Source organism: Leeuwenhoekiella sp. ZYFB001, from assembly GCF_011784865.1.
GTDB classification, from domain to species: Bacteria; Bacteroidota; Bacteroidia; order Flavobacteriales; family Flavobacteriaceae; genus Leeuwenhoekiella; species Leeuwenhoekiella palythoae.
Genome location: NZ_CP050460.1, coordinates 2,341,613 through 2,572,298 on the forward strand (window position 1 = coordinate 2,341,613; position 230,686 = coordinate 2,572,298).

General features: G+C 41.1%; 165 protein-coding genes and 8 pseudogenes (2 of these 173 cut by a window edge). 78 read left to right on the plus strand and 95 right to left on the minus strand.

The window, feature by feature from the left end; translation table 11 throughout:
• The 12 genes from HCN54_RS10135 to HCN54_RS10190 all read left to right on the plus strand — a co-directional run.
• Window positions 1-495, plus strand: the 3' portion of a protein-coding gene (locus tag HCN54_RS10135; RefSeq protein ID WP_167597703.1) for a discoidin domain-containing protein. The gene continues 1,332 nt to the left of window position 1, outside the view; the window shows 495 of its 1,827 coding nt (coding positions 1,333-1,827); its start codon lies beyond the left edge, outside the window; the stop codon is at window positions 493-495.
• 170 nt (window positions 496-665) lie between these two features.
• Entirely contained in the window at window positions 666-3,170 is a 2,505-nt protein-coding gene (locus HCN54_RS10140) for a glutaminase domain-containing protein (RefSeq protein ID WP_240924852.1), read from the plus strand.
• Window positions 3,171-3,835: 665 nt separating this feature from the next.
• A complete protein-coding gene (locus HCN54_RS10145) occupies window positions 3,836-6,976 on the plus strand; it encodes a SusC/RagA family TonB-linked outer membrane protein (RefSeq protein ID WP_167597704.1) in 3,141 nt (1,046 codons plus the stop codon).
• Window positions 6,977-6,988: 12 nt separating this feature from the next.
• On the plus strand, window positions 6,989-8,869 hold the full coding sequence (locus HCN54_RS10150; protein WP_167597705.1) for a RagB/SusD family nutrient uptake outer membrane protein: 1,881 nt from the start codon (window positions 6,989-6,991) through the stop codon (window positions 8,867-8,869).
• A gap of 18 nt (window positions 8,870-8,887) precedes the next feature.
• Window positions 8,888-9,577, plus strand: coding sequence for a DUF3823 domain-containing protein (locus HCN54_RS10155; RefSeq protein ID WP_072980083.1), 690 nt, complete (start codon window positions 8,888-8,890; stop codon window positions 9,575-9,577).
• Between the two features lie 174 nt (window positions 9,578-9,751).
• The gene (locus tag HCN54_RS10160; RefSeq protein WP_240924854.1) at window positions 9,752-12,043 is read left to right on the plus strand and encodes a GH92 family glycosyl hydrolase; all 2,292 of its coding nucleotides are present in this window, start codon (window positions 9,752-9,754) and stop codon (window positions 12,041-12,043) included.
• An 11-nt stretch (window positions 12,044-12,054) separates the two neighbouring features.
• The gene (locus HCN54_RS10165) at window positions 12,055-13,503 is read left to right on the plus strand and encodes a Gfo/Idh/MocA family protein (RefSeq protein WP_167597707.1); all 1,449 of its coding nucleotides are present in this window, start codon (window positions 12,055-12,057) and stop codon (window positions 13,501-13,503) included.
• Between the two features lie 256 nt (window positions 13,504-13,759).
• Window positions 13,760-14,734 (plus strand): glycoside hydrolase family 43 protein, encoded by a 975-nt coding sequence (locus tag HCN54_RS10170; protein ID WP_167597708.1) that lies wholly within the window; start codon window positions 13,760-13,762, stop codon window positions 14,732-14,734.
• A 27-nt stretch (window positions 14,735-14,761) separates the two neighbouring features.
• On the plus strand, window positions 14,762-16,933 hold the full coding sequence (locus HCN54_RS10175) for a beta-L-arabinofuranosidase domain-containing protein (protein ID WP_167597709.1): 2,172 nt from the start codon (window positions 14,762-14,764) through the stop codon (window positions 16,931-16,933).
• Between the two features lie 41 nt (window positions 16,934-16,974).
• Window positions 16,975-19,266: a GH92 family glycosyl hydrolase gene (locus tag HCN54_RS10180; protein WP_167597710.1), complete on the plus strand. Its 2,292-nt coding sequence runs from the start codon at window positions 16,975-16,977 to the stop codon at window positions 19,264-19,266.
• A gap of 20 nt (window positions 19,267-19,286) precedes the next feature.
• On the plus strand, window positions 19,287-21,602 hold the full coding sequence (locus tag HCN54_RS10185; protein WP_167597711.1) for a GH92 family glycosyl hydrolase: 2,316 nt from the start codon (window positions 19,287-19,289) through the stop codon (window positions 21,600-21,602).
• Window positions 21,603-21,606: 4 nt separating this feature from the next.
• Window positions 21,607-22,299 carry an SGNH/GDSL hydrolase family protein gene (locus tag HCN54_RS10190; protein ID WP_205881682.1) on the plus strand — a complete coding sequence of 231 codons (693 nt, stop codon included), beginning with the start codon at window positions 21,607-21,609 and terminating at the stop codon, window positions 22,297-22,299.
• A 72-nt stretch (window positions 22,300-22,371) separates the two neighbouring features.
• Here the strand turns inward: HCN54_RS10190 and HCN54_RS10195 are convergent, their stop codons facing one another.
• The 7 genes from HCN54_RS10195 to HCN54_RS10225 form a co-directional block, all read right to left on the minus strand.
• The gene (locus HCN54_RS10195) at window positions 22,372-23,499 is read right to left on the minus strand and encodes an ROK family protein (RefSeq protein WP_240924855.1); all 1,128 of its coding nucleotides are present in this window, start codon (window positions 23,497-23,499) and stop codon (window positions 22,372-22,374) included.
• A gap of 137 nt (window positions 23,500-23,636) precedes the next feature.
• Window positions 23,637-24,464, minus strand: a complete 828-nt coding sequence (locus HCN54_RS10200) for an alpha/beta hydrolase (RefSeq protein ID WP_167597712.1) — start codon at window positions 24,462-24,464, stop codon at window positions 23,637-23,639.
• An 11-nt stretch (window positions 24,465-24,475) separates the two neighbouring features.
• A complete protein-coding gene (locus HCN54_RS10205; protein ID WP_205881683.1) occupies window positions 24,476-26,659 on the minus strand; it encodes a GH92 family glycosyl hydrolase in 2,184 nt (727 codons plus the stop codon).
• Between the two features lie 12 nt (window positions 26,660-26,671).
• Window positions 26,672-28,102 carry a glycoside hydrolase family 125 protein gene (locus tag HCN54_RS10210; RefSeq protein WP_167597713.1) on the minus strand — a complete coding sequence of 477 codons (1,431 nt, stop codon included), beginning with the start codon at window positions 28,100-28,102 and terminating at the stop codon, window positions 26,672-26,674.
• Window positions 28,103-28,396: 294 nt separating this feature from the next.
• Window positions 28,397-29,197 carry a discoidin domain-containing protein gene (locus tag HCN54_RS10215; protein ID WP_167597714.1) on the minus strand — a complete coding sequence of 267 codons (801 nt, stop codon included), beginning with the start codon at window positions 29,195-29,197 and terminating at the stop codon, window positions 28,397-28,399.
• 10 nt (window positions 29,198-29,207) lie between these two features.
• Entirely contained in the window at window positions 29,208-30,827 is a 1,620-nt protein-coding gene (locus tag HCN54_RS10220; protein WP_240924857.1) for a RagB/SusD family nutrient uptake outer membrane protein, read from the minus strand.
• 10 nt (window positions 30,828-30,837) lie between these two features.
• Entirely contained in the window at window positions 30,838-33,852 is a 3,015-nt protein-coding gene (locus HCN54_RS10225) for a SusC/RagA family TonB-linked outer membrane protein (RefSeq protein WP_167597715.1), read from the minus strand.
• Between the two features lie 254 nt (window positions 33,853-34,106).
• Here HCN54_RS10225 and HCN54_RS10230 point away from each other — a divergent pair, with 254 nt between their 5' ends.
• Together HCN54_RS10230 and HCN54_RS10235 are read left to right on the plus strand one after the other, a co-directional pair.
• On the plus strand, window positions 34,107-35,825 hold the full coding sequence (locus tag HCN54_RS10230) for a GMC family oxidoreductase (protein WP_167597716.1): 1,719 nt from the start codon (window positions 34,107-34,109) through the stop codon (window positions 35,823-35,825).
• A 3-nt stretch (window positions 35,826-35,828) separates the two neighbouring features.
• Window positions 35,829-36,542, plus strand: a complete 714-nt coding sequence (locus HCN54_RS10235) for a gluconate 2-dehydrogenase subunit 3 family protein (protein ID WP_167597717.1) — start codon at window positions 35,829-35,831, stop codon at window positions 36,540-36,542.
• 64 nt (window positions 36,543-36,606) lie between these two features.
• On the opposite strand, the gene HCN54_RS10240 is transcribed toward HCN54_RS10235, so the two are convergent.
• On the minus strand, window positions 36,607-37,635 hold the full coding sequence (locus HCN54_RS10240; protein ID WP_167597718.1) for a methionine synthase: 1,029 nt from the start codon (window positions 37,633-37,635) through the stop codon (window positions 36,607-36,609).
• Window positions 37,636-37,658: 23 nt separating this feature from the next.
• Window positions 37,659-38,657, minus strand: coding sequence for a DUF1852 domain-containing protein (locus tag HCN54_RS10245; protein ID WP_205881684.1), 999 nt, complete (start codon window positions 38,655-38,657; stop codon window positions 37,659-37,661).
• Window positions 38,658-38,907: 250 nt separating this feature from the next.
• On the opposite strand from HCN54_RS10245, the gene HCN54_RS10250 reads away from it, so the two are divergent.
• Window positions 38,908-39,369 carry an Lrp/AsnC family transcriptional regulator gene (locus HCN54_RS10250; protein WP_167597719.1) on the plus strand — a complete coding sequence of 154 codons (462 nt, stop codon included), beginning with the start codon at window positions 38,908-38,910 and terminating at the stop codon, window positions 39,367-39,369.
• Window positions 39,370-39,395: 26 nt separating this feature from the next.
• On the opposite strand, the gene HCN54_RS10255 is transcribed toward HCN54_RS10250, so the two are convergent.
• From HCN54_RS10255 to HCN54_RS10295, 9 genes are all read right to left on the minus strand, one after another.
• Window positions 39,396-40,583: a Gfo/Idh/MocA family protein gene (locus tag HCN54_RS10255; RefSeq protein ID WP_167597720.1), complete on the minus strand. Its 1,188-nt coding sequence runs from the start codon at window positions 40,581-40,583 to the stop codon at window positions 39,396-39,398.
• Window positions 40,584-40,589: 6 nt separating this feature from the next.
• Entirely contained in the window at window positions 40,590-41,927 is a 1,338-nt protein-coding gene (locus HCN54_RS10260; RefSeq protein WP_167597721.1) for a Gfo/Idh/MocA family protein, read from the minus strand.
• A gap of 1 nt (window position 41,928) precedes the next feature.
• The gene (locus tag HCN54_RS10265; protein ID WP_167597722.1) at window positions 41,929-43,299 is read right to left on the minus strand and encodes a DUF1080 domain-containing protein; all 1,371 of its coding nucleotides are present in this window, start codon (window positions 43,297-43,299) and stop codon (window positions 41,929-41,931) included.
• Window positions 43,300-43,412: 113 nt separating this feature from the next.
• Complete coding sequence (locus HCN54_RS10270; protein WP_167597723.1) at window positions 43,413-45,461, minus strand: glycoside hydrolase domain-containing protein; 2,049 nt, start codon at window positions 45,459-45,461, stop codon at window positions 43,413-43,415.
• 45 nt (window positions 45,462-45,506) lie between these two features.
• Window positions 45,507-46,826, minus strand: a complete 1,320-nt coding sequence (gene fucP, locus HCN54_RS10275) for an L-fucose:H+ symporter permease (protein WP_167597724.1) — start codon at window positions 46,824-46,826, stop codon at window positions 45,507-45,509.
• Between the two features lie 189 nt (window positions 46,827-47,015).
• Window positions 47,016-49,718: an alpha-L-rhamnosidase gene (locus HCN54_RS10280; protein ID WP_240924858.1), complete on the minus strand. Its 2,703-nt coding sequence runs from the start codon at window positions 49,716-49,718 to the stop codon at window positions 47,016-47,018.
• A gap of 6 nt (window positions 49,719-49,724) precedes the next feature.
• On the minus strand, window positions 49,725-50,546 hold the full coding sequence (locus tag HCN54_RS10285) for an alpha/beta hydrolase (protein ID WP_167597725.1): 822 nt from the start codon (window positions 50,544-50,546) through the stop codon (window positions 49,725-49,727).
• Window positions 50,547-50,564: 18 nt separating this feature from the next.
• Window positions 50,565-52,277, minus strand: coding sequence for an arylsulfatase (locus HCN54_RS10290; RefSeq protein WP_167597726.1), 1,713 nt, complete (start codon window positions 52,275-52,277; stop codon window positions 50,565-50,567).
• A 114-nt stretch (window positions 52,278-52,391) separates the two neighbouring features.
• Window positions 52,392-54,200 (minus strand): glycoside hydrolase family 2 protein, encoded by a 1,809-nt coding sequence (locus HCN54_RS10295; RefSeq protein WP_167597727.1) that lies wholly within the window; start codon window positions 54,198-54,200, stop codon window positions 52,392-52,394.
• A 253-nt stretch (window positions 54,201-54,453) separates the two neighbouring features.
• Between HCN54_RS10295 and HCN54_RS10300 the strand changes: the two genes are divergently transcribed.
• A complete protein-coding gene (locus HCN54_RS10300) occupies window positions 54,454-58,416 on the plus strand; it encodes a two-component regulator propeller domain-containing protein (RefSeq protein ID WP_167597728.1) in 3,963 nt (1,320 codons plus the stop codon).
• A gap of 52 nt (window positions 58,417-58,468) precedes the next feature.
• Here the strand turns inward: HCN54_RS10300 and HCN54_RS10305 are convergent, their stop codons facing one another.
• The 4 genes from HCN54_RS10305 to HCN54_RS10320 form a co-directional block, all read right to left on the minus strand.
• The gene (locus HCN54_RS10305) at window positions 58,469-59,980 is read right to left on the minus strand and encodes a rhamnogalacturonan acetylesterase (protein ID WP_167597729.1); all 1,512 of its coding nucleotides are present in this window, start codon (window positions 59,978-59,980) and stop codon (window positions 58,469-58,471) included.
• A gap of 8 nt (window positions 59,981-59,988) precedes the next feature.
• The gene (locus HCN54_RS10310; protein ID WP_167597730.1) at window positions 59,989-62,850 is read right to left on the minus strand and encodes a glycoside hydrolase family 2 TIM barrel-domain containing protein; all 2,862 of its coding nucleotides are present in this window, start codon (window positions 62,848-62,850) and stop codon (window positions 59,989-59,991) included.
• An 18-nt stretch (window positions 62,851-62,868) separates the two neighbouring features.
• Window positions 62,869-64,155 carry a rhamnogalacturonan acetylesterase gene (locus HCN54_RS10315; protein WP_240924860.1) on the minus strand — a complete coding sequence of 429 codons (1,287 nt, stop codon included), beginning with the start codon at window positions 64,153-64,155 and terminating at the stop codon, window positions 62,869-62,871.
• A 199-nt stretch (window positions 64,156-64,354) separates the two neighbouring features.
• On the minus strand, window positions 64,355-65,401 hold the full coding sequence (locus HCN54_RS10320; protein ID WP_072980149.1) for a GntR family transcriptional regulator: 1,047 nt from the start codon (window positions 65,399-65,401) through the stop codon (window positions 64,355-64,357).
• A 149-nt stretch (window positions 65,402-65,550) separates the two neighbouring features.
• Between HCN54_RS10320 and HCN54_RS10325 the strand changes: the two genes are divergently transcribed.
• The 12 genes from HCN54_RS10325 (at window position 65,551) to HCN54_RS10380 (ending at window position 85,891) form a co-directional block, all read left to right on the plus strand.
• On the plus strand, window positions 65,551-67,647 hold the full coding sequence (locus tag HCN54_RS10325; RefSeq protein WP_167597731.1) for a bifunctional aldolase/short-chain dehydrogenase: 2,097 nt from the start codon (window positions 65,551-65,553) through the stop codon (window positions 67,645-67,647).
• A gap of 96 nt (window positions 67,648-67,743) precedes the next feature.
• Window positions 67,744-69,024: a sugar isomerase gene (locus HCN54_RS10330; protein WP_167597732.1), complete on the plus strand. Its 1,281-nt coding sequence runs from the start codon at window positions 67,744-67,746 to the stop codon at window positions 69,022-69,024.
• Window positions 69,025-69,041: 17 nt separating this feature from the next.
• Entirely contained in the window at window positions 69,042-70,415 is a 1,374-nt protein-coding gene (locus HCN54_RS10335; protein WP_167597733.1) for an FGGY-family carbohydrate kinase, read from the plus strand.
• Window positions 70,416-70,420: 5 nt separating this feature from the next.
• Complete coding sequence (locus HCN54_RS10340) at window positions 70,421-71,572, plus strand: alpha-hydroxy acid oxidase (RefSeq protein ID WP_167597734.1); 1,152 nt, start codon at window positions 70,421-70,423, stop codon at window positions 71,570-71,572.
• 2 nt (window positions 71,573-71,574) lie between these two features.
• Window positions 71,575-73,002, plus strand: coding sequence for a purine-cytosine permease family protein (locus tag HCN54_RS10345; protein ID WP_167597735.1), 1,428 nt, complete (start codon window positions 71,575-71,577; stop codon window positions 73,000-73,002).
• A gap of 359 nt (window positions 73,003-73,361) precedes the next feature.
• Window positions 73,362-73,616, plus strand: a complete 255-nt coding sequence (locus tag HCN54_RS10350; RefSeq protein ID WP_167597736.1) for a DUF6364 family protein — start codon at window positions 73,362-73,364, stop codon at window positions 73,614-73,616.
• Window positions 73,609-74,031, plus strand: coding sequence for a type II toxin-antitoxin system VapC family toxin (locus HCN54_RS10355; protein WP_167597737.1), 423 nt, complete (start codon window positions 73,609-73,611; stop codon window positions 74,029-74,031). Before HCN54_RS10350 ends, HCN54_RS10355 begins: the two co-directional genes overlap by 8 nt.
• A 223-nt stretch (window positions 74,032-74,254) precedes the next feature.
• Entirely contained in the window at window positions 74,255-75,694 is a 1,440-nt protein-coding gene (locus HCN54_RS10360; protein ID WP_240924862.1) for a glycoside hydrolase family 28 protein, read from the plus strand.
• On the plus strand, window positions 75,681-78,206 hold the full coding sequence (locus HCN54_RS10365; protein ID WP_167597738.1) for a glycosyl hydrolase 115 family protein: 2,526 nt from the start codon (window positions 75,681-75,683) through the stop codon (window positions 78,204-78,206). The genes HCN54_RS10360 and HCN54_RS10365 overlap by 14 nt, the downstream gene beginning before the upstream one ends.
• A gap of 2 nt (window positions 78,207-78,208) precedes the next feature.
• A complete protein-coding gene (locus tag HCN54_RS10370) occupies window positions 78,209-80,080 on the plus strand; it encodes a rhamnogalacturonan lyase (protein WP_167597739.1) in 1,872 nt (623 codons plus the stop codon).
• 5 nt (window positions 80,081-80,085) lie between these two features.
• Complete coding sequence (locus HCN54_RS10375) at window positions 80,086-83,733, plus strand: DUF4450 domain-containing protein (protein ID WP_167597740.1); 3,648 nt, start codon at window positions 80,086-80,088, stop codon at window positions 83,731-83,733.
• Between the two features lie 4 nt (window positions 83,734-83,737).
• Entirely contained in the window at window positions 83,738-85,891 is a 2,154-nt protein-coding gene (locus tag HCN54_RS10380; protein ID WP_167597741.1) for a hypothetical protein, read from the plus strand.
• A gap of 239 nt (window positions 85,892-86,130) precedes the next feature.
• Here HCN54_RS10380 and HCN54_RS10385 read toward each other — a convergent pair whose 3' ends face one another.
• The 5 genes from HCN54_RS10385 to HCN54_RS10405 all read right to left on the minus strand — a co-directional run bounded on the left by HCN54_RS10385 (window position 86,131) and on the right by HCN54_RS10405 (window position 95,010).
• Window positions 86,131-87,081 carry a glycoside hydrolase family 43 protein gene (locus tag HCN54_RS10385; protein WP_167597742.1) on the minus strand — a complete coding sequence of 317 codons (951 nt, stop codon included), beginning with the start codon at window positions 87,079-87,081 and terminating at the stop codon, window positions 86,131-86,133.
• 138 nt (window positions 87,082-87,219) lie between these two features.
• Entirely contained in the window at window positions 87,220-88,164 is a 945-nt protein-coding gene (locus HCN54_RS10390) for an alpha/beta hydrolase (RefSeq protein ID WP_167597743.1), read from the minus strand.
• Window positions 88,151-91,117 (minus strand): glycoside hydrolase family 2 protein, encoded by a 2,967-nt coding sequence (locus HCN54_RS10395; protein ID WP_167597744.1) that lies wholly within the window; start codon window positions 91,115-91,117, stop codon window positions 88,151-88,153. The genes HCN54_RS10390 and HCN54_RS10395 overlap by 14 nt, the downstream gene beginning before the upstream one ends.
• A 10-nt stretch (window positions 91,118-91,127) precedes the next feature.
• Window positions 91,128-92,252, minus strand: coding sequence for a glycoside hydrolase family 88 protein (locus HCN54_RS10400; RefSeq protein ID WP_167597745.1), 1,125 nt, complete (start codon window positions 92,250-92,252; stop codon window positions 91,128-91,130).
• Window positions 92,253-92,277: 25 nt separating this feature from the next.
• Window positions 92,278-95,010, minus strand: a complete 2,733-nt coding sequence (locus HCN54_RS10405) for a glycosyl hydrolase (RefSeq protein ID WP_167597746.1) — start codon at window positions 95,008-95,010, stop codon at window positions 92,278-92,280.
• Between the two features lie 257 nt (window positions 95,011-95,267).
• Here HCN54_RS10405 and HCN54_RS10410 point away from each other — a divergent pair, with 257 nt between their 5' ends.
• From HCN54_RS10410 to HCN54_RS10425, 4 genes are all read left to right on the plus strand, one after another.
• Window positions 95,268-98,423 (plus strand): SusC/RagA family TonB-linked outer membrane protein, encoded by a 3,156-nt coding sequence (locus HCN54_RS10410; RefSeq protein ID WP_167597747.1) that lies wholly within the window; start codon window positions 95,268-95,270, stop codon window positions 98,421-98,423.
• Between the two features lie 28 nt (window positions 98,424-98,451).
• Window positions 98,452-100,554: a RagB/SusD family nutrient uptake outer membrane protein gene (locus HCN54_RS10415; protein WP_225599068.1), complete on the plus strand. Its 2,103-nt coding sequence runs from the start codon at window positions 98,452-98,454 to the stop codon at window positions 100,552-100,554.
• Window positions 100,555-100,732: 178 nt separating this feature from the next.
• Entirely contained in the window at window positions 100,733-101,893 is a 1,161-nt protein-coding gene (locus HCN54_RS10420; RefSeq protein WP_167597749.1) for a sensor histidine kinase, read from the plus strand.
• Between the two features lie 736 nt (window positions 101,894-102,629).
• Complete coding sequence (locus HCN54_RS10425; RefSeq protein WP_167597750.1) at window positions 102,630-103,967, plus strand: Gfo/Idh/MocA family protein; 1,338 nt, start codon at window positions 102,630-102,632, stop codon at window positions 103,965-103,967.
• A 516-nt stretch (window positions 103,968-104,483) separates the two neighbouring features.
• Here the strand turns inward: HCN54_RS10425 and HCN54_RS10430 are convergent.
• Both HCN54_RS10430 and HCN54_RS10435 read right to left on the minus strand, forming a co-directional pair.
• On the minus strand, window positions 104,484-105,314 hold the full coding sequence (locus HCN54_RS10430; RefSeq protein WP_167597751.1) for an RteC domain-containing protein: 831 nt from the start codon (window positions 105,312-105,314) through the stop codon (window positions 104,484-104,486).
• Window positions 105,315-105,406: 92 nt separating this feature from the next.
• Complete coding sequence (locus HCN54_RS10435) at window positions 105,407-107,818, minus strand: aminotransferase class I/II-fold pyridoxal phosphate-dependent enzyme (RefSeq protein WP_167597752.1); 2,412 nt, start codon at window positions 107,816-107,818, stop codon at window positions 105,407-105,409.
• Between the two features lie 232 nt (window positions 107,819-108,050).
• Here HCN54_RS10435 and HCN54_RS10440 point away from each other — a divergent pair, with 232 nt between their 5' ends.
• The 4 genes from HCN54_RS10440 (at window position 108,051) to HCN54_RS10455 (ending at window position 111,303) form a co-directional block, all read left to right on the plus strand.
• Window positions 108,051-108,428: a hypothetical protein gene (locus tag HCN54_RS10440; protein WP_072980192.1), complete on the plus strand. Its 378-nt coding sequence runs from the start codon at window positions 108,051-108,053 to the stop codon at window positions 108,426-108,428.
• Between the two features lie 30 nt (window positions 108,429-108,458).
• The gene (locus HCN54_RS10445; protein WP_084673035.1) at window positions 108,459-109,364 is read left to right on the plus strand and encodes a helix-turn-helix domain-containing protein; all 906 of its coding nucleotides are present in this window, start codon (window positions 108,459-108,461) and stop codon (window positions 109,362-109,364) included.
• 81 nt (window positions 109,365-109,445) lie between these two features.
• A complete protein-coding gene (locus HCN54_RS10450) occupies window positions 109,446-110,954 on the plus strand; it encodes a MauE/DoxX family redox-associated membrane protein (RefSeq protein WP_167597753.1) in 1,509 nt (502 codons plus the stop codon).
• A 76-nt stretch (window positions 110,955-111,030) separates the two neighbouring features.
• Window positions 111,031-111,303, plus strand: a complete 273-nt coding sequence (locus HCN54_RS10455; RefSeq protein WP_167597754.1) for a DUF6520 family protein — start codon at window positions 111,031-111,033, stop codon at window positions 111,301-111,303.
• Window positions 111,304-111,340: 37 nt separating this feature from the next.
• On the opposite strand, the gene HCN54_RS10460 is transcribed toward HCN54_RS10455, so the two are convergent.
• The 3 genes from HCN54_RS10460 to HCN54_RS10470 are packed head-to-tail and all read right to left on the minus strand — an operon-like array spanning window position 111,341 to window position 118,330.
• Entirely contained in the window at window positions 111,341-113,932 is a 2,592-nt protein-coding gene (locus HCN54_RS10460) for an alpha/beta hydrolase family protein (protein WP_167597755.1), read from the minus strand.
• Window positions 113,932-115,329 carry a RagB/SusD family nutrient uptake outer membrane protein gene (locus HCN54_RS10465; RefSeq protein ID WP_167597756.1) on the minus strand — a complete coding sequence of 466 codons (1,398 nt, stop codon included), beginning with the start codon at window positions 115,327-115,329 and terminating at the stop codon, window positions 113,932-113,934. The genes HCN54_RS10460 and HCN54_RS10465 overlap by 1 nt, the downstream gene beginning before the upstream one ends.
• Window positions 115,330-115,339: 10 nt before the next feature.
• Window positions 115,340-118,330, minus strand: a complete 2,991-nt coding sequence (locus tag HCN54_RS10470; RefSeq protein WP_167597757.1) for a SusC/RagA family TonB-linked outer membrane protein — start codon at window positions 118,328-118,330, stop codon at window positions 115,340-115,342.
• An 823-nt stretch (window positions 118,331-119,153) separates the two neighbouring features.
• Here HCN54_RS10470 and HCN54_RS10475 point away from each other — a divergent pair.
• Window positions 119,154-119,426, plus strand: a complete 273-nt coding sequence (locus tag HCN54_RS10475; RefSeq protein ID WP_167597758.1) for a helix-turn-helix domain-containing protein — start codon at window positions 119,154-119,156, stop codon at window positions 119,424-119,426.
• Here the strand turns inward: HCN54_RS10475 and HCN54_RS10480 are convergent.
• From HCN54_RS10480 to HCN54_RS10510, 7 genes are all read right to left on the minus strand, one after another.
• On the minus strand, window positions 119,419-119,655 hold the full coding sequence (locus HCN54_RS10480; RefSeq protein WP_167597759.1) for a hypothetical protein: 237 nt from the start codon (window positions 119,653-119,655) through the stop codon (window positions 119,419-119,421). The genes HCN54_RS10475 and HCN54_RS10480 overlap by 8 nt on opposite strands.
• 10 nt (window positions 119,656-119,665) lie before the next feature.
• Window positions 119,666-120,121 carry a hypothetical protein gene (locus tag HCN54_RS10485; RefSeq protein ID WP_167597760.1) on the minus strand — a complete coding sequence of 152 codons (456 nt, stop codon included), beginning with the start codon at window positions 120,119-120,121 and terminating at the stop codon, window positions 119,666-119,668.
• A 192-nt stretch (window positions 120,122-120,313) separates the two neighbouring features.
• Window positions 120,314-120,508, minus strand: coding sequence for a hypothetical protein (locus HCN54_RS10490; RefSeq protein WP_072980210.1), 195 nt, complete (start codon window positions 120,506-120,508; stop codon window positions 120,314-120,316).
• Window positions 120,509-121,827: 1,319 nt separating this feature from the next.
• Entirely contained in the window at window positions 121,828-122,034 is a 207-nt protein-coding gene (locus tag HCN54_RS10495; protein ID WP_167597761.1) for a hypothetical protein, read from the minus strand.
• On the minus strand, window positions 122,024-122,203 hold the full coding sequence (locus HCN54_RS10500) for a hypothetical protein (RefSeq protein WP_240924863.1): 180 nt from the start codon (window positions 122,201-122,203) through the stop codon (window positions 122,024-122,026). The genes HCN54_RS10495 and HCN54_RS10500 overlap by 11 nt, the downstream gene beginning before the upstream one ends.
• Before the next feature lies 1 nt (window position 122,204).
• Entirely contained in the window at window positions 122,205-122,663 is a 459-nt protein-coding gene (locus tag HCN54_RS10505) for a DUF5675 family protein (protein ID WP_167597763.1), read from the minus strand.
• Between the two features lies 1 nt (window position 122,664).
• Window positions 122,665-123,423, minus strand: a complete 759-nt coding sequence (locus HCN54_RS10510) for a hypothetical protein (RefSeq protein WP_167597764.1) — start codon at window positions 123,421-123,423, stop codon at window positions 122,665-122,667.
• A gap of 1,002 nt (window positions 123,424-124,425) precedes the next feature.
• Between HCN54_RS10510 and HCN54_RS10515 the strand changes: the two genes are divergently transcribed.
• The 4 genes from HCN54_RS10515 to HCN54_RS10530 all read left to right on the plus strand — a co-directional run bounded on the left by HCN54_RS10515 (window position 124,426) and on the right by HCN54_RS10530 (window position 128,453).
• The gene (locus tag HCN54_RS10515; RefSeq protein ID WP_167597765.1) at window positions 124,426-124,974 is read left to right on the plus strand and encodes a hypothetical protein; all 549 of its coding nucleotides are present in this window, start codon (window positions 124,426-124,428) and stop codon (window positions 124,972-124,974) included.
• Between the two features lie 2 nt (window positions 124,975-124,976).
• A complete protein-coding gene (locus HCN54_RS10520) occupies window positions 124,977-125,879 on the plus strand; it encodes an IS3 family transposase (protein ID WP_167597766.1) in 903 nt (300 codons plus the stop codon).
• Window positions 125,880-126,696: 817 nt separating this feature from the next.
• Complete coding sequence (locus tag HCN54_RS10525; RefSeq protein WP_167597767.1) at window positions 126,697-127,578, plus strand: hypothetical protein; 882 nt, start codon at window positions 126,697-126,699, stop codon at window positions 127,576-127,578.
• Window positions 127,579-127,745: 167 nt separating this feature from the next.
• Window positions 127,746-128,453, plus strand: coding sequence for a polysaccharide lyase (locus tag HCN54_RS10530; protein WP_167597768.1), 708 nt, complete (start codon window positions 127,746-127,748; stop codon window positions 128,451-128,453).
• A gap of 157 nt (window positions 128,454-128,610) precedes the next feature.
• Here HCN54_RS10530 and HCN54_RS10535 read toward each other — a convergent pair whose 3' ends face one another.
• The 23 genes from HCN54_RS10535 to HCN54_RS10645 all read right to left on the minus strand — a co-directional run bounded on the left by HCN54_RS10535 (window position 128,611) and on the right by HCN54_RS10645 (window position 154,728).
• Window positions 128,611-130,986 carry a GumC family protein gene (locus HCN54_RS10535; RefSeq protein WP_167597769.1) on the minus strand — a complete coding sequence of 792 codons (2,376 nt, stop codon included), beginning with the start codon at window positions 130,984-130,986 and terminating at the stop codon, window positions 128,611-128,613.
• Between the two features lie 43 nt (window positions 130,987-131,029).
• Complete coding sequence (locus HCN54_RS10540; protein WP_167597770.1) at window positions 131,030-131,827, minus strand: polysaccharide biosynthesis/export family protein; 798 nt, start codon at window positions 131,825-131,827, stop codon at window positions 131,030-131,032.
• A 57-nt stretch (window positions 131,828-131,884) separates the two neighbouring features.
• Window positions 131,885-133,231, minus strand: coding sequence for an exopolysaccharide biosynthesis polyprenyl glycosylphosphotransferase (locus HCN54_RS10545; protein ID WP_167597771.1), 1,347 nt, complete (start codon window positions 133,229-133,231; stop codon window positions 131,885-131,887).
• A gap of 82 nt (window positions 133,232-133,313) precedes the next feature.
• Window positions 133,314-134,270 (minus strand): UDP-glucuronic acid decarboxylase family protein, encoded by a 957-nt coding sequence (locus HCN54_RS10550; RefSeq protein ID WP_167598888.1) that lies wholly within the window; start codon window positions 134,268-134,270, stop codon window positions 133,314-133,316.
• A gap of 9 nt (window positions 134,271-134,279) precedes the next feature.
• Window positions 134,280-134,765, minus strand: a complete 486-nt coding sequence (locus HCN54_RS10555; protein ID WP_167597772.1) for a glycosyltransferase — start codon at window positions 134,763-134,765, stop codon at window positions 134,280-134,282.
• Window positions 134,762-135,220, minus strand: a complete 459-nt coding sequence (locus tag HCN54_RS10560; RefSeq protein ID WP_167597773.1) for a glycosyltransferase — start codon at window positions 135,218-135,220, stop codon at window positions 134,762-134,764. Before HCN54_RS10560 ends, HCN54_RS10555 begins: the two co-directional genes overlap by 4 nt.
• The gene (locus HCN54_RS10565) at window positions 135,217-136,305 is read right to left on the minus strand and encodes a glycosyltransferase family 4 protein (protein WP_167597774.1); all 1,089 of its coding nucleotides are present in this window, start codon (window positions 136,303-136,305) and stop codon (window positions 135,217-135,219) included. The genes HCN54_RS10560 and HCN54_RS10565 overlap by 4 nt, the downstream gene beginning before the upstream one ends.
• 2 nt (window positions 136,306-136,307) lie before the next feature.
• On the minus strand, window positions 136,308-136,787 hold the full coding sequence (locus HCN54_RS10570) for a serine O-acetyltransferase (protein ID WP_167597775.1): 480 nt from the start codon (window positions 136,785-136,787) through the stop codon (window positions 136,308-136,310).
• The gene (locus HCN54_RS10575; protein WP_167597776.1) at window positions 136,768-137,820 is read right to left on the minus strand and encodes a hypothetical protein; all 1,053 of its coding nucleotides are present in this window, start codon (window positions 137,818-137,820) and stop codon (window positions 136,768-136,770) included. Before HCN54_RS10575 ends, HCN54_RS10570 begins: the two co-directional genes overlap by 20 nt.
• A gap of 415 nt (window positions 137,821-138,235) precedes the next feature.
• Entirely contained in the window at window positions 138,236-139,159 is a 924-nt protein-coding gene (locus tag HCN54_RS10580; RefSeq protein ID WP_167597777.1) for a glycosyltransferase family 2 protein, read from the minus strand.
• Between the two features lie 48 nt (window positions 139,160-139,207).
• Complete coding sequence (locus HCN54_RS10585; protein ID WP_167597778.1) at window positions 139,208-140,083, minus strand: glycosyltransferase family 2 protein; 876 nt, start codon at window positions 140,081-140,083, stop codon at window positions 139,208-139,210.
• A gap of 11 nt (window positions 140,084-140,094) precedes the next feature.
• Entirely contained in the window at window positions 140,095-141,273 is a 1,179-nt protein-coding gene (locus HCN54_RS10590; RefSeq protein WP_167597779.1) for a polysaccharide pyruvyl transferase family protein, read from the minus strand.
• On the minus strand, window positions 141,273-142,799 hold the full coding sequence (locus HCN54_RS10595) for an oligosaccharide flippase family protein (protein ID WP_167597780.1): 1,527 nt from the start codon (window positions 142,797-142,799) through the stop codon (window positions 141,273-141,275). The genes HCN54_RS10590 and HCN54_RS10595 overlap by 1 nt, the downstream gene beginning before the upstream one ends.
• 16 nt (window positions 142,800-142,815) lie before the next feature.
• On the minus strand, window positions 142,816-143,346 hold the full coding sequence (rfbC, locus tag HCN54_RS10600) for a dTDP-4-dehydrorhamnose 3,5-epimerase (RefSeq protein ID WP_167597781.1): 531 nt from the start codon (window positions 143,344-143,346) through the stop codon (window positions 142,816-142,818).
• A gap of 5 nt (window positions 143,347-143,351) precedes the next feature.
• Window positions 143,352-144,239, minus strand: a complete 888-nt coding sequence (gene rfbA / locus HCN54_RS10605; protein ID WP_167597782.1) for a glucose-1-phosphate thymidylyltransferase RfbA — start codon at window positions 144,237-144,239, stop codon at window positions 143,352-143,354.
• A 10-nt stretch (window positions 144,240-144,249) separates the two neighbouring features.
• Window positions 144,250-145,113 (minus strand): dTDP-4-dehydrorhamnose reductase, encoded by an 864-nt coding sequence (gene rfbD / locus HCN54_RS10610; RefSeq protein ID WP_167597783.1) that lies wholly within the window; start codon window positions 145,111-145,113, stop codon window positions 144,250-144,252.
• A gap of 244 nt (window positions 145,114-145,357) precedes the next feature.
• Window positions 145,358-146,407 carry a dTDP-glucose 4,6-dehydratase gene (rfbB, locus tag HCN54_RS10615; RefSeq protein ID WP_167598889.1) on the minus strand — a complete coding sequence of 350 codons (1,050 nt, stop codon included), beginning with the start codon at window positions 146,405-146,407 and terminating at the stop codon, window positions 145,358-145,360.
• Between the two features lie 1,193 nt (window positions 146,408-147,600).
• The gene (locus tag HCN54_RS10620; RefSeq protein ID WP_167597784.1) at window positions 147,601-148,995 is read right to left on the minus strand and encodes a nucleotide sugar dehydrogenase; all 1,395 of its coding nucleotides are present in this window, start codon (window positions 148,993-148,995) and stop codon (window positions 147,601-147,603) included.
• A gap of 343 nt (window positions 148,996-149,338) precedes the next feature.
• Complete coding sequence (locus HCN54_RS10625; RefSeq protein ID WP_167597785.1) at window positions 149,339-150,706, minus strand: capsule assembly Wzi family protein; 1,368 nt, start codon at window positions 150,704-150,706, stop codon at window positions 149,339-149,341.
• A 326-nt stretch (window positions 150,707-151,032) separates the two neighbouring features.
• Window positions 151,033-151,509 (minus strand): UpxY family transcription antiterminator, encoded by a 477-nt coding sequence (locus tag HCN54_RS10630; RefSeq protein WP_167597786.1) that lies wholly within the window; start codon window positions 151,507-151,509, stop codon window positions 151,033-151,035.
• 1,671 nt (window positions 151,510-153,180) lie between these two features.
• Entirely contained in the window at window positions 153,181-153,498 is a 318-nt protein-coding gene (locus HCN54_RS10635) for a rhodanese-like domain-containing protein (RefSeq protein ID WP_072980491.1), read from the minus strand.
• Between the two features lie 59 nt (window positions 153,499-153,557).
• The gene (locus HCN54_RS10640; protein WP_167597787.1) at window positions 153,558-154,178 is read right to left on the minus strand and encodes a thioredoxin family protein; all 621 of its coding nucleotides are present in this window, start codon (window positions 154,176-154,178) and stop codon (window positions 153,558-153,560) included.
• A gap of 1 nt (window position 154,179) precedes the next feature.
• On the minus strand, window positions 154,180-154,728 hold the full coding sequence (locus HCN54_RS10645; RefSeq protein ID WP_240924864.1) for a TlpA family protein disulfide reductase: 549 nt from the start codon (window positions 154,726-154,728) through the stop codon (window positions 154,180-154,182).
• A 251-nt stretch (window positions 154,729-154,979) separates the two neighbouring features.
• On the opposite strand from HCN54_RS10645, the gene HCN54_RS10650 reads away from it, so the two are divergent.
• The 12 genes from HCN54_RS10650 to HCN54_RS17540 all read left to right on the plus strand — a co-directional run bounded on the left by HCN54_RS10650 (window position 154,980) and on the right by HCN54_RS17540 (window position 164,930).
• Window positions 154,980-155,438, plus strand: coding sequence for a MarR family winged helix-turn-helix transcriptional regulator (locus HCN54_RS10650; protein ID WP_167597788.1), 459 nt, complete (start codon window positions 154,980-154,982; stop codon window positions 155,436-155,438).
• On the plus strand, window positions 155,431-156,063 hold the full coding sequence (locus tag HCN54_RS10655) for an NAD(P)H-dependent oxidoreductase (RefSeq protein ID WP_167597789.1): 633 nt from the start codon (window positions 155,431-155,433) through the stop codon (window positions 156,061-156,063). The genes HCN54_RS10650 and HCN54_RS10655 overlap by 8 nt, the downstream gene beginning before the upstream one ends.
• A 65-nt stretch (window positions 156,064-156,128) precedes the next feature.
• Window positions 156,129-156,767, plus strand: coding sequence for a YceI family protein (locus tag HCN54_RS10660; RefSeq protein ID WP_167597790.1), 639 nt, complete (start codon window positions 156,129-156,131; stop codon window positions 156,765-156,767).
• A gap of 667 nt (window positions 156,768-157,434) precedes the next feature.
• Window positions 157,435-158,832, plus strand: a complete 1,398-nt coding sequence (locus HCN54_RS10665; protein WP_167597791.1) for an anthranilate synthase component I family protein — start codon at window positions 157,435-157,437, stop codon at window positions 158,830-158,832.
• A 1-nt stretch (window position 158,833) separates the two neighbouring features.
• A complete protein-coding gene (locus HCN54_RS10670; RefSeq protein WP_167597792.1) occupies window positions 158,834-159,406 on the plus strand; it encodes an anthranilate synthase component II in 573 nt (190 codons plus the stop codon).
• 157 nt (window positions 159,407-159,563) lie between these two features.
• Window positions 159,564-160,559: an anthranilate phosphoribosyltransferase gene (trpD, locus tag HCN54_RS10675; protein ID WP_167597793.1), complete on the plus strand. Its 996-nt coding sequence runs from the start codon at window positions 159,564-159,566 to the stop codon at window positions 160,557-160,559.
• 1 nt (window position 160,560) lies between these two features.
• Entirely contained in the window at window positions 160,561-161,343 is a 783-nt protein-coding gene (gene trpC / locus HCN54_RS10680) for an indole-3-glycerol phosphate synthase TrpC (protein ID WP_167597794.1), read from the plus strand.
• A 287-nt stretch (window positions 161,344-161,630) separates the two neighbouring features.
• A complete protein-coding gene (locus tag HCN54_RS10685) occupies window positions 161,631-162,224 on the plus strand; it encodes a phosphoribosylanthranilate isomerase (protein ID WP_167597795.1) in 594 nt (197 codons plus the stop codon).
• 104 nt (window positions 162,225-162,328) lie between these two features.
• The gene (trpB, locus tag HCN54_RS10690; protein WP_167597796.1) at window positions 162,329-163,513 is read left to right on the plus strand and encodes a tryptophan synthase subunit beta; all 1,185 of its coding nucleotides are present in this window, start codon (window positions 162,329-162,331) and stop codon (window positions 163,511-163,513) included.
• A gap of 63 nt (window positions 163,514-163,576) precedes the next feature.
• A complete protein-coding gene (locus HCN54_RS10695; protein ID WP_317171965.1) occupies window positions 163,577-163,804 on the plus strand; it encodes a GIY-YIG nuclease family protein in 228 nt (75 codons plus the stop codon).
• Window positions 163,805-163,953: 149 nt separating this feature from the next.
• A complete protein-coding gene (gene trpA / locus HCN54_RS10700; protein ID WP_167597797.1) occupies window positions 163,954-164,718 on the plus strand; it encodes a tryptophan synthase subunit alpha in 765 nt (254 codons plus the stop codon).
• Window positions 164,719-164,801: 83 nt separating this feature from the next.
• Window positions 164,802-164,930 carry a hypothetical protein gene (locus tag HCN54_RS17540; RefSeq protein WP_262490495.1) on the plus strand — a complete coding sequence of 43 codons (129 nt, stop codon included), beginning with the start codon at window positions 164,802-164,804 and terminating at the stop codon, window positions 164,928-164,930.
• A gap of 64 nt (window positions 164,931-164,994) precedes the next feature.
• Here HCN54_RS17540 and HCN54_RS10705 read toward each other — a convergent pair whose 3' ends face one another.
• The gene (locus HCN54_RS10705) at window positions 164,995-166,536 is read right to left on the minus strand and encodes a SulP family inorganic anion transporter (RefSeq protein WP_167597798.1); all 1,542 of its coding nucleotides are present in this window, start codon (window positions 166,534-166,536) and stop codon (window positions 164,995-164,997) included.
• Between the two features lie 288 nt (window positions 166,537-166,824).
• Between HCN54_RS10705 and HCN54_RS10710 the strand changes: the two genes are divergently transcribed.
• Entirely contained in the window at window positions 166,825-168,096 is a 1,272-nt protein-coding gene (locus HCN54_RS10710) for a PQQ-dependent sugar dehydrogenase (RefSeq protein WP_167597799.1), read from the plus strand.
• A gap of 112 nt (window positions 168,097-168,208) precedes the next feature.
• Window positions 168,209-170,287: a TonB-dependent receptor family protein gene (locus HCN54_RS10715; protein ID WP_167597800.1), complete on the plus strand. Its 2,079-nt coding sequence runs from the start codon at window positions 168,209-168,211 to the stop codon at window positions 170,285-170,287.
• Here the strand turns inward: HCN54_RS10715 and HCN54_RS10720 are convergent.
• From HCN54_RS10720 to HCN54_RS10735, 4 genes are all read right to left on the minus strand, one after another.
• Window positions 170,284-171,063, minus strand: coding sequence for a carboxypeptidase-like regulatory domain-containing protein (locus HCN54_RS10720; RefSeq protein WP_167597801.1), 780 nt, complete (start codon window positions 171,061-171,063; stop codon window positions 170,284-170,286). The genes HCN54_RS10715 and HCN54_RS10720 overlap by 4 nt on opposite strands.
• Window positions 171,064-171,090: 27 nt before the next feature.
• Window positions 171,091-171,843: a hypothetical protein gene (locus HCN54_RS10725; protein ID WP_167597802.1), complete on the minus strand. Its 753-nt coding sequence runs from the start codon at window positions 171,841-171,843 to the stop codon at window positions 171,091-171,093.
• 50 nt (window positions 171,844-171,893) lie between these two features.
• Window positions 171,894-172,346 (minus strand): pantetheine-phosphate adenylyltransferase, encoded by a 453-nt coding sequence (coaD, locus tag HCN54_RS10730; protein WP_072980315.1) that lies wholly within the window; start codon window positions 172,344-172,346, stop codon window positions 171,894-171,896.
• A 147-nt stretch (window positions 172,347-172,493) separates the two neighbouring features.
• Window positions 172,494-173,486, minus strand: a complete 993-nt coding sequence (locus HCN54_RS10735; RefSeq protein WP_167597803.1) for a D-alanine--D-alanine ligase — start codon at window positions 173,484-173,486, stop codon at window positions 172,494-172,496.
• 208 nt (window positions 173,487-173,694) lie between these two features.
• On the opposite strand from HCN54_RS10735, the gene HCN54_RS10740 reads away from it, so the two are divergent.
• From HCN54_RS10740 to HCN54_RS10780, 9 genes are all read left to right on the plus strand, one after another.
• On the plus strand, window positions 173,695-174,318 hold the full coding sequence (locus tag HCN54_RS10740; protein ID WP_072980319.1) for a PASTA domain-containing protein: 624 nt from the start codon (window positions 173,695-173,697) through the stop codon (window positions 174,316-174,318).
• The gene (locus HCN54_RS10745) at window positions 174,305-175,339 is read left to right on the plus strand and encodes an RluA family pseudouridine synthase (protein ID WP_072980321.1); all 1,035 of its coding nucleotides are present in this window, start codon (window positions 174,305-174,307) and stop codon (window positions 175,337-175,339) included. Before HCN54_RS10740 ends, HCN54_RS10745 begins: the two co-directional genes overlap by 14 nt.
• A gap of 41 nt (window positions 175,340-175,380) precedes the next feature.
• The gene (locus HCN54_RS10750) at window positions 175,381-175,566 is read left to right on the plus strand and encodes a hypothetical protein (RefSeq protein WP_072980323.1); all 186 of its coding nucleotides are present in this window, start codon (window positions 175,381-175,383) and stop codon (window positions 175,564-175,566) included.
• A gap of 11 nt (window positions 175,567-175,577) precedes the next feature.
• On the plus strand, window positions 175,578-176,153 hold the full coding sequence (locus tag HCN54_RS10755; protein WP_167597804.1) for a cob(I)yrinic acid a,c-diamide adenosyltransferase: 576 nt from the start codon (window positions 175,578-175,580) through the stop codon (window positions 176,151-176,153).
• A 139-nt stretch (window positions 176,154-176,292) separates the two neighbouring features.
• The gene (locus HCN54_RS10760) at window positions 176,293-176,514 is read left to right on the plus strand and encodes a DUF2795 domain-containing protein (RefSeq protein WP_009781131.1); all 222 of its coding nucleotides are present in this window, start codon (window positions 176,293-176,295) and stop codon (window positions 176,512-176,514) included.
• A gap of 232 nt (window positions 176,515-176,746) precedes the next feature.
• Complete coding sequence (gene secA / locus HCN54_RS10765) at window positions 176,747-180,109, plus strand: preprotein translocase subunit SecA (protein ID WP_167597805.1); 3,363 nt, start codon at window positions 176,747-176,749, stop codon at window positions 180,107-180,109.
• Window positions 180,110-180,319: 210 nt separating this feature from the next.
• On the plus strand, window positions 180,320-180,628 hold the full coding sequence (locus HCN54_RS10770) for a hypothetical protein (RefSeq protein WP_128755753.1): 309 nt from the start codon (window positions 180,320-180,322) through the stop codon (window positions 180,626-180,628).
• 76 nt (window positions 180,629-180,704) lie between these two features.
• The gene (locus HCN54_RS10775) at window positions 180,705-181,181 is read left to right on the plus strand and encodes a DUF4199 domain-containing protein (RefSeq protein WP_167597806.1); all 477 of its coding nucleotides are present in this window, start codon (window positions 180,705-180,707) and stop codon (window positions 181,179-181,181) included.
• A 74-nt stretch (window positions 181,182-181,255) separates the two neighbouring features.
• The gene (locus tag HCN54_RS10780) at window positions 181,256-182,053 is read left to right on the plus strand and encodes a Cof-type HAD-IIB family hydrolase (protein WP_167597807.1); all 798 of its coding nucleotides are present in this window, start codon (window positions 181,256-181,258) and stop codon (window positions 182,051-182,053) included.
• Between the two features lie 118 nt (window positions 182,054-182,171).
• On the opposite strand, the gene HCN54_RS10785 is transcribed toward HCN54_RS10780, so the two are convergent.
• Window positions 182,172-183,482, minus strand: a complete 1,311-nt coding sequence (locus HCN54_RS10785; protein WP_167597808.1) for an ABC1 kinase family protein — start codon at window positions 183,480-183,482, stop codon at window positions 182,172-182,174.
• 8 nt (window positions 183,483-183,490) lie between these two features.
• Window positions 183,491-184,177, minus strand: a complete 687-nt coding sequence (locus HCN54_RS10790) for a TetR/AcrR family transcriptional regulator (RefSeq protein ID WP_167597809.1) — start codon at window positions 184,175-184,177, stop codon at window positions 183,491-183,493.
• 232 nt (window positions 184,178-184,409) lie between these two features.
• On the opposite strand from HCN54_RS10790, the gene htpG reads away from it, so the two are divergent.
• From htpG to HCN54_RS10830, 8 genes are all read left to right on the plus strand, one after another.
• A complete protein-coding gene (gene htpG, locus HCN54_RS10795) occupies window positions 184,410-186,296 on the plus strand; it encodes a molecular chaperone HtpG (protein WP_167597810.1) in 1,887 nt (628 codons plus the stop codon).
• Window positions 186,297-186,463: 167 nt separating this feature from the next.
• Window positions 186,464-187,864, plus strand: a complete 1,401-nt coding sequence (locus HCN54_RS10800) for a nicotinate phosphoribosyltransferase (RefSeq protein ID WP_167597811.1) — start codon at window positions 186,464-186,466, stop codon at window positions 187,862-187,864.
• A 3-nt stretch (window positions 187,865-187,867) separates the two neighbouring features.
• Window positions 187,868-188,392: a hypothetical protein gene (locus HCN54_RS10805; protein WP_167597812.1), complete on the plus strand. Its 525-nt coding sequence runs from the start codon at window positions 187,868-187,870 to the stop codon at window positions 188,390-188,392.
• Window positions 188,393-188,401: 9 nt separating this feature from the next.
• Window positions 188,402-189,010: a bifunctional nicotinamidase/pyrazinamidase gene (gene pncA, locus HCN54_RS10810; protein ID WP_167597813.1), complete on the plus strand. Its 609-nt coding sequence runs from the start codon at window positions 188,402-188,404 to the stop codon at window positions 189,008-189,010.
• Window positions 189,011-189,724: a DUF429 domain-containing protein gene (locus tag HCN54_RS10815; protein WP_167597814.1), complete on the plus strand. Its 714-nt coding sequence runs from the start codon at window positions 189,011-189,013 to the stop codon at window positions 189,722-189,724.
• 200 nt (window positions 189,725-189,924) lie between these two features.
• The gene (locus tag HCN54_RS10820; RefSeq protein ID WP_072980353.1) at window positions 189,925-190,332 is read left to right on the plus strand and encodes a hypothetical protein; all 408 of its coding nucleotides are present in this window, start codon (window positions 189,925-189,927) and stop codon (window positions 190,330-190,332) included.
• A gap of 66 nt (window positions 190,333-190,398) precedes the next feature.
• A complete protein-coding gene (locus tag HCN54_RS10825; protein WP_167597815.1) occupies window positions 190,399-191,190 on the plus strand; it encodes a hypothetical protein in 792 nt (263 codons plus the stop codon).
• Between the two features lie 23 nt (window positions 191,191-191,213).
• Window positions 191,214-191,573 carry a DoxX family protein gene (locus HCN54_RS10830; RefSeq protein ID WP_167597816.1) on the plus strand — a complete coding sequence of 120 codons (360 nt, stop codon included), beginning with the start codon at window positions 191,214-191,216 and terminating at the stop codon, window positions 191,571-191,573.
• Window positions 191,574-191,633: 60 nt separating this feature from the next.
• Here HCN54_RS10830 and HCN54_RS10835 read toward each other — a convergent pair whose 3' ends face one another.
• Window positions 191,634-192,218, minus strand: a complete 585-nt coding sequence (locus HCN54_RS10835; protein ID WP_072980359.1) for a hypothetical protein — start codon at window positions 192,216-192,218, stop codon at window positions 191,634-191,636.
• Between the two features lie 218 nt (window positions 192,219-192,436).
• On the opposite strand from HCN54_RS10835, the gene HCN54_RS10840 reads away from it, so the two are divergent.
• Entirely contained in the window at window positions 192,437-193,315 is an 879-nt protein-coding gene (locus tag HCN54_RS10840) for an AraC family transcriptional regulator (protein WP_072980361.1), read from the plus strand.
• Between the two features lie 283 nt (window positions 193,316-193,598).
• Window positions 193,599-194,465 (plus strand): helix-turn-helix domain-containing protein, encoded by an 867-nt coding sequence (locus HCN54_RS10845; protein WP_072980364.1) that lies wholly within the window; start codon window positions 193,599-193,601, stop codon window positions 194,463-194,465.
• 30 nt (window positions 194,466-194,495) lie between these two features.
• Here HCN54_RS10845 and HCN54_RS10850 read toward each other — a convergent pair whose 3' ends face one another.
• Window positions 194,496-195,284: a S1/P1 nuclease gene (locus HCN54_RS10850; protein ID WP_167597817.1), complete on the minus strand. Its 789-nt coding sequence runs from the start codon at window positions 195,282-195,284 to the stop codon at window positions 194,496-194,498.
• Window positions 195,285-195,519: 235 nt separating this feature from the next.
• Here HCN54_RS10850 and HCN54_RS10855 point away from each other — a divergent pair, with 235 nt between their 5' ends.
• From HCN54_RS10855 to HCN54_RS10865, 3 genes are all read left to right on the plus strand, one after another.
• Window positions 195,520-196,011: a hypothetical protein gene (locus HCN54_RS10855; protein WP_167597818.1), complete on the plus strand. Its 492-nt coding sequence runs from the start codon at window positions 195,520-195,522 to the stop codon at window positions 196,009-196,011.
• 3 nt (window positions 196,012-196,014) lie between these two features.
• Window positions 196,015-196,932, plus strand: a complete 918-nt coding sequence (locus HCN54_RS10860) for an alpha/beta hydrolase (RefSeq protein ID WP_167597819.1) — start codon at window positions 196,015-196,017, stop codon at window positions 196,930-196,932.
• A gap of 147 nt (window positions 196,933-197,079) precedes the next feature.
• The gene (locus HCN54_RS10865; RefSeq protein WP_167597820.1) at window positions 197,080-197,835 is read left to right on the plus strand and encodes a DUF4369 domain-containing protein; all 756 of its coding nucleotides are present in this window, start codon (window positions 197,080-197,082) and stop codon (window positions 197,833-197,835) included.
• Window positions 197,836-197,941: 106 nt separating this feature from the next.
• Here the strand turns inward: HCN54_RS10865 and HCN54_RS10870 are convergent, their stop codons facing one another.
• The 22 genes and pseudogenes from HCN54_RS10870 to HCN54_RS10980 all read right to left on the minus strand — a co-directional run bounded on the left by HCN54_RS10870 (window position 197,942) and on the right by HCN54_RS10980 (window position 225,097).
• Complete coding sequence (locus HCN54_RS10870; protein WP_167597821.1) at window positions 197,942-198,208, minus strand: hypothetical protein; 267 nt, start codon at window positions 198,206-198,208, stop codon at window positions 197,942-197,944.
• Between the two features lie 41 nt (window positions 198,209-198,249).
• Window positions 198,250-199,194, minus strand: a complete 945-nt coding sequence (locus HCN54_RS10875; RefSeq protein WP_240924865.1) for a type I phosphomannose isomerase catalytic subunit — start codon at window positions 199,192-199,194, stop codon at window positions 198,250-198,252.
• Between the two features lie 72 nt (window positions 199,195-199,266).
• Window positions 199,267-199,680 carry a 6-pyruvoyl trahydropterin synthase family protein gene (locus tag HCN54_RS10880; protein WP_167597823.1) on the minus strand — a complete coding sequence of 138 codons (414 nt, stop codon included), beginning with the start codon at window positions 199,678-199,680 and terminating at the stop codon, window positions 199,267-199,269.
• Window positions 199,680-200,198, minus strand: a complete 519-nt coding sequence (gene idi / locus HCN54_RS10885) for an isopentenyl-diphosphate Delta-isomerase (RefSeq protein WP_167597824.1) — start codon at window positions 200,196-200,198, stop codon at window positions 199,680-199,682. The genes HCN54_RS10880 and idi overlap by 1 nt, the downstream gene beginning before the upstream one ends.
• Before the next feature lie 109 nt (window positions 200,199-200,307).
• A complete protein-coding gene (locus tag HCN54_RS10890) occupies window positions 200,308-202,224 on the minus strand; it encodes an OmpA family protein (protein WP_167597825.1) in 1,917 nt (638 codons plus the stop codon).
• Window positions 202,225-202,240: 16 nt separating this feature from the next.
• On the minus strand, window positions 202,241-203,185 hold the full coding sequence (locus tag HCN54_RS10895; RefSeq protein WP_167597826.1) for a type IX secretion system membrane protein PorP/SprF: 945 nt from the start codon (window positions 203,183-203,185) through the stop codon (window positions 202,241-202,243).
• A gap of 41 nt (window positions 203,186-203,226) precedes the next feature.
• Complete coding sequence (locus HCN54_RS17630) at window positions 203,227-204,006, minus strand: gliding motility-associated C-terminal domain-containing protein (RefSeq protein WP_410503586.1); 780 nt, start codon at window positions 204,004-204,006, stop codon at window positions 203,227-203,229.
• Window positions 203,980-209,172: pseudogene (locus HCN54_RS10900) on the minus strand (Ig-like domain-containing protein); the annotation flags it as partial. The gene HCN54_RS17630 and the pseudogene HCN54_RS10900, both read right to left, overlap by 27 nt.
• A gap of 20 nt (window positions 209,173-209,192) precedes the next feature.
• Window positions 209,193-213,179, minus strand: coding sequence for an Ig-like domain-containing protein (locus HCN54_RS10905; RefSeq protein WP_410503587.1), 3,987 nt, complete (start codon window positions 213,177-213,179; stop codon window positions 209,193-209,195).
• Window positions 213,180-213,457: 278 nt separating this feature from the next.
• Window positions 213,458-213,835 (minus strand): Calx-beta domain-containing protein, encoded by a 378-nt coding sequence (locus HCN54_RS10910; RefSeq protein WP_410503588.1) that lies wholly within the window; start codon window positions 213,833-213,835, stop codon window positions 213,458-213,460.
• Window positions 213,836-214,025: 190 nt separating this feature from the next.
• A pseudogene (locus HCN54_RS17635) lies at window positions 214,026-214,346 on the minus strand (Calx-beta domain-containing protein); the annotation flags it as partial.
• Window positions 214,347-214,377: 31 nt separating this feature from the next.
• Window positions 214,378-214,857: a Calx-beta domain-containing protein gene (locus tag HCN54_RS10920; protein WP_410503589.1), complete on the minus strand. Its 480-nt coding sequence runs from the start codon at window positions 214,855-214,857 to the stop codon at window positions 214,378-214,380.
• A gap of 6 nt (window positions 214,858-214,863) precedes the next feature.
• Window positions 214,864-215,004 (minus strand): annotated as a pseudogene (locus tag HCN54_RS17640) (hypothetical protein); the annotation flags it as partial.
• Between the two features lie 8 nt (window positions 215,005-215,012).
• A pseudogene (locus tag HCN54_RS17645) lies at window positions 215,013-215,662 on the minus strand (Calx-beta domain-containing protein); the annotation flags it as partial.
• A gap of 8 nt (window positions 215,663-215,670) precedes the next feature.
• A pseudogene (locus HCN54_RS17650) lies at window positions 215,671-215,991 on the minus strand (Calx-beta domain-containing protein); the annotation flags it as partial.
• A gap of 97 nt (window positions 215,992-216,088) precedes the next feature.
• Window positions 216,089-216,760: a Calx-beta domain-containing protein gene (locus tag HCN54_RS10950; protein ID WP_167597832.1), complete on the minus strand. Its 672-nt coding sequence runs from the start codon at window positions 216,758-216,760 to the stop codon at window positions 216,089-216,091.
• The gene (locus HCN54_RS17655) at window positions 216,748-217,161 is read right to left on the minus strand and encodes a Calx-beta domain-containing protein (RefSeq protein ID WP_410503590.1); all 414 of its coding nucleotides are present in this window, start codon (window positions 217,159-217,161) and stop codon (window positions 216,748-216,750) included. The genes HCN54_RS10950 and HCN54_RS17655 overlap by 13 nt, the downstream gene beginning before the upstream one ends.
• A gap of 6 nt (window positions 217,162-217,167) precedes the next feature.
• Window positions 217,168-217,422 (minus strand): annotated as a pseudogene (locus HCN54_RS17660) (Calx-beta domain-containing protein); the annotation flags it as partial.
• 403 nt (window positions 217,423-217,825) lie between these two features.
• Window positions 217,826-217,966 (minus strand): annotated as a pseudogene (locus HCN54_RS17665) (hypothetical protein); the annotation flags it as partial.
• 564 nt (window positions 217,967-218,530) lie between these two features.
• Window positions 218,531-218,617: pseudogene (locus HCN54_RS17670) on the minus strand (hypothetical protein); the annotation flags it as partial.
• Between the two features lie 14 nt (window positions 218,618-218,631).
• A complete protein-coding gene (locus HCN54_RS10975; RefSeq protein WP_167597833.1) occupies window positions 218,632-224,607 on the minus strand; it encodes a Calx-beta domain-containing protein in 5,976 nt (1,991 codons plus the stop codon).
• A gap of 7 nt (window positions 224,608-224,614) precedes the next feature.
• Window positions 224,615-225,097, minus strand: coding sequence for a hypothetical protein (locus HCN54_RS10980; protein ID WP_167597834.1), 483 nt, complete (start codon window positions 225,095-225,097; stop codon window positions 224,615-224,617).
• Window positions 225,098-225,541: 444 nt separating this feature from the next.
• Here HCN54_RS10980 and HCN54_RS10985 point away from each other — a divergent pair, with 444 nt between their 5' ends.
• On the plus strand, window positions 225,542-227,131 hold the full coding sequence (locus tag HCN54_RS10985; RefSeq protein ID WP_167597835.1) for a peptide chain release factor 3: 1,590 nt from the start codon (window positions 225,542-225,544) through the stop codon (window positions 227,129-227,131).
• A gap of 208 nt (window positions 227,132-227,339) precedes the next feature.
• On the opposite strand, the gene HCN54_RS10990 is transcribed toward HCN54_RS10985, so the two are convergent.
• Both HCN54_RS10990 and rpoC read right to left on the minus strand, forming a co-directional pair.
• Window positions 227,340-227,654, minus strand: a complete 315-nt coding sequence (locus HCN54_RS10990; RefSeq protein WP_072983811.1) for a DUF3467 domain-containing protein — start codon at window positions 227,652-227,654, stop codon at window positions 227,340-227,342.
• Between the two features lie 60 nt (window positions 227,655-227,714).
• A protein-coding gene (rpoC, locus tag HCN54_RS10995; protein WP_072983809.1) for a DNA-directed RNA polymerase subunit beta' crosses the window boundary here: on the minus strand, window positions 227,715-230,686 show its 3' portion. The gene runs 1,330 nt beyond the window's last position; 2,972 of the gene's 4,302 nt are visible here — the last part of the coding sequence; the start codon falls outside the window, past its right edge; the stop codon is at window positions 227,715-227,717.

Consider the following 230,686-nt stretch of genomic DNA (forward strand, 5'->3'; position numbering starts at 1 on the left):
GGTAGTACGCTCATTCAATTAACAGAATGGAGACTGCTTAATCTTAAGCTTTTAACCTTTGGACCTCAGGATATAACCGCTACGGCTATAACAACGGTTAGTCGCGAAAATCGTAATGGCGCAGATTCTAACGAAGCTTCCATTAGGGTAACCGATGGGGATACGGGCACCAAATTCCTTTTGTTTGACTTTAATAATCCTGAGTGGATTCAGCAAGAGTTTGCGCAAGGGGTTCGCGTAACAAAATATTCACTTACTTCTGCAAATGATGCTCCTGGCAGAGACCCTGTAGATTGGACGCTTTCAGGATCTAACGACGGAATCAATTTTACAGAAATAGATTCAAGAACCGGTCAGTCTTTTGAAAGCAGAGGACAAACGCGTGAGTTTTTGATCACTAATGATACCAGCTATACGTATTATCGCTTAGACATTTTAGCCAATGGTGGCGATAGTTTGTTTCAATTAGCTGAATGGCGCTTGTTTGCTGAATAATTTAGATTGACCTTCAGCTTAATACCTTAATATCCTGAGCCCTTAAAAAAGGGTTTGGGATATTTTGATAAAAGAGAATAACGCACTGCTGAAGCCATTTTGATTATTAAGGATCGAGCCCAATTACCTTCCACTTTGTGGAAAAAACCAGAATAACTAAATTTTAAACTATGAACAGAAACAGTTTATTGATGCTTAGCCTTCTGTGCCTCTTTGTATTTTCGTGCAAAGAAGAGGAAGCCACAGCACAAAACGAAAACGATGTAAATGCCGCCAGCGCTTCGTTGCGCGCACCGGCCTACCCGCTCATTACCCACGATCCTTATTTGAGCATTTGGTCTATGGGCGACGAACTTAATGCTAGCCCCACTAAGCATTGGACCGAACGAGACCACGCCCTCACCGGAGTGCTTCAGCTAGATGATAAGTTTTATCAATTCTTAGGAAGCGAGAGTAAAGTTTATGAGACCATCCTTCCGGCTTCAGATGAAGAAACCTATTCCGTTAGCTATTCAGAAAGTAAACCTGATGAAAATTGGATCAGCACCAGCTATGATGCTTCTGCTTGGAAAACCGGGGAAGCACCTTTCAGTGAAAATGAAAGTATGGCTAAAACGGTGTGGAACACAGATGACTTGTATTACAGACGCAGCTTTGATCTGGAAACTACAGATCTGGAAAGTTTGTATCTAAAATTAAGCCATGATGATAACGTAAAAGTTTGGCTTAACGGGGTGCAAATCGCAGATATCAACGGCTGGCAAAACAGCTACAAGTACTTGCCTATTCCTGAAGAAGCGATGCAAACGCTCAAAACGGAAGGGAATGTACTTGCGGTACACATTCGCAACACCGCGGGCGGACAATTTTTAGACGCCGGATTGGTGACTGAAGCCAAAACGCAAACCAACTCGATCGTCAAGAAAGCAAAACAGATTGATGTGGCTTTTAGAGCAAATCAAACCGAATATGTTTTTGACGCCGATGGAACTCAGGTAAATGTGACATTTACCTCTCCGTTATTGATCGAAGATCTTGAGATCTATAGCAGACCTATTTCGTACATCAATGTAAAAATAGCAGGTAAAGAAGGGCAACAAGCCAAAGTATATCTGGGAGCTTCCTCTGCTATTGCGATCAACCAACCGGTGCAAGAGGTGGAAGTTTCAGAATATCAAAACGAAGGGCTTTCGGTATTGAAAGCAGGGTCAGTCGCGCAGCCGGTATTAGAGAAAAAAGGAGATGACCTACGTATTGATTGGGGATATTTATACGTTGCTGCTCCTGCTGAAAATGTACAGCAATATGTTTCTCCGGCTGACAAAGGGTTAGAAGCTTTTGCTACCGGAAGTATACAGGACACTGATGCTGAGACAACCGGTAAAAACCTTATCCTGAATACCGTTGCAGATCTTGGTAAGATTGATGCACAGGGCGCAGAACAAGTTTTTATGATTGGTTATGATCAACTCGAAGCGGTGAATTATTTTGGAACCAGCCTTAAACCGTGGTGGTCTAAAGACGGTGCAACAATGAATGCTGAGCTTGCTGAAGCGTATGCTAATTACAACGGCGTGATCAATAAAGTCAAAACTTTTGATCAGAAATTGTACGATGATGCATTAGCTGCAGGTGGTAAGAAATACGCAGATCTTTGTGTTGCCGCTTACCGTCAAGCCATTGCTGCTCATATTCTCGTAGAAGCGCCTAATGGTGATATTTTGTTTTTATCTAAAGAAAACAACAGCAACGGTTCGATCAATACTGTGGATGTCACCTACCCTTCTGCTCCATTATTTCTAGTTTATAATCCAGATTTACTTAAAGGAATGCTCAATGGAATCTTTTACTACAGCGAAAGCGGAAAATGGAAAAAGCCATTTCCGGCGCACGATATAGGAACTTACCCTATTGCTTTAGGTCAGACCTATGGAGAAGATATGCCGGTAGAAGAAGCAGGAAATATGCTTATCCTAACTGCGGCAATCGCTCAAGTAGAAGGCAATGCAGAATACGCTAAAGCGCACTGGGAAACGCTTACCACCTGGGCAGATTACCTGATGCAAAGTGGTTTTGACCCAGCCAACCAATTATCAACAGATGATTTTGCCGGTCATTTAGCGCGAAATGCTAACCTTTCGGTAAAAGCGATTATGGCCATTGCTTCTTACGGGAAACTTGCAGCGATGCTGGGAGATACTGCAACTGCTGAAAAGTATACCAATGCCGCTAAAGAAATGGCTGGTAATTGGAAGAACATCGCGGCAGATGGCGATCACTACACCTTGGCTTTTGAAAGCGAGGGCACCTGGAGCCAGAAGTACAACCTGGTTTGGGATGAGATTCTGGGCTTGAATATTTTTGATGAAGACGTTCATAAAACAGAAATCGCCTATTATCTAACCAAACAAGAAGACTACGGTTTGCCATTAGACAGTCGTAAAACCTACACGAAGTCTGACTGGATTTTATGGACGGCAACTTTGGCTGATAATGAAGCCGATTTCAATGCACTAATTGATCCGGTTTGGGAATTTGCTAATACCACACCAGACCGCGTACCGCTTTCTGACTGGCACGAGACCACTGATGCGCACAAAGTTGGTTTTAAAGCCCGCTCTGTGGTAGGTGGTTATTTTATTAAAATGCTCAAAGAGGAACAGTTGAGCAAGTAGTATTAAATTAGCGTTAATACTATGGAAGCGGAGTCTCACCAACTCCGCTTTTTTTCTACCCCAAAACGGAATGTATTTGCTTATTGAACAAGTAGTATAGCGCAGTACTAAAATCTCTTAAGCATAATATGATAAACTCATTAGCACTGAAATATTTCTTAATAGTGTAGGCATAAGCATGATAATGAACATTTCACCTTAGTTTCTAACAAAAAGGCAGTTTTTGGCTTGTAATAAGATGACAGTAGAAAGCGTCTTCCATTACCTAAAAAATTACCGCAATTACGATTTCATCAAAAAAATAAGATAACTCCTAAAAAAATTAACAATTGATCAGGTTTTGGAATGTGCTCACCTACCGTTGACACAAATACCATATCGTTTGAAATGAATTGTTTTGCGCTCAATAAATTCAAACGTTATAGTTTCAATATAAAACCTAATAGTCATTTAAGATTTACATATGTAACTACAAATTGTCTTAAACATCACTATTTGCGTCAATATTGCGTATTAAACGTAAAATTTACTTTTAATATTTATACCAGATAAAACGTTTTTATACATTCGTCAAACTTTACGATATCGATATCGTAACGCGTTATTCTCTTAAAATTTTAACAATCAGAAATTTTAAAAACTAATTCACACAAAAATGAAACTCAATGAAAAAACTTCTACTGAACTCGATTAAATGGCATCCCTTGCTGATGTTGGTTCTAGGCGTTTTGTGTTTACAGAATACATACGCACAGGAAAATATCACTGTTGAAGGAAATGTAAGCGCTGCAGGAGAAACCGCAGGACCACTGCCTTACATAACCATTTTGGTCAAAGGGACCACACGGGGAACCACCACAGATTTTGACGGAAATTATAGCATTAGTGCTGCACCTGATGCTACCTTAGTATTTAGCTATGTAGGTTTTAAAACCAAAGAAATACCTGTTGATGGCCAAACCCAAATAGATGTGCAACTTGAAGAGGATATTGCCGGCTTAGATGCTGTTGTGGTAACCGGATATTCTACACAAGATAAAAAGTCGATCACCGGTTCTATTGCAACCATAACCAGCGAAGATCTGGAGAAAGTGCACGGAGGTGCTACTGTAAGTTCTGGATTAGCCGGTAAAATACCTGGGGTTAGCTTCCGTATGAATGACGGACGCCCCGGAGCAAGTGCTTCCATTCAGATACGTAATATGGGTACTCCTCTTTACGTAATTGATGGTATTCAGCAAGATGAAGGTCAATTCAACAACATATCTCCTAACGATATTGAAAGTATAACGGTACTTAAAGACGCCTCAGCTGCTGTTTATGGGGTTCGTGCCGCAAACGGTGTAGTCGTAGTAACTACAAAAAAAGGACGTAAAGGAGTTAAAAATACGGTCAATGTTAATGCATATGTAGGCTGGCAAAACTGGTCTCGTTTTCCTGAGACAGTAAACGATTCTTATCAATGGATGTTAGGTAAAGCTGAAGCCGAAGTCAACCAGTACGGCTCTACAGGGATCACTCCTGAAGAATTAGAAAAATACCGAATTGGTGAAGATCGTGGCTATCAATCCTTTAACTGGAAAGATTTTATCATCAAGAAAAATGCACCGCTTACCAACGTAAACGTAAGTGCTACCGGAGGTTCTGAAAACATCAGCTATTATTTATCTGCGACTCACTTAGATCAGGAGTCGGTATTAGGTGATGAGTTTACTTTTAAAAGAAGTAATATTCAAAGTAATGTTGACGCTAATATCACAGACCGTCTTAAAGTTGGTGTACAAATCAATGGCCGCGTAGAGACGCGTAAAAATCCTGGTATTCCCGGAGCAGATGACTACTGGCTACCTCGTTTTGCTATTTTGCGTAATCGCCCATTCGAGCGTCCGTATGCTAACGACAACCCGGAGTATCTTAACGATATAGGGCATAATGAAACCAACTGGGCATTACACAACTTTAAAATAGGTGGTTATGCAGAAGATATTTGGCGCGTACTACAAACCAATTTTTCTGCAGAATATGACATTCCCGGTGTAAAAGGTTTAAAAGCAAAAGGAATGTACTCTTACTATATTGCAGACCGCGTACTCAATGGTCATGAATACACTTACGATGCATACACCTACGATCCTGAGAATGATGTCTATAATGTAACTGGTGGAAGTTCAAACCCTTGGAGGGAACGCAGAACCCGCAAGGTCTTGAGAAATATTTATCAAGGGCAGTTACAATACAAGCGTAAATTTGGAGACCACTCTGTTGAAGGGCTGTTTATTGTTGAGAGACAAGAAGCAAGGTTTCAAGAGCAATGGGTACACGCCGTTCCAAAAACAAATACGCTACCTCTAATTTATTTTTCAGACACTGATGCTTACGATGATTCTGATAATGAAGAAGCACGTATAGGATACATAGGTCGACTAAACTATAATTATAAAGACAAGTATTATTTAGAAGTTTCTGCGAGACGCGATGCCTCTTGGAAATTTGCACCAGACAAGCGTGTGGGATATTTCCCTTCTGCATCAGCAGGTTGGAGAATCACCGAAGAAGAATTCTTTAAAGAGCTTATAGGTGATGACAGCGTTTTAAATAATCTAAAATTCAGAGGTTCATATGGTATCCTCGGAGATGATAATATTGGTATTGGGCCTTACGATTATTTAACAGGGTATAACTACAATCAAGGCGTAGCTATTTTAGATGGAAACCCTGTGATCGCTAGCCGTGATAAAGGGCAGCCTATCACAAACATCTCTTGGTTTAAGAGTAAGATCACAGATATTGGAGCTGATTTTTATCTATTTGACTCTAAGCTATCTGGTTCTGTTGATTACTTCTACAGAAAGCGTACGGGGCTAAGAGGACGTAAATATGACATCCTTATCCCAAATGAATTGGGTTATGGTCTTCCTGATGAAAACGTAAACTCTGATGCTCAATATGGTATAGAAGGAGCATTATCCTACGCTACAAATTTTGGTGAAGTGACCTTTAATGTTTCAGGTAATGCTTCTATTTCAAGAAGTAAATTCTTAGAATCATATAAGCCTCGCTTTGATAACTCGTATCAGCAGTACCGTGCATCTTCAGAAAACAGATACAATACAATTTTCTGGGGCTACACAGCATTAGGGCAATTTCAGTCTCAAGAAGAGATCGACAACTACCCTGTTGATATTGACGGTCGCGGAAACAGCACCTTGCTACCTGGTGACATTATTTATGAGGATGTTAATGGTGATGGCCGTATAGATGGTTATGATGAAACCCCTATTGGCTATAATAATTACAACCCGTTGATCAACTTTGGGTTCAGTCTTTCTGCGGCCTATAAAGGCTTTGACTTAAGAGCAGATTTCTCTGGTGCCTCAGGATACTCTTGGAACCAAAGCTGGGAACAACGCTGGGCGTATCAAAATAATGGTGCGCTAAACAAAATTTTCCTTGATCGTTGGAGACGTGCAGATCCGTTTGATCCAAACAGTGAGTGGATTCCGGGTAAATATCCTGCATTGCGCTTCAATGATGGCGGCCATAGTAACTACAACAAAAATTCTACATTTTGGCTGCATAACGTCACTTATATCAGAGCTAGAACACTAGAGTTAGGCTACTCGCTACCAGACACTTTCCTTGAAAAAATCAATGTTTCGAGAGCGCGCTTTTATGTTAACGCATACAACCTCTTCTCTATTGATAATCTTGCTGAATTTGGCGTAGATCCAGAAATATCTGATGATAATGGGTTACAGTATCCGCAAAACAAATTTGTAAATGTAGGAGTCAACATCTCACTTTAAAAAATGAATGCAATGAAAAAATATATATATTTCTTAATAATTCCCTTTCTGTTGGGCAGTTGTTCCTCAGATAGTGAATTTTTAGATCGCGAGCCTTCTAATATCTTAACTCAGAATCAAGCGTTTGGCAGTCCAGATATCGTACTATCAGTATTAGCCGACCTATACAATCGCTATTATGATTTTGGTACTGTAGAAGATTGGTCTTCTCTGGCGCAATTTAATGTTGCCTTCTGGTCAGAAGCCGGTAGATATGGCTATTTTCAAAATGGAGGCTACGGCTACGGTGATTGGGGAACTTGGGACTATGGTTACATAAGAGAAATGAATCTTTTTCTTGAGCGTCTTGAGCTTTCTGAGGCTTTAGATCCCGCAGATAAAGCACGATTTGCTGCTGAAGGTCGGTTTTTAAGAGCTTCCTACTATTTTACTATGGTAAAACGTATGGGAGGCGTACCGCTTATTCTTGAATCTGAAACCTATGACTTTAGTGGAGATGCGACTTATTTACAACATCCACGTGAGACCGAAGCTGCGCTTTACGACTTTGTAATCAGTGAGGCTGATGCGATTTTAGCAGATCTTCCTTCTGATGTAAATACAAAATCAAGAGCGAGTAAAGGTGCTGTTCTCGCTATGAAGGCTCGTGCCGCCTTATATGCCGGTTCTATTGCTAGATATGGAGCGAGCACACCTCAGGTATCGTTACCTGGTGGCGAAGTAGGTATTCCCGCATCAAGAGCAGAGGAATATTACACTACTGCTCTAAGTGCTGCACAGTCTATTATTAATGGCGAAGTAGGCAATTATTCACTATATGAGAAAAAGCCTGATCTGTCTGAAAACTTCGCAAGTATTTTTTATGATAAATCCAATAATCCAGAAGCGATCTTTGTCGAAGACTACAAACTGCAAAGCGGTAAAGTACATGGCTTTACTATTGCAAATCAGCCGCGTTTTGGTGCTGAAGAAGAGGAAGGTGGCCGTATCAATCCGGCGCTGAGTTTAGTGCAGTCTTTTGAAACGTTAGACGGTGAGTATGCACCGCTACCTATTGAGGATGCCTCAGGAAATCCTATTTATTACGATACACCAGAAGGGGTTTTTGCTAACAGAGACGCACGTTTAATGGGGACGGTAATAGTGCCAGGTTCTTCATTTAAGGGTCGCGAAGTAGACATTTTTGCAGGTATTCAACTCGCTGACGGAACCATCATCAGCGGCGATTCTCGCGGACAACAAAAAGAAGTGATGGGCACAGATATGAAGGTCGTAGGTTTTGACGGACCAATAGACGGATTAGAATTTACAGCGCAGACCGGTTTTTATATTCGAAAATATCAAGATCCTAAAGCAGGGTCGGGTCAACGTGGAACACAAAGTGACGTATGGTTTATTCGTTATCGCTATGCAGAAGTATTGCTCAACGCAGCAGAAGCAGCTTTTGAATTAAATCAACCTGCTGTAGCAGCAGGTTATCTCAATCAAGTGCGTCGTCGTGCCGGGATCACAACAGATCTTGCCGCTGCAGATATCACTTTTGACCGTATCGCGCACGAGCGCTTTGTAGAGTTTGCTTTTGAAGGGTTACATTTCTTCGACCTTAAACGCTGGAGAATTGCTCACGAAGTGCTTGATGGTACTCCTATGGATGCTGCTACAATAACCGATAATATAGGAGATGCGACCAAGCGACTTACGCAACCTTTCGGACTTTGGCCTTATAAATATTACAATCCGGGAGATGCTAATGACGGCACCTATATCTACAAGATTGTAAAGCCAAATCGCGTTACCGGTGCAGATCGTTTTCAGTTCGGGAACTACTACTCAGAGATCGGAGCAGGAATTTTAAACAACAACCCATTGATTGTTAGAAATCCTAATCAATAATTTTAAAAGCCTAAGATTATGAAAATCACAAATTATATATACTTAGCAGCGACAGCATTGCTCTTTGCATCCTGCGAAATTGACAACTATGACGAGCCGGAATCCTTTTTCACCGGAAACATCGTGTACAACGGGGAGCCTATTGAAGTTGGTGCGCGCGAAGTACGTTTTCAGCTCTTTCAACCCGGTTTTGGAGCCTTAGCTCCACTAGATATGCATCTGGATCTAGATGGCTCTTTTAGTGGACGCTTTTTTGACGGGGATTATAAACTGAAGTTCATTAATGGTCAAGGACCGTTTAAAGCCTATGAAGTGAACGAGCAACAAGGCGATACTATTTTTATTTCGCTACGCGGAAATACTGAAATGGATATTGAGGTGCTGCCCTACTATATGCTTAGTGGCGAAACCTTTAGCGCAAGCAGCACTGCGGTTGACGCCGCTGCCAATTACGATCAGATCATTACAGACGCAGATGCAAGAGCTATTGAGTTTGCCAGATTATATCTTAACGATACAGAACAAGTCTCTAATAACGGAGATTATCATAGGGTATGGAGTGATATGACCGTGGGTTCTGGTAACCTTAGCGGCAGTACCGCTTTACCAGACGGCTATGCCAAGCCTTATATTTTTGCTCGCATTGGAGTTAAGATCGTAGGTGTGGAAGACATGCTTTTTAGCCCGGTTCAAAAATTAGACCTGTAAATTCTTTTTTAGTTGAAGTTGAGAAGGAAGTCCGTAAAGCAATTTTCGGGCTTCCTTTATTAAATATTAAAATTAACTTAAGAAATCTAAACCAAAGTAAAACGTTTTACTTATATTGAACCATTAAAATATTTCAAACGTTATAGTGAAACGCTTATTTTTAATATAATGCAAGTGTTTAAACAACAAATACAAAAACTCTTTCTTAGCCTGCTGCTCTTTGGTTTGAGTTTGTATCAGCCAATAATAGCACAGCGTAACTTATCAGACTACGTAAACACGCTTCAAGGTACTAATTCTAAATTTGAACTTACCAGAGGTAACACCTACCCTACTACAGCGCTTCCTTTTGGGATGAATACCTGGACACCTCAAACAGGTCCTAATGGTGACGGATGGAAATATCAATATTTTAAAGAAACCATACGCGGTTTTCAACAAGCGCACCAATGCAGTTCCTGGAGTAACGATTATGCAGTATTCTCCTTAATGCCGGTAACTCAAAGCTTAAAGTTAAATGAGAATGATAGGCAATCTGGATTTAGCCATAATGACGAGACTGCGAAGCCCTATTACTATCAAGTAAATCTTGATAACGGAGTCAATACCGAAATGTCTCCCACTGAGCGTGGAGTTCATATTCGTTTCAGTTTCCCTAAATATGAAAAATCTTATGTAGTGCTCGACGGCTATACAGGAATTAGCGGTGTTGAGATCGATCAAAAAAATAAACGCATTTCAGGATACGTGCATAATGGCAGAGGGATGGAGCGTTTTGAGCACTTTAAAAACTTTTTTGTCATCGAGTTTGACAAGCCATTTAAGGCTTTTGGTACTTGGGATAACACAAATGGTGCTAAAAAAGAAAGCAATACCTCAGCAGAAGGCAAAGGTAAAGGTGCATATATTCAATTTAATAATGGTGCTGATGTACAGGTGAAAATTGCCTCTTCGTACATCAGTCGGGAGCAAGCGCAACGTAATTTGAATAATGAATTAGGTAAAGCTAAAAACCTTGAGGCTACTAAGGCCGCGGCTAAACAAATCTGGAATGAGCATCTAAGTAAAATCTTAGTTGAGGGTGGCTCTGAAGAGGATATGAAAACCTTTTATTCTTGCTTTTTTAGAGCGAGTTTATTTTCTCGTAAATTCTATGAACTCAATGAAGCCGGAGAACCTTATTACTTTAGCCCTTATGATGGCAAGGTGCACGAGGGATATATGTATACTGATACCGGATTTTGGGATACATTTAGAGCACAGTTTCCGCTTAATGCGCTTCTTTATCCTGAGATGCACGGCAGGTATGTTTCGGCTCTTTTAGATGCCTACGAGCAATGCGGGTGGTTGCCTTCTTGGTCCTTCCCTAGTGAAGCCGGGAGTATGATAGGCAACCATGCTATCACCCTATTTGCAGATGCATGGGCAAAAGGCATACGCACCTTTGACCCTCAAAAAGCTTTAGAAGCCTATTATCACGAAGCAACAGAAAAAGGTCCGTGGGGCCCGGCGAATGGTCGTCACGGTCATAAGGAATATTATACGTTGGGTTATGTGCCCTATCCTAAATATGGTGAAGCCACTGCTAAAACATTAGAATATGCCTATGATGATTTTTGCGGATATAATTTGGCAAAAATGACCAACAATACATTTTATGAGAATGTATTTGGTCGCCAAATGTATAATTACAAAAACGTATGGGATTCTAGTGTAGGCTTTATGCGTGGCAGAAAAGCTGACGGCTCTTGGGTTCCTGATTTTGATGCGTATGAATGGGGAGGCCCGTTTACTGAAGGGAATGCTTGGCACTACATGTGGTCAGTATTTCAAGATCCCAAAGGTCTTATCAATTTAATGGGTGGTGAAGAACGTTTTAACGCTAAAATGGATTCTGTTTTCACGGTACCTAATACCGTTCACGTGGGAACCTATGGTGGAAAAATTCACGAAATGACCGAGATGGAGATGGCAGAAATGGGCCAGTATGCCCACGGGAATCAGCCTATTCAACATATGATTTATTTATACAATTACTCGGGTCAACCCTGGAAATCCCAGCAAAAAGCCCGTGAAGTAATGGGTAAACTATATAATTATACAGAAAACGGCTATCCCGGTGATGAAGATCAGGGCCAAACCTCATCCTGGTATGTTTTAAGCGCTATGGGATTTTATAGTGTGTGCCCGGGAACTAACGAATATGTTGTAGGAAGTCCAGTTTTTAAGAAAACAACGATTAGCCTTGAAAATGGTAAAACCTTTACCATTAACGCCTCTGATAATTCAGAACAAAACGTTTATATCAATACAGCTCAACTTAACGGAAGCGCTTTCTCAAAAAACTACTTAACTTATCAACAACTTTTAGACGGAGGTACTTTTGACCTTCAAATGAGTGCTACACCAAATAAGAAACGTGGCATACAGAATACAGATAAACCTTTTTCACTCACAGAATATTAAAAACCAAAAACATGAAACAAAAAAAGAACTCCCATTCTACCGAAAGAAGAGACTTTATTAAAAAGGCTTCTATAGCTTCTTTAGGTATTTCTATTGTACCCAGACACGTATTAGGAGGTGTAGGGTTTACTGCGCCCAGTGACAAACTTGTTGTTGCCGGTATAGGTGTAGGTGGAAAAGGAGAAAGTGATATTAAAAGTTTTGCCGATTCTGGTTTGGCAGAAATCGCGTTCTTATGCGACGTTGATGACCGTAGAGCTGCTAACTCAAGAGCACGTTTTCCAAAAGCGAAATACTATAAAGATTATCGCGGAATGCTAGAAAAAGAAGGCGATAAGATTGACGCTGTTTCTGTTTCTACACCAGATCACAACCATGCTGTTCAAGCAATGGCTGCTATGGAAATGGGCAAGCACGTTTATGTGCAAAAACCTCTGACCCATGATATTTATGAAGCGCGCCAGCTTACCGAAGCTGCAGACAAATACAAAGTGGTTACGCAAATGGGTAACCAAGGAGCGTCAAACAACGGTACGCGTTTAATGAGCGAGTGGTTTGATGCCGGCTTGATTGGTGAGATTGAAGAAGTATATTGCTGGACAGATAGACCGGTTTGGCCTCAAGGAATTCCGTGGCCACAAACGCCTGAAGCAGTCCCAAGCGAACTAGATTGGGATCTTTGGTTGGGTACTGCCCCTTATAAAGATTATGTAGGCGGCTTAGTACCGTTCAACTGGCGTGGTTGGTGGGATTATGGTACAGGCGCATTAGGCGATATGGGATGTCACTTGGTTGAAGTTCCTGTGCGTGTGCTTAACCTAAAATATCCCAAGGATGTACAATGTAGCGTAGGAAGTGTGTATGTAGATGAATTCAAGCGCGGTTATTTCCCTGAAAGCTGCCCTCCATCAAGTCACGTTACAATGACCTTCCCTAAAACCGATAAAACAAAAGGAGACATCAAATTACACTGGATGGACGGAGGTATTCAGCCGGCTCGCCCAGAAGAATTGGGTCCAAACGAAGTCTTTGGAGACGGCGGAAACGGAGTGCTATTTGTAGGTACTAAAGGTAAAATGATGTGTGGTACCTATTCTGAAAATCCACAACTATTACCGACTTCAAAAACAGAACGCACTCAAGTTGCCGAAAAATATGAGCGTGTACCCGGCGGTGCAGGCGGTCACTACAAGCAATGGGTAGAAGCTGCTCTTGCCGGATATGGCAAAAAAGAAGTGAGTTCGCCGTTTAGCGTTGCAGGACCACTTACAGAGACCTTATTAATTGCCAATCTCGCTATAAGAGGTTTTGACATTCGCAAGGAACTTGAAAATGGAAACGTAGAATACCCGGGGCGTTATATTGAAATGCTTTGGGACGCAGAAAATATGCGTGTAACTAATTTTGAAGAAGCAAATCAATTTGTGAAGCGTAATTACCGCGAAGGGTGGAAATTATAATATATAGAAGCTAATACCCACCGAAGCAACACAGCTGATTGTGAACAGGAAATCTACTTTCTGGACCTTCGTTTCCTTTACAAGGTTTTTGAAAGTAGATTTTTTTATCTCAAAAAGAAATACGTAGTAAACTATCATTTGGCAAATCTCATACTCTTTAATCTTGAGCACCCGCCATTAAAATTTTAAAAATTCTCAGCACTACTAAAACGTTTTACTATTGTATGTATTATATTTAGAACCTCAATTTAGAATTATGAAAAAACTTTTGACGCTTTTACTTCTTTCGGCACTTTTCACCAGCTGTGCTCAAAAAAAGGAAGTTGCTAACAACAACCCTGTTTTTCCGGGATGGTATGCAGATCCTGAAGGGATCATTTTTGATGACACCTATTATATCTACCCTACTTATTCTGCTCCGTATGAAGAACAAGTATTTTTAGATGTATTCTCTTCGCCCGATCTCACCGAATGGACAAAGCACGAACGCATTATAGATACTTCGGCAGTAAAATGGGCTAAGCGTGCAATGTGGGCGCCTTCCATCATTAAAAAAGATGATAAGTATTATTTGTTCTTTGGAGCTAATGATATTCAGAGTGACGATGAATTAGGTGGAATTGGAGTCGCAGTAAGTGATTCTCCTGAAGGTCCGTTTAAAGATCATTTAGGCAAACCTTTAATTGATAAGTTTCACAATGGTGCACAGCCTATAGATCAATTTGTGTTTAAAGATAAAGATGGCTCGTACTACCTGTATTATGGAGGTTGGAGACATTGTAACGTCGCTAAATTGAATGATGATTTCACCGGTTTCATTCCTTTTGAAGATGGTACGATCTTTAAAGAAATCACACCAGAAAGTTATGTTGAAGGTCCATTTATGTTTATCAAAGACGGTAAGTATTATTTTATGTGGTCTGAAGGTGGCTGGACCGGTCCTGATTACAGTGTCGCTTATGCCATTTCTGATTCTCCTTTTGGCCCTTTTAAAAGAGAAGATAAGATCTTACAGCAAGATCCGGAGATCGCTACTGGTGCCGGGCATCATAGTGTAATTCACCCTCAAGATTCTGACGATTACTATATGGTCTATCACCGCAGACCTTTAGACGAGACCGATCAGAACTCTAGAGAAACCTGTATTGACAGAATGTATTTTGACGAAAACGGTCGTATTAAAACCGTTAAGATCACCAATGAAGGCGTCGAGGCTCACCCCCTCGACTAACCGGACACACCACCAGAAACAACTAAAATGAAAAAATATAATCTACTGAGTTTCCTTGCAGGTTGTCTATTGCTACTTTCCTGTGATGATTCTCAAAATAAAAATATAGACATAACTACTGTAGATAAGCCTTCGGTAGCTACAACAAATATAAATTATGTAAGCAATCGCGCTCCGCTTGCTCCAAGTGCGCTGATCAAACTTCCGCTAGGCGCAATCAAACCAGGAAGCTGGCTAAAAGAAAGTCTGCAACGTCAAGCCGATGGCCTTATGGGCAATCTTGGCGAGATCAGCGCGTGGTTACAAAAAGACGACAATGCTTGGTTATCTGATGATGGCACCGGTGCCTGGGGCTGGGAAGAAGTCCCTTACTGGTTAAAAGGCTATGCGAATACCGGCTATATTTTGCAAGATTCTTCGATGATCAAAGAATCGCAAATTTGGTTTGAAGCTGCGCTGAAAAGTCAGCGTGAAGATGGCAATTTTGGTCCTAAAATGTTTTCAGATCGCGATGGCTCTCAAGACTTCTGGTCTAATATGATTATGCTGTATTGCTTGCAATCGTATTATGAAGCAACTCAGGATGAGCGCGTGATCGACTTAATGACCAAATACTTTAAGTATCAAAACAGTGTACCTGATGATAAAATGCTTTCAGGTGTACATTATTGGCAAACCTTGCGCGGTGGTGATAACCTTTATAGCGTGATCTGGTTGTATAATCGTACAGGAGATAAATTCCTTCTGGATCTAGCCGAAAAACTACACCGTACAAATGCCGACTGGTCGAAGCGCGACAATACTTTAGCCGAAATTCACAACCATAAAGAAACCCGCGAAGGAATGGAATTTCCAGACTGGTTTAGCAAATTGGTTGACTGGCATAATGTAAATATTGCACAAGGTTTTAGAGAACCGGCGCAATATTATCAGTTAAGTAAAAACGAAGAAGATCTGCAAGCCACCTATGACGACTTTAAGATCATAAGAGATTATTTTGGTCAGGTGCCTGGCGGAATGTTTGGTGCCGATGAAAATGCGCGTCCCGGCTATAGCGATCCCCGTCAAGGAGTTGAAACCTGCGGAATGGTAGAACAAATGAACAGCGACGAGCATTTGCTGCGCATTACCGGTGATATTTTTTGGGCAGACCACGCTGAAGAGGTAGCTTTTAACACCTACCCTGCTGCGTTAATGCCAGATTTTAGATCGTTACGCTACATCACCAGCCCCAATATGGTGTTGAATGATGATGCAAACCACAGTCCGGGGATTGCGAATTCGGGTCCGTTTTTAATGATGAACCCATTTAGTTCAAGATGCTGCCAACATAACCACGGACAAGGCTGGGCCTACTTTACCGAAAATCTTTTTATGGCAACGCCAGATAACGGTCTTGCGGCTGTTCTTTATGCTGCAGGTTCGGTTACGGCTAAAGTGAGTGATGGCAAAGAAGTGACGGTAACTAATGACTCAAACTACCCATTTACAGAAAGTTTAGACTTTACCGTAAACACTGCGGAAGCTGTGGAGTTTCCATTATACTTTAGAATTCCGGCGTGGGCCAAAAATGCTTCGGTAGCATTGAATGGTGAAGCACTTGATGCAAATCCTTCAGCAAATACCTATTTACGTATTGAGCGGGAATGGAACGACGGTGACACCATTACTTTAATCCTTCCGAAGGAATTAGGTTTACGAACCTGGGAAGCCAATAATAACAGTGTAAGTCTTGATTACGGTCCGCTGACTTTTTCGCTTAAAATAAAAGAAGAATATCCAACGAAGAACAGTTCGCAAACCGCAGTTTGGGATTCAAAATGGCAAAAAGATGCCGATGTAGAAAAATGGCCTTCTTTTGAGATTCATCCAGCCTCACCGTGGAATTATGGCTTAATTTTAGACAAAGATCATCTTGAAGATTCGTTCACCATTGAAACTAAGTCGTGGCCAGAAGACGATTATCCATTTACGGTTGATGCTGCTCCTATTGTGATCAAAGCAAAAGGAAAACGCATCCCACAATGGACGATTGACCAATATGGTCTTGCAGGCGAACTGCAGCCAAGTCCCGTAAAATCTACAGAACCGGCTGAAGATATTGAATTAATTCCTATGGGCGCAGCGCGTTTACGCATCAGTTCATTTCCGGTGATCGGAGAAGGCAACGCCGCAACCACTTGGGAACCTACTAAATAAATCAAACACTCTAAATACACACTAATCGCAAATTGAAGCTTATGAAAAAACTACTTTTAGGTTTGTGTACCACATTGCTAGTTACTGCCACGCAAGCACAAGAAACGCTGGTAGAAGAGGTACCAAACCCTGTAGACTATGTTAACCCGCTTATGGGAACCGACTCAAGCCCGGGTTTATCAAACGGAAATACCTATCCTGCCGTGGCTGTGCCGTGGGGAATGAATTTCTGGACGCCACAAACCGGACCTATGGGACACGGTTGGGCATACACGTACAATGCAGATAAAATACGTGGATTTAAGCAAACCCACCAACCATCGCCTTGGATGAATGATTACGGACAATTTTCATTAATGCCGGTAACCGGTGGTATGAAATTCAATCAGGATGATCGCGCGAGCTGGTTTTCGCATAAGGCGGAAGAATCTACGCCATACTACTACAAAGTATACTTAGCAGATCACGATGTTACTGTAGAACTTACACCTACAGAACGTGCTGCACAATTTAAAATGACGTTCCCAAAAGCCGACAGTTCGTATGTAGTGATCGACCCGTTTGATAAAGGATCTTATGTAAAAGTGATCCCGGAAGAAAACAAGATCATTGGTTACACCACAAAATATGCGCGTGGTAAATTGACCAATTTCAAAAACTATTTTGTCATCAAGTTTGATACACCTTTTAGTGATGTAAATACTTGGCAAAATGATACGCTGGCAAAAGGTCAAGCTGAAATGACAGCAGATCACGCCGGAGCGATCGTTGGTTTTAAAACGGAAAAAGAAACTGTAGTCAATGCTAAAGTTGCTTCGTCATTCATCAGCTTTGAACAAGCCGAATTGAATTTGGAACGCGAAATTGGCAAACAAGATTTTGAAACTACCAAACAAAACGCACGAGCACTTTGGAATGAAAAACTAGGCCGCATCGATGTAGGTGGTGGTACTATTGACCAAGTAAGAACGTTTTACTCTTGCTTATACAGAACCTTATTCTTCCCTAATAAGATGTACGAGATCAATGCTAAAGATGAGATCGTACACTGGAGCCCGTATAATGGTGAAATTTTACCGGGATATATGTTTGCCGGTACCGGTTTCTGGGACACTTTTAGAGCGCTTTACCCGTTCTTAAACCTGGCTTACCCATCGATCAACAAAGAGATGCAAGCTGGTCTTGCCAATGATTTTAAAGAAGGTGGCTGGTTACCAGAATGGTCTAGCCCTGGTTACGCCAATATTATGGTAGGTAACAACTCGGCTTCTGTAGTTGCAGATGCATACATTAAAGGCTTGAGAGGTTATGATACTGAAACACTTTGGGAAGCATTAGTTAACGGTGCGAATAATGAAGGACCTATGAGTGCTGTAGGTCGTGCCGGTGCACCATACTATAACGAACTAGGCTATGTTCCATATGATGTTGGTGTAAATGAAAGCGCCGCAAGAACGCTAGAATATGCTTACGATGATTTTGCGATCTATCAATTCGGAAAAGCGATCGGAAAGCCTAAAAAAGAGATCGAGATCTATAAAGAGCGTAGTATGAACTACAAGAATCTTTTTGATCCTAGCTACGGCTTGATGCGTGGTAAGAATGAAGATGGTAGCTGGCAAGAAGATTTTAACCCGTTCAAGTGGGGTAACCCCTTCACTGAAGGAAACAGCTGGCATTACAGCTGGTCTGTATTTCACGATGTACAAGGACTTATAGACTTAATTGGCGGCGAAGAAAAGTTTGTTAAGAAATTAGATTCTGTATTTTCTATGCCTCCTATTTTTGACGAAAGCGTTTATGGTGGGGTGATTCACGAGATCCGTGAAATGCAGATCGCAGATATGGGACAGTATGCGCACGGTAATCAGCCTATTCAGCATATGATCTATTTATACAACTACGCCGGTGCTCCTTGGAAAACACAATACTGGGCGCGTGAAACGATGGACAGAATGTATATGGCAACTCCTGATGGTTATTGCGGTGACGAAGACAACGGGCAAACTTCTGCGTGGTATGTGTTCTCTGCAATGGGCTTCTACCCTGTTGCTCCTGCTACAGACCAGTACGTTCTTGGTGCTCCTTTATTTAAAAATATGACGATCAATTTAGAGAATGGAAAAGAGATCGTGATCAAAGCTCCAGAAAATAGCGATGAAAACCGCTATATTGAATCGATGAAAGTCGATGGAAAGACCTATAACAAAAACTGGTTAAGCCACGAAGAATTGATGAAAGGAGCCACCATAGATTATGAAATGAGCGATACTCCTAACAAATCTCGAGGAACCAAAGAATCGGCGTACCCGTATTCACTTTCTAACGAATAAATACAGAGACCTTTAAATACATGACACGAATTACATTCAAGGGTTTATGCACCGCCGCAAGTTTACTTGCGGCTGGTGTTTTTAACACCCAAGCACAAGAAGACCTTGCCAAATATGTAGACCCGATGATCGGGACTGCAAAAATGGGACACACCTATCCCGGTGCGACAGTACCTTTTGGCAGCGTTCAGTTAAGCCCGGATACTGATACGATTCCGTATGCGGTTAATGGGCGCTACAACCCTGACGTTTATAAATACTGCGCCGGTTATCAATATGAAGATTCAACTATTGTTGGATTCAGCCACACACATTTTAGCGGTACCGGTCACTCTGATTTGGGTGATTTTCTAGTAATGCCAACGGTAGGAAAACTACAACTCAATCCGGGAACAGAGACTAATCCGGACAGCGGGTACCGCTCTCGTTTTTCTCACGATGAGGAAACAGCAGAAGCAGGCTACTACTCCGTTAATCTACAAGATTATGGTATCAAAGCCGAAATGACAGCTACCACACGTGTAGGTGTGCATCAGTATACGTTTCCAAAAAGTGAGCAAGCGCACATTATTCTCGATCTAAAATCAGGAATCTACAATTATGATGAGAAAAATGTGTGGACGATCGTTCGCGTAGAAAACGATTCGACCATTACCGGTTATCGTCAAACCAGCGGTTGGGCGCGTACGCGTAAGGTTTATTTTGCAATGACGTTCAGCAAAGCCTTTAAGAGCTACGGTCAGGAAAAGCAGAAAGGACAAGTATATCGCGGATTCTGGGGACGTTTTGATCAAGAGCATAATTTCCCACAAATGGCAGGAAATGACCTGAGACTGTATTTCGATTTTGATACAGAAGAAAATGAAGCGATTCAGGTTAAAATGGCATTATCGCCTGTAAGTACCGAAGGTGCACTCAACAATATGGAAGCAGAAGTTCCGGGTTGGGATTTTAACACCGTAAAGCAACAAGCCCGTGACACTTGGAATAAAGAATTGCAAAAAGTTACAGTAGAGACTTTAGAAGAATCTGATAAAGTAAATCTGTACACCGCAATGTATCACGCCTTTTTAGGCCCAACCGTTTATATGGACGTAGACGGAAAATATATGGGACTTGATCGCAATGTGCACGAGGCCGATGGCTTTACCAATTATACCAGCTTTTCGCTTTGGGATACGTATCGTGCGTTGCATCCCTTATTCAATGTATTGCAGCCACAACGCAATCAAGATATGGTGCAATCTATGATGGTTCACCAAGAACAAAGTGTACATCATATGCTTCCTATCTGGTCGCATTATGCTAATGAAAACTGGTGTATGATCGGTTATCATTCAGCTTCAGTAATTGCAGATGCTATTGTAAAAGGCAATGCAGATTTTGATCAGAATGCTGCTTTAGACGCTTGTGTAGAGACGGCGCGCGTTCGTTATTTTGACGGTATTGGCGACTATATTGATATGGGTTATGTTCCTGAAGATAAAAGTGGCGCTTCGGTATCAAAAACTTTAGAATATGCTTACGATGACTGGGCGATCGCGCAAGCCGCTAAGAAATTAGGCCGTGACGAAATCTATAAAGAATTTATCGAGCGTTCTACCTATTGGAAAAATGTGTATGATAAATCTATCGGATTTATGCGTCCTAAATTGAGCGACGGAAGCTTTAAAAAAGAGTTTGACGCCTTGAACACGCACGGTCAAGGATTTATTGAAGGAAACAGCTGGAACTACAGTTTATACGTTCCTCAGGATCCTGCAGGAATGATCGATCTTATGGGCGGAAAAGAGAAATTCAGCACGCATTTAGATTCTTTATTTACAATGGAATTGCCTGATAAGTATTTTGAAAACACCGAAGATATTTCGCGTGAGGGAATCATTGGGAACTATGTACACGGTAACGAACCTTCGCATCACGTGGCTTATTTATACAACTGGACCGATGATGCTTACAAAGCTCAGGACAAGATCAGAATGATCTTAAAGCAAAAGTATATGACTGGTTCTGATGGGTTGAGCGGTAATGACGACTTTGGTCAAATGAGTGCTTGGTATTTATTCAGCAGTTTAGGATTTTATCCTGTAGCTCCGGGATCTGTAGATTATGCTTTAGGAAGTCCTGCAGTTAAGGAAGCAACGCTTAACTTAGATAACGGAAACACCTTTAAGGTTGAAGCTAAAAATCAATCTGAGAAAAATGTATACGTGCGTAAAGTTGAATTGAACGGTCAAGAACTCACCGAACCATTCATCACGCACGATCAGGTTATGAATGGTGGAACGCTTACTTTTTATATGAGCAGAAAACCTAATAAAAATCTTTATAACTAAGTTTATGAGCAAATTTGTCCAACTTTCGGTATGTATTGTTTTTATGGTTTGGGGTAGTATTTTTAAGTCAAAGGCACAAGATTGGCCCAATTTAAAGCGCTATGCCGAAGCCAATGCACAGGTAGATTCGGTCTATGCAAAAGAAAACAGAGTGGTCTTTATGGGCAACTCCATCACCGAAGGTTGGGTCAATAGCGATCCTGATTTCTTTACCAAAAATAACTTCATCGGTCGTGGGATTAGCGGTCAGACTACGCCTCAGATGCTGTTGCGCTTTAGACAAGACGTGATCGATCTAAATCCTATGGCGGTAGTCATTCTTGCCGGAACCAACGATATCGCCGGAAATACGGGCCCGATGACCACAACGCAAATTTTTGACAATATGGTTTCAATGGTTGAACTGGCAGAAGCCAATGGCATTGTTCCTATCGTATCTTCTATTCTTCCTGCGGCTAAATATCCGTGGAAGCCTGAAGTTGATTCTGTAGGTCCTATTTTAGAATTGAATACGATGCTGAAGTATTACTGCGAAGGAAAAGGACTGGTATATCTAGATTATTTTTCTGAAATGGTAGATGATATTAATGGTCTTCCCGAAGCACTTTCTTATGATGGTGTGCATCCTACAGATGAAGGTTATCAAGTGATGGAGCCGCTGGCATTAACTGCAATTAATGAAGCGCTTAAGGACTAAATACTGCTTATAGCATCAAACAAAAAGACCTGCTTTATAAAGCAGGTCTTTTTTTATGTCTTGGTGAATGCTCTACACCAGCTCTTTATACAAATTTTTCTTGTCTAGATAATCTAGCGCCAAAGCATAAGCCCCGAGACACACAGATGTGCTTGTGCCCAATTTACTAATGCCGATAGCTATGCGTTTTTCTTTATTGTATTTCGCTTTTGCTGTACTAAAGGGCACCTTAACCTCATACTCAGAATCAGCCGTAAAAGCGTTCAGTTGTGCAGGATCGTCTATATTAAAAACCTTTGAAATCGCACGAGGCATACCTTCATTTTCTAAATTATAAATACAGCCCGAAAGATGCTCAATAATCTTAGGTACAATATATTTTGAAGCTCCCGCAATGCCACCACCAATTACGATAGGACCATCTATAAGCGCTAATGCATTGGCCAGAGATTCTGCCACTGCTATTGCCATTTCTTCAAAAGCATTGATCGCAGCTTGTTTATCACCTTCCTTCTCCCCGCTTGCAATTTTATAAATCTCACGAGGGGAGATCAATTCGGTTGTTCCTGACTGCTCAGTATATACACGCTGAATGGCGCGAATACTCACACTTTCTTCAACTACGGTTTTTGGCTTGATGTAATTTCGAGTGAGCCAGATTTCGCCTGCGGCGGAATTATCACCTAAACAGATCTGGTTATTCACCACAATACCACCACCAAAACCGGTGCCTAAGGTAATGCCTATTAAATTCTTATACGTTCGACTTATTCCTGCTGCTGCCAGTGATTCATTAATGAACGGAAGCATTCCCGCTACCGCTTCGCCATAAGCAAACAGATCCCCATCGTTATTGATCAGCGTTGGGATCTCAAAAATCTCCTCAAGCATAGGTCCTAAAGCCACGCCACCTCTAAAGGCAGGTAAGTTCACCAGATCACCAATGATTCCGTTTTTATAATCTGCAGGTCCCGGAAATGCAAAACTGATCGCTTCAGGCTGCCGCCCATTGAGTTGGGCTTTTACCTGATCAAATCCTTTAATTATCGTTTTGAGACAACGCTCTAAATCGTCTGAATTAGAAGGTAATGTGATAGGTTGAATAATCTCTTCTCCCCGCTGCAATGCCGAAAAAACAAAATTTGTTCCTCCTGCATCAAGCGTCATTACAATCCGTTCATCTTCGTAAATATTCTTCATTCTTTGTTTGGTACTCTAAAAACTATTAATAATACCGTCCCTGGTGAACCTGCAAAAGTACGATAACTAAAAGGTTTTACTAAGAACATTTCTATTAGATTCAGTAATAACTTTAAAAACTTCTTCTTAATCTGTATTTATGGCTCAGATTTGACCAAATTTTCAGCTACAAAGCTCAATAACAAGGGATAAGCAGGATGCGTCATATTGTGTCCATAGCCTTGCATTTCGTATTGTTTTATGTGTTGCTGTCCTGCGACTTTCATCATTCGGTAGAAGTAAGCATTCTCTTCATACCTTCCTAACATTTCCAGTTCTCGGTCGCCGGTAATCAAGAGTGTAGGCGGCGCATCATTCCGTACAAAATAAAGCGGAGCATAGGCGTCTACTATGGGTTGTTCTCCCGGAATGCCACGCTCTGCTCTAATGGTAAAATGAGTAATGGTATGCCCGCTAAACGGTATCAATCCCGCGACATCATTAGCATTGATATCATATTTAGCAAGACGACTTTTATCCATAATACTCATCAAGGCTAAATAACCTCCTGCGGAATGTCCGCTCACAAAGATATTTTTTGAGTCACCATTATAGGCTTCGATATTTTTAAACGTCCAGGCAATCGCTGCAGTAGCATCTTCAATACAAACCGAAGCTTTAACTTTAGGAGAAAGCCTATACCCTACTCCAACAATACAGTAGCCCTTATTTTTTAAAGCTTGCGGAATTTCTTTAGAGCCGCCGGTGAGGCCGCCGCCGTGAAACCAGATGATCACCGGAACGTCTTTTTTATCTTCAGGATAGTAAATATCAAGACGCGCTTGTGAAGTGAGAAAGGTGTCAGATTGCTGAAGTGCTTTAGGGTAGTAATTGATGTTTTCAACCGTTTTATAGCTGATTTCCTGCGCCACAACCGGTTCTAAAAAGCTTAGAACGACGATAAAAAATCCGACTAATTTCCTCATAAAAATTGCTTTTACTCTACGTTTATTTTTAAATCGCCACCAAGCATCAATTGTTCCTGATCGATAAAATAGCCATCAAGCGTTTTACCGTTGTATTGAATTTGCTTTAGCGTTCTTGATGTTCCTTCTTTATAGATTTCTAATGAATTTCTACCTAAATTCCATTTTACGCGGTCAAAAACGGGAAGACTTACCAAATACTCATTATCTGCCGGTGATAGCGGATACAATCCCGAAGCTGCAAAAACATACCAGGCGCTCATCTCCCCCGCATCATCCATCCCGCTAAATGCTAAGCCGGTGGGGCCTACTGCATAATAATCTGCTAAAAGTCTATCTATAATTTGTTGTGATTTTTCGGGCTTATTGATAAAATAATAGGCAAAAGGTGCCTCGTGATCGGGCTGATTTCCGTGGCAGTATTGACCTAAAAATCCGCTTACATTTCGCGCAATATGGTTAGGGTTCCACGGTAAGGTAAACAGCGAATCTAACTTTTGCTCAAACGCCTTTTCACTTGGATACAAGCCTACCAGACCTTTCATATCGTGTGGCACAAAAAACGAAACCTGCCACGCATTGGCTTCGCGATACATATACTCATAATACGGATATTCAGCATCAAACGGACTTATAAAAGATCCATCAGCTAGCTTACCGCGCATAAAATGCGTTTCTGGGTCAAAGACATTCTTGTAATTCTTTGCACGTTGAGCAAGATCTTTGGCGTGATTGTCATCATTTAAAGCTTCTGCCAACAACGACAAACTGTAATCATCGTAAGCATACTCAAGCGTTTTTGAAACACCAGCTTTTGCTTTGGTTTCTACATGCGGATTTTCAACATCAGGGTCAGATATAAAGCCTTTCTCTATATACTCTGCAATATGTGGTCGCGTACCACCTTCTTTATATGCATTATTTAGAAGGAGTTCGTATGCTTTTTTTACATCAAAATTGGTAATGCCTTTACCATAAGCCTGCGTGACAAAAGGTGCAGCGTGATCGCCGTGAAAAAAGGTAGGCATAAATCCGCTTTGAGTTCCTTTGTCGATCAGCGATTGAATGATATCACCGGTAACTTCCGGCGATAATAAGCTCAATAAAACCAGTTTGTTGCGATACGTATCCCAAAGCGACGGATTGGTATAATACCGGAAGCCTTTATTTTGAACCGTTCCTTGAGCATCTGTAAACTCCCCATTGTGATCACTGCGCAAAGCCGGCCACTGCAAGCTTCGGTATAACGAGGAATAAAAAAGTTCTTTCTCTTTTTGGCTTCCCCCGGAAACTTGGATCTTAGACAACACAGCCTCCCAAGTCTTTTCCGCAGCTTGGTGTATTTCCTCAAAAGTTTTAGTTCTTATTTCTTGCTGAAGATTTTCTCGTGCATTTTCGGTACTTACAAAAGACAAACCTATTTTTAAAGTTACCGGGTTTGGTGAAGCTTTTAAATTAAGGATTGCATAACCTTTATCTGTATTTGGGTTTACTTGCTGGAGTTCGCTGATCGCCTCGCTGAGTTCCACCGAAAAATAAACTTTATCACCGCCCGTGCGCTGAAATCCTTCAAGGGTCTTACGCCCGGTTTGTCGCAGTTGCCACTCGTCAACGTGATGATTTGCCCGTCCCAGATCAAAAAGAATTGTATGTGCCGAATTATCATCGAAAGTATAATTATGAAAACCCGCACGCAAGGTTGATGTCACCTCAACCTTAACCTTGTAATCGTTCAAATAAATACTGTAATAGCCGGCGGAAGCATTTTCAGTCTCCTTATCAAAAGAAGATTTAAAAGGTACCGAAGCATTTTCTGCAATTGGTAAAACCGGAATATGACACAGATTCCAGTGCCCTTTATTGGTATGCGTAAAGCCTAGAATTTCGTCGTCTTCATATTCATAGCCGGCGCCGCTTCCGTATTGGGTAATGGGACTCAGTTGTACCATCGCATTGGGCAGCGTCGCGCCGGGATAGGTTAACCCTGCCCAAACCCGCCAACCTTCAGGCGGCGTGTACCCTATAAAATCTGGATCTGTGAGCGGTGCGGTCCCGTGAAATGGATTGACATAAGCCACCGGATTTTCTACGTATACTTCTTGTTGTTGCGCTATTACAAGATTGGTGAGACTTAACAGCGTAACTGCAAAACTGAATAGTATCTTCCTACGGAAAGCGCTAGCGTTGTGTTTCATCAACTTTTTATTTTAAATCGAATTGAGTAATTGGGGTTTCTCCTGATAGATTTTCCAAAGTAACTCTCCAAACAAGGTGTTTGCCCAAGCAAACCAAGAGCGGGTAAAGTCAGTAGGATCATCTTTATGAAAAGTCTCGTGCATAAAGCCAGTTCCGCCGTGCGTATTCTTGAGCATTTTGATGCACTCCTTAATTTCTGCATCTGAAGTACTGGTCAAGCCGCGCATTGTAATGGCCATCGGCCAGATCATATTCATACCCACGTGCGGTCCGCCAATGCCTTCGGCAGCTGTTCCTTTAAAGAAAAATGGATTATCTAATGACCAAACAAAGTCACGGGTATTTTGATAAATAGGATCGTTCACATCTATCGCGTCCAGATAAGGCAAGGAAAGTAAACTAGGCACGTTAGCATCATCCATCATCAAATGGTTTCCAAAACCATCAGTCTCAAAAGCATAGATCTTACCGTATTTTTCGTGTTCAGTCACACCATATTTAGCAATCGCTTCTTTGACCTCTGATGCTAAAGCTTTCAGTTCGTTTGCTAGAGCGGTTTCATCCTGAAGCATTTCAACCATTTCTGCAGCCTGATTTAAACTTACCACTGCAAAAAAGTTAGACGGAATTAAAAATGAATACACCGTAGAATCATCACTTGGTCGAAAGGCGCTACAAATCAAACCTACCGGTTTTACAGGATACCCTTTCCCCCGAAGGAAGCGCGTATCGGTTCCGTTAGAAGTATTTCGACTGAAAGAGTACGGATTGGTACCGTCTTTCTCCTGTTGCTCTTTGAACGTTTTTAAAATATTCTTGATCGCGGCCAGCCATTGTTTGTCAAAAGGAGCTGTGTCTCCGGTAGTTTTCCAATAGTTGTAAGCCAAACGAATAGGATAGCAAAGCGAATCGATCTCATATTTACGCTCGTGCACTCCCGGAAGCATAGCGGTATTATCAGAGGTCCACTCCCCTTTTTTCTCAGGATCGTCATAAAATGCATTAGCATAGGGATCTTTTAAAATCTGACGTGTTTGCCTATTGATCACACCGGCGATAAGGTTTTTAAGATCTTTATCCTCGTCTGCAAATTGCATATAAGGCCACACTTGCGCAGAACTATCCCGCAACCACATGGCATCAATATCTCCCGTGATCACATAGGTATCTGGCGCTCCTCTATATTTTGAATAAGTAACCGTAGTATCTAATGTGTTAGGAAAACAGTTGTTAAATAACCAAGACAGCTCTTGATCGTCAATATTTTTTGAAAATTCTTTAATCGCCTTTTCAATGGCCTTACTCTCAAAATTACGCTGCCCTGCCGGCACACGCACTGTTGGAAATTTTTTAAATAAACTTTCGGCGAAAAGGCCAGTAGGATTTATCACGGTTAAGCCTCCGGCTAAGGCCGTATTTTGAATAAATGTTCTTCTTTGCATAATGAGGATATAAAACACTACACTTTAGCTATTTAATACCTTAAACACTAATAAGCGTAGCATATACGAAAACGATATTTTTGTAATTTAAGTGAAAATAAGTAAAACGTTTTAGTTATTCAAGTTTTTTATCATTAATTATTGCGTAAGCAACTTCTTTAATTCCATTGGATTTTTGAAGATATTTTACACTACTTGATTGTGTTAATAAAAAAAGCCGCCAGACGTTATGTCTGGCGGCTGGGGCTAAATAAATCTTTTCAAATAAATAAAGATTCTTTTTTATTCTTGAGCTTAGAACGGTAATAAGAATAATCTCCATTCTGTCATTTGAAACAAACTGCCTCCACCATTACTAGAAATATCTAATCGGTAGAATTTATAGGCGGTATTGTTATCAAAATAGAATTCTCTGGTTTGAGTACGATCTGAAAATCTGTAATCTTCTCTGCTGTCAAGGGTGATCCAGGTTTCTCCATCTTGTGAACCTTGTATCTCCCAATCCTGTGGATCACGATCTGGAGCATCATTACCTGAAGTAAATGAATAATAACCCGCTACAATAGGTTCATCAAACTCTAGATTTATCCAAAATGGAGTGACAAAACCAGATAGATATTTTGTAGTCAAATCTCCATCAATAAGCTTAGTTGATCCTTCACGACCTTCTGCTCCACCGCTGTATTCCCGGTTTACTGAGATCGTACTTTGATCTGTAATATCTACAGGAGGCCCTGCGATCACTTTTAACGGCGCAGTATCTGTAAGTGAACTGTCATCTGCTGCCGTAACACGCAAAACAGTTTCTCCAGATCCGGTTGCGGTTAGGGTTACAGATTTATCCTCGTTTACTTGTAAGTCTGCCACACTAGGATCTTCTACCTCCCAGATATAATCGCGTTGGGGAACAACATTAGGCTCAAAGGTAGCTGTAACATCCAGCGTATTTCCTGACTCTAGTAAAATGATGTCATAATTATCAAGATTGACTCCGTTTTCAACGATGGCGTCAAATTCGCGCCTTCCCTCACAGGATGCAAACGCAATAAGGAGAAGCACGACCGCCGGTTTTATAGAATTTAAAATTGTTTTCATAATATACTTTTTAGTATCCTGGATTTTGAACAAGGTTAGGATTTGCTTGTAATTGTCTGTATGGAATAGGATAGATCGTCAAGTTAAGATCTCCTGAAGGCTCGTGATCCCACCAAGATCCTGTGGTGAATTCACCAAAACGAATAAGATCAGTACGACGTTTTCCTTCAAAAATGAACTCTCTACCACGCTCAATTAACAATTCACTCATCGTTAAAGATGTCGTTGTGTAGGCTTCATCTGCCCAATCATCTGAAGTAAAGTAGCGTACTTTACTAGCATTGATAAGATCTACCGCTTCTTGAGTTGCGTTACCATTATTCAAACGCATCAAAGCTTCGGCTTTATTAAAGTACAATTCAGTTAAACGGTAAACCACATAATCTCCTTCTAAATAGTTAGGATCTTCTTGTCTACCAGAACGGTATTTATGAAAACGCGCACCGCTATTCTCTTCTCCATCAGTCATAGAACCTTCACCGGTTTGTCCTTCAGTATTTCTACGAATGTTATTCACGTAGATAAATGGCTCACCGTTATACTCTTCAGATCCTAAAATAGGTTCCTCTGTACCAAATTTATATTGAGGTCCAAATAAAAACCATTCTTGCTTACGAATGTCATTTTCCTGATATGCATTGAACGCTGTAGGAATCACTACAAAAGCATTATTACCGCTGTAGTTTACGTCTAAAGCTGCAGTCATATTAGAGAAGCCCATATAAAACGAAGCCCAGCTGTATCCAAAGTCATTTTGACGACTGAATGGAAACTGAAAGATGTTTTCTGGAGAATCTTCATTTGTATTATTGAAAGGTCCTAACGGGTCTTGATCTAACGCAATGTTTCCGGTTAACGAACCTCCTTCTCCACTGATCACTTTATCAGCATACGCGATGCTTTCTTCCCAGCGTGGAGTACCTGACCATACTTCAGCATTAAGGTAAAGCTCAGATAGAATTGAATATCCAACAGCTTTACTCATACGCCCAATAAGCTGTGGTGAAAGTGGCTGAAGTTTTTCAACATTATCTAAAAGTTCTTGCTCAATAAAAGCAAACACTTCTTCTCTAGAAGCAGTAGGTGGATTGTTAGGCTCGCCTACAGTGGTTACAATAGGTACATTTCCCCACATATCCATAATTTTCATATAGTGATATGCACGTAAAACCTTAGCTTCAGCAACAATTGAAGCCAAACGCTCCGGAGTTACTCCAATAGATGCTGCATCTACAGCCTCAATACTCTCGATAGCCGTATTTACAAAACCTAGACCGGTCCACATGAGTCTCCAGGCATTATTTAAACGCCCCTCTTGATCAGTCCATGTGTGATAATGTTGACGTATGTGGTCTGCATTGTCGTAACCGTGACGTCCCTTTTGAGGCCAAGCGGTTTGATCTGCCGAAAGTTCGTTATGGTAGTAATACCCATTTTGACCAGACCAAGCCAACCACGCCTGCATATGCGTGAACGGTCTTAAGTTAGCTTGTACGAGTTCTAATTCAGTTTTATAAAAGTTTGATTCTGAAAGTTCTGAATATGTAGTTTCTTCAAGGTCTGTACACCCAATAGTAAGTAACACTCCCATTGCGCACGCAGCCTTCTGAAATAAGTTTATCTTCTTCATCTTCTTAATATTAAAAGTTAACATTGACACCTGCAGTGACCGTTACCGTTCTAGGGTAAAAGTTTCTGTCATCTATACCAGGATACAACCCGGTATCTTGTACTTCAGGATCACGGCCGGTATATCCGGTAAAGGTTGCAAGGTTTCTAGCACTACCAAATAATCGTAATGCACTAAACGGACTGTTCTCTCCCAAGTTGAAGTTATAGCCTAGAGTCAGGTTATCTAATTTTACAAAGTCCCCATTCTCGAGATAGTAATCTGAATATTGTGGTGCTTCAGTGATGTTGCTGTACTGTCCTAATGCTGAAGTAAGCACGTTACCCGGTAGCAAACTTGGATTGCCATAGAATAAATCTACGGTGTTCAAAATATCATATTTGAATTTACCACGTAGCAATATGGTAAGGTCAAAATTCTTATAACGGAAGGTATTGGTCAAAGAAGCATAATACTTAGGCAAACCATTACCAATAATCGCCTTGTCTTCCTCGGTCATATCACTGGCTCTTCCGATAGTCCCATCTGCTTTATGGAATAACCATTTACCATCAACAGTAAAACCGGCAAAGCGTTTTCCGTAGAAGTTTCCGATAGGGCCACCTTCAGTATTTCTAATTGCATCCCCTAGGTTTCCTGGGTTACCAATATTTCCTCCGTAAAGTTCACTCACAGAGAAGATTTGATTAGAAAGTGTTGTAAGCTCGTTGTTTTGATAACTTCCTACAAAATCCACATTCCATTTAAAATCTCCTTCTTCAAACACACGGTAACTCAGCGCGAGTTCTAAACCATTATTGGTGATATTCCCTACGTTTGTATAAATACTTCCCTGTACAAAAGGCGGCTGAGGAACATCATAACTCAGCAATAAGTCCTCGGTACGACGTGTATAGTAATCAATAGAACCACTAAGCTTGTTAAACCAGAATCCAAAATCAACACCAATATTGAATTCCTTCTTGGTTTCCCACTTAAGATCTGGGTTAGGGTTCTTTACAGGACCATAGGTTTGATAGTAAGTAGCACCATCAGCACCATCTAAAAATACAGGGTATTTACCTCCTGTTCCTAAAGTCACAATAGATTGGTAGTTAGGAATCCCTTGGTTACCCGTAATACCATATCCTGCACGTAATTTAAGATTGTTTACCCAAGCGGCACCTTCCATAAAATTCTCATCAGAGATCAACCAACCTCCGGATATCGCCGGAAAACTAGCCCACTTGTTATTGGCTCCAAAACGTGAAGAACCTTCGTGACGCACAGAGGCTTGTAAAAAGTAACGATCAAGATAGTTATAACTCAAACGGCTGAAATAAGCAATGAGCGTATTATCTTCTTTAAAACTAGATAAGTTAGGACGGGGCAAATCTGTATCTGTGATCGCGTTACCCGCACCAAAATTCCAATCTTCAAAACCATCTGTGGTAAAACCACTGTTATCCATAGAATATTCTTCGGTGGTTGAGTATTGATAACTATAACCTCCTAGTAATTCAAAGCCGTGATCTCCAAAATCTTTAGTGAAGTTGATCGTAGGCTCTACAGTTTGTGTATAATCTATATGATTCCCTTTATAAGCATACCCGGTTCCGAAGTAAGGACTACCGGTGTTATACTGCTGATAATCTTGCGTTGAACGGTAAAAGCGATCATTCCAAGAGTTTCTTTGATAAGAACCAAAAACAGAAGCTACTAACCCGGGAATTATTTCATACCCAAGTTTTACGTCCCCTGAAAAAGTAATTTGCTTACGCTGATTAAAACGATTTGCATATTCAGAAAATGGGTTATACCCGTTCTCCGGCTGGTAAAAACCATAACGGCCTTGGTTGAACAACACCCCTTCTTCAGAAGTATTAAATGGTGCATAAATAGGTGCCGTAGGATTCCAATCTGTCACAATACCGAATTGATTACCTCCTAAAAGGTTTGCGTCATTTACATTAACAACAACGCTAGAGGCAAAAGTAAGTTTGTCATCAAGTCCTTTTTGATTGAAACTTGCGCGCACTCCAAATTCTTCTCTTCCATTTTCCAAAGCAATACCTTCAGAATCTTTGTAGTATAATGAAGCTCTGTAATTACCATTTTCGTTACCGCCAGAAGCAACGAAGTTATGATACTGTGTAAGATTAGAACGGTTTACCAGTTCTTCAAAAATATCAGTAGAAGCTCCTAGATCATTATTAGCGCTAATGATTCCGTCTGCAATAGCAGCTCTAAATTGATCTGCCGATAGAAAATCTGGTTTACTGTTTACATAATCGCGTGAAACAAAGCTTGAGTAATTAAAAGTACTCTTACCCTTCTTTCCTTTTTTAGTAGTAATTAAAATTACCCCGTTGGTCCCTCGTGTACCATAAATTGCAGCTGCTGCACCATCTTTAAGTACATCAAAGGACTCGATATCATTTTGCTGAAGTAAATCAAGATTACCTCCCGGAATTCCGTCAATTACAATAAGTGGTGAAGTAGAACCGGTAATCGAGGTCACCCCTCTAAGCTGTATTGCTGTACCACCATTAGGATTGTTTCCTCCTGCTCTGGTGATCTGTAGTCCCGCAACTTTACCTTGAATCAATTCAACTGGTGAAGATACCTGACCTTGATTGAAATCATCAGTATCTACTTTAGTTACAGCGGTAGAAACGGCTTTACGCTCTTGAGAACCGTAACCAATTAAAACCACCTCTTCAAGTGATTCTTCATTCGATTCCATCGTTATCGTAAACGAATTTTGAGAGCCTACTGCCTGCTCTACATTAGTCATCCCCACATAAGAAAACACAAGTACAGCGTTATTAGAGGCAACATCTATACTAAAGTTTCCGTCAAAATCTGTCGCCACACCATTGGTGGTTCCTTTTTCCTGTACCGTAACTCCCGGCAAAGGCATTCCTCCGGGATCAGTGACCGTTCCCGTAACGGTTTTTCCTCCCTGTGCATAAAGGGTATGTAACGATGTCATACCTAATGCAAGGAAAAAAACCAGAATAAATCTTTTAAAGTTTTTGTCCATAATTGTTCGGTGTTTCTGGAATTTCAAATTCCCATTAATGCATGTTTAAGTTTTAATTGTTTTTCGCAAACGTTAAAGTAAAACGTTTTAGCAATTATAATAAAACGTTTTAGTATAATTGTGTGAAATTCACTTAAATTTTAATAAATTAACATAATTAACAATTTGCAAGGTTATTTCTAGGTCTATTATCATTATCAGTAATTTATACGCCATATTTTTAGAAATAATTTAAAGCACATTAAACCTATCCTATGCAAATACAAGAATCTTCAAAAATGTATGATGTCATCATCGTAGGCTCTGGAGCCGGCGGTGGGATGGCAACAAAAGTTTTGGCAGATGCCGGACTCAAAGTAGCGGTTGTAGAAGCAGGTCCTCATTTTGATCCTGCAGACCCTAAACAACGTACGCAACTCAAATGGCCTTATGAATCTCCAAGACGTGGTGCCTCAAATAGACGACCTTTTGGAGATTTTGACAGCGCCTATGGAAGTTGGGAAATAGAAGGTGAACCTTACACTCAAAAAGACGGAACTCAATTTGACTGGTTTAGATCTAGAATGCTAGGCGGTCGCACCAATCACTGGGGGCGTATTTCTTTGCGTTTTGGGGAACGCGATTTTAAGCATAAAAGCTATGATGGTCACGGCGACGATTGGCCCATAGGATACGAGGATGTAAAACCTTATTATGATAAAGTAGATAAGCTAATTGGGGTTTTTGGTACCAAAGAGAATATTGAGAACGAGCCTGATGGTTTTTTCTTACCTCCACCAAAACCCAGATTGCACGAACTTTTTTACATCAAGGGAGCTCGAAAATCTAATATTCCTGTGATTCCTTCGCGAATGTCTATGCTTACCAAAAAGCTCAACGACGATCGCGGTATTTGCTTTTATTGTGGGCAATGTTCTCGTGCCTGTGCGGTATATGCCGATTTTTCTGCAGGGACTTGTTTGATCTTTCCGGCACAAAAAAACGGTGGTCAAGTAGACCTCTTTGTCAATGCAATGGTGCGCGAAGTGACTACAAATGATGAAGGAAAAGCTACCGGAGTTTCTTACATCAGTAAAGATGATCGTAAAGAATATAAACTGAAAGGCCGCATTGTCGTGCTTGCCGCTTCGGCGTGTAGTTCGGCCCGTATTTTATTGAATTCTAAGAGTGTGCAACACCCTAACGGATTAGGAAATAGCAGCGATATGGTGGGCCGTTATCTGCACGATTCTACCGGTGCGAGTAGATCTGCGTTCATTCCAGACTTGATGAATCGCGATACCTATAATGAAGATGGCGTTGGCGGAATGCACGTCTATACACCATGGTGGGGCGACAATAAAAAGTTGAATTTTCCTCGAGGTTATCATATTGAAGTTTGGGGTGGTCTAGGAATGCCGAGCTACGGTTTCGGGTTTAACCCCAATGACCTTAACCGTTTCTTCAATCAAAAAGTGGGCGGCTACGGAAACAGTTTACGCGCAGATATAAAAAAATATTATGGTTCTACCATTGGTATGGCCGGTCGTGGAGAGTCTATCGCGATGAAAGATAATTATTGCGAAATCGACCCAACCACAGTTGATGAGTTTGGTATTCCGGTGTTGCGTTTCAATTATAAATGGTCTGAATATGAAGTGAATCAAGCCAAACACATGAACGATACTTTTGAAGAAATTGTGCATAATATGGGCGGTACGATGCTTCAAGATGCTCCTTCAAAAGAATCAAATTACGGTCTCGAAAATCCGGGCCGAATCATTCACGAGGTGGGAACCACCCGTATGGGAAGCGATCCTAAAACTTCTGTAGTCAATGAGTTTCAGCAGTTGCACGACGTAGAGAATGTTTTTATTGTAGATGCGGGACCGTTTGTTTCTCAGGCTGATAAAAACCCTACTTGGACCATTTTAGCGCTTTCGTGGAGAGCTTCAGATTATATAATTGAACAACTAAAACAGCAAAACATCTAAATCATGGATAGAAGAGATAGTTTAAAATCGATGTTTTTAGGTTCGTTAGGAACCGGACTTTTACTCACAGGATGTGATCCTAATCTGGGCGAAAAAGAAGTTGAAATCGCGAAAGCTGCTGAAGATTATTTTGGGCGTACTCCTGAAGAACTCGAACTGATTGAAAAGCTACAATCAGAGCAGTTTTTTAGAGAACACGAGATGGACACATTGAATGTATTATGCGCGCTTATCTTACCTGCAAATGAGGAATATGGAAGCGCTACCGATGCCGGCGTGCCCGAGTTTCTTGAATTTATTGTCAAAGATATGCCCTATTTACAAACGCCCATACGCGGTGGTTTGATGTGGCTAGACCATACTTCTAATTTAGAATACGACACTGAATTTAAAAGTACTTCGGAAGAAAATCAGAAAGCTATTTTAGATACGATCGCTTTTCCTGATCCCGAAAAACCCGGCTGGGAACAACCGGTACAGGTACAGTTTTTTAGCTTGATGCGTAACCTGACGATGACGGGGTATTATACTTCAGAAATGGGAATCAAAGATCTGGACTACAAGGGTAATCAACCCAATATTTGGGATGGCGTTCCTGAAGAAGTTTTGCAGAAACACGGCGTAAGCTACGATCCCGAGTGGATCGCAAAATGCGTTGATCAAAGTCAGCGTGGCGTCACCGCCGAGTGGGATGACGACGGGAATTTACTTACCTAAAACGTACTATAAATCCATAAAAACCTCCTAAAACAGGAGGTTTTTTTGTTCTAAGCGTTTGGTATTAAAACCCAAGTTCGTTGCGTACAAGTGCTGCTCCGGCACTTAAGGCACTTAACTTTCCGCGGGCAACTTCACGTGATAGCGGCGCCATTCCGCAGTTGGTTGACGGATACAGATTTTCAATAGCTACAAACTCAAGTGCTTTAAGCAGCGTTTGGGCTACTTCTTCTGGCGTTTCTATGGTATTCGTGGCTACATCTATAGCCCCGACCATTACTTTCTTACCGCGAATAAGTTCCATGAGCTCAAGTGGCACGTGTGAATTATGGCATTCTAAAGATACAATGTCAATATTCGAGGTTTGAATTTTCGGAAATATTTCTTCGTATTGCCGCCATTCTGAACCTAAAGTTTTCTTCCAATCATTATTCGCTTTTATACCGTAGCCATAACAAATATGTATTGCGGTCTCACAGTGTAATCCTTCGATGGCACGTTCTAATGCCGCCATCCCCCAATCATTCACATCATCAAAAAACACATTAAACGCCGGCTCATCAAACTGAATAATATCTACTCCTGCTTCTTGTAGCGCTTTGGCTTCCTCATTAAGTGCTTTGGCAAATTCCCAAGCTAATTTTTCACGGCTTTTATAATGATCATCGTACAAAGTGTCGACCATTGTCATAGGCCCTGGAAGTGCCCATTTTATAGGTTGATTGGTCTGTTTGCGTAGAAACTGAGCATCTTCAACAAATACTGCTTTTTGCCGCGCCACCTCATCCACAACAACCGGAACACTGGCTTCGTACCGGTCACGGATTTTTACCGTCTTTCGATTTTTAAAATCTACTCCACTCAAATGTTCTATAAAAGTGGTAACAAAATGCTGGCGTGTTTGCTCGCCATCACTAATAATATCAATTCCTGAAGAATGCTGCTCTTGTAATGAAATACGCAAGGCATCTTGTTTGCCCTCTAGTAATTGATCACCTTCTAATTTCCAGGGAGACCAAAGTTTTTCGGGTGGCGCAAGCCAGGCAGGTTTAGGTAAACTTCCAACGGTTGATGTTGGTAATATATTTTTCATAATGAAGTAGTTAGTTGAATTGATTAGTGTGCGTAATTTGCAGACCACTGCTTCAGCACATGCTTATACGGTTTTATAAAATGCTCTTCGGTGAATTTTCCTTGTTCAATGGCTAGCTGACTGCGTTCTTCCCGGTCATATTCAATCTTGGTGAGCGAATGATCTGGGTTTTTTAAACTGGGTTTAAAGCAAGATCCCGCCACCGAATTGGCATTGTAAATTTCAGGTCTATAAATTTTTTGAAAAGTTTCCATCGTACTGATGGTACTTATTAATTCAAGATTGGTATACTCTGTAAGTAGATCCCCAAAAAAGTAAAAGGTGAGCGGCGCTACGCTGTGTCGCGGCATAAAATACCGTACTTGCAAGCCCATTTTTTTGAAATAGGATTCGGTTAAAGAAGCTTCATTCACTTGATATTCATACCCAAGAATAGGATGGTGATTGCCTGTACGCTGGTAGGTTTTATTGTGCGAAACACTCAAACAAATCACAGGTGGTTTAGCAAAATGCTTCTTATAGGTTTCTGAGGAAACAAAACGCTTAAAGATCGTGCCGTGCAAGCTTCCAAAATCATCCGGAATACTAAAATCAGCTTTACCTTTGTTATGTTCCGTAAGCAAAACACTAAAATCATAATCCCGTACGTAGGAAGAAAAGTTATTGCCTACAATCCCTTCGATACGCTTACCTGTTTTATGATCCAATATGTGCGTTTTTAAAACTTCGATCGCAGGAAATGTTGCTCTGCTATCGTGCATATCAAGATCCACAGAAACAATTTCCAACTCAACCTTATAACGGTCTTGATCAGGATTGTCCCAGTTTGCCAATGAATTAAAACGATTGTTGATCATTCTAAGGGTGTTTCGCAGATTTTCCTGACGCCTCGCTCCTCTTGCCAAATTTGCAAAATTAGTTGTAGTACGTGTACTGCTAGAAGGCACATAGTCTTCGTCGAAATAAATACGCTTTACCGTAAATTCAAAATCGTCTTTAATGGTATCCTGAGTGTTAGTCATGGCTTCTTTTGGTTTGTTGTTTTTGTATTAAAACTATATTGAGGCAAGCCCTTGGGTATATTCTTTAATTATTTATCTAAAAAACTACTCGAGGCTCATTTTGCAGTTTTTATCTCTTACAAATCTCAAAATAAAAGATTTATTATTTAAGTTTGAATCGATATTTAGATACAATAACTACACAAACTACTATAAAAGACAAATCGTCTTTTAGCGGCGTAAAATGGACACACAAATAGAAAATTTATCTATGTCAGAATTAGACCAGATCGATTTGAAGCTATTAGAATTGCTTCAGCAAAGCGGAAAATTAACCACAAAGGAAATTGCACGACATGTAAACTTATCTCCCACTCCTGTTTACGAACGCATAAGACGTTTAGAAAGGGAAGGAATTATCAAGAAATACGTCGCGCTCGTTGAAGCCGAAAAAGTGGGTAAAGGGCTGATTGTTTTTTGTGACATCACGATCAAAGAACATACTAAAGAAATTGGCCATCAATTTGTGCAAGATATTATGGCGTCTAAGTACGTTAGTGAATGTTATAATATTTCGGGGAATTACGACTTCAGATTGAAAGTCATGGTGCGGGATATGAAACACTATCAGGATTTTGTACTGAATGACCTAGGTTCTATAAAAAATATTGGGAGTGCACATAGTACCTTTGTAATGGGTGTTATAAAACACGACTACGCCGTGCCCATATAATGCGCACTCCCATTAAATTATAAAGTTTAAATTGAATGCTTCGGGTTCCATTTAACGACTTCATTGGTGAGCATCGAGTCAATAGCCATTTGCACACAGATTGCGGTATTGGCTCCTGTTTTTAAGTCTGAAATGGGTTTGCTGTTATTTTTGATCGCATCTCTAAAATCCATTAAAGCCTGCTTGCTAGGATCTGCGTGGCTAAACTCAAAAGGAATTCCCTTTCCGGCTTCCCAAGGTATTGTGGCGCCTGCTACACCATCAACCTCAGCCCGCTTCTTAGTATAATTTCCTTCAGGATAAAACCAGCCATTGACATAATCTAAAATAATGGTTCCCTTGTCGCCCATTACCTTGATCTGATAATCGTCTTTGGCATTGGTCGTTAAACAAGTAAAGGTCGCCTCTACTCCACTGGGATACGAAAATAAATGATGTACATTATCAAAGGTTTCTCTGCCGTCTTTCCAGTAATCAATACCGCCGGTACCAAAAACCTGCGAGGGTGTTTCTCCCAGAACCCAATTGGTAAAATCGATCTGATGCGAACATAATTCTGCAGTCAATCCGCCAGAATATTCCCGGTACATGCGCCAATTGATCATACGCTCCAGTTCGGGTTCGGGGACGGGTCTTCGCCAGTTTCCGCTTCGGTTCCATTGACATTCAAAAGCAGTGATCTCGCCAATTTTTCCATCTTTAATCAAATCAACCACGTGCGTATACAAACGTGAACTGTGGTACTGATGGCCAGTTTGAAAGACTAAATTTCCCTGAGCGGCATCAACAACATCCAACACGGCATCATAGCCCATTGCCATTGTTTTTTCACCATACACGTGCTTTCCGGCGGCAAGCGCATCAAGTTCTATCTGCGCATGTGTGCTGAACGGAGTCGCCACCAAAACCGCATCAATACTTTTATCTTCCAGCAATTTTCGATAATCAGTATAGGCTTTTGCTGAATCTCCGGCGCGTTTCATTCCGTTAGATAATCGAAACGGAATAACATCACAGCAAGCAGCTACTTCAATCCCTTCAATACCATTCATCACCGAAATTAAACCGCCACCGCGATCGCCGGTTCCTATCACACCAATGCGTATTGGTGCACTTGAACCTACATATTTATTGATGTAAGCAAACCCCGGACTAGCAGAAGAAATCGCCGCTGCTGCCAGACTGCTTTTGATCACAAAATCTCTACGTTTCATAGTCTCTTAAATTTTAGGTTCCCAATTAGGTGCGTACTCGCGTCCCCAAAGTTGCATCGCTTCCCGATCATAGATGCGACCTGATTTAGCATCGATATCAAAACCGTGCCCTACGCGATACGCCATATTTGCATAATGTACCATCGCCATACTTACCGAAGCATCTTCAATAGGCGCTTTTAAAGTTTCTTTACCGCGAATCGCTTCAAAAAAGTTGACCATATGCGCTGTGGAAGAGTCACCCCCACCGCCAAGTGCGAGTCCGCTTTCTGCAGTTTCTTCACTTTGTTTGATCACTTTTCCGCTGCGATCCATAAGCACATAATTAGAACGATCTACCAAAACCGAACCTTCGGTACCAAAAATTAGGGTACCACGACCGCGGCCATACGTGTTGTACCCGTTGCGGCTTTTTCCGTCCCAATTGATCACTTTATCATCATCAAATTTGAACGTGGCATACATCGTATCATACATTTCCCAACCGTCATTTTCGAAATGGCGTTTTTCGGCTTGCACTTCAGCATAGTTAGGAAATTCAACGCCTAATGCCCATCGGGCAATATCTAGTTCGTGCGTCGCATTGTTTCCGGTTTCTGCGGTACCGTAATTCCAGCCATACCAGTGCCAGTTGTAATCCCAGGTTTCACTCGTGTACGCTCTACGTGGAGCCGGACCTTGCCAAAGCTCCCAATCTAATCCGGTGGGTACAGCCGCCTGCTGCTGTACTGGTGTTTCTCCACGCGTATTGGAATAAAAAGCTACTGCTTTATAAACATCGCCAATCACCCCTTTGTGAATCTGATCTATGATCTCTATAGTGTGCAACGACGAGCGCTGTTGATTACCCATTTGCACGCGTTTATCAAACTTTTTTGCCGCCGCAACCAAGAGTTCGTTTTCATTCATATTATGGCTACACGGTTTTTCAACATACACGTGTTTGCCCGCTTTTAATGCCATAACAGAACCTGGAGTGTGCCAGTGATCTGGAGTTGCATTTACAAGAATATCTACATCCTTATCTTCAATAACTTTGCGAATATCATTTTCTAATACCGGTGTGTAATCAATATGTTCTTTAAAATTCTTTAGTGCATTGAGACGACTTTTTTCCATCACATCGCAGAGATACAGTAGGCGTACGTTAGATTCTTTGCGGGCGATGGGTGCATAATAGGCTCCCAAACGTCTGCCTAATCCCGCGACCGCGACATTTAGCCGATCATTAGCTCCTATGATATTGCGATAACTACTAGCAGCCATTCCCATTGTGGTATTGCTTAGCGCCAGCGCGGTTCCGCCTAAAATTGATTTATTGATAAACGATCTACGTGTGGTCATATTAAAGTTCTTTGATTTTGATATTCTTGAAGGAAACGCGATTTCCGTGGTCTTGTAGTAAAATATTGCCGCGCTCTAAGGTCCCAAATCCCGGCCAGTCTTTGTATTTACTTTCTTGAACTAATTGAAGAAAAGCATCTGTACTGCGATCGTACTCCAACACTTTTTCATCATTAAGCCAATGCGAAACCTTACCATCTTTACTCACAATGCGTGCAGTATTCCAAGAGCCAATAGGGTTTACCGGTTTATTAGGATCAGCCTGAATCAAATCATATAACGAAGCTAACGTGCGACTACCTTCGTGATTGCCTAATTTGGCATCAGGATGCCGTGCATCATCCAGAATCTGATATTCTAAGCCTATCGAAGAACCTTCACCTTTATTCAGGTCTGTATCTACATAATATTTGATTCCGCTGTTAGCACCTTCGGTAATTTTAAAATCCACTTTCAGTTCAAAATCTTCGTACTTCTGCGTGGTTACAATATCTCCACCGGCTTCAGACTCTCCGCCACCACTTTCCATAACCGTGAGCGTGCCGTCTTCGATCTGCCACCCTTGCTCCGGAAAAGTTTCAAGTTTTGCTCCTTTCCAACCTTTTGTGGTTTTTCCATCCCATAGCAGTTGCCAACCAGATGCTGCTTCTGCTTGTGTCAGATTATTTTTAGTATTGAAAGCAGGCAAGCGCATCTGCTTACTGTATTCTCGGGGATTCTCTGAAATGATCTTTAGATTTTTCCATCGTATTTCTTTCCCCGGTTCATCTTCAGCACCTATCGCGTGAACTTGCAATGCAATAAATCCTGAAGCGGTCTGATCATCTACCAGATGCGCCGCTTCAACCCCATTGATCCAAGTTTTGAGCGTATCACCCAATGCTTCCACACGGTAATGATTCCATTCATTTTGTTTGAAAGCCTGCTGCGCTTTAGGGTTATTTTCTAACGAATACAACCAGCCTTTGCGCGCCTCGTCATAAATACCGGCACTCCAAGCCCGGTCAGAAGGATCAATCTCTACCTGATACCCGTGAACTCTCCCCTTTTTATAATTAGGATCGCTTAGGCTGCGTATTTGCACACCTGAATTCATTGAGGGATCTACCTTATAATCAAACTCTAAAATGAAATCGCCATAATCTTCGGTAGTCGTTAAAAACGAATTCGGTGTATTGGCTACGGTGGTACCCACGATTTCCTCACCTTCTATACGATACGCTGCTTTGCCGTTAAGTTGTTCCCAACCATTAAGCGAAGTACCATCAAACAGGTCTTGCCACGGTTCTTGATCTGATTCTTTTTTACAGCCCGTGATCAGTAAGCTTGCAAGCACAAAAAATGCTGCGCCTTTGTAGAGATGTCTATTCATAAATCCTATTTGTCGATTAAATGTTCATAATACGCTTAAATATACGCAATCGTTATAGCAAACCATCAAAAAAATAGCGAGACTTCAATAAAAAGCCTCGCTATACATACACACTAGTTTAATTCAACTTTTGTAATAAAAGTATTTTTGGTTCCCCAATCTTTATTGGGCGTATCTGCTGTTTCAATGATCAAGTCACCACCGGAAGTCAATTCTTCGTGAGTGAGCCAGTTTCGATTTAAAGGTTTTCCATTAAAGGTTGCCGATTTCACGTAAAAATGCTCTTTGTTATAATTCCTGACTGAAATTTTAAAGGTCTTCCCTGTGGCAAGATTAAGATTCACTTCTTTAAAAATTGGTGCTGTTAAATAATAAACCGGACTACCTACATTAGCCACTGAAAGCCCCATACTGTGCAGCACAAACCACGAAGACATCGTCCCCGCATCATCATCCATCGTGCGTAAATAAGCTTTGGGCTTATTCTGATAAATGCGGCCCACATAAGGATCTATCCCTTTGCTGTTGTCGTTAAAATAGGTTTGCACCACAGTGTCTAAAAGAATTTCTCTAAAAAGCTTTTGTGATTTCCAAGGCTGACTTGTGGCATTGTACAATCCCGGAACTTGCAAATCAGGCTGGTTGGCGTGATTGTAATTAAACTCTTCAAAAAACTGATCCAGTTGACCTTCAAAGGCCTCTGCACCACCCGTTAAATCTTGCAATCCGTTCACATCCCAAGGCACAAACCAGCGGTATTGCCAAATGGTCCCTTGATACAAACCGCGTGCTTGCATTCGATCTACATCATTTTTTGACAGATCTTTAAAATCTTTATCCCAATAGGCTTTATAATCTAAAGCTTTATCTAGAAACGTTTTACCCGCTCTGGAATCTCCTGTCGCTTTGAGAATTTCACTCATCGCCCAGAGATCGTAAGACGATTCTAAAGCTTTGTCCGGAGCAGCAAAATCTAAATGATCTGCTTCATAAAGCAAAGAATCCTTGATAACTTCAAAATCGACCTTATAACCTTTTTTATACGCATCGAGTAGCACTACCATCGCATGTTCTGTACGTACCGTAGGTGAAGTCTCGTGTTCTGTTGCCCAATTCTTTTTACCGAAGCGGTACAAATTAGCAATACTGGTTGTGATATTTTGATAGGTTTTAGGCTTAATTAAAGATAAAAGCGGCAACTGCTCGCGGTAATTATCCCAAATCGCCCAACCGTTATAGACTTTATACTCCTCATTTTGCACAGAACCATCTGTCGCTCTAAACGTGCCGTCTTCTTCGGAAACTAAAAACGGAGATTGCGCGGTTCTATACATTAAGGAATAGAATAATTCCATGCGATCCTTTTCACCATTAACTTCAATAGTGTTCAAATAAGCATTCCAACTTGCGGAAGCGCTTTCTTTTAATGTTTCAAAATCATCTGAAGTAATGCGTTTTTTGGCATAACCTTCATTTACTGAAGAAAAACCAACTTGAACTGCTGCTGATTTTCCCAAGCCTTTTACCATCAATTGGTGCTCCCCTACGTTCTGAATTTGAGCTTCTTCCGGTAATTTAATCGCATAATAAATGCGGTAGGTTCCGGCGTGGCAAGTGGTTTTGGTGTCAATATATCCCGAGATCAGGTTTCGGCGTATCTCGTGTGTTTCAGCAACAAAACGATTACTCAGTGCAAAAGAAAGGTCTATGTACAAACCGCTATTCGCATTCGGAAACGTGTACTGGTGCATTCCTAAATTTTGTGCTATGGTGAGTTTGGCGTCGATTCCGTTTTCAAAATTCACATGGTAAAAACCGGGAACTGCATCCTGCGTTTTTTTTATAAGCTGGGTCTCTACTTCAGCATTTAGAATAGGTTTAATAAGCAGATTTCCTCCGCTTCCCGTGCAGCCCACTCCTTCCATTCGGGTATGGGTAAAACCGTCAAACTGCTTTGCGTAATATTCATAGCCCGTATGCTGATGCGGATTGGTTTGCGGACCTAAATTCATCATATTAAACGGCGTGGTCGCCGATGGAGAAAGTTGCCCGTGATCGCCGCTCGTACCTAAAAACACATTGACATAATCTGTTAATTGTTGTTGCGCAGCACTTGTAAAAGCCAACAATAACGTAAGAAATAGCGGAATATATTTTTTCATCAAAAAAGCTTCAGTAATAGATCTTAAAGTTAGGTTTTCGAGGGATTAAAGCGTTTCGGCAATGTTATGTTTTCTATGAATCCATATTCCGTAGATCGCGATAATCGTAAAACACGAAACAGGAAGCAGGAACGAAAGATTCATTTCAGAAAGCCCTAAAACGGTAATATCGTTTACTCCTACGCCCCCAAAGTCTATGATCATTCCTTGAAGTTTTGGTAATAAAGCACCACCTACAATAGCCATCACGAGTCCGGCTGCGCCTATTTTTGCTTGATCCTCCTTTAAGCCTTCTAAAGCAATCCCGTAAATTGTTGGGAACATTACCGAAAGGAAAAGCGATACTAAAACCAAACTATACAAGCCGGCGTGGCCTTCAAGAATTACCGCGCCTAAGGCAAATAAACCTCCTAGCCCCGAAAAGCAAAACAACAATTTTCCTGAGCTCATAAACTTTAGCATATAAGTACCTATCGCACGACCTACAGTAAATAAAATAAAGGCTACCAACTGATAATTTGCCGCGGTAGAACTGGATATCCCTTTAGCCTCAGCATATTGATAAATATACGTCCAGCAGCCTATTTGCGCACCCATATACAGCACCAAGGAAAACACACCTAGAGCATATTTCTTATTTTTAAAAAGTTCGCTGAAGGTATCTTTTATACTTGGGATGCTGCCGTCTCCTTTTGCCTGCGGCATTTTATTTACGGCGATAAGCACTAGAATAGCCAGAACCACAAGCCCCAAGATCACATAAGGATTGCGGATCACCATAAGATCAGCAGATTTTATAAGTAGCTTTTGCGCTTCGGGCAATGCCGAAAAATTCTCTACATCATCAGATTTCAAGAGATCTAAGACAAAAAACTTCGCAACCAGCAAACCTACGATGAGCCCGACAGGGTTGAAGGCTTGCGCCAAATTTAAACGCTGTGTTGCCGATTTCTGATCTCCCATTGCCATAATGTATGGGTTTGCCGTGGTCTCTAGAAATGCCAGACCAAAAGTCAGGATGTATAAGCCCAAGCAAAAAAACCAGAAAAGCCCGGTAGTTGCAGCAGGATAAAACAATAAGGCGCCGCCGGCGTAGAGCGTGAGACCAACCAGAACTCCAGATTTATACGAAAACTTACGTACAAATAAAGCGGCCGGAAGCGCCATGCAAAAATATCCTCCATAAAAAGCCATCTGTACCCAGGCGGCTTGCGAGTTGGACAACTCCAATACTTTTTTAAAGGCCTGTACCATGGGGTCTGTGACCGCGTTGGCAAATCCCCAGAGGGCAAATAATGAGGTAACTAAAATAAAAGGAAGTAATAATTTTTTAGGTACAACCGGAGCTGCTTGTGTTTTATTCATTCTTAAACTATTTAAATCAGACCTTTCTAAAATCTGGCACTACACAATCGTTGTAGTAAAATGATTCTGAAAAATTTTATACTCGGAGTTTTTGTTGAGCTTTCAGCGAAAACGATCTCGATATCGATTTCACTAAAACGTTTTACTTTTGTAAATCTAAATGTTTTCTTTTAAATCAAAAATTAAATTTTAGAGCTTGATTTGAAAATGATGGGTTCCGGAGCTTAATGTTAATAATTCCGGCTTCAATACTTTCCCTTCTTGCATTACTTCATTAAAATATTTCAGATTAAAAGAAGCTGTACTATTCGTTGGAATTTCAACGGTATAACTCACAAGATTTCCTTCTCGCTCCCAAGAAGAAACAATATTCCCGTACGGACTTTTATGCAATGCTTTGAACTGTTCAAGCCCTTTCACAAAATTGGGTTTTAGAATAATATTCTTGAATCCGGGAGCTTGTTCATCTGGTAGAATTCCGCCTAGACCTTTATACATCCACGCACCAATGGCACCAAACATGATATGATTTCTAGAAATGTCTGACGCAGCATCAATATCCCAATTTTCATACAAAGTAGTTGCTCCGTTTTTGATCCACCAGCCCCAAGACGGATAGGTTTCTTGCGAAGCCACCTCGTAAGCAAGGTCTGCATATCCGTTTTCACTCAAGGCTCCTAAAATAGTCTTCGTTCCTAAAAGACCTACATCAATGTGTTTATCATCGGCAAGAACACGTTTTGCTAAATTTTCAGCCACTTTACTTCTTAGATGCTCCGGTACCACATCAAAATATAAGGCGCTGCTCAATTCAGTTTGTAAACCGCTCCCATAAATTCCAGTATCGGTATTCAAATACTTTTTATTGATCGCAGACCGTACTTTTGTTGCCAAATCTGCATAGGTTTTGGCGTCTGCGTCATTTCCTAAAAGTTTTGCGGTCTTTGCTAAAATGCTCGCATCAACAAAGTAATAAACGGAAGAAGTAAATTCTTTAGGCGTTACCGATTTTACCGGAACCCAATCACCTAATCCCCAAGTGGTCAAACCATCCTCATTTTCAGTTTCGGTAATATGATCTACATATTTTTTTATCGCCTCATAATTTTTTCGAAGCGCGCGATCATCTCCATAAAACTGGTATAATTCCCAAGGAATAATTGCGATCGTACTTGTCCAGTCTGGGCCATTACCCCAATCATAGCCCCAGCCCCAAGTAGGAATAATAGAAGGCAAAACACCGTTAGGTTGCTGCTCATCGCGATGGTCTACCAACCATTTCTCATAAATCGTTATTCCATCAAAATTGTATAGTCCGGTCTCAGTATTGATGTGCGCATCTCCCGTCCAGCCGTTTTTCTCCCGCTGCGGACAGTCAGTTGGATACCCAAAAAGATTAGATAAATAAGCTGCATTTGTAGCTTCCCAGATTTTATTAAGCACCTCGTTTGAGCTCTTTATTTCACCTACTTGCTCCACATCACTATGTGCAAAATATCCAGTGAGATTCTCTATGAAAAGATTAACCGGTTCGTTACTTGTAACACGTACATATTGAAAGCCTTTATAATTGAATTTAGGCTGAAATACTTCATCTCCGGTTCCGGCTAAAGTATAAATATCGGTTTGAAAAGGATCAGAATCGTCGTGCGGTCTGTAATGCACATTGATGTTTGAAAGGTCTACATCGCCTAAACTGTCTAACTGTTCAGCGTGCGTCACTTGAAAAACCGTACCTGCATCACCACGCACTTTCAACTGCGTAATCCCCGAAATATTACGACCAAGGTCAAACACATAACTGGTATCTGCCAGTTTCATAATACTTACCGGAGTTATGGTATCTACCAAACGTACGGGCTGCATTGCCTGGGCGACAATATTTTTTGACGGTGCTTCTACAACCTGAGCGGGCGTCCAAGCGCTGTCGTCAAAATTGATGGTGTTCCATCCTGACTGATTTAAACGCGCATCTATATGCTCCGCCGTGTAGATACTATTAAAAACCTCTTGTCCTAAACTCGTTTTCCAATCGGCATCTGTAGCGATTACCTCTGAAGTACCATCGGTATAGGTAACTTTCAAATTGAGTAAAAATCGCGGCCTATTGCGCCAACCGGCCTTGTCAAAATTCCATACTGCAGTTGATTGGTGATTGTACCAACCGTTACCTAAAAGTACGCCTAAGGCCAATTCACTAGATTCTTTAACCGCATCAGAAACGTCAAAAGTGACATACGCGTTGCGTTTATCAAAACGCGTATAAACAGGATCCATAAAATGATCACCTATTTTGTTGCCGTTGATGTAAAACTCAAATAATCCTGCTGCGGTAATGTATGCTGTCGCTTTGCTAACCTCTTTTTCTAGCGTGATCGCTCTTCTAAAATAAGGCGCCTGCTTTACTTCAATACTGTTGGTGTCAGTGATCCAATGGCCTTGCCAGTTTTCGGTTTGCATCATTCCGGTTTCAAACTGTGCAACTTCAGAACTGCTGGAAGCACCTGCATTATCTGTGGTAACGACCTTCCAGAAATATTCGGTAAATGGTGTTAGCTCCTTTCCTTTAAATTCAACCAGATTTATCGCTTCTGGGGAAGCGTGTTCCCAAACAGCTCCGGTTCCCTGAGCCACCTCAACCGAGTCATTTCCTACTAAAATTTTAAACTCTTTTTGTCGGTATTCGCTATCGGCGTCAATCTTCCAAGAAAATCTTGGTGCAGCCGCATCTAAGCCGATAGGATCTTTTAGATATTCGGTCTTAAGATCATAAGGTTTAAAGTCCGCTTCGGTTTTACATGATACAAACATTGTAGTTCCTAGCACTAAAAATGACAGGAAATAGTAAATGCGCTGATTGAAAAATCGGTTTAAGAAAGGAATATAATTCACAGGAAATTATTCTACAGGATTAAAAAATGAATCAAAAAAAACCAGATGATACTTGATCGCATCTCGCCAAACATCCCAGGTATGACCGCCGGGCGTGGTTAAAAATCGATGCGGAATATTCATATATTCCAGTTTATCATGGAGTTTTACATTGGCATCATAAAAGAAATCTGAAGTCCCACAACTGATCATTATTTGCAACGCATTGGGCGTTAATAATGAGGTCATATTGATCACACTATTACGCTCCCAGCGGTCTTGATTCTCAGCATACGTACCCAAATATTCTGAAAGCTCCCAGTTGTTAGGAAAGGGTGTGATGTCAACGCCACCACTCATACTACCCGCAGCGCCAAAAACATCTTGATGTTTAAAAGCAAGATAAAGCGCACCGTGACCGCCCATACTCAAACCGATGATCGCTCTCCCGCTTCGGTCTTTTATGGTGCTGTAGGTGTTATCTGTGAACGCCACTAATTCTTCAGCTATGTAAGTTTCATACTGACTTTCTGGTTTTACCTCGCTGTCAAAATACCAACTGTTATAATTTCCGTCAGGGCAAACAAAAATCATTTGATATTCATCTGCATACGATTCTAACTTAGGAGCTCTTTTGGGCCATTCGGTATAATTACCGGAATGACCGTGGAGCAAATAAACCACAGGATATTTTTTTGAAGCATTGTAGTCGTCTGGCGTGATCACCATCGCTTTAATATCCTTATCCATCACATCACTGTGGGTGATTACCGTTTCTAGTTTACCGGCGTACGTAAAGGTACACGTGAGTAAAAACAGTCCTAAAACGAGTTGGTGTAAACTTTTCATAATTAAAATTGTATCAAATTAATTCGGAAAAACATCTGTTGCCTTGGCCATCGCATTCCATTCTTCTTGCATCGCTTTTAAACGCTCGGGATATTTTGCTGCCAGATTATTCATTTCGGTACGATCTTCTTTCAGATTATACAGTTCCCAATCTGCATTACCGTCCAGCTTAACCAGTTTCCAATCACCTTGACGTAAAGCTGCTGCGCCAAAATGCTCCCAAAAAAGCGTTTCATTAATCGGTGCTTCTTCTGTATTTGTAAAAGCCGAAACCATACTTTCTCCCATATATGGGTCGATGGTATTTCCATTGAATTTCTCCGGATAAGTCGCTCCTGAAAGCTCCAGTAAGGTAGGCATAATGTCTATGATATGTGCTGCTTGCGATTTTACAGCACCTTGTTCTTTAATTCCTGCCGGCCAGTGTACGATGAAGGGCGAAGTGATTCCGCCTTCATAAACACGTGCCTTCCAATATCTAAACGGCGTGTTGGCGACGTTTGCCCAAACGGCACCAATACCAGACATCACCGTTTCAGGTCCCGGAAGATGTTCTTCGCTCTTCTTTACAGGATAATGAATTTCGCGACCATCACGTGTTTCTGAAGGGCGGTCAAAACCAATTCCGTATTGAGAAGGACGCTCTGAACTTGCTCCGTTGTCTGACATAAACATAATTACGGTATTATCAAGTTGGCCGGTTGCTTCCAACTTGTCAATGAGTTTCCCGATGTTTTGATCCATACGATCAATCATTGCTGCGTGAACCGCCATCGCTCGAGAATCCCAGTTTTCATTTTCATTTTCTGCCCACTTTAAGTCGGGAAACATAAACTCAGAAAGTTTGGTCGTGTCTCCTTTGAAAATCCCTTTCTCAATGAGTTTTTTATAGCGCTCCTCTCTGATTTTTTGCCAGCCTTCGTCATACACATGCTCGTATTTCTTGATTTCTTCCTCAGGTGCCATTAACGGCCAGTGAGGTGCGCAATGGGCCACATAAAGGAAGAAAGGCTTTTCTTCTTTTACAAAATGATCTACATAAGCTACAGCAGAATCGCCAATAGCATCGGTATAGTAGAAATCTTCTGGAACCTCTTTTACGGGCTCTGTACCATTAACCAACGCAAACGGATCAAAATAATCTACTACCCCCCAAATGTTTCCGTAGTATTTATCAAAACCACGCGCAGTAGGATACGTATCTATATCTGAAAAAGTCTCTTTTTCTGTCTGATGGTTTAACCATTCCAATTGCTCATTCCCGCCCAAATCTTCTGTAGGTGAAACGTGCCATTTCCCCACCATTCCGGTTTGATAACCGGCAGTTTTTAAAACTTCGGCCAAGGTTACGGTTTGTTCATCAAGACGACCGCGATATCCCGGAAGGTTACGATCCATTGTCATCTGGCCTATTCCCGCCTGATGCGGATATTGCCCGGTAAGTAATGCTGCGCGAGAAGGACAACATCTTGATGTATTATAAAACGCGTTGAAGCGTAAGCCATTTTCTGCAAGACCGTTTAAAACCGGCGTATCTACTTCACCACCATAACAGCCCAGATCTGAAAAACCAAGATCGTCTGCCATAATCACTACAATATTGGGTTTTTCAGGTGTCTCTGAAAATGAAGCTTCACCTGCAGTATCGTTGTTTTTGCAATTGATAAAAAGTAAGGAACAACCCGCAATTAGGCTGATTTTTATACGGAAAGGATTTAATTTATGTAACATAATTCAAAACTAAAACGTTTTACTTTTGTTGTAAATGTATTCTTTTCAAATGAAAAAATCAGGATTCTCATTTTAGAAAATCCTGATTTTGAGCTTTACTTGGTGAACATGTGCTTATTCGTTAAGAGCATTAATCACTTCGGTATTGATTTGATTTGTTCGCTTGATATCTAACTTATCAACCTCGCGATCATAGGTCATTAGGCCATTGATTTCACCTTCTACATCAGTAGTTTGTGTGTAGATCGCTCCAGAGAATCCGGCGCTTACAAGTTCTTTCAACTTTTCAGCATAGTCTACATATTCATCGGTAACTTCTTTAGAATTGTTGAATTTCACATACCCCCAGTTGTTTCCGGTTTTCCAAAGATGTCCTTCCAAAGGAAGTCCGATTCCTCCATACTCTCCTATTACATTCACACGATTGGCGTCGTACAAATACATATTAGGTGCAGGATAATGATGTAAATCCAGAATATCACCGGTTTGGAAGAAATTCCCTCCACTAGCGGAATTCACCAAGCGCGAAGGATCGTATTCATTAGTCCAATCTGTAATTTCAACGGTCTTGAATTGTCCCCAAGATTCATTAAAGGGCACCCAGATCACGATACTTGGATACGAATAGAGATAATCCATTATTTCTTTCCACTCTTTGCGGTAGATCGCTTCAGATTTAGCGCTACGCTCAAACTCGTTTCCTTTATGGTAATCGCGATTTTGCCAGTCGTGCGAGTTATCACCGTTAGGCATATCTTGCCATACTAAAATTCCTAAACGATCACAATGCGTATACCAGCGTGCAGGCTCTACTTTCACGTGCTTACGTATCATATTGTACCCATATTCTTTGGTTTTAACGATATCATATTTAAGCGCCTCATCAGTTGGTGCGGTGTATAAACCGTCAGGCCACCAACCTTGATCAAGCGGACCGAACTGAAAATAATCTTTGTTATTCAACTGCATACGCATAATGCCTTTATCGTCTCTTTTCTTAGAGATCTTGCGCATTGCGAAATAGCCTTCAACCTCATCTTGAGCTTTACCGTTATCAAGAAGTGCGATTTTAGTATCGTATAAAAACGGAGATTCCGGAGACCACAACTTCGCATCAGGAACAGCAATAACAATTGGTTCGCCCACCGCAGCTTTTGTAGTAGATACTGTTTTAGAACCATCAAGAATTGTGATCTCTACAACATCTCCATACGCAGTTCCCGCAGCAGCAACTTCAAAAGAGATCGTACCTTGATCAAGATCTGGAGTCGTACGCACATCCTCTATATGTTTTTTACTCACCGGCTCTAACCACACCGTTTGCCAGATTCCCGTTACCGGAGTGTACCAGATACCGTCAGGATTTTTTACTTGTTTCCCTCTAGGTTGAGGACCATCACTTGTAGGATCCCAAACTTTAACGGTGAGCTCTTGCTTTCCGCTCTTTAAAAACGGACTAATATCGAATGAAAATGGGGTGAACCCGCCGGTATGCGAACCTATTTTCACTCCATTCAACCAAACTTCTGTTTCCCAATCAACCGCACCAAAATGCAGTAAAACGGCTTTATTATTCCAATCTGAAGGAACGCTGAAGCTGCGTTTATACCACACTTCTTGATCTGCACCCACTTCTTTCATCACACCAGAAAGGCTCGACTCTACAGGAAAAGGCACTAATATTTTTCCGTCAAAACTTTTTGGAGCAGCTGCTCCCTTTTTCTCAATGCTGTATTCCCAAAGCCCGTTTAAGTTTTGCCAAGCATCGCGCTCCATAATTGGGCGTGGATATTCTGGTAGCACATTATTCACATCAATTTGCGATGCCCATTTGGTTTTGATCTTGTCTCCGGCAGGCTTCCACTGCGCCGTGAGTGTGGTCGTAACAAAAGCCAAAATGGCTAAAACTCTAATTTTTTTCATTTCAAATAAAAGATTTAAACTTGGATCTCTAAAATTTACAACGTTGTAATTCTAAAAGATTCCAAAAATTTGCAATTCAAAGTACGTTATAGAATCTCCTAATTTTGTCAAGATTTCGTATCAATTTGCTATTAAATCCATTCAATTTCGGCGTTATTCTAAAAAATACCGGGATAGTGAGACGATATGTTGAGATGCTGAACTGTATTATTGTAGGGATAGCTGTATCTTTTAACCCATAAATCTTAAGGTTTTGAAATACTTAAAACACACCACTCTTTTTCTCTTAGTATTCGTCCAGATCGTGTTGGGTCAGGACTATTATTTTGAGCATTACACGGTAGAAAATGGTCTTTCTCACAATACGGTCTTATCCTCGCTTCAGGATTCAAAGGGCTTTTTATGGTTTGGCACTAAAGATGGTCTCAATCGGTTTGATGGCTATGCATTCAAACGTTTTCAGAATAAACCCAACGATCAAAAACACCTATTAGGCAATTACGTAGAATCGCTTTTAGAATATGATGGTCATATTTATGCCGGTACCGATAATGGCCTTTTTAGATACGATTATAAACTTGAGAATTTTACGTTACTTGAGGGAACCGAAGATATCATCATTCAGGATCTGGAGCACGACGCTGAAGGAAACATTTGGTACATCGGTAACGGTACTATTTATAAATATAACATCGCCACAAAGCAAACCGAAGACTTTCCGCCCAGTAATTATTTTATAGCTTCTGAACTTCTAGAAACGCCCGAAGGTGGCATTGTTGCTGCCGGTTTAGATCAATTGTATCGCTTCAACCCAGAGGAGAAATCCTTTGAATCTTTAGGTTTTTATATGCCAGACGTGGAGCTTTCGGCCTTTAACATCAATATTTTGTTGATGTTAGACGACAATACGATAGTGATTGGTTCGCACAATTATGGAGTACTCTCTTTTGACCTCAAAACCAAAAAAACAACGAGCCTGCTTCCGGTAGCTAATCCGTTTTACATACACGATCTTACGCTTAAAAATGAAGACGAACTCTGGGTAGCTTCAGAATCAGGCGTGCACATCTTCAACCTAAAAACAAAGGCGTATACTAACCTTAAAAAGAATATTAGCGATCGCTACGCGCTTTCAGACAATGCGGTTTATACCTTGACGGTTGACAGCAGTGGCGGGGTTTGGGCAGGGACGTATTTTGGCGGAATCAACTATTATGCACCTGCCTCGCGCTTTTTTACCAAATATTTCCCGAAACCTGCACAGAATTCTATAGTTGGAAACGCGGTGCGCGAAATAAAAGCAGATCAAAACGGTATGCTTTGGATTGGTACCGAAGATAATGGTCTCAGCAAATACAATCCCAAAACTGATACGTTTACCAATTTTAAATCAAAAGAGTCCGGCGGAATTCTTACGCATCACAACATTCACGCGTTAATGCCGGATGGCGATCAGATCTGGGTGAGCTACTTTGATAACGGGATTGACGTTATTGATATTAATACCCATAAGGTGCTTAAGCATTATCAAGTGGGAACTTTAGGCAAGGCGCGTAACAATTTTGTTTTCTCACTGGTTAAAACGACTTCCGGAAAAATTTACGCAGCTACGGTACGCGGCGTGAAGTATTACGATCCTGATCAAGACCAATTTGTGTTGTGTGACGCTTTCCCCGAAAATTACCATTACACCTCTTTTATTCAGGATTCTAAAGGTGTCCTATGGGCAGGCACGTATTGGGACGGACTCTATTTTTTTAACCCAAAAACCGAAGAGAAAGGATATTTTCAAGAAGAAAACGCACAGGGTAACACCCTAAGCCACAATCACATCAATGGAATTTTTGAAGATGATTCCCAACGTTTATGGGTCACTACCGAAAACGGCCTCAACCTGTTCAACCCAAACACTAAAACCTTCAACGTGTTTACTACCGCGCAAGGTTTCCCCAGCAATGTATTTTATGCGGTGGTAGAAGATAATTCAGGGAAACTTTGGGCTACTACAGCAAACGGTCTCACAGCATTTGACAGTAATTTTGAAAATATTCAAACCTTTACTAAAGCGCAAGGATTGCTGGGTAATCAGTTTAATTACAACAGCATTTATAAAAATCCATCCGGGCGTATTTATACCGGTAGCGTCAACGGGATGGTCAGCTTTGATCCTTCAAGCCTTATAAAAGATAACAACCACGCTCCCCTTTATTTAACAGGTTTACACATCAATAACAAAGAGGTTGCTGTAAATCCTGAAGATGACATACTTCCGGAATCCATTGCAACCCTTAATACGTTGGTTCTTGAGCCGGAAGATTCTTCATTCAGTATTGACTTTGCAGCTCTAGAATATACCGCTCCCGAGGTTACGAAATACTGGTACAAACTGGAAGGATTAAATACAGAATGGATTTCGCTGGGAACTAACAACACCGTGCATTTCACAAAATTGAATCCGGGTGAATATACCTTACACATCAAATCTCAAAACAGCAACGGCGTTTGGAGCCAAGAAAGCCAACCCCTGAACATCGAGATTTTGCCGCCCTTTTATTTAACCAAACTTGCTTTTGCCCTTTATATTTTGTTTGCTGTGCTCTGTATTGCTGCGGCGTTTAGGGTGTATCATTTATACCTAGCACGTAAAAACAACCGAAGAATTAAGCAGGCCAATGATAAAAAGGAGAAGGAAGTGTATCAGGCAAAAATTGAATTTTTTACTAATATTTCGCACGAGATACGCACGCCACTCACACTGATCAAGAGTCCGTTAGAAAAAATCCTCAAGTACAAAGACATTTATCCTGAGATTGCTGACAACCTTAAAATAATGAACAAGAATACCAATCGTATTCTTAATCTGGTCAACCAACTTTTAGATTTCAGGAAGACCGAAATTGAAAAAATGAGTCTCAGTTTTGTGGAGACCGACGTGAGCCAACTGATACGAAAAACACAAAGCAGATTTACCGAAGCGATCAACGATAAAGAAATGGAACTTCATCTGGACCTGGAAGATGAGGTTATTGCCTTCGTGGATCCCGAAGCCCTCAAAAAGATATTGAGTAATCTCTTAAGCAATGCGATCAAATATGGGGAAAAGCATATATATCTAAGCTTGGAAAAAGCCGGGCAACACTTTAAGATCGCTGTAAAAAACGACGGTTACCTGATCCCTGAATCGATGAAGAATAAGATCTTTGAACCTTTTTATCGTCTTTCGGAAGGTGCTACGCAAGCCGGCACCGGAATAGGGTTATCCTTAGCGCACTCGCTGAGTGAAATGCACGATGGAAGCCTAAAACTTCAAACGTTAGACAATGGTTTGAACACTTTTGTGGTTGAGCTTCCGCTACACCAGAAAAAGCATTTTGAACTGTACGACCATCCTGCTACCACCGAAGAAACTCCCTTAATTCCTCAAAAACCTGTACAAGCTTCCGCTGCTACAAAACCTGTTATTGTCGTTGCTGAAGACAATCAGGATTTACGCGAATTTGTCACTAAAGAATTGCAGGAAGCTTATAAAATCTATGCCGCTCCTAACGGAGAGATCGCCCTTCAAATGCTCAAAGAACACAGTGCGCATTTGGTTATCAGTGATATTGCGATGCCAGTCAAAGATGGCTTCACGCTCTGTAGAGAAATTAAAACCAATATTGAAACCAGTCACGTACCGGTAATTCTACTGACTTCAAAAAATGCACTTTCGGCTAAAATAGAAGGCCTTGAATCTGGTGCTGATGCGTATGTTGCAAAACCATTTTCGGTAGATTTCTTAAAAAAGCAAGTGGCTAATCTAATCGAGAACCGCAAGCATATTATGGAGCATTACGCTACTTCCCCGCTTGCACATATGCGTAGTATGGCCAACACGAAAACGGACGACGCATTCATTAAAAAACTAGACGATACCATCGCCAATAATATGGCAGATTCTAATCTCAATGTAGAAACCCTCGCCGAAATTATGCATATGAGCAGGTCTACTTTATACCGAAAAATCGCCGAAATCACTAATTTGAGTCCGAATGAACTCATCAATATTTCCCGTCTTAAAAAAGCTGCTGAATTGCTAAAAACGGAGAATTATAAAATTTATGAGGTGGCAGAAATCGTAGGTTACAATTCGGCTACGAGTTTTGGTCGCAACTTTCAGAAACAGTTTCAAATGACACCTTCTGAATATGTAAATAGCGATCAACGTATCTCCTAAATAACAAAGCCCGGAAACACCGGGCTTTGTTATTAATTCTTAACATCGAATTCTATTCTTCAGAAGCGATAAACACATAATCCCGCAAGTCTGATTTGCGCAATCCTTCAATCAGTTCTGCAACCGTGAGCGCATTTAATTGTGCTCCCGCGTGATTGGTATGGGTATGATCATCAGGAAAAAATTCGGCCACTTTTTCTTTACCCATCGCTTCATATTTCTGAGCAACGGTTTCATTCAGATCTAAAAAGTAACCGCCAGCTTCATCCACTGCTTCTTTCGCCCATTTCACATAAGATTCGGTGGGGCGTTCCACTTTTCCATTAGGCCATTCGTTGCGAGGAATCATACTCAACACGATTGGTGTTGCTCCCGCAGCTTCGGTTTCTTTGATGTATTTCTTCATATACCAGCCATACGTATGCACAGTTTCAACACCTGTGCTGTCGCGCTGCACCTCTTGCGTTTCGTCGCCCATTCCTTTTAAAGAACCGCGATATTTAGGCTGATCTACATGTCCGCCGTCATTATGACCAAATTGCATCAGTACAAAATCTCCGGGTTCTAATCGCTCTTTTACTTCATCCCAAAGTCCTTCATAACGAAAGGTACGGCTGCTTCTTCCCCCACGCGCTTTGTTATATACATTCATTCTTGTGGTGTCTATATGCTGCGGAAGATAAACGCCCCAGCCGGTTTTCCCATCCTGACCATTATTGGCTACGGTAGAATCTCCAATGATGAATAAATTACGCTTTCGCGGAAGCGTGATCTCAGGATTTTCAAGCACATATTCTTTTAAAGAATTATCACTTTCCTGAAGTCCTTCTGCGATCAATGAGGCTGCTAAAACCGCTCCTTTAGCCGAAGTATGCGTGTGATCGCGTTTGTAAAATAAATGACCGGTAACTTGATCCTCGCCCCGCTGCTCCATTTCCGAAGCCATTTTATCGTTAAGATTGATGAAGGTCACCTGTTCTTCTTCAGCGATTTGTTTTGCCCAACCGCCATAACTCTCATCGTTGCGGGGCACTTGTCCATCCATCCAGTCGTTACGGGGGATTGGTGCCATAATTACAGGTATCGCTCCTTTCGCCTTTGCTTCGGTAACCACTTTACGAATGTACCAGCCATAACTGTGCACCACTTCGTGTTCACCGGTAAGCATATTGTCTATTTCTTTAGTTTCTTCTCCAATTCCTTTGATAGTCCCTCGAGCGCGCGAATCGTCGTTGAGCGCTCCGCTATCGTTATGCCCAAACTGAATCAAAACATAATCGCCCTTTTGCAAACTGTCTAAAACCGGCTGCCAAAGCCCTTTACTTTGAAAAGTGCGGCTACTGGTTCCGCCCAAGGCGTGATTTTCGACAGAAACTTTTGTAGTATCTAAAAACTGACCGATGTAATCGCCCCAGCCCCAAAGACCTCCATCTCCTTTACCGCTACCATTTTTTACGGTAGAATCTCCCACGCAATAGACGGTGGGTTTTTGAGCTTGTGCAGTATCACAACTTGTAAAAAGCACTGCTGAAAAAAGCACTAAAAATGCTGAAACTATTCTCATATCTAATTCTATTTTAAGTCTACATCTGTTCTAAAGTCAAACCAAAGTTTCATAGAGATCCCATCGTCGCCGCTCTTGATCCTAATGTTTGAAGGCTGACTACTAGGTCCCTGTTGCGATAAAGGTTTAAAGGCACGTTGCCCCGGAATCTCATACATAAATGAGATATTCCCCGGAGGAAATGAGGGCTGAAAATGACTGCCTCTAAAGCCATTTTGTGCCTCATCTGGTGTAAATAAGCGCAGGAATAATTTATCGCTTTCGCTAAATACTTTGAAGCTGTTTTTCCCGGCTTGAAGATTTCCGGCAAGGAAATTTGCATAGAAGCCTTTAAACTCCGGATAAACTAAATTTTCAAAACTTTCTCCGGTAATGGTGGTATTGTATTCTTTCTCCCAAATACCGTATTCAATTCCTTGCAAGCGGTTGCGCCACGTGTGGTATGGTCCGCGGCCAAAAAGCGTAATTCCCTCAACTCCTTCTTCTGGAAAGTCAAAAGTGATTCCAAATTTGTCGATATCGCCTTCATAAAATGCCCCGTCAAAACCACTGTTTCGGCCTGCATTTTTAAGCGCGATCATTTTCATATGCACCCGACCATCAGGATACATCGTCCAGGTGATATGATCTATCCCGCCGTTGTAGTCAATTCTACAAACCGCATTTTTCCCCTCTTGAGTTAAGGTAACTTTTTCAACCTCAGCTTTCATCCCAATAGGCTTAGGACCATTTACAAAAGGTATATTACGTTTTTGACTGTTCACCTCTGTGATGTAACCGGTTTGTGTATTCAGTTTTAAGGTGACCTCATCACTTTTTAAAGTGACCAGATTTTCATCTTGTGTAGCTTTAGCCGATTTCTTGACAGCCTCTTGGTAGATCAACTTATCAGCAAAATAATCTGCTTTATGTATCGCCCACGTCCAGGTATAGATCTCGCGCCCGTGTTGATCTGTGGCGGTGATCTCCAGCCAATCTCCTTTAAAGAAATCAGCTGCTACCGGCATTGTGACCTTTCGGGTTTCACCGGGTACAGCATCCGGAAGATCGATAGCTCCAGAAGTTACAACCCTGGCTTTGGTATTGGGGTTGTACATTGTTCCCGCTCCGGCTTCCATCACCCTGTAATTCATCGTTACGGTGTTTAGGTTGCTAAATAAATACGCATTGGTAACAAGAAAACTTCCGTCAAAGGTTTCTGTGATTGCTTTCGGTTGAAATTGTACTGGCGACCATACTTCTTTCACCGTGTAGAAACTGCCTTCTTTCTCGCGATGCGGACCTAAAACACCATCGGAAGCAAGGTTGCCTTTAGAATCAAATTTCTCCTCACCGGTCCAGTCGGTTCGCAGCACGGCTTCATCGCTATATACCCACATAAATCCACCGGCAAACAACGGACTTTCGCTATAATGTTCCCAGAAATCTTTGAGTCCGGCTCCTATCCCGTTGTCATAAGTTCCGTGCATAAATTCAGTAGGGAAAAACACATTTTCTCCACTTCCGAAGCGATGCACACCGGTCAAATAGGTTGGGTAATGATGGGTATCCCAACCATTAAAATCAGACCACGGGTGAATTACAATTCGGTTTTGAGGGTCGTGCTGTTCAAAGTCATCGTCGAGTTCGTAGTTCCATCCGCCTTCATTTCCTTGATCCCAAATGATCACCGAAGGATGGTTCACGTCGCGATCTACCATCTCCTTGATCAATTGTTCGCCGGTTTCTGTATCATACGGATTCTGCCAGCCGGCGAGTTCGTCTAGCACCAAAAGCCCCAAAGAATCACACACGGCAAGAAAATGATCATCAGGCGGATAATGAAAACGCACTGCATTCATATTCATATCCTTGATCAGGTTTACATCCATCACGCTGATGCGTTTGCTGGTACTACGGCCACCTTCCGGCCAAAAGCTGTGGCGGTTAATCCCTTTCATCACGAGCTTAGTTCCGTTTAGGTAAATTCCGTCGCGTTTTCTAAAATCTAAAGTTCTAAAACCGATGCGTTCTGAAACTTCATGCACGGTTTTCCCGTCTTTCTGTAATTGAAGTTTTAACGTATATAAATTAGGATTTTCTGGATCCCAAGGTTTTACAGTGCTCCATTGTGTAGTGATGGTTTGTTCTGTTTCGGCAATGAGGTCAATGGTTTTTACCTCAAAAGTTTCATTCCCTTCTAACGGACTCAAGGAAGCCAGAATCTTTAGATTTTCTGAAGGATTCGCTAAATCCAGAACAGCTTTTAGGCTCCCGTTCATCTGCGCATCAACTGCGATATGAACTATATGTGTTTGTGGTTTTACTTCGAGCCAAACCGGACGGTAAATCCCGCCAAAGAGCCACCAGTCTGCCTTTCGCTCTGCGTTGTTTACGGTATTATTTTCAGAATGCTTCCAGACGTGCACTTCGAGTAGGTTGTCGTCCCCAAAATTTAGAAACTCAGTAATATCATATTCAAACTCATAGAAACCGCCGTGATGCTTCGGCCCTACCACTTCCCCATTTATTTTCACTTCGGTATCGGTCATTACTCCACCAAAATGAATGGTCACAACCTGTCCCTCTACTGAAGCAGGCATCTCAAAATCAAGTTTGTAAAAGCCTTCTTCTTTACTGGGTTCATCCTGCTCCAGTTCTTTATACCAGCGACCATACGTGTACTCGCCAAAGCCTTGTAATTCCCACTGCGAAGGAACTTCAATGGTAGACCATTTTCCGCTGTTATTTCCTTCTGAAACTTTAAAATCCCAAGTTTTAGGATGTTCAAAATCAGGCCCCGAAAGCATTATTTTATGGGTTTGTTGCGCACAGATAAACGTGCTGCTTGCCAGTAAAAAAACTGAAAGTATGCGTGTTTTAAGGTTCATAAACAACTGGGTTAAATTTTAATTTCCGTCAGGTTTTAGGGATTCAAACAAACTGCTGTAAGGAAGGGTGTACGATTCAGGAAGATTGGGTTTATCAGGATCGTAGCTTGGTGCATCTTTAGCGATATAGTTTTTAAGTTCAGAATCGCTTTTGCGCAGACCGCTTAGGATCGCCAGCGCAACCTCATTAGCACCAAAATTGCTGAAGTGCGTATTATCTTCTAAAGCTTCCCGCTGCCCCGGAAACATATTTGCGGCATACTGTACAAAAGCCTTACGAGATAATTGCGGGCCCCAGGCTTCGTACATTTTGGTCGTCATTTTGGTTAGATCTATTAATGCCACCGCTTCGTTTTGAGCAACTTTACGCATTGCATCAGGGAACTCACCGTGTGTAGGTTTTAATTTTTTCCCGTCAAAAGCACGACGTTGTGTAGGCGTAATTAAGATAGGAGTACCGCCTTTTTCTTTAATCCGTTTTATAAAATCGGTCATTATTGAAGTATAGAGGCCGTATGCTCCTGCGCCTTCTCCTTTTACCTTCTCATCGTTATGACCAAACTCGATCACTACAAAATCGCCTTCTTTTAATTGACTTAAGATCTTATCGATTCTACTACTTCTAAAAGACGCCAGGGAAGCACCTGATGAAGCTTGATTGGCGACAGCGATCTCCTCGTTCAAATAGGCCGTTAGAAATTGACCCCAAGAAGCCCAAGGTTCCACATCTTGATTGGTCACTGTAGAATCCCCCGCTAAAAACAAGGTTTTTGTCTGATTTACCGGTTCGATCTTTATTGATTGTACAGTACTGCTCCCTAAGAACTCGAGCGTTAACTTCTTATCCCAATCTAATTTGGCCAGTTCGCGCTCTTTTAGTCCAACATCATAACCGGGCTCGATCGTTTTATTAAAAAGGCTAAGCGTGAAGGTTTGAATAGCTGCCTTTGATGAGGCGATACGTTCTTGCGCTAGAAAGAGCCGTTTTGATTCGGCTTTAACTGTCATCTCGGTGTTTTTTCCTGATAAAGTTATAGTGACTTTATAATTTCCTTCAGGAAGATCTACAGAAAAATACACCGGCATTGTGGCTTTAAACCCTTCTTCTTGCATTGCTACCCGATAGGCAGTACCCAGATCAAAACCATAACCCGAAGCAGGAGTATAAGGAAGTGCTGTTGCAATGAAAGTCGCATCAGCCTGGGTTGCCTTCCTTCCGAAGTCAAAATAATGAGTGTTCGTTTGGCTCGCAATCGATTGCATTGAAACCACAATCAAAACAAGCATTTGAAAAATTTTATACATAACACGTTTTGGGTAAACTATCTCAGGGCAAGCCCGTGAGGCATTAGTTGGAAACAAATTTTCAATTTCGAGGCATCCCGATAACTATTGGGACGGCGTCTTAAACCCTTTGGCCTCGCCAATAAAAATGAAAATTACAATTCTTAACCTAATAAGCTATCCTGTACTGTTATGATAAACGTATATTTTACAATTAATATTAAACGCTGTTGCGCTCAATGTATTTAAATACGTTTTTGACCTTTTCTTTTTTGTTTTTAAGGACCATATAGGCGGCGGTCTCGCCCATCGCTTTAAAATCGGTACTGATCACGGTGATACCTAGTAATTCTTTTAACGGTGTTTCGTTGTAAGAAATCACGCCAATATCTTTACCCATAGTCAGATTGCGCTCGCGTATCTGACGCACAAGATTTACCAAGTCCATTTCCTCGATCGTGATGTAAACATCGCGACTTTCAAAATCCATATCATCGTAGATCTCGTTGAGAATTTCGTACTCAAAATCATATTGCATACAAAATTGCTTAAAGCCGTGCATAATACGTCTTGGATACGGGTGAATGAGTTTTTCAGGATAAACTAGAATAAGCTTGTCGTACTTTTTAAGCTTATCCATTCCTTCTTTGAGCGCGTTAAAAATATCTTCTTTAAAATCCTGATAGATAGAACCATAATTACCCTTGATCTCAGGCTTGGTGTTATCTACCATTAGCAATTGATCTTTAGGAATTAGCTCAATTGCTTTTAAGACTTCGGGCGTAAAACTTATGTGATTGAGATCATTGTCTTTAAAATGCGGCATGATAACGTAATAGTTATAAGCGCCAAGATTCTTCTCAATAGCATTTACAAACAGAGACTCTTCACAGTGATAGATATACAAGTTTACGTGCGCATTTACGCCTAAAGTGTTCACAAAGTGATTAAAGATCATCATCTTATAAGAACTGGGCTTATTGATGAGGAAAAACACATTAATACGCGAAATCAATTCGGTTTTAGCGGTATAGTAGCCTTTCCCTTTCACCGAAATGATCACCTTGCGCTCTTTTAAAATCTTGTACGCTTTTTCAACAGTATCCCTACTTAAATAAGCAGATTCACTCAGTTCATTTATAGATGGAATTTTCTCCCCAATCTTTAATTTTCCTTTCGCTACATCATTAATTATAGAGTCAACGATCTGCTTGTATTTGGGTATTCGAGAATCTTCATTAATACTAATGTTTACATTTTGAGACATAGATAAGAAGCGTGTGTTTGTTTGTGTTTTGTAAAACTAATCAAAAGATTAGCGTATTAAAACAAATATGTTGCAGTACAGCACAGGATGCTATCCTTTTTGTTTACATCTATTTTTGGGTCAGATGCTATAACCTTTACAAACTAAAAATGGAAAAAACTTTTAGCCACGTAGATTATCTTTGGGATGAACAAAAAGCGGCAGAATTAGGAGACGATCAGGTTGCTCTTTTTCTGTATCGCTCTAACATCCTTGGCGCAGATTTAAGAATAACAAATTACGGCGGTGGTAATACCAGCTGCAAAACCATAGAAAAAGATCCGCTTACTAATGAAGACGTCGAAGTGATGTGGGTAAAAGGTTCTGGAGGTGATATAGGTACGCTAACCCGACAAGGAATTGCCGGTTTATATACAGAGCGCCTGAGAAACCTTAAAAATGTTTACGGCGGTCTGGAAGATGAAGACCGTATGGTTGGCCTTTTTAATCATTGTATTTACGACTTAGATTCAAAAGCACCTTCTATTGATACGCCACTTCACGGCTTACTTCCTTTTGCACATATAGATCACCTGCATCCTGATGCGCTTATCGCAATTGCTGCGGCAGAAGATAGTGAGAAAATCACCAAAGAAATTTGGGGTGACACAATGGGTTGGGTACCTTGGCAGCGCCCTGGCTTTGACCTTGGTCTACAGTTGGAAAAATGCCTGAATGAAAACCCTGGAATCCGCGGAATTGTCCTAGGAAGCCACGGTTTATTTACTTGGGGAGATACTTCTTACGAATGCTACATCAATAGTCTTGAAGTGATCGAGAAAGCTTCTTCTTATATCGAGAAAAAGGTAAAGGAAAACGGAAGCGTTTTTGGCGGACAAAAGATCGAAAGTTTACCGGCAGATCAGCGTAAAGATCAGGCCGCTAAATTAATGCCGCTCCTACGCGGACTCGCTTCTTCTGAAAATCGTATGATTGGTCATTTTACTGATAGTGACACGGTGCTTCAATTCATCAACAGCAATGATCTGGAAAAATTAGCTCCAATGGGGACTTCGTGCCCAGACCACTTCTTGCGTACTAAGATTCAGCCATTAATTCTAGACTTAGATAAAAACGCAGATCTTGACGACACCGAAGCAGTATTGGCTAAACTAGAGCCTTCTTTTGAGCAATACCGTCAGGAATACAAAGACTATTACGAAAGCTGTAAACACGACAACAGTCCGGCGATGCGTGATCCTAACCCGGTGATCATCATCTTCCCTGGAGTGGGAATGTTCAGCTTTGCTAAAAATAAACAAACCACACGTGTAGCGAGCGAATTCTACATCAACGCCATCAACGTAATGCGCGGTGCAGAAGCGATTACGAGCTATACTTCATTGCCACGCCAAGAAGCATTCGATATCGAATATTGGTTGCTTGAAGAAGCAAAATTGCAACGTATGCCTAAAGAGCAACCGCTTTCTCGCAAAGTAGCTTTAGTTACCGGTGCTGCCGGCGGAATTGGTAAAGCGATCGCAGATAAGCTTGTTGCTGAAGGTGCTAATGTCGTACTTACCGATATGAGCGAGGAAGCTTTAAAAGAAGCTGTTGCGACCTATAAAAAAGATCAGGTTGCCGGTGCGGTTTGCGATGTTACCAGTGAAGAAGCTATTAAAAAAGCCTATAAAGAAGCTTGTTTAGCCTTCGGTGGCGTAGATATCGTGATCCACTCAGCGGGGTTAGCAATTTCTAAAGCATTAGAAGATACAACACAAAAAGATTGGGATCTTTTACAGAATGTACTTGTTAAAGGGCAATTCTTAATGGCTCAAGAAGGTGTTGCGATTATGCGCAAGCAAGGCTTAGGCGGTGATATCGTGAATATCGCAAGTAAAAACGGACTCGTTTCAGGGCCTAATAACGTAGGTTATGGTACTGCAAAAGCTGCTCAACAACATATGACACGCCTACTCGCTGCAGAATTAGGCGGTGATAAAATTCGTGTAAATACCGTAAATCCTGATGGTGTTATCGTAGGTAGCAAAATCTGGGAAGGCGCTTGGGCCGAAGGTCGTGCAAAAGCGTACGGTATCGAAGTTAAAGACTTACCTGCGCACTACGCAAAACGTAATTTGCTTAACGAGATCATCCTGCCAGATGATATTGCAGATGGTGTTTTTGCCTGTGTGGGCGTACTGCAAAAAAGTACCGGAAATACCATCAACGTAGACGGTGGTATGGCCAATGCTTTTGTACGCTAATTTTAATTGAATTGTTTTTAATTATCAGAAACTCCTTATTCTGTTTCTAGTCTCAGGAGTTTCTGTTAATTTAATATCCTCCAAATTTGTCTTCCAATGAATATCGAAACACAACAACTACAAGATCTTAACGCAAAAAACCTTTCTACTCATAAATCTCAATTCGATTTCTTAACTCAAACGTTGTCGAAATCTAACGTTGATGTAGATCAGGTTATTAAAAAACTAGCCGATTTTCAAGTGGCGATTCCCAGTTGGGCATTAGGTGCCGGCGGAACCCGTTTTGGAAGATTCTCTTATGGAGGAGAACCTGCTTCTTTAGAACAAAAAATTGAAGACATCGGGCTTATTCATAAGCTAACACAAACGGCAGGAGCTGTCTCATTACACATTCCTTGGGATGTACCGGAAGATTACAATGCGATCAAAGAACTTGCTGCACTTAACAAGATCAAGTTTGATGCGGTAAACAGCAACACCTTTCAGGATCAAAAAAATCAAAAGGAAACCTATAAATACGGTTCGCTAAGTAATACCAGTGCTGCGGTACGTGAGCAAGCGATTGCACACAATAAAGAAGTGGTAGAAATTGGAAATAAATTAGGATCAAAAAGCTTGACCGTATGGTTAGCAGACGGGGCTTCTTTTCCTGGGCAAAACAACTTTCAGACTGCACTAACGCATACCCAAAATAGCTTGATCTCGATCTATGAAGATATGCCGGCTGACTGGAAAATGTTTATCGAGTATAAACCTTATGAGCCGTACTTCTACAGTACCGTTATTCAAGATTGGGGAACGTCGCTAATGCTTGCCAATGGTTGTGGTGAGCGCGCGTATACCTTAGTAGATTTAGGACACCACCTTCCAAACACGAATATTGAACAAATTGTTTCCATCTTAATGCTGAAAGGCAAACTTGGAGGTTTTCACTTTAATGACAGTAAATATGGTGATGATGATATCACTGTAGGAAGCATCAAACCTTATGCACTTTTCCTCATCTTTAACGAGTTGGTTTACGGAATGCAAAACAATCCACAAAACCCGGAATTGGGCTGGATGATCGATGCAAGCCACAACCTTAAAGATCCGCTTGAAGATTTGATTCAATCGCTTGAAGCGATTCAGGAAGCCTATGCAAAAGCACTCTTGATCGATCAAGATGCTTTACGAGCTGCTCAGGAAAATAACGATGTTACCTTGTGTCAGGAGATTTTACAAACCGCATACCGCACCGATGTACGACCATTAGTTCAGGAGGCACGTCTAAAAACCGGCGGTGCACTGAATCCTATTGCGGCCTACCGCGATCTAGGAGTACGTGATGCACTTATTAAAACAAGAGGAAAAAACACAGTAGCTACAGGGCTATAAACTGCAAGCAAGAGTAGATGAAGAAAACAGTTACGGCAGTATTTGATATAGGGAAAACCAATAAAAAATTCTTTCTTTTTGATGCTGAATTTCAAGAGGTTTATCGCGAATACGTTCAGTTTGATGAAATCACAGATGAAGACGGCCATCCTACCGAAGATCTTTCAGCACTTCGCGATTGGTTAAAAACCGTTTTTGACCGTATACTCAAAACTGAAAAGTATGATATCAAAGCCATCAACTTTTCTTCATACGGGGCTAGCTTAGTACACCTCGATGAGAACCGCGATGTAATTTTCCCGCTGTATAATTATACGAAATCGATTCCGCAGGAAATTATTGACAGCTTTTACGAGAAATACGGTCCTGAAGAAGATTTTCATCAAAAAACAGGTTCTTCTAGCTCCGGAATGCTCAATGCCGGAATGCAACTCTACTGGTTGAAAAATACCAAGCCGGAAGTTTTTAAGAAAATCAGATATTCATTACACCTTCCGCAGTATTTAAGTTTTGTATTTACAGGAATTCCGCTGAGCGAGTACACCAGTATAGGTTGTCATACCACGCTATGGGATTTCGAAAAAAGAGATTATCACGATTGGGTTTATGCCGAAAACTTAGATCAGATCCTCCCGCCTATCGTTTCTACCGAAACTAGTATCAATATGAATTATAACGGTAAGCGTATTAAAATTGGCGTGGGTATTCACGACAGTTCTGCGGCTTTGCTCCCGTATGTACGCAGTCTTAAAAATCAATTTATTTTGATTTCTACGGGAACCTGGAGTATTGCGTTAAATCCGTTTGTAGAACGCACATTGAGCAAAAAAGATGTAGCAGATGATTGTATCAATTATATGCGCATCAATGGTAAACCGGTTAAATCGGCCCGGCTGTTCTTAGGAAATGAATACAGCATTCAAGTAAAAAAGCTCACTGAGCACTACGGCGTAGACAAAGACTATCACAAGACGGTAAAATTTGATCCCGAGATTCATTACGAGATCGTAAAAGAATTTGAAAAGCTATTTAAATGGGAATCAATTGACGATCCTGAAATGCCTGAAGAAACCCATTTGCGTTATACCTCATTTGAGGATGCCTATCATCATTTAATGATGGAACTCGTGCTGCTTCAAGTAGAGAGTATTAAAAGCGCCAAAGGAAATATGACTATCGAAAAACTTTTTGTTGACGGTGGTTTCAGCGATAACGATATTTATATTCATTTGTTATCGCATCATTTCAGAACTATGGAATTGCGCACTACAGATTCTTCATTGGGATCTGCCTTAGGCGCAGCGATTTGTATCTCTGACACCCAACTGAACTCTAAATTTTTAAAGAAAAATTATTCGATGAAAAAGCATATTCCTTTCATCGCTAAATAAACACTATGGCTAACTCCTTTGACACTGCATATCCATCGGTTGATGATTTACGCTCCAGAGCAAAAAAGCGCGTTCCTGCCTTTGCTTTTGAATATCTGGATGGTGGTTGTAATGAAGATGTAAGCATACAACGCAACACTTCAGAAATACGCGATGTACAACTACAGCCGCGTTACCTCAACAATTACGGACAAAGCTCAACGAAGACCAAAGTACTTGGGATGGAATTTGACGCGCCATTTGGTATCGCTCCGGTGGGATTACAAGGACTGATGTGGCCTAACTCACCCGCGATCTTGGCTAAGGCAGCGCATAAAAATAACATTCCGTTTATTCTGAGTACGGTGACCACCATGAATATTGAAAAGGCCAGCGAACTCACCGAAGGAAATGCGTGGTTTCAGTTGTATAATCCTGTTGAAGATGCGGTGCGCAACGACATTATAGATCGAGCCGAAGCTGCCGGTTGTCCGGTTTTAGTGTTGCTGTGTGATGTACCTACTTTTGGTTACAGACCACGAGATTTTAGAAACGGACTCGCACTTCCGCCAAAGATGTCTGCTAGGAATATTATGCAGATTTTGGGTAAACCTACTTGGGCATTTAACACGCTTAAACACGGTCAACCCACCTTTGAAAACTTAAAACCCTACACGCCTGAAGGTTTAAACCTGAAACAACTGGGCGCTTTTATGGACCGTACTTTTTCAGGAAAACTCAACGAAGAAAAAATAAAACCCATCCGCGATCGCTGGAAGGGAAAATTGGTGCTTAAAGGTGTACAATCGTTACAAGACACTCAAGACGCCATAAGAATGGGCTTTGACGGAATCATCGTTTCTAATCACGGTGGCCGCCAACTAGATGCTGCGCAATCAACGATCAATTCGTTAAAAGAAATCGCAGCCACTTACGGGGATCAAATTGAAGTGATGATGGACAGCGGTTTACGCTCTGGGCCAGATATCGCTCGTGCGATGGCTTGCGGTGCAAAATTCACCTTTATGGGGCGCTCCTTTATGTACGGCTGTGGCGCTTTAGGTAACAAAGGCGGTGAGCATACCATCGGGATGCTCAAAACTCAATTCAAACAAGTGATGGATCAATTGGTGTGTGAGCGCGTTGAAGATCTACCCAAACATTTAATAACCTCCTAACTATGTCGCAATACAATCAAGAAGAAGAAACTATAGAGGAAATCGCCGGTGGTGAATTTGAACGCCAGGCGGTACCTCAATCCAGACTACAAAGTTGGAAGGCATTTTTAGGTATGTACGCCGGAGAGCACGCTGCAGGTACCGAATTTGTAATCGGTCCATTATTCCTTACTACGGGAGTAAGCGCTTTTGACCTTATCGTTGGGCTACTCATTGGGAACTTAATGGCGGTGTTGAGCTGGCGTTTTTTAACGGCAGAGATCGGAACCAAGTTTCGATACACGCTGTATTTCCACCTTGAAAAAATCTGCGGAAAACGCTTAGTAACCGCTTACAATCTCGCTAATGGTGTACTCTTCTGTTTCCTTGCCGGGGCGATGATCACGGTATCGGCTACAGCCGTTGGGATTCCATTTGATATGGAAATGCCCAAACTCACCGATACCACTCCTAACAGTCTTACTTGGGTGATCATTGTGATCGCTATTGGTGCTGTGATTTCCTTAATTGCTGCAAAAGGATATCAAACCGTTGCAAAAGCAGCAAACTGGATGTCTCCGGTGATCGTGCTGGCGTTTATCGCTTGTGGCGTGGTGGCGTTGATTCAGTTAGATGTACACAGCTTTACCGACTTTTGGAATATTTGGGGAGAAGGTAGCGAACCTTTTCCGGGGCAAATAAAATATACGTTCTGGCACGTTGTGCTATGGTCGTGGTTTGCTAATGCTGCGATGCACATTGGGATGTCTGACCTCTCTGTTTTCCGCTTTGCGAAAAAACCAAGCGCAGGCTGGACGACCGCCGGCGGAATCTACATCGGGCATTATGTTGCCTGGATTTCAGCAGCCTTGTTATATGCGGTATATCTTAAATCTCCCGAAGCACAAGCAATGCTGGCAGGTGGCGAAGCACCATCGGTAGCTCCCGGCCCTTTAGCTAATAATGCGATTGGAATCTTCGGGATTATTGCCGTGATCCTTGCGGGGTGGACGACTGCAAACCCAACAATCTATCGCGCCGGACTCGCATTTCAAGCCATTATGCCTAAAGTTTCTACATTTTGGGTAACCATTCTTGCGGGATCTGTGGCCACAATTGCAGGTTTGTTCCCAGCTTTTGCGATGAAATTATTAGGCTTCGTGGCACTTTACGGATTCATTCTTGCCCCTATTGGAGCAATAATCGTGTTCGATCATTTCTTTGGAAAAACTGCAGGAATTCAACCTTTTTATGCTGAAAAAACAGGAGTAAAATTCAATTGGGCGGTATTCGGCGCTTGGGCATTAAGCTTTGGAGTATTTTATTTCATCTCGGTGCAGTATGATGTATTCTTATCCTTCCTAACCTTACCGGCCTGGATAAGTTGCGGAATCCTGTTTTTAATTTTCAGTAAATTTTATCAAACTAAAGCTGCTCCGTTGAGCACGTAAACTAGTACACTTAGATAAACTCCCTCAGGTCAAGCCTTGGAGTATTAAACCTCTTAACGCTGCTCATAAAGCGTAAACAATAATTATTTGTGTGTGTAAATGGTCGTCAAGCTCGCAACTGACGGCCATTTCTTTTTAGTATAATGAAATAAACTATATCTAGCAGTACTATGATGCACACGTTAAATACGTTTAATCGAGGAAGCCTCATGCCATTATGCCTAAGAATTTATCAATACAGTGAAAAATTAATAGAAAGCGAATAATACACTATAAATGAGAAACTTCCTTTCATTTTAGCATCTACACGTATTGTTAATTATAGTTCTAGCACGTATCTTTGATAAAAAGACTGTCTTATGAATACGAAATTGACACTGACTATAGAAAAAGAGGTTATCAAAATTGCAAAAGAATATGCAAAAGAACGTGGGCAAAGTGTTTCTGAAATTGTTGAAAATTATTTTAAGTTCCTCTCAATTAAAAGAATTGAACTTTCTGAAAATCAATTATCTCCACGAGTAAAAAAGTTACGAGGCATCATCAAGAGTGAAAACGATCTTGACTATAAAAAACTGTTAACCGAAGAATTATCAAAAAAATACGATGTATAAACTCTTTATTGATTCAGACGTTATAATTGACTTTTTTACCGATCGAGAACCTCACGCAAATCCGGCAAGTGAACTCTTTGAACTGAGTGAACAAGGAAAATTAACTTTATACGTATCTGCAATCAGCATCAACAATATTTATGACATAGTTAGACGCTTTCTAGGCCACAAGAAAACTCTAGAGGTAGTGGCTCTGCTTACCGAAATGACAGAAATTATAGGTACAACTAAAAAAGAGATTTTTCAAGCCTTAAAAAATGATTTTTCAGATTATGAGGACTCTATTCAATATTCTTCTGCATTGGTTATACAAGATTTAAACGCGATCATAACAAGGAATATTAAAGATTATAAAAATGCATCGATCGCCGTGATGACACCGCTCAATTTTCTTAAAATGAACGATAAATTTTGAGGTTTACACAAGTATAACGTGTTTCTTCTACTCTAAACTAAATCGTATCTTAAAAAATAAAATACTTATTCAACTGACGGCCATTTCTTTTTAATAAAATGAACTGGAACAGGTAGGGACAGGATGCTCGAGATCAATAAAACGTATATTTTACAGTTAATTTTACTTTTATTGCATGATGAACATAAATTCCACGCCCATACTTTCGCTAATTACGTGCTTAATGCTCTTTTCTTGTAAAAAGCCTAAGGCTTCTGAAAATAGTTCTGAAAGTAAAACTTCTACACCTGAGTGGATCAGCGAAGTAGGCGCTGAGGAGATCGAATTCAATAAAAAAGTTTTCTATGTAAATGACTACGATGCTATTGCAGACGGAAGCGCATTAACTACTACTGCTATTCAAAAAGCGATTGATGCTGCAGCGGTAAACGGAGGCGGAACCGTCACGTTCAAACCGGGAACCTATCTAAGCGGTTCTATTTTTATCAAAGAAAATGTACACTTCAATATTCCGGAAGGGGTGAAAATTTTGGGTAGCGAGTCTATTGAAGATTATCCCGAGATTGATACACGCGTTGCCGGTATCGAAATGAAATGGCCTGCCGCACTCATCAATGTGCTGGATCAAAAAAACGTAACAATAGATGGTGAAGGATTGGTGGACGGCCAGGGAAAAGTATATTGGGATTATTATTGGAACTTACGCGAAGAATATGAACCCAAAGGTTTACGCTGGATCGTAGATTATGATGCCAAACGCCCACGCACCTTCCTCCTTCAAAATACCGAAAATGTATTTCTAAAAGATCTAAATATTCAGCGCGCAGGTTTTTGGACGGTGCAAGTACTCTACTCTAACCATATCACTGTAGATGGCTTGACCATTCGCAACAATATTGGCGGTCACGGCCCCAGTACCGATGGGATCGATATTGACAGCTCTAAATATATTTTAGTGCAAAACTGCGATATCGATTGTAATGATGATAATTTTTGCTTGAAAGCAGGACGGGATTGGGACGGATTACGAGTTGATCGTCCTACCGAATATGTGGTGATCAGAGATTGTATCGCCCTTGCAGGATCTGGCTTAACGACCATTGGTAGTGAAACGAGTGGAGATATTCGGCACGTATTTGTTTCTAATATTCAAGGAAAAGGAACCAAAACCGGACTCAAAATAAAATCAGCCACCAACCGTGGCGGAACCGTTGAAGACATTCATATGCAAAATATCAAGATGGATAGCGTGGGGACTTTTATGGAAGTTTCGATGAATTGGAATCCTTCATACAGCTACTCCAAATTACCGGAGGGCTATGATTACGATTCCATCCCAAAACGCTGGAAAACCTTATTAGAAGAAGTTACTCCGCCCGAAAAAGGAATTCCAACGTTTAAAAACATTAGCATTTCAAACATTGAGGTTCAAGGTGCAAAACGCGCCATTTACGTCAACGGAATGGAAACTTCTACAGTAAATACTATTCAACTGACTGATGTACATATTGCTGCACAAGAAGCCGGTCAAATAACGTACAGTAAAGATTGGACGCTTAAAAATGTGAGCCTCGATATCAACGATGGTTCTACGCTAACTATTGAAAATGCGCCGGGTGTTGAATTCCCTAAATCCATGTACATCGCAAATGACGAAGATTAATATGAAATTGAACTTTCTAAGTGACCTTGCTTTTTTTCTCTGTGTTTTTCAGTTCACTGCCGCCTGCTCACAAGCTACAAATCAGTTTGAGCTGGTAACAGACCGTCAAAAAGTGAGTATTATTTATGATAAAGACGGAGTTGCACTTGATTCTATTGCTGCACATTTACTCGCTGAAGATATTGAGCGCGTAAGTGGATATTTACCCACAGTCACCACAAACCAAAATGCTATATCAGGCAACGCAATCGTTATCGCTAATCAAACCTCTGATTTGATTCAAAGCTTTTCAGAAGTCAGCAAACCTCAACAATCAGCTTGGGAAAGCTACAGCATCGAACTTATAAAACCGAAAAACAGCTCAATTACAAATGCTTTGCTTATTGCAGGTACAGATGCCCGCGGAACCGCTTACGGCGTGTTTGACATTTCAGAAAAAATTGGCGTTTCTCCTTGGTACTGGTGGGCTGACGTAGTTTCTCAAAAGCAAGAAGAATTGACACTTGAGATCAGTTCATTTCAGTCTAAAAGTCCAAAAGTAAAATACCGTGGTATTTTTCTTAACGATGAAGATTGGGGTTTGCAACCTTGGGCCGAGCATACCTTTGAACCCGAAACCGGTGATATAGGTCCTAAAACCTACGCCAAGATCTTTGAATTGCTATTGCGTCTAAAAGCTAATGCCATCTGGCCGGCGATGCACCCCAGCACCAAAGCCTTTTTTCACTATCCGGGTAATCTAAAAATGGCCGAAAACTATGAGATCGTTTTAGGCTCTTCACACGCCGAGCCGATGCTACGCAACAATGTTGACGAATGGGATCATGATACGATGGGTGGTTTTAATTATTTCAGCAATAAAGAGAAAGTGCTCAAATATTGGGAAGATCGCGTAGAAGAAGCTCAAAACGCCAACGGAATTTACACCGTGGGTATGCGTGGCGTACACGACAGCGGAATGGCGGGCGCAAAAAGCACGGAAGACGCCGCGAATATTCTCAATCAAATCATTCAGGATCAACGGAAACTTTTAAAAAATCATGTTGGGAATCCAGAGGAAATCCCACAAGTATTTACTGTTTATAAGGAAGTGCTGGATCTTTATGAGTATGGCCTCGAACTTCCGGAAGACATCACTCTGATGTGGACCGACGACAACTACGGCTACATTCGCCGGTTAAGTAATGCTGAAGAACGCCAACGTAGCGGCGGAAGCGGCGTATATTATCACGCTTCGTATTGGGGAAGACCACACGATTATCTCTGGTTGAGCACCACACACCCGGCACTCATTAGAGAAGAAATGCTCAAAGCCTACGACACAGGCGCCGACAAGATCTGGATTCTAAACGTAGGCGATCTTAAACCTGCAGAATACACTATGGAATTCTTTATGGATCTCGCTTTTGATCCCGAATCCTTTAGAAAACCGGATAGCTACAAACAACATATGACTGATTTCTACGAAGGAATCTTCGGAAGTGATCTAGGAGCCGAAATTAGCAGCCTGCGGGAAACCTATTACGATCTCGCCTGGCTCAGAAAACCTGAATTTATGGGGTGGAGTCAAACCGAACCTACGCGTCCCACACATTTGACAGAATTCAGTTTAGAAGAAGAAAATCCACAGCGGCGTGCTGCCTATCGACAACTGGAATACGAAGTTCAGGAACTCACCAATAAAATAGATGATGCACAACAAGACGCTTGGTTTCAGCTCGTGACCTACCCTATTTTGGGCGCTTCAGCAATGAATCATAAATATTTATATCGGGATTTAGCGAGTTTCAATGCGAAAAAGAATCCAGAATTAATGCAAAACTATCAGGATTCCATCGCGCTAAAACAACAGCAGATTCAGGAGCTCACTAAAAAATACAACACTCAGATCGCTGATGGTAAATGGAATAAAATGATGCACAGTGCGCCACGCGGTTTACCGGTTTACAAAGCACCCGATGCCGTACTTGCTGATGAAGATGTAATTCAGAAATATTCAAAGCCCGTGATCTCAAGGAAGGTGGCTGACTTTTCTGATGCAGCAAATTTTGAAGAAGGCTTTCCGCAGGAATTAACAGGTTTGGGGTACTCTAAAACTGTATTACAACTCACGCCTGTTACTCAAAAAGCGTATTCAGATACAGATTTTACAGGCAACCCGGTTTTGCATTATGACATCAATCTTGAGCAAAGTCTTGAAGTCGCTGTCCTTACGCTTACCGCTGTTCCCAATCACCCAATCACGGGTGAGCAGAAGTTGCAAATTGGCGTTCAATGGGACGATCAACCCATAAAAATTATCGATTTTAAAACAAAAGGAAGAAACGAAAACTGGAAGACCAACGTCTTGCGTAATCAGGCGCGCGCTTCAGTAAACCTTCAAAAACTCAATCCCGGAAAACATCAGTTAAAACTGTTTATAATTGATCCCGGCGTACTGCCCGATTATTTCACGATTAGCGCAGAAAACCAGTCTTTACCCTACACCTTTCAACCACAGGAAACACCTTAAGTATGAGCTTTCGATTTAAAAAATACGGTCTAATCATTGTTTTACTCTGTCTATCTCAAGCCTGCATTGCACAACGTCTTATGGAGCACTTAGACCGTGGCGTGGTGGTCATTCCGCAAGAAGATCAGACTGCGGTAGTCAGCTGGCGGGTTTTAGGCACAGACCCTGACGAACTTCATTTTAATTTGTACCGCCAGACCGGCGAGGAAACACCTCAAAAACTGAATACAGCATCTATTTCTGGCGGTACATTTTTTATTGATGCTGATGTAGATTGGTCTAAAAAAAACACCTGGTTTGTGACTGCCGTTTTAAACGGAAAAGAAACCAAAGAGCCCGGTGCGTTCAGTATTGAAGCAAATGCCGAGCACAAACCTTATCTAAGTATTCCGCTGCAAACTCCTGAAGGCTACGCTCCCGGGGATGCCAGCACCGCAGACCTTGACGGAGATGGGCAATACGAGTTGGTTATTCACCAGATGGGAAGAGGGCACGACAACTCCCATCGCGGACTAACAGACGACCCTATTTTTCAGGCCTACGAGTTGTCTGGCGAGCTATTATGGGAAATCAACCTCGGAAAAAACATTCGGGAAGGAGCACATTACACACAATTTTTGGTTTACGATTTTGACAGTGATGGCAAAGCCGAAATGGTCTGCAAAACAGCAGACGGCACCACCGATGCATTAGGTAATGTCATAGGCGATCCGGAAGCCGACTGGCGCGATACTGATGAAAAAAGTAGAACCTACGGAAAGATCCTAAAAGGTCCCGAATATCTTACCGTTTTTGACGGTCAAACCGGGAAAGCACTTGCCACTACCGATTATATCGCACCGCGTGGTGACATCAGCAAATGGGGTGGTCACGGTGGAAACGGGGGCAACGACAATACCGGGAACCGCGTAGATCGCTTTACCGCTTGTATAGCCTATTTAGACGGAATTCATCCTAGTTTTGTAATGGGACGTGGCTATTATGGCCGCACCGTGCTTGCCGCTTTTGATTTTAAAAATAAGAAGATCAGCTCTCGCTGGGTATTTGATAGTAAAAACCGCGAAAACCCGTATTCAGGACAAGGAAATCATAACCTCTCGGTTGCAGATGCAGATGGTGATGGTAAAGATGAAATTATCTTCGGCGCAATGGCGGTTGATGATGACGGCACGGGAATGTATTCCACCGGTTTTAGACACGGTGACGCGATTCACGTAAGTGATCTGGATCCCAATGTCCCCGGATTAGAACGTTTTGGAATTCACGAGATCGAAAACGGAACGGAAGGTCCGGGAATTGCGCTCTTTTCTATAAAAGATGGAACCGTCTTATACACCGCCGAACCCAATCGCGATATTGGTCGCGGTGTAGCAGCCAATATAGACACCACTCGCGTAGGTGCACAAATGTGGTGGTTGGGTTCCCGAGACTTACACGACATTAAAGGAAATGCAATTGGTAAAGCACCACGATCTGCCAACTTCCTGATCTGGTGGGATGGCGATTTTAGCCGCGAACTTTTAGACCGTACCTACATTGCTAAATATGGAAAAGGAATGCTATTCAATGCCGATGGTGCTACGTGGTCAAGAGGGAGTAAAGCGACACCTTCCTTAAGTGCTGATATTCTAGGAGATTGGCGTGAAGAATTACTCCTCCCAAGTAAAGAGGGTGACGAGATGCGCATCTACTCCACCACCATTCCTACCGCGCACCGGATGTACACATTGATGCACGACCCGCAATACCGTTTGAGCATCGCTTGGCAAAATGTAGGCTACAATCAGCCGCCGCATACCGGTTTTTATATGGGCTATGGAATGAAAAAAGCTCCAAAACCCAACATAAAATTGATTCCGGAAACTATAGACTGATCGAGATGCACGCCAGTAACACCAAACGTTTTTTAAAACCAGTCTTTATCCTGTTTTTAGTAGGCTTTACCTGGTCAGGACGCGGCCAGCAAAAACAGGAATATTGGCATAACAAACCAAGAACAATTCATTACAAACCTGAGGGGAACAGTTTTGTTCTGGTTAATGGTTCTCGAAAATTCAATCGTGCTCTGTACGGTACCAATACCGGTTTTAGAGTAGAAACCGGTGACCTGCCGGAATTTGCATTATACCTGCCTGGAATGGGTGGAAATTTTAAACTGGGAATTTCTAAGGGAACACAATCGAAATGGATCACTGAAGCCGACACTATTACAACCAAATACACTCCCGGAATGATGGAGTATGAAATTCGTGATGCACTCTTAGGCAACGGATTTTTAAAACTTACGGTTTTGGCTTCAGCAGAAACGGAAGGATTTCTTTTAAATGTTGAAGAACAAAACATTCCCGAAGCTGTTGGTCTTCATTGGCTTTTTGGCGGTGCCAGCGGAAAGAAATTCCATCGTGATGGCGATATTGGCGCGGATCCGGAATCAGTATTTTATCTACAACAAGAATATGCCCGGCACAATTCTTATGAACTCAAAGAAAATGGATTTACGCTTCAGTTTAATTGGGATGGAAACAGTCAGACCAATAAAAAAACGCTAACCGCAATTGTTCCTAAAGGGCAACTGAATTTAGGAAGTGCTCACGCTATTCAAAACCCTAAGACACTTCAACAAGCTACATTAGATTCCCTTCCTGTCGTGTATGGAAAGATTGAACGATCAGCCGCACAAACGTATTATTGGAACATTGAGCATACGATAAACGATACTTCTGATAAAGCATTAAGTAGTGCTTCAGCCTATAAAAAAGCAAAGTTCAAAGCAGATACCTTAGCAAACAGAATTAAACTGAATACTCCTGATTCGTACCTCAATACCTTAGGTGGTGCACTGGCTACAGCGGCAGATGCGATTTGGGAGGATCCCGCTTTTTTACACGGTGCCGTAGCCTGGCGGATGCACCTCAACGCTTGGCGCGGAGCCTATAATGCAGATTTGTTAGGTTGGCACGATCGCGCAAAAACGCATTTTAAAAGCTACGGAAATTCTCAAGTACTTGAACCCGAACGCGGACCTGTGGTACTTGACAGCAGTCGTAATTTTGCCCGACAAAAAGAGGTTTTGGGCACGGCGATGTTCAGTAAAGGTTACATCAGCAGGCATCCCAACCGCAATGATCGCGCGCATCATTATGATATGAATTTGGTTTTTATAGACCAGCTCCTTACCTATTTCCATTGGAATGACGATCCTATATTTTTAGAGGAAATCTTTCCGGTGATCGAGCGGCATCTGGCTTGGGAAAAGCGTAACTACGACACTAACGATAATGATTTGTATGATGCATATGCAGCCATCTGGGCGAGCGACGCGTTGCAATACAGTGACGGTGCGGTCACGTATACTTCGGCATATAATTATCGCGCGAATACTTTGGCAGCAAAGCTGGCGGCGCGTTTAGGTAAAGATCCGCAAACTTATTTAGATGAAGCCGAAAAAATAAAAAAAGCCATTCAGCAAAAATTATGGCTTCCGGATCAAGGGGTGTATGCCGAATACCAAGATGCTTTGGGCAATGAATTACTTCACAAGTCTCCCGGGATTTGGACGGTGTATCACGCCATCGATAAAGCAGTGCCTGATACATTTCAGCAGCAGCAAGCCTTACATTATATACAAAAGGAAATTCCGCATATTCCGGTGCAGGCAGAAGGGCTTCCGCACGAAGATCTCGAATTGGTTTCCACCACAAACTGGCAACCCTACACTTGGTCTGTAAACAATGTAGCACTTGCTGAAAACCTCAACACTGCACTGGCCTTCTGGCAGGGTGGAAATCCCGAAGCAGGTTATAAACTTTTTGAAAGTGCTTTGGTGGAGAGTATGTATTTGGGCGCATCACCGGGTGGCTTTCAGCAGTTATCCTTTTATGATGCGATTCGAGGGGAATTGTATCGGGATTTTGCCGACCCGATCGGGGTAGCTTCCCGGGCCTTAGTAGAAGGACTTTTTGGTATTCAACCCAATCTTTTAGAGCACAAACTAAAAATAAAACCGGGCTTTCCGGAAGCATGGGATCACGCCAGTCTTAATCTTCCTGACCTTGATGTTGCTTTCGAAAAAACCGAAAACACTACAATCTATACGATTACTAATAAATTTAAAACCGATGTAGATCTGGAGCTGGAATTGAGCCTCAATACCACAGCTATCAAAGCGGTTTTAGTCAATGGAAATTCGGTGAATTATCAACTGGTCGCTGAAGCCATTGGTAAACCGAAAATTTTAATTCCGGCAGGGATTCATAAAAACTATACGATTCAGGTCACTACTGAAGGCACTACGCCTGAAAAACTTCAGAGCAACGCTTTTTATACGCAAGGAGCAACTTTTAAACTCACATCAAATAAAGCTGAACTACTTGAACTTAAAGATCCGCAGCAGATTTTGGTAAATCCACAACGTGCAACGCAGCAGTTGACCGCGCAGGTCGCTTCTGAAACGGGACACAAGATGCTTTTTGTAAAACTGAAACAAAACGAAATGACGTGGTGGCAGCCGATAGATATTGAAGTAAAACCGAAATTTCAAATCCTATCTACACAACTGGAAAACGACCACTTGGTGATTACTATTCAAAACAATACCGATGCACAGGTTTCCGGTGATTTAGAGATCAACCATACAGCTGCGCAACAGATAAGTTTCAAAGCACAAGAATCAGCAACTATAATATTGGCACTGGCGGAATGCTTTCCGGGAACAAACCTGCTTGAGCTGAGCTTTGCTTCGGGAGAAAAAATTCAGCTGCCATTCACCAATTGGGATATTCCAAACTCCAGCAAAAAGCAGCAAACGATGCCAAACATCAGTAGCTTTTTTAATGCAAGGGTAGACGAAATATTTCAGCAGCAGTATTTGAGTCCGCGCCCCCAATCTCCTACCCTGCAACTCCCTACTACCGGCGTTGGCAATTGGTGTTATCCCAATGTCGCTGAGGATATTCATCTGGATGATAGCGGACTTCGCAAGGCTTCCAAATCCGGAGTTCTTGAGGGATCTAATGAAATCCTTTACGCAACATCTTCAGAAGAAAATGCGCTCAATATTGCATTCGCCTCAAAATGGGACAACTATCCAGATTCGATCACTATTCCGCTTAGAGGCAAGGCATCCCACGCGTATTTGATGATGGCAGGAACCACCAACCCGATGCAAACCCAACTGGTAAATGGCACAGTAACTGTCACCTATACTGATGGAACTACCACAGTTTTAGAACTTAAAAACCCTGAAAACTGGTGGCCTATCGAGCAGGATTATTTTACCGATGGCTATGCGTTTACCACCGGTGCGCCCAAACCACCTCGGGTGATTTTTAAAACCGGCGAGATCACACGCGATTTCAAGGACTATATCAACATTCACGGCTTTACCAATTACGGAATTGATGGCGGCGCAGGAACGATTCTCGACCTTCCGCTCAACCCACAAAAAACACTAGAAAAACTAACGCTCGAAGCGCAGGCAAATGATGTGATCATCGGGCTGATGAGTATCACCTTATTGAAAACATAAGAAAATGAAAAATACATTCTGGATCACCACGATCGTTTTGGCCTTTAGCCTCTACGGATGCAAAAAAGAAGAACATACAGAGGAAACCGCAGATAACACTATAGACCGAAAAGCGCTAGTTACCAGGCACCACGTGCACATTTCTGAAGTAGATACGCTTGCTTCGTTAACCCTGGGCAACGGTGCTTTTGCGTTTACCACAGACGTCACGGGACTGCAAAGCTTTCCGGAATATTATCAAAGAGGAATCCCTTTAGGAACCTTGTCTGAGTGGGGTTGGAATGCAAAGCCCAACGATCAAGGCTATTCGTTTGAAGAAACCTTAAAAGACTATGATCAAAACGGAAGAAAAGTATCGTATGCCACGCAGATAAAAAGCCCACAACATGCCAAGGAAGCTGTTGAATTTTTTCGGTCAAATCCGCATCGGGTACATTTAGGAAATCTGGGGTTTGAACTCACCAAAAAGGATGGAACTCCGGTTAAACCGGAAGACCTCAGCGATATTGATCAAACCTTAGATTTATGGACGGGCCTGCTCACCAGTTCGTTTGTTGTTGAAGGTATTCCTGTGCAAGTGAAAACCGCCAGCGCTCCAGATAGTGACGCCATCGCCGTTCAGGTAAATTCAGCCTTAATTGCAAGTGGCCAATTGAAAATACATCTGCGTTTTGCGGCCCCAACTGCTGCCTGGACCGATTATGGCACGCAGTGGGAAAATCCAAAACATTATAAAAGCAGTATAGCAGCGCAAGATGATACTTCTGCCTTGATCGAACGTCAGTTGGATTCACTGAACTATAAAGTTGCTCTAAATTGGGAAGGAACGGCCACAGTTTCTGAAAAGAAAGCACACTATTTTCTCGTGGAACCTACAGGAGACCAAATCGCATTAACCTGCACGTTTGCAGATTCAGAACCGAAAGGAAAGAACGCTACCGAAACCATTTTTAAAAATAGCGCAACAGCTTGGGAAAGCTATTGGTCTAATGGCGGAATTGTAGATTTCTCAGGAAGTACCAATCCGCGAGCAAACGAACTCGAGCGTCGTGTGGTGCTCTCCCAATACTTGACCAAAGCACAAACTGCCGGAAAAATGCCACCGCAAGAAACCGGACTTACGTATAACAGTTGGTATGGGAAGCCGCATTTGGAAATGCATTGGTGGCACGGGGTTCACTACGCACTTTGGGGCAGACCTCAATATTTAAAAAACACATTAAACTGGTATGAAAGTGCCTTTGATAATGCCAAAGCCCTGGCGGAACGTCAAGGATTCAAAGGTGCGAGGTGGCAAAAAATGACCGATCCGTACGGAGATGAAGGTCCTTCATCTGTAGGTGCTTTTCTGGTTTGGCAACAACCGCATTTCATCACCTTTGCCGAACTGCTTTACCGGGCAGACTCTAGCAAAGCAACGCTCAACAAATACAAAGAACGCGTTTTTGCTACCGCAGATTTTATGGCTTCGTTTCCCGATTATGATAAAGAAAATGATCGCTATGTATTGGGGCCACCGGTAATTCCTGCACAGGAGCGTTTTGAAAAGACCGAAACCTTCAATCCAACCTACGAACTCGCGTATTGGAATTGGGCGCTCAAAACCGCTTCAAGATGGAAAGAACGCGTTGGCGAATCGGTTCCTGAGCAATGGACGGAGGTTCTGGAAAAACTTTCGGCTTTGCCGGTTCAGGAAGATTATTATTTGGCCACGGAAAGCGCCACAGGTTCCTACACCAATCCCGAGTTCTTGACCGACCACCCTTCGGTTTTTGGAGCCTATGGCATGTTGCCGGAAACGTCCTTACTGAATAAAGTCACGATGCGCAATACGTTTGATAAAGTTTGGGAAGTATGGACTTGGGAAGATACCTGGGGTTGGGATTTTCCGATGACTGCGATGACCGCTGCGCGTTTAGGAATGCCTGAAAAAGCTGTGGATGCCTTATTTATGGATGTACAAACCAACACCTATCTTAAAAATGGTCACAATTATCAAGAAGAACGATTAACGCTATATATGCCTGGTAATGGCGGTTTACTCACCGCAGTGGCAATGATGTGCGCGGGTTGGGATGGTGCTGAAACTAAAAATCCCGGTTTCCCAAAAGACGGCAGCTGGGACGTAAAATGGGAAGGCCTGGAACCGTTTTTCTGATTATGAATTAAAAATTCTGAATTACTGAATATATCAATATCGAAAAGATTAGAAGGAATCATAGCTTCCTAAGGTTCAAAACAGTCGTGAAAAGCTCCAGAAGATTGGATTGATAGCGACGAAGAGCTGGAGTTGATTCTTGAAGCATCTCTGATGAGAAGCTGAAACAAGTTCAGCATGACGATTCAAAAACCTAAATGTTAGCGCGCGATTATATTGCGTGCTTGTACTTCTAAATCTTATTTATCGAGAAATGCTTCCTGAATCGCTTTCAATTCTTCAGTAGAAACCTGTATCGCAGTACCGTGACGTATGCCGTCAGGAAAAGAAACCTGATCAGAAATATCAGTCCAATTTTTTAAGTCGGTTGACTGTACAGCCCCGTATTGATGCTCTGTATACTTATCAAAATACACCAACCACTTGCCATCCTTCTGAATCGCGGTAGGACCTTCTGCCCAATACTTCCCGGTGATGGGAGCGCTCGCTTCAGAATAAGGTCCGGTTAAAGTTTGTGCGGTAGCTACTTTTAAGTTTTTACGTGCAGGTTCGCGGGTTTCATCTTTTAAGAACATCACATACTTTTCACCATCCCACTGAATCGTCGCATCTATCGAATTGAAACCGGGTTCGTATAAAACCTTGGCCTTGGTAAACGCTTTAAAATCTTTGGTGATGGTATAATACATTCTGTGATTGTAACCGGCATCTTTTTCAGATTGCGTTTCAGGATACAATCCGGGGATGGTAGTCGCCCAGTAGATCATATATTCATCGTTTTGCGCATCATAGGTAATTTCCGGAGCCCAACAATTACGTGCTGTTTCCTCGTGTTGCATCACCGGGATAAGCTGCTGCTCAGACCAGTTGATCAAATCTTTAGAAGAAGCATAACCAATTCCACGTTCGGTCCAGCCGGTGGTCCAAACCATATGATAGATGCCGTCGCCACCTTTGATCACTGCAGGATCCCGCATTAATTTTTGCTCGCCAACTTCAGGTGTAAGAATCGATTGATCATCATTCAACGATTGCCAATGTAAAGCATCGGTGCTGTAGGCTAAATGCAAACCGTCTTCTCCATTTCCTTTAAAATAGGTAAAAATATAAGCTGGATCTTGAGCTTTGCACGAGGTGAAAGTTAAAGCTAGTATTAGACAAATAGAAAGGGTTTTGAGCGTAGGTAACATGTGTATAGTTAATTTGATTCGAAGCAGACCGTCCTCTCGAGCGCAGTCGAGAGGTTATTAATCTCATTTTATAATCATAAGGTCTCGACTGCGCTCGACCTGACACCTAGATGTCTAGCGTAAACCAATTGATGCCTTTTATTCAGTAATCAAGTCGTGCTTTTTCATCCAAAGGCTTAGTGCTGCGGGCCAGGAATCGGCCGTGTGGGTGCGTCCCATTCCAAAACCGTGGCCGCCATCTTCATACAAATGCATTTCCGCTGGAACTCCGGCATCTTTCAAGGCTAAGTAGTAGTTAATGCTGTTTTCTACAGGAACCGCGTAATCATCGGTGGCGTGCGCCAGAAATGCCATCGGAGTTTCGGGCGTTACCTGATACTCGCCGCTATACGCATACGCAGCGCCTCTGGAGGCTTTCTTCCCTAATAAATTATCCTTAGAACCCTGATGCGTAATACCATTTTGCATACTGATCACGGGATAGATCAATACCGAAAAATCGGGTTTTGCGGAAATGCCTTCGGTGGCATCATAAACCTTATCAGCATAATGCGTAGCTGCGGTTGACGCCAAATGCCCTCCCGCAGAAAAGCCCATGATTCCCACTTTTGAAGTATCAATGCCGTAAGAAGAAGCCTGCTCGCGCACATAGCGAATGGCCCGTTGCACATCCTGTAGTGGCCCTATGCTTTTATCTTCCATAATCGCATCGCTGGGGAGTCTGTACTTTAATACAAAACCGGTTACGCCTTGCTCGGCAAACCAGGCAGCAAGCTTGTAGCCTTCTTTATCAATCGCGAGATGCCCATAACCACCACCCGGACAAATCACCACGGCAGTTCCGTTGGCCTTGACGGCTTCGGGCTCGTAAATGGTCAAGGTAGGATCGGTAACCTTATCTACACCATACACCTGCCCGTTATCAGCGTGTTGTACTTCTTGATAGGCTGCATCGGTTTTACTGTTAGGAACTCCGTTTTCCCAAAGTTTGACTTCCTTTTGTGCATGAAGACTGTTCATACTCACAAAACTAAAGCCAAAAACCCATACGAATACCGAATAAACGGATTTATAATTCTTCATAAAATTCTATTTCTACTATACGCAACTGCCCTTTGGCTGCTGCCGCTTTATCGTCTTTAAATAAATCAAGTTCCTTATTGGGATCAACCTCAACAATATCATTAAACCCATCTTCCTCCGTTTGAGCTCCGGCCAACTGCACCGTGATCTCATTGGTTTTTACCGTTTTTAGAGGTATAGTGATATATCCCAGACTTTGCCAGGACTCGCCCTCAAAGAGCACCTCATCTCCTGCTAAAATACGCAAAGGATATTTTTTCCTGCGCCAACCGGTCAATTTAATCACGCATGCATTGACCTCGGCTTCCTTGGCTAAGGTATAGGTGATCCAACCGGTTTTTGCTTGACCGTCATTGCGCCATTCGGTGAGTTCATTATCATCATAACTCAGATACGGTTCATCGTCTTCATTAGCGGTTCGTGCCGAACGAATAAAAACCGGTTTACGTTTCCACGAAAAAGAAGAAGTTTTAGGTGTAGGACCGCGGTCGAGATAAGAAGGCAGATCTGCACCGGGGAGTACACTTGCCAATCCGTTTTGGGTTTCAAATGCTTCGGAATCTAGTTCTATAGAAGCATTTTTGATTCCGGAAGCTTTAGCTTTAATCTTGATGCTCCCGGCCTGCGTCGTAGATTGAATCATCACGCGATTTACACCATTTTCAACCGGAAGCACTTTCGACTGAATGTAATTATCAGGACCATCTGCAATTCCACCCAGCCAAGTTGCCGGACCATCCAGTTCAAATTCGATCTTAGAATTATCAAGCGGACAACGCTGCCCGTCTTTATCGACCACTTCCACTTCAAAAAGCGCAACATCTGCACCATCGGCTTTAAATGGAAGTTGTGCTTCTAAATGCTTCAATCGTATACTGTGTGGTTTTCCTGCAGTAAATTTTTCAGTAGTACTTAGTACATTATCTTGCTCGTCATAGCTCACGGCTTTGACACTACCGGGTTCATAGGTTAGGTTTTCAAACGTAAAAAGAAAACTGTAGTCTTTCTTACCAAAACCTTGCGAAGTTCCGTTGATAAATAGTTCGACTTTTTCACCGGTAGAAACCACATAAAAATCTTTTTGTGTGCCGGGTTGATAATTCCAATGCCCCAGCATATGCGTGCTGTGCTTTTCTGGGTCTACCCAACCATTCCACATCACCTGATGTGCAAAATAGCCGTCTTTAGGAATTCGCATCGGGTCAACTTCCCCACTCGTACGGTAATTTTGTTCCCCGCGATAATGTGTGTTGGAGTCTGAAAAAATAATATTCACACCTCCCGAACTCACACGGTGACCGGTTCCCGGGCGGGCTTCATAATAATCATGCCAGCGAATAACATCCTCGATCGCGTGCCGATCCTGATTGTGATTGTAAGACGTTGCCGGTTCTCCTTTGTACAAAGGTCCGTCACCCTCCTTATGAAAAGGTGGTGAAAACTCATCCCAATATTTGCGCATCCCTTCATCCCGACTGTACTCAGTAGCCCACATCGGGATTCGTGCACTTTTATTGATGTAAAGCATCTCGCCACCATATTCTGCTTCACGGCTATCCAGCATTTCACGCGAACCGATAGCACGCCCGCCAAAGGGGTCGTAGGTATCGCGTAAGCTTTTCATCTCGGCCATATGCGCCTCACTAATGGACTCATTCCCGCTTTCATAAAAAACAATACTGGGATTATTTCGGTTGTAGATTATTGCGTCACGCATCAGGTTGGTACGTTGTTTCCAATGGTCTCCCTGAGAATCTTTTTCGGCATCCCCGGCAGGCATTGCTTGGAGCAGGCCCACGCGATCGCAAGACTCGATATCCTGTTTCCAGGGAGTCACGTGCATCCAGCGTACAAGATTTCCGTTGCCTTCGACGATCATACGATTGCTAAAATCACTCAACCACGCCGGGACAGACATCCCGATCGCCGGCCACTCGTTGCTGGTGCGCTGCGCATAGCCTTTCATTTGCAGTACGCGATCGTTGAGATAAACTTTTCCTTCTTTGAATTCGGTCTTTCTAAAACCGGTTTGGGTACTGACTTCATCAATGACGTTACCATCAACTTTCAACATCGATTTAACCGTATACAAATACCCGTAACCCCAACTCCAGAAATTCAAATCATTGAGACGTTGTGCTGCGGAAACTATCGTGCGCTCCCCCGGTTTAAGACTAGTTTCCGCTCCCGAAAATTCAGCAACCTTTTTATTATCCAGGTCAAAAACAGCTACCGAGAACTGAAAAGTTTTAGAGGTGTCATATTCGTTCTTTACTTCAGATTCGACGTGAATGGTAGCCGCTGCCTGTGGAATATCAAAAGCCGTAGCATAGACATAAACTCCCGTAGTTTCAAGATTTGAATACAGCGGAAGCGTTTGATATAAGTTATCGGTAATGTGCATGAATACATTTTTAGGAATCCCGCCATAGTTTGCATTAAAATTGATATTATTCCACCTATAGGTTGCATTAGTGCTGCGCTGACGGTAATGCCAATCATTGTCTATACGCAAGGCAATAGAATTCTCCTTCCCGTCAAATACAACGATATCGCTTAGATCTAAACCAAAAGCCATCACCCCGTTTTCGTGCAAACCTATCTGTTTCCCATTTACAAAAATGTCTCCACCTTGACGGATGCCTTCAAATTCTAAAAAGATCTTTTGTCCCTTTGCCGCTTCCGGAAGTACAAAATTTTTACGGTACCACACGATCCCTGTGCTGTGCTCATCAATGGCTTTTAAAAAGGCCTCCTCTTGATTGTACGCGTGCGGCAGCGTCACCTGCGTCCATCCTTCGGTGTCAAAAGAGGTAGCTTCAGCTCCTTCGATCTCACCGGTTTTAAACTGCCAATCACTATTGAAATTATAGGTTTGGCGCTGTGCAAAAAGGCTTTGCAGCGTAACTGCAAAGCCCAGTAGCATAAGTATATTTTTTAAGCGTTTAGGCATCCCTTAAATTTTAGTATTCTAAACGGTACAATTCGGCTCCTGCCAGCAGAAAGCAACCCAAACCATAATCTTCAAAATCAGGGATCTTCTCATAAGATAGCGGCTGCCCGTCTTTAGGTTCTTTTCCGGTAGATTGCAACCAACCTAAAAAGCCATTCTCGTGAAGCGATTCTGAGATCATCGCATTCCAAGCTTTGGTAATTACCGGCAAGTACTTTTCACGGTCTAATAAATCGTTGTTGATTCCATAGGCGATTCCGTAGACAAATAAAGCCGTACCCGAAGTTTCTTTCCCTCCAAAATGCGTTGGGTCGTGCAAACTCACATTCCAGAACCCATCTTCGCGCTGAACTTTTACAAGGGCTTCAGCCATTGCTTGCAAATCTTCAATATATTGATCGCGGTGCGGAGCATCCTCAGGAATGATCGAAAGCGTCTTTGCCAACGCAGCGATTACCCAACCATTACCACGGCTCCAATACGAGTCTTCTCCGTTAGGCTCAGTGTACGGCGGATCAAAATCAGCGTCACGCCACCACAAACCATCTTCCGGATTGAACAAACCCTTTTCACCAATAACGTTGCGGCTTTCCATATACATCTCGTACATCTTTTCAAAATAGCGCGCATCATTTTCCAGTACGCCCATTTTAGCAAAAACCGGCATTCCCATTTGTATGGCATCGATCCAATCCCAATCGCCATTTTGTGGTGTTACCAAAAACTTTTGCATACAGGCTCTGGTGTTCTTCAGCTTTTCAGGATCGGGTTGCAAATTGTACAAATCAATGTAAGTCTGCGCTGCATCATAATCATCTGCATTACGGGTTTCATTTCCACTGCGGAAACCCCACTGATGAAAATCGGCCCAGTCTAAAGCATATTGATAGTATTCTTTTTTAGGGTAGATCTCATGTAAGGCCATCAAACCTTCATAATACACGCCGCGCGTCCAAATGTTACTCGGGCGTTCTTTATTGGTGATGATGGTTTTGCCTACATCAGGCCATTTCTTCATAAAATACGCATTGGCAAGTTCCATTTTTTCGAGCACATCATCCCGATTGATCTGTTGCTGCGCCGCACAATTAAAGTTGAATGCTGCCAAAACAGCTAAAACCAGTAGTTTTCTCATCTATATTCGTTTTATATCTCGTGAATTATTTTGTTTCTATAGCCAATGGTACCAGTTGAACAGGTCCTAAAAGTCCTGAAGGTGTGGGTTCCCAAACGGTGGCATCAAAAGCTTTATAATCTTTATTTACCATATTGATCTCGTAAAAGGTCTTCCACTCTTCCCCGTGCAATTCTTTAGCGCGAAGTCGGTTTGCCGCCAGATTGGTCACTTTAATGCTCAAGGTGTTTTCTCCTGCTTGTAAGGCACCAAGCTCTAAACGATACGGCGCCGACCAGGCAGTACCAATATAATTATCGTTAAGCCACACCGCAGCACTTTCTCTCACATCTCCCAGATCAAGTTGCCATGTATCTGCTTCGCTTTCCGGTTTAGTAAACGTGGTGGTATAGGTTGCCGTGCCCGAAAAATGCTCAGCATCTGCGCCAAGTGTCGTCCAAGATTTTAAGCTGCTTAAGGTGGCAGCTTCCGGAAGTACAGGTCCTCCTTCTTCAAAGTTGATGTTCCATTCGGTTTCTAGCGGAATTCCTTCAGCCATCGGCGTCGTATACGCCCAGTGTTCTTCAGGCAAACTCCAATTGGTTTTTAAGATCAACGCATAACCCGAAGCTATTTGAACTTTAACCTCAGCCTGCCCTTCGATAGTACGAACGGCTGCGGCACCCACTTTTCGCGTAAGCGGATCTAAAAGCACGGCATTATCAACCGTGCCTGATAACGGGATATAGGTATCAATAGCCTCTGAAGTATGATTGACCAAATAGTAGATCTTAGAATTGCCTTGAGCTCTTCTGATGAATTTCAATCCCGATCCTACTAAGGTTTCAGGATGCACTTCCGCTGCACGTAGACCTGATTCTAAAGCAGTAATGGCTAGATTATTTTTAGCGATCAGGTCTTGAAGTGCTGCAGTTTGTTGTTCATATTCAAAATATCCGGGAACGCTTTCTGGTAAGCCGGTAAAGATCACAGAAGCTCCGGCGTTTTTGAGTGCTACCAGTTTTTCTAAACTGGCTAACGGCATAAATTCGCAATCCGGAATCACCAAAGCTTTATAAGTTCCGCCGGGTAAAACAATGTTGCCATTTTCTACTTTAGCTTGTTTTAGAAAAGCATCCGATAGAAAATCTACTCCGTAGCCCTTATCCATCAAGGTGTTTGTAGTCTCATAGAACGGCGTGTCAAGCAACCACTCATTTAAAGAATGGATCTTAAACTGAAAGAATAAATTTCCTTTTTTATAACTGTTGTACTGATCATAAATAGGCCAATACAATAAGGTCTCGTTATCTGCTTTTCCTTCTTGTAAGACCGATTGCACATTACCGAGGTAGCCAAACAATGCCGAAGCATCTTTCCAAATGGTATTCTTCGGACTAAAATTTACTGAAGCATAGAACTTCCAGCCCGGCCATCCGGCACGCTCCGGAGAATAGGTAGAACCGTGTAAGAAAATATGATTCACGCCATTGAGCAGTAATTCTTCCGCTTCGGGCTTTGCCTGAGACAAGGCTGTTTTAAAATGCTCTCTAAGCCAGGTAAAAGTTTCTGAGGAAATAAGCGGTTTCCCTGCGATATGACCTGCCGAAGAAGAGAATTTGAGCATCACGGGATCTGCATCGCCCGTGCGAATATTTTCTTCCTCACGTCGAAACCCTTTGATATCAAAAGGCATCGAGCCAAAAGTCTCACACTCCGGGATATCTGCCGAAGCATAAAGATCAATAAGATTCCCCGGCGAACCGTGGGCTTGTAATTTGGTTTTAAATCCGTGCTGGTTTGACCAATCGGTCCAAGGCTCATTGAATTGATGCAGGAGTAAATCAGACAGTGTTTCACGATAATCGCTCTTGACGCGGTTTCCTAAATCGTTATCGCTATCACTCAATAAAAGATTGATGTGAGGTTTAAGGTCATAACCCCGCCATTGTTTAAAAAATTCAAAAAACTTCGGTGTAAAATCGGTACCATAAACTTCGTAGCTGTCGTTAAAAATCGCGCGCAGATGCCCTTGAATTTCGGCAAATGCTGTATCGTACGGTTGTACATAATCTTCAAAAGCCTCTTGAGAGTAATGATCTAAGGTATAGCCGGCACCTCCCGGAGCTGCCCGCTTTACTTGCTGCCCGGTTTTGCCGGTAAACAAAGCATACACCGTGTAAGCAGCATCTTGCGCGGTCCACTTTAATTTGTTTTCAGTTACATCTGAGGTTAGATCTTTAAAATTACCCTTAGTATCATAAGCCAGCACAGCGCTCAGGGACGCTGGCTGCCGTTCTTTAGCATCCGGCTTTAATTCTTGATCAAAGACCTCTCCTTGCTTGAGTTCGTACTTTTGAACAACCAATTTAGTCGCGGCGAATTCACGCTCTACCTGAGGGCCACCATACGGCCATCCGGTACCCAAAACCATATCTACACCAAGCCCCAAGCTGTCTGCTGTAGTGATTGTATAATCAAGCAGCTCTAAATATTCCGGAGAAAGAAACTCGAGAAATTGTTCTTCTTCGCCTTTAGCGCCATATATAGGAGTGATCTCTACGCCGCCCAATCCGGCTTTTTCAAAAGCGATTAGATGTTCTTTGATATTAGGTTTATCTACTGCGCTTCCCATCCACCACCAGCGCGTCCAGGGCTTAGCGGTTTGTGTCAATTCTGGCCAAAGCGCCGCATCAGTAGCGACCGCCTGGGTGTTCTGATGTTGACAGCTAAAAAACAATAAGCAACCCACCACTGTGGAAAAAAGAGAAAAACGCATAAAAGAGTGTTGAAAATTGAAAATACAATGCATTGCAAAGCGCTTCAAGTTAGGCTAAAATTAGAAGTTCAAGAAGCATTTGCTATCCTGTGCCGTCCTGTGGATAGATAGACCAATAGGATATAAAAACCAAAAATTAACATAAAGCAGGATACTACAGCACAGTAAGTACAGGACACCTACAACGATTTCATTAACTACTTTTAAAACGCAATTAACAGATTTATGGTTAAATTTTCTTAAAACCTTAAGTAAACATGAAACAAACAAACAAATTTTTTCTACTGTGTTTCAGTATACTGATGCTCTCCACCAGCTTGTGGGCTCAGGAAAAAGCGGTAACCGGGACCGTTACTGATGCTGACGGAATGCCGCTGCCCGGAGTTAATGTTTTGGTACAAGGCACTCAGCGTGGAACACAAACCGATTTTGATGGTAACTTCAGCTTACAAGCTGCCCAAGGAGAGACCTTGCTTTTTTCTTTCCTCGGAATGAAATCGATTTCGCAAGTCGTAGGTGCACAAAACTCCTATACGATTACTTTGGAAGAAGACAGTGCCGAACTCGATGCCGTAGTGGTAGTTGGGTATGGAACGCAGAAACAATCTGACCTTACAGGAGCGGTTTCTTCAGTAAGTTCTGAAGAACTGCTTACACAACCCGTGAGTAACGTATTTCAAGCCTTACAAGGTAAAGCTGCCGGGGTAGACATTACCAGCAGCGAGCGTCCCGGTACGGTAGGATCGGTACGTATTCGGGGTAACCGCTCGTTAACTGCGAGTAATGCACCGCTTTATGTAGTAGATGGGGTGCCGCTACTTTCAGCTTCTTCTATTGAAACGATCAACCCAAGAGACATCGAGTCGATCAACGTATTAAAAGATGCTTCGGCTACCGCAGTCTATGGATCGCGAGGGGCTAACGGGGTGATCATCGTAACGACTAAAAAAGGAAAAACCGGCCGATTTACCCTGAACTATTCGGGTACGGTGACCACTTCTGATATCGTTGATCGTGCACCTGCAATGAGTGCAGCAGACTTTATTGATTTTAGACGTTGGGCGGCATACAACCTCGATCCTGAGACGTATGCTCACCCAGACAGTCCTACTTTGGCGAATGACACCAATATTTTTGACAGTCCGCTTGACGGGCAGACTTCACGAGATAACGTTTTGCAAGGTTGGCAAAACGGAAGCTTTGATGCTTCTCGCGTGCGCAACACCGATTGGACTGATTTTGTAACGCAAACCGGAATCTTAAGCGAGCATACCTTAAGTGCCAGTGGGGGTACCGAAAAAGTCAACGCATACGGTTCTGTGGGTTATGTAAATAATAAAGGAACGCAAAAAGGACAGTTTTACGAGCGTTATACTGCCAACTTAAGTGCAAGTATTAAACCGGTAGATTGGTTTCAGTTTGATGCCAATTTTAACCTATCGTGGAGTGAGCAAGATTATGGTTTCTCTACTTTAGGGGGTCGTAGCGGTTCGGTACCTAATGCGATTTACGGCGCTGCTAAAAACATCTACAATATTGCAGTGCCCTATGATGCCGATGGTAATTTAGTGATCAACCCGGGAGGTGAGACCACCATTTATACCATCATTGGCGAAGAGAATAAGAGTACCCAATTATCGCAAACCTTGCGTGCGCTGGGTAGTCTTAGCGCTACCTTTGATTTTGGAGAGATCTACCAACCTTTAGAAGGTCTAGAATACTTAATTCGTTTTGGACCTGACTTTCGTCACTTCAGAGAAGGGGTTTATATTGACGGAAGTTCATCACACCGCATCAATTCAGACGGTTCCTTAGGTACTAACTATGCGCGTCTGAATAATCGACGAGATTTATCGTGGACGCTGGATAACCAGATCAACTACAGTAAAAGTTTTGGAGAGAAACACAACCTTGATGTGACTTTACTGCAAACTGCTTCTTCTTGGAATATTGAAAGTTCAGGCATGTCTGCCAACAATATCCCAAAAGCCTCTATGCTGTGGAATAATTTCGGTGCGATAGACCTTACCAATTCGGAAAACAATGTAAGTATTGGCTCTAACCTTAACGAGCGTCAGTTGAGTTCGTATATGGTGCGTTTAAACTATGGTTTTGACAGCAAATATTTACTTACAGTTTCAGGACGTTGGGATGGTGCTTCACAGTTAGGTGCTGGCAATAAATGGGACTTCTTCTCCTCTGCCGCACTGGCCTGGAGATTAGATCAGGAAGATTTTCTTGCGAATGCAGATTGGGTGAATAACTTGAAACTGCGTTTAGGATATGGTACTACAGGTAACTCAGCGGTAGATCCTTACGCTACTAAAGGAGATATTATTTCGATCTTCCTTCCGTTTAACGGACTTTCGAATCAAATCGGGTATACGACCAATGAGCCGTATTATTCCAGATCTCAATTGTCTTTAGCCAACCCGAATCTGGGCTGGGAGAAAACCACACAGTACAACTTAGGGGTAGACTTCGGTTTGTTTAACAATCGTGTTTCGGGTAGTTTGAACGTGTATAAATCCTATACTTCAGATTTATTGATGTCGGTTAATATTCCTACCCTAACCGGGTTCCCTTCTACCATCGCTAACATTGGTAGAACCAACAACAAAGGTTTTGAAGCAAGTCTGAATTTAATTCCGGTAGCGAACGAAAAAGGCTTCCAATGGGCTTCAGATCTTAACGTAGCGTGGCAACGTGACGAAATCGAAGAATTAGCCTACGGCGAAAATGATATGGTAGACAACAACTGGTTTATCGGCGAGTCTATTGGTGTGATTTACGGGTACGATAATGACGGGTTGTGGCAAGACACTCCCGAAGATCAAGCTGAAATGGCCTTATGGAATGAGAACGGATATGATTTTAGCCCGGGTAATGTGCGCCCTACCGATCAGAACGGCGACTATGTTATGAATGCAGACGACCGCACGATCTTAGGCAATACAACACCACGATGGACTTTAGGCTGGAACAACTCCTTCAGCTACAAAGGTTTTGAATTGAGTACGCTTATCATCTCCCGTTTAGGATATAAAGCCAATATAGGCGGTGAGGCGATGACCGCACGTTCTAACCAGCGTGAGATCGATTACTGGACGCCAGATAATACCGATGCTGCTTTTCAAAAGCCTATTTTAGGTCAAGCGACTTCAGGATCTCAGGATGAATTCTCAGGGTTATTAGGGATTCAGGATGCCGGTTTTGTTAAGATTAGAAACATTTCACTGGGTTATAATTTTTCTCCTGAGCAAAGCGAAAAAATGGGCTTAAACAACTTGAGAGTGTATGTACAAGCGGTAAACCCGGGAAGTATTTATCAAGGGGCTGCTTGGTATGATTTTGATACCAACTCTACCATTTTCAACCGAAGCTTTGCTGTAGGTTTAGACATCGGACTATAATCCTCAATTGAATTCAAAAAAGAAAAAGATGAAACTAAATATATTAAAAAGAAGTAGTACTATTTTACTCTGTGGCGCGCTCGCTTTGGGCAGCACCTCGTGTAAAGATGATTTTCTCGATGAAGAATTGACCAACCAGTACTCTACAGAATATTTTGAAACTGCTCAGGGTCTTGAAGATCTTACAGTTTCCCTTTACGGAAATATCAGATGGCATTTTGGGTACGAATGGGCCTATGGGTTGACCCTCTATGGTACCGATGAATTTACCAACGCCAATGACCTCACTAATGAAATGTGGAACACCTATGACAACCGCTTAAACCCGGTAGGTGCAACGCCCGAAACCGGTGCGGCCAACAACAACGCGACCTCACCTGCGGCGCTTTGGGATCAGATGTATTACGGGATTGCTTCGGCAAATACTATAATCGCTAATGCCGAGGTGATTGAAGATGAGGGCATCCGCAACCGCTGCCTGGCGCACGCGCATTTTTTAAGAGGCTATAATTACTACCGCCTTGCCGCACAATACGGAGGTGTGGTATTGCAGTTAGAGCCTGCCGAAGGTGTGGTACGTAACTTTACCCGAGCGACTGATGAAGAGACCTGGGCGCAAGTCATTTCTGACTTTAGAGAAGCTTACAATTACTTTGAAGGTGAAGTTTACACCTATGGAAAAGGGGTAACCTGGACTAAAGCTACCGCAGCACACTTCCTTACCAAAGCGTTATTGTTTAGAGCTTCTGAGCGTAACGACGATTGGAATGCAGAATACATTCAAGGAGACCTGAATGAAGCGATCGAAGCTGCTACTTATGCGATCGACGCGCGTGGTGGGCTCGCTGCGGATTACCGTGATTTATATGCCAACTGGACGGGTGTTGACAGTGAAGCTGAGCAGTTAGACGAAATTCTAATGGCTGCGCCGCACAATGCAGATGCATCGACTACGGGACGTTTCGGAAACCGTACGTATAACTATTTCACGCCACAATTTTCTAATTTCTCAGGAGGTTGGGTACGTCGCGGCGTATGGATTGGAGGTATGGATTTTCAGCGACTGCGTCCTACCGAATATACCTATGCGGTTTTTGACCATGTGAATGATTCGCGTATGTGGAAAACCTTTAAAACGGTATATGGCGTAAACAATGTGATCAACGCCGATGCCGGAGTGGAATTGGGAGATCCCGGAATTGTGATGATCTTGAATACAAAAGATGACGATACCTATAATGACTTTACTTTTGGTGCAAATATTCAAAACCCAAATTGGTCAGACGTTGACGGGCGCTTACCCGAATGGCGTCAAGGAATGCGTCAAACCGAGACTTCAGGTTCGCTAACCAGTACTCCGGGGCAGTTTGTACCCAACTCGTTAGTGTTGTATCAAAATGGGCAGTATGTTTCGCCTGATTTTAAGAGTACCCCCATTTCAAACTTTTTCGCCGGAATCAACAAGACCGACGACGGTTCTCGTTTCGCAGAAAAAGGAGATGCGCACCGTGACGTGACTATGGCGCGCTTGGCAGAAACCTACTTGCTGCGTGCAGAGTGTTATGCGCGTTTACAGCAATACGGCAATGCGATGAACGACCTAAACACCGTACGTGCGCGTGCTGCTTGGAAAGCAGGAGAAAACCGTTCGTATTATATCGATGGCTCTGTTGCATTTGAAAACAACAGCCTCAATACCGGTTCGGCGGCTACCAATTATGTCAATTCCAATTTGAATATGAATACCTATTACCTTTCTAATCCGGATGTGGAAGTAACCACAGCGGCTTCTGACCTGAGTTTGACCTCTTTCCCAGACAACCTGCCTGACGAAGATGAGGCGGTGCTTGCGGCTTTGGGCGTTTCCGGATCGTATGAGCGTGCCCTTCATTTTATCTTAAATGAGCGTACCCGTGAGCATTTAGGCGAGTGGATGCGCTGGGAAACGCTTTCTCGTACAGGAACTTTGATTCAGCGTGCGCGTGCGTTTAATCCACAGGCGACCAATATCACCGAGAATAAGCACGAACTGCGTCCGGTACCGCAATCCTTTATAGACGGATTGCTCAATGAAGACGGTTCTAACCTGTCTCCGGATATGAAAGCCGACTGGCAAAATCCGGGTTATTAATTCGTACCACACGCTTTAGCCTACGGGCTCTAGCATGTTATAGCAATCCCCGGAAGCTTTTTAGTTCCGGGGATTTTTTATGGGGCTAAGCTGCTGTGTTAAAGTATTTTTAAACTTGAGATCCTCCTTCTTTACAAAAGAGATTTTGATATTTTTGCCTTCCCTAAATCAGTGAGCATTGCATTCAAAAGAGTATTCGCGTTTAAAGAGTCTGGCCGACTTAGATCTGGATTACCAGCAGCTTGTACAAGATTTTAAACTGCTGAGCGAACTCGCCGCCAAAGTCACAGGCACACAACTTTCCGAGGTGAATTTGATCGATGCCTATACCCAATGGACCGTTGCCGGAACCCAGAATCAAGCCACACAAAAGCCCAGAGAAACTTCCATTTGTAATGTAACCATTGAACAGGAGCAGTATTTTGAATCGCTGGTAGCCGAAGATCTTCGTTTTAAAGACTCTACGTATGTGGTAGATGAAGGCTATGTGTTTTATTACGGGATTCCGCTTAAGCTAGATCAAAACGTGACCGTAGGCAGTTTATGTGTCGCAGGAAAAGATAAAACTTCACTAACTCAAGAGCAAAAAGAACAACTGCATCTGATTGCCAAAGAACTGGAACGTTTGCTACAACAACAGAAGCAACAGCAGCTTTTAGAACAAGCCTTAGCCGATTCTAAACGTATGCAGCGCCGGCTGGCACACGACATTCGCAGTCCGTTAAGCGGACTCTCTCAATTGCTTTCAACCACCAGCTTAAGCAGCTTGCAGCGCAGCGATCTGGAAAGCTTACTGCGCGATGCCGCTGGAACCGCCAGCAGCTTGCTACAACTAACCGAAGCTATTTTAGAGGATACCCCGCTTCTGGACCAGCAGCTCCACAATTATGACACTCAAGCCTTAGCCAAAAAACTAACCGATTTATACAGTCCACAAGCGCAAGTTAAAACCATCGCATTTAATGTGCGTGCGACCCCTTCGGTCCTGCGCTTTCCCCGTAAAAATCTGCTTCCTATCATTGGGAACCTTATTGCTAACGCGCTAAAGTTCACGCCGACCAACGGAAAAGTTCAAGTTGCAATGCACTTGGCATCTTCCCAAAAAGCTAAAATCCTTCACGTGAGGGTAGAAGACAACGGCATCGGAATGACTCCTGAAACCCAAGAAGCGGTGCGTAGCGGTAGAACAATTCCACAAAAAGGAACCCAAGGAGAAACCGGTTATGGACTAGGACTAAGCTTCGTTCGTGAACGCTGCGAGGCCTTGAGCGGTACCTTCCATCTCACTTCTCAAAAAGATCAAGGAACTACGGTTACCTTAGAACTTCCGGTTATGTAGTGTTTATAAGATACTGAAGTACGAAAGTAGAAATACGGAATACAGATTAAAAGTTGGCAGTTAGCAGTTGGCAATTGGCAGGTTTCTGTTTGCTGTTTACCGTATAGGATTTGGGGTTGGTGTTTGAATTTGATAAGCTTGCGATTTTTTTGAAATACGAAATACGAACCGAATCGTCATTTCGACCATTGGGGGATATTGCACCTGTCTGGGAATTCTGCACATTCGCTCATCCCATCCCTTCAAGCAAAAGACAGCCCTTTGTTTAGTGTTCACTGTTTGAAGTTAGAAAAGTCAAATCCCACAACGAATTAGAAATTAGAAATCAGGAATTAGAAATACGGATCAACAGTTAGCAGTAGCAATTGGCAATTGGCAGGTTTCTGTTTGCTGATTACCGTTTATGGTTTGAAAAACCTGAGACTTTTTTCAACATGCGAAAACGGAAATACAAAATACAAAAGTAGAAATACGAAATACGCACATCTTACATTGATGTTTCCGCGCTGCCTGTTCCAGTTAAGATTGGGAATCGTATCGCGTGTTTTGAGCACAGGTTATCATTTATAAACATCGAGAGCAACCCTATATGCTTTTGGATTGTGATTTTTGTGTATAGCATCTTGTCTTTCCTGTAGCCATAAATAGCCGTTAGTAGAGATCATATGCACACCCTAATAATTATCTATATAGTAAAAATGACTATATTTAAGGGCTAACCTTTATTCTATTATATATGAGAACACTACCCAGACGTAAGTTCCTACAAAAAACTGCCTTAGCCTCCGCAGGTTTAAGTTTGACCAATAGCCTTTTAGCACAACCTATTCATTTGTTTTCAGCTAATGACCGTATTAATTTAGGACTTATAGGTTGCAACGGGATGGGGTGGTCTAATTTGCAGGCACATTTAAAATTGCCTAATGTTACGTGTATTGCCTTAGCAGATGTTGATGAGCGGGTTCTAAATAAACGCGCTTTAGAACTTCAAAAAAATACTGGTACTGCACCGAAGCGTTACACTGACTATAGGAAACTCTTAGAGGATAAAGCTATTGATGCGGTTATCATAGGTACACCAGACCATTGGCATTGTTTAAATGCTGTGCATGCCTTACAGGCTGATAAGCATGTGTATGTAGAAAAACCATTAGCAAACAGTATCGAAGAATGTAATGTGATGCTTGACGCAGCCAAACGCTACAACACTAAAATGGTTCAGGTGGGACAGTGGCAACGAAGTGGGCAACATTATGATGAGGCTGTTAACTATGTTAGATCAGGAAAACTAGGTCCTATACGTTTAGTAAAGTGTTGGTCGTATCAGGGTTGGATGAATCCCATTCCAGTAAAGCCAAATACAACGCCTCCAAAAGAAGTGGACTACACCATGTGGTTAGGTCCCGCACCTTCACGCCCCTTTAATGAGAATAGATTTCACTTTAATTTTAGGTGGTTTTGGGATTATGCAGGAGGGCTGATGACCGATTGGGGAGTTCACGAATTAGATATAGCCTTGTATGCGATGAATGCGGGCGCTCCTAAATCTATTTTGGCATCTGGTGGTAAATTTGCCTATCCCGATGATGCTTCTGAAACTCCAGATACCCTACAAACCGTCTATGAATTTGAAAATTTCAATCTGTTATGGGAGCATGCTACTGGTATTGATGGGGGTAATTATGGTTCAACAGAAGGTATTGCATTTATTGGAAATAATGGAACTTTAGTCGTCAACCGAGGAGGATGGAAAGTGGTTCCCGAGCGGGAAAGGCAAAACGATCAATGGATTGATAAAACCCCGGAGGTTTCTTGGAAAGACCGTGAAGGTAATGCGTTAGACAATCACGCTAAAAATTTTGTTGACACTATACGTAATAACACGCCTACCGAGCTCAAGTGTAATATCGAAGCAGGAGCCAGAGCAGCAATCACAGCGCATATGGGTAATATCGCCTTTAAAACAGGTAATAAAATTTATTGGGATGAGCAATCGCAAACGTTCAATAATCCTGAAGCAGATGCCCTTATTCGAGCGAACTACCATAACGGATGGGAACTTCCTAAAATATAGCCTGAGCTATCCTTGACTGAAACTAAATATGCTGTTTGGCGCCATTCGGTTTATGAATTAACCAATTGGCGTCAAACTTCTTAAAGATGTTCAGCTTCTTTGTAAATCTGATCATTTATGAAATGATCAGACCATCTTTTTTAGATGATTACACAACCTTTTGAGCGCGTATCCGTTTCTATCCTCCAGATACGCATGAACCTCGAGCTACAGTTTCATTCTAAAAAAAACCAACCCCGAGGTTTCGCGAGAAGACTTTTAAGTAAATTTATAATGAAAGAAGCCATACCTACCTATATAGTTTCACGTGAGATGTGCGATTTAACCTAAAGAATAACGTAAAGACCAAAGGCTTGAAACGGTTTGAATAGCACAATGGCAAGACGACATACACAAGGTTTCCGATTACTGTTTACCTTTTGAGGCTTTGAAAAAAGAGTACCTTTTTGAAAATACGAAATGTAAAATATTCCAAAGCTTTTATGTTTCAAATCTGTTGCAGGCTATACTACTAAATTAAATGTCATCCTGCCGCATCTTATATTCTAATTTTAAGATTAGCTCCTCCAAAAACTTAGTTCTACTCCCCTTTCGGGCTTTGATTTCTCCATACGTTTTATAAACTCCATCCAATTTAATATTGAAAAAACCTTCAAAAGAGGCTACTAAAGTACTAAGGTCAGACAACCCATGATTGAGATACTGTGACGCGTGTAAAGCATAAATGAGTTCGACTAAAGCTGTTTTAGACCCAGACCAAAGCATCACATGATGCTTCTGAGGTAACGGAACAGTTTCACTGGGAGAATTTAGAGTCTTAAGAGCATCACGAATATAATGTATAAGGCGATACATGGCTTGCACTTTAGCCCAAAGCATATCATACGCACTACTAAAATCAGGATAATCGTAGTGGTACAGCATAGGGGTCATTGGAAAATTCTGCTGTGTATTGCGCGTAAAGAACTGATGATCTAAATAGGTGTGTTCTTCCTCCATATACCTTACAAAGTGCATATTGTGGTTAAAGAATTTGTTGATTTTGCGCAATTCCTTCTTATAAAACCTAATCTGGAAAGAAGCGCCAGCTTTCGGTTTTCTCATTTCACAGGTGCGCATCTCAGTAAAGTATATAAGATAACTCATCGGGCAGGGTTTAAGATGCTTAAAAAAGTGTATTTCATGAGGTACATCTTCAAAATCTTCCTGCTCTACGAGCTCCTTGAGACAGATCAGCGTTTTAGATGCAACTTCAATCCCCACCTCTGCCTTTTTCAGGGTTTCAGGTATTACAAATACTTGAGTTTTTAATTCATGGTGAAAGTTTTGTAGGGTTGTAGCAAACATGGTAACATCAGTTAGACAGGTGAGTACATAAGGAGAAATTGATAGGTTCAAAAGCATTAGGATAGTGAGATAATCTATTGGTCACTCAAAAATTAATCGGAGTGCCCCGTACGCATCATCTCTAATTCCTCCAGAAAAAAATGGTCATCAGTTTGCACAAAGGCTTGTTTAGGCAGAACTGCAGCCCCTAGTTTGCGCTTCTCAAAATTGGCACTCATCCCAAAATCTATCTGTCTCATGTTTAGTTTTCGGGCTCTTAAAATGGTTTGATATAAAAGCTGTCTATACGTTTTAAATACTTCTAAATACTTATAATCCATACCAATTAGACTGGGTACATAAACGCCTGAATAATTTTTATAGCAAAACATAACCCCTAATAGGCGTTCATCTTCAACAGCCTTAAGAAGAATGCATTCCCAATTGGGATGACTGCGCAAGACTTCAAAAGCCTCAAGAGGATAAGTAAAGGTATTAAGTCCATAATTTTTACGCTGAACCTGTAGATAGAGCTCGTAATAGACTTTAATGTTTGCGCTACTCACCCGTTGAACCACATTAGATTTAACCAAACTTAAATAGGGCTCGATATCTTTCTTGAAATGCTTTTGAGATCGTTTAGAAAGGTATTGGGTATAATCAGCTTCGATCTTATGATGTAAGTCTAGCAATACACACGAATCGGGCATATCTATGGGAATATAGCCTTGATCCAAAATCGCCTTTGACCAGTTGTAGTTCAGATCAAAATCGCGAAGCACGGTCATGGTAACCTTCCTTGTCTGTGCCAGATTTTCAATGTATTCCAACAATTGCTTTAAAGCCAAGGTGACCTGTGGGTGTTCTTCATTCAGATAAAGATGGTTTCCTTCAGTAAATAAGCAGCCCAAAGATAATACCCGCGAGGTTTGTAAATAGGGATTACGTTTTCGCTGGTGCTCCAGCAGTTTAGAGACCGAAGCCGGAGCCAGCATATCATTTTTCCAAAGACTTTCGGTTAAAAAAGTCATCAATACTGGGCAGTTAGCATCATCCACAATCTGTATATACCAAAACCGCCAGTTGTGCTCGGGTTCTTGATTCTGAGTAAAGCTTTGCTCCAAATAGGCAAGCCCATCATAAGTTAGCATATTGAATTTCCCTAGGGTTGAATTCCAGTGGGTTGCATCAGTCTCAGCAATACTTTTAAATTCCTTAAATTGTAAATCCTGGTTAGTGGTGGCAAAGGGCTTACCATCTACAAAATCCATACGGAAGGCTTTTCCCACTCGAGAACGGGAATTATCTGTAGCCATAAGGGCGATATCATAATTGCTTATCAATTGCTCCACCAGTTGATCAATATCATCAAAAGCATTATGGTTGGAGAGGGTAATACGAAGTCCGGTGTTTTTAGCAGGGACTGCGGGAAATAAACCAAGGTTTACATAGATCCCTGCTTCCATCAGGCGTTTTACAAGAAAGTAACCTGTAGCAGGCAAGCCGGTTCCTATATAGAATACCGGCGAACTATTTCGCGCGATAAGTGGTAAATGGGCCATAACCAATTGTTGATTGAAGTAGGCGATGCGATTATTCAGCGCTTCCTGCAGACGATAAATCTCATCAGACAAATGAATGTTTGCCGAGGCTATGGCTGCACCTAACGCACTAGGTTCTAACTGGGCTGAAAAAGTTAAGGGACCTCCAAAGTTTTTGATTTGGTTATAGAGTTTTTTATTAGAACAGATTAAAACGGAACCCGATGCTCCAAAGGATTTACTTAAGGTTCCAAATACCAACACATGTTCCGGTAGGGTTCCCACCTGACTCAATACATAGCCCATCCCATTAGCACCTCGCCAGCTCATTCCATGTACATCATCAAAGTAGAGATAGAGCTGCGGATATTTTTTAGTGAGTGCTAACAATTCTTTAACCGGTGCATAATCTCCAAACATCGAGTATACCCCATCGGCCATATACCATATTTTAGAAACTTTAGAAGAAAGTTTTTGGATCAGGGTTTCCAGCATTTCCAGATTATTGTGGCGTACAAGCTGTACGGGTATTCCTCGTACTTTAAGGAGCTGCGCTGCATTTTGTACACTCCAATGTACTTGATGGTCCAAAATAACAGCATCTTCATCCCGCACCACCGTCGGGATGACTGCCAGATGACCCAAGGTGCTGTTCTTGGTAATAATTACAGGATTTTTAAAGAGTAGCTGCAGCTTCTCTTCCAGTTCTTCATAAAGCGGATGCGAAATATAGGTTTTAGATAAAGGAAATTGGGTACCGTAGCGCAAGAGGGCCTGCATGGCCCCTAATTTGATCCGGTTATTTTGTTCTAAACCTAAATACCCGGTATTTCCAAAGTGATAACAAGCTTTTCCTTGTACCGTAAGCCATCTACCGGTATGTTGTCTGTCTTCAGCACGCAAATGTACGATACCTTCCGCTTTAGCTTCCGTGATCACCTTATCAACGGTATCCAGAAAATTGTTGTGTTTGATTTGAGCCATTTTAAAGAAGTTTGGTTGTATCAGACCGAATCTAACCAATTATTAACACCTTGAATATCAGCATTAAAAATTCAACAAGTATTATTCCTTTAAACTTTACTATTTATCCCTGAGACTTTACTTTAACTCCAAAAACCTTCATAAAACTCCTCAACACTATAGATTAAATCCTTTATAATTAAGCAACTAGACAGGCTTTTTAATACATTTAACCTTACAAAACTTGTTCACTATGCGTCCTGATTACGAAAACGCGTATGCTGAATATCGGATTAAAGCGGGAATCCTGTTTTTATATTATAAACCTGAAGCTTGTCTAAGTCTTAAGGCAGCAGAAGAGGTCGTTCAAGATCGTCTTGCCGTCCAAATGGGCCAACCTTATCCGGTATATTGCGATGTACGCCCTATTATAGATTCTGAAAAAGAAGCACGGGATTTCTTATCTCAAAATGGCAATGCTTTGGTGCGTGCTCTGGCTTTTCGCATTGATTATCCAGTAACTGAAATTATGATGCAATTTTATTTACAAAACGGATCAGCGGCTATCCCCACCCAATTGGTATTTGATATTAGAACTGCCTGGAACTTCCTAAGCAGCTTTCGAGAGTAATGATCGCTTCAACTAATTCCTTTCTTGCGTATGAACTACTTAAACACTCGAGCAAAACAAATCAAGACGATGATTTTAGAAATGGCTAAAGGTAATTTTAACTACCAAATTCCTCGTACAGGCGAAAACAATGAAACTGAAGCCATTGCAGCATCGCTTAATATGCTGGCTCAGGAATTGAGAGTCTCGTACAATCCTTTTATATTCAATGCGCCGGCTGATAGTATTTTTAAGGTGAGACACTACCTCTTTTTGATCAACCCAGAGCATAGTATACTTTCTACAAATTTTGACCTCGATGCAGAACCCACTTTCGTTGATCAAAACTTTTTACATCTGTTAACGCCAGCTTCAAAAAAAATCTTTAAAAAGCGTTTAAAACAGTTGCTAAAAAAACAATACCCTAGTGTACCTTGTAGATTAGAATTGCGAGCTTCAAACACGCTGAACGTACCTTTAGAATGTACACTTTTTAAGTTGCGTTACGATGCAGTTGCCGGTAACTTTCTGGTAGTGGCCTCCCGCATTCAAAGTCTTAATCCTTTACTGAAAGAGGATGCTTCAAAAAAAGAATACCCGATACGGAAGCTCGAGGCGCTCAAAAACACACGAGACATACAAAATATTCAGGATGTGAAAGCCTATCTCCAAGACCACCCGGAAGATCGTATCGCCTCCTTAAAGATCTTGGGAGTACGCTTTGGTCTTAATGAATATAAACTTAAAAAAGGCTTCAAAGAACTTTATCAGACCAGCGTATTTAAATACCAATTGCAACAGCGCTTACATAAGGCCAAGCATCTCATTAGGTCCACCACAGACCCCCTATCGAGTATCGCTTTACAAACAGGCTTTAAGTCCTACGTACATTTTGGGCAGGCATTTAAAAAAGAATTCGGTGTAGCACCCAGTCAGTACCGTAAAATGCACCAATAATCCCGTACACCTGAGTTTCAATCCCTCATAACATACTGTTTCCCAAACACCTCTCATACCTTTAACCTGTAAACACAAAGCATGTCAAAAGCAGGTTATATAAAACAAGTTGCAAGCATGGGAGTAGTACCCCTCTTCATGTTACTATGGGTCTATGCCGCTACGGCTAAGCTGTTGGACTTCGAAGCTTTTAGCATTCAACTGGGGCAATCTCCTTTATTAAGTGCCTATGCGGGTATTCTAGTTTGGTTGGTTCCTTTGAGTGAATATGTGTTGAGTACATTATTGTTAATTCCAAAAACGAAAAATATTGGTTTATATGGGAGTCTGTGTTTGATGACGGCTTTTACCACCTATATTATCATCATTCTCAATTACGCCGATTTTGTTCCCTGCTCATGCGGAGGCATTCTCGAAGCTTTAAGTTGGACGGAGCATTTACTCTTTAATGGCTTCTGCATTATTCTGATTTTGCTAGTCCTTTTTATAAATCGATTGTCCTATAGCAATCAGTCACAGCACAGATCTTTAGCTAAAGGACTATTGCGTTTAGGGTCTGGGATGCTTTTTAGTAGTGTTATGGTAATTGTACTTTTCTTGACCTCAGAAAAGCAAATACATCGAAACAATGCTTTTATACGAAGATATATTCCGCACGTATTTGATCAAAAGCAAGTGTTTGATTTAAAAGTGAATTCCTATTACATAGCTGGGATTACCGCAGATAGTATCTATCTGGGAAATTCAACCGCTCCCTTTACCTTAGTAAGCTTTGATAAAAAGCTTTCAGATTCCAGTTCTTCACAGATAAAGCTTGAAAATGCCTCCGATATCAAATTCATGGCTTCTAAAATCCTGGTGAATAATTCTATTCTTAGACTATTAGACGGCAAGGTACCTGTGATCTTCAGTGGGGATTTACAAAGTCGAAAAATAGTTCCCAAACAAACACCATTTTATTTTACCAAACTACAGCCTATATCAGAAAATACATACGCTTTTACAACTAGGAGCGCAGCAACCAATGAAAATGAGCTGGGGTTGTATTCTTATGCAGATACTTCTGGTTTTAAACTAGTTCCACAAATACTAGAACGACAGGTAGACGGCATATTTGACGTAGAAGGTTTTTTAACCTTTAATGAGGAGTTGCAGCGCATAATTTATGTGTACCGCTTTCGGAATGAATATTTGATAATGGATACCAATCTCAATGAGGTTCATAGAGAAAAACTTATCGATACGATCAGTATTGCACAATTACAAATAGACACGATTGCTGGAAAAGGCCAACGTAAACTTGGATCAAATACTATTCACGTTTCTAATACTATAGCCACCTCGGGCAAGCAGCTATATGTTCATTCTAAACGTCTGGGTATGTACGAGCCAGAGCTGGATGACGGACGTTCTATTGTTGATGTCTATGATCTCAATAAGGGCCTGTATACGCATAGCCTATACCTGCAGCATCCAGGGATGAAACCATTGATGGATCTTGCGCTAAAGAATAATCAAGTCTATGCAATTTGTGGAACTTATTTGATACACTATCAAAAAACAATACAAAATAGAGTAACACCCAATTAAAATATATCGGCCGATATCAGGAGTACGACCGAAAACCTGAACTAGAGTAGGTCAATAATCGTTAAATTTTACAACTATGAAAAATTTAAAAAAGCAAGTGTTCTTACCGGTAGCAGCCATTGCACTGGCCCTGGGAGGAGCATTTATGACAAGTGCAGCAAAAGTAAATGCTGCGAGCAATGCCCAGGTACCCGGGTACTATTATGACAATGTTCAGCTGGAGTGTAGAGACGCCGGGGTTGAATGTAGTACTATTGATACAGGAATTCCCTGTACCGATGGTACGCGTAACCTATTTGAGTTAGATGGAACAATGTGTGAAACGCCATTGTATCAAATACCTCAATAGGCTTAAGAGAGAACTCGCACCATGTGCGGGTTCTATTTTAATAGGCATTTGCTTTCATCCACAATGATTTGGAACCTCCCTTTAGGTAATGCTCAAACCATGCTAAAATACGATCATTTACGTCCTGTATCGCCTTAAGATTTGAAAAGGCATGACCCTGATCCGGGTAAAGTAGTAAGGTTGATTCTTTACCGGCGCGCTTCAATCCCAGATAAAAGGCTATAGATTGGTTACGATTCACATGATAATCTTCTTTACCGGCATAAAGGAGTAGTGGCGTGTTCACTTGATCTACTTTCCAAATGGGACTGTTATCCATATACGCCTGCTGGTTTTCATAATAGGGACCTTGCATACGTCCCTGGTAATTTTCCAGATGATAAAATTTAGTATTACCCACCCTATCAACAGTGGTGTATTTTCGAGTCAGATCACTAAGTCCACCACCGGAGACTGCAGCAGCATACCGCGTCCCGGACCCCACTATATAATTAACCTCAAAGCCGCCAAAGGAATAGCCATTGAGGCCTATTCGGTTTGAATCGATAGCTGTGTTGTTAAGAACTTCTTTCAAAATCAAATCAAGGCTTTGTTTTGAGGATTCTCCAGGTTGGTTAGACTTATACGTTAAGTCGGGACAAAGCACAAAATACCCCTCGCTTCGCAGCCGCGTATAATTTACCCCCTTACGGTCTCCAAGAATAGGAACGGAATAGTGATGTATGGCACCGGCATTTTGCTCATACAAATCAATGATCATAGGATAGGACTTTGACGCATCGTAAGCAAAAGGGTATAAAAGTGTAGCCTGTAACCCGTCCATTTGTTTTTCATTATCTAGCTGCAGCAACTCGGCTTTTCCGGTAGTGAAGCGCGTATAGTGTCTATTGGACTGATAGCCCCGTTTGAGTGTTGTGTTAGCCCTATTCCAGAACATGACCCGTGGCGGCAGATCTTGATTTTCCTCCAGATAGTATAACCCATTTTCTGTTATTTTCGGACTGTAATGCCGTGAAGCCTTAAAAGCGATATTTTTTAGTTTTCCGTTGGCATAACATGCAAAACCACTCCTGTATGCCTCATCACTACTTTTTAAATACAGGGGCTTTTCTAAATCTAAAACGTCAGGGGTAAATAATGAAGTACCTTCCCAATCCTGTAAGATTTTAGGTTCGGTTATCAATCGGTAAGTTCGACCTTGTTCCCGCCCCTGAGTCAGGCGCTTGGCTTGAAGTTTAATTAAATCCACCTGCCAGATATCAAACTGATCGTAAACCAATAGTTGCGTACCGGTTTTATCAAAACCTGCCAAGCCATTGGGGAAAGGAAAGACACTTTGTGAGGGATCTGCAGTAGACAGGGGTGTTGGGATGTAGACGGAAAGGTCTATCTCCACCTTCCTTTGGATATCATAAATCAGCCACCTTCCGTTTTTGTAATAATACATAAAACGTCCGTGGGGTTCTATTCCGGTATAGGATGTGATCCCTTCAATTTTAGAGGCGCCGTAGATGGAATCACCGGTCATTATGTTTCGCAATTGAATATCGGCATCATTTATAAGTTTAATTCTGGGATGGTACGGCTTGGAATGGGTAAGTAAGATCAGGCTGTCATTGGCTGTAAGGTAACTGGTCTGCCAAAGCGAATCGGTTAGCTGTAGATACCCATTGGTTTTCAGATTCCAAACCCCATAATCAGCCGTATTGATATGGGCTTCCACATATCGAGGGTTCATAACTTCATACACATCCTTACTGCGATAAATCTCTACACCAGACCCCCAGGCTAATGTCCGTCTTGGTATGCTTTGTATTCGAAAAAACAGGCGATCACCGGTTTTGGAGAACGTAAAAGGCTTATACGTAAAGGGTTCCAACACCTGTTTGTCCGCCGGAAATTCAGCGCGGTTGGTGGCATTAAAGGCCATCAAGGTTTTATCGCCTAGGTTATAGCAAAAGAGTTCCGGTTCCTTAGTCCCCTGTGGAGTATAATACCATGCAATTTTACTAGAATCGGGATTCCAGATCAATCTGTTGTGCGTTCCGGGTTCTAACTTAAGCGGTATCGGTTTTCGTGTTCCTGTTTCAAGATCATAAACTTCAAGTCTGGGAGCACTTGTATCCTGTAGCGCGTAAACCACCTGAGTTTTCTGGGCATTTAAAGCGTAATCCTCTAGGTCCGTTAGATCCTGTTGTCTCCCGTTATTTAGATTCAGAAGCTTTAGGTCAATTGTTCCGCTCCTGCTTTCGAGTAGCAGCACGTGCAGTTCAGGAATATACCTGTAGCCGGTATACCCCTCAAAGTGGTTTTGGGTATCCTCTAGTAAATTCACGATGCCAATTCCGGTTTGGCTCTTGTAGAAACACCAATCTTCATCAAGCGTTACGCTCTGGAAATTAGTAAATACATATCGTTTGTCACCAGACAGTGAACGGATCTCGGTGGTGTCCTGTAGGTTTTCATAATCTTTGTAAAGTTCCATCCAAGTTCCCTTCGGGGAAGTGCTCCGTAGTTTTAGTGAATACCAAAGTTTATAATCATCAAGATCAGGTCGTTTCTTAGATTGGGCATAGGGAATTCCTATGCCCACAACAAATAGTACAAGGGTGGTCAATAATCTAAACATCAGTATCCGGGATTTTGGGGGAGCAAGTTTGGATTAGCACCCAATTCGGTTTCAGGAATGGGAAGCAGGTAGCTTTGGACACCCCAACCGGGTTTGCTTGCTTGAAGTACGGTCTCCGCTTTATCCCATCGCTTTAAGTCAAACCATCGATGCCCAAACTCGGTGAAAAGTTCTGCTCCGCGTTCTGATAAAATCAGGTCTTCAAGTTCTTCTGAAGTCGCAGCATTTAAAGAAGACAAGCCTGCCCGTAGACGTATGGCATTGAGATCAGCAAGAGCTTGGGGAATCCGGTTCAGCCTCCAGGCTGCCTCTGCCCGTATCAGATAAAGTTCTCCAAGTCTTAAGACTTTACTGTACTCCAGTGAGGTGGCAGTACTAAGTTCTTCCCGGTATTTAATGGGAAAGTAGGCCGTGATACCATTCTGGGTGATGCTATCGATCCAGCTTTCTATTCGTAAATCTCCCGGTTCAAAACTAGTTACAAAGTCAGGATTAAAAGCGGCATAATTACTGCCAAGCACGCTTAATATAAAATTGCGTCCTTCGAGCGTATTCGCTCCTGCATTCTGAGGCATAAATTGCCAGAGGGTATTTTTGCTCTCTTTTAAAAAAAGTTGATCTAAGGGAATATCCAAAGTATACAACTCAGACGCTAATACTTCCCCGGCTTTGTCATAGGCTTTTTGCCATTCGCCTTGATAGAGGTAAACCCGGGCCAATAGCGCTTTTACCGCAAAGGCATTGGGCCGAGTACGTTCCGAAGAACTGTAACTTTCCGGGATTAAGACTTCTGCCTGAACAAGATCACGCACTACTTGAGTATAGACTTCATCTACGGGCTTTTTTAAAACCTCTTGATTTACCCGATAATCGGTGGTGGTGACAAAGGGAATAGGTCCAAAGAGATTGGTTAGATAAAAATGCATCAACCCACGGATAAAATACGCTTCACCTAAAGGACGCTCAGCGGCGGTTGCATCAAGAGCGTCAGAAGCAGGGATGCCTTTGATAAGTGCATTTGCCGCGTAAATACTGTTATAAGAAGTATTCCAGAAATTGGCTATGGTACGTGTATCGGGGCTTACAGAATGAGTAAAAAAGAAATAGGGATCACTGCTTTGGGATCCAAATTGTTCATAGGTATCGGCATAGAGCGCCAGATTAGAACTGATGCCACTTCTTCCACCGCTTAGTATACCCTGATCACGCTGAAGCGCATAGATTTCTGTGAGTGCAGCCTCAGCGGTACGCAGGTCTGTAAATACCGCTTCACCGGTAAGCTGCCCGGGAGGCAGATCTACTTCAATAAACGATTCACAACCTATCAATATCAGGTTGAGTAGCACCAAAAAGGCGAGAAAAGGTTTTAGGTGGGTATATAGGAGAATAGGTTTCATAATAGTAGTTTTAAAATTGTACTTGAAGGCCAAGGCTGAATTGGCGTAGGGGCGGCAGGTTGGTACTAAATCCGGACTCGGGATCAGCGCCCTCAAAAGCTGTAAAAGTCAAAAGGTTTTGACCCTGAAGAAATACACGAGTATTCGTAATAACCTTTGATACTGTTGGTATACGATAAGATAGATAAGCATTTTTTAACCGTACAAAGGAAGCATCCACAAAATTACCGGAGCTGTTTACAAAACGGTTATATGCGGTAAGGGCGGCTGAATTTCTCCCGGTTGTATAGCGCTGATAGGTAGCCTCATCTCCTGGTTGTTGCCAACGGTCGAGCACAGCTACCGGTTGATTTATCATTGCTCCCGGGATGTTGGTGATGAGCCCGTTTTTATCCTGTCCTACAAATTGAAACAGGAAGCTCAGGTTCCAATTTTTATAAGATATTTCGTTACCCAGCCCCCCAAAATATTTCGGATCGTAGGAGCGTATGTATTTTCGGTCTTCGGTGAAACTGATGCTTCCGTCTCCATTAAAATCACGGAATTCATAAATACCGGTTTCCGGATTTACCCCTTGAAGTTCATACAATTGTACCAGATTTAAAGATTCGCCAATAACCAGCAGATTAGCATTGGTGGAGTTTTCCAACCCCGGGTACGAAAGCAACTCATTTTTAAGTAGGCTGAAGTTAAACGTGGTCACCCATCTTAGGTCTTTGCTTTCCAAATTCACACTACGCAATTCCAGCTCAAAGCCTCTATTTTCAACTTCGGCGTTAAGGTTGGCACGTAAACTGGTAAAGCCGGTTGTACCCGGCTGAGGTATACCTACTAACTGATTGGAGGAGCGGTTTCGAAAGAGGGCTGCAGTTATATAGATCCTGTTATTCAAAAAGCCGGTTTCCAGAGCCAACTCTAGTTTTTTATTGGTTTCCCAACTAAAATTCGGATTGAAAAGCTGCGCCGGAGCAAGACCGTTAAGATCACCATAACTGCGACCACTTAGTGTATATGCATCAAGATATTCATAGTTGCCTATTTGATCGTTTCCGGTGATTCCATAACTCGCCCTTAGTTTCCCGAAGCTCAATACGTTTTGATTTTTAAAAAATGCTTCTTCAGTAAAAATCCACGCTAGACCTGCTGCTCCGAAATTGGCAAAGCGATTGCCGGTTCCAAAGCGGCTGCTTCCATCGCGACGCCCGGTAAGGTTAAGCAGGTATCTCTTATCCCAGTTTAGATTAACACGACCAAAAAAGGCCTGATAGCGATATTGTGAAGATCCGTTATCCAAAATAGTTGTTGTGGTGGCTGACGCCAGATTATCCAATACCTGATTACTTGGGAATCCCTGAGCAGATACATAGAATTGTTCTTCCTGTTGCTGTTGTACGGTAGCCCCTGCGAGCAGCGCTATATCCAGCTTTTTCCATCGATTCTCGTAGGTAAGTTGAGGCTCCACGATCCAGGAATCCCTTGAGGCGGTGTTGCTGTACACCACCGAGTAGCGGCTGTCTCGATTGGCTGCCGGGTTATATCGCGTAGAAGGGAAGAGGCGTTTATCTTCCATCTCGATTTGATTATAACCCAGATTCGCCTTAAAGCTCAGCGCTTTTGTAAGCGCATAGGAAAAAGTCGCATTTGCAATTAAGTTATTCGATTGATACCGGTAGCTTTCATTTAAAATGGCGGCATAGGGATTCCCCCAAGTATTGCCTGCCCAGTTGAGACTTCCGTCTTCAGTATATACTTTAGGGGAGTTTGGCGGAATGCGGGTTTGACTGGTAAGATCAGACAAGGGTAATACATTATCCTCACTTACGTAATTCAAGGAAAGATTGACAGCAAATCGATCATCAGCAGACTGGTGATTCATCGCGCTCAACGCCGAAGCTTTTGTATAGTCACTGTTTCCTTCAAAAACCGTGTTTTCGGTTCTGAGATTGGCACCTATTAAAAATCGCGTTTGTGCACTACCCGTATTTAATCTTAGGTTTACTTCTTGAAACTGCGCTTGATTGCCCAATAGCTTTTCTTGCCAATCGGTATCCGGGTTATCTTCCCAGGTGCCGTTAACATCAAAAGCATTGGAAGGATAAGTGGTGATCTCATCATTGGCATAAGCCTCTCTGCGCATCTCCAGATACTGTGAGGTATCCATCAGGTCAACAAACTGAGCCACTTCAGCAATTCCCGTCTGCATATTCAGCGATAAGCTGGTTTTACCCCCCTTTCCTTTTTTTGTGGTAATTAAAACTACTCCATTAGCCCCGCGCGAACCATAAATAGCCGTCGCATCGGCATCTTTTAGTATTTCAATACTTGCAATATCAGAAGGACTCAAGGCATTAAGCGGAGAGATCGTTCCGGGAATTACCCGGGCATTGTTAGAAGCGACTCCCAGAGAATTTCCTGAAAACGGAACCCCATCTACGATATACAGCGGGTCATTGCCCGCCCCGATACTGTTAGTCCCCCGTATCTGAATATCAAAACCGCCTCCCGGTACTCCGGTGGTTTGGGTGATATTTACCCCGGCCATCCGGCCTTGTAATGCTGTTAGCGGATTGGTCACCGGCTGCCGCTCGATCTCCTCACCGGTCACCCGGGCAATACTGCCCGTTTGCTCCCTGCGCGTAGTGTTGTAATACCCGGCATTGATGGTCACCTCACCCAGATCGGTGATGTCCTGTTGCAGGACAATAGTAAAATTGGTTTGATTCCCTACCGGTAGGCGTAGCGTTTTAAATCCAAGATAACTGATGCTTAACGTATCGGTAGGTGTTGCGCTGAGGCTAAAAGCTCCTTGCAGATCGGTTTGCGTACCCGTGTTGCGGTGCAACAGGCGTATGCTTACACCCGGGATGGGATTTTTTTGAGCATCGGTAACGGTACCGGATACTGTTTGTTGGGGCATAGCCCAAAGTAGATTTCCTGTTGCCCAAAACAGGGTAACAAGTATCCACGCGGCCCCCGTAAGGCGCGTAGTGTAAATTTTCATATCTTCGTCGTGTTAATAAATGAAACAATAGTTTTATTTAAGCTCACGCCTTCCCCACTGATTCCACTCGCAGGGGAAGGCTTTTTTGCTTAGACAGCTTTACAAAAAGCGTCAACCTGCCCCGACACTTCGGGGGTTTCAGGTTCTCATCTGGCTTACACGAAGCCAAATGCAACGCACTCTTAAAAGCCAGTTTCTCTTTTTCACAGACCGCAAGGTCTGCAGCTCATTTTTTTGTAGCTAACTCACCGGTGTGCTTAACCTACACGGTATAAGCCCGTACGGCTGGCAGTACCAACGCGTACAACCCACCCAACTACAGGTTACCACCTAGGGAAATAACCCATAACCCACGGGTGCTTTAGCGGATTAGGACGTGTACCCGTAAACACGTTGCGATGTACATAGGCATACTGCTTTAACTGTTAGATTAAAACAACTCATACGAGTTGCCGGCCATTTTGACCTATACAATTTAGGGGTGATGCGGACTGCGAAGCTTTATAAAAAGAAGTAGACGACTTTGAAAATGGAAGTTGAACATTGCAAAAGCCTTAATACAAAAAAGGGCGTGAAAACTTACTTATGCCTTTTAGGTACTGGTATACCTTGCAACAACAAGTAAGCTCACGCCGCGGTCGTGAGCATTTACACTTATCATCTCGTTGCATAAAATTACCAGTTTTAAAAGGCGAGATTCAAAGCGAATGCTTCATGTATTTTAAATCAAGAAGTTTCGCAAATATATTACTATGATCAAATATAACAAAAAATGACAAATACGTCATTGTCATTAGATTAAATTTTCTATCCCTTTGAAAATATGTCAAAGGCACAATACATAAACGAGAAATTAGTAGAAGCTGTTTATGATCTATTGAAAGATATCCGCAAAGAGGATGGACGTACTCAAGGTGATGTTGCAGGAGATATTTTTAATGATATTAAGCACAATTTTCATATTGGTAGATTAGAAACTAAAGGAGGTAATATGAAAATAAGTACACTATTCGAGTTATGTAAAACATACAAAATTCCAGTATCGGAGTTCTTCGCCAGAATTGAGAAAAGAAATCCTGACCTTAAGATTAAATAATCTTAGAATAACTATTAAGTTTATCACCAGTAACAAAGCTAGTCTTACCCACTATTTTATTCCTAGCTACATCGTATTCAATTTCAACAAAGAATAAGTCAACGGCGTAGAGCGCATAGCGTGTGTTGTCTTCAATTAGAGTATCTATAAAAGTACCTTCACTAAAAACCAAATCATACTGCTCGTGGTCTGTTAAGAGTTTAAAATCATAAAGACTTAGCGTACTCATAAAAAGTAAATTACTGCTCTAAGAGTTGTTTAATATGTTCCGGGCTTAGGTATTTCGAGTTGGCTTCTAACCTATTGTTCACATCGTATTGCGCTAAGCGTACCCAAACGGAATCTGTTTCAGATAGGCCATATTCAAACTTGATCGTTCCTTTAGGGGTAGTGAAGGATACAGGTTGTGGAGATTCTTCATTAAACTTCTTACTAACTAAATTGTAAATCTTTTTAGCCGTGTTGCCCTTCTCTTCAAACGAGAAACTAGCATAACCTTTTAATTCGGGTTCTAGTTGATTTAAATATGCTATAGTATAAACAGCTCCTTGTTTAAAGGATTTGGCTAAAACCTCATCATTCTTGATGATTTTTGCAATACCATATTTAAGTGAATCTGATTCAGTTAGATTTTGACTAAAGGTAATACTACTAACAGAAAAGAGTAATATACAGGATATCGTAAGTTGCTTCATCACCATTAAACAATTAAAGCTTTAATAATCAGAAAATTAATAAATATTTGGATATATTGTAACCATTCTTAATAAACTATCTCTCTATCTACTGTAAAATTACTTTAAGACATAATTTAAATGGGTATAAGACATAGTCTGTTTTAGTTCGTATAGAATTGCTCAACATACTCCATTCTCAAAGCTTCGTGATTAATCTAAATACCCTAATACCTCTTCGACCTGCAATCCACAATATGCAGCAAACTCATATACTGTAACAAATTGATGCGGCTCCTTTTTATGATATACTTTAATGTCAGCCAACAGCTGCCGCCCATAGCGCTCACTTTTTCCGGTGATACACTGTACATCTTTAGGAAATATACACAGGCGTTTGCTTTTCATAATCGATTCAATAGATACGCTAGTACAAACCTCAACAGAAAAAACGACAATATTTCGGTATGCCTTTCGGAGTTCCGATAAAATTTAACAGTAGAACAAAAAATCTGGGACTTAAATAAGACTCATTTTTAATTTGCAACCTCGATTCTTGACATCCGCAAAAACATCCCTCCAAACCTCCCTTCTAAGGGAGGCTTTCCTATACAACTCTCTTCTCTTAGGGGAGGTGGTCTGGGGTTGAGGGCAGAACTCATGTCAGGTTCGCGCGCGATTGCATCGCGTACCTTTTATTCTAGAGTAAACCCAAAATAATAGTATCGAGAATCCAGGTTAACAATAAACTCCTAACTTCATAGACTTCTCGATACACTTGAATCCCTGCTACCGCAGATTTTCAATCACTCGAAGTGACAGGCGTTTACAGAATCTTAGGGATTTGACCCCTTCAAAACCTCCTCCTTCAAAAGAAGGCGTTCCTTTGAGAAAGACAGACTCCCTTTCTTCGAAGGAAGGGCTGGGGAAGGATGTCAACCCGAACGCTCAATACATAACGCTAAAATTGCCGACTGAGACTGTCAACTAATTCCGAATTCATCAGAACCCGTAACTTTGAACATTGACTCTTGAACCTATAAACAAAACCCCTCCTCCCAGAACGAATCCCGAAAGAAGGGTTTAAACATCAAGAAATTCTACGAATACGATTCCTAGTTAGGGTCTGGCCTTAAATAAGACTCATTTTTAATTTGCATCCTTGATTTCTTAACATCCGTAAAACATCCCTCCAAACCTCCCTTTTAAGGGAGGCTTTCCTATACAGCTCCCTTCTCTTGGGGGAGGTGGTCTGGGGTTGAGAGCAGAACTCATGTCAGGTTCGTGCGCGATTGCATCACCTACCTTTTATTCTAGAGTAAACCCAAAATAATAGTATAGAGAAGCCTGGTTAACAATAGACTCCTAACTTCATAGACTTCTCGATATAATTGAATTCCTGCTCCGCAGGTTTTCAATCACTCGAAGTGACAGGCGTTTACGAAATCCTAGGGATTTGACCCCTTCAAAACCTCCTACTTCAACAGAAGGCGTTCCTTTGAGAAAGACAGACTCCCTTCCTTTGAAGGAAGGGCTGGGGATGGATGTCAACCCAAACGCTCAAAACATAACGCTAAAATTGCCGACTGAGACTGTCAACTAATTCCGAATTCATCAGAACCCGGAACTTTGAACATTGACTCTTGAACCTATAAACAAAAACCCTTCTCCCGGAACGAATCCCGAAAGAAGGGTTTAAACATCAAGAAATCCTACAAATACGATTCCTAGTTACGGTTACTTCGATTTAAAAACCAAGTTTTCAAAGCCTTAAACAGCCATTTTAAAAACAAAGAAACCACAAAGCTCACACAAGCCCCAACTCCTGCAAAGACCACTGCCTCCAGCAGCGTATCCCGTTGAATACTGGGTACGGCTGCGGCCACCGTGCCTCCCAACGTGCCTAGTTTTAAAGAAGGAGTACTAGTGTTCATCTACGGGTTGATCAGGCTCTGGTAACTTATCGGCCACCACTGCCTGGCTCACCGCAGTAGCCACGCTACCGGCAACCACAGCATACCCGGCAAGACTCAATACAAAGGCCGGGAGGGTCACAGGTGCAGCAAGTAAAGCCGCACCGCCACTGGCCAGTCCGATGCCCACGCTACGAAGTATGCGGAAAAACCGCGGCGTGGGTTTTTGATAACGATCTAAGATATTCATGTGTATTATAGGTTATCGTTAAATATACAGCCTCCTGGTGTTCCTGCGCCTCACGCTGCAGTACCAGTAATCGGGCTAGCGCCCTGCGCGAATGCAATCCGCGACCTATGCCACTAAGTTCAGAAACCGGTGCGATACAGCCCTGCAATGCTCCCTGTGCGTGATTTGCCGGATGTATTAAGATCCAACTGCGCTTGGGAACATCAACAAGGAGCAGGTGATTCCCAAATTTGCGGGATACCCGAAATTGCACTTCATAACGCCCCTCGGGAATACAAGAAACACTGCTGCGATTCTCACGCCAAGGAAGCTCGATAGTAAAGCACAAAAATTTGCCGTTTACAAAAAGTGCTCCATTGGTACCCGAACGATAGTAACTCCGTCGTAAAACCCACTCCATCTTACGCCGGTTGCGCGACCTGTACCACAGCCATCGCATTAAAGGCCCCATTTTGTAGAGGATACATCGTTCCGTTCACCTCTTGGTAAAACTCAATACTAAGAGCGTGTACCACCTGGAGTGTGCTGCCGGCTGTGAGGGTTACCTCTAGTGTAGTAGCAGCCACCTCGGTATTCTGATACGGCAAAATTCCGGTAGTCACACTTTTAAAGAGCGAAGTCTGCTCTTCAAAATCCAGTTCACTTGCCCCACAACTCAGTTTATAATGCGTAGCTCCCGTGGGTGCGGCGATCTGCACTTGTGGATTGTGGGCTTCCAACTCCAAACCCACCACGCCGGTAGCACGATCATACCCCACACTATAGGGAGCAGACAGAGTGGTGCTCAACGGACTGTTTGCATTAAAATCAAAGCCATTGAGGAGTCCTAACTCACCCTGGGTCAAATTACGAGCGCCACGGGCAGAAAGGGTATCCGTTTTAATGATCGCCAGCAATACGGTGGTCAAGCGACTTACCACCTTAGCATCTTTAGCCTGCTGCAGGAGCAGCTGCATCGAGCTACGCAATAATTTACCGCCTTTGCCGGCACGTCCAAATTCCGCCCCGTTTTCTCGGGTACGTTGAAAAGCAGGATCGGTAGCGATACGCTTTTTATCGATCCCTCCTTTAAAACGAGCCATATGCCCGTCTCCACTTTTGTAAAAGGCAATATCTCCGATAGTGCCTTTTAACTTGATAATTCCAGCTTGTTTAGCCATAGTAAAAAGGTTTTAGATTAAGCCACAAAGAACGTGGGCGTACAACCTGAATACTAACGGCAGTGTCCATTCCTGCCGATTTTGCCAATACTGCCGATGCTGCCGGTAAAAAAAGCCTTACGAGATAAGATACTCTGGAGTGATCGGTTTTCCTATGCAGCAATTCTGTTTATTTCATTATTATAAAAATGAAATTACGGAATCAGAAATACAAAATGCATTCGCGCAATGAACTCTCCTTTGCAGTAATTCCGATCCATACCTTAGGTTTTATTTAAGTGTATTGGGAGAGAAGCTAATTCTAGGTAAGGAAATAAATACCATGTGTGATCTCTCCTAACGTCGAGATGACTGATTAGCTCTGATATGGAGTAGAGTTTATACTCAAGGGCTTTAGTTCCTTTTTGGTCAGTATAGCAACAGTTGTCTGTTAAAAATCCTGAAGCCTTGGAAAAAATTTAGGGAAGCGCTTGCGGTTTTTGCGATAGCAAAAAATACCTATCCAAAAAGTGTCCTTTCTTTTGTTAAGCCTGCCCTGAGCGCGAGTCGAAGGGTTTCTTTGTACAAGGCAAATCGACGCTAGGAGATTCACGAGCTCCTATAAAATAATCATCACGCGAATATAGAACTACAGAAATAACTTCAAAGACTTCTCGATATAATTGAATCCCTGCTACCGCAGGTTTTCAATCACTCGAAGTGACATTACCTATTCCCGAAGGGGAGTACAAAACATGATCCCTCGGTTCAGAATAGACGCAGAGCGTTCCGAAAGACAGGAGCAATAGCGACGCGGAACGAACAAGACGGTTTTTGTCTGGTAAGGCAAAAAATTCCTAAGCGAGGGGCTCTTTTCTTTTGTTGAGCCTGCCCTGAGCGCGAGTCGAAGGGTTTCTTTGGAGAAGCAAACCGAGGTTACGAGGTTCACGAGCTCCCGGTAAAATAAAAATAAAGAAAAGTTCTTGTCTTGTCCTGAAATAGCTATACACAATTCAAAAGTGTATGGAAAATGATAAACAAGAAGTTTATGCAGTTCGGGAGAACAAGCAAAGTCGCTATGACAAGCGTTTAATAGCCAAAGTTGTCAAAGAAGTTGAAAATGGACTGCCTCGAAAAGAAGCTAATCGTATTTACGGATTAGGTAGAGCAACTTTAGATGGTTGGATGCGCGATTTCGGCTCTTTAGAATATCAGCAAAATCTTAAGCGTAAAAGCTATACAAATCTGCAGAAGCGCACTATTGTTACTGCAATCGATCAAGGCCGTTTAACGGTCAGAGAGGCTAAAATCATGTACAATATCAAGACGGAGAAAATCATCCGGAATTGGATATTTAAACATAAATTGGAGAAAGTAGAAGTTCACAGAGAAAACATTCCTCCAATGGTCAACAAAAATGAACCACCCGAAAAAGATTTTGAAAAGGAAGCCTTGCAGAAAGCTTTAAAAGAAGCTGAGCTAAAAATAACAGCATTAAACACCCTTATTGATGTAGCTGAAGAACAGCTCAAGATTGATATCCGAAAAAAGTCTGGTGCCAAACAGTTTTAAAAATGAAGCAAGACTTCCCACAATTAGGGATAGCTGTTTTATGCCGGCTGTTTGGCAAAACAAGACACGCATACTATGATTCATTATGGCGCAAGGAAGATTGCCTGGTTAAAGAAGATGTCATTCTTCAGGAAGTTGCTTCAATCAGAAAAGAACTGCCACGGCTAGGTACCCGAAAACTGCATTATATGCTTCAGAATAAACTATCCTCTCACCAAATTCAACTGGGTAGGGATTATCTGTTTGATCTATTGGCAGAGCATAAGTTGTTGGTTCGCCAACGCAAGCGAAGGATAACAACCACCGATTCTAGACATTGGATGAAGAAGTACACTAATTTAATTAAAGAGTTAGTGATAATAAGGCCTGAGCAGGTCTGGGTAAGCGATATTACTTACGTGAGACTAGTAAATCAGTGGGGATATTTAAGTTTAATAACAGATGCCTACTCCAGAAGGATAATGGGGTTTAGCTTCCGTCAGGATCTTTCTGCAGAAGGATGTTTAGATGCTTTAAAGATGGCTCTAAATAACCGATTATATGATCAACCTCTAATCCATCATTCTGACAGAGGATCTCAATATTGTTCGCATAAGTATGTTGATTTGTTGCTACAAAATAACATTGCCATTAGCATGACTGAAAATGGAGATCCTTACGAAAATGCATTGGCTGAAAGAATAAATGGTATTATCAAATCAGAGTTCAATCTATATTCAAGTGTATTAGGTTTTGAGAATACTAAAGCGCTAATAGCAAAAAGTATCAAGAATTATAATGAGTTAAGACCTCACGCGAGTTGTGATTACCTAACTCCAGAACAGGCACATCTTACATCGGGTAGCTTAAACAAAAGATGGAAAAACTATAAAAGAAATTTTAATCCTCAAGTTCTGTCTGTATAGTTTATTTAGGATTAAAAAGTAGCTTTGTATAGTTATATTAGGATTTATTAATTAATCTGTATAGCTATTTCAGGACGGGTCATCTACAACGGCATCCCCCACTCAAAGCCCTAGCAAAGCCCAGGCAAAGGCCATGATACAGTATGAAAACTGCTGATAAATAAACCGTACAGTTCGAACGTTATCTAACATAGCAAACGCAATGGTAATCTAACATTTAAGAAATCTATAGTACAAGATTAGAGCTGTAGAAAAATATTTAAAAAATCATAATCCCTTTCACAACGCTCACATATAAATGGTTTAAACCATTTAATAAATATTTGATTAATACCGGTATACTTTAAAAATTGAATTAAAGGAATTCACCTTCTATTCATTTAGGAAGAGGTATTGGGAGAGAACAAAGTACGTCATTGGCGTGGGGCATGTTATTAATATACCAAAACCATCCCCGACCCACTGAGCAGGTTTTCCATCCCTATAAAAGTAGGATAGATTTGTCGAAAATTCAACTGATGGGAATTTTCTTTAAATAACAAGATGAATTATAAAATAAACAAACTATTAATGGGCATTGTTTTAGTAGTTTTATCCATGCGGATGATTAAAATAAAAAACACAATTAACATTGTCTGCTTATCTAATTTCAAGAATAACAAGAAACAAATTCCTTAAGACTAAACAAATAACTTAAACATATATTAGTCAAAAATATAAGGTTACCATATGGAAAAGATGTGATTCTAAATAGTCTATATTTGATCCTATAAAAAATATCCAACTTAGGATGCGTTTATTTTAAAAATAGGTTGTAATGACAGTAGATAAAAATTTATACGCCATCATAATTGTAGACTCTATTATTCCTAATCCAATTGAATTAAATAATTTTCATCCTCCTTTACAGTTTAAGGACGTTCTGGGAGCAGGAGAAACTATTCTACAGCGTACGTTCAATATGGTTGCTAAAACTGTTGATGTTAGAAACATATTGTTAATTGGCAAGAAAAAACATATTCGTTATATCAACAATCAATTGCCTAATATCAAGAACGACCAAATATTAGAATGCCCTGTGAAAGCTAATTATCAAGCATTGCTTTTAGTCGCATCTTTGAAGGTAGTAAAATTAAATTCAAATGCTAAAATTTTAGTTCTTGATTCACAACATTGGATAGAGAATAAAAAAGGATTTTACAATAATGTATACGCCGCCAAAGAAATATGTGATCAAATAAATTACAAAAGTAGACTCTTAATTACAGCAGGGGTAACTCCAAAATTCCCTAATTCAAATTATAATTATTTTTGCCTCACAAATAAAACGAGACCACTCCAAAATGTAAGCGAAGTAGTCATTCGGCCTAATTATCAAAACGCAAAAAAAATAGTACATAAAGGTACTGCTCTCTGGGGCACAAATATTATCATAACTAAGGCCAAAGCTCTTATAGAACACTTTCAAGTTTTTGAAGCTGAAATGTACAATAACCTAATCTCCGGATATGATTTATTTAATACTATTGAAGAGATAAAATTTATTGAAGAAAATTGTTCTGAAGAATATCAATGTATTGGTTTAGATAATCTATTTCTAAAATCTGATTATTTAAAGATTTTCAAAGCTTCATTTGTATGGGAAAAGTTAGAAACTTTACCATATCATTACGGCACTAAACAATTCTATACCTCATAAAAGACAGTTTATAATGTACCTTTATGAAAAATTAAAAATTCTAGATTATCAAAAAAATATCATTTGTTAAAATTAGCTTTTTTGTAGGCATTTGTTTTACTAGTTGTAAAGCTCAGCGCACCTCAACTAATGAGGGCGCAAGATCCTTTAGAGATCAACAATCAATAATGCAATCGATTCAACAGGATTCCTCATCCGTCAAAATTAATTTTGTTGATGAGTTACCATTTTTAAGTTCTCAAAAGTTGATAAATGAATATGCACAAAAAGTAATACCTTTAAAAGTAGGTTCCAAATTGAACAACTCCCGCAATGTGCAGCGGTTTGAATTGAAATGGAACGATAATGCTGTATCAGGGGGAAAGCGATCTGAAATGGTATATAATTCCGTTACTGCTAAAGAACGATGGTACACTTTTAGCACATACCTTGAAGATTTTATTAGTGATTCTTATTCAGTGATAATTTTTCAGCTCCATGGTGTTCCCGATAAAAATGAAGCCTATAGGGAACCAAATATAGCTATAGCTATTCAGAACAACGAGTATTTTTTACGAGTCATTGGTGATCAAAATAGAATAACCGACAAGTCAAAAGTAACTACCAGATATGCTAAAAGTTTAGGATTAATTAAAGACAATACTTGGTCAAATTGGGTAATGCATATTAAATTAAGTTATGGAAAGGACGGCCTTCTTGAAGTTTGGAAGGACGGTAAATTAGTGCATCAAGAAATGGGGCCGAATTGTTATAATGACCGCTTTTTACCTTACTTAAAGTTTGGGTTATACATACCTGGATGGAAAGGTTTAAAGAAAGCCCCCTTAGCTGAAAATAGAGTTATATATTTTGATAATGTTATTATCAAGGAATAGTGTTGCTATCCATTTTAGATTAATTGCAAGGGTTTTTATTCTGTCGATTCAAAAAAAAATATTAAAGCTATTTATTACCTATACAGAAAAAGGAAAGGCACTATAAACAGTGCCTTTCCTTTTTCCAAAGATTTAATTATTTGGTAAACGCTAAGATCTAAAATGCTTTCTTAAAACGCTCCCACAAAGAAGCTTTTTCCTGTCCATAAGCATAGCCATATTTATTCCCATATCCAAAATTAGCCGTCTTAACATCATTGATTACAAAACTAATGTCATGCAATTTGCCATCATTCTGAGAATCTATAGCAAATTGCAACAAGCGTTTTTCGGTATATCCGGCTCGGGTTACATAAATGATCAAGTCGGCATACTGACTGATCAAAAACGTATCAGCCACCAACATCGAGGGTGCCGTATCTACGATCACATAATCAAACTGTTCCCGTAATTCGTCTAACATGCTACCAAACTTCTTTTGGCGCAACAATTCCGAAGGGTTAGGCGGTATACTCCCGGATAAGAACAACTTTAAATTCGGGTGGAATTTGGAATCATTGATCAAGGTATCTAAAGCATGATCATCATTCACGAGATAATCACTCACCCCTAAAAAGCTCTTCGATTCGGTATCATAGCGCTGCAGTTGCGGATTCCGTAAGTCAGCCCCAATGATCACCACCTTTTTCCCGGTATTGGCTAAGGTCATGGCTAAGTTGATACTGGTAAAGGTTTTCCCTTCCCCTTTGACTGTGGAGGTGGTATAAATACAATACCCTTTATCTTCGTTTTTTGCATTCACCAATAAATACTGCAGGTTGGTCGTCAAAATCCTAAAAGACTCGGCCAATACCGAACGGTCATTCTCTTCGATCAGATCACTTTCGCCTTTAGTAATTCGCGGTAATTCTCCAATGATTGGAATGCTTTTAGTAAGCTTTTCAATATCCTCCCGTCGTTCAATTTTATTATTGAGTAAACGTCGAATATAAAGGAAAATAAAAGGTACAGTGATACCTAATAAAAAAGCACCTACTAAAATTATTTTTGGTTTGGGCGATACAGGTGAATTCTGCGTATACGCGTGATCAACAATTTTGGCTTTGGGTGAAGTTGCCGCTAACGACAAAGAATTTTCCTCCCGCTTTTGTAATAAAAATAAATAAAGCGCCTCTTTAATATTCTGTTGTCGTGAAATATCTCTAAATCTGCGCTCTTTAGAAGGTACGTTTGAAATTTCAGATCCAATGATTCCAGTTTGTCGCCTAAGGCTGTTTAAGGTTAATTCAATATTGGATTTGGACTGTCTCAAGCTTGAAAGAATAATATCTTTAAGCTGTTTGATTTGCTCGTTTAATCGAACAACCGTAGGATTCTGTTCAGTAGCACCGCTAAGTATTCGATTGCGCTGCAAGATCAAATCATTGTAATTCTGTATCTGAGAATTTACAGCTTCACCTTGAAGTCCTAAATTTGCTGGTAAGGAACCTTTATCTCCTGCATTTCCTTCCAAATAAGAGATCATAGATGTTATAAGCGATTGCTGGGTTTGAAGCTCTTCTTCCCTGTTTCTATACTCGCTTGCATTTTCAATTATCATACTAGCTTCAGCCTCAATATCAGTTATATTGTTGGCTTCTTTAAATTCTTCCAAGCCAACTTCAACAGTATCCAACTCCCCACTAATAATCTGTAAACGCTCATCGATAAAGCGTGCCGTGCTCAAAGCTACCTCATTTTTATCTTCAATGGCCTCCTTATTATATTCAAAGATCAATTGATTCAGAATATCCTCTGCTTTTTGTTTCACTGGGCTTTCTAAATTAAACTCAAGCAAAGTAGCCTTATCCTCAATTAACTGAATATCGATAGACTGACGTATTTGATCAGCAACATGATCTATAGGTCTTACCTTAATGAGGACCCTATTTTTAATTATAGTTCCTTTAACCTCTTCTCTATTATCATTGATAACAAAAGAACCAAATGATAAATTAAAAACCTCTCCTATTCTAATTTTCTTATAAGTATTATTCTCCGGAAAATAGAGTTGTAATTCATCTTTAGTTTCTGTTTGCTCTACAGTAAATAAATTCATCTCTGAATTTAAAGCATCTGAAAGGGCATCTTCATCTAATCTTACTATTTGAATTAAAAATGGAGATTGCAGATACAACTCGTCCTCCTTCAATCCATCAACATCATAATATTCAACCTGTGCTTGAAGTGCTTCAATTGTATTAACCATCATACGTCTTGACTTAAGCAAACCAATCTCGTTTTCAATTTTATTGGTTCCCATACCGCCCAAAAGACTCAATTCACTAAAGGCTGCTGCATCTCCTCCAGCTTTTTGCCCATCTTCATCTTTAATTATTACACTTGCCACTGTATTATATACAGGAACACTCAATCTTAGGTATATTAACGCACCTGCTAAGGCAAATAATGCCCCAATTAAAAACCAGGGCCAATACCGTAAATATTTTTCAAGTTCCTCCCTTAAATGGAGTTCTTCGACTTCTTCGTTCATATGGTATAACTTTGTAAATAAAATCTAATGAATTAACGTCTAATTATCTTACAAATAGAACAACAAGCGAAATCAACACCGAAGCTACCGAAATAAATAATCCGCTATTCGGATTTAAACTTCCGGCTTGGCGTTGCGAATCGTTCAATTCTACATATAGCACATCATTTTGTTTTAAATAATAAAATTCAGAATTGACAATATCATTATTTGTAAGATCAAGATAAGCTTTAACAATCCGATCTTTTTCTTCCCGCATAACCAACACATTATCTCGGCGACCATAAATTTGCATATCTCCTGCCAACCCCAAGGCTTTAGGTATAGTAAGGTATTCATTTGTGATTGTATATGTGCCTGGCTGATTTACGGCTCCCAATACCGAAACTTGAAAATTAGATAAACGTACATTAATTATAGGGTCCTTCACATAAACAGCAATCATTTCTTTCAATTTTTGTGCTAGAGCGACTCTAGTCATACCCTGAACTTCGATGGTACCTAAAACAGGAAACTCAATATGACCATCTTTATCTACCAGATAGGTTTGAAGCTGTCCTGCACCTCCAACACGTACATTTCCACCAGTTATATTGCTTGAACCTACTATTGGCGGGTTGAATGGAAGAGCTGCTTCCTGTTCCAGAGCTGATACACTGATGGTAAGTTCATCGTTCGGCTGAATCGTGATATAATCCCTTGAGTTTTGCTCCAATCCTATCTGCGTAGGAATCTCAAGATCATCAGGTTCATAAAAATAGGTAGTGTCTTTACGAGAAACACAGGAACTCAAGCATAATAAGAAAATAATGCTAGCGTAGGTTGTACAATTGAAATTCATGAATAAATTTTGCTCAAAAATAAGATTATCTTTTAAAGGCGGAAGCGCTAAATGGTATTAGTAAGCTTTTTCTTCCCCTTGAATCGCATTCAATACGGTTTTAATAATGATCTTTACATCCAACCACAAACTCCATTTTTCTACATAGAAAATATCCAAACGGGTTCGGTTGATGATATCGGCTTGCTGTATGATCTCCCCGCGATACCCGCGTACTTGCGCCAAACCGGTGATCCCGGGTTTTACAAAGTGGCGTACCAAATATTTATCCACTGAGCTTTGGTATTTTTCGGTATGCACCTCCATATGCGGTCGAGGGCCTACCACACTCATATCCCCCAGCAACACATTAAAAAACTGTGGCAACTCATCAATACTGGTACGTCTTAAAATACGTCCCAATTTGGTCACCCGTTTATCATCCTTGGTCATCATCTTGGTATCCGCATCCGCCGTGGTGGCCATAGAGCGGAATTTATAACACCAAAATACCTTGCGGTTCACCCCGTGCCTACGTTGTTTAAAAAATAAGGGCTCGTTAGAATCAAAGCGTTGCAAAATATAGATCAACGGGCTCAACCAAGACAACACCCCTATAATTACCAAGAGTGCAAACACTAAATCAAAACTACGCTTCACGACTTTAGCAATAGGGGTTTCTAAGGGTAATTCGCGTAAGTTCAATACAGGTACATTATCATAGAGTTCGATGGTCATCGCCCGAGTAAAGATCTCCTTATTATCAGGCACGATCTTCAATTTGATCAGGTTATTATCGGCATAGGCCATCAAATTAAACAATTGGGGTTGCGACAAACGCGAAGCAATACAAAAGATCTGATGCACATCTTTTCGCTTAAAATAGGCAAAAGCTTCTTCCACTTTTCCTAAATAGGTAGGGCTTTTAGAATGCCCGTTATCAAAGTAGCCCAGATACCGATACCCCAAGTCCGGTTCATCAAACACCTTACGGATTTTCTTTAAATTACGGTCGCGGCCGATCACCACCACATTGACCGCATTCCCGCCAACTTCCCGGTATTTACCTCGGGCATAATAAAACAGGATGCGATACAATAGCAAACTTCCAAATAAGCACAGCAGTACATTGCGGTGATAGGCAATAGAATGAAGTGGTGTTTGACTCAGACTAAACCACGCAAAATAGCCCAAAGTAAACAGCAAATACAACTGAATGGGTTTATGAATATTGGTAAAGAAGCGTTCCTTACGTGAAGTTGGATAATAGTCGATCGCATAAGCACTCAACAACCACGTCGCATTAAAAAACAGCATTGAATTAATATCAAAATACAAGTTGGGTATTAACCAAGCAAGCATCCCATTCAACAGGCTTAAATGGATCAAAATACTAATGGGCACCACCAGTGCGGAACGTTTCATACGGCTAGGGATTCAACAGTGATAGGTTAGTTCAACGAATCTAACACAGGCACAAGTTAACTTTTTTTAAATAAGTACGACCTTACTTGATCTTTTTAGAGGACAATTGCTTTTCAAAATAAGCAATGGTATGACTTAAACCTTGCTGTATATCTACTTGCGGCTCCCAACCCTGTAGTAAAGTCTTGGCTTTGGAGATATCGGGCCGACGCTGTTGGGGGTCATCCTGAGGTAAAGGTTGAAACACCAGTTTGGAAGAAGAACCTGTTAGTTTTATAATCTCCTGAGCCAATTGCAACATGGTAAACTCCGCCGGATTCCCCAGGTTCACAGGACCCGTAATCGAGGCGTCGGTTTGCATCAAACCCACCAAACCATCAACCAGATCGTCTACATATTGAAAACTTCGGGTCTGACTTCCGTCGCCAAAAATAGATAATGGTTGCCCGCGCAAAGCTTGCACCACAAAGTTAGACACCACCCGACCGTCATTGATACTCATATGCGGGCCGTAGGTATTAAAAATCCGGGCGATCTTGATCGCAACTCCATTTTGAGTATGATAATCCATAAACAAAGTTTCTGCACAACGCTTGCCTTCGTCATAACAGGAACGCGGTCCTATAGGATTCACATGCCCCCAATAGGTTTCCGGTTGTGGATGCACTGCAGGGTCTCCATACACCTCCGAAGTACTGGCCTGTAAGATCTTTGCCTTAACCCGTTTGGCAAGCCCGAGCATGTTGATTGCTCCCATTACAGAAGTCTTAATGGTTTTGATGGGATTGTACTGGTAATGTACAGGGCTGGCAGGGCAAGCTAAATTGTAAATCTCATCCACCTCTGCATAAAAAGGTTCGGTGATATCATGCCGAATCAATTCAAAATACGGATTGGCCAATAGGTCCACAATATTTTCCTTGCTCCCCGTAAAATAATTATCCAAACAGAGCACTTCGTGACCTTCTTTAAGCAATTGCTTACACAGGTGGGATCCAATAAAACCTGCACCCCCGGTAACTAGAATACGTTTACGTATATCCAAATTTTAATTCAAATTTAAATCTCTTTTTAAAGAGGAAATTAAAGTTTCATCTGCAAAAGGCCGCAATTTACACAGAGGTTGAATGGTTTCTTGATCAAGCAATTTCTCTAAAAGAACACGGAGTTCTTCAATGTTAAATGCCACACGCACATAATTTAACTCATTCATTCTTTTGGCTGTCGCCATCTGATGCTCATTGCGATGCTCTCCTTTGGCTGCCGAACGAGGAATAACGATTAACACCTTTGAAGCGACCAAAGAAGAGATGATTGTTCCCATTCCAGCGTGACCAATAATTAATCGAGCTGTATTAAAATAGCGTTCAAAGAGTTCAGGTTCAATAAATGGAGTTAATTTAATATATTTAGGTTGATACGCTTTAACTGTCGCCTGTACTACAAGCTCTTCATCAATAGTTTGACTCCATTGATCTATAAAAGCAACTAACCTATCAAAGGGTTCTTGCGTCCCGGTAGTTACAAAAATCATAAGTTCTGATCTTTAGACAAGACACTTCCGGCATATTTAATTCTCCCTTGTGCCAAATTAGGCCATTGCGTGTAAACATGACTTACAAATTTACTAGCAATTTTCCCGCTCAAAGAAAGTTGCTCAACATTGGCAACACTATCTACCCAGATTGTTTTTTTTCCTAGTAGTCTGCCGCATAAAAGCGCAAGTAACCCGGGTGCTGCCCCGGTTGATATCAGAACATCCGGCTTTTCCCGTAAGATAATATTAAATAAAACTTTAATGCTTTTTAAAAGGCTTATTGGATTTTTTCTACTTCCATCGGGAATAGTGTAAAATTTAGAATGCGGTACAAAGGAAGCAAAAGATGCTTTGGTAGAGATAAAAACAACTTCACTACCTTCGAATAGTGGTTTTAATCTTAGGAGCTGTACCCAATGTCCTCCTACCGAAGCTATAGCTAAAAACTTCATACCACCCCTAAAATTTTGTTATATATATACTCTAGTTTTGGCATTACTTGTTTGGCGTAATGCGCTTGAACCATCTCTTGTGAAGCTTCACCATAAACTTGAATTAACTGAGGGTTATCTATAAATGTTTTTAAAGAAGCATCAATTTCACGAGTATTACCGGGATTTACCAAAATTCCATTCACTTTTGGTTTTACAATCTCAGGTATCCCACCTGCATAGGTGCTAATTATAGGTTTTGAGTACGACATAGCCTCTAATACCGAAAGCGGCAAGCCTTCATTATAAGAAGGTAAAATATAGATATCTGTTTCTTTTAAAAGCTGTACCTTTTTCACACCTGATACCCAACCTTCAAATTTTACAACTTTTTCAAGATTATTTTCAATTATAAAGGCTTCCAGACGTTCTATTTCTCCATTCCCACCCACAGTTAGTAGAATTTTATCTTGGTAAAAAGATCTATTATCAGCCAAGACTTGCAATAAATCAAAAATTCCTTTGCGCGTACCCACTGCACCTAAAAATAAAACTTTAAGAGGCGATGTAGGAGGCAATGTGTTTAAGGTATGATCTATGGGATCATCAACAATATTTTCAAGCACAAATAACTTTTTAGGGGTAAAGTTTGTTGTAAAAAAATGTTCCCAACTTTTAGAAAGACATATGATGGCAGTAGTATTGTTAAAAAAATCTTTTAGAATCCATCGTATAATACTAGGACTCTGTTTATAAAAAACCTCCATCTCAGATGCATGACAATGAAAAACAACCTTTCTTTTTAATATACGTTGACACAAATTAAATAAAACATATTTGCGAATTACACTTCCTTTTGCGGCACCGTGTATATGCACTATTTGAATTTCAGGGTTTTGTATCAGCCGTTTAGACAATAAATAAGTAGCTTTTAAGAAATTCCAAATAATGGTTATTTTATTTGTTGTAACTCCATAAGTGCAAACATAATTAAAAACCTCAAAATGTTTAGAATAGCGTTCAATCACTCCTCCAATTCCTCCACGATGATCTTTATATTGAGACCCTACAGTAATTACTTGCCGTGCCGTAGTCTGTCGTATCATAGTTATAATCGTTTCAGAATTTTAGCAGGCACCCCACCCACAACACAATTATCAGGCACATCATTTAACACAACAGCTCCTGCCGCAACGATCACATTGTTACCAATATTAACACTTCCGAGTATACAACTATGCGCTCCCATTTCTACATTGTTACCAATATTAGGACTATCTCCACCCTCCTTTGCATTACCTATGGTCACTGTCTGTCTCAATTTAAAACCAGTTCCTATGACCGTATTTTTATTTACTACTATGCCCTGAAGATGATACACAACAAAATCTTTGCCTATGCTGACAGAAGCCGGTACTTCAAAACCTATCAACCATTCAAATAGAGCTTTATAAAAAATAAGATATGGATAAAATAATAGTTTTACAATTTTACCATGATTATAAGCAAAACTAGCTAATCTAAAGCAGAATGTTACAACTTTACCTTTGGTGTTATTAGTATTGGCTTTATAATCTTGAAAAAGCATCACTAAAATGTTTTTCTGTTAATCCCAACCCAATAAAGAAATACATAAAGTGCATAGGCATTGGTGTTTCAAATGTTTGATCTAAAAATGATACCACTATATTAGTTAGAACTGAAAATAAAATAATCTTTGATAAAGTATTATTCTTCAATTGAATCGAATTCTTAATACATTGAAATAAAAATAAAAAGAAAAGAAAAAAACCAACAATCCCGAATTCAACAAATAAAGCGCAAATCGAATTAAATGGATTTCCTAAAACTGCACTTCTAAAATTACTGGACTCTGCATATTCCTCTGTAAAAAGACCACTTATATAGTCTTTTGTAAACCTACTGGAAGAAGGAGGGATAAAACCTGGAAGTTGCACTGTATTGTCCTTTTTATACATGACATCATAAGCCAGTGCATTTGCCGCACGGGTACCATTAGTGCCTGGGCCAGTACCAAAAACATATTGAGTAAAGGGACGAGTATCTAAAGAAAAGGTATACTGGTAATACCTAGACTTCGCGTCATAGCGCCCCGAGATATAATCCCCATATTTTGACTCAACGCGCTGCGTGAAATCTGACACATAATTTAGTGCGAATACACTTAAAGTAGCAGCTGAAACTATAAAAAGCGATTTCGTTATAAGGCTCTTATTGATGAAAAACCGGTTTATCAACCAAGTACATATAGAAACTAAAAGTAGAGCATATAAATGTGTTTTGGAATCATTAAGCACCATCATAACAATAAAAAAAACTAGTATAATGATAATTTTCAAATTACCCCTCTTAAAGTCTATTAAAAATGGAAGAACACTGAAAATCATAAGTATAGATAAATCTGTTGGATCTCCAGTTGTACCAACAACTACATCTCCTAATGTTGGCCTTTTCAGAATTGCTCCTATCCCCGTAGGTATAGCCTGAAGTAACAGAGCAATAATTGCTTGCGCTATTGCGATGTGTAAGATTTGTTGAAATATATATTCCTTTGAATAATTTGTCTTGTTTAATTTACCTAAGAATAATAAAACCCCCATAGGTGACAAAAAGGTGACAAAAAATAGAGGGAAGGAGAGTAAGCTATAATTATAAAACAGCTGTACGATATAAGAAAGAAATAGGTACCCTATAAACAATAACAGTAATCGACTAATTTTTAAGACATAAATATTTTGAAACGTTTTTTTAGTTAGAATAAGGTGTATAACTAAAATTAGGCTATAGGCATAAAAATAGATCTCACTACCTAAACATAAAGAGTACACTCCTGCAATTAAGAAAAAGTTATACTTTTTTTGTGCCAAAAAGTATAAAACACTGGATACAAACAGAGGTAAAATCAGAACGACTTGGTCTACCAAAAAAATAGCCAAGAAGAGAACTAGGTGTATGAATAAGGTCTTTATCTTAACCACGCCAAATTTTATTTATAGTGAATGTAAATTATAATCACTAAGACTTATTTGATGTGGTTTTGGCAAAAATTTCGGTCATATACTTTCTATGCGTGCCAAATGGTTTCTTAAAGGTATAATAGTTCAACAGGTAAGTGAAGCAAGCGATATATTTTTTAGGACTTAACATTTTTACTTTTAATGAGCTTAGAATAAGTTTGAACATCTCATTAGCTTCTCCGTTTAGGGCGTATAAGACAGCCTGAGAACGGTATAAATGTGACTTAAAATAACCTTGTAACGTTAAGTTATCTTCTGTAAGTTTTTCAATTTTTTTCACAAACTTCGTACTCGCCTGTTTGATCTTATTCAAATTCGGAATATTATGACCATCCACATCTACTAGCACCTTGTTCACGTGAGCAAACAGATATTCCTTATAAATACGCGCCATGAGTTCATAATCTTGATAACGAATTAGATCTTCATCCCAAAGACCCACTTTATCAAATACACTCCTTCGTATAAAAAGGGTTGAACTGGCTCCAAAACGATGTTGATGCGTCAAAAAAGCCTCAAACAAATCTCCTTCTTGACCATTTAGAAAAGTATTTTGTTCAACCTTCCAGCCACAATAGCAACCTGCCCAAGTTTCATCTAAAGTTTGCATTCGTTCATATTGCAGGAACAGCTTATCTTTCAACCAAATATCATCATCGTCTAAAAAAGCTATGTACTTACCTTTAGCATTCACTACACCTGTATTACGAGCGCCATTCCCCCCCTTTGTACGTTCATTTTTCAAATATAATACTCGATGATCACCTATTAACGCGATCTCTTGTTCAATATTGAATTCATTTTCTTGATCATCATCTATAACAAGAATTTCAAAATCTTTATAGCTTTGATTTAAAACCGAGAGAATGGCACGCTTTATTTGCGAGGGTCTTTTATAAGTTGGAATAATTACAGATGTCATATGATTTCTATGATTTTCAATATGCCTATACCACGTTGTAAGTAATACCTATATGCCTTGAATTTTATTCTCTTTGCGCCTTTTTAAAATTTTTCTAAAATTGGAAAATATAAAATAGTTAAGACTATAAACTTGCTTCCAGAATGAATAATTCCAGTATTTTCTATATCTAATCAATAGTCTAAAAGAAAAATGTAAAAAACTACCTATACAATGCACTAGACTAAAATTAATATTTGTTAGTATAGCAATTCCTGACCGATACATTTGATTTATTTTTTTTTCAATATCAAATTTTCGATCTTCTCTATCATGATAAGCGACTACATCATTAGCTATACCAATCTTCATATCGTGGTACCTAACTCTATTACAATAATCATTATCTTCCCCGTAATGTGCAAATATAGGATCAAACATTCCTACCTTAGAAATACAATGTCTAGTGATTAACCAGTGCGCAGCCATAACAAAATTTACTGCAACTAATGGTTCTTTGTGTGAAGTAGAATCGATTGTTTCTATAATATTCTTAAAATTATAATCATACTTAGTTCCAATCCCGTTTAATTGAATCGGACTCAAAATTCCATAATCTATATTCCTTTTTGATAATACTATAAGTTCGCGAATGGTTGAAATTTCAACATATGCATCTTGGTTAAGAAGATAAATATACTCAGCCCCACTATTAATTGCATGTGCAATTCCAATATTGTTTGCTTTTCCAAAACCTAGGTTCTCACCAGTACTAAATACTTTCGCTCTTTCATAATTACTTCGGATTATATCTAAAGTGTTGTCATTAGAATCATTATCTATGATAATTACATCAACTGGTATATCTGATTCATAGACACTCTTTAAACAATTATCTATCCATTTAGCACCATTAAAAGTTACAATTATTACACTTACAATCACCTTATACTTCCTTAGTCAATTAAATCGATTATTTGAGATATATGTTGATAATATAAATCCTTCTCTTTATCTGAATGCATTTTAATCTCATCACTAGGTACTTGCAAGCATTTATTAGCATAATCGTAAAAGTTATTACAATCTTGAATTTGATCAAGTCCACTCAATCCCCATGTTTCAACATATCCTTTTAACTTAACTTGAGATTTGTTTAAACCTACATAAGGAACTCCAAAACTCATAGCTGTAATAATACCATGAAGACTGGTACCAATATAAAGTGAAGAATTAGCAATAAGCCACATAATTTCCATTACGCTAGGAAGATCTACTAAATGCACGTTATTAACGTTATTATCATTCAATTTATCATAAATCTCCTTTAAGGGGATGTGATCTTCGTGCCCTCCAGCAGTTCCTATAGGACAAAGAACTATTGATAAAGATTTTACTTTGCTAAGATGTTTTATTTGCGCTACTATATCATCTATAGCATTTTCATGTTTATATTTTGAAACTTGGAGAAATACATAATTACCAAGATTTTTTAAATGCTTTCTAACAACATTTTCAGCAAAAAATTTCTCATTATTATAGACATCTGACATTATTATTGCACTATCCGGGACCAACCTACATTCAACCTGATGTTTTCGTAAGATATCATAACTATAAGTTTCTCTTACTGCTACATAGGTTGATTTTTTTAATCTATTTATAACTTCTAGATTAGGTGACGCTCCCCCAACGGAATTATAAAAAATATTGACCTGATTTGTAAATATAGTCGAATCCAAGACGTATGGGAACTCCCTCTCACTCCCCATTAACTTCATTGCAATTGGTATCCGTCTAAATAACTTTCTAAATAAATCGTATTGCCTAAAAAAATTATATCTCGGCGAAATATATGAATAGAGGTTATCCCATCTTGCAGCTAAACATTCTCCTCCAGCTACAATAACATTGCTAATTTGCGCTTGATTTATTTCTTCATACATTTCTTTAAAATTCCCTGAAAGCACGCCTCCTTTATCTCGTAAATCTGCCTTTACCAATGAATACTTCTTAAATTCTAAATCATTCCTATTACTCACTTTATTGAATGCATATTCAATCATATAAGGAAATAGCAAATCACCATAATTAAATCTATCAAATGGACCGAATACAATTATCTCTTTTTTCATCAAAACAGTTTGGATTTTACTTTGGTAATAATATTATTTAAGATTTTCATTTCATTAGCATTAAGGCCTACAAGATAAATAGTACAGACATTAAATATTAAAGAACATAATACACTGAATATGAAATCGTATTTAAATTCTAATAAATAATATAAAATAGCATTAATCATAACTACAATAGCAACGACATAAACTTCTTTAAGAACAACCACATTTAAATAAACCCTCACAGGTAAATTAAGTTTATAATGGGCAAATAGCACTCTTAAAACACAAGCCAAGAATTCTATAATAATATAACTTAAGATTACAACATATGGTGGTAGTTCAAAAAAATATAAAATAGCGTAAGCAATGGGAAGATTCATGATTAAAGTTCCACCAACAATTATTTGATAAAGCTTTATCTCACCATAAGCTTGCATAGCCGATTGAAGACCTATGGTTAACTGATTCATCATTGCTCCAATTAGAATAAGTTGACAAAAAATAGCCGTATTAGGTGGGACAGTTTTTAACCAAAAAAGCAAAATATCATTAATTTGAAATATTATTGGTAAAGCAAATATGGCTAAAAGATAAAATCCAAATTTACTCGCCATCATGGATAAGCGTAACATTCGTTCTCGGTCACCAGCTCCTTCGCTTTTCATAATTTGCGGATTTAACGCCCGTAACATGGTTCTCGAAAAAAATTGTAATTGAGCATTGATTTGATTCGCAATCCCATAAGCTGCATTGACCACTGTACCAAAAAACAAGTTTAGGATTAAGGCTAACCCTTGATTACGTCCCATTCCACATAGGGCTCCAAATAAATTCCACCCTGCAAAACCCGCCAGTTCCTTTATAAAACCGCGTTCAGGTTTCATCACCCCTTTAAACGTGCATTCAGGGTATTTTTTAAAACAGAATATACTATACAAGCCAAAACTCACCACCACAATACTTGCGGTTAAAATCCCATATACCACCAAGCGGTCGGAACTCAAGGTATATAAAAATAACGCAATACCCAGCTTAAGTAGAGTTTCTACAATATTCACAAAAGCTACCCAGAGCATATTTTCATGAGCTATCAATAAGCCATTAAAAGGCACGGTAATCACCGTAAAAAAAACCGTTACAGCCATATAGTGATAGATAACACGAGCACTATGAATGCGATCTGCAGGAATGTTTAAAAAGCTGTCAAATAAAAACAAACCGGCCAGTTCCAATCCTAGAACTATGAGGATCCCTATGGCTATATGCAAAAAGAAACTATTGGTAAACACTTCCTTTTGCTTTTGAAGATCTTTTCTCCCTTGGTGAAAGGATAAATACCGCTGCGAAGAAGTAGCCATTGCGGTATTTAAAAAAGAAAGCATAACGATAATACCGGCAATCAAATTATAGATCCCATAATCAGTACTTCCTAAGGCATTCAGGACCAAACGTGTGGAGTACAGGGTGATCCCCATAGTCAACAGCATACGTCCATATAGAATTAGGGTATTGGCCGCTACCCGATTGGCTGCATTCAAAATCTAAAGTTACGTTCTAAAAAAAATCTAAAATTTTATCTTTATCAGATACCTCCACCTTGCCTTCTGGAATACCCCATTCAATAGCTAATCTTGGGTCATTATACACAATGCCCCCTTCAGAAGCTTTGTGGTAATAATTATCACATTTATAAGCAAAGACTGCAGTTTTGCTCAATACTGCAAACCCATGACCAAAGCCTCGAGGCACAAAGAGTTGTTTGTGATTCGCTGCGGTAAGCTTTACCGCCAAGTGCTGCCCGTAGGTTTCTGAATCTTCACGTAAATCTACAGCAACATCCAGCACTTCTCCCGCCAATACCCGAACGAGTTTGGCTTGGGCGTGTTCGCCCTGTTGAAAATGGATCCCACGGATTACGCCATATTGAGAAAAAGACTGGTTATCCTGTACAAAATTTACGTTTTGCCCTATGAGCTCTTCAAAAGCCTTTTGATTAAAACTTTCAAAAAAATAGCCGCGATCGTCTTTAAAAACCCGCGGCTCTATAATATAGCAGCCCTTTAATGCTGTTTCTGTTGCTTGCATAAATCTTAGCGTTTCTTTTTTTTCGCAGCCAAGCGCAATAGGTATTGGCCGTATTCATTCTTCTTTAAAGATTGTGCCAATTCTTCTAGGCGTTCGCGGCTTAAATAACCCTTTTCAAAAGCGATTTCCTCAAGACAGGCTACTTTTAAGCCTTGTCGCTTTTCTATCGTTTCAATAAAATTAGCGGCTTCAAGCAAAGACTCATGAGTTCCGGTATCTAACCACGCATAACCCCGCCCCATCAATTCTACTTTAAGACTCCCCCCTTCTAAATACGCTTGATTCACACTCGTGATCTCTAACTCCCCGCGCGCACTGGGTTTGATCCCCTTAGCGATCTCAACAACCGAATTGGGGTAAAAATACAAACCTACCACCGCATAATTACTCTTGGGCGCTTGCGGTTTTTCCTCAATAGAGATCACCGTACCTGCCGCGTCAAACTCCGCTACCCCGTAGCGTTCGGGATCTTGCACATAATACCCAAAAACCGTCGCCTTTTGAGCATCGGTAACATTCTTTACCGCTGCGCCGAGCAACTCGGTAAGTCCATGCCCATAAAAAATATTATCACCCAGAATCAAACACACATCATCAGTGCCAATGAATTCCTCCCCGATAATAAAGGCTTGTGCCAGACCGTCAGGGCTTGGCTGCTCGGCATAGCTTAACTGAATCCCAAAATCAGACCCATCGCCTAAAAGCTGCTGAAAATTAGGCAGATCTTGAGGCGTAGAGATGATCAACACCTCTTCGATCCCCGCCAACATCAATACAGACAAGGGATAATAGATCATCGGTTTGTCATAAACCGGCATCAACTGCTTCGAAATTGAACGGGTTAAGGGGTACAATCGGGTACCGGAGCCTCCGGCTAAAATAATTCCTTTCATTATAAATGCTTTAGATAGTACTGAGCTGTTGTAAACAACGTTGCAAACTAACAGTATAGTTAGAAATAGCAACCTTATAATTTTTTTGGATTTTCTCTGTATTCAGTAAAGAGTAGGCAGGTCGCTGTGCAGGAGTTGGGTAGGCCTTGGTAGGAATCCCGTTGAGGTCACATGTTAAACCGGCCAGTTCCTTAATAGCTTGGGCAAATTCAAACCAACTAATTCGACCGCTGTTGGAATAATGATAAATTCCATTTTGCCAATGTTCTGTTGCAATGATTTTTAAGATTACCTCAGCCAGATCTCTTGCATAAGTAGGGCTCCCGATCTGGTCATTTACAATGTTTAAAGAATCGCGCTCCTGCATCAACCGCAGCATGGTTTTCACAAAATTAGATCCAAAAGCCGAATATACCCAAGCGGTACGAATGATGATTATTTCAGGGCAAGCAGCGATCGCAGCCTCCTCCCCGGCGCGCTTGGTACTTCCATACACACTTTGAGGATTGGTATTATCATTTTCTAAATAGGGGATCTCAGATTTCCCATCAAATACATAATCCGTAGAAACATGCAGCAACTTTACTTGATGCTGCGCACTCCACTTTGCTATTGTAGCTACAGCAAGCTGATTGATTTGTTTTGCTTGTTCAGGTTCTGATTCTGCCTTATCGACTGCGGTATAGGCCGCACAGTTGATGATATAATCAGGTGTGGTTTGATCTAAATAGGCAAGCATAAGTTCATCCTGCTCCAGATCAAAGGTCTTTCGTGTTACAAAATCGAATACCAGATCAGGATAAGACGATGCCAACACCTGCAATTCCTGTCCCAATTGTCCATTAGCGCCGGTTACTAAAATGCGTTTACCCATAAATCATTATCGTATTTTAAAGTATTCTGATTTTTAAATAGATACTAGTTGATACTTCGCGGCTGCCCTCGAAATAATAAACTAAGGTCAGTTCGAGTGACCCCGTTATTTATCGGGATTTCAGCGCCTTATCGCGATAAAATAATATAGATACCCTTATCGCATTATTAATAGCCCGTAGCTGACACCCTTTTCGGTCCCGAAGCTTCGGGAGCTAAAGGGGTCGGGAATGAGAGGCTCTACCCTACTCCTCGTATTGCTTACTATAATACTCTTGATACGCCCCACTGGTGACGCGAGCCAACCACTCGGGATTATCAAAATACCAATCTATGGTTTGCTTTAACCCTTCTTCAAAAGTTACAGAAGGCTCCCAACCCAATTCATTTTTGATTTTAGTGGCATCAATAGCATACCGTAAATCATGTCCCGGGCGGTCTTTTACAAAGGTGATCAGACGTTCAGAAGTGCCTTCTTCCCTACCGAGCTTTTGATCCATCTGCGTGCAGAGTAATTTGACCAGATCAATATTCTTCCACTCGTTAAAACCACCAATGTTGTAGGTTTCCGCATCAACTCCTTTATGAAATACAAGATCAATGGCACGTGCATGGTCAATTACGTACAACCAATCACGGGTATACTTACCATCTCCATAAACCGGCAAAGGTTTATTATGAATGATGTTGTTCAAGAACAGCGGGATCAGCTTTTCCGGAAAATGGTTGGGGCCGTAATTATTAGAGCAATTCGTGATCACATAAGGCAAGCCGTAGGTTTCTCCGTAAGCGCGCACAAAATGATCAGAGCTTGCTTTAGAAGCAGAATATGGGGAATTGGGATCGTAGGAGGTGGTTTCGGTAAATAAACCCTCGGTTCCTAAAGCCCCATAAACTTCATCGGTACTCACGTGATAAAAGCGTTTCCCTTCATAAGCACCTTCCCAGATCGCTTTAGCAGCATTTAATAGATTCATCGTTCCTATAACATTCGTTTTAACAAAAGCCAAAGGATCTTTAATAGAACGATCTACGTGTGATTCTGCGGCCAAGTGTACCACCCCATCAAATTTATGTTCGTTGAACAGTGCTTCTACAAAAGCAGCTTCTGTGATATCGCCCTTGATAAAATGATAATTAGCTTGATTTTCGATATCTGCTATATTCTCTAAATTCCCTGCGTAAGTCAAGGCATCCAAGTTGTAGATTTCGTAATTAGGATAATTCAATACAAAGCGGCGTACCACATGCGAACCGATAAACCCGGCTCCGCCGGTAATAAGAATTTTCATAATATGAATAGTTAAAAAAGGCGTTAAGACCTCGTTTAGCACTTATAGTTTAGTTACAGTGTTTTTCATTAATACAGTACCGTTTTTATCATTTTAAAACTTCTTGTCAGTTCGAGCGCAGTCGAGAACTCCAAGCAATACAAATCCCGATTAATCCAATATTGCCTCTAAAAACCGCTTCTCGATACAAATCAAACTCCTTTAACACTCCGCTTAATTCACTTGAAGTGACAAACTAGGTCAGTTCGAGTGATGTTAGAGCGCCCAAGCGCGAAAACATAGTATCGAGAACTCCAGCGCTAATCCTAAATTGAACAGCTTTACTTGTAATCCTTCTCGATACAAACTAAGCTCCTTTATCACTCCACTTGATTCACTCGAAGTGACAAACTAGGTCAGTTCGAGTGATGTTAGAGCGCCCAAGCGCGAAAACATAGTATCGAGAACTCCAGCGCTAGTCCTAAATTGAACAGCTTTACTTGTAATCCTTCTCGATACAAACTAAGCTCCTTTAACACTCCGCTTAATTCACTCGAAGTGACAAACTAGGTCAGTTCGAGTGATGTTAGAGCGCACAAGCGCGAAAACAGTGTATCGAGAACTCTAATCCAATACAAATCCCGATTAATCCAATATTGCCTCTCAAAGAAGCTTCTTGATACAAATTTAACTTCATTAACACTCCGCTTAATCCACTCGATGTGACAAACTAGGTCAGTTCGAGTGATGTTAGAGCGCCCAAGCGCGAAAACATAGTATCGAGAACTCTAATCCAATACAAATTCCGATTAAACTAAGACCATTACTCCAAATCCTTCTCAATACAAACTAAGCTCCTTTAACACTCCGCTTAATTCATTTGATGTAACAAGTACCAGTTGCACAAAAAGGTACTAAAACTAATGCTATTTAGAAAGCATTTTACGGCCTATAGAAAAGGACTCGTAAAATTTGAAATGAGATCTTCGTGAAATTTCCTTTTGTTTGACCCAGAGGGGAGTTAAGGAAATTTAGAAGGCGAATGATAAATTTAGAGTCGTTTTCTTAAGCCTAGCGTTTTTTGGTTCTTTTTTTGACAATGCAAAAAAGAACAAATGCCTGTTATAATCCTGTCTAAGAAAAGTTCGTAGAGCATGAAAATTCTCAGTTACTTCTCACCATAGCTTACCTAGAGCTTAAAGCCATTGCAAGCCATCTTAACTCCCTATCGCATAAAACTCAAATCCTAGATCCGTCAACACCTCTTTATCCAGCAAGCGGCGTCCATCAAATAAAAATGCCGGTTTAAGCATGTGTGTATAGATCGCTTCCCAATCTAAGGTTTTAAATTCATCCCACTCGGTCATCACGGCGACCGCGTGTGCTTCTGTACACGCAGCTTCTGCGGTATTCACCACAGTGATCAGCTTACGGTTATCTTCTTCGGAACGCGTCCCCAGATAATCCAGATCAGCCAGGATCTGTTCTTGAGTTACCTTAGGATCATACACTACGATCTCCGCTTGCTCATTCAGCAAATAGTCAGCTACATAGATGGCTGCAGATTCACGGGTATCGTTCGTATCTTTTTTAAACGCCCAGCCCAAAAGTGCTATTTTCTTTCCGGAAACCGTATTGAACAAGGTCTTAACGATCTTGGCGGCAAAACGGCGTTTTTGATGATCATTCATCAAAATCACCTGCTCCCAATAATCAGCCACTTCATTCAAACCAAAAGACTTTGCGATATACACCAAATTCAAAATATCCTTTTGAAAACATGAGCCTCCAAAGCCTACAGAAGCTTTTAAGAATTTAGAGCCAATCCGGCTGTCCATCCCAATAGCTTTAGCCACCTCCTGCACATCGGCTTCCGTCACTTCACAGAGTTCAGACATCGCATTGATGCTCGATACCCGTTGGGCCAAAAAGGCATTCGCCGTCAATTTAGAAAGTTCGGAAGACCATACGTTGGTGGTTAAAATATTATCAGGCGTCACCCAGTGCGCATACACGTCCACTAAGGCTTGAATGGCTTCACGCCCGCTTTCCGTATCCACATCGCCCCCAATCAACACACGATCGGGCTTATGCAAATCGGTTACTGCAGTACCTTCTGCTAAAAATTCAGGATTTGACAGGATCTGAAAGTTCACGCCATTCCCGGTATTATCCAAAATACGCTTTAAGGCTTCGGCCGTACGTACGGGTAAGGTAGATTTCTCAACAATGATCTTATCATTCTTCGCTACCCGTGCGATTTGCCGTGCACACAACTCAATATACTTCAGATCAGCAGCCATGCCTTTACCCATTCCGTAGGTTTTGGTAGGCGTATTCACCGAAATAAAGATCATATCGGCTGCATCGATCGCTGCATCTACATCAGTTGAAAAAAATAGGTTACGCCCTCGCGCCTCAGCCACCACCTCAGAAAGCCCCGGTTCATAGATCGGAATTTGTTCCACATCCGGGTCATTCCAGGCTGCAATACGTTTCTCGTTAATATCTACCACCGTCACGTTTATTTCCGGTGATTTTTGGGCGATGATCGCCATTGTAGGCCCGCCTACATACCCGGCGCCAATACAACAGATGTTTTTAACTTTCATTAGAAGTACATTTTTTTTCATTTCCGCGAAGGCGGAAAACCTTATTTATTTCATTCCCCTGAAGAAGGGAATCTTTAATTTTTAAACTTTATTTTCCATTCCCTTGCAGAAGGGAATCTCGTACTTTAAACTTTATTTGTCTATTTCCGCCCTTCGACTATCGCTCAGAATAAACTCCGGCGGGAAAAAATTATTTTGTCCGTTTCCGCGAAGGCGAAAAAACATTATTTTGACTGTTTCCGCGAAGGCGGAAACCTCACACGTCGAACCTATAGTTGTCTATTTCCGCGAAGGCGGAAACCTCCATAATATTAGTTTACATCCTTTTATAAAAGGAAATCGTTCACAGTTTAAATCGATACTGATACCCCAAGCCCACACCTAGGGTGTTCTGCGTTCGGTCACTCCAATCGAGGCCTAAAGTTCCGGTAAAAACGCCAAAAGTGGTAGTATAACGCAACTCCCCGTAACTGTAAAGCGCGTGTTCACGGGAGTTGTACGGAAAATTATACGTTCCTAAATTGGTCGCATAACTGATTTTTCCGCGGTACTGCCAATTCCCATAACTTCCGGTTGCTCCTAAGTGCACCACATAACTACGGTCGTTATAATTTTCAGCATCATAAGCTCCCGGTAAAATAAAAGGCAAACCTATCACCCTGCGGTCATACGTCCAGCCCGATCTATAGGTAAAGTTGTAGAAATATCGATCTCCTTCTTTTCCATAAATTCCAGCAACCGGTCGGCCGCTTTGCGATACGGTTTGTACATATTCCAGGTCTATTGCATCCAACCAAGAAATGCCTTCGGGTTCTAAATAAGCCCCCCACACCCCATCGGGAAAATTATTCAACTCGATCCCCGAGGCATCTTCAAAAAGATTTTGATGATAGAGTTTCAGATAGTAGGTTGGGCGAGTAAATTCATACGCGAGTTCATACGAACCCAAACCATTTCCTAAACTGTTGATTTGATCACCTCCACTCGCCTCGGCCCCTCCAGAACTTCCAAAAAAAACACGTACATAATCTGAAAAGGCATCAGGTTGTTCCCCATACACCGGTGAGGTCCCACCGAATTGCACATAATGCTTCATACTTCCACTCAGGCGGTCTCCGGGACTGAATACCAAGGCCAGCTCTAGGCTCTTATGGTGCACTTGCGCATTTCGCACATAACGATCTTCTTCTAAAAAGTAATGCCCAAAGGTTGCCGAGGCCTCCAACCATTTGAATACTTTTAAGGGTTTCAACATACGGATATAGACCCCGGGCAAAGCCCTTGCATTATTACTCCATACAATATCGCCATCTACGCTCGAGATTCCGTTGAGTTTACGCTCCCGGTGTTTTAACCCCGCATTGGCTTCTATCCACTTCCAGGTGTAGGTAGCATAAAGCTCATCGGCCTTAACCCCATCATAGATTCCGTCATTAGCCAAAAGCCCCCCGCCAATTTCAAGACGATTGTTTTCGTTAAAGCGAGTCGCATAGGCCACCTGCGCTAATCCCAAAACACTAGTCTCTGCATCCAGTCGCCCATATTGGTTGCTGTACATCCAGAACGGATTTTCCGATCCGGTTGCCGCAAGTCCACGCCCGCTGATCGACAACTGCAGCCCATCAAGCTCTTGCGCTTGCTCCTGTGCCTGCATAATCGCAAAACCACCAAAAAGGATCAAGACCAACACCAATTTATTCACCCTACCCATGCTCTCGTTTAGAACTTCTTCAATTTTTTTTATTCAAATATTTCTTGCCTTTAAGTCTATATTCTTTTCTCTCTAATCTTCTAAGTAGAACACCTCAGACAATCAGAGAAAAAGTCAACCTATAGACAACAAGCTTAACGCTAAAGTTTGGTGAATTCCATGGCTCCGCCGCGTCACTCCCATTTTTCTAATGAAAAGCAACCTGCCTCAACAACAAACTTTATTAAGCAACGCTACCAAGCACTAAAAGCTTTAGCGGTACTCATAAAAAGACCTCCCTAAAAAGGAGGCTATACGCGCTAACGGTTCGCAGCGCTATATCGTATTTAATTGACCAAATCTTTTAAACGGGCCTCCACAATGACACCCAAACTTTTAATGGCCATTTTTAACTTTTTACGTCCCACCTCCTGCACCACACCTTTTTGTCCTTTAAAATGACCACTGGCAATTTTTACTTCGGTTCCGGGCTGGTAGGCGCGTACACGCACCTCAGTCACTGCATCATCAGACAGCCAGTTTTGAATGGCTGCGATCTCTTCATTGCGCACAATGGCGGGCTTCCCTAACCAAAACAAATAACGCACGACTCCATGCACCGCAAACACCTGCTGGCGATCCGTGGAATTTAAACGAACAAAAACATAGGATTTAAAAAGCGGAACACGTATTTTTTTCTTACGATCACTCCAAACACGCACCTCTTCCAGTGTAGGACAAAAGACTTCAACCCCTATTTTTTCAAGCGCCGAAGCCACTTTTTTTTCTGTTTGTGGTTTAACGTATAACACGTACCAATTCATGCAAATCGTTTCTTTTAGCGTTACAAAATTTAGGGGATTTTCTAACATCTAGGTTGGCGAAAATAAGTAAATCTACCAGTTAAACAAGGGTAATTTAGTATTTAATTTTAAACAAAAATTAAGAAAAATCGCTCAAAGTCAGAAGAAAAACGTTATCGACAACAGCTTCAAGGCTTTAAAATTTACGGAATTAACCTAACCTGAAATTCAAAATACAAATGTAGAAATACAAAATACAACACCCAGTCATTTCGACCAGCGGGAGAAATCACATCTGCTTGGCAATTCTACATATGTTCTCATCTCCAACTCTTAAAGCAAAAGACAGTACACGACGATGAGTTTATCGTTTTGGATTATAAAATCTAAATATACACCCGATAAGAAACGGAAATCAGAAATACGAAATTATAAATACAAATTAACGGTTGGCAATAGCAGCAGCCAGTTTGCAGTTTTCTGTTTACAGTATTAAATATCGATACCCGAAGGGTCTAGCTTTCTTTTGGTCAGTATAGCAAGGGCATCCCGTTAAAAATTTCTTAAACCTTACAAGAAATTTAGGGTTGCACTTCCGCTTATCACCGTCAATTCTAAATAATAGTGTTTTTCAGAAAATCCGAACTAAGAATACTATGCTTTAGAATTCTTTTTCTTCAGTATAGCGAGAAGGCTCCGTTCAGAATTTTTGAAGCCTTGGAGAAAATTTAGGAGCCTTTTTGCGATTTTGCCTGATAAGGCAAAAATACCTAAGAAAAAGTGTCTTTTCTTTTGATTCGTTTTCTTTGGACAAGCAAAGAAAATGAATGAACAACATTTTAAAAAAAACATTACTCAAACCGAGATTAGGAGGTTCACGAGCTCCCGAAAAATAAAAACCACGCGAGCTAAACCGAGAATACAAGGTTAACGAGCTTCCCTAAAAATAAAAGTCACGCGAATATAGAACTACAGAAATAACCTCAAAGACTTCTCGATATAATTGAATCCCTGCTACCGCAGGTTTTCAATCACTCGAAGTGACATTACCTATTCCCGAAGGGGAGTACAAAACAAGATCCCTCGGTTCAGAATAGACGCAGGGCGTTCCGAAGGACAGGAACGATAGCGACGCGGAACGAACAAGACGGTTTTCGCCTAAGCGAAAAATTCCTAAACGAGGGGCTCTTTTCTTTTGTTACTTTTCTCCTGCATCCGACGACCGCAGGGAGAGGAATGCATAGGCAAATCGACGCTAGGAGATTCACGAGCTCTCGTGGAATAGAAATCTTGCGAGTAAAGAAAAGTAAAGAATATAACACCTAAGTAAAATTACTCAATCCGACATTTGGAGATTTACGAGCTCCCGCAAAATAATCATCATGCGAGTAAAGAAAATGAATAAACAACATTTTAAAGTAAACATTACTCAAACCGAGGATCCGAGGTTAACGAGCTCCCGTAACATAGAAATCAATCAATTAAAGAAAAGTAAAAATCATCAATCAAAAATCAGAAACAATAAATAAAGAACCTTCACACCAATCCCATAACATATCAAATCATTGAGCAAAGCCACTATACGACCATACTACATTTGAAATAAAAAAAATCCCCGAATGAAGTTTCGAGGATTTTTGGTATTTATAAAAAGTTGAATCTATTTAAGGATGACTCACTACCAGAAATGACCTATTCCTGATACGTCGTTTCTCCGTCCCACTCCATAAATCCTCCAAGTAGATTGTAGGTATTTTCAAAGCCCAGCTGATCCATCAGTTGTGCTGCTTGCCCGCTTCGGTTTCCGGAACGACAATAGATATAATAATTTTTCGACTTGTCAAGTTCGTTTACTTTATCAATAAATCCTTGACCTTCATAAATATCGATATGATGTGAATTGGGGATGATGCCCTCATCTACTTCATTTTGTGTACGTACATCGAGAATAAAAGCATTATCATCTTCAGCGATTTGCGCTTCCCATTCTTCCTGAGTTATATTTTTCATCGTAAATTTTTTAGTATAAAAATCAAAAATAAGGCATTGCTCAAGCTTTTCCAACGGCATTATGCCTTAATAGCGCAACCAATCGCCTTAGTCGTTTCAGGGGTTACCGAAGTATCATTCAGCAAAGCTTCCACAGCATCAGCCACAAAGGCTTGTGTAACAGAAGCGGCATCCCGCACACTGTCATCGACAGCCCCAATATACCGCACGATCAATGCATCTTCTTCCTTTTGAAGAACATAAACATGTGGTGTTTTGGTCGCCCCGTATGTGGCATAAACCTCGTGATTGGCGTCATACAGATATGGATATGTAACACCCAAGTCCTTAGCAACTTTTTGCATTTCAGCATAACTTTCGCCGGATTTCACCGCAGGGTTATTCGGGTTGATCGCGATCACGGGATAGCCTTTAGGTTTAAAGGTGGCATCTAAAGCCTGAATACGCTCTTGATTGGCAATGGCAAACGGACATGTATTGCACGTAAATACAACGATAAATCCTTTGGCTTCGTCAAAATCAGAAAGCGAAATGAGTTCGCCTGACACATCTTTCAACCTAAAATCAGATGCATGATCACCAATGTCGTAACCCGATTTAAATTGATTAAAGCCGGCGATTCCCAGCGCAGAAACGACCAGGACCAGCGTAAGTACTATTAAGACTTTTAAAGATTTCATATTAGTTAGAATTCAAGTTAGGGTTTAAAGCAAGTACTTCGCGCTCCAGACTGCGGTAATCAAAGGATTGCTCATAAAATCTATAGGCATCTTCAGCGATCAACAAGGTGGCCGGTATCGCACCACTCCACGACTCGGATACCTGTGGGATCCAGACATTGCTATGAGGATCATCCAACAGTAAAACCTGAGCGGCAAGTTGGTTTTTCAATATATACGGAATCAAGCGCGCTTCAATTTGATCAGGAAAATCCAGACTCACCAAAGTTACTTCCACACCTTGTTTGCGATACGCTGCGTGAAGCTTTTCAAATACAGGCAGTTCCTGCACACAGGGCGCACACCAGGTCGCCCAAAAATTGATCACTTTTACCGTCTCACCTTCCGGAAAATCAAGCATCGGTTTAAAGGCTTCAAAATCATAAACGGGTAACTGGTATCCTTCCGCGTTAACAATTCGTACAGGTTTTGCGGCTTGTATTGAAGCTGCTTTAGAAGCACACCCCATTAACACACACAACATCCCTAAACCGAGTAATCTTCTAATCAATAGTTCCTTTTTTTAAACTAGCGTCGATTCCCATGTGTTTATTGCAACCACAAAACGCAAATAAACGCTTGCGGTAAATTTAAGGAATACAACATTTTGATAACAGATTTTAGGAATTGTATAACATCTACAGCGTTGTATTGAATTTATTTTCGTTGAGAAACCTTAAAATTCCGTTAAAGCGAGTGACTCATTTCCATCTAAACAAAAAATAATTATACATTTGTACGTACAACAATTGTAGATACACAATGAAGATCGAAGAAACATTAAAAATAGGAAACGGTTTAGACTTGTCCTCAAAAACCTTGATTAACATTCAATACACTTCCAGATTTCTGGAAGAACATTTTGCTGCGCTTCTTAAGGAATTTGATTTGAGTACTCCTCAATTTAATGTGCTACGCATTTTACGCGGTCAGAAAGGAAAACCTGCCAGTCTGGCCTGCATTCAGGAACGTATGGTAGACCGAAGCAGCAATACGACCCGCTTGGTTGATAAGTTAATTAAAAAAGCGCTGGTAAGCAGACGCATCTGCCCTGCAAACCGCCGTAAAGTAGAAATCGAAATCACCGCTGCAGGTTTGGAATTATTACAAGACTTAGACCCGCTCACCGCTGCAGCCAATGCTAAAAACACCGCGACCTTAACCACATCAGAATTAGAAACCTTAAATACTTTATTAGATAAATTAAGAAAAGATGAGTAAGTATATTGAACACCTCAATTGGCGATACGCCACCAAGCAATTTGACGCAAACAAGAAGTTAAGCGAAGACCAACTGCAAACCCTTATAGATGCAGTGCAACTTTCTGCTTCTTCCTATGGTTTACAGCCGTACAAAATCCTTGTGATCAAAGATGAAAAGATCAAAGAACAGTTGAAAGTCGCCGGCTATAACCAGTCACAATTCACAGATGCTTCGGCCATTTTTGTGTTTGCACATCAAACTGATTTTGGAGCCGAACTCGTAGACAGTTACATTAACCACGCAGCACGTATTAAAGAAGTCGAAACAGGCGCTTTAGAAGATTATGCAAATCTGATGAAAAACAGCCTTTTAAATCTTCCACAAGAAGCTAAAGCCGGTTGGACTGCCCGCCAAGCCTACATCGCTCTTGGAAATTTATTAAGTGCCGCTGCCGCCCACCAGATCGACACCTGCCCGATGGAAGGTTTTGATGCGGACGCATTTGATAAAATTTTAGGACTTGCTAACACCAACTTACATAGCGTTGTTGTTGCAGCGGCAGGATATCGCAGTGCTGACGACCCAACACAACACGCTGCTAAGGTAAGACGCCCGCAGGAAGAACTTTTTGAGATCCTCTAAAAAAATTTAAACAAACATTTGTACATACAATTTTAATCCATACAACAATAAAAATTCAGAATTTCATGAGCACTCTTAATCAAAGCTTAGCAAAATTAAACTTGGCTTCCAAAAAAGCCTTCAATCAACTTAACCGCAATAATCGCGTTAAATCAGTATTAATCTTAGCAGTAGGCATTGCCGCTGCATCATTTACAACAAAAACTATTATGGAAAAAGTAAGCGTAAAAGACAGTTCAATCACTTGGGTTGGCAAAAAAGTAACCGGAAAACACATGGGAACCATCGACCTTAAAGAAGGCTTCTTTGAAATGGAAGACGACGCTGTTACCGGAGGCGAATTTGTGATCGATATGAACAGCATCGAATGTACAGACCTTGAAGGAGACAGCAAAGGGCAACTAGAAGGGCACTTAAAAAGTGACGACTTCTTTGGTGTTGAGAACTACCCAACCGCTAAATTGGTAATCACTAATGTAGTAAAGAACGGAAACACTTATAAAGTAACCGGTGACCTTACCATTAAAGAAACGACTGAACCTATCACTTTTGATCTTGAAAAAGCCGGTGACAACTTCACCACTACCCTAACCATAGACCGCAGTAAATACAACGTACGTTATGGGTCTGGAAGCTTCTTTGACAATTTAGGAGACAAAACTATTTATGACGACTTTACTTTAGATATCAACTTGTCTATCTAATTAATAGTCCATCACAAGTATTTAGAAAGCTGCCTTTAAAAATGGCAGCTTTTTTTTATGGTATCCCAAACTGACTAGACTACTTTAATAAAATTAATAAGCCTACCCGAAAGTCCTCGATTCTTTTTCTTCAGTATAGCCAGATGGCTCCGTTAAAAATTTTTGAAGCCTTGGAGGAAATTTAGGAGCCTTCTTGCGATTTTTGCCTGATAAGGCAAAAAATTCATAAGCGAGGGTGTCTTTTCTTTTCTGCATCCGACGACCGCAGGGAGAGGAATGCATCTGTTGTGCTTTGTAATAATGTTAGTTGAATTAGTATTAGCAAATCGAGGATACGAGATTCACGAGCTCCCGTAAAATAACAATCACGCGAGCAAAGAAAATGAACAACCACGATTTCTGATAAAATCTTTAATCTACTTATAACGGCATCTCACCTAACATCAACTCGACTAATGAATAATTTTTTCAAAGTAATTTTAAAAAATTATTGGTCTCTTTCTGAACGATGTGTATCTTTGAGGCTCATTATGAAAAACAAAACAGTAAATACTTGGTGGTGGATCTCGCAACAGTAACGTCGTGAAGCAACCTTGTATTTAATATCAAAATAAAAAAAGGCCTGTCTCACGACAGGTCTTTTTGTTTATAAGCCTATCAACCCAAAATGAAATACACCTTAAAAACCCACCGCAAAAAAATTCTTGCAGATACCATCACTCCGGTGTCGGTTTACCTGCGTCTGCGTGATAAGTTCCCAAACAGCTTACTCCTTGAGAGTAGCGACTACCGGGCTAACGACAACACCTTCAGCTATATCTGCTGCAAACCTATCGCTTCGATCACCGTAAAAAACGAAGTGATCACCGAAGTTTTCCCTGACGGGACAACCACAATCACGACCATTGAAGATGTTACTGATGTGGTAGGCATCATTGAAGGTTTTGCTAAAAAATTTGAAACCGAAGACAACGAACAGAAGTTCATTCAAAACGGACTCTTCGGCTATATGAGTTACGATGCCGTGCGCTATTTTGAGGATATTGAGGTGACCAAAAAAGAAGCGCAGCTTGATGTGCCAGACTTGTATTATGCAGTCTACCAAAACATCATCGCCATCAATCACTTCAATAACGAAGCGCACATTTTTTCACATACCTATAACGAAGAGAACAACCTTAACCAGATCGCTCAACTGCTTACCGTAAAAAGTTTTGCCGAATATCATTTTAAGCTGGAAGGCGAGCAACAATCGCAGATGTCTGACGAGGCTTTTATAGAGCTGGTAAAAACCTGTAAGAAGCATTGCCAGCGTGGAGATGTATTTCAGATCGTTCCATCTAAACGCTTTTCACAAGGCTTCAGCGGAGACGAGTTTAACGTGTATCGAAGCTTACGCAGCGTCAACCCTTCGCCGTATCTGTTCTTTTTTGACTACGGAAATTTTAAGATCTTCGGAAGTTCGCCTGAAGCCCAGCTCATCGTAAAAGAAGGCAAAGCCGAAATTCACCCGATCGCCGGGACCTTTAAACGTACCGGAAATGATGAAAAAGACGCCGCTTTGGCCAAAAAACTTTCTGAAGATGCCAAAGAGAACAGCGAGCACGTGATGCTCGTAGATCTTGCCCGCAACGACCTGAGCCGCAACGGTAGTAACGTAAAAGTAGAAACCTATCGCGAGGTACAATTTTTTTCGCACGTGATCCATTTGGTGAGTAAAGTCACAGGAACTAAACATCCTGATACCTCAACCATGCGGGTTGTGGCAGACACGTTTCCGGCAGGAACTTTAAGCGGTGCGCCCAAACACAATGCGATGAAATTGTTGGAAAAATACGAACCTATCAACCGAGATTTCTACGGAGGTGCCATTGGGTTTATGGATTTCAACGGAAACTTCAATCATGCGATCATCATCCGTTCCTTTTTAAGTAAAAACCACCAATTGCATTATCAAGCGGGAGCAGGAATCGTAAGTGACAGCGTACCGGAAAAAGAATTAGAAGAAGTATATAATAAATTAGGAGCCCTTACCAAAGCCCTTAAACTGGCTGAAGAACTATAACATGAAAAAACGAGTTTTAGTCATAGACAATTACGACAGTTTTGTGTACAATTTGGTGCACTATCTTGAAGATTTAGACTGCGAAGTCACCGTAAAACGTAACGATCAACTGCAACTAGAAGAAGTAGCTGCTTTTGATAAGATCCTGCTGTCACCGGGACCGGGAATTCCCGAAGAAGCCGGTCTGCTTCTGGAAATTATTAAAACCTATGCGCCTACTAAAAGTATGTTTGGCGTTTGCTTAGGCCAGCAGGCCATTGGTGAAGTTTTTGGTGGCACGCTTATCAATTTAGATCAGGTGTTTCACGGGGTTGCCACTTCGGCTAAACAACTGGTGACTGATGAGCCCCTTTTTAAAGATATTCCTACGGAATTTGAAATTGGCAGATACCACTCGTGGGTCGTTGCTCCTGAGAATTTCCCGGAAACTTTAGAAATCACTTCGGTGGACGTAAATGGTCAAATCATGTCGTTACGTCATAAAGAATTTGATGTACGCGGCGTGCAATTTCATCCAGAATCGGTACTGACTCCCGAAGGCAAGACAATGATCAAAAACTGGGTAAATAGCTAAATGTTTTTCTATTTCCGTGAAGACGGAAATCTTATAAAATAATAGAAGTAGTCCATTTCCATGAAGACGGAAATCTCACAAAAATAATAATGCTTCCGTATAGACGGAAATCTCACATAAATAATAATGCTCCCCTACGGAGTACTTAGAGCGAATAATGAAAACAATATTAAACCGACTCATAAACCACGAGCAGCTGACTAAAGAAGAGGCGCGCGAGGTTTTGGTCAATATTTCAGAAGGAAAATACAACACCAGTCAGATCGCGGCGTTCATCACCGTGTATATGATGCGCAGCATTACTGTTGAAGAACTTGCCGGCTTTAGAGATGCGTTGCTCGATTTGTGCATTGCTGTCCCCTTTGACGGATACAACGCGATAGATCTCTGTGGAACCGGTGGTGATGGTAAAAACACGTTCAACATCTCAACGCTTTCCTCATTTGTAGCAGCAGGTGCAGGAATCAACGTAACCAAGCACGGAAACTACGGAGTTTCTTCCGTGAGCGGAAGCAGCAACGTTATGGAAAGCTTCGGAATAAAATTCACCAACGATGCCGACTTTTTAAAGCGTTGTCTGGATGAAGCCGGTATTTGTGTGCTGCACGCACCGCTCTTTCACCCTGCGATGAAAAATGTTGGCCCTATTCGTCGCGAACTTGGGGTAAAAACCTTTTTCAATATGCTGGGCCCTATGGTGAATCCGGCGTTTCCTGAGAACCAACTCGTGGGTGTTTTCAATCTGGAACTCGCCCGTTTATATGGGTACCTGTATCAGGATACTAAAAAGAACTTTACCATTTTACACAGTATAGATGGCTATGACGAGATTTCCCTTACCGGAAATACCAAAGCCATTCGCAACAACAGCGAGCGTATGTTGACTGCTGAAGATTTTGGGGTTCATACCATCAAACAGGAAGATATTTATGGTGGCGACACCATTGAATCTTCTGCGGCGATCTTTAAAAAAGTGATCAGTGGTAAAGGCACCGAAGCGCAAAACAATGTGGTTTGCGCCAATGCAGGAATGGCCATTGCCACCGTTAAAAACCTTGAGCCTAAAGCAGGTTTTGAACTTGCTAAAGAATCTCTTTTAAGCGGAAAAGGACTCGAACGCTTAAATAAACTCATAGCCCTAAGCAGCAAATAAAATGAATATTCTAGACAAAATAATCGCTGATAAATATAAAGAAGTAGCCTTACGCAAGCAGCTGATTCCGGTGAAGCAATTGGAACAGTCGGTGCTTTTTGAACGTAAATCACCATCACTTGCACAAGCCTTGAGCACAAGCGGTTCAGGGATCATCGCAGAGCATAAACGCCGGTCGCCCAGTAAAGCGACGATCAATCACAACCTCAATGTGCAAGATGTAGCCAGTGGTTACGAGCAAGCCGGAGTTTGTGGAATGAGCGTACTTACTGATGGAAAATATTTTGGCGGTTCGCTGGACGATTTGTTACTGGCGCGCGCCGCAGCACAATTACCGCTTTTGCGCAAAGAATTTGTTATCGACACCTATCAAATTTTGGAAGCGAAAGCATATGGCGCAGATGTGATCTTGCTCATTGCCGCAGTGCTCACACGAGATGAGATCAAAACGCTTTCAGAATTTGCTAAATCGCTTGGTCTTGATGTGCTTCTTGAAGTGCATAATCTGGAAGAATTGCAAAAGTCCGTTATGCCGTCTTTAGATATGCTGGGCGTAAACAATCGCAACCTGAAAACTTTTGAAGTGAGCCTCGAAACTAGCAAAAGCCTATCGGCTGAAATCCCGGATGATTTTGTAAAAGTATCTGAAAGCGGCATCAGTTCGATCAAAGCGATCAAAGCCTTACAGCCGTATGGCTATAAAGGCTTCCTCATTGGCGAGAACTTTATGAAAACCGATGATCCCGGCGCCAGCGCTACTGAGTTTATCAAACAGCTTATTTAATAGTATATAAACTAAAATGAATACTAAATAGTATAAATGCGAAGCCTCCTTTTGTTCCAGAATAGGCTTTATAAAATGGGAAAGACAGCGCAGCGCCCATTTTATAAAATGGTTTCCATAACCGGCTAAGGTTATGGAAAATTCCTAACAAAAGGCGTCCTTTTCTTTGGTTCGTTTCTTTTGGTCGAGCAAAAGAAATGAACAAAACAGAATAGGAAGTAATAAAATTAATGGTTAAAACAATCCATAATAAAAAGTACGATAAGCTATGCCTTAAGGTTTGTGGAATGAAACACAACACCCTTGACGTAGCCCAACTCAAGCCAGATTATTTGGGTTTTATCTTCTTTGAAAAAAGCAAACGAAATTACGACCAAGCAGCTATTGAAACCCTTCCGGAAGGAATTAAAAAAGTGGGCGTTTTTGTAGATGCAAGCATTGAATTTGCACTCGATAAAATCCAGCAATTTCAGTTTGATGTGATTCAATTGCACGGAAGCGAAACTCCGGAATACTGTAAAGCGCTTCAAACAGATATAAACGTTGAACTCTGGAAAGTCTTCAGCATAAAAGACCACTTTGACTTTTCAGTTTTGGAAGCTTATGAAGCTGTGGTCGATAAATTTTTATTTGACACCAAAGGCAAAGAAAAAGGCGGCAATGGCTATACCTTTGATTGGAGCGTGCTCAATGAGTATCCTTCGCAAAAGCCTTTTATGTTAAGTGGCGGCATAGGATTAGACGAAATCCCAGCAGTAAACGAACTTAAAAAAACAACGCTTCCGCTGGCGGGGATTGATGTCAATAGTAAATTTGAAGACGAACCGGGATTAAAAAATATAGACTTATTAAAGTCACTTATAAAAGAATTAAATAGATAGAGATTTACGTCTGAATTGAAATAAAAAAATACTGTGAATTAAAAGATTTCCGCTTTAGTTTATCCTGAGCGATAGCCGAAGGGCGGAAATATCAAAATAGAATTATGAACTACAATGTAAACGAAAAAGGATATTATGGCGATTTTGGCGGGGCCTACATCCCAGAAATGCTATATCCTAATGTAGAAGAGCTGCGTCAGAATTACTTAAAAGTAATGCAGGAACCGGATTTTCAAGAAGAATTCAAGGCGCTTTTAAAAGAATATGTAGGTCGCCCTACGCCATTGTATTATGCCAAGCGTTTTTCTGAAAAGTACGGAACAAAAGTGTACCTCAAACGGGAGGATCTGTGTCACACGGGAGCGCATAAGGTAAACAATACCATTGGTCAGATCTTAATGGCCAAGCGTCTCGGTAAAAACCGCATCATCGCCGAAACCGGTGCCGGTCAGCACGGGGTGGCTACGGCTACCGTATGTGCATTGATGGGCTTAGAATGCATTGTGTATATGGGTGCAATAGACATTAAACGACAGGCGCCTAACGTAGCGCGAATGAAAATGCTTGGCGCCACCGTAGTCCCTGCAGAATCTGGTAGCAAAACCTTAAAAGATGCGACCAATGAAGCCATTCGGGATTGGATCAATAATCCGACTGATACGCATTATATCATTGGTAGTGTGGTAGGTCCACACCCGTATCCGGATATGGTAGCGCGTTTTCAGAGTGTGATCTCTGAAGAAGTAAAAAAGCAATTACTGGAGAAGGAAGGCAAAGAAAATCCCGATTATGTAGTGGCCTGCGTGGGCGGCGGAAGTAACGCTGCCGGGATCTACTACCATTACCTTGACACTCCCGAAGTGGGTATTATCGCTGTAGAAGCAGCCGGGAAAGGAATCCATTCCGGGGAAAGTGCTGCAACTTCGGCCTTAGGTAAAGAGGGCATCATTCATGGAAGCAAAACCTTGTTGATGCAAACCGATGACGGACAGATCACAGAGCCGTATTCTATTTCAGCAGGTCTTGATTATCCGGGTGTTGGGCCTATGCACGCGCATTTATTCAGAAGCGGCCGTGGGGAGTTCATCAGCATCACCGATGCCGATGCGATGCAGGCCGGTCTTGAATTATGCAAACTGGAAGGTATCATTCCCGCAATCGAATCGTCTCACGCTTTGGCCATTTTTGAAGAGCGCAAGTTTAAAAAAGATGATGTCGTGGTCGTGAATTTGAGCGGTAGAGGAGATAAGGATCTAAGTACTTTTATAGATTACTTCAAACTCGCTTAAGCGTGTTTGAATTTTTCATTTCCGCGAAGGCGGAAATTCCTTGAATGTAAGCACACATTTTAAATGGAAGAATTATTCTACACATATATTCTTACAAATAAAAACCACACAGTGCTTTACATTGGAGTTACCAGTGATTTAAAAAGAAGACTTAAACAGCATAAACAAAAAAGCAATAAAGGATTTACAGGAAAGTACAATGTTGAAAAACTCCTCTATTTTGAATCTAGCCCTTATGTCGAAAATGCCATTAAAAGAGAGAAACAGCTCAAAAAATGGAATCGAGCCTAGAAAGAAAATCTAATCAACGAAATGAATCCTGATTGGAACGATCTGAGTTGGATGCTGAACGAATGAGGTTTCCGTAGAAAACATAATGATAACTTGAAATGAATTGGGAAAGATTTCCGCCTTCGCGGAAATGACTAAAGAATAAAAATATGAACAGAATAAATAAGAAATTACAGGAAAGCCAAAAATTGCTTTCTATATACTTTACCGCAGGTTATCCTGAGTTGGAAGATACTACAACGGTTATTGAAAAACTGGTGAAAGCTGGTGTTGATATGATCGAGATTGGTTTGCCGTTTAGCGATCCGCTGGCAGATGGACCAACGATTCAAGAGAGTTCTACTGCAGCCCTAAAAAACGGAATGACCACCGCCAAGCTCTTTGATCAGATCAAAGACATCAGGAAAACCGTAGATATCCCATTGATAGTGATGGGGTATTTTAATCCGATGCTTCAGTATGGTGTTGAAAAATTCTGCGCTACTTGTGCCGAAATAGGGATAGACGGACTCATTATGCCAGATCTTCCGCTTGCGGAATATGAAGAGCATTATCAAGCTACTTTTGAACAATACGGTCTTAAAATGATTTTTTTGATCACGCCTCAAACTTCAGATGAGCGCATCAGACAGATCGATGCAGCAAGTGATGGTTTTATCTATATGGTGAGTAGCGCGAGTACTACAGGTAAAACTTCGGGCTTCAGCAGTGTGCAAACCGATTATTTTGAGCGCATCGCTGCATTGAAGCTTAAAAATCCACAGATCGTAGGCTTCGGGATCAAAGATGAAGAAACTTTTAAGGCTGCAACACAAACTGCAAAAGGCGCCATTATAGGTTCAGCATTCATTAAAACCCTTACCGAAAAAGGTTTAGACGGGATAGAACCGTTCATAAAAAGTATAAGATCCTGAGTATTAACCCGCTTTTAGCAAGTTCTTACCATTAATTAACAGCTGCGCTTCGTATCTTGTTTTCAACAAAAAAGATAACTATTATGGATAAGAAATTTGAACGTACTGTAGATCAAAAGAACCCAACGAATCCTACAGGAAATAGAAACGAGAAAACCAACAAGGTGGATATTGATGAGAAAACCATCAAAGACCAACAGAACAAGCACTAAGCGCTTGCACTAACTACCAAAAATTGAAAAGCCGATACTTTACGTATCGGCTTTTTAAATGCGTTTAATTAGCATCATTCCCTACCAAATTGTACGTAGGATCTTCAATAATATTTACATCAATGATCGCCTCGGCGTTCTTCAGCAGACGACGACAATCAGGACTCAAGTGTCGTAAATAAACTGTTTTACCAAGTTTATGATAACGACTGGTGACGACGTTTAAAGCTTCGATAGCTGACATATCTGCCACCCTACTTTCTTTAAAATCAATAATGATCTTGTTGGGGTCATTCAGAATATCAAACTTTTCAGTAAAATTAGTCGTTGAGGCAAAAAATAATGGTCCGTAGATCTCGTAATGTTTGGTACCCTCATCATCTACATATTTTCTAGCTCTAATGCGTTTAGCACTTTCCCATGCAAAAAACAAGGCAGAAAGGATCACACCCACCAATACGGCCAGCGCAAGGTTGTGTAGAATCACCGTAATCGCAGCCACGATGATCACCAAGAAAATATCCTTTTTAGGCACTTTGTTGAAAATACGAAGCGTCGCCCACTCAAAGGTACCTACCGCAACCATAATCATCACCCCTACGAGTGCCGCCATAGGAACTTTCTCGATCACCGGCGCACCAAACAATACGATCATCAAAATAGTTAATGCAGCGATAATACCTGATAAACGCGCTCTGGATCCCGCGGAAAGATTCACTAAGGTTTGTGCGATCATCGGGCAACCTCCCATTCCGAAGAAAAAGCCGTTAAGTAAATTAGAACTTCCCTGAGCGATACACTCGCGGTTTCCGTCCCCTTTAGTTTGTGTGATCTCATCTACAAGATTCAGAGTCAGTAAACCTTCAGTAAGTCCTACTGCCGCCATCACCATAGAATAGGGTGCGATCACTTTTAAGGTTTCGTAAGAAATAGGAATTTCAGGAATATGGAACGGAGGAAAACCACCACTTACCGAAGCGATATCTTTCACCGTTTTGGTATCAATTCCAAAGAAATACACAAGTGCAAAAACCACAATAATCGCCACCAATGAAGAAGGGACAGCCTTGGTCAATTTCGGAAGAAAAATAACGATCAATACCGTAAGTGCGGCTAGACCCGCCATAATCAATAAAGGCGTACCGGTTAACCAAGCAACCTCGCCATTAACCAAAGTTTTAAACTGTTTGATCTGCGACATAAAGATCACGATCGCAAGACCGTTTACAAACCCAAACATCACCGGGTGCGGCACCAGACGAATAAACTTCCCCAGTTTAAACAGTCCGATCAACACTTGAATCACTCCTGCAAGTGCCACGGCAGCTAAAACATATTCTAAGCCGTGTGAATTCATCAATGCGATCAGCGTGATCACTGTGGCTCCTGCTCCACCTGAAATCATCCCGGGACGACCTCCAAAAATCGCAGTGACCAATCCCGCGATAAACGAAGCATATAAGCCCATTAAAGGCGGCAGACCGGCAAGGATCGCAAAAGACAAGGATTCAGGGATCATCGTCATCGCTACGGTAAGACCGGCAAGAATTTCGGTTTTGTAATTGACCTTTTGGGTAAGATCAAATAAGTTGAATACCTTTTTCATGAAGTAGTTTTGTGCAAAAAGCCTGTGTGTTTGTAAAATGGAAAATGCTGTGATTTAGCAGGTTAATCCGTTTCTCATTTTGGCTGCAAAAATAGCCTTTTTTAACGGAAGGACAAGCCTTGAAGCATCGTATCCGCTAAGACTTCAAGAACTAGTGCATTCGCAATAAATACGCAAAGGATTTCGAAAAGCCTCAACTTCAGATAGTGCCGTTAAACTTATATTAATGCGGCAGCACAGCAGATACCAAGCGACTTAAAGTCTTATTTTCGTATAAAATCACTAACTATGAAAACATCCCTCTATATTTTAGCCGGAGTTCTTGCTTTGGCAGGTTGTAAAAATGATAAAAGTGTACCCGAAAGCGAGCAAGAAGAACTCGCCGATAACGGTCCCGTTACCGTTGAAACTACGGTGGGTCCTTTAGAACTGCCTGCTCCTTTTGCCTCAGAATCGGTAACCAAAGAAAGTAAGATCGTGGCTTGGCCTTCAGGAACAACACCTACTGCTGCCGAAGGCTTTAAAGTAGAACGCTTTGCCGACTCGCTCAAACATCCACGATGGACGTATGTAGCGCCAAATAACGATATTTTTGTAGCGGAGTCCAACACTAAGGACAGCGCCAACCGCATTACCTTATTGCGTGACACCAACAGCGATGGTAAAGTAGATGAGCGCTATATCTTTAAAGAAGATCTAAATCAGAATTTTGGAATGCTGGTTTTAGACGGTTCGTTTTACATCGCAAACACTGATGGCTTATACCGCTTTCCATACACCGAAGGGCAAACCAAATTAGAAGGTGAAGGCGAAAAAATAGTTGAGCTTTCTGCAAGTGGTTATAATAACCATTGGACGCGAAATATCATCACCAACGAAGCCGGAGATAAAATTTATATTTCGGTGGGATCTGCTAGTAATGTAGGCGAACAAGGAATGGAGAAAGAAGAGCGTCGCGCCAATATTCTTGAGGTAAATCCTGACGGAACCGGAGAGATCATTTACGCAGCCGGACTTCGAAATCCTGTGGGGATGGACTGGAATCCGGTGACGGGCGAACTGTGGACTGCAGTTAACGAACGCGATGAATTGGGGAATAACTTGGTTCCTGATTATGCGACCAGCGTTAAAAAAGGCGGATGGTACGGCTGGCCATACAGCTACTATGGGCAGATCAACGACCCACGCTGGGAAGATGATCCGCATCAAGATTTAGTAGACAAAGCGATTATGCCTGATGTTGCTTTAGGACCGCACACCGCATCTTTAGGTTTTACCTTTTATACCGCAGAACAATTCCCACAAATGTACCGCAATGGGGCGTTTGTAGGTCAGCACGGCTCTTGGAACCGCGAGCCTTTCTCAGGATATAAAGTCGTATTTATTCCGTTTGAAAATGGGATCCCAAAAGAACCTACCGATTTCCTTACTGGTTTTGTTCCTGATGAAAACGGGAATGAAGTGTACGGCCGCCCGGTGGCTACTACAGTAACGCCAGACGGTTCCTTATTGGTAAACGATGATGATGGCGGAGTGATCTGGCGTGTTTCCGCAGAATAATTCCACACAAATCAAGCCTCTTGGTGTTTTAGTTTTTAGTGGCTCCAATAGGAATACGTTTTAGTATTTTTGAAATTCATCAGAATTTCCACCCTCGATTATCGAGTACTTTATGAAAAATATTCTTTTTGGTCTGCTGTTGTTTTCTGGATGTGCATTTGCTCAAGAGAAAACAGCAGCAGATTCTGTTTTAGTTCGAAATACCTTAGGTGAAATCACGATCACCTCCACCCCTATTCAAGATAAATTGCAACGCATTCCCGCGGCGGTAAATGTCATTGCTGCTGAAGATTTTCAGCGCGGCGACCAACTTTCTATCGCTAACGAGCTCAATAAAAATCCCGGAATTCAGATGCAGCAAGGTGCGCTCAATACGAGCCGCATCAGCATCAGAGGTTTAGGAGCGCGCAGTCAATATTCCACAAACCGTGTAAAGGCCTATATTGAAGGGATCCCGCTGACTACCGGCGAAGGTGAAACCACGTTAGAAGATATTGACCTCAACTTGATCGAGCGTATGGAAATTATTAAAGGTCCTGCCAGTAGTAGCTATGGCGCAGGCCTGGGCGGAGCGATCAATATTTCGGTGATCAAACCAGAACGCAGCACGATCAAATTAAATGGATTAGCAGGCGCTTATGGTCTTTTTAAAAGCGGAATCACCGCAGCACTCGCTGATGACAAAACCGCTGGATTTGTAAGCTATAATCATCTGGAGAAAGACGGCTTTAGAGCGAATAGCAACTACAACCGAAACACCTTAACCGGGTTTGCGAGAACTCAGATCAATGCCGCCAGTGCGCTAACCTTCTTCGGAAACTATACACGGGTAAAAGCCTTCATACCGAGTTCTGTAAACGAAGAAACCTTACATAACAGTCCTGAAGACGCAGCATTCACGTGGGGGCAAGCGAAGGGCTATGAGTCGTATGATAAAGCCTTAGCCGGACTTTCTTACGAATGGAATATTACCGCCAACCATACGTGGCAAACCAGTGTTTTTGCAAATTACCGTGACGGGTATGAACCGCGGCCTTTTGATATTCTTGATGAAGAATCTTTTGCCTTTGGAATTCGCAGCACCTTAAAATCTCAATTTTCCCTTTTCAACCTTCCTGCAAAAAGCAGTATTGGGGTTGAATATTTTGATGAGCATTATCAGGCGCAGCTTTTCAATAATTTATATGAAGAGAATGATGGCAATGGAAGCCTGCAAGGCGACCGTTTTAGTAATCAAGAACAGGACCGCAAATACCTCAACCTTTTTGCTCAATTAAGCCTGCAACTTGCACCGAAGCTTAAAGCAGATGTAGGTCTGAATTACAACCACAGCAGATACCGCCTGGATGATTACCTCAACGAAGCCAATATTGACAACAGTGGGGTGTACACGTACCCTCGCATTTTTTTGCCGCAAGCAGGTTTGAGTTATGAAGCCGCTAGCGATAAATTTATTTACGCCTCGGTAAGTCGTGGATTTTCACTCCCCACGGTTGCCGAAACTTTAACTCCGGAAGGCGCGATCAACCCGGAAATCAAACCCGAAACCGGAATGAATTATGAGTTGGGATTAAAAGCCCAATGGCTGGATAAAAAACTCTATACCGAACTCGGTTTATACACGGTTCAGGTTACTAATTTACTGGTTGCCGAGCGTGTGGGCGATGATCAATATGTAGGACGCAATGCCGGAGCCACAGACCATAACGGGATTGAATTCTTTGTACATTATCGCGGTAAGTTATCACCGGAATGGTCATTACAACCCTACGGATCTTTAGCGATCAACGATTATTCATTTGATGAATTTGTAGATAACGACGAGAATTTCAATGGAAATGACCTCACCGGAGTCGCTGATCAAGTGATCAATTTAGGTCTGGATGTGGCTTTTCAAAATTGTTTTAAGATCAACATCAATTACCGCCACACCGGAAGCATTCCACTGGATGATGCCAACAGTCTTTATAGCGACGCCTACAACCTTGTAAACCTACGTGGTGATTATAATTTTACGCTTTTTAATGAAGTAAAAACCCAGCTTTTTGCGGGAGTTAATAATGTGTTTGACACCAATTACGCAGCACAGGTACTACCCAACGCGACCGGTTTTGGTGGTGCAGCGCCACGTTACTACTATCCCGGAGAACCTGTGAATTTTTACGCCGGATTGAACATCGATCTATTCTAATTTCCTTCGGGAAGTTTCATACCATTTTCTCCAAATTCGTTGAGTTCGGCTTCAAAGCTATCGGCGAGTTCAATGAATTTGTCTAAAAGGTCCAGTTGGTTTTCAGGTTCTAACAAATTGCCGGGAAGTTGCTTGGCGTCGCAATACTCAAAAAACAGGTTGTGGTAATACGCATCAATCCCCAATTGCTCCACTAAAAATTCCCGATTAAAATATTCATCGGTAGCAAAGAGCACACGGTATTGTTTATACGTTATAGGCGCATAACTTTCCTTTTGCTTGGAAGGGTCTTTCTTAAACAAGCTCATAAAAAGGCGTCCTATCTCCATAAAATCGACACCATTGGTACTGTTGGGCGGGCGGTATAGTTGGCGGTTCTTTTTGATGTCGTTCTGAATTCTACTATTGAAAATACTATCGTAGACGCGCACATCAAAAGGTTTTTCTTTAGGTGCTTCAGTGAGGCGTACTTCGTCCAGTTCGTTTAAGTTCTCTTTCAACTCCACAACCCAAACCTTTTCCAGCTGATATTGCTCTACCACAAACACCTGCGTTTCCATAAATGGGGCACTAAACACTAAAGAGTCTTCTAAGCGGGCCGCCAGGCTAAAATCTCCCTCGTCTGTCGTGGTCGTACTTTTGTTCTGCGTAAGGTTTTGCACCAGCACCCCGGGAACACGCTTATCCCCTGCATAAACCTTTCCGGAGGTGTTCTGCGCATAAGCATTACCCATCATCAATGTGACAACTCCTGTAAGTAAAATAAGTATTCGCATCAGCTTGCTTTAAGTTGCGAAGTTAGTTTAATTCGTTGCGTTCAACTTGTGAAATTCGGCACTTCTTTTTATTAAATACTCCAGAAAACGCATCTCATTTTTATCTTGCAATAAGCGTGCATCTACCTGCTGCTCCAGACAATAATCAAAAAACAGCGGCTCTTCTTCTTGGGTCACGGCTAGTTGATTGCGTAGTAAATCCTGATTAAAAAATGCATCTTTTTTGAAAAAAGCTTCAAGTTCTCCCAGTTTTAAAATTCTAAAGCGATTGGGATCTTCGGCTTTTTCTTTTTTGTCTTTTTTAATCGAATTCCATACCATTTTTCCGATAGCGATAAAATCAATGCCAGAACCGCTAGGACCGGGACTATACAATTCAGGGTGTTCTTGAATATCTTTTTGCAACCAAGTGTTAAAATTCTTATCATATTCTTTCACCCGAAACTCTTTCACCTTGTTGGTTGCCGTAATGGTCACAGCATCCAATTCATTTCTACTTTCCTGAAGTTCAACCACCCAAGTTTCTTCTAGTTGATATGCTTCTACCTGATGAATTTGTGTTTCAAAAAACGAATAGCTAAAAATCAAAGAATCACCCAACTGTGCGGCGATCTCAAAATCCCCCCAACGGTTGGTAGAAGTCATCAAGTCTTGGGTTTTATTGATGATCAACACGCCTTCTAGCGGTTTATCTTCAGCATACACTTTTCCTTGTGATTGTTGTGCGTAAACTGCCGTGCTGAGCAAGAGGATAAAAGCAAAAAATAATTTTGATAGCATAGTCAGGTCTCTGCAGTAATGACCTTAGTTATGCTTACATGTTGCAAAAATCACACGCGAACCGCGTCTGGCACTAAGCCCGTATAGTCGCCGCCATTGCGAATAACGTCCCGCACAATAGATGAAGAAATGTAACTTTTACCCGAAGAAGTGAGTAAGAACACTGTTTCTATTTGCGCCAATTTTCTGTTAGTATGCGCGATAGCCTTTTCAAATTCAAAATCCGCCGGATTGCGCAATCCTCTAAGAATAAAGCCGGAATCTGTCGCATTACAAAAATCAACAGTAAGACCTTGATAAGTCATCACTTTGATCTTGGGTTCATCTTTAAAGGACTCTTTTAAAAAGCCTTCCCGCTGCTCTAAAGTGAACATGTATTTCTTATCAGCATTCACCCCGATCGCTAAAATGATCTCATCAAAAAGCTTTAAGCCTCGCTCAATGATATCATAATGTCCTAAAGTAAGCGGATCAAAAGATCCCGGAAATACTGCGCGTTTCATAAATGAGAATTCAAATTCAAAATTAAAGGTACAAAAACTGAAGTGTTTAAAGTTTGTGGTAGCGTTACCTAATGCTTATAAAATATTCAGTCCATTGCGGGGGCAATAAAAGCTGAGTTTAGATCGCCTACTATTTACTGAGACTGCCTACTGAGACTTTTCACCATTCATTGCCTGCTCAATAACATTATCAAACAAATCTGGCAATGTAATCCCCGCTACCTTTGCCTGCTGCGGGATGATACTCGCAGGACTCAACCCCGGTGTGGTATTCACTTCTAAAAAGTGCGGGGCGCCATTGTGGAAAATAAATTCAGCTCGGGTGAGGCCTTTTAATTTTAAGATCTTAAAGACTTTTTCTGCTTCGCGTTGTACGGCTTCGGTTTGCGCATCGGTAATTCTTGCCGGAGTGATCTCTTGTGATTTACCCTCATATTTTGCCTGATAATCAAAGAAGTCATTGTCGCTAACAATTTCGGTAACAGGAAGCGCCATTACTTTCCCTTGATAATTGATCACGCCAACAGAAACTTCGGTTCCTTCTAAAAAAGATTCAATAATGATCTCATCATCTTCTTTAAACGCCACTTCGATCGCTCCTTCTAATTCTTCGGCACCATAAACCTTAGAAACTCCATAACTACTGCCTGCTTTGTTAGCTTTTACAAAACACGGCAAACCTACTTTATCTAAAATTTCGGTAGCATTAATAACGTCGCCTTTATTCAGCAAATAATTGGTTGCGGTTTTGATTCCATAGGCTTTCAATACGCTGATGCAATCCCGCTTGTTAAACGTAAGCGCCGCTTCATAATAATTACACGCTGTCTGCGGAATCTTCAAAAGTTTTAGATACGCCTGCAATACGCCGTCTTCTCCCGGAGTTCCGTGAATCGTGTTGAATACACAATCAAAGGTGATCTTAGTGCCTTCCACATTAATCGAGAAATCAGCTTTATCAACAGGAATTGGCGGGTGATCGGCGTGTTTACAAAACCAGCCTTCCTTTAAAATATGAATAGGAAATACATTATACTTAGATTGGTCTAGATGTTTGCAAACCGTGTTTCCGCTCAAGATCGAGATATTCACCTCACTGGAAAATCCACCCATCACGACTGCAATATTTTTTTTTGACATAGTAAAAAAGAAAGCTTTACGTTATCTAATAGAAGGCGATCTTAAGATCATCTTCAACTATTGAAAAAACAAGTTTATTTAAGCTCGGTTCACCGAGTAATTTAAGGCTTCAAAGAACGTTATTTTTAGGAAAACTCGGCAAAAAAAATGATTGCAATTGAGCGTCAGCCAATTTTAAACTAAGTTTGTAGCCGCAAAATCGCTCTTTATGGGATTCTTTAAATTTATATTCAGCAAAGCCTTTTTAAAACAGCTCTTGCTGGCGCTACTGGTACTGGTTCTTCTTGTATTTGGTCTGTTGTACTGGCTGCGCGCCTCTACAAATCACGACCAGCGCATCGCCGTGCCAGACCTTAGCAAAATGTCTCTAGGCTTAGTGCAACAAGAACTTGAAAATGCCGACCTAAACTATGTGGTGATCGACTCTTCAAACTACAATCCGGATTATCCTACATACTCAGTGATCGAGCAAAATCCCGCAGCGGGAAAATTTGTAAAAGAAGGTCGAAAAATATATCTGGTACTAAACCCTTCAGGCTATCGTAAAATTGAAATTCCACAGCTGGTAGGTAGAACCCAACGCCAGGTAGAACCAACCTTGCTTGCTTTAGGATTTAAAATAGGAAAAATTGATTACCGCGACCATATAAGCTCTGACGAAGTGCTTGAACTACGCCACGACGGCAAAACCCTCAAAGTGGGTGATGCGTTGCGTAAAACCTCAGTTATTGATTTGGTTGTAGGTAATGGAAAGGGCAGCTACCGCACCTCTGGTGATGCTGCACAAGATGTAATAAATGACGCTGAAGAATTAGACGATGCAGGATTTTAAGACGGAAGGTCCTGATGAGCAGGATGATGAATTGTATGAACATTACAGCTTTACCGCAGGCAAAGGCCAAGAGCCGCTGCGTGTAGATAAATTTCTGATGAATTTTATTGAAAAAGCAACGCGTAATAAAATTCAGCAAGCCGCAAAAAATGGAAACATTCAAGTAAACGGAGCAGTTGTAAAGCAAAATCATAAAGTAAAAGCCAATGATGTGGTTCGGGTTCTTTTTGAACATCCACCCTATGAGTTTTTACTCACGCCTGAGGATATTCCGCTTGACATTGTTTATGAAGATGACACCCTGCTGGTGGTGAATAAACCTGCCGGTATGGTCGTACATCCCGGTCACGGTAATTACAGCGGTACGCTTATTAATGCATTGATCTATCATTTTGATAACCTTCCGGAAAACAGCAGCGGTAGACCCGGTCTTGTGCATCGTATTGATAAGGACACAAGCGGACTTCTCGTAGTCGCGAAGACTGAAGAAGCAATGACGCATCTTGCGAAGCAGTTTTTTGATAAAACCAGTGAGCGTGAATACATAGCGATCGTTTGGGGAAATGTAGAAGAAGATCAAGGAACGGTAGAAGGCCATATAGGCCGTCATCCTAAAAACCGTATGCAAAATACGGTTTACGAAGATGGCGATCAAGGTAAGGAAGCGGTAACACATTACAAGGTTTTAGAACGCTTGGGCTATGTCACTAAGATCTCGTGCAAGCTCGAAACCGGGCGCACGCATCAGATACGTGTGCATATGAAACACATTGGGCACACGCTGTTTAACGACGAGCGCTATGGCGGCGATGTGATACTAAAAGGCACCACCTTTACCAAGTACAAGCAATTTGTAGAAAACTGCTTTAAAGTACTCCCCAGACAAGCCTTACACGCAAAAACTTTAGGCTTTGAACATCCTAAAACCGGTGAGTGGTTGCGCTTTGACAGTGCGATCCCAGAAGATATGGAAGCCTGTATCGAAAAATGGCGCAGTTATGCTAAACACGCAATGGAATAGCGCTATTGCCTTGGCCATTTTAATTTAAGTACCTTTGACGTATGCTCGATTTCATTCCAGATAATTTACAATCAATTCTCATTATTGTGGTTTTGGCAGTGCTTTTTCTTGCGGTTATGGCCAACAATAAACGCAATCAAAGTAAATTAAGAGACCGCCGGAAACGCAATTTTAAAACAGATTATTTCAATCTTAAGAAAGAGCGCGAAGACGAATCTAAATCCTAAAAACTTTAGCTGTGAAAATCTATACTAAAACCGGAGACAAAGGTACCACTGCACTCTTTGGCGGCACGCGCGTATCTAAACACAACATACGTATTGAAAGCTACGGCACCTTAGACGAACTCAACTCCTATTTAGGCTTGTTGCGCGATCAGGAAATAGATGCGCATAGCAAAGCTACTTTGATCTCTATTCAGGAAAAACTATTTGTCATCGGGGCAATTCTGGCGACCGATCCTGAGAAAGCGGTTTTAAAAAATGGCAAAGAGCGCCTGAATATCGAAAAAGTAAGTGAAGCTGATATCCAGCTTTTAGAACAGGAAATGGATGCGATGGATGCTCAGCTTCCACCTATGACGCATTTTATACTCCCCGGAGGACATCAAACTGTGTCATTCTGTCACGTAAGCCGTGCGGTATGCCGCAGAGCTGAAAGACTCGCAACGGCTCTTTATCAAGAAGTTCCGTTTGAAGAAAACGCGCTAAAATACTTAAACCGCCTTTCTGACTACCTCTTTGTACTGGCACGGAAGTTGTCTAAAGACTTGCAAGCCGAAGAGATTAAATGGATTCCTGAAAAGAAGGGTTAAAACATAGAAAAATTAGGCTTAACCCTCGTAATCACAATAGATTACAGACGTTCATAAAAATAATTTTGAATTAACATTCAATTTTCTTGGATTTTACGTTAATAAATTTATTTTTGCAAAAAAATAAATACGTTAACTTATGTACTGGACATTAGAACTAGCTTCTCATTTGAGCGACGCACCTTGGCCTGCAACCAAAGATGAATTGATTGATTATGCGATTAGAACGGGAGCACCATTAGAAGTTGTTGAGAACTTACAAGCTATGGAGGATGAAGGTGACTCTTATGATTCGATTGACGAAATATGGCCAGACTATCCGTCTGAAGACGACTACCTCTGGAATGAGGATGAATACTAGATTTTACAACATTCTAAACATAAAGAAGTCTCGCAATGAGGCTTTTTTTTTGCTTAAATTTGAAGTGCAAAATAGAAGAATTCAGTTTTAAAAATTCTTCAGAAGAATAAAGAAATTTTCATCGTAAAAAATGAAAATCAAAATAACTCCTGAGACTTCAGGATTACATGAAATTAATTTTTCCCTTTAAAACGAAACCACAGGTTTTGTTGGGATAAAAGAACTACCAATTATGGGATTATTAGACAAAGTATTAAAGGTTTTTGTAGGTGACAAATCCAAACAAGATGTCGCTGCCATTCAACCTATTGTTGATAAAATTAAAAGTTTTGAAGCGCAGCTTGAAGCGTTAACGCACGATGAGCTGCGTCAGAAGACCACAGAATTCAAAGCTAAAATCGCAGATGCACTTTCTGATACTAACGCAACACTACTTCAGTTAGAGAAAGAAGCTGATGAGACCGAAGACATTGACCGCAAAGAGGAAATCTACGCGGAGATCGACAAACTTAAAGACGAGTCTTACAAAATTAGCGAAGCAGTCCTAAACGACATTCTTCCCGAAGCTTTTGCTGTGGTTAAAGAAACCGCAAAACGCTTTGTTCATAATCCGCAATTGAAAGTTACTGCAAGTGCTTTTGATCGCGAAATAAGCGCAGAAAAAGACTACGTACAACTTGACGGTGATGATGCGATCTGGTCTAACAGCTGGGATGCTGCCGGAAAGCCTATCACTTGGGATATGATTCATTATGACGTGCAGCTCATAGGTGGTGTAGCTATGCACCAGGGTAAAATTGCAGAGATGCAAACCGGTGAAGGTAAAACATTAGTGGCAACGCTTCCGGTGTATCTAAACGCACTTACCGGAAATGGTGTACACTTGGTAACGGTTAACGACTACTTAGCGAAACGTGATAGCGCTTGGATGGCACCGTTATTTAACTTTCACGGACTCACAGTAGACTGTATCGATTACCACAGGCCTAATTCAGCTTCTCGAAGAAAAGCTTACGCTGCTGATATCACCTATGGTACAAATAACGAATTTGGTTTTGATTACTTGCGTGATAATATGGCGCACGCACCAAACGATCTGGTACAACGCGCTCCTAATTATGCGATCGTCGATGAGGTCGACTCGGTATTGGTAGATGATGCGCGTACACCCTTGATCATTTCAGGACCTGTACCCAAAGGAGATCAACACGAGTTTGATGCATTAAAGCCAAAAATTGATAGCCTGGTAAGCCTTCAGCGTCAACAATTGACAGGAACTTTAGCCGAAGCAAAAAAGCTCATTTCAGCAGGCGACACCAAAGAAGGTGCTATTCTTCTATTGCGCGTATACCGCGGTCTTCCAAAGAATAAAGCGCTGATTAAGTATTTGAGTGAAGAAGGAATTCGTCAACTTTTACAGAAGACCGAAAACCATTATATGCAAGATAACAATCGCGAGATGCACGTGATTGATTCTGAATTATACTTCACCATTGATGAAAAGAACAACCAGATCGAATTGACCGATAAAGGTATCGATCACTTATCTGGAAAAGAAGATCCTAATTTCTTCATTATGCCAGAAATGGGCGTTGAGATCAGCAAGATCGAAAACGCAAATCTTTCCACCGAAGAAGAAGCTGAAAAGAAAGAGGAACTCTTTAGAGAATTCAGTGTAAAAAGCGAGCGTATTCACACGATGAATCAGCTGTTAAAAGCCTATACTTTATTTGAAAAAGACACCGAATATGTGGTGATGGACAATAAAGTGAAAATCGTTGATGAGCAAACCGGCCGTATTATGGACGGGCGTCGTTACAGCGATGGTTTACACCAAGCGATCGAAGCAAAAGAGAATGTAAAGATCGAAGATGCTACGCAAACTTTTGCAACGGTAACCCTTCAGAATTACTTTAGAATGTATCGCAAACTTTCGGGTATGACGGGTACTGCAGTAACAGAAGCAGGCGAATTCTGGGAAATCTACGAATTGGATGTTGTTGAGATTCCTACCAACCGCCCGATTGCCAGAGATGACAAAGACGATAAAGTTTATAAAACCAAGCGTGAAAAATACAATGCTGTTATTGATGAAGTACAGCTTCTGGTACAAGCCGGAAGACCGGTACTTATCGGTACGACTTCGGTAGAAATTTCTGAGATCTTGAGCAGAATGCTTTCGATGCGAAAAATTCAGCATAATGTATTGAACGCCAAATTGCATAAAAAGGAGGCCGATATTGTTGCCGATGCAGGTAACGCAGGTCAGGTAACCATCGCTACCAATATGGCGGGTCGTGGTACCGATATTAAATTGAGTAAAGAAGTAAAAGATGCTGGAGGTCTTGCAATTATAGGTACTGAGCGTCACGATTCGCGTCGTGTAGACCGCCAGTTACGTGGTCGTTCTGGACGTCAGGGAGATCCGGGTAGCTCCCAATTCTACGTGTCGCTTGAAGACAACTTAATGCGATTATTCGGTTCTGAACGAATCGCTAAAATGATGGACCGTATGGGACTTCAGGAAGGTGAAGTAATTCAGCACGGAATGATCTCTAAGTCTATCGAGCGTGCGCAGAAAAAAGTTGAAGAGAACAACTTTGGAGTACGTAAACGTCTTCTGGAGTATGATGATGTGATGAATGCGCAACGTGAGGTGATTTACAAGCGTCGTTATCACGCACTATTTGGTGAGCGTCTTCGCGTAGATGTTGCCAATATGATCTACGATACTTCTGAAGTGATCGCCGAAACAAATAAAATGGCGCAGGACTTTAAGAACTTTGAGTTTGAATTGATTCGTTTCTTCTCGATGAGCAGTCCGGTTGACGAAGCGCAATTTGCGAGTTCGTCTGCAAAACAGCTTGCAGTCACCGTTTACGATGCCGCGCTAAAGCACTACAAAGAAAAAATGGAGCGCAACGCCGCTACTGCCTTCCCTATCATTAGTAATGTCTATGAAAATCCGGAAAGCAACTATGAGCGTATCGTGGTTCCTTTCTCTGATGGAACTAAAGAACTTAAAGTCGTTACCAATTTAAAAGACGCTTATGAGTCTCAAGGTAAACAACTGATTACCGACTTTGAGAAAAACATTACCCTTGCGATTATTGATGATGCTTGGAAAACGCATTTACGCAAGATGGATGAATTGAAACAAAGTGTGCAGCTTGCGGTGCACGAGCAAAAAGATCCATTATTGATCTATAAGTTTGAAGCTTTTGAGTTATTCAAACAGATGATCGATCAGGTGAATAAAGATGTGATTTCCTTCTTATTTAAAGGAGAGCTACCGGTTCAGCAGCAAAATCAAATTAGAGAAGCGCGTCAAGTACGTCAAACAGAACAAACGCAAACTTCTAAAGAAGAAATTCCTAATCTTGATGAACGTGCCGCACAAAGTCGTGCAGCAAGTGGCAACACGCAACCTCAGCGTCAGCAAGTGACTGAGACCATCACCCGTGAGCGTCCTAAAATAGGCCGTAATGATAAAGTAACGATCAAGCACGTGATGAATGGGGAGAACAAGACCATGAAGTTTAAACAAGCCATTCCACTTCTTGATAAAGGCGATTGGGTGCTTGTAGATGAGTAATAGTATTAGACTTCAAACAGTAAAAAAGTTCGGTTAACAACCGGACTTTTTTTGTGAATAACTATTTGCAATCTGTTGGTTTTAATCTTTACATAAACTTAATATTGCAGCCTTTTGAGCCTGAAGAATACCCCTAGTTTTGTAACCTAAAACCTTATTATTTTGTTTTCTAAAGAACGTCTACACAACGAGTTAATCCAATCTACAAACATGTCTGCAGTAGAGCTGCGTGCGTGGTTGCGCACCGATATTGCTCCTATAACTGTGGCCAATTATAAGGATGCTCCATCATTGGATCAATCTAATAAATTGCTGACGATTCTGATGAAAAACACCGAAGAGCTTACCAGAACAGATTGCTTTTTTATTCAGAGTATTTTGCAACGCATTAAGTATTTAAAAAACAATCGCAGCAAAGAGGGATATGCGCGTCTTGATTGGGAAAATAGCTTACGCAGCTTAGGCTATGATATCAAGAAGCAACTAAAGCCTGCTAAAAAGTCAAAGGCTTACCACTAATTATTTTTGCGGCAGCTTTTTTAATTTTTAGAGAATTACACTACCTTCAATACCCTATTTGGTAGCTTCTAATCGTATGAAAAATTTTAGACTTGAACTCAAGTGGGCGGTGATCTATACGCTCACATTACTCCTTTGGATGGTTTTTGAACGGCTTATGGGCTGGCACGATGAGCATATTGATATGCACCACATCTACACCATGCTGTTCTACATTCCGGCGATCATTTTGTATTATTTCGCTTTAAGTGATAAACGCAATAATTTTTACGGAGGTATCATCACATTTAAACAAGCTTTTTTAAGCGGCTTAATACTTTCAATCTTTATTGCACTGCTTGCAGCGCCGGCACAATACATCACCAGTACTTATATTACGCCTCAGTATTTTGACAATGTGATTGCTTACGCTGTAGAAAGTGGCAAAATTGCTCCGGAAGAAGCTGCTTCATTCTTTAACCTTAAAAGCTACATCATTCAGTCTGTAGCCGGAAGCCTTGCCTTCGGTCTTATTTTAAGTGCTCTTGTGGCATTTTTTGTAAAAAGAAAATGATAAGATCATTTTAAATCTTTCGGCAAAAATCTGCATTGGGTTATCTTTGAAGGATGACAAAGAAAATTCAATTAATGTGTTCTGATATAGACGGAACACTTCTTAACGCTAAACGCGATATTGCCCCTGAAACTGCTGCTGCAGTTAATAAACTTCCTCAAGATTTCCCGATTATTCTGGCCTCTTCTAGGATGCCTTCGGCAATGTATTATTTACAGGAAAAAATTGGACGTTTGGGAAGCCCGATCATCAGCTACAATGGTGGTCTCGTGCTAGATGGTAAAGGAAACAAGCTTTACAGCCAGACGGTTTCTCTTGATTTTCTTGAAACGGTAATTCAACATCAGCAGGATTACGACTACAACATCAGCACCTATTGCACCGATACGTGGCGTACCGCAAAATCAGATTACTGGACTTTGCGAGAAATTAGAAGTACTCGTGTAGAACCCGTTTATACGCCGCTTAACGAGCACGTAGCTGTTTTAAAAGCCATTGACGAACAACCGCATAAAATTATGTGTATGGGTTCACCAAAGGCTTTAGATAGTCTGATCGCGCTTCTTCGTGAAAAACACGGTAATGAAGCACACTTTTACCGCTCAAAAGATGTGTATGTGGAGATCACTCCAAAAAACATTGATAAAAGCAGTGCGCTAGCGACTTTGATCGATAAAAACTATGGTTTAAAACTAAGTGATGTAATTGCTTTTGGCGACAACTTTAACGACACTACAATGATCAAGAATGTAGGTCTTGGCGTTGCAGTTGCTAACGCAGCGCAGGAGGTAAAAGATGTTGCAGATTATGTAAGTGAATACACTAACAAAGAACACGCGGTAGCAAAAGCGATTGAAAAATTCCTCATTTAAAACCGCATTAAGAGATTACACGATTATCTAATCTCGATCATTTGGCAAAAAAAGAGAGGCGCAACTTCAACCAATCAGTGCGCCTCTCAAAACAACCTAACCAATAATCTTCAATCTCTTAATCTAAATAGTTTTTATAATTGTTCACTTTGATTTTGGCACCTAAGTCGTGCATCAAGTTATACAAACCAAAAAACGTGCGGTTGATGTAGAGGAAATGTTTACTTCCACGGTTCCCGTTCATTTTTCGAAGTTGGGTGTCCTTAGAGTATTTATCACTTAAATCTGCAATTTGAGCAAAGAAACTTTCATCACTAAAGTCAAAGGTTTCGAGGTGAAAGGGCTTCGTGAACAAGCTTAACATTTCGTGAAACAATGCAGAAAAGAACGCAGTTTCTTCGGCAGAATCGCTTGTTTTTAAAATTTCAAGCTCAAGCATTTTCGCTTTAAATATTTCAGGGTCGTTAATATTTTCAGGCTTCGCTAATTCAAAATAAGGCGTATAAAATTCCTGCGGAACTTTTTTAATACATCCAAAATCGATCGCGATAAGTTTATGATCATTATCAACCAAAAAGTTTCCGGGATGAGGATCTGCGTGAACCTGTTTTAGATGATGCATTTGAAACATATAAAAATCCCATAAAGCTTGCCCAATTTTGTCCGCAGCTTCCTTATCCGTATTTACCTGAGTAAATTCACTAAGATGCACACCCGTCATCCAGTCCATAGTAATGATGCGCTCACTGGATAGCTCAGGATAGTATTTGGGAAACCTTAAGTCATCAATCACACTGCATTGCTTGGTAATTTCTTGACTTTGCTTTACCTCTAGCAAATAATCTGTTTCTTCAAGCAGTTTTTCTTCAACTTCCTTAAAGTACTTTTCCTTATCCTTTCCTTTTAAATTGAACATTCGAGTAGCGATTGGCTTCACTAGAGCCAAATCGCTACTGATGCTGTCTGCAACGCCGGGGTATTGAATTTTCACAGCAAGTTTTTTCCCATCTAAAGTAGCTTGATGTACTTGACCGATGCTCGCAGCATTAACACTATCTTTCTCGAATGTATCGTATAAATCTTCAGGATATTTATCTAGATATTTTTTAAATGTTTTGCGTACCAAAGCCGCAGAAAGTGGCGGTACTGAAAACTGAGATAGGGAAAATTTCTCAACATACGCCTTAGGCAGAATGTTCTTTTCCATACTCAGCATTTGCGCGACTTTAAGCGCACTACCCTTTAAACTTTTGAGTCCGTCATAGATATCTTCAGCATTTTCATCATCAAGCGTTTCTCGTGTAATGCTAGAGTCAAAGGCTTTTTTGCTATAATACTTAGCATAGTTCCCTCCCACCTTCACACCGGTTTTCACCAGCTGTGATGCGCGAGAAAGTTTATTGGTAGGTATGTGATCAATCGTTTTCATACCGTCTCTTATTTAGTTCTTGAAAAGTTTTCTTTAAACAGAAATTTTCCGAAATCAAGAACGCTTTCTAAAGGCGTTGTATTAAATACGTCAAAAATGGCGTTTACGGATTTCTCGATAGCCACATCTGTTTTTTCAAAACGTGCCGAATTATCATCCATCCAATATTTCAGTAGAAATAAGGTCTGCAACCAAGCACCTTCACTAAAAATAGAAACCGGATTCTTAGTTAACCTTGACGACTTATTTTCATTATCCTTTTCGATTAAATCGCTTGCAAACTCGCGCACTTTTAAGCGCAAATCTCTGAGTTGCGCTAAACTTTTTAAACTGTTTTTCTGTTCTTGTAATGCAAAAAGCACATAGCTGCGATTTGCGGTCAACACTTCAAAAAACGTATAGAAAAAAGAAAGCATTTTCTCTTTGTTAGGATACGTAACATAATCAGGATTTTTATGAAGAACTTGAATGGTGTTATCATAAAACGCTACCCATACGGCTTCACGGATGCCTTGAAACGAACCAAAGAAATTGTAGAACGCTCCCTCTTCAATATTGTGATCTTTACAGAATTTAAATACCGAAGCCGGTTTGTGCCCGTGCTCTAACACGTACTCCATATACATCGTCATTACCGCAGTTGCAGTAAGCTTCGGAGCCTTTTTTGTTGTGGTTGCTTTTTTTGTAGTCGCCATAATCTTAATGTTTAAGCTGTTGTAAATTTAAATAATGTTTAATCTTACTTCAAAGACGTTAAACAAAAGCTTTAGTTAAAGTTCTTTCAGTTTAAATGAAAGTTGTGTCAGTTTGTCATTTCATTTGCTTTGGTATTTTTTTTGAAATCCGCACCACACAAAATGGTTCACACCTATCAATCTTATAATTAATTAAAACCGAAACACTCGGTTTAAAAATTTTAAATACACTATGTCTACAGGTAAAATCAATGTTGCTGTTGAGAACATTTTTCCGTTGATCAAAAAGTTCTTGTACAGTGATCACGAAATTTTCTTGCGTGAATTAATTTCAAACGCAACTGATGCTACACTAAAACTTAAGCACTTGACCAACATTGGCGAAGCCAGCGTTGAATATGGCAATCCGGTAATTGATGTAAAAATCGATAAGGATGCCAAAACTTTGAGCATTACCGATCAAGGTATTGGTATGACCGAAGAAGAAGTTCAGAAGTATATTAATGAAGTTGCTTTTTCTGGCGCTGAAGAATTTTTAGATAAATACAAAGATACCGCAAAGGATAGTGGCATTATCGGACATTTTGGTCTTGGTTTCTACTCCGCTTTTATGGTAGCGCGCAAGGTGGAGATCATCACAAAATCATATAAAGATGCGCCTGCTGTAAAATGGGAGTGCGACGGTTCGCCGGAATTCACGATCTCTCCTGCTGAAAAAGACGTTCGTGGTACAGAAATCATTCTTCATATTGCTGAAGATTCTGAAGAGTTTCTTGAAGAGAACCGCATCAGCGAACTCTTAACAAAATACAATAAGTTTATGCCGGTGCCGATTAAGTTTGGTACTAAAGAAGAAACGCTTCCGCTTCCTGAGGATGCTCCAGAAGATGCAGAAGCAGAAACTAAAACGGTTGATAACATCATCAACAACCCTGATCCGGCGTGGACTAAGCAGCCTACTGATCTTGAGGAAAAAGATTATAAAGACTTTTACCGAGAGCTCTACCCAATGCAATTTGAAGAGCCGCTTTTCCATATACATTTAAATGTAGATTACCCGTTCAATTTAACCGGTATTCTTTACTTCCCACGTTTGGGACAGGATATGAATATTCAGAAAGATAGAATTCAGCTGTACCAAAATCAGGTTTTTGTAACTGATAATGTTGAAGGAATCGTTCCTGAATTCTTAACGATGCTTCGTGGGGTAATTGACTCTCCAGATATTCCGCTTAACGTATCACGTTCCTATCTGCAAGCCGATGGCGCTGTTAAGAAAATCTCAAGCTACATCACCCGTAAGGTAGCAGATAAACTGAAGTCGCTTTTCAATGAAGATCGTGAGGATTTTGAAAAGAAATGGAACGACATCAAAGTAGTGATAGAATACGGAATGTTGAGCGAAGATAAATTCTTCGACAAAGCAGACGCTTTTGCGCTTTACCCTACCGTTGACAATACTTACTACACTTTTGCTGAACTTCAAGAGAAGATCAAAGAAAATCAGACCGACAAAGACGGGAAGCTAGTTGTGCTTTACGCCTCTAATCAAGATGCGCAGCATCAATACATTCAAGCTGCAAAAGATAAAGGCTACGAAGTCTTATTACTAGACTCGCCAATTGTTTCTCACTTGCTTCAAAAGCTTGAAACTTCTAAAGAGAACATCAGCTTTGTACGTGTAGATGGTGACGACATCAATAACCTGATCAAAAAGGATGAAGAGCAAATCTCTAAGCTTTCTGATGATGAAAAAGAAAGTCTAAAGACCTTGCTTGAAGAAACGATCAATGATAAGTCGTATACTGTAAAACTTGAGGCGATGGATAGCAACTCAGCGCCATTTATGATCACACAGCCTGAGTTTATGCGTCGTATGAAAGAAATGCAAGCAACCGGCGGTGGCGGTATGTTTGGAATGGGCAATATGCCAGATATGTATAACTTGGTAGTCAACACGAATAGTGAACTGGTAGGTGAGATTTTAAACACCAAAACCAAGAAAAAACAAGAACGCCTCATCACACAATCTATGGATTTGGCACGTTTATCTCAGGGCTTGCTTAAAGGCGAAGCTTTAACTAACTTTGTTAAACGCTCCTATGAGATGATCAAATAGGCAGTTAGATCTTAGATTTGAGACACCTGGATCTAAAACCCTGACTTCATAAGGAAAACCGCTCTAACTGAGCGGTTTTTTTATGCCCGAATTCTAACGATACTTTAACCCATTTCATCCTGCGATTACACCTTAAAATGTTAACTTCACTTCACCAAATAGTTAGAATGTTTCAGTTTACCGCTACATATACTGATCTGTACCAGTTGAGTATGGCTCAGGTATATTTTAATAAAAATCAAAACCAGCAAGCCGTTTTTGATTACTTTTTTAGAAAACTCCCCTTTAATGGTGGTTATGCTATTTTCGCCGGGTTAGAAGAACTTATCTCGATCATCGAAGACTTGCGCTTTACGGAGGCAGATCTAAAATACCTCAAGCAACACGATTTTGAACCTGAGTTTTTAGCGTATTTAAAGGACTTTCGCTTCCGCGGAACTATTAATGCAATGTCTGAAGGCGAAATCGTTTTCCCTACTGCACCTGTCTTACAGGTAGAAGCCAACCTCATCGAAGCGCAAATCATTGAAACTATACTGCTAAATACCTTAAACTTTCAAACACTTATCGCAACCAAAGCGAGCCGAATACGCAATGTTGCCGGTGATAAAACCTTACTCGATTTTGGATTGCGCAGAGCGCAAGGGCCAGGAGGATATTATGCATCTCGTGCTGCTATGATTGGCGGTTTTGACGGAAGCAGCAATGTGATCACGGGTAGAGATTATGGTTTTCCCATCAGCGGAACGATGGCTCACGCCTTTGTACAAAGTTATGATGACGAACTAACCGCATTTAGAGATTTTGCAGAACACAGACCGAAAAATTGTGTGCTTTTGGTAGATACTTATGACACCCTAAAAAGCGGAATGCCCAATGCGATTACTGTTGCTAAAGAAATGGAACAACGCGGTCAAAAGCTGCTTGCAATTCGCTTAGACAGTGGTGACCTGGCTTACCTTGCTAAACGCTGCCGAAAGATGCTAGACGATGCAAACTTAACATACGTAAAGATTGCTGCTTCCAATCAGTTAGATGAATATGTCATTCAAAGTTTGCAAAATCAAAATGCTCCTATTGATGTTTATGGCGTAGGAACCAATCTCGTAATTGGTAAACCCAACGGTGCTTTAGATGGCGTTTATAAGCTCTCTTTCGCTAATGGTAAACCACGCATTAAAATTTCAGAAAGTATCTCAAAAGTGACGCTTCCGCATAAAAAACAAGTGTATAGAATCTCAACAGAAGACCATACTTTAATAGGTGCAGATGCAATCGCTTTAGCAAATGAGAACAGTGTTTCTCGTATGTATCATCCTGTTGAACCTTTTAAAAATCTCAGTATTGAAGGTTTAACGCAAACACCTATGCTGCAACCTATAATGCAAGAAGGCAAACGCTTGTATCCTGAAAAATCAGTACAGGAAGTGGCTGCTTTCAGCAAAAAACAACTTGCTGCTTTACCCGAAGAATTTAAACGATTTGACAATCCACATATTTATAAAGTAGGTATTAGCAATCAGCTCAAAGAAGAGCGTGATCGCTTGATCGCCGCACATAAAAACTAAGCTATGAAACTCTTTACAATCTGCCTTTTTTTAGTAACACTAACGCTTCCTGCAAATGCTCAAGAGACGAATACAAAAGCTCTTTTAACCCAGAATGAAAATGAAACGTGGCTTCAAGAATATCAGCAACTCGAAGATTCTGAAGAAAAGCTGAAAATGATCAAAGCCAAGATTCTTTACGATGCGCAATTTGTAGGGCCGCGTCCCGGCATTTCGTTAACCGGTTTAAATGAAGAACAACGCCAAGCTTTAAAGGAACGCGAAAGCAAGAAGCCAAAAGTTACCGCTGATTGTAAAATCCTTTTTGTGTTACAGGCAACGCAATCTCATATTTTGGATTTAGAAAAAAGTCCGCAATACAAATCATTAGTGGAACACTTAGAAACGTTTTCGATTTCTGACACCATCTTGACGGGCACTAGTGCGTCTGCGATCTACGGATCTCGAGCACGTTGTGGTGTAGTTCTTTTGAAAACCGAAGATTCTAAGGCGCTCGACTATTTAGAAAATATAAACAACCAGAAATAACCAATACTTATGAAAGCCCTCGTCATCATTGATATGCAAAACGATTTTATGCCCGGTGGATCGCTTGCCGTTCCCGGTGGAGATCAAATCATTCCTTTGGTAAACAAACTTCAGGAAAAATTTGATTTGGTCATTGCTACGCAAGACTGGCATCCTGAAAATCACAGTAGCTTTGCAGACAATCATCACGACAAAGAAAATTTTGACACGACCGTGATAGATGGTTTGGAGCAAACCTTATGGCCGGTACATTGTGTGCAAACTACTGATGGCGCAGACTTTCATCCACATATGAACGCAGCGCGTATTGAAGCTATTTTTAGAAAAGGAACAGATCCAGCAATAGACAGTTATAGCGGCTTTTATGATAATGCGCATAAAAAAGCTACAGGACTTACCGGATATCTTAAAGGAAAAGGCGTCACTTCACTTTACTTTTGTGGTTTAGCTGCAGAATATTGTGTGAGTTTTTCGGTGCTTGATGCACTTGAAGAAGGCTTCAAAGTAACCCTTTATGAAGATGCAACCCGCGCGTTAGATGAGGCTGCATTTGAAAAAATGAAAACTCAAATCATCGAAAAAGGAGGCCGACTAAAGTTGGCCGGTGAGCTCGTATAAATGATTGCAGGTGGAATTGATGGTTGCAAAGCGGGCTGGCTTTTAATTTGGAAGGATCAGCAAGGCTATCAATATTCCCTCTTAGATCGAATTGACGATTTGGAGCATTGTGTAAAGAATGCTGCACGGTTTTTTATTGATATTCCCATCGGGCTTTCTTCTGAAAAGTTTTACCGAAGCATCGAGGTCAAACTCCGTAAAGAGCTAAAAAGCAGAAGTGCCACAATATTTAATGCGCCTTGTAGAGCAGCCGTTTATGAAGTGGATAAGAAAAAGGCTAAAGAACTTAATAAACGCATTTTAGGGAAAAGTCTTTCAGAGCAAACGCTTAATATAAAAGACAAGATCTTAGAAACAGATCGTTATATAATTACTTCAAAAAGCACTAGTATTCAATTGCTGGAAAGTCATCCTGAAATTTGTTTTAAATACCTCAATCAAGGCCAAATTCTGTTGTCAAAAAAAAGTCAAAAGGAAGGAGTTGAGCAAAGGCTTGACCTACTTGCCCGGCTTGATCCTGAAGCAAAGATTCTGTACGAACGTATATTCGCAGAGACCAAAAGAAATCAAGTAAAGCGCGATGACATTCTTGACGCTCTGTGCCTCTGTCTTGCGAACCAAATAGGCTTAAAAACTCAAACCCATTTTATCACTGATGAAAATCAAGTTGATGCTCAGGGAATTCCTGTAAAACTGGCGTACGCCAGACTTTAGACATCGTTTATGACGGGATTTCCCCCCAATTTTCAAGTTTATTATCAACAAAACCGTTTTACTCTTTATCAAGTGCAAGGTTTCTTGTACTTTTAGAACATATTATTTCACAGACTTATTATTTTATTATTCTTCTCTTACCAAAGTCGAGAATCCTCCCCCTAAATAGAAATGATGAGTATTTAAATATTTAGGATTGTATGAAATTATTATACAAAAAGAGGAGGCTATATCTCAATCTGGCTATAGGTATTGTCTGGATAATTTTATTTATTCTGAAATTACTTTATACAGAACCGCATAACATCTGGTTACTAGACTATTATATGCCTGTGCTAAGTGTGCTTTATTTAGGGCAGTTTCTATACCAATACCATTATCAATACCTTATCGTAACCGATACTGAGATCATTAGAAATCATCTTTTCTTCGGAAAAAAAATCCCGTTGAATGCTGTAGAACGGTTCTACACTAATAATTTAGGGGATTATGTGATTGAAGGTGCTGGTAAAAAAATCAAGATCAACCCAATCATTGTCAATCAAAAATCGCTGCAAGAATTTAAGGGGTTCACCCGCACCTTATCGATAGCAACTGAAATTCATTAGAAATTCAAATTATTTTCTGTAAGTTCTGTTTCAAATTTCTACTATTCATAAAACGAAATTTGAATTATGAATAAATCTATCTTTTTACTGCTTACACTCGCGATCCTATCGTGTAAACAAAACAACTCAGAAGAATCTAAAGATGTTCCTAAGCAAGAACAACAGGTAACTACTACTTCAAATCCTTTTGTTGACAAAATCGCCAGCGCTCATAACAAAGCGGCGTTTGCTGCACAAGAGGCCGTAGCTTTTGATCTTCAATTGATGTTTGGCGGAAATGAACGCATCAACGCCACGATTAGCCTGCTTACAAACAGCAGTAAGATACGAATAGATAAAACAGACGGTACCCAATTGATTTATGACGGATCTCAAGTTTACAGTGCTCCACAAGGCGCAATACCTGATGGGGCCCGTTTTGATATTTTTACCTGGCCTTACTTTTTTGCCTTTCCATTTAAACTCCAGGATCCGGGCGTGAACATTCAGCAATTAACCAATGATACTGAAGGTCAGTTTAAGTTGACTTTTGAAGGTGGCACCGGTGATACTCCTGATGACTGGTATATTGGCTACTTGGATGAAGAAAACCGCGTAGAAGCAACCGCTTATATTGTAACCTTTGGTGATAAAACTATTGAGAATGCTGAAGCAGCACCGCACGCGATCGCTTATTCTGATTATAAAGAAATAGAACAAGTACCGCTAGCTACTACTTGGAAATTTTATAACTGGTCTGAAGAAAAAGGAGTTTTTGGCGATCCTATTGGCGAAGCCCAACTGCGTAACATCCGATTTTTTGAAGTTGATGATGGTTTTTTTGAAAAGCCAGAATCTTCAGATGTTGTAAATTACTAAATTAAACTTGTAAACTATATATTATGCATTATCCTTGGCATCTCTATTTAATGGCAATTATGTACATAGTCGCCGGTCTAATGCATTTTATAAAGCCCAAAGCGTATATGCGCATTATGCCGCGCTACCTTCCTGCACATAAACCATTAGTCTTTTTAAGTGGGTTTGCCGAGATCCTATTAGGTATAGGTATTTGCATACCCCTATTCAAGAATTGTGCAATCTACGGTATCGTGGCTATGCTCATTAGTTTTTTTCTTGTACACTTTTATATGCTTTCTTCTAAAAAAGCAGGAATGAATTTACCTAAATGGCTACTTTGGGCTCGTGTAGGTTTGCAATTTCTTCTGATTTACTGGGCGCTCTTCTATTTAAAATATTAAACAAAAAAAAAGCCTTGTTGCAGTTGCAACAAGGCTTTTCTAATTACTAGGGTTATAAACTTATTTGATAGCGATTTGCTTTGAGAAATAATCTTTCCCAATTGAGACACCAATTCTGTAGTTTCCAGCAGGCAACTCTTCAAAGTTAAGAGCTTGCTTAACTACTAGGTTTGTATCAGACATAGACTCAATGATTGCACCAGTCTCGTCATAAACACGTGTAGTTGTTTTTACCTCTTTAGGATTCGTAAATGATATCATTACGATGTCATTCTCCACTCGGTAATTAGGCTTAAAGATGGTTTTACTTTCATCTTTAACAATGTCTAATCCTTTAAACTCTTTTTTGATCGTAGTGTATGATTTAGCATAATCATCCTCATAGATCAAGTAGTATTTACCTACCGGTAATTCTTCTAAGCTTAAAGTTTTAGAATCATTAGCTACGCTTCCTGCATACTCACTGTAAAGACGCTCTCCATCAACATCCTCAAGATAAATCTGAGCTCCCTCAATTGCATTAGTGTACTCTACTTTTACCATGAAGTTCTCATTCACTGTAACTGCAATTCCGTCTGCTGCATTGGCGTTTAGAGTAAGGGCTAAAGTCAATGCGAATACCAAAGTTTTAATAGTTGTTTTCATAGGTTTGGTTTTTTGTGAGTGATTTAATTTATTCACATTACAAATGTATGGCGCAAAACCAGCCTGAAATAGAACCCATTGTGCAATTTTATGTGCTATATTAACCTTAAACCAATATTAAAATTTAAATTTGTGAAAAACCTATATATTTAGGTTAATATAGCATAAGTCACAGGTTAAAGCCTTGGCTACCTTTATACTAAATTAACAGGAATATTATGATAAAATCCCCAAAACCAGCCTTTGAGAAAATAGAACCAGGTTTTGGAAGCTCTTTTTCCTACCGTACTTACGATGAAAATCACGAAAACAACAGTCATAATTTCTGGCACTATCATCCTGAACTTGAGCTTGTTTACGTAAAAGGAGGTACCGGCAAGCGCCAAGTGGGCAGTCACATCTCTTATTATAGAAATGGCGAACTCATACTTATTGGTTCTAATTTACCCCACTGTGGCTTTACAGACTCCTTGAATAACTACGAGCGCGAAACAGTGATTCAGATGCGTCCGGACTTCTTAGGTGAGTCTTTTTTTAATATTCCTGAAATGCGCAGCATCAAAGCCCTGTTTGAGCGTGCTAAAATGGGCATTGTTTTTCACGGCGAACTCAAACGAATCATAGGTTCTAAGATCGAAACTTTAAAGTCGCTTTCTAATTATGAACGTCTTTTAGGCCTTCTAGATATCTTAAAACAATTAGAATCTGCAGAAAAGTACACGGTTCTTAATGCTCAGGGTTTTATCCTAGAGACCGAACTTCAAGACAATAACCGCATCAATATTATCTTCAATTTTGTCAAAGAAGAGTTTAAACGTCAGATCACACTCGAAGAAATTTCAGAATTGGTGAGTATGACCGTTCCGGCGTTTTGTCGCTACTTTAAAAAAATTACAGGAAAGACCTTTACCCAATTTGTAAATGAATATCGACTGGTGCACGCGGCCAAACTACTTCACGAAAAACCCATAAGTATCACTGATGTTTGTTTTGAAAGTGGCTTTAACAACTTCAGTCATTTTAATAAACAATTCAAAAAATTTACGGGAAAAACACCTTCTACTTATAGAAACGAGTTGAAATTCATCGTGTCATAATTTTTTACAAAAACTTTAACATTATTGGCTAAATCGAATAAATAGGCTAACTCACAGCGATTAATATTGAAATCATTGATTTTTAACTATTTGTTTAAAAATTAATGATACTTAAATCCCTAACTTGGAATAACTGATAGAACGTTATTTTAAAGATTTAGAATCAGAATAAATTAGAGGTCAATCATTAGCTCTAGTAAATTTCTCTAAAATTTCTTGTAACTTTTACAACAGTCCTTAGACAAATTTTCACCCCTTATTTAATCTAAATCCTACAAGTGCCATGATACAACTTAATTGGCAAGACATATTTATCATTGATCGATTTTCTACGTCGAGATGGGATGCTGTAAATAAAGGTGACATTTATTTTCAGATCTTGTTTATTGAAGAAGGTAGCGGTCGTATTACGATTGATCACAAAGTGACCTCTTACAAGAGTCGTGATATATTTGTCTTTGCAAAGAATGAAGTCCCAGACATCAAAACTCACGAAACTACAACGTTTATTATTTTCAAATTCACTGATCTGCTTTTCTCCAGCAAAGTGAGTCTACCAGACAAACAAAACTGGTTACGTCGTAGTGAATTTATTCTTAATCATCCTAAACGTAAATTTCAGGAAGCGCTTAAAAATATTGAAGATCGTGACCTTATATGGCGTATTCTATTTTTTATCAGAAAAGAAAACACGGCCAAAGAGCAATATTATTTGCAAATTATTGCCAATATGGTAAGTACGATACTCAGTATAATCGCTCGAAATGTTACTGAGAAAAATCCGGAGCATATTACCCCAAAATCTACTAAGAAAAATGAGCGCATTGATGAGATCTATGCGTACATCAGGTATAATATTTATGATACCAATTTGCTCAAGATTTCTGCAATTGCTAAACACTTTCATATTACGAGTAGTACACTCAGCAATTACTTCAAGAAAGAAACAGGAAACTCCTTGCACAATTATATCTTACTGTACAAGTTAGAAATTGCTAAAGACCGTCTTTTAAATTCTGATTTTACGGTTTCGCAAATAGCGATCCAATTAGGATTTACAGATGAAAGTCATCTCACCCGTATCTTTAAAAAATATTGCGACGCAACGCCGAAACAATATAAAGATAGCCACGTACTGGCTGACGAGTAAGTGGCTAGAGTTTCTTAAGGTCTTAACTTACTATTTAAAAATCTCATTCAAGACAGCTGCCAGGCGCACGCCGCCTTTTTGAAGCTGCTCTTGAATGATATGGTAGTTATCTGCTTGATAGCGATAGCTAAGCTTCTCTCCTATTTCTGCAGATGCATAAACCATTTCCGCGAGATCCTGGCCTTCACTAACCCAGTCTAATACATCACCTGAAGTAAGTGCCTTATATTCGGTTTTTGAAACCTCACCAAAATTAGTCGCTAATTCACTATAAGACATCCCATAGCTTTCGATCATTTTGGTGTCCCAAAGCGAGTGTAAATTCGTTCCGTCGTTAAACCAGCGAACTTGAAAATCGTTCCCGCCTTTATCTTCAGCGCGACCTAAATGTAGAGGTTGGTGTAAATCTCCAATAAAATGAACGAGCATTTTTAAATAAAAGGCTTTTTCTTCCTCTGAAGATTCATCAGAAAGTAAAATCTCCTTACAAGTTCTTATTCCTTGTACAAGATCGCCATATTCATTTTTATCAGCTTCAGCATAGGTTAAGCCAGGTGCTATATTTACGTAATGCCAGCTGCTGTACTTTCTATATTCTTCATAGCTTTTAATTTCATCTCCATAAGTTGAAACAGTAACTAAGGTTTCTGCACCCAAAAGTTTTTCAATTGCCTTTCTAGTTTTCGGTTTTAAGTATTTAGTCGCTATTGCAGCTACTGCACGGTGGCCTTTACTTCCCCAATCTTCGTCGCTACCCATTGCTTTTACGTTAAAAGCTAAACTCAATATAATACCAAATGCTAAAAATCTTCTTTTCATTGTTGCTAATTTTCGGCAAAAATAAGCCATCACACTTCTTTACCCGCACGCAACTAAGGTTAATTTGGAATATGAAATTAAATAGAAAAAGCACCGTTATAGACCTACATTAATCAGGGACTTCCTTCTGCGGTCAAACTTTTAGCCTTATCTTATCTTAAAATTTGTGTAAGACTTTCATCAACTAGATATCTTTGTTTTAGTTTGTGGCATTATTTTTAATAGATTATTCTGTATGAAAACATTTAAAGAAATACAGCGATTTGATCAATGGTGGTTACGCTTACTCCTAGTAGTAATTCTCGCAATTGCCGTAAGTCCGCTTGTTTTAGATTGGGATAATTTAAAATTTTCTAAGTTCGAGATCGCTTCTGTGATTCTCAGCATTTTAGTGATTTTAGGCCTCTTTCTTGGCTTTTGGTATATCTTCAAATTAGAAACCACAATAGACGAAAAAGGAATTACATATCGCTTTGTTCCTTTTCATATCAAGTCAAGGTTTAAAGCTTGGAGCGAAATTAAGAGCGCGAAAATTCGCAAATACAATCCTATCAGAGAATACGGCGGTTGGGGCTACCGTATTTCATTCACTAAGCGAAAAGCCCTAACTACCAAAGGCAGAAAGGGACTTCAATTGGTTTTTAACGATGGTAATGAGTTACTATTAGGCACACAATATCCCGAGAAAATTGATGCCTTATTAACACACTATTCAAAATTGAAATAAGGTATGCGGCTTGTTTTCATTATAGGTCTGATGTTAGCGGTTAGCACTGCTCATAGTCAAGACCCTACATCTTCTGAAATTAGAATTAATGAGTTTATCTCCGGGACACTGCTTCAACCTGTAAAGCAAACTGATACGTTAGCCATTATAATTGCCGGTTCAGGACCTACAGATCGCAATGGCAATCAGCAAATGATGCAAAACAATAGCCTCAAGCAACTAGCTCAGCAGCTTACCAAAAACGGTTTTGCTACGTTTAGATATGACAAACGCCTTTTTGCTTTAATGCGTCAAAATGCACTGATAGAAGAACAACTCAGCTTTGATGATTTTGTTAGCGATGCTGCTTCTACGGTAAATTATTTTGAGCAAGATTTTAAAACAATTGTATTGATCGGGCATTCTCAGGGAGCCTTAATTGCAAAGCTCGCAGCACAACAGACTAAGGTCAGTAAGTTAGTTTCTATTGCCGGTGCCGGTCAGGCGATAGATCTTGTTATTCTTGATCAGATCACAAAGCAAGCTCCCGGTTTAGCAGAAAATGCGCAACAAGCATTAACCGATTTAAAAGAGACCGGAACTTCTAAAAACTACAATCCTGCTTTAGCGTCCATTTTTAGACCTTCTGTGCAACCCTTTATGAAAAGTTGGATCAAGTATGATCCTGCTGAAGAGATCAGCGCGCTAGATATCCCTATACTTATTGTTACGGGAACTAAAGATCTTCAAGTTCCACTTAAGGAAGGCGAACTTTTAAAAGAGGCGCAACCCAAGGCAGAATATGCGACAATTGAAAGCATGAATCACGTTCTCAAAACCATTGAAGGTGATGATATCGAAAATTCAAAATCTTACAACGAAGCATCTCGACCGATCAATACCGAATTGATCAAAGAAATTACCAGATTTATCAGAGAGTAACGTTAGTTCCAAGGTAAAATATAGATGAAGCAATTGTACATTTTTCCGCTGTACAATAGGCTTGTTCATAATTTGACTTCAGTAAACGCCCCTGCACTAGTATTTAAAGAAGAATTTAGGCATATTTGCAACCTAAAATGACAAAAAATGCAAATTAGATCGGCTATTCTTGGCCTCGTATGTTTATTAGTCCTTGCAAGTTGTGGTAAGGATGGTGACTTCACACTTACCGGAAAAATTAATGGTTTAAAAAAAGGAAAGATTTATTTACAGCGTATTGAAGACACTTCGCTTGTAAATATAGACAGCGTTATTGTAGATGGAAATCCTGATTTTGAATTTATTACTGATCTAAAAGAACCCCAAATTGTTTATCTCACTCTTGAAAAAATAGACGCTTATGAGTACGACGATCGCATCATGATTTTTGCAGAACCAGGTGAAATGACATTAAACACTTCGCTAAAGAATTTTGAAAGTCAGGCAGCTATTACCGGTTCGCAAAACCAACAAAAACTGGATGAATATTCAAAAGTCATTCATCGATTTAATGATAAGAACCTTGATTTAATCAAGAGAAGTTTTGAGGTAAGAAAAGAAGGCATCGAAGACTCGATCATTTATTACGATACGCAACTTCAGAATTTAATGAAGCGAAAGTATTTATATACAGTTAATTTTGCCATTACCAATAAAGACTACGAGATCGCGCCATACCTCGCTGTTTCTGAAATATTTGATGCCAATATTAAATATTTAGATACTATCTATACTTCGCTAAAACCTAAAGTACGCAAATCTAAATATGGTAAAGCGCTTAAAGACTATATCGAGGAGCGTAAAGAAACTAATGCCAATGAGGCGACTACAACTACAATTGACTCAACTGTAGTTGAAGAGTAAAGAGAGCTAAGTTTATTGTTTGATATGCTGACCAAATGTTCAGCGTATAAAAAAAGCCCTTAACTTTTGAAGTTAAGGGCCTTTTTCATTTTAGGGCGAACCTTAATTACAATGCGTTCACTCGATCAATTAAAGCCTTACCGCGCTCTTCTAATTCTGCGTTAACCGCATTTAGATGTTTACGTCTGTTTTCAACTTTATTGTTATTTACTTTTGCGATAAGTTCGTCAAAGGTCACAATAGCATCATCTACAATAGCTTCAGCTTCTTTGTGATCCTCTTTAGGATTGATAGCCTCCCAAATGTATACTGCGTCGATAATATCGCCTAAAACAAAGTTTATATCTTTCTTAAGATCTCTAATACTTGCCATAATAAAAATTTTTGCAAAAGTACATCTAATTTTTAAAGCGGTTACAAGTAAACTTCGAGAATCTCACAAGATTCTGCGTCTAAGTTAACCACGTCACTAGCAGCAGGAATTAACAGCGTTTCTCCGGCGTTTAAACTACCTTCAATCTCACCGTCAGAAAAGTTAAGCGATCCGCTTACTACAATTATAATTGTAAATGAATCTGTACGTGTTATAGAATACGCTTCAGTAAGTTTTACCCATTCCGTTTTGAAATAGGTGTGATGTTTAACGACTTGAGGAGTGTTTGTAGCGCTTCGGTCGTATTCTAATTTAAAATCCTGAGTGGTTTCAAAATCTAAAACTTCTCGCGATTCTTTGACGTGAAGATCTCTTAAGTTCCCTTCATCATCCTTTCGGTTATAATCATATACACGGTACGTCACGTCTGATGTTTGCTGAATTTCAGCTAACAACACACCACCACCTATGGCGTGAATTCTACCGGCATTGATAAAGAATGAATCGCCTTCACTAACTATATGCTGATCCATTACTTCTTCAATACTAAGGTCATCTATGCGCTTATCATATTCCTCCTTGGTGATTTTCTGGTTAAATCCTACGGTAAGCTTGGCACCTTCATCAGCTTGCATGATGTACCACATTTCGGTTTTACCAACACCCGTAGGTGAAGTTTCGTCTGTAGGATGCACTTGTATCGAAAGATCAAAAGCAGCATCAATAAATTTGATCAACAACGGAAAATGTGGGCCGAATTTATCATAGACTTTAGCTCCTAATAAAGCCGCTGGATCTTCTAAAATCGCCTCATTAAGTGTTTTTCCTTGTAAAGCGCCATTACTCACTGTACTCTGCCCTTCTTCAAGATCTGCTATTTCCCAGCTCTCCCCCATCTTTGCGGTGGCGCTGTTTCCTTTATTAAATAGTTTGTTTAGTTTTTGACCTCCCCAGATTTTTTCTTTTAGGACAGGTTGAAAAGTCATTGGATAAACCGTTTTACTCATAATTGTATTGAAATGAGCCCTAAGGCTTTTTGATTAGTTTGCTTCTTATAATTATTCGCCAGAATAGGTTACTGAATTGCGTGGGGTTTCATAAAGGGTTACTTCGATCTTGAAGGTCTCAGAGAGGTGCTTTTTTAATCTATCATAAATCACCACACAGATATTTTCTGCGGTAGGATTTAATGTTGAAAACTCAGGTACGTCAAGATTTAAATTTTTGTGATCAAACGGCTCTTCAACCTCTGCTTTGATCAAATCTTTGAGCACTTTTAGATCAATCACAAAACCAGTTTCAGGATCAATGGGGCCGGTAACAGCTACGATAAGTTCATAATTATGCCCGTGGTAATTAGGATAGCTACATTTCCCGAAAACTTCAAGATTCTTAGCATCATCCCAATCGGCTCTGTAAAGCCGATGCGCAGCGTTAAAATGCGCTTTACGCTTCACTGTAACCTGTTTCATTAGCGTTCTATCTGGTTGTAAAATTTGTCAAATATGATCTTAAACCATTCGGTATACTGTTCAGGATGTAATTTCATATCCTTTTCAATATCTTCTAGAGACATCCATTTCCATTCTGAAACTTCATCAGGATTAATATTGGGCTCATCATTATAATCCCCTAAAAGAATATAGTCATATTCATGTTCCGTCAAACCATTATCAAATGGCGCTTTGTAAATAAAAGATATGTTCTCAGTAAGCGAAGTGGTAAAGCCCATTTCTTCCATCAGACGTCTTTTCCCGGCCTCTACGTTGGTTTCTCCTTCTCGTTGATGACTGCAGCACGTATTTGTCCATAATCCCGGAGAATGATATTTATGTGCCGCTCTGCGTTGAATCATTAATTGATTCTGATCATTGAAAACAAATACCGAAAATGCACGATGAAGTAACGCTTTCTCATGCGCTTCCATCTTAGGCATCAAGCCTACTTGACGGTCGTTTTCATCAACCAAAATCACCAATTCTTCTTTCATAAACTTGTTTTAGTGGTAAATGTACAAATACAAACCCCCTGTAACAATAGAAAAAGCCTTCTAAATTTAGAAGGCTTCTCAGGGTTTGTTATGTTAGATGCATTGACAATTAATAGTCTTGAACAATAAACTCACTACGTCTATTGAGTTGATGTTGCTCTTCGGTACACTGTACGCCATTGCTACACTCGTTGAGCAATTGAGTTTCTCCATAACCACGACCGGTTAGACGCTCTCTGGAAATTCCTCCCTCTTCTACGATATAGTCAATGGTAGATTTGTTACGTCTTTCTGATAACGCAAGGTTATAAGCGTCGTTCCCACGACTATCTGTATGAGAACGCACATCTATGCGTAATTCAGGATATTCCTTCAAAATTTCGATAACCTTTGCTAATTCTACAGCCGCATCCGGTCTGATGTACGATTTATCAAAGTCGAAGTAAATTGGATTGATCAATTTACCAAGATCAAAATCAGGTGGTATCTGTGTTATCGAAGGCTCTAATTCTAGAACCACACTTACCTCACTGCTCGAAGAAGGAATTTTAACCAGTTTTTCATCCGTTAAATAACCTTCCATCTCCCCGCGTACAAAGTATTCTTTGTCACACTCCGGATCGTTGTAAGTAAAGGTCGCATCTGGAGTCTCGGCAGTTCCTGAAACAACAAGATTATTCTCTGTATCTCTTACACCTACCATTGCTCCGTTAAGTGGCTCTTTAGTATTCTTATCAATAACATTTACAATGAGTGTACTTTCGCAAGCAGATTGTATAAAGGTATATATATCATCATCAAGCGGATTGTTAGCTCGGTTGGTTGCAAAAAAGCCTCTACCGGTTTCACTATTAATGATAAATGTAAAATCATCTTTTACACTGTTTACAGGGGCACCAATATTTTCTAGGCTTTCATCTTCAAAATCATATACATAAACATCTAGACCTCCCAAACCGGCACGACCATCTGTTGAGAAATACAATTTGCCCTCTTTGCTAATAAAAGGGAAAGTCTCACGTCCCGGAGTATTAATCTTATCTCCTAAGTTTTCAACCTCTCCAAATGTTCCATCCTCGTTTAGAGCAACTTTCCACAAGTCAGATTCACCGTAAGTTCCGGGTCTATCCGATGCAAAATAAAGAGTTTTACCATCTACTGAAAGCGCAGGGTGTGCAGTGGAAAAGCCATTGTCATTAAATGGAAGTTCTTCTACGTTATTAAAACCATCTCCATTACGCTGAGCCTTATAAAGCTTCAATCTATTGGTATTGTTGCTATCAGCCTTATAGGTATCGTTAGTAAAATTATTTCTGGTAAAATAAAGCGTATTTTCATCAGTACTTAGTAAAGCAGTACTTTCGTGAAATTCAGTATTTACACTACCTGGTAATTTAGAAGCCGTGGCAACCTGATTGTTTTCATCAATATCACCTACGTATAGATCAAGGAAGGGTTGGTCATTCCACTTGTGAATACGTTTTGTGAATGTACCGGTATCACGGGTAGATGCAAATAAAAGCTGCCCTCCGTAAAAAGAAGGAGCAAAATCAGAAAATTTAGCTGCATTTACTTTTAGCTTTTCAATCTCAAAAGTTGCGCTACCATTTTCTATTTCTGAAATGCTTTGACTGCTGTATAAATCATCAGAACTACTCACCGCTTCTTGATACAGCGCAATCATCTCAGTAGATTTGTCATACTGCTCTTCTGCCCGTAAGGCCTGCGCATATCTAAAATATTGGTAAGGAGTCACTTCCTCCGGGTATTTCTCAACCAGTTTAGTATACCAAGTTACTGCCTCTTTATAGTCAGCGTTATAGTAAAAACTATCTCCCAGTTTTGAGAATAGGTCTGCAGATTCGTAACCTTCTTCCGCTACACGCAAGTAAATCTTTTGAGAATCTACAAAAGCGTATTGATCAAATTTTTTGTTTCCCTTAGCAATCTCACGTTCCTGAGCATAAACACTATCAAAACTAAAAGCAATAGCTAAGAGTAGAATGACTTGTAATAATTGTTTCATAGGGGCGTATTTTTAATTAAAAGAATCGTGGTGTTAACATACGGTTGTATTCTTTAAATAATTCAAAACGTAAAAATACTTCATAAGTTCCATTATTGTAAGTCGCATTTCCTAAATCTGTTGATTCTCTGTCATATGCGAAGCCAATAAGCAAACCATCATTCACCTGAAAAGCCGCCAAAGCACTCAATGCAGCACTCCAACGATAGGAAGCTCCTAAGGTCAATTTATCGTACAATAAAAAGTTTGCATTCACATCTACCGAAAGAGGTGCTCCTGCAACCATCTTAACCAATGTCGAAGGTTTAAATTTCAAATTTCGATTGAGATCAAATACATAACCTGCTAAACCATAATAGTGAATTTCTTCTTCAGAAACAAAGGTTTGTGCTCCTTGTGAACCGCTTCGGTCAAAATGATCAGTACGCAATAACTGCGGAGCGGATAATCCACCGTAAAATTTAGCATCGTGATAAAAGATACCAACACCTACGTTTGGGGAAAGCTTATTATCAATACTCACTAAAAAAGGATCATTCTGGTTGAATGGATTAGTTCGGCTAAAATCGACATCTAATAAATTCAAAGAACCTTTCAATCCAAAACTGAATTTACCCTCAGCACCCGTATCTATGGTATAACTAAAATCAGTATTAAAATAGGTTTCTCGCGCAGGTCCCAAAACATCATTTACCAAACTAAAACCTAGTCCAACTTTTCCTAAACCTATAGGGCTGTGAACTGATAGATTTTGCGTGCTTGGCGCTCCATCCAGACCAACCCACTGACTGCGATGTAATAGCAAAATACTGGTTACCCCGCGGTTCCCCGCATACGCGGGGTTGATCACCAAAGGGTTGTACATATATTGCGTGTATTGCGGATCTTGCTGACTGTATCCGCTTAAAGAAATAAGCAGTACAAAAAGCAGAACCAACTTACCCAAATTTCTTTTTACCATATGAAGTCGTTTATTATAAATACTCATTGAGTAATTCAATTTTAATTAATGTAAAGGAATGAGGCTTTACGTCTCACCTGACCACTATCAGGATCAGCATATTCAATCATATAATAATAGGTTCCTGTAGGAAGACGCTCTCCTCGGCGTACAGTAGCACGACCATCTGAGAAGCCTCTAAAGACATTATCATTATTGATACTATATCCTTCTGTACTAAATACCTCTATTCCCCATCTGTTAAAAATCTGAACCTTATTATCAGGGAATCTATCAATATTTTCAATCATAAAAATATCATTAAGACCGTCTCCGTTAGGCGTCATTACGTTGTAAATAACAATGTCTTCCTCTGCTAAAACATTTGGTATTATTGTAACCGTAACGTCATCTGGTTCTCCATCATTATCTACATCTTCATCATCACTATTATTTGGATCATCAGATAAATCTTCAATTACATCTCCATAAGGATCTACACCGCTTACTAAAGCCTGATTTTCTACAAACAATTGCTCAATATCTGCTTGAGTTATTGAATAAATAGCAGTAAACGTGTTTGCATCTACTTCGCCCGGCTCAAGTGTGATTGGGCCTCCTACAACATCTACTAGCGGATCTTCAATAACAATATCTGAAATTGTAGACTCTCCTGTATTATATACGGTAAATGTATAGGTAATGGTTTCACCAACTTGTGGTCTTTGATCACCATTTTCATCATTGAATATTCCAACTTTTTCCAGACTTAAACTTGCAAGTGGAGGCACTATATCACTACCTCTTACAGAGATGTATACCGTTGCAACATCTGTTGCCACAGGAGTTCCGTTATCTGAAATTTGATACGTAAACTGATCTGTTCCAATAAAGCCATCGTTTGGAGTATAGGTGAATGAACCATCTTCATTAATTACCAAGCTTCCATTCTCAGGGCCGTTAGCAGGAGACACTGTAATATCAACTTGCTGTGTTTGCCCTTCAGGATCAAAGTCATTATCAAGAACATTTCCAGTAATAGCCGCATCAATTAAACCAAAGTAAGCATCATCATTCGCTACGGTTGTGTTGCCATTATCAGGAGTCACTTCAATAGTAACAGTACCTGTAGCACACTCTTGAGGCTCTCCGTCGTCGCATACGGTGTACTCAAAACTATCTTCCCCTACAAAGCCAGGCTCTGGAATATAAGTATAGCTTCCGTCTGGATTAACTGTTACACTTCCGTTTGTTGGTTGTGTATTACTTGTTACCGTAATGGTATCGCCATCAGGATCAAAGTCATTTACTAATACATTACCCGTTGCAGGTACACCAGATTCTGTAATAGCGGTATCATCATTAGCAACCGGAGGTTCATTAACATCCAATTCATCTTCAATAGGTAATACCTGAATGATCACATCTGCACTATCGCAAGCCTGTGGACTTCCACCATCACATACTTCATAACTGAAGGTATCCTCTCCGATGAAACCATCGTTTGGTGTATAGGTATAGGTTCCGTCAGCATTGAAAACTAAACTACCACTAGCAGGCTGCGTAAGTACAGTGTACACCTCGCTGTCTGCCGGGCCGTCAGGGTTCTCATCATTGGTTCCTACATCGCCGCTTACCGGTTGACCTTCAAACGTATCGTTGATATCGTTGATCGCTAGGATAGTATTTCCACCATTCTCACTTGGATCTACACTGATGTATACCGTTGCGGTATCCTGTGCTCCGTTTGCATCTTCAATAGTATACGTAAACTGATCTGCTCCGCTAAAGTCCGGATTTGGAGTATAGCTTAAGCTTCCATCAGCTGCTACACTTACGCTTCCGTTAGCAGGCTGCGTATTGCTGATCACACTGATCGCATCGCCTTCTGGGTCGCTATCATTGGTAAGTACATTACCGGTGATCTCTTCGCCGATATAACCGAAGAACGCATCATCATTAGCTACCGTGGTGTTATCAGTATCTGCAACTACCTCGATAGTCACTGTTCCGGTTGCACATAATGATGGATCTGCATCATCACATACCGTGTACTCAAAACTATCTTCTCCTATAAAGCCAGGCTCTGGAGTATAGGTATAGCTTCCGTCAGGGTTAACCGTTACACTTCCGTTTGTTGGCTCAGTATTACCGGTTACAGTAATTGTATCACCATCAGGATCGAAGTCATTCACCAATACATTACCCTCTACAGGAGTTCCTGCTTCGGTAATTGCTGTATCGTCGTTTGCTACAGGTGCTGCATTATCCGGTGTACCAATAGGTAATACCTGAATGATTACATCTGCACTATCACAAGCCTGTGGACTTCCGCCATCACATACTTCATAACTGAAAGTATCCTCTCCGATGAAACCATCGTTTGGTGTATAGGTATAGGTTCCGTCAGCATTGAAGACTAAACTACCACTAGCAGGCTGCGTAAGTACTGAGTACACCTCGCTGTCTGCAGGGCCGTCAGGGTTCTCATCATTAGTGCCTACATCGCCACTTACCGGTTGACCTTCAAAGGTATCGTTGATGTCGTTGATCGCTAGGATAGTATTTCCGCCATTTTCACTTGGATCTACACTGATGTAAACCGTTGCGGTATCCTGTGCTCCGTTTGCATCTTCAATGGTATAGGTAAACTGATCTGCTCCGCTAAAGTCCGTATTCGGAGTATAGGTTAAGCTTCCGTCAGCTGCTACTGTTACATTTCCGTTGGCAGGCTGTGTATTGCTGATCACACTGATCGCATCGCCTTCTGGGTCGCTATCATTGGTAAGTACATTACCGGTGATCTCTTCGCCGATATAACCGAAGAACGCATCATCATTAGCTACCGTGGTGTTATCAGTATCTGCAACTACCTCGATAGTCACTGTTCCGGTTGCACATAATGATGGATCTGCATCATCACATACCGTGTACTCAAAACTATCTTCTCCTATAAAGCCAGGCTCTGGAGTATAGGTATAGCTTCCGTCAGGGTTAACCGTTACACTTCCGTTTGTTGGCTCAGTATTACCGGTTACAGTAATTGTATCACCATCAGGATCGAAGTCATTCACCAATACATTACCCTCTACAGGAGTTCCTGCTTCGGTAATTGCTGTATCGTCGTTTGCTACAGGTGCTGCATTATCCGGTGTACCAATAGGTAATACCTGAATGATTACATCTGCACTATCACAAGCCTGTGGACTTCCGCCATCACATACTTCATAACTGAAAGTATCCTCTCCGATGAAACCATCGTTTGGTGTATAGGTATAGGTTCCGTCAGCATTGAAGACTAAACTACCACTAGCAGGCTGCGTAAGTACTGAGTACACCTCGCTGTCTGCAGGGCCGTCAGGGTTCTCATCATTAGTGCCTACATCGCCACTTACCGGTTGACCTTCAAAGGTATCGTTGATGTCGTTGATCGCTAGGATAGTATTTCCGCCATTTTCACTTGGATCTACACTGATGTAAACCGTTGCGGTATCCTGTGCTCCGTTTGCATCTTCAATGGTATAGGTAAACTGATCTGCTCCGCTAAAGTCCGTATTCGGAGTATAGGTTAAGCTTCCGTCAGCTGCTACTGTTACATTTCCGTTGGCAGGCTGTGTATTGCTGATCACACTGATCGCATCGCCTTCTGGGTCGCTATCATTGGTAAGTACATTACCGGTGATCTCTTCGCCGATATAACCGAAGAACGCATCATCATTAGCTACCGTGGTGTTATCAGTATCTGCAACTACCTCGATAGTCACTGTTCCGGTTGCACATAATGATGGATCTGCATCATCACATACCGTGTACTCAAAACTATCTTCTCCTATAAAGCCAGGCTCTGGAGTATAGGTATAGCTTCCGTCAGGGTTAACCGTTACACTTCCGTTTGTTGGCTCAGTATTACCGGTTACAGTAATTGTATCACCATCAGGATCGAAGTCATTCACCAATACATTACCCTCTACAGGAGTTCCTGCTTCGGTAATTGCTGTATCGTCGTTTGCTACAGGTGCTGCATTGTCTGGTGTACCAATAGGCAACACCTGAATGATCACATCTGCACTATCACAAGCCTGTGGGCTTCCGCCATCACATACTTCATAACTGAAGGTATCCTCTCCGATGAAACCATCGTTTGGTGTATAGGTATAGGTTCCGTCAGCATTGAAAACTAAACTACCACTAGCAGGCTGCGTAAGTACAGTGTACACCTCGCTGTCTGCCGGGCCGTCAGGGTTCTCATCATTAGTGCCTACATCACCACTTACCGGTTGACCTTCAAAGGTATCGTTGATGTCATTGATCGCTAGGATGGTGTTTCCACCATTCTCACTTGGATCTACACTGATGTATACCGTTGCGGTATCCTGTGCTCCGTTTGCATCTTCAATAGTATACGTAAACTGATCTGCTCCGCTAAAGTCCGTATTCGGAGTATAGGTTAAGCTTCCGTCAGCTGCTACTGTTACATTTCCGTTGGCAGGCTGCGTATTGCTGATCACACTGATCGCATCGCCTTCTGGGTCGCTATCATTGGTAAGTACATTACCGGTGATCTCTTCGCCGATATAACCGAAGAACGCATCATCATTAGCTACCGTGGTGTTATCAGTATCTGCAACTACCTCGATAGTCACTGTTCCGGTTGCACATAATGATGGATCTGCATCATCACATACCGTGTACTCAAAACTATCTTCTCCTATAAAGCCAGGCTCTGGAGTATAGGTATAGCTTCCGTCAGGGTTAACCGTTACACTTCCGTTTGTTGGCTCAGTATTACCGGTTACAGTAATTGTATCACCATCAGGATCGAAGTCATTCACCAATACATTACCCTCTACAGGAGTTCCTGCTTCGGTAATTGCTGTATCGTCGTTTGCTACAGGTGCTGCATTGTCTGGTGTACCAATAGGCAACACCTGAATGATCACATCTGCACTATCACAAGCCTGTGGGCTTCCGCCATCACATACTTCATAACTGAAGGTATCCTCTCCGATGAAACCATCGTTTGGTGTATAGGTATAGGTTCCGTCAGCATTGAAAACTAAACTACCACTAGCAGGCTGCGTAAGTACAGTGTACACCTCGCTGTCTGCCGGGCCGTCAGGGTTCTCATCATTAGTGCCTACATCACCACTTACCGGTTGACCTTCAAAGGTATCGTTGATGTCATTGATCGCTAGGATGGTGTTTCCACCATTCTCACTTGGATCTACACTGATGTATACCGTTGCGGTATCCTGTGCTCCGTTTGCATCTTCAATAGTATACGTAAACTGATCTGCTCCGCTAAAGTCCGTATTCGGAGTATAGGTTAAGCTTCCGTCAGCTGCTACTGTTACATTTCCGTTGGCAGGCTGCGTATTGCTGATCACACTGATCGCATCGCCTTCTGGGTCGCTATCATTGGTAAGTACATTACCGGTGATCTCTTCGCCGATATAACCGAAGAACGCATCATCATTAGCTACCGTGGTGTTATCAGTATCTGCAACTACCTCGATAGTCACTGTTCCGGTTGCACATAATGATGGATCTGCATCATCACATACCGTGTACTCAAAACTATCTTCTCCTATAAAGCCAGGCTCTGGAGTATAGGTATAGCTTCCGTCAGGGTTAACCGTTACACTTCCGTTTGTTGGCTCAGTATTACCGGTTACAGTAATTGTATCACCATCAGGATCGAAGTCATTCACCAATACATTACCCTCTACAGGAGTTCCTGCTTCGGTAATTGCTGTATCGTCGTTTGCTACAGGTGCTGCATTATCCGGTGTACCAATAGGTAATACCTGAATGATTACATCTGCACTATCACAAGCCTGTGGACTTCCGCCATCACATACTTCATAACTGAAAGTATCCTCTCCGATGAAACCATCGTTTGGTGTATAGGTATACGTTCCGTCAGCATTGAAGACTAAACTACCACTAGCAGGCTGCGTAAGTACTGAGTACACCTCGCTGTCTGCAGGGCCGTCAGGGTTCTCATCATTAGTGCCTACATCGCCACTTACCGGTGACCTTCAAAGGTATCGTTGATGTCGTTGATCGCTAGGATGGTGTTTCCGCCATTTTCACTTGGATCTACACTGATGTAAACCGTTGCGGTATCCTGTGCTCCGTTTGCATCTTCAATGGTATAGGTAAACTGATCTGCTCCGCTAAAGTCCGTATTCGGAGTATAGGTTAAGCTTCCGTCAGCTGCTACTGTTACATTTCCGTTGGCAGGCTGCGTATTGCTGATCACACTGATCGCATCGCCTTCTGGGTCGCTATCATTGGTAAGTACATTACCGGTGATCTCTTCGCCGATATAACCGAAGAACGCATCATCATTAGCTACCGTGGTGTTATCAGTATCTGCAACTACCTCGATAGTCACTGTTCCGGTTGCACATAATGATGGATCTGCATCATCACATACCGTGTACTCAAAACTATCTTCTCCTATAAAGCCAGGCTCTGGAGTATAGGTATAGCTTCCGTCAGGGTTAACCGTTACACTTCCGTTTGTTGGCTCAGTATTACCGGTTACAGTAATTGTATCACCATCAGGATCGAAGTCATTCACCAATACATTACCCTCTACAGGAGTTCCTGCTTCGGTAATTGCTGTATCGTCGTTTGCTACAGGTGCTGCATTGTCTGGTGTACCAATAGGCAACACCTGAATGATCACATCTGCACTATCACAAGCCTGTGGGCTTCCGCCATCACATACTTCATAACTGAAGGTATCCTCTCCGATGAAACCATCGTTTGGTGTATAGGTATAGGTTCCGTCAGCATTGAAAACTAAACTACCACTAGCAGGCTGCGTAAGTACAGTGTACACCTCGCTGTCTGCCGGGCCGTCAGGGTTCTCATCATTAGTGCCTACATCACCACTTACCGGTTGACCTTCAAAGGTATCGTTGATGTCATTGATCGCTAGGATGGTGTTTCCGCCATTTTCACTTGGATCTACACTGATGTAAACCGTTGCGGTATCCTGTGCTCCGTTTGCATCTTCAATGGTATAGGTAAACTGATCTGCTCCGCTAAAGTCCGTATTCGGAGTATAGGTTAAGCTTCCGTCAGCTGCTACTGTTACATTTCCGTTGGCAGGCTGTGTATTGCTGATCACACTGATCGCATCGCCTTCTGGGTCGCTATCATTGGTAAGTACATTACCGGTGATCTCTTCGCCGATATAACCGAAGAACGCATCATCATTAGCTACCGTGGTGTTATCAGTATCTGCAACTACCTCGATAGTCACTGTTCCGGTTGCACATAATGATGGATCTGCATCATCACATACCGTGTACTCAAAACTATCTTCTCCTATAAAGCCAGGCTCTGGAGTATAGGTATAGCTTCCGTCAGGGTTAACCGTTACACTTCCGTTTGTTGGCTCAGTATTACCGGTTACAGTAATTGTATCACCATCAGGATCGAAGTCATTCACCAATACATTACCCTCTACAGGAGTTCCTGCTTCGGTAATTGCTGTATCGTCGTTTGCTACAGGTGCTGCATTATCCGGTGTACCAATAGGTAATACCTGAATGATTACATCTGCACTATCACAAGCCTGTGGACTTCCGCCATCACATACTTCATAACTGAAAGTATCCTCTCCGATGAAACCATCGTTTGGTGTATAGGTATACGTTCCGTCAGCATTGAAGACTAAACTACCACTAGCAGGCTGCGTAAGTACTGAGTACACCTCGCTGTCTGCAGGGCCGTCAGGGTTCTCATCATTAGTGCCTACATCGCCACTTACCGGTTGACCTTCAAAGGTATCGTTGATGTCGTTGATCGCTAGGATGGTGTTTCCGCCATTTTCACTTGGATCTACACTGATGTAAACCGTTGCGGTATCCTGTGCTCCGTTTGCATCTTCAATGGTATAGGTAAACTGATCTGCTCCGCTAAAGTCCGTATTCGGAGTATAGGTTAAGCTTCCGTCAGCTGCTACTGTTACATTTCCGTTGGCAGGCTGCGTATTGCTGATCACACTGATCGCATCGCCTTCTGGGTCGCTATCATTGGTAAGTACATTACCGGTGATCTCTTCGCCGATATAACCGAAGAACGCATCATCATTAGCTACCGTGGTGTTATCAGTATCTGCAACTACCTCGATAGTCACTGTTCCGGTTGCACATAATGATGGATCTGCATCATCACATACCGTGTACTCAAAACTATCTTCTCCTATAAAGCCAGGCTCTGGAGTATAGGTATAGCTTCCGTCAGGGTTAACCGTTACACTTCCGTTTGTTGGCTCAGTATTACCGGTTACAGTTATTGTATCACCATCAGGATCAAAGTCATTTACTAGTACATTACCGTCTACAGGAGTTCCTGCTTCGGTAATTGCTGTATCGTCGTTTGCCACAGGTGCTGCATTGTCTGGTGTACCAATAGGTAATACCTGAATGATTACATCTGCACTATCACAAGCCTGTGGACTTCCGCCATCACATACTTCATAACTGAAGGTATCCTCTCCGATGAAACCATCGTTTGGTGTATAGGTATAGGTTCCGTCAGCATTGAAAACTAAACTACCACTAGCAGGCTGCGTAAGTACTGTGTATACCTCGCTGTCTGCAGGGCCGTCAGGGTTCTCATCATTGGTGCCTACATCGCCACTTACCGGTTGACCTTCAAACGTATCGTTGATGTCATTGATCGCTAGGATTTCATTTGAAGTAATTGTACCAGTCGCCTGAACAGGGCTATTAGCCACAGTTCCACTGATAACTGTTCCAATCACTGTAAATGTTTCATCCTCTTCAAATACATCATCATCTATTGTTGATACCAAGATTGGTGTACTCTCAGTCTGTCCAGCCGGTATGGTTACCGTGGTCGTTACAGGGGTATAGTCATCGCCCGCTAAAGCACTGCCGGGTACTGTAACTACATCTACTACAACATCTTCTGTACTTGGATTATCTATACTTACAACAAACACGGCTTCACTGCCCTCAGCAACGGTAACATCACTGATGCTTACCTCCGGAAGGTCGTCCGGATTGTCGGTAATAGTAGCGGTTCCTACAGGATCGGTGTTTGAAGTGTTGCCACTGGTTACCGTCCCTTCTAAAGTGAACTGCTCTTCACCTTCATATAAATCATCGTTAAGCGTACTTACAGCTACTTCTACACTGGTCTGTCCAGCCGGTATGGTTACCGTGGTCGTTACAGGGGTATAGTCATCGCCCGCTAAAGCACTGCCGGGTACTGTAACTACATCTACTACAACATCTTCTGTACTTGGATTATCTATACTTACAACAAACACGGCTTCACTGCCCTCAGCAACGGTAACATCACTGATGCTTACCTCCGGAAGGTCGTCCGGATTGTCGGTAATAGTAGCGGTTCCTACAGGATCGGTGTTTGAAGTGTTGCCACTAGTTACCGTCCCTTCTAAAGTGAACTGCTCTTCACCTTCATATAAATCATCGTTAAGCGTACTTACAGCTACTTCTACACTGGTCTGTCCAGCCGGTATGGTTACCGTGGTCGTTACAGGAGTATAGTCATCGCCCGCTAAAGCACTGCCAGGTACTGTAACTACATCTACTACAACATCTTCTGTACTTGGATTGTCTATACTTACAACAAACACGGCTTCACTGCCCTCGGCAACGGTAACATCACTGATGCTTACCTCCGGAAGGTCGTCCGGATTGTCGGTAATAGTAGCGGTTCCTACAGGATCGGTGTTTGAAGTGTTGCCACTAGTTACCGTCCCTTCTAAAGTGAACTGCTCTTCGCCTTCATATAAATCATCGTTAAGCGTACTTACAGCTACTTCTACACTGGTCTGTCCAGCCGGTATGGTTACCGTGGTCGTTACAGGGGTATAGTCATCGCCCGCTAAAGCACTGCCAGGTACTGTAACTACATCTACTACAACATCTTCTGTACTTGGATTGTCTATACTTACAACAAACACAGCTTCACTGCCCTCAGCAACGGTAACATCACTGATGCTTACCTCCGGAAGGTCGTCCGGATTGTCGTAATAGTAGCGGTTCCTACAGGATCGGTGTTTGAAGTGTTGCCACTAGTTACCGTCCCTTCTAAAGTGAACTGCTCTTCGCCTTCATATAAATCATCGTTAAGCGTACTTACAGCTACTTCTACACTGGTCTGTCCAGCCGGTATGGTTACCGTGGTCGTTACAGGGTATAGTCATCGCCCGCTAAAGCACTGCCGGTACTGTAACTACATCTACTACAACATCTTCTGTACTTGGATTGTCTATACTTACAACAAACACGGCTTCACTGCCCTCGCAACGGTAACATCACTGATGCTTACCTCCGGAAGGTCGTCCGGATTGTCGGTAATAGTAGCGGTTCCTACAGGATCGGTATTTGAAGTGTTGCCACTAGTTACCGTCCCTTCTAAAGTGAACTGCTCTTCGCCTTCATATAAATCATCGTTAAGCGTACTTACAGCTACTTCTACACTGGTCTGTCCCGCCGGTATGGTTACCGTGGTCGTTACAGGAGTATAGTCATCGCCCGCTAAAGCACTGCCAGGTACTGTAACTACATCTACTACAACATCTTCTGTACTTGGATTGTCTATACTTACAACAAACACAGCTTCACTGCCCTCAGCAACGGTAACATCACTGATGCTTACCTCCGGAAGGTCGTCCGGATTGTCGTAATAGTAGCGGTTCCTACAGGATCGGTGTTTGAAGTGTTGCCACTAGTTACCGTCCCTTCTAAAGTGAACTGCTCTTCGCCTTCATATAAATCATCGTTAAGCGTACTTACAGCTACTTCTACACTGGTCTGTCCCGCCGGTATGGTTACCGTGGTCGTTACAGGGTATAGTCATCGCCCGCTAAAGCACTGCCAGGTACTGTAACTACATCTACTACAACATCTTCTGTACTTGGATTGTCTATACTTACAACAAACACGGCTTCACTACCCTCAGCAACGGTAACATCACTGATGCTTACCTCCGGAAGGTCGTCCGGATTGTCGGTAATAGTAGCGGTTCCTACAGGATCGGTGTTTGAAGTGTTGCCACTAGTTACCGTCCCTTCTAAAGTGAACTGCTCTTCGCCTTCATATAAATCATCGTTAAGCGTACTTACAGCTACTTCTACACTGGTCTGTCCAGCCGGTATGGTTACCGTGGTCGTTACAGGGTATAGTCATCGCCCGCTAAAGCACTGCCGGTACTGTAACTACATCTACTACAACATCTTCTGTACTTGGATTGTCTATACTTACAACAAACACGGCTTCACTGCCCTCGGCAACGGTAACATCACTGATGCTTACCTCCGGAAGGTCGTCCGGATTGTCGGTAATAGTAGCGGTTCCTACAGGATCGGTGTTTGAAGTGTTGCCACTAGTTACCGTCCCTTCTAAAGTGAACTGCTCTTCGCCTTCATATAAATCATCGTTAAGCGTACTTACAGCTACTTCTACACTGGTCTGTCCCGCCGGTATGGTTACCGTGGTCGTTACAGGAGTATAGTCATCGCCCGCTAAAGCACTGCCAGGTACTGTAACTACATCTACTACAACATCTTCTGTACTTGGATTGTCTATACTTACAACAAACACAGCTTCACTGCCCTCAGCAACGGTAACATCACTGATGCTTACCTCCGGAAGGTCGTCCGGATTGTCGGTAATAGTAGCGGTTCCTACAGGATCGGTGTTTGAAGTGTTGCCACTAGTTACCGTCCCTTCTAAAGTGAACTGCTCTTCGCCTTCATATAAATCATCGTTAAGCGTACTTACAGCTACTTCTACACTGGTCTGTCCAGCCGGTATGGTTACCGTGGTCGTTACAGGGTATAGTCATCGCCCGCTAAAGCACTGCCAGGTACTGTAACTACATCTACTACAACATCTTCTGTACTTGGATTGTCTATACTTACAACAAACACGGCTTCACTGCCCTCAGCAACGGTAACATCACTGATGCTTACCTCCGGAAGGTCGTCCGGATTGTCGGTAATAGTAGCGGTTCCTACAGGATCGGTGTTTGAAGTGTTGCCACTAGTTACCGTCCCTTCTAAAGTGAACTGCTCTTCGCCTTCATATAAATCATCGTTAAGCGTACTTACAGCTACTTCTACACTGGTCTGTCCGCCGGTATGGTTACCGTGGTCGTTACAGGAGTATAGTCATCGCCCGCTAAAGCACTGCCAGGTACTGTAACTACATCTACTACAACATCTTCTGTACTTGGATTGTCTATACTTACAACAAACACAGCTTCACTGCCCTCAGCAACGGTAACATCACTGATGCTTACCTCCGGAAGGTCGTCCGGATTGTCGGTAATAGTAGCGGTTCCTACAGGATCGGTGTTTGAAGTGTTGCCACTAGTTACCGTCCCTTCTAAAGTGAACTGCTCTTCGCCTTCATATAAATCATCGTTAAGCGTACTTACAGCTACTTCTACACTGGTCTGTCCCGCCGGTATGGTTACCGTGGTCGTTACAGGGTATAGTCATCGCCCGCTAAAGCACTGCCAGGTACTGTAACTACATCTACTACAACATCTTCTGTACTTGGATTGTCTATACTTACAACAAACACGGCTTCACTACCCTCAGCAACGGTAACATCACTGATGCTTACCTCCGGAAGGTCGTCCGGATTGTCGGTAATAGTAGCGGTTCCTACAGGATCGGTGTTTGAAGTGTTGCCACTAGTTACCGTCCCTTCTAAAGTGAACTGCTCTTCGCCTTCATATAAATCATCGTTAAGCGTACTTACAGCTACTTCTACACTGGTCTGTCCCGCCGGTATGGTTACCGTGGTCGTTACAGGGTATAGTCATCGCCCGCTAAAGCACTGCCAGGTACTGTAACTACATCTACTACAACATCTTCTGTACTTGGATTGTCTATACTTACAACAAACACGGCTTCACTGCCCTCGCAACGGTAACATCACTGATGCTTACCTCCGGAAGGTCGTCCGGATTGTCGGTAATAGTAGCGGTTCCTACAGGATCGGTGTTTGAAGTGTTGCCACTAGTTACCGTCCCTTCTAAAGTGAACTGCTCTTCGCCTTCATATAAATCATCGTTAAGCGTACTTACAGCTACTTCTACACTGGTCTGTCCCGCCGGTATGGTTACCGTGGTCGTTACAGGAGTATAGTCATCGCCCGCTAAAGCACTGCCAGGTACTGTAACTACATCTACTACAACATCTTCTGTACTTGGATTGTCTATACTTACAACAAACACGGCTTCACTACCCTCAGCAACGGTAACATCACTGATGCTTACCTCCGGAAGGTCGTCCGGATTGTCGGTAATAGTAGCGGTTCCTACAGGATCGGTGTTTGAAGTGTTGCCACTAGTTACCGTCCCTTCTAAAGTGAACTGCTCTTCGCCTTCATATAAATCATCGTTAAGCGTACTTACAGCTACTTCTACACTGGTCTGTCCCGCCGGTATGGTTACCGTGGTCGTTACAGGAGTATAGTCATCGCCCGCTAAAGCACTGCCAGGTACTGTAACTACATCTACTACAACATCTTCTGTACTTGGATTGTCTATACTTACAACAAACACGGCTTCACTGCCCTCGCAACGGTAACATCACTGATGCTTACCTCCGGAAGGTCGTCCGGATTGTCGGTAATAGTAGCGGTTCCTACAGGATCGGTGTTTGAAGTGTTGCCACTAGTTACCGTCCCTTCTAAAGTGAACTGCTCTTCGCCTTCATATAAATCATCGTTAAGCGTACTTACAGCTACTTCTACACTGGTCTGTCCCGCCGGTATGGTTACCGTGGTCGTTACAGGAGTATAGTCATCGCCCGCTAAAGCACTGCCAGGTACTGTAACTACATCTACTACAACATCTTCTGTACTTGGATTGTCTATACTTACAACAAACACGGCTTCACTACCCTCAGCAACGGTAACATCACTGATGCTTACCTCCGGAAGGTCGTCCGGATTGTCGGTAATAGTAGCGGTTCCTACAGGATCGGTGTTTGAAGTGTTGCCACTAGTTACCGTCCCTTCTAAAGTGAACTGCTCTTCGCCTTCATATAAATCATCGTTAAGCGTACTTACAGCTACTTCTACACTGGTCTGTCCAGCCGGTATGGTTACCGTGGTCGTTACAGGAGTATAGTCATCGCCCGCTAAAGCACTGCCAGGTACTGTAACTACATCTACTACAACATCTTCTGTACTTGGATTGTCTATACTTACAACAAACACGGCTTCACTGCCCTCGCAACGGTAACATCACTGATGCTTACCTCCGGAAGGTCGTCCGGATTGTCGGTAATAGTAGCGGTTCCTACAGGATCGGTATTTGAAGTGTTGCCACTAGTTACCGTCCCTTCTAAAGTGAACTGCTCTTCGCCTTCATATAAATCATCGTTAAGCGTACTTACAGCTACTTCTACACTGGTCTGTCCAGCCGGTATGGTTACCGTGGTCGTTACAGGGTATAGTCATCGCCCGCTAAAGCACTGCCAGGTACTGTAACTACATCTACTACAACATCTTCTGTACTTGGATTGTCTATACTTACAACAAACACAGCTTCACTGCCCTCGGCAACGGTAACATCACTGATGCTTACCTCCGGAAGGTCGTCCGGATTGTCGGTAATAGTAGCGGTTCCTACAGGATCGGTGTTTGAAGTGTTGCCACTAGTTACCGTCCCTTCTAAAGTGAACTGCTCTTCACCTTCATATAAATCATCGTTAAGCGTACTTACAGCTACTTCTACACTGGTCTGTCCAGCCGGTATGGTTACCGTGGTCGTTACAGGGTATAGTCATCGCCCGCTAAAGCACTGCCGGTACTGTAACTACATCTACTACAACATCTTCTGTACTTGGATTGTCTATACTTACAACAAACACAGCTTCACTGCCCTCAGCAACGGTAACATCACTGATGCTTACCTCTGGAAGGTCGTCCGGATTGTCGGTAATAGTAGCGGTTCCTACAGGGTCGGTGTTTGAAGTGTTGCCACTAGTTACCGTCCCTTCTAAAGTGAACTGCTCTTCGCCTTCATATAAATCATCGTTAAGCGTACTTACAGCTACTTCTACACTGGTCTGTCCAGCCGGTATGGTTACCGTGGTCGTTACAGGGTATAGTCATCGCCCGCTAAAGCACTGCCAGGTACTGTAACTACATCTACTACAACATCTTCTGTACTTGGATTGTCTATACTTACAACAAACACAGCTTCACTGCCCTCAGCAACGGTAACATCACTGATGCTTACCTCCGGAAGGTCGTCCGGATTGTCGGTAATAGTAGCGGTTCCTACAGGATCGGTGTTTGAAGTGTTGCCACTAGTTACCGTCCCTTCTAAAGTGAACTGCTCTTCGCCTTCATATAAATCATCGTTAAGCGTACTTACAGCTACTTCTACACTGGTCTGTCCCGCCGGTATGGTTACCGTGGTCGTTACAGGGTATAGTCATCGCCCGCTAAAGCACTGCCAGGTACTGTAACTACATCTACTACAACATCTTCTGTACTTGGATTGTCTATACTTACAACAAACACAGCTTCACTGCCCTCAGCAACGGTAACATCACTGATGCTTACCTCTGGAAGGTCGTCCGGATTGTCGGTAATAGTAGCGGTTCCTACAGGATCGGTGTTTGAAGTGTTGCCACTAGTTACCGTCCCTTCTAAAGTGAACTGCTCTTCGCCTTCATATAAATCATCGTTAAGTGTACTTACAGCTACTTCTACACTGGTCTGTCCAGCCGGTATGGTTACCGTGGTCGTTACAGGAGTATAGTCATCGCCCGCTAAAGCACTGCCAGGTACTGTAACTACATCTACTACAACATCTTCTGTACTTGGATTGTCTATACTTACAACAAACACGGCTTCACTGCCCTCGGCAACGGTAACATCACTGATGCTTACCTCTGGAAGGTCGTCCGGATTGTCGGTAATAGTAGCGGTTCCTACAGGATCGGTGTTTGAAGTGTTGCCACTAGTTACCGTCCCTTCTAAAGTGAACTGCTCTTCGCCTTCATATAAATCATCGTTAAGTGTACTTACAGCTACTTCTACACTGGTCTGTCCAGCCGGTATGGTTACCGTGGTCGTTACAGGAGTATAGTCATCGCCCGCTAAAGCACTGCCAGGTACTGTAACTACATCTACTACAACATCTTCTGTACTTGGATTGTCTATACTTACAACAAACACGGCTTCACTGCCCTCAGCAACGGTAACATCACTGATGCTTACCTCTGGAAGGTCGTCCGGATTGTCGGTAATAGTAGCGGTTCCTACAGGATCGGTATTTGAAGTGTTGCCACTAGTTACCGTCCCTTCTAAAGTGAACTGCTCTTCACCTTCATATAAATCATCGTTAAGCGTACTTACAGCTACTTCTACACTGGTCTGTCCCGCCGGTATGGTTACCGTGGTCGTTACAGGGGTATAGTCATCGCCCGCTAAAGCACTGCCAGGTACTGTAACTACATCTACTACAACATCTTCTGTACTTGGATTGTCTATACTTACAACAAACACAGCTTCACTGCCCTCAGCAACGGTAACATCACTGATGCTTACCTCCGGAAGGTCGTCCGGATCATCCAAGATGGTACCTATAGTTTCTGCAACAAGATTTCTAGTATTATTAGTTTGAACAGCTCCAGAGATATTAAAGGATTCAGTACCCTCGTAAGTATTATCCTCAAGAGAATTTACTACATAGTTAACAGATAATTGGCCGGCAGGAATTATAATCAATTCATTTACAGCAGCAGTATAATCTAAGCCTTCAACGGCGGTATCATCTGACGTATTAACCTGTATAACAACATCTTCAGCAGAAATCTCATTTATACTAAAGGTAAAAGTTAGCGGATCTCCTTCTGTGACTGTAACAGGTTCTACAGAAAGTGTCGGATCAGCTTTCACCAAAATACTAACCGTAGCAACATCACATTCACGATCTGCAATTGGACTATCAGCATCACAGATTTGATACTGGAACGAATCATTTCCAAAGAAATCAGAATCAGGAGTATACACAAAATAATCGTCAGTGATATCACCAGTAGTACCATTATCATTTAAAGTCAAGGTTCCATTAGAAACACCGGAGACTAAAGCTATAGAACCAGCACCGTCATTTCCAAAATAATCATTAAGCAGAACGTCTAATGTATTATTTTGAGAATCTTCTGAAACTGTAAATTCATCATCTTCAGCTATTGGCGCGTCATCCAATATATTGACTCGAACGACAGCATCATCACAATCACCATCAGCATCACAAATTTGATATTTAAACTCAACCGGCTGTAAATTTAGTAATGGAGGACTATACGTTATATAATCATCTGTAGGGTTGTTTGGAGTACCGCCATCATTGAGTACCGCCTCTCCAACAGCAGGTTGCGTTAAAATAGTAATGGTTCCAATTGATGGTCCATCAGGACCAAAAATATCATTTTCAAGCACATCTATATCTACAGGCTGCACTGGACGAATAGGACTTGCAATGGCTGTATCATCATTTGCCACTGGCCTTCCATCATCAACAAAATTGTTCTGACAAGATGAGATAAGATTTATAACGCGTATTATAGTATTATCAGTAGGATCTCCTTCAGCATCATCGATACTTACATAATTCTCAAGATCCGTTTCAACAATAGTATATTGCACATCAACTAAAGCAGACGGTATAGCGGTTGCATATCTATAATTACCATTTGCATCCGTAGTTAAGGTTGTTGAGCTTCCATCGGTGCCATCTATTTGAATAGTTACACCTACTAAAGGATCACCATCTTCATCAGAAACATTTCCACAAATTACAGGCGCTGTCACAATTGTTGATTGTGGATCTGTATAGTTTGCGTTACTGAAAGCTAAAGAGTAGTAACGATCAATATTTCCGTTTTCTTTACCTATAGTGTAATTCAAAGAAGATCTACCTTCATAATAGGTACTAAAAGTGTACCTAGGATCGGTCGAAATATCCCCTCCCGGAGCAGTACTAGGATTATTAGCTGTACCTCTTACAGAATTCGGTCTTCTATCAATGTTAATTAAAGTATTAGCTGATTGATAATATGCATCAGATAATGTAAGCTCTGCATATTCACGTGTTCTAACACTATCTCCGTCGATATCGAATGGAGTAGCAAAAAATGAAATTACTACTTCATTACCATAAGAACCTCCAGACTCCACAAAAGTAATATTGAACTCTATATTCTGATCTCCATTATTCGAGCTTCTCAATTGTGGTTGAAAATTATTTGCAACACCTTGCGAATTCACATCTATACTTGCAAGAGAAGCTCCATTTCTTAAAGCTTCAATTCTCACCAACGCATCTATAGGGTCAGGACTATCAGAAAAGACATTTGAAAACCTGTAAACAGCACCAACTTGACCAGCCGTACCCGAAATTAGCTGAGCATCTCTAAAGTTAGTCTCACTGTATAAGGGCGCACAGTCACAGCCACGCTCTCCCGGAGGTACCACAATAACATCAGAAACTGTAACATCAACAGTCGCCTCACTCTCGTCACCATCAAGATCAACAATTTTATATCTAAATGTATCAGTACCAATATAATCTTGATTTGGTGTGTAGACTATTGTATCATCAGACAAATCAGCAGGAGTACCGTTGTCGTTAATAACAACTGAACCATTAACCGGTTGCTGAGTTATTACTAATGGTTGTGATGAAGACGGCCCATCTCCACCAAAATCATCGTTAGTTAATACATCTATATTTAGAGAGGTATTGACACTTACTTGTCGTGAATCATCAACTGCCGTGGGCACAAAACAGGCGGTTATAGAACTATCAATTACTGCTTGTGTATTATCTTGAGGAGAGCCCGCAAGAGTAGGCACACCATTTTCATCCACACCACCTGGTGTGTTGGCTAAATTTAAATTAGCTGTTAAATCAGATTTATCAAAAGTACCTGCTCCTTCAATAGCATCAGGGCAACCATCATTGTCAGAATCTGTATCTTTAGAGTCTACAATCTTATCATTATCAGTATCTCTATAGGTTTCGGTTAGAACTCCGAAGATAAATCCATGAGGGTCGTTTCCTTTAAATTCAATTTCAAAATTAGAAACTTCTCGAGTTACATAGAAAAATGTATATCCATTTGATTTTTGAGATCTGGGGGGATAAGTTGAAACTGTATTCCCAATATCATTTGTCACCGGAGGCGAAGCTCCATTAAACTGAGAATAAAGCCCTGTACTATATACATCAACATTACCTATCACACGCAAAGGCACACTTGAAATATCATACCCCATTTCACCGCCTACCTCTTGATACTCAGCTCCACCAAGCCCCGCTATACCAATTATAAAAGTGTACTTTTCTGTTTCAGAAGATAATGCTTCGGCAGAGGTACCATAATCAATTTTAATAGTTCGCTCGTACGCATTACGCGGAACACCACGCAGATCTAAATATTTAGTTTCAAATGGCACCTCTCCACCATTGATATTTATTGTACTATTTGCTACTGGTGGCGGTTGATAAATCCTCCATTGCTGTTCTTGACTTGAATTAGTTCTAGGGCTGAAACCATCAATCACTTCAAGAGTAACACCTCCACTAGGCAAACTTGCAGAACCATTAGGTTTTAATGGAAAAACTCCGGTTCCTCTAGTATTTAAGTCATTTACTGTACTCTGAGTCGGGTTTGCTAAAACTGCCGTGGAAGCATTTCCTTCAAATGCATCTAGAATCCCATCATTATCATCATCATCATCACAATTATCAGGAACACCATCCCCATCTGTATCTATACCTGTACAATAATCTGCGCAAGAATCTGCAGCTATACTCACAATAACCGCTTCATTATTACCTATTTGACAAGAACCAGTTGTTTCTGTCGAAGACAAACTCGTTTTCTGCGTAGAATTTAACACCCCCTTGTAGGTAGCATTTGTTTGAATAGCAAAAGTTGAGCCTGCGACGGAGCAATTCTCCGAAACATTTAATCTAAATGACAATGTAAACTTATCATCAGTATCTTCAACTAAATTATCAGCCACACTGAATGTCAGAATTCTTGAAGACGCATTGTATGCAGCGGTTACCCCAGAAGGTAGATTAGAAGTCCCTCCATATTCCACACTACCCGGTAATGTATAATTAATACGCAAATCACGCATATCATCATTACCATAATTCTTCACATCAAAACTTACTTCAAATTCCTGATTAACATACACCTTAGGATTATTACCCAATGCTGTAGTCAATAACATAGGCTCAAGTTCTGGCTCATAAACTTCTACAGCAAAACCTAGCATGTACATGCTATACGTTTCTTGATTAGAAGTTAACCTAAACACGGCTTGTGTTTGATTATTGGCTAAAAGAGAATTGTTTGGGTTATTTAGGGTAAAAACACCAGAATCAAAACCAAGAGTATTTGTACTTGCCGGATTACGGTTAGTCACATCTTGACCATAACGCGTGATCCTACTATTAAAGAAATTGTCCTCTGGCCTTTTTGCTGTTGAGATGTTTGCAAAACTATTCGAGGTATTGCGTATTTGCAATTTATCCCCGGTAAGATCACGATCTCCTTCTAATGCACCAAAAACGACATCAGCATTTACAGCTCCATTGGGCACAGTTTGAAAACCATTAACAACAATATCATAGTTATTTTGACCTGAATTACGAGTTACATTAGCAAAACCATCAAATAATGTAATATTCCTACTAGGCAAATCACTATTCTCATAAACAAAAACGATCTGCCAACCGGCAGATGCTCCAATTCTATCTCCAGCACCATGACCAATAATAGTCCCTGTCTTAGCTTCAACATTGGCTACAGTATAAGTCCCGGTATAATTTGTTCCCAAGGACTTAACTTGAGAAGTAATATCCTTAACACATGCATAAGGATCGTTCTGAAAATGCTCATTCCTACCCCTATACAAAACTTCATCTGCAGTATAGGTAGTATAAGAAGATTGACCTGGTAATTTCAGTTTTATATCGTCGTAATCCCAATCTGGTCTATTATCAGCAGTCTTACCGTTATCATAGATTATCTCCTTATCTCCTGCTGTCCAATACAAATAGGCTTTGACGATCTGAACACAACTACCATTGCCAACAGAGCCTAGATCGGCACTACTAGAATTGAAAGTCGAATTATCGCCATCAATATCAACATAAACATTATCGGTAAGGTTATGGTTACCCTCGGCCCCATTATATGCAGTTGTGGCATTTACAGACATCATATTGTTAGCAATAGCTGTAAAATTCCCACGCAAGGTTTCAGAATAACGTACATCAAAAGAATTCTTTAACTGCGCTGTGGCGGTTAAAGAAAAACTTAGAAATAAAGACCAAAAAATAGATTGAGTAATTTTTATTTTCATGTATTATCTATTTGGAGTTGGAATTACCTGGATTCAATTGTTTTATCACAACAGAACCTCCTTGAGAGCGAGATCCTCCCTTCGGTATAAGTTGGATTTCAATACAACTCCAAGAAGTTGTATCAAGATCAATTTTAGTCGTTTTTAAAGTAAATGTAGCTTTGGATGCTGCATCAACGGTGATTGAATTAATTACAGCACCAGCTTCCGAATTAAGCTCAAATTGAACTTCTTTATCCGCTAAACTTCCATCATTACAATCAACCAACGCAGCTGTCAACTCATAAGTCGTTTTGCTACTATTAATATTGCTTACATCTATAGTGTAATATTGAATTGTTTCTGACAAAGAATGATCTAAATCCCGACTGTAGGTCAAAGAAACAGATGATTGTGCAATCACCCCATTGGTAAACAATGTGAGCATTGTAATTGTGATGATTAATCTAGGGTAAGAGAATAAAAAGTTGAGTAAGGTATTGTTTATCATGATTATTGATATAAATCGTCGAGTATACGTATTGCTAGAATTAAATGTTTCAAAACAACATATATTTCTATTGAAATTTTACTCAAAATGATTACAGCAAAATCCTTTTACCTTAGGGGAAGATTCAACTTAATACACTCTGACTCAATAAATATATATTGAAACGAATTTAAGAACGTATTTAAGTTGGGATAACAAAGATATTAATCGTTTTACCTGCTTAGAGCTTAACACATCTATTTTAGATATAAACACAATATCATCGATAAAAAACCGTTACAAACACCGCCTAACCCTAAATTATACAAGTTTAATCCTACAAATCACAACTAAAATCATAAGCTCACAGTCTTCAAAACCATCATACAACAATACTTAGATCAACAAGAATAAATCTTTAATTAAGTAGGCAAAGCTTATATTTGCCGACTTAAATTTGGAGTTATGAGTATTAAAAAAGAGATTGCCCGTAGACGTACGTTTGGTATCATTTCTCACCCTGACGCCGGTAAAACCACACTTACTGAAAAATTATTACTTTTTGGTGGAGCGATTCAAGAAGCTGGCGCAGTAAAATCGAACAAAATAAAAAAAGGAGCTACCAGCGACTTTATGGAAATTGAACGTCAGCGTGGGATTTCGGTAGCGACTTCTGTGCTGGCTTTTGAATATAACGGTACTAAAATAAATATTCTTGATACTCCCGGTCACAAGGATTTTGCCGAAGATACTTTCAGAACCTTAACCGCTGTTGATAGTGTGATCGTAGTTATCGATGTTGCAAAAGGGGTTGAGGAACAAACTGAAAAATTAGTTCAGGTTTGTAGAATGCGTAAAATACCAATGATTGTCTTCGTAAATAAACTTGATCGTGAAGGAAAAGATGCATTTGAACTTTTAGATGAAATTGAGCAAAAATTAGATCTTAACGTAACTCCTCTAAGCTTTCCTATTGGTATGGGATATGACTTTAAAGGAATTTACAATATTTGGGAAAAGAACGTCAATCTATTTAGTGGTGACAGCCGAAAAAACATTGAAGAAACCATTGAGATTGAAGATATAAGTTCAACAGAACTCGATAAACTGATTGGCAGCGAGTCTGCCGAAACATTACGTGAAGAATTAGAATTAGTAACCGGTGTTTATCCTGATTTTGATCAACAAGATTATTCAAAAGCCGAACAACAACCTGTATTTTTTGGTTCTGCTTTAAATAATTTTGGCGTACGCGAACTACTTGATTGCTTTATTTCTATAGCACCACCTCCTCGACCAAAAGAAAGTGAAGAGCGTATTGTAAAACCTGAAGAAAAGGACTTCACAGGTTTTGTGTTTAAAATCCACGCCAATATGGATCCTAAACACCGCGACAGATTAGCCTTTGTGAAAATCGTATCTGGAGTATTTGAGCGAAACACGCCCTATTTACACGTGCGAAATGGCAAAAAATTAAAGTTTTCAAGTCCCAATGCATTTTTCGCAGAGCGGAAAGAAATCGTTGATATTTCCTATCCCGGTGATATTGTTGGACTTCACGACACCGGAAACTTTAAAATCGGAGACACCTTAACGCAAGGGGAAGAGATTCATTACAAAGGAATTCCTGCGTTCTCACCAGAACATTTTAGATATATCAATAACGCAGACCCTATGAAATCTAAGCAGTTAGAAAAGGGAATCGACCAATTAATGGACGAAGGCGTTGCCCAGCTATTTACACTCGAGCTTAATGGAAGAAAGGTAATTGGTACGGTGGGCGCACTTCAGTACGAAGTTATTCAATATCGATTGGAGCACGAATATGGCGCTAAATGCACCTACGAACCTTTAAGCGTACATAAGGCCTGCTGGGTAGAACCTAAGGATCCAAAAAGTGAGGAGTTCAAAGAATTCTTGCGAGTAAAGCAACGCTTTATGGCTAAAGATAAAAGAGGACAGTTAGTATTTTTAGCTGATTCCCCATTCACATTACAAATGACTCAGCAAAAATATCCAAACGTAAAGTTGCATTTTGTGTCTGAGTTCAAATAAGGACTTTTAAACCCATATAAATTCAACGATACAATAATTATTAACTAAACTACAAAGACTGTTTAAATAGGCTCGTACGAGTTCTAAAATAATGATAATATAAAGCAAGCTTATACACATCTAACATCTAGAAAGCTTTACTCTATAAAATAGAAAAACCTGAGAATAATCTCAGGTTTTTCTATTTTGATCATTAATCAACTTTTAATTAAGCCTGTCCTGTCGGACCAAAATTCAATGGTATGGGTTGCTTTTCATAATCTTTGATTTCGCCGTGCGCCTTTTCAAAACGCTTTACATTTTCCTGTAACGCCTTGGCAAGTCGCTTAGCGTGTTGTGGAGTTAGAATAATGCGTGACTTCACTTTACTCTTCGGAGTTCCCGGCATGATGTTGATAAAATCAACCACAAATTCTGAAACCGAATGATTAATTATAGCCAAATTAGAATATTGACCTTGCGCAACATTCTCATCAAGCTCAATATTTAATTGCCCATTTTTATTTTTTTCATCTTCAGTCATCTTTCCCTATTAGGTATAAAAAAACAGCTTCATTTCTGAAGCTGTTTTTGATATAAATTATTAATTAAAATTTACTTCTTCTCGAGCAGCATTGAGTTCTTCAAGCTCCTGCTTACTTCCTACGATAATCTTATCGTATCTACGCAAACCTGTACCTGCAGGAATTCTATGACCTACAATTACATTTTCCTTAAGCCCTTCTAAAGTATCAACTTTACCGCTTACTGCAGCTTCGTTAAGTACTTTAGTTGTTTCCTGGAAGGAAGCAGCAGAGATGAATGATTTCGTCTGAAGTGAAGCTCTTGTAATACCCTGTAATACCGGAGTTGCCGTAGCAGCTACAACATCACGAGCAGTTGCAAGGTTTTTATCTTCTCTTCTCAAGATTGAATTTTCATCGCGTAATTCACGAGGTGAAATGATTTGTCCCGCTTTAAGCGTTTCAGAATCACCTGCATCTTCAATTACTTTCATTCCGAAGATTGCATCATTCTCAGTGATGAAATCATCTTTATGAACCAATTGATTCTCTAAGAAAATAGTATCACCTGGATCTTGAATTCTAACTTTACGCATCATTTGACGCACAACTACCTCAAAATGCTTATCGTTAATTTTCACACCTTGTAGACGATAAACTTCCTGTACTTCATTCACCAAGTATTGCTGAACCGCTGAAGGTCCTTTAATCGCTAAGATATCCTCTGGAGTTACAGAACCGTCAGATAACGGCATACCCGCTCTCACAAAGTCATTTTCCTGAACAAGAATCTGGTTAGATAACTTCACTAAGTATTTCTTAACCTCACCAAGTTTAGATTCAACGATAATCTCACGGTTACCACGCTTGATTTTACCGAAAGAAACAACACCATCAATCTCACTTACCACAGCAGGATTTGAAGGATTACGTGCTTCAAATAATTCGGTTACACGTGGAAGACCCCCTGTAATATCCCCTGCTTTTGCAGACTTACGAGGAATCTTAACAAGAATCTTACCTATTTTAATTTTCTCATCATCATCTACCATCAAGTGCGCACCAACAGGTAAGTTGTAAGAACGAATTACTTCGTCTTTTTTACCCATAATATGTAAGGTAGGAATCATTCGTTTGTTACGAGATTCTGAAATTACTTTCTCTTGGAAACCGGTTTGTTCATCAGTCTCTACTTGGTAAGTAACCCCTTGCTCTATATTTTCGTATTTGATCTTACCTGCGAATTCTGAAATAATCACACCGTTAAATGGATCCCAAGTACAGATCGTATCTCCTTTCGCTACTTTGTCTCCATCCTTCATAAAGAGTTGAGAACCATAAGGAATGTTATTAGTACTTAATAAGATTCCGGTTTTAGCATCAACAATTTTTGCTTCAGAAGTACGAGAAATAACGATTTGTGAAGTTGAACCATCAGGAGCTTCCCCTTCAACAGTCTTAAGATCTTCAATCTCAAGGCGACCATCAAATTTAGAAACCACTTTGTTTTCCTCAGAAATGTTACCCGCAATACCCCCAACGTGGAAGGTACGTAGTGTAAGCTGAGTACCCGGCTCACCAATTGACTGAGCAGCAACAACACCAACAGCCTCACCCATCTGAACCATTTTATTGGTTGCTAGGTTACGACCGTAACATTTAGCACAAATACCTTTACTAGCTTCACAAGTTAGCGGAGAACGTACTTCAACACTTTCGATTGGAGCTTTAGAAATCTCAGCACCTAATTCTTCAGTAATTTCTGCACCAGCCTCAACAATAACTTCACTGTTTAGCGGGTTAACCACATCGTTTAACGCAATACGACCAATGATACGAGCCTCAAGTGTTTCAACGATTTCCTCATTCTTCTTAAGCGCAGAAACTTCAACACCTCTTAATGTACCACAATCTTCACTGTTTACAATTACATCTTGAGATACATCAACCAGACGACGTGTTAAGTAACCCGCATCTGCCGTTTTAAGTGCCGTATCCGCAAGCCCCTTACGAGCACCGTGCGTTGAGATAAAGTATTCAAGAATTGATAACCCTTCTTTAAAGTTAGAAAGAATCGGGTTTTCAATAATTGCACCACCACCATCGTTAGATTTTTTAGGCTTAGCCATCAAACCACGCATACCGGTCAACTGACGAATCTGCTCCTTAGAACCACGAGCTCCAGAGTCTAGCATCATAAACACCGAGTTAAACCCTTGCTGATCCTCACGGATACGCTTCATAGACAATTCGGTCAACGATGCGTTAGTTGATGTCCAAACATCAATTACCTGGTTGTAACGTTCAGAGTTTGTAATAAGACCCATGTTGTAGCTAGACATAATTCCGTCTACCTGAGTATTCGCCTCTTCGATCATTTCGTATTTCTCAGCAGGAATAATAATATCCCCAAGTGAGAACGACAATCCACCTCTAAATGCGAAAGTATATCCTAGTGTCTTGATACTGTCAAGGAACTCAGCAGTACGCGGAACACTGGTTAATTTTAGAATACGTGCGATAACATCTCTAAGTGACTTTTTAGTCAATACTTCGTTGATGTACCCACACTCTTCCGGTACGCTTTCATTAAATAAGACACGACCCACTGTAGTATCGATGATTTGGTAAACTAACTCACCGTTCTCATTGAAATCTTTAGTACGTATTTTAATGTTAGCGTTAATATTTACACGCTTTTGGTTGTGCGCAATAACAACTTCTTCTGCACTGTAAAAAGTAATTCCTTCTCCTAAAATAGGATGCTCAGGAGTACTCTTACGTGCTTTAGTCATATAATATAGACCCAATACCATATCCTGAGAAGGTACTGTAATAGGAGCACCGTTAGCAGGGTTAAGAATATTGTTTGAAGCAAGCATTAACATTTGCGCTTCTAAGATCGCTTCAGGACCTAATGGTAAGTGAACCGCCATCTGGTCACCATCAAAGTCGGCGTTAAATGCCGTACACACTAATGGGTGAAGCTGAATCGCCTTACCTTCAATAAGTTTAGGCTGAAATGCCTGAATACCTAAACGGTGAAGCGTAG

Bases quoted from the DNA above. Each gene is read 5' to 3' on its own strand.
- HCN54_RS10140 (WP_240924852.1), top strand. From the start codon at position 666: ATGAACAGAAACAGTTTATTGATGCTTAGCCTTCTGTGCCTCTTTGTA.
- HCN54_RS10145 (WP_167597704.1), top strand. From the start codon at position 3,836: ATGAAAAAACTTCTACTGAACTCGATTAAATGGCATCCCTTGCTGATG.
- HCN54_RS10150 (WP_167597705.1), top strand. From the start codon at position 6,989: ATGAAAAAATATATATATTTCTTAATAATTCCCTTTCTGTTGGGCAGT.
- HCN54_RS10155 (WP_072980083.1), top strand. From the start codon at position 8,888: ATGAAAATCACAAATTATATATACTTAGCAGCGACAGCATTGCTCTTT.
- HCN54_RS10165 (WP_167597707.1), top strand. From the start codon at position 12,055: ATGAAACAAAAAAAGAACTCCCATTCTACCGAAAGAAGAGACTTTATT.
- HCN54_RS10170 (WP_167597708.1), top strand. From the start codon at position 13,760: ATGAAAAAACTTTTGACGCTTTTACTTCTTTCGGCACTTTTCACCAGC.
- HCN54_RS10175 (WP_167597709.1), top strand. From the start codon at position 14,762: ATGAAAAAATATAATCTACTGAGTTTCCTTGCAGGTTGTCTATTGCTA.
- HCN54_RS10180 (WP_167597710.1), top strand. From the start codon at position 16,975: ATGAAAAAACTACTTTTAGGTTTGTGTACCACATTGCTAGTTACTGCC.
- HCN54_RS10185 (WP_167597711.1), top strand. From the start codon at position 19,287: ATGACACGAATTACATTCAAGGGTTTATGCACCGCCGCAAGTTTACTT.
- HCN54_RS10190 (WP_205881682.1), top strand. From the start codon at position 21,607: ATGAGCAAATTTGTCCAACTTTCGGTATGTATTGTTTTTATGGTTTGG.
- HCN54_RS10195 (WP_240924855.1), bottom strand. From the start codon at position 23,499: ATGAAGAATATTTACGAAGATGAACGGATTGTAATGACGCTTGATGCA.
- HCN54_RS10200 (WP_167597712.1), bottom strand. From the start codon at position 24,464: ATGAGGAAATTAGTCGGATTTTTTATCGTCGTTCTAAGCTTTTTAGAA.
- HCN54_RS10205 (WP_205881683.1), bottom strand. From the start codon at position 26,659: ATGAAACACAACGCTAGCGCTTTCCGTAGGAAGATACTATTCAGTTTT.
- HCN54_RS10210 (WP_167597713.1), bottom strand. From the start codon at position 28,102: ATGCAAAGAAGAACATTTATTCAAAATACGGCCTTAGCCGGAGGCTTA.
- HCN54_RS10215 (WP_167597714.1), bottom strand. From the start codon at position 29,197: ATGAAAACAATTTTAAATTCTATAAAACCGGCGGTCGTGCTTCTCCTT.
- HCN54_RS10220 (WP_240924857.1), bottom strand. From the start codon at position 30,827: ATGAAGAAGATAAACTTATTTCAGAAGGCTGCGTGCGCAATGGGAGTG.
- HCN54_RS10225 (WP_167597715.1), bottom strand. From the start codon at position 33,852: ATGGACAAAAACTTTAAAAGATTTATTCTGGTTTTTTTCCTTGCATTA.
- HCN54_RS10230 (WP_167597716.1), top strand. From the start codon at position 34,107: ATGCAAATACAAGAATCTTCAAAAATGTATGATGTCATCATCGTAGGC.
- HCN54_RS10235 (WP_167597717.1), top strand. From the start codon at position 35,829: ATGGATAGAAGAGATAGTTTAAAATCGATGTTTTTAGGTTCGTTAGGA.
- HCN54_RS10240 (WP_167597718.1), bottom strand. From the start codon at position 37,635: ATGAAAAATATATTACCAACATCAACCGTTGGAAGTTTACCTAAACCT.
- HCN54_RS10245 (WP_205881684.1), bottom strand. From the start codon at position 38,657: ATGACTAACACTCAGGATACCATTAAAGACGATTTTGAATTTACGGTA.
- HCN54_RS10250 (WP_167597719.1), top strand. From the start codon at position 38,908: ATGTCAGAATTAGACCAGATCGATTTGAAGCTATTAGAATTGCTTCAG.
- HCN54_RS10255 (WP_167597720.1), bottom strand. From the start codon at position 40,583: ATGAAACGTAGAGATTTTGTGATCAAAAGCAGTCTGGCAGCAGCGGCG.
- HCN54_RS10260 (WP_167597721.1), bottom strand. From the start codon at position 41,927: ATGACCACACGTAGATCGTTTATCAATAAATCAATTTTAGGCGGAACC.
- HCN54_RS10265 (WP_167597722.1), bottom strand. From the start codon at position 43,299: ATGAATAGACATCTCTACAAAGGCGCAGCATTTTTTGTGCTTGCAAGC.
- HCN54_RS10270 (WP_167597723.1), bottom strand. From the start codon at position 45,461: ATGAAAAAATATATTCCGCTATTTCTTACGTTATTGTTGGCTTTTACA.
- fucP (WP_167597724.1), bottom strand. From the start codon at position 46,826: ATGAATAAAACACAAGCAGCTCCGGTTGTACCTAAAAAATTATTACTT.
- HCN54_RS10285 (WP_167597725.1), bottom strand. From the start codon at position 50,546: ATGAAAAGTTTACACCAACTCGTTTTAGGACTGTTTTTACTCACGTGT.
- HCN54_RS10290 (WP_167597726.1), bottom strand. From the start codon at position 52,277: ATGTTACATAAATTAAATCCTTTCCGTATAAAAATCAGCCTAATTGCG.
- HCN54_RS10295 (WP_167597727.1), bottom strand. From the start codon at position 54,200: ATGAAAAAAATTAGAGTTTTAGCCATTTTGGCTTTTGTTACGACCACA.
- HCN54_RS10305 (WP_167597729.1), bottom strand. From the start codon at position 59,980: ATGAGAATAGTTTCAGCATTTTTAGTGCTTTTTTCAGCAGTGCTTTTT.
- HCN54_RS10310 (WP_167597730.1), bottom strand. From the start codon at position 62,850: ATGAACCTTAAAACACGCATACTTTCAGTTTTTTTACTGGCAAGCAGC.
- HCN54_RS10315 (WP_240924860.1), bottom strand. From the start codon at position 64,155: ATGTATAAAATTTTTCAAATGCTTGTTTTGATTGTGGTTTCAATGCAA.
- HCN54_RS10320 (WP_072980149.1), bottom strand. From the start codon at position 65,401: ATGTCTCAAAATGTAAACATTAGTATTAATGAAGATTCTCGAATACCC.
- HCN54_RS10325 (WP_167597731.1), top strand. From the start codon at position 65,551: ATGGAAAAAACTTTTAGCCACGTAGATTATCTTTGGGATGAACAAAAA.
- HCN54_RS10330 (WP_167597732.1), top strand. From the start codon at position 67,744: ATGAATATCGAAACACAACAACTACAAGATCTTAACGCAAAAAACCTT.
- HCN54_RS10335 (WP_167597733.1), top strand. From the start codon at position 69,042: ATGAAGAAAACAGTTACGGCAGTATTTGATATAGGGAAAACCAATAAA.
- HCN54_RS10340 (WP_167597734.1), top strand. From the start codon at position 70,421: ATGGCTAACTCCTTTGACACTGCATATCCATCGGTTGATGATTTACGC.
- HCN54_RS10345 (WP_167597735.1), top strand. From the start codon at position 71,575: ATGTCGCAATACAATCAAGAAGAAGAAACTATAGAGGAAATCGCCGGT.
- HCN54_RS10350 (WP_167597736.1), top strand. From the start codon at position 73,362: ATGAATACGAAATTGACACTGACTATAGAAAAAGAGGTTATCAAAATT.
- HCN54_RS10355 (WP_167597737.1), top strand. From the start codon at position 73,609: ATGTATAAACTCTTTATTGATTCAGACGTTATAATTGACTTTTTTACC.
- HCN54_RS10360 (WP_240924862.1), top strand. From the start codon at position 74,255: ATGCTCTTTTCTTGTAAAAAGCCTAAGGCTTCTGAAAATAGTTCTGAA.
- HCN54_RS10365 (WP_167597738.1), top strand. From the start codon at position 75,681: ATGACGAAGATTAATATGAAATTGAACTTTCTAAGTGACCTTGCTTTT.
- HCN54_RS10370 (WP_167597739.1), top strand. From the start codon at position 78,209: ATGAGCTTTCGATTTAAAAAATACGGTCTAATCATTGTTTTACTCTGT.
- HCN54_RS10375 (WP_167597740.1), top strand. From the start codon at position 80,086: ATGCACGCCAGTAACACCAAACGTTTTTTAAAACCAGTCTTTATCCTG.
- HCN54_RS10380 (WP_167597741.1), top strand. From the start codon at position 83,738: ATGAAAAATACATTCTGGATCACCACGATCGTTTTGGCCTTTAGCCTC.
- HCN54_RS10385 (WP_167597742.1), bottom strand. From the start codon at position 87,081: ATGTTACCTACGCTCAAAACCCTTTCTATTTGTCTAATACTAGCTTTA.
- HCN54_RS10390 (WP_167597743.1), bottom strand. From the start codon at position 88,164: ATGAAGAATTATAAATCCGTTTATTCGGTATTCGTATGGGTTTTTGGC.
- HCN54_RS10395 (WP_167597744.1), bottom strand. From the start codon at position 91,117: ATGCCTAAACGCTTAAAAAATATACTTATGCTACTGGGCTTTGCAGTT.
- HCN54_RS10400 (WP_167597745.1), bottom strand. From the start codon at position 92,252: ATGAGAAAACTACTGGTTTTAGCTGTTTTGGCAGCATTCAACTTTAAT.
- HCN54_RS10405 (WP_167597746.1), bottom strand. From the start codon at position 95,010: ATGCGTTTTTCTCTTTTTTCCACAGTGGTGGGTTGCTTATTGTTTTTT.
- HCN54_RS10410 (WP_167597747.1), top strand. From the start codon at position 95,268: ATGAAACAAACAAACAAATTTTTTCTACTGTGTTTCAGTATACTGATG.
- HCN54_RS10415 (WP_225599068.1), top strand. From the start codon at position 98,452: ATGAAACTAAATATATTAAAAAGAAGTAGTACTATTTTACTCTGTGGC.
- HCN54_RS10425 (WP_167597750.1), top strand. From the start codon at position 102,630: ATGAGAACACTACCCAGACGTAAGTTCCTACAAAAAACTGCCTTAGCC.
- HCN54_RS10430 (WP_167597751.1), bottom strand. From the start codon at position 105,314: ATGTTTGCTACAACCCTACAAAACTTTCACCATGAATTAAAAACTCAA.
- HCN54_RS10435 (WP_167597752.1), bottom strand. From the start codon at position 107,818: ATGGCTCAAATCAAACACAACAATTTTCTGGATACCGTTGATAAGGTG.
- HCN54_RS10440 (WP_072980192.1), top strand. From the start codon at position 108,051: ATGCGTCCTGATTACGAAAACGCGTATGCTGAATATCGGATTAAAGCG.
- HCN54_RS10445 (WP_084673035.1), top strand. From the start codon at position 108,459: ATGAACTACTTAAACACTCGAGCAAAACAAATCAAGACGATGATTTTA.
- HCN54_RS10450 (WP_167597753.1), top strand. From the start codon at position 109,446: ATGTCAAAAGCAGGTTATATAAAACAAGTTGCAAGCATGGGAGTAGTA.
- HCN54_RS10455 (WP_167597754.1), top strand. From the start codon at position 111,031: ATGAAAAATTTAAAAAAGCAAGTGTTCTTACCGGTAGCAGCCATTGCA.
- HCN54_RS10460 (WP_167597755.1), bottom strand. From the start codon at position 113,932: ATGTTTAGATTATTGACCACCCTTGTACTATTTGTTGTGGGCATAGGA.
- HCN54_RS10465 (WP_167597756.1), bottom strand. From the start codon at position 115,329: ATGAAACCTATTCTCCTATATACCCACCTAAAACCTTTTCTCGCCTTT.
- HCN54_RS10470 (WP_167597757.1), bottom strand. From the start codon at position 118,330: ATGAAAATTTACACTACGCGCCTTACGGGGGCCGCGTGGATACTTGTT.
- HCN54_RS10475 (WP_167597758.1), top strand. From the start codon at position 119,154: ATGTCAAAGGCACAATACATAAACGAGAAATTAGTAGAAGCTGTTTAT.
- HCN54_RS10480 (WP_167597759.1), bottom strand. From the start codon at position 119,655: ATGAGTACGCTAAGTCTTTATGATTTTAAACTCTTAACAGACCACGAG.
- HCN54_RS10485 (WP_167597760.1), bottom strand. From the start codon at position 120,121: ATGAAGCAACTTACGATATCCTGTATATTACTCTTTTCTGTTAGTAGT.
- HCN54_RS10490 (WP_072980210.1), bottom strand. From the start codon at position 120,508: ATGAAAAGCAAACGCCTGTGTATATTTCCTAAAGATGTACAGTGTATC.
- HCN54_RS10495 (WP_167597761.1), bottom strand. From the start codon at position 122,034: ATGAACACTAGTACTCCTTCTTTAAAACTAGGCACGTTGGGAGGCACG.
- HCN54_RS10505 (WP_167597763.1), bottom strand. From the start codon at position 122,663: ATGGAGTGGGTTTTACGACGGAGTTACTATCGTTCGGGTACCAATGGA.
- HCN54_RS10510 (WP_167597764.1), bottom strand. From the start codon at position 123,423: ATGGCTAAACAAGCTGGAATTATCAAGTTAAAAGGCACTATCGGAGAT.
- HCN54_RS10515 (WP_167597765.1), top strand. From the start codon at position 124,426: ATGGAAAATGATAAACAAGAAGTTTATGCAGTTCGGGAGAACAAGCAA.
- HCN54_RS10520 (WP_167597766.1), top strand. From the start codon at position 124,977: ATGAAGCAAGACTTCCCACAATTAGGGATAGCTGTTTTATGCCGGCTG.
- HCN54_RS10525 (WP_167597767.1), top strand. From the start codon at position 126,697: ATGACAGTAGATAAAAATTTATACGCCATCATAATTGTAGACTCTATT.
- HCN54_RS10530 (WP_167597768.1), top strand. From the start codon at position 127,746: ATGCAATCGATTCAACAGGATTCCTCATCCGTCAAAATTAATTTTGTT.
- HCN54_RS10535 (WP_167597769.1), bottom strand. From the start codon at position 130,986: ATGAACGAAGAAGTCGAAGAACTCCATTTAAGGGAGGAACTTGAAAAA.
- HCN54_RS10540 (WP_167597770.1), bottom strand. From the start codon at position 131,827: ATGAATTTCAATTGTACAACCTACGCTAGCATTATTTTCTTATTATGC.
- HCN54_RS10545 (WP_167597771.1), bottom strand. From the start codon at position 133,231: ATGAAACGTTCCGCACTGGTGGTGCCCATTAGTATTTTGATCCATTTA.
- HCN54_RS10555 (WP_167597772.1), bottom strand. From the start codon at position 134,765: ATGATTTTTGTAACTACCGGGACGCAAGAACCCTTTGATAGGTTAGTT.
- HCN54_RS10560 (WP_167597773.1), bottom strand. From the start codon at position 135,220: ATGAAGTTTTTAGCTATAGCTTCGGTAGGAGGACATTGGGTACAGCTC.
- HCN54_RS10565 (WP_167597774.1), bottom strand. From the start codon at position 136,305: ATGATACGACAGACTACGGCACGGCAAGTAATTACTGTAGGGTCTCAA.
- HCN54_RS10570 (WP_167597775.1), bottom strand. From the start codon at position 136,787: ATGCTTTTTCAAGATTATAAAGCCAATACTAATAACACCAAAGGTAAA.
- HCN54_RS10575 (WP_167597776.1), bottom strand. From the start codon at position 137,820: ATGGGGGTTTTATTATTCTTAGGTAAATTAAACAAGACAAATTATTCA.
- HCN54_RS10580 (WP_167597777.1), bottom strand. From the start codon at position 139,159: ATGACATCTGTAATTATTCCAACTTATAAAAGACCCTCGCAAATAAAG.
- HCN54_RS10590 (WP_167597779.1), bottom strand. From the start codon at position 141,273: ATGAAAAAAGAGATAATTGTATTCGGTCCATTTGATAGATTTAATTAT.
- rfbC (WP_167597781.1), bottom strand. From the start codon at position 143,346: ATGCAAGCAACAGAAACAGCATTAAAGGGCTGCTATATTATAGAGCCG.
- rfbA (WP_167597782.1), bottom strand. From the start codon at position 144,239: ATGAAAGGAATTATTTTAGCCGGAGGCTCCGGTACCCGATTGTACCCC.
- rfbD (WP_167597783.1), bottom strand. From the start codon at position 145,113: ATGGGTAAACGCATTTTAGTAACCGGCGCTAATGGACAATTGGGACAG.
- HCN54_RS10620 (WP_167597784.1), bottom strand. From the start codon at position 148,995: ATGAAAGTTAAAAACATCTGTTGTATTGGCGCCGGGTATGTAGGCGGG.
- HCN54_RS10625 (WP_167597785.1), bottom strand. From the start codon at position 150,706: ATGGGTAGGGTGAATAAATTGGTGTTGGTCTTGATCCTTTTTGGTGGT.
- HCN54_RS10630 (WP_167597786.1), bottom strand. From the start codon at position 151,509: ATGAATTGGTACGTGTTATACGTTAAACCACAAACAGAAAAAAAAGTG.
- HCN54_RS10635 (WP_072980491.1), bottom strand. From the start codon at position 153,498: ATGAAAAATATAACTCAGGAAGAATGGGAAGCGCAAATCGCTGAAGAT.
- HCN54_RS10640 (WP_167597787.1), bottom strand. From the start codon at position 154,178: ATGAAATCTTTAAAAGTCTTAATAGTACTTACGCTGGTCCTGGTCGTT.
- HCN54_RS10650 (WP_167597788.1), top strand. From the start codon at position 154,980: ATGAAGATCGAAGAAACATTAAAAATAGGAAACGGTTTAGACTTGTCC.
- HCN54_RS10655 (WP_167597789.1), top strand. From the start codon at position 155,431: ATGAGTAAGTATATTGAACACCTCAATTGGCGATACGCCACCAAGCAA.
- HCN54_RS10660 (WP_167597790.1), top strand. From the start codon at position 156,129: ATGAGCACTCTTAATCAAAGCTTAGCAAAATTAAACTTGGCTTCCAAA.
- HCN54_RS10665 (WP_167597791.1), top strand. From the start codon at position 157,435: ATGAAATACACCTTAAAAACCCACCGCAAAAAAATTCTTGCAGATACC.
- HCN54_RS10670 (WP_167597792.1), top strand. From the start codon at position 158,834: ATGAAAAAACGAGTTTTAGTCATAGACAATTACGACAGTTTTGTGTAC.
- trpD (WP_167597793.1), top strand. From the start codon at position 159,564: ATGAAAACAATATTAAACCGACTCATAAACCACGAGCAGCTGACTAAA.
- trpC (WP_167597794.1), top strand. From the start codon at position 160,561: ATGAATATTCTAGACAAAATAATCGCTGATAAATATAAAGAAGTAGCC.
- HCN54_RS10685 (WP_167597795.1), top strand. From the start codon at position 161,631: ATGAAACACAACACCCTTGACGTAGCCCAACTCAAGCCAGATTATTTG.
- trpB (WP_167597796.1), top strand. From the start codon at position 162,329: ATGAACTACAATGTAAACGAAAAAGGATATTATGGCGATTTTGGCGGG.
- HCN54_RS10695 (WP_317171965.1), top strand. From the start codon at position 163,577: ATGGAAGAATTATTCTACACATATATTCTTACAAATAAAAACCACACA.
- trpA (WP_167597797.1), top strand. From the start codon at position 163,954: ATGAACAGAATAAATAAGAAATTACAGGAAAGCCAAAAATTGCTTTCT.
- HCN54_RS17540 (WP_262490495.1), top strand. From the start codon at position 164,802: ATGGATAAGAAATTTGAACGTACTGTAGATCAAAAGAACCCAACGAAT.
- HCN54_RS10705 (WP_167597798.1), bottom strand. From the start codon at position 166,536: ATGAAAAAGGTATTCAACTTATTTGATCTTACCCAAAAGGTCAATTAC.
- HCN54_RS10710 (WP_167597799.1), top strand. From the start codon at position 166,825: ATGAAAACATCCCTCTATATTTTAGCCGGAGTTCTTGCTTTGGCAGGT.
- HCN54_RS10715 (WP_167597800.1), top strand. From the start codon at position 168,209: ATGAAAAATATTCTTTTTGGTCTGCTGTTGTTTTCTGGATGTGCATTT.
- HCN54_RS10720 (WP_167597801.1), bottom strand. From the start codon at position 171,063: ATGCGAATACTTATTTTACTTACAGGAGTTGTCACATTGATGATGGGT.
- HCN54_RS10725 (WP_167597802.1), bottom strand. From the start codon at position 171,843: ATGCTATCAAAATTATTTTTTGCTTTTATCCTCTTGCTCAGCACGGCA.
- coaD (WP_072980315.1), bottom strand. From the start codon at position 172,346: ATGAAACGCGCAGTATTTCCGGGATCTTTTGATCCGCTTACTTTAGGA.
- HCN54_RS10735 (WP_167597803.1), bottom strand. From the start codon at position 173,486: ATGTCAAAAAAAAATATTGCAGTCGTGATGGGTGGATTTTCCAGTGAG.
- HCN54_RS10740 (WP_072980319.1), top strand. From the start codon at position 173,695: ATGGGATTCTTTAAATTTATATTCAGCAAAGCCTTTTTAAAACAGCTC.
- HCN54_RS10745 (WP_072980321.1), top strand. From the start codon at position 174,305: ATGCAGGATTTTAAGACGGAAGGTCCTGATGAGCAGGATGATGAATTG.
- HCN54_RS10750 (WP_072980323.1), top strand. From the start codon at position 175,381: ATGCTCGATTTCATTCCAGATAATTTACAATCAATTCTCATTATTGTG.
- HCN54_RS10760 (WP_009781131.1), top strand. From the start codon at position 176,293: ATGTACTGGACATTAGAACTAGCTTCTCATTTGAGCGACGCACCTTGG.
- secA (WP_167597805.1), top strand. From the start codon at position 176,747: ATGGGATTATTAGACAAAGTATTAAAGGTTTTTGTAGGTGACAAATCC.
- HCN54_RS10770 (WP_128755753.1), top strand. From the start codon at position 180,320: ATGTCTGCAGTAGAGCTGCGTGCGTGGTTGCGCACCGATATTGCTCCT.
- HCN54_RS10775 (WP_167597806.1), top strand. From the start codon at position 180,705: ATGAAAAATTTTAGACTTGAACTCAAGTGGGCGGTGATCTATACGCTC.
- HCN54_RS10780 (WP_167597807.1), top strand. From the start codon at position 181,256: ATGTGTTCTGATATAGACGGAACACTTCTTAACGCTAAACGCGATATT.
- HCN54_RS10785 (WP_167597808.1), bottom strand. From the start codon at position 183,482: ATGAAAACGATTGATCACATACCTACCAATAAACTTTCTCGCGCATCA.
- HCN54_RS10790 (WP_167597809.1), bottom strand. From the start codon at position 184,177: ATGGCGACTACAAAAAAAGCAACCACAACAAAAAAGGCTCCGAAGCTT.
- htpG (WP_167597810.1), top strand. From the start codon at position 184,410: ATGTCTACAGGTAAAATCAATGTTGCTGTTGAGAACATTTTTCCGTTG.
- HCN54_RS10800 (WP_167597811.1), top strand. From the start codon at position 186,464: ATGTTTCAGTTTACCGCTACATATACTGATCTGTACCAGTTGAGTATG.
- HCN54_RS10805 (WP_167597812.1), top strand. From the start codon at position 187,868: ATGAAACTCTTTACAATCTGCCTTTTTTTAGTAACACTAACGCTTCCT.
- pncA (WP_167597813.1), top strand. From the start codon at position 188,402: ATGAAAGCCCTCGTCATCATTGATATGCAAAACGATTTTATGCCCGGT.
- HCN54_RS10815 (WP_167597814.1), top strand. From the start codon at position 189,011: ATGATTGCAGGTGGAATTGATGGTTGCAAAGCGGGCTGGCTTTTAATT.
- HCN54_RS10820 (WP_072980353.1), top strand. From the start codon at position 189,925: ATGAAATTATTATACAAAAAGAGGAGGCTATATCTCAATCTGGCTATA.
- HCN54_RS10825 (WP_167597815.1), top strand. From the start codon at position 190,399: ATGAATAAATCTATCTTTTTACTGCTTACACTCGCGATCCTATCGTGT.
- HCN54_RS10830 (WP_167597816.1), top strand. From the start codon at position 191,214: ATGCATTATCCTTGGCATCTCTATTTAATGGCAATTATGTACATAGTC.
- HCN54_RS10835 (WP_072980359.1), bottom strand. From the start codon at position 192,218: ATGAAAACAACTATTAAAACTTTGGTATTCGCATTGACTTTAGCCCTT.
- HCN54_RS10840 (WP_072980361.1), top strand. From the start codon at position 192,437: ATGATAAAATCCCCAAAACCAGCCTTTGAGAAAATAGAACCAGGTTTT.
- HCN54_RS10845 (WP_072980364.1), top strand. From the start codon at position 193,599: ATGATACAACTTAATTGGCAAGACATATTTATCATTGATCGATTTTCT.
- HCN54_RS10850 (WP_167597817.1), bottom strand. From the start codon at position 195,284: ATGAAAAGAAGATTTTTAGCATTTGGTATTATATTGAGTTTAGCTTTT.
- HCN54_RS10855 (WP_167597818.1), top strand. From the start codon at position 195,520: ATGAAAACATTTAAAGAAATACAGCGATTTGATCAATGGTGGTTACGC.
- HCN54_RS10860 (WP_167597819.1), top strand. From the start codon at position 196,015: ATGCGGCTTGTTTTCATTATAGGTCTGATGTTAGCGGTTAGCACTGCT.
- HCN54_RS10865 (WP_167597820.1), top strand. From the start codon at position 197,080: ATGCAAATTAGATCGGCTATTCTTGGCCTCGTATGTTTATTAGTCCTT.
- HCN54_RS10870 (WP_167597821.1), bottom strand. From the start codon at position 198,208: ATGGCAAGTATTAGAGATCTTAAGAAAGATATAAACTTTGTTTTAGGC.
- HCN54_RS10875 (WP_240924865.1), bottom strand. From the start codon at position 199,194: ATGACTTTTCAACCTGTCCTAAAAGAAAAAATCTGGGGAGGTCAAAAA.
- HCN54_RS10880 (WP_167597823.1), bottom strand. From the start codon at position 199,680: ATGAAACAGGTTACAGTGAAGCGTAAAGCGCATTTTAACGCTGCGCAT.
- idi (WP_167597824.1), bottom strand. From the start codon at position 200,198: ATGAAAGAAGAATTGGTGATTTTGGTTGATGAAAACGACCGTCAAGTA.
- HCN54_RS10890 (WP_167597825.1), bottom strand. From the start codon at position 202,224: ATGAAACAATTATTACAAGTCATTCTACTCTTAGCTATTGCTTTTAGT.
- HCN54_RS10895 (WP_167597826.1), bottom strand. From the start codon at position 203,185: ATGGTAAAAAGAAATTTGGGTAAGTTGGTTCTGCTTTTTGTACTGCTT.
- HCN54_RS10975 (WP_167597833.1), bottom strand. From the start codon at position 224,607: ATGAAAATAAAAATTACTCAATCTATTTTTTGGTCTTTATTTCTAAGT.
- HCN54_RS10980 (WP_167597834.1), bottom strand. From the start codon at position 225,097: ATGATAAACAATACCTTACTCAACTTTTTATTCTCTTACCCTAGATTA.
- HCN54_RS10985 (WP_167597835.1), top strand. From the start codon at position 225,542: ATGAGTATTAAAAAAGAGATTGCCCGTAGACGTACGTTTGGTATCATT.
- HCN54_RS10990 (WP_072983811.1), bottom strand. From the start codon at position 227,654: ATGACTGAAGATGAAAAAAATAAAAATGGGCAATTAAATATTGAGCTT.